This window comes from Bhargavaea sp. GQ12 (genome assembly GCF_059758705.1).
Genome location: NZ_JCAXEU010000003.1, coordinates 1 through 230,686 on the forward strand (window position 1 = coordinate 1; position 230,686 = coordinate 230,686).

The window sequence follows — 230,686 nt, forward strand, 5'->3', positions numbered from 1 at the left end:
TTTTTGCATCGCTTTTTTCACCGTGTCCGGATAGTCGGTGATCCAGCCGCGGATGAATGCCTCGGGTTTCGGAATGAACGGCTCGGTGCCGTCCACTCCGTATACCCTTGCGAACTTGCCTTCGCGCTCGATGGCGCCGAGGTATTTGCCCGACCAGAGCCGCTTGTGGATGTGGAAACCGTCCGCACTGCCGTACATGCCCAGGTTGTCCCAGCGGGTTTTCTTTGTCGCAATCAACGCTGTTTCCGCTCCCGGATCCTCCTGTTTCACCCTCATAAGAAGAGGATAATGGAAAGAGGAAAAATGAATGTCCGGATAGCCCTTGGCGGCCTTTACAATCTTTGCGACCGTTTCCGGACGATCGAGGAACGTTTCCTTCAACTCAATGTTGAGAGGGGGACTGTCCGATAACCGGGCCCACTCAAAAAACTCCGTCAGCGTCATCACAGGCTGCCCGAGGAGCCGCTTCCAGCGATTCCGCCCAACCTTCAGTTTCCTGACTTCTTCCAGAGTCAGCTCTGTGATGAACCGGCGGGTACCCGTGACACGGTACAGGTCGGCATCGTGGATAATAACGGGAATCCCGTCTTTCGTCAGCTGAACATCCGTCTCGATTCCGTCTGCTCCGAGTCCGATCGCTTTTTCAAATGCCCGAAGTGTATTTTCAAAGGCGTAACCCGAAGCTCCCCTGTGTGCATACACTTTCCTCATGCGCCCCACCCTTTCTGCATCTCCTTACTTTTTGTTTCCCGTAACAGGGCACCCGAAACGGATTCCACCCCGGAGTAAATGCCTTACTTACTATAAACGAAGAAAGCCGCCCGGAGTTCCGGGCGGCTGTTCCGGCAAGTGCCGGTATGAATGCGGTTTACTTTCAGGCAGTCATGAATTCAAGACGCAGTCTGTCCGATACCATTGCGATAAACTCGGAATTCGTTGGCTTGCTCTTCATATGATGCACCGTATAACCGAACATCTTCGAGATGACTTCATAGTTGCCCCGGTTCCAGGCGACTTCGATGGCGTGGCGGATTGCCCGTTCCACACGGGAAGGTGTCGTATTGAATTTTTCCGCAATCTCCGGATACAGCACTTTTGTGACCGAGCCGAGCAGGTCCACGTCATGATACACCATTGTGATCGCTTCGCGCAGGAAAGCGTAGCCTTTAATGTGTGCAGGCACCCCGATTTCCTTGATGATTGCGGTAATGGCCGTGTCGATCGCCTTTTTGCTGAGTGTTTGCTGCTTGCCGGCTTCTGACCCCTGAACGGCTGACTTCAGCTGACGCCCGTTTTTCATTTGGAGAATCTGATGGACCAGACGGTCGAATTCAAACGGTTTCAGGATAAAGTAAGATGCACCGAGCTCAGCAGCCTGCTGCATAATTTCCTCTTGTCCGAAAGCGGTGAGCATGATGATGTTCATGTCCCCAGCTCCCCCGTTTGCATGTATTTCCTCAAGAACACCAATTCCGTCCAGATGAGGCATAATGATATCCAGCAACAGCACATCAGGTTTTTTCTCTTCCAGCATGTTCAGGCAGAGCTTCCCGTTTGCAGCTGTTCCGATCACTTCGATCTCCGGATGATTTTCAAAATAAATAAGCATTGTTCTTACAAGTTCACGATTGTCATCCGCCACTGCCACTTTGATTTTTTCCATTATGATTTCCCCCTTATTTAAAACGAACCCTTATCAGAGACATGTTAGAATAGTTCGACATCCTGCTGTTAGTACCTTCATCAAATCTTAAAATGGGCCTCATGAACGATGTTTCCGACATTATTCGACGAAAATCCACAATTCAAAATGCTTCATTTCTGCCTTTATTATAATGCAAAAAAAGGAAAAGACCATACCTATCATGGTATGGCCAAGGATTTATTTTTACGGTTTCCGTTTTGTCATCTCACCAATCGGAAGAGCTGCCCCTTTTAAAGGTTCCTCGACAAACATATGCGTCACGACCCCGGCAAATTTCCCGTCCTGGATAATCGGGCTGCCACTCATGCCCTGCAAGATACCGCCTGTTTTTTCAATCAATGCACGATCTGTGACCGTAAACCTCAATACATCTTCTGCGGTTGCCGTGATGTTAATGCTATACTTATTGATTTCCGTTCCTTTGATCGTCGTATAGATGGAAGCTTCTCCTTCACGGATCTCTTGGGACTGCATAATCTCAACCGGTTTCGGGAATGCTCCTGTTAACGTTGATGTCCATTTGCCGAATATCCCATAGATTTCATTCTCGCGGATATCACCGAGGAGCTGCTGTCCGGATTCAACCGAGGAGATTTTGTACCCCGGCTTGCCCGGCTCGCTTTTTTTGATCTGTTCGACATCCGCCAGGAAGATGGAGCCGCCTGAAAACGGTGGTGCCCCGTCCAATGTCCTGTCGATGATCTGATGGCCGAGCGCCCCATATTCTCCGGTTTTCGGATCTACGTACGTCAATGTACCGATTCCCTCTGTACGCTCACGTATGAATGATGGGAGATTGAGGAGCTCTTTTTTCGTGGCTCCGACTTCCATTTCCCGTCCTTCACGCTCAATATCAAGTACCGCTTTTCCTTCGCCAGAAGCTTCTGCGGCATCCGAGATGTCCTGCGGCGTAGTGACTTCTTTCCCGTCAAGCGCCTTCACGATGTCGCCGGCCCGCAGCCACTGGCCATCCGCGACCAAAACATCATCTGTGACAACCAGCATCCCCAATTCCAGATGGATGCCGATTGAATGTCCCATTGGAATGAGCGTCTTCGGTCCGTTAGCTGCCGCACCGGTTGCACCTGTAAAGAACAGGACAGCAAGCAGTGCAAACAGCATCAGCTTCCGGCTAATCCATCGCATGGTTCACCTCCCTGTGCTGTTATATCGTTACTATGTGTCCGGTGCCTTTTCTTATGTCCGGTATAATGTAGCATGAAAATCAGGGGATAAAGAAACGTGCTGCAGTAGCGGCATTCTCGCAATCTCACATATAAGTTCGAAGAAAAAACTCAAATTCACGATAGGCATTCTGTTCATCTGTACAAATTAGTATGCAAAAAAAGACCGGCATTGATTCCTTGCTTTGATTTTCATGAAATCGTTAATGAAAAAAAATACTCCCCCTGCTCCGGCATGTAAGCTGCGGACAGGGGGAGTGCTGATTTAAGTTCACATTTCTTTTTTCCGGTCTTCCGCCATGACGAGAAGCTCTTCCGCATGACGTTTGGTGAGATCCGTCATTTCCGCTCCTGTCATCATCCGGCTCAGTTCCTCTGTGCGCTCCATCCCTTCCAGTTCAGCGACAGATGTGGTGGTGCGTTCGTCCGAGAACTCTTTGCGGATGAAAAGGTGATGGTCTGCCATCGCCGCGACCTGAGGCAGATGGGAAATGCAAAGGACTTGTGAGTGCATGGATATCGCAGCAATTTTCTCGGCGATTGCCTGCGCCACCCGCCCGCTGACACCAGTGTCCACTTCATCAAAAATAATCGATGTGACTTCCTGATGTTTTGAAAAAATCGTCTTCAGCGCCAGCATGATCCGGGAGAGTTCTCCTCCGGAAGCCACTTTGGCGAGCGGCTTCGGGGGTTCACCGACGTTTGCCGAGATGAGGAAGATGACGTCTTCCGCACCGTGACGGTCGAAATGGCTGCGTTCCCTGAATTCCACGGTGAATTGAGCTTTCTCCATGTAAAGTTCCGAAAGCTGGCGGTGGATCGCTTCCGCAAGGCGGACAGCTGCTTCTTTCCTGAGCCCCGACAGCTCCGCCGCTTCCACTGACAGGTCGGCTTCAATCGATTCGATTTCTTTTCTTTCATCTTTGAGCCGCTCATCCCGGTTGAGGAACTTTTCAAGTTCTTCTGCGATCTTGTCACGGTAGGCCAGAATTTCCGGAATGGATGCCCCATATTTCCTTTTCATGGTCTGAAGCAGGGCGAGCCGGTGCTCCACTTCATCAAGGCGGCCCGGGTCGAATTCCATCCCGTCGAGCATACTTTTCAATGAATACGCGGTTTCCTGCAACGTATAAAATGCATCAGATACCGAAGTCGCAAATTCGCCTGCCTGAGGATCAACTTCAGCAGCGTGTTCAAGGTCGCTCATCGCGGAACCCGTCCAGTCGAGCCCTTTCGACTCGCCCTGGATGGCTTCATACGCAGCAGAAACCCGCTCGAAGATGGCCGTGAAATTCTTCAGGCGTGTCCGCTCTTCCTCCAGCTCCTCCTCTTCCCCTTCAAAGAAGCCCGCATCGTCAATCTCCGTCAATTGAAAACGGTACAGATCGATTCGATGGGCAATCTGCTGTTCGGATTCGTCGTAACGTGCAATCCGTTTTTTCAGCTTGATATAGCGGTCATAAAGGGAAGCGTAGCTTTCCTTGGCATCGCTGATCGTTTCCCAGCCGAACTGGTCCAGCAAAAGAACGTGCCGTTGCTCGTCCATCAGCTCCTGCGTTTCGTGCTGCCCGTGAATATCGATCAGCGCGGAACCGATTTCCCGCAGGATGGCGAGGGTCACCAGCTTGCCATTCACCCGGCAGGTGCTCTTCCCTGAAGCTGAAATGTCTCGCCTCAGGATTACCATTCCTTCATCGTCCGATGGAATTCCCGACTCCTCAAGTTTCCGGAAAACCGGATGTCCGCCGTGGGACACTTCGAACATCCCTTCAAGCTCTGCTTTTTTTTCACCGTGGCGAATGAATTCACTAGATCCTCTGCCACCGGCCAAAAGCTGGACAGCATCGATGATGATCGACTTTCCCGCACCCGTCTCCCCCGTCAGGACGGTCAGTCCATTGTCAAAGCTGATGGACAGGTCACGGATAATCGCGAAGTTCTTGATTGACAGTTCTCTAAGCACGGGGCGTTCACCTCCTGATCAGAGCATGCCCAGCAGCTTTGCCCTTACTGTTTCACGCTGTTCGTCATTCCGGCAAAGAATGAGGCACGTATCATCCCCGCAGATGGTTCCGAGGATTTCTTCCCATTCGATCTGGTCGATCAGTGAACCGATCGCGTGCGCATTGCCCGGCAGTGTCTTCATGACAAGAAAATGCCCCGCTCCGTCAATGCTGACAAACGCATCGGTCAACGCCCGGTTAAGCTTGCGCATGGGATCAAAGCTGCGCTCGGCAGGCAAGCTGTATTTGTAGCGGCCGTCCCTGAGCGGGACCTTCACGAGATGAAGTTCTTTGATATCTCTCGAGATCGTCGCCTGGGTCACATTGAACCCCTCATGCTTTAGCCGGTCGACGAGCTCGTCCTGTGTTTCGATTTCATTATGTCCAATAATTTCCCGAATACGGATATGCCGTTGGCCCTTGCTCAATCTATTCCCTCCGAAGAATGCATATTTCCTAATAAGAATGTACCATTATCCATTTTTCGCAACAACAAAAAACCCCCTATTCCGGGGGTCAATCCAACTTTTCATGGGCTTCCTTCACAAGTGCGGAAAAAGTCCCTTCCGGAAGCCGGAACTCCGGATCCTCTGCCGCCTTCAGGTGAAAGAGGAACTCGATATTGCCTTCGCCTCCGGTAACAGGGGAGAACGAAGCGTTCATGACGTCGAATCCGTTTAAAACAGCCATCGCTGCCGTACGTTCGAGGACTTCAAGGTGAACAGCCGGGTCACGGACGATCCCTTTTTTGCCTACGTTCTCCCGTCCGGCCTCAAACTGGGGTTTGACCAGCGCGATGACATCTCCTCCCGGCATCAGCACTGTTTTTAGAGTCGGCAGGATGAGGGAAAGAGAGATGAACGATACATCGATAGTCGCGAATTCAGGTATGCCCTCCGTGAACAGATCAGGGGTTGCATGCCGGAAATTCACCCGTTCCATGACGGTCACCCTCGGGTCCTGACGGAGTTTATAGGCGAGCTGGTTATAGCCGACATCAAGCGCGTAGCTGTGGGCAGCGCCATTTTGAAGTGCGCAGTCCGTGAAACCGCCAGTTGATGCGCCAATATCCAGGATCAGCTTGCCGGCCACACTCACCTCAAAGGTTTCAAGCGCTTTTTCAAGCTTGAGACCCCCGCGGCTTACATACTTCAGCCCGCTTCCTTTCACCTGGATATCTGCGTCTGCAGGAATCTTCTCACCAGGCTTATCCATCCTGCGGTCACCTGAAAAGACGATTCCCGCCATGACGGCCCGTTTGGCCTGTTCGCGGGTTTCAAAAAATCCGCGGTCCGCCAAGAGGACATCAATTCTTTCTTTTGGCTGCTTGGGTGTCATAGGGCATGCATGCCTTTCTGGCGGGACAGGCCCACCAGTTCTTCGACCTTGTCCGCAAGAGCTTCATCTGTCATGCCGATCTCCTCAAGGAGTTCCGGCACGCTGCCGTGTTCAATGAATTTGTCAGGAATGCCCATGCGGTCGATGATGCTTCCGTGGAATCCGTGTTCGTGTGCGAACTCGATGACCCCGCTTCCGAATCCGCCCGCCAGGACCGCTTCCTCAACAGTCACGATCGGCAACTTCCGTTCCAGGAGGTTCTTTAGCATTTCCTCGTCAAATGGTTTGATGAACCGCGCATTGACAACAGCAGCGCCGATGCCTTTTTCTCGCAGCTTTTCCGCGGCGGCCAGCGCCATAGGAATGGTCGTTCCGAATGTCAGGATGGCCGCATCACGTCCTTCAGTGAGCATCTCCCATGAGCCGATCGGGATCTCCCTGAGCTCTTCATCAAGCGGAACCCCAAGGCCATTGCCGCGCGGATAGCGCAGTGCAATCGGACCGTTGTCATAGCTGACCGCAGTCCTGACCATATGCTGGCCCTCATTTTCATCCTTCGGCATCATGATCGTCAGGTTCGGCATGCTTCTGAGGAATGCAATGTCGAAGACGCCCTGGTGGGTTTCCCCATCAGCGCCGACCAGCCCTGCCCTGTCGATGCCGATAAAGACATTCAGATTCTGCCTCGCGATATCGTGGAGCATCTGGTCATATGAACGCTGCAGGAAAGTTGAGTAAATGGCGAGGAACGGCTTCATCTCTTCGACCGCCAGCCCTGCCGCCATCGTCGTTGCATGCTGTTCGGCAATTCCGACATCGAACATTCGGTCCGGGAATTCAGATGCGAAGCCTTCCAGCTTCGATCCGACCGGCATCGCAGGCGTGATTGCGACCACACGCTTGTCCTCCCGGGCAATCCGGCGGACAGTTTCCGCAATCAGCGCGCTCCAGCCCGGTGCTTTTGCCGGAGACTTGATGAGGTCGCCCGTTTCAAGCTTATATGGCCCGGTGCCATGCCATGTGCCGATCTTGTCCTCTTCTGCCGGGCGGAACCCTTTGCCTTTTTTGGTCAGGACGTGGATGATTACCGGCCCTTCCATCTTTTTGGCGTAATTCAGATTGGCTTCAAGATCCTCGAAGCTGTGCCCGTCAACGGGACCCAGGTAGGTAAAGCCGAGTTCTTCGAAAAAGACACCTGTAACGAGCAGATATTTTAGGCTGTCCTTTACCCGCTCCGCCGTCGCGGCTAGTTTGCCGCCGACAGCCGGAATCTTCTTCAGCAGATATTCCAGCTCGTCTTTCGCCTTGTTATACTTTCCGGCAGTGCGCAGCCGTCCTAGCACGTTATGAAGTGCGCCCACGTTCGGCGCAATCGACATTTCATTGTCATTCAGGATGACGGTCATGTTTGTGCGCTCGGAACCGATATGGTTCAGCGCCTCAAGCGCCATTCCGCCTGTTAGTGCGCCGTCCCCGATCACCGGGATGACATGGTTGTCCGCACCCTTGATATCGCGCGCTGCCGCCATGCCCATCGCGGCTGACAGAGAAGTCGAACTGTGGCCGGTTTCCCAGACATCATGCTCGCTCTCGATTCGTTTCGGGAACCCGCAAAGGCCCCTGTACTTCCTGAGCGTAGAGAAATCACACGCACGGCCGGTCAGGATCTTATGGACGTATGCCTGGTGGCCCACATCCCAGATAATCTTGTCCTGCGGGCTGTCAAAAGCCCTGTGCAGGGCAATTGTCAGCTCCACGACACCGAGGTTCGGCCCGATGTGGCCGCCGGTAGCGGACAGCTCACGGATCAGGAACGACCGGATATCCGATGCCAGTGACTCCAATTCCCCGTTGCCAAGCTCCTTCAGGAAGGATGGATCGGAAATCTTGGTCAAATCCATCGCCATCACTCACCTTTATAAAAAAATAGGTAAAAATATTCTTTGTTCATTATAGCAGTGTCCCATCCATACACCAAACAAACGCTGTCAGGAAACGCGGTGGATAATGTAATCCGCGATCAGGCGGAGGATAGGATCAGGGTCTTTCAGGAATGAAATGGCTTTGACTGCTTCTGTATGATGATGGAGCAGCTTTTTCCTTGCCCCTTCCATTGTCAGGATTCCGGGATAGGTGTTTTTCCCCTGCTCGGCGTCAGCCCCCGTCTTCTTGCCGGTAACTTTTTCGTCCCCCACAACGTCCAGGATGTCATCCTGGATCTGGAAGGCGATGCCGATGTGGCGTGCATAGCGCCTGAGTTGTTCCCGATCCGTCGCTTTCGCCTTGGCGAGTATCGCACCTGCCTCTACCGCAAAGGTCAGCAGCGCACCGGTTTTGAGCCGGTGGACGTTTTCAAGTTCGTTTTCCGAAAGCTTTTTCTGTTCGGCATCCATGTCAAGCATCTGGCCGCCGACCATGCCTTCTGCGCCCGCGGTGCGGGTAAGCAGGAGGATCAGCTCAAGCTTTTCGGCATCCGTCAGTGATGGTGCTTTGCCGATTACGGAAAAGCTTTCCGTCAGCATGGCGTCTCCGGCGAGGATGGCTGTTGCCTCACCATATACTTTATGGTTCGTCGGCTTGCCGCGGCGCAGGTCATCATCGTCCATCGCGGGAAGGTCGTCATGAATCAGCGAATATGTATGGATCATCTCAAGTGCGGCGCCCACATGCAGTTCAGCGGGATGAACTTTTCCCAAGTCATGGAGCACACCGGATATCAGCAGCGGCCGGATTCTTTTCCCTCCCGCTGTCAGTGAATAGAGCATCGATTCCTTTAATCTGGATTCCGTGTCAAGCGACTTGACTGCCCCTTCAAGCACAGGAGACAACTCACTGATCCGGCTATCCATGAAATCTTTCAGCTTCTCATTCATCGCGATTTCCTCCCTGACCCGGATCAAAAGCTGTTGCCTCCCCGTCTTTGTCAATAAGCGTCACGAGCTGCTTTTCGGCGGACTGCAGTTTGCTGTGACAGACCGCAGACAGTTCCATTCCTTTTTTGTACAGGTCGATGGCATCTTCAAGCGGCACATCCCCAGACTCAAGCCGGCGGACGATTTCTTCCAGACGGCCGATCGCCTCTTCAAAACGGATATCTTTGGTTTCCTGTTTTTCTTCGCTCATTTATTGTTCCACGTCCTTTCGTTCTGGGGGCCCTTTGACAATCGCATCAATTGTTCCGTCCCGGAATGAAATCGACACTTTGTCACCTGCATCCAATTCACCGGCGGACTTGATCACCCGGTCACCGCTTCTCACGAGGCTGTACCCCCGGTCCATGACCGAAAGTGGATTCAGCGCCTGAAGTGTGCGGACAGCCGAATCAAGTGTACAGCCCTGGCGCTGGACAGTTTCTTTTGCCGCGCGCTTGAGGCCCTCCTCCAGCCGGTTTGTGTGCTGCTGCGCCTGTGTCAGAAGCTCCCGGGGAGAGCGGGCAGATAGCCGTGCATCCAGATTGGCAATGGCCTGCCGGCGGTCGGATGCCAACCGTGAAGCGCTTTGCCCCAGTCGCTCATCCAGAAGTTCCAGTCTTTCGGCAAATGGCCGGTATAGCCGCTCCGGAAAACTCATCGGATAAGAGGACTCAAGCCGCTCCAGCCGTTTTTGCTCTTGGCGCAGTCTGGAATGTAGGGATTGGTGGAGCCTGGACCTCGATTCAAGGATGCGCCTTGAGATCTCCACGCTGTCCGGGACAGCCAGCTCTGCGGCTGCAGTCGGAGTAGGAGCGCGGAGATCGGCCACAAAATCGGCGATGACCGTGTCGGTTTCATGGCCGACCGCGCTGATCACAGGAATACGGGAAGTGAAAATCTCCCTGGCAACCTCTTCCTCATTGAATGCCCACAGGTCCTCAATCGAACCCCCGCCCCGTCCGATGATCAGCACATCGATTCCGCCATGTCCATTGGCCTGGCGGATTGCACTTACGATCGACGGGACGGCATTGGCTCCCTGCACTACAGCAGGGAACAGGAGCACGTCCGCGAGCGGATAGCGCCGGTTCAGTGTCGTACAGATATCACGGACCGCAGCCCCTGTCGGAGCGGTGATGACGCCGACCCTGTCCGGGTAGGCAGGAATTGGCTGTTTCCATTCGGCGTTGAACAACCCCTCTTTGCCAAGCCGCTCTTTTAGCTGCTCGAATGCAATGAATAGCTCCCCGACGCCATCGGGCTGCATTGAATTCGCATAAAGCTGGTATTGGCCGGCAGCCTCATAAACATTCACATCGCCCCGGATCAGGACATTCATGCCTTCCTCCGGCCGGAATTTCAGCTTGGAGGCATTAGCGCGGAACATCGCTGCATTGATGCGGGATCGGCTATCCTTCAAGGTAAAATAAACATGCCCGGAAGAATGGAGCTTTACATTCGACAGCTCCCCCTTGACGTAGACATCACGGAGATGGAGATCCGCATCGAACTTGCGCTTGATGTATTTGGTCAGAGCACCGACTGTCAGATATGGATTTTGCATGCCGGCACCGCCTCTCTTTTGAAATACAAAAATATAGCGGCAGGCCGGCACGTTCCCGGGCGCAGCCGCCGGGACGCGCCGGCCACTGGGCCGGTACCGTCACGGCAGGCAGGCTTACCGAGGGGGCCGTACCGCCCTTGCCGCATGCTTAAACAATTTTATCGGTTTCCGAAACGATCTGTCGGGTGCTCACCGTTCTTCCCGGAAAGCCCTTTCGGCACTTTTCAGTGTGTTCGACATGAGCATTGCAATCGTCATCGGCCCGACTCCACCCGGGACGGGCGTGATGGCCGAAGCAACCGGAAGGACACTGTCGAAATCAACGTCTCCGTGCAGCTTTCCGTCTTCTCCCCGGTTGATGCCGACATCGATGACAACGGCATCCACTTTGACGTGCTCCCGGCCGATCATGCCTTCCCGCCCGACAGCTGCAATCAGGACATCTGCCTGGCGGGTGATGGACGGCAGGTCTGCAGTCTTGGAATGACAGATCGTCACGGTGGCATTCGCATGAAGAAGAAGCATGGCCATCGGCTTGCCGACGATATTGCTCCGTCCCACCACTACGGCATGTTTGCCGTTCAGGTCCACTCCACGCCGCTCCAGCATGACCATGATGCCGAGTGGCGTGCACGGGACAAACCCCTCCATGCCTGCCATAAGTCTTCCGGCATTGACGGGATGGAATCCGTCCACGTCTTTGTCCGGATGGATCGCGGCGATGATGCGCTGTTCGTCGATCTGTTCCGGAAGCGGAAGCTGGACGAGAATGCCATGGATGGCAGGATCCCCGTTGAGCCGGCCGATCTCGGCGAGGAGGTCGGCCTCACTTGTCTCGCTGCTTAAGCGGATCACCTCGGAGTGCATGCCCAGCGCCTTTGTCGTACGCTCTTTGCTGCCGACATAAGCCGATGATGCAGGGTCTTCACCCACCAGGATCACTGCAAGTCCGGGGGTCATCCCTTTCGCCTTCAGACGGTCGACGCCCACCTTTACTTCTTCCTTAACTAACCTGCTGATTTCTCTGCCGTCAATAATTTTGCCTTCCACGCTCTTCACTCCAAGCTGTATAGGTGTCAGTCTGTGTATTTGGATAGGACGCCGTTCACAAACCGGCTTGATTTCTCATCTCCGAATGTCTTGCTGAGCTCGATTGCTTCATTCAATACGACTTTGGAAGGCGTTTCTTCCATATGAAGAAGTTCGTAAACGGCCATCCGAAGCACGGTCCTTTCAACCTTCGGGAGCCGTTCCAGTTTCCAGTTCTCGAGCTTCGACTTCAATGACTCGTCGATTTCTTCCCTATTGCCATAAGTTCCCTCGACGAGGGAGGCATAGAACGGATCACGGACTTCCTCTTCCCCCGTGATATGGTCCATCGCCTCATTGGGCGTCATCTCCGTGCTGTCCAGCTGGAACAGCGCCTGCATGGCTTTTTCTCGTGCTTCATGTCGTTTCATCCGGGCAATCTCCTCTTTTTGCATCGTTCTGGACTATGATAGCATATTTTCGCCGATCCGTAGGAATCCGGAAACAAAAAGCCGCCTTTAATTGGCGGCTTTTTGTTCATGCTTAGAAAATTATAAATCGTCACTGTGTGAATAACGGCTATTCACGTGGCATCTCCGGCCAGCTCCAGCGTCAAGCAACTGGCAAACTTCACCCTTCTCCATTGCGATAAGTCAACATCCGCTCGTTCTTCGCCGAATTTCTTTATCTCATTGCGAAGGGCTCCAGTTTGTACGTTGCTAACCGGGCACTTGCCCTTTTGTTCAGGCTCGTTCTTCCGATTGGTCGAACTGGATACCGGTGATGTGGACGTTCACTTCTTCCGGTTCGATTGCGGTCATGTTGAAAACCGACTGGCGTACATTCTGCTGAATTTCCCGGGCGACGGCCGGAACTGTGCTGCCATAGCCGACCGAGCAGTAGACGTCGATGAACAGGCCATCTTCGTTATAGTCGATCTTGACCCCTTTGCCGTGCACCGTACGTCCGAATTTCTCCGCGACACCGGAAGCGAAATTGCCCCGCATGTCCGCCACCCCTTCCACTTCGGCGGTGGCGATGCCGACGATCACTTCAAGCACTTCCGGAGCGAGCTCGACCTTGCCGTAATTTTCCTTGCCGGCCCCGGCGGCTGCCTCACGGGAGGAAGTCGTTTGTTCTGCCATCCGGATCATCCCTTTCTCAATGTTGTTCGGCTTCTTCAGTTTCAGCCATTACATCATATTTTTCAAGGAACTTGGTGTCAAAGTCTCCGGATTTGAAGACTTCATGATCCATGAGATTCAAATGGAACGGGATCGTCGTATCGACGCCTTCCACGACGAATTCGGAAAGCGCGCGTTTCATGCGGGCAACCGCCTCTTCGCGGGTGTCTGCAAATGTGATGAGCTTGGCCACCATGGAATCGTAAAACGGCGGAATCATGTAGCCCGGATAAACGGCGGAGTCAACACGTACTCCGTTGCCGCCCGGTACGATGTACATGTTGACCCGGCCTGGTGACGGCATGAAGTTACGTGAAGGGTTTTCGGCATTGATGCGGCACTCGATCGACCAGCCGTTGATCTTCACATCTTCCTGCCTGATCTCCAGCTGTTCGCCGGAAGCGATTTTGAGCTGCTGGGCGATCAGGTCGATGCCCGTCACCATTTCGGTTACCGGGTGCTCGACCTGGATGCGCGTGTTCATCTCCATGAAGTAGAATTTATCATTCAGATGATCGTAGATGAATTCCACCGTACCCGCGCTGCGGTAGCCGACAGCCTGTGCTGCGAGGACTGCAGCTTGTCCCATCTTTTCGCGTGTTTCCTGGGATAGTGCAGGTGACGGAGCTTCCTCGACCAGCTTCTGCATGCGGCGCTGGATCGAGCAGTCGCGCTCCCCAAGGTGGATTGTATTGCCGAACTGATCGGCGAGCACCTGAATTTCCACATGCCGGAAGTTCTCAATGAATTTTTCGATATAGACACCCGGATTTCCGAAAGCTGCCGCTGCTTCTTTTTGTGTGATCTCCACACCCTTTTTCAGTTCCGCTTCATCGCGGGCGACCCGGATCCCTTTTCCGCCGCCGCCTGCTGTCGCTTTGATGATGACCGGGAACCCGATCTCTTTTGCGACTTCCAGCGCGCCTTCCGGTCCGTCAACGATCCCGGTGGATCCCGGAACGACCGGAACGCCGGCCTTTCTCATCGTTTCACGCGCGACATCTTTAGTGCCCATTCTGGAGATGGCATCTGCAGTCGGACCGATGAATGTGACATTAACTTCTTCGCAGAGTTCGGCGAAGTCGGCGTTTTCGGCCAGGAACCCGTATCCGGGGTGGATGCCGTCACAGCCGGTCATCTTGGCGACACTGATGACGTTTGTGAAGTTCAGGTAACTGTCTTTGGATTGTTTTGGACCGATGCAGTAGGCTTCATCTGCCATTTCCACATGGAGGGCATCACGGTCGGCTTCGGAATAGACCGCGACCGTCTGGATCCCGAGGTCTCGGCATGCCCGGATAATGCGGACCGCGATTTCCCCGCGGTTGGCTATGAGGACTTTTTTCATCTTGTCGCCCCCCTTATTCCGGCTTGACCAGGAATAGCGGCTGGCCATACTCCACGAGTTGTCCGTCCTCTACAAGGATCTGTGCAATCTCACCGCTTGTCTCCGCTTCAATTTCATTGAACAGTTTCATGGCTTCAACGATGCAGACGACGCTATCCGGCTTGACCTTGTCACCGACTGCGACAAACGGAGCCGCATCCGGTGATGGTGACTGATAGAAGGTCCCGACCATCGGCGACTTTACTTCCACCAGATTCTCGTCCTGTGAAACAGCTGCTGGTGCAGCTTCCTGCTGCTTCGGCTCTTCCTTGGCGGACGGCGCAGGCTGGGCAACAGGCGCGGCTGGTGCAGGTGCGGCCACAGCAGGCGCCTGGACTGCAGGGGCACTTTCGACCACCTGGAAGGCGCCGCCCTTTTTCAGCTTGATCTCGCCTTCTTCCGTCTTGTACTTGAATTCTTCAATTCCCGTTTGGTCGATCAGTTTGATGATTTCGCGGATTTCTTGAATTTTAAGCATAATGACGACTCCTCTGACTATAAATGTGTACCCTTACATTTTAGACGTTTCGAAAGGTTTTTTAAATAGGTATCACATAAAAGCGACGAATCCGGTACTGAAGTACGACATTCAGCGCAAGAGTACGGAATTTTCCGCAAAAGAAAAAGGCCTTGCGAAGGCCCAGTTTATTGTGCGGATTTAAAATCGACGGAGACTTGCGATGAATCTTCCCACTCACTCTTTACGGTATAGACAATCTGGTCTGCCTGTGCGGCTGACAGTTCATCGGCGATGACACTTACCTTCACGGCCCCATCTTCTGTGCGGACGACCACATCTTCATATCCGATATCTTTGATCAGCATCTCAAGCATGGCTTCAGCCGTCTCGCGTTTCGTAAGAGATTGCATTTCATTAAATGCCTGGTCGCGCTCTTCAGCGGTCAGGTCATCGGACGTGATTTTCTGTGTCAGCAGTTCTCTTTGCTGGCTGCGCTCATTGCGCATTTCCATCCTCATCTCTTCGAACAGGTAGCTCTCCGCAAAGACCGGAGTTGCATCGCTTCCCGCTTCACCCAGCTGTGTGTCTTCGATCGTATCATCGGAAAAAATCGTGATTCCGTCAAACGGCATCGGGTTACGGTCAAACAGATAGTAGACTCCAATCACCGCTACGAGACTCAGCAACGTCAGGAACCAGACACCTTTTTTCTTCACTCTCATCCCTCTTCCCCCTCGTTTTTCATTTCCACTACGACGATCCGGTGCTCGGGCAGCTGGAGAACACCTGACAGGATCCGGACAAGCTCCGCACGGACCTTCGGATTTCCCGCTCCTTCCGCGACAACGAGGATCCCTCCGGAAGGCGTGTCCTTTCCGCCGCCGGATGCGTTTCCGAAGTAACCGTCAAGCGGCATCAGAATTCCGCTCCGCTCTCCGTCTTCACCATCCTGCCGGTAGACCCTGACTTTCCCGACTCCCCTGATATCCGAAAGGACCGATTCAAGCCCGGATGGCACTGCTTCCCTGCCTTCAGCGCTGTTTTCGGCGAACAGCCCCCTCATTCCCGGCAACAGGATGAACAGGCTGGCTGCAACGGCAAGCAGCAGCGGCAGGGCGCTCTTCTTAAAGTTTTTTTCCATGTCATCTCCACGCTTCCCGTCCTTTCGGTTATGGCTGTTCCGGTATATGGGAGCGGATGAATCGGTCCGGCAGCCAGGATTGCTGTGCCGTTTCCCGGCCATTCATCCTGACACAATGTATGCACGGCTCGTACAGGCTATGACCCGGGCAGCAGGGAGATCAGACCAAGGATATAAATCAGCACTGCAAGCTTCATCAGCGGCATGAAGTTCTCCCTTTCATCAGCTCCGAGTACCGCGCCCAGGACCGCCAATATGCCCATGAGCCAGACAAGGCCGGCGAGCCATTCCCACATTCACTCACCCCGCTCCCGCAATGACCTTGATCAATACGATGGACAGCACTGCAGTATAAAAAATGGCGAATGCAACAATCAGCATGATTCCGCAGAGCACAAACAGTGTTTTTCCGATATCGTCAAAAAGTCCTGCGAGATCCTCATGTGCGAACGGCTCAGAAAGCGCGGCGATCCACTTGTAGAGAAAGGCTGTCAGAAGCACATAGATAACGGGGGAAAGACTCGTCACGAGCAGTGCAACAATCAAATAACTGCCGGCTATCGGAGCCATGCCGGATGAATACTTGCCGACAACCCCCATCGTATCCGTAATAAACGACCCGACCAGCGGGACATGCTGGCGCAACAGTGCTTTGAGCGGCTCCGCCAGTGCACTTCCGGAAGACCAGGCCATTGCACCGGTCGCCGTGATAAATAGCGAGTAGCAGGCGATGATGACAGAGATCGCGCCCAGAAGGGTCACCCGGATCATCTCCGAAATACGGGCGAACGGGATTTCGGGCACGAGCCTGGACAGGTAATCCAAGATAAAACTCGCAATCAGCAGGGGGACCATCCATTTGCCCCCGATCACGACGGCCCCCTGGACAAACAGGAAAACGGCGGGGTTCCAGTTGATGAGAGAAAGCGCTCCTCCTGCGGCTGCCATTCCGGCGGCCAGAACCGGATAGATGCCGAGGAACAGCCCGGTCATCTTCCCGATCAGACCATCCATCATGCGAACCGCATCGATCGCCGGTCCCATCGCCGCAGCTCCTGCCGAGACAAGCAGGAAAAGCCTTGTCCACTCACGGAACTGCGGGACGAGAAAATCCGCCGCCAGAGCCGCGGCGGACAGGACGACGATCAGCACAAACAGCCTGATGGGCGGACCCGAAACTGCAGCAATCAGCTCCCACATCGTTCAAGCCCCCTTTTTCCTTACGGCAGGAGACCGACCAGAATCCCCGCCGTCTCCCCGAACTCTCTCAGCCAGATTCCGACAATCAGAAGCTGGACTGCCATGTGGGACAGCTTTCCGATTGGAGCATATCCGATCTCCCCGAGCATGTCCCTGAACGAGGCGGACAGGTAAAACAGGAAGGCAGACCCGGCTATAAGGCGAATCTGTCGGGCTCCTGCCCCGTCCCAGGCAAGCGGAAGTTCCTGCAGAAGCGGTACGGCCATGCGGAAAGTCAGCTGGGCCAGCAGCAGGAAAAAGAAGATCAGCAGGAAAAACGGTGTCATCTTCGGCAGGAAGGTATCCAGGATGATCAACAGGAACACGATGATGACTGCGGACAGGATAATTTCCATCATTCCTGCCTAAGCCGAGAGCCACGAAAAGAAGGATGAGATTTCCGTGAAAAAGATCCTCAGGAACCTGAGCATCTCAGCTGTAATATACAGGTACGCAACAAAGAATATGAAAAAGGAATACTCCTTCTTCCCCGTCTGCTCAAAAAACAGGTGCAGGAAGGCGATGACGAGACCGACTCCCGCTACCCGGAGAATATCTTGAAGTTCCACATGCGGCCCCCCCGTTTTTTCGAATGTATGCGGGTCCGGAATGGGATATGCGATGGCCCGTCCCGGCTGAAGCAACCGGGAATATTCCTTGATCATCCGGGGCGGACTGATTTTCTGCATATAAATAAGCTGCAGACATGCGGCTGAACCCGCATTGTCTGCAACTTTTTTCGGTTATTATGCTCGGGAGACGTATTCGCCCTCTGCAGTGTTGATGACCAGTCGGTCTCCTGTGTTGACGAAGAATGGCACCTGGACGACAAGTCCGGTTTCCAGTGTCGCCGGCTTGGAGCCGCCGCTCGCCGTATCACCCTTGATGCCCGGCTCAGTGTCGGTCACTTCAAGCTCTACGGTCGCAGGCAGGTCGACACCCAGTGTTTCGCTCTGGTACTGGATGATATGGACCTCCATGTTTTCCTTGAGGAATTTCAGTTCGTACTCGATCTGGCTTTCGTTAAGTTCGATCTGTTCGTAGTTGTCTGTATCCATGAAGATGTGCTGGTCCCCGCTTGCATACAGGTACTGCATGCGGCGGTTGTCGATCTGTGCGCGTTCCACTTTTTCACCGCCGCGGAAAGTCTTTTCTGTGACGTTGCCGTTGCGCAGGTTGCGGAGCTTGGAACGGACGAAAGCCGCCCCCTTGCCCGGTTTGACATGCTGGAAGTCCATGACGCGGTAGATGTCGCCGTCAACCTCGATGGTGAGGCCAGTCTTAAAATCGTTTACAGAAATCATTTGAGTTCCTCCATTTTAGAGTGTTATAGGATGATGAGTTCCTTGGGCGATGACGTCAGCAGTTCGCACCCGTCTTCGGTGATGAGCACATCGTCTTCGATCCGCACGCCGCCAAGGCCCGGAACATAAATGCCCGGCTCGACTGTGACGACCATGCCCGGCTTTAGCTTTGTATCCGAACGGAAGGAGAGTCCGGGACCTTCATGCACTTCAAGGCCGATCCCATGACCGGTCGAATGGCCGAACGCTTCTCCGTAACCGTGTTCGCTGATGTAGTCACGCGCGACACCATCTGCCTCTTTCCCTGTCATACCCGGTTTGAGGGCACTGCATGCACGCTTCTGGGCCTCAAGGACGATATGGTAGATTTTCTTCAGCTCTTCCGGCGGCTCTCCGACAGCGACCGTGCGGGTGATATCGGAGACGTATCCATCGTACAGGGCACCAAAATCCAGCGTGACCATATCCCCGTTCTCGATCTTTTTGTCTGTTGCGACTCCATGCGGCAGCGCCGATCGTTTGCCTGAAGCGACTATCGTATCAAAAGAGGATTCTGTTGCGCCGAGTCGGCGCATGAAGAATTCCAGCTCATTGGATACTTCAAGTTCCGTCATACCCGGCTTGATGAACGTCAGGATATGGCTGAACGCTTCGTCCGCAATTTGTGTTGCCTTGCGGATCGTCTGGAGTTCGCTGTCTTCCTTGACCATACGCAGCTTTTCGATTATGCCGGAAACAGGCACCCATTCCGCTTTGGCAGCCTTTTGGTACCTGTCGTAATCGGCGTATGGCAGTGTGTCCTGTTCGAAGCCGATTTTTTTGATTCCCATTGCGCTGATCTGTTCTGCAACCGCATCTTGCATAAGTCCCGACTGTTTTTCGATGCGGAAGCCTGCCACCTGTTCCGCGGCCTGCTCCGTGTAGCGGAAGTCCGTGATGAACACGGCATCATCCCGCGAAATCAGTGCAGTTCCGGCAGATCCTGTGAAGCCGGTCAGGTAGCGCCGACTGTGCGGGTTCGTGACTAGAAATCCATCAATTCCGAGTTCATCGAAAAAAGCGCGGAACGCATTCAGTTTATCCATGATCATTCCCCTTTTCCCATCCGAAGGAGGGCAAGCATCGCCAAGTCGTAGCCATAGGTTCCTATTCCGGATATTTGCCCGATGCATACCGGGGCCAGATAGGAATGGTGCCTGAAGGACTCCCGCTTATGTATATTCGAGATATGAACTTCGACTGTCGGGATCCCGGCATCGGCCACCGCATCGCGCAAAGCGACTGAAGTATGTGTGTAGGCAGCCGGATTGAAAATGATTCCGGATGTGCCGTCTTCGGCGGCCTGCTGGATTCGATCGACGAGGGCACCTTCGTGATTGGATTGATAAAACGCCAGTACGGCGCCGTTGTCATTGGCCAGCTTGAGGAGACGTGCTTCCACATCGCCGAGCGTTTCGCTTCCGTAGATTTCAGGTTCCCTTTTTCCGAGCCGGTTCAGGTTCGGGCCGTTCAGACAGAGGATATTCATCGCCAGCCCTCCTTTCAGCAGATTCCTCACCATTTTATCATATGAAAGCAGGCGGACAACGTTTTTCACGAGTCCGCCTGCTGTTTTTTATGGAATGCCGCCGTTTCGTTGATAAACCTTGTCGCGACCAGGGTCAGCGCCGCAAATGGAACGGAAATCGACTGCCGGAAATCACCGTAGCCGCCGGGCCTGACAATCAGCCACTCAATCAGCCCCGCAATCACAAGACCGGCGACGGCGGCCGTGATGGACACCTTCCACTTCCACGTCAAAGCCAGAAGATAGTATAAGACAAGTGACAGCACATAAACGGTGGCAAGCAGAATCAGCCACTTGGCTGCCCAAGGCCCTTCCGCAAAAACACCATATCGCTCCGCCCAGCCGGTCGGTTTCCATTTGATGAACTTGAAGTAATGAAGAAATTTCAGGCCGGCAGTAAAGATCACTGCCGCCGCTCCTGCCGTCCAGAATGGCAGCTGCTTAAACATCGGACCACCTCCGCATTTCATCATCATGATGGGATTATGACGGGGTGTTTATTCATGCAGCACAAGATTATCAGCGGAACTTGGCAAAACAAGCGGGCAGCCCTGTCAGGGATGCCCGCTTTTCAGATCAATAGATGAAATTGATGATTACAGTCCGCATTTCAGCTGGGCCCCGCAGTTTGTGCAGGAATTGCATCCGCCCATTTCTTCAACCGTCCCCTTCCGGCAAACCGGGCATGTATCGCCGATTTCCGATCCGATCGTAACGTTTGTTGAACGCAGAGCCTGAATTGTATCTACGAGGACGACCGGACGCTTTTCCTCGACCTGTTCTTCGATTTCCACATCCGGATCGTTTTCCTCTGCTTTCAGCGTCAGCACCTGGGAGTCGCGGGATCCGTCGACATAGACCGTTCCGCCCTTTGCTCCCCCTCGGTAGAGACGCTCGTATACTTGTTCAACCTGCTCAACTGTGAAGCCCTTTGGCGCGTTTACCGTTTTCGATATGGAACTGTCAATCCAGCGCTGGATGACGCATTGCACATCCGCATGTTCTTCCGGAGTCAGATCCATAGAAGTAGCAAACCAGTCAGGAAGCTGTTCCGGATCAGCATCCGGATTGGCACGCAGATAATCTTCCACGATTTCCGCTTTGACTTCGATGAACTTCCCAAGACGGCCGCTGCGGTAATAAGTGAACGAGAAGTATGGTTCAAGCCCCGTACTCACTCCGACCATTGTGCCCGTGGAGCCTGTCGGCGCGACCGTAAGCAGGTGCGAATTTCGGATACCGTGCTCGAGGACGCCCTGGCGGATGTCCTCCGGCATGCGTTTCATGTAGCCGGTGTTGATGAACCGCTCCCTCAGTTCGGCCGTTTCTTTTTCCGTTTCACCGATCAGGAACGGGAAGCTGCCTTTTTCCTTGGCGAGCTCGATGGATTCCCTATAGGCCGTTGTCGCGATCGCTTCGAACACCTCGTCGACCAGCTGGTTGCCCTCCTCGGAACCGTAGCGTTTTCCGCAGTAGATCAGCAGGTCCGCCATTCCCATGACGCCAAGTCCGACACGGCGCTCGCCGAGTGCCTGGCGTTCGTTTTCCTCAAGGAAGTACGGGGTAGCATCGATCACATTGTCCTGCATGCGGACGCCTGTCCTTACAGTTTCACGCAGCTTGTCGTAGTCGACCCTGCGTGTTTCTTTGTCAGCCATCTCGGCCAGGTTGACCGCGGCAAGGTTGCAGACAGAGTAAGGGGCGAGTGGCTGCTCCCCGCAAGGGTTGGTGGCAACGACCTGCTGGCCGTATGCTTTTGCATTCGTCATATCGTTGGCATTGTCGATAAAGAATATGCCGGGCTCCGCAGAGTAAGTGGCACAGATATTGATGAGGTTCCACAATTCACGGGCTTTCATCGAACGGTAGGTGCGGATAGCGTATCCGCGCTTTTCCCATTCACGCACATCCCCTACCTGATGCCATTGTTCGTTGTACTCGTTCATCTCTTCAGGAGAATATTGCTCGACATACGGGAAGCGGAGATTGTGTTCACCGTCTTCTTCAACTGCCTTCATGAAGTCGGATGTAAGAGTGACAGAGATGTTTGCACCGGTCAGGAACTCCGGGTTGTGGACAGAATAGGTCCCGCCATCACGGAGCTTGTGCTCGGCGTCGCGGATGATCGCCTCGCTGAAGCCGCCGTATCCGGGAATATGTTTGTAGTTGACGATCCCCTGATACATGGCTTCTTCCTGCTGGGTGAACGGCTTGAACTTCAGTTTTTCTTTTGCAAGTTTGCGGATATGCCCGTCATTCGTGTTTTCGACCAGGAAGCGGAGAATCCGCGGGTTCTGCATTTTTGAGATGATGAACTCGACGATGTCCGGGTGCCAGTCGGCAAGCATGATCATCTGCGCACCGCGACGGGAACCGCCCTGCTCAACTAGATGGGTGAGCTTCGCAATATCATCCAGCCACGAAACCGATCCGGAAGATTTGCCGTTCACGCCGCGCGCAAGCGTATTGCGCGGGCGAAGCGTAGAGCCGTTGGTTCCGACACCGCCGCCTCGGCTCATGATTTCCATCACCTGCTTACGGTGGTCCGAGATGCCTTCTCGGGAGTCTGCGACAAACGGCATCACATAGCAGTTAAAGTATGTGACGTCCGTATCGGCACCGGCACCGTACAGGACACGGCCAGCCGGGATGAAGTTAAGCGAAACGAGCTCTTTGTAGAAACGGTTGAACGAAGCCTGGCGTGTTTCTTCGTCCTTCTCGACGGAAGACAGCCCCGTCGCATTACGCTTGGCGATCTGCTCGTAGAAAACTTCCAGCGGTTTCTCGATGACATCGATCGGACGGGTGACGATGCCCTTTTCCTGCTCTTGCGGATGGTCGATGGCGGAGCGGTAATCCGGTTCGATCCAAATGTCCGCCAACCCATTTTCCGCATCAAGGGAGAGGATATAACCGAGTCCGCGTGCAGGGAACTTAGGATCTTCCTTGACCGTAAGGACGACGTAGTCCCCTACCCCTAGTGTTTTCTTTTCGGTATCCTTGAACGAATAGCGATCGATCATGACCAGCCGGGAGACTCCTTTATGACGAATCTGCATCTCCTCAGTGACCGGATGGACCTGTGGAAAACCGGCAATGTCCCTGTTCAGTTTCGAAACGTCCAGCGTCGGTTGGTTTTTGTGTGAAGCGATGACCAATACCATGACCTCCTCGAATATCCTTTATGATAGATACTATATCTAGTATTATGTACTTCCCAACTCTACTACATGTTGAAACCAGGCATCAAGAACAGAATTTCGACCTTGACATTTCCGGATCTTCCGAGATGCCATGCGGCTACTGGCTCCGACATGTTTCGACAGGAAACGAGTCCATTAAAATTGATGCGAAAGTCCCTGTTTCACTTCTTGAAGTTCCATGAGTCGTTCGCATACTTTTCCTTTTCCAATGCTTGTACAAGATCCAAAATTTCCTTATTTGGTTCCCTGGTGATGAATTCGATATCAAGTGCTTTTTGGAAGCCCGTACGGAATGCCTCTGCCACTTCGTCCATCGCAATGCTGCGGCCGGAGAGCTCCTCTATGGAGACAGCCTTGTTCTTGAGCTTATCCTTCATTCTTTGCCGGTGTCCTTCGGAAGCGAAATGGAATACGGAGACCAGCTTGTCCAGATCCATCGAAACAGGGATTGCACCATGCTGTAGGATGACGCCCTTCTGACGTGTCTGTGCGCTGCCTGCCGCTTTCCTGCCTTCAACGACCAGTTCATACCAGCTCGGCGCATCAAAGCAGACGGCGCTTTTGGGCTTTTTCAGTGCATCCCGCTCCTCTGTGCTGGACGGGACGGAAAGTTCAGCGTTAAGTCCGAGGTTCCGGAATCCCTCAAGCAACCCTGCACTGATGACTTTGTAAGCCTCAGTCACGGTTGCCGGCATCTGCGGATGGGATTCCGATACGATGATGCTGTAGGTTAGCTCCCGGTCATGAAGCACGGCACGGCCGCCTGTCTGCCGCCTGACAAAACCGAGCCCCATCTCTTTCACCTTCTCCAGATCCACCGCTTCAGCTGCCTTTTGGAAATAACCGATGGACAGCGTTGCCGGGCTCCATTCGTAAAAACGCACAACAGGCGGAATCAAGCCTTTGGAGTGTAGGTCAAGCAAAGCCTCATCCATCGCCATATTGTAGGAAGCACTCTGCGGTCCGGAGTTGATGAAAATCCATTTTTCTGTCATTCCTGACTTCCCCTTTCAAAAACACAATGGACTTAGTTTATCATAAACGGGATGCGTTTTTTGATTGGATCAGCCAACATCTTATCCTGTCATGGACGAACCGCATGAGTTCTTTTATAATCTTAGGGAGAGAGAAAGGGGAAAATGGCTTTGGAATCACTTTATATCATTTCCGCGATCCTTTTCGGATTGATTATCTACCTGCTCGTGACCCTGCTAAGGACCCGCAAGGCGGTGACTGCGCTTAATCAGGAGGAGTTTATCGCGGGCTACCGGAAGGCCCAGCTGATCGATGTGCGGGAGCAGAAGGACTTTGATGCGGGGCATATCCTCGGAGCCCGCAACATTCCGTTCACGCAATTCTCCCAGCGCTACAAGGAGATCCGCCCGGACAAGCCGGTCTATCTGTATGACCAGAACGGCTCCCGGAGCGGCCGGTCCGCGCTCTATCTGAAAAAACGGGGCTATGGACAGCTCTATATGCTCCAGGGCGGTTTCCGTCAGTGGACAGGGAAAGTCAAAACGAAAAAATAAAAACAAACGCCTCCGCGCAAGCAATGCTTGCCGGAGGCGTTTGTTATTGGGCCCCTATCATCAGGGGTGCCGCCGATGCGGAAAAGGCCCGCACGGATGCGGGCCTGTTTTCCATTTATAATCGATCAGTTGACGGCAACCGCTTCAGGAGCCTCAGGACGGTTGTATTTCAGTACCGGCTTGCGTGCTGCCTGAGTTTCATCCAGGCGGCTTACGACAGTGGTATGTGGGGCTTCCTGGACAATTTCAGGGTTCTCTTCCGTCTCGCGTGCAATCTGGATCATCGCATCGATGAATGCATCAAGTGTTTCTTTGGATTCCGTTTCCGTCGGCTCGATCATCATGCCTTCCTCGACGTTAAGCGGGAAGTAGATGGTCGGCGGATGGAAGCCGAAGTCCAGCAGCCGCTTGGCAATATCAAGCGTGCGGACGCCAAGCTGTTTCTGGCGGCGGCCGCTCAGCACGAATTCATGCTTGCAGTGGCGGTCATACGGCAGGTCAAAATGAGGAGCCAGTCGGCGCATCATGTAGTTCGCGTTAAGCACCGCATATTCAGATACGAGCTTCAGGCCTTCTGCACCCATGGAGCGGATGTACGAATATGCGCGCACATTGATGCCGAAGTTGCCGTAGAACGGTTTGATCCGGCCGATCGACTGCGGGCGGTCATAGTCGAATGTGAAAGCATCGTCTTTCTTCACGAGCACCGGTTTCGGCAGGAATGGAACGAGTTCCTTTTTGACGCCGACAGGACCGGAACCGGGACCGCCGCCGCCGTGAGGGCCGGTGAACGTTTTGTGGAGGTTGAGGTGGACGGCATCGAAGCCCATGTCCCCCGGACGCACCTTGCCCATGATGGCATTCAGGTTCGCGCCGTCATAGTAGAGCTTGCCGCCCACACCGTGGACGATTTCCGCCATTTCGAGAATATTTTCCTCGAACAGGCCGAGCGTGTTCGGGTTCGTCAGCATGAGCGCTGCTGTGTCTTCTCCCGCCACACGCTTCAGGTCCTCGATGTCGACAAGCCCGTGTTCGTCAGATTTAACTGTAATTGTTTCAAGGCCTGCTACCGTTGCGGAAGCAGGATTCGTTCCGTGGGCGGAGTCAGGAATGATTACTTTTGTCCGGTTATGGTCACCGTTCGCTTCGTGGAAAGCGCGGATCATCATTAGTGCTGTCCACTCGCCGTGTGCCCCGGCAGCGGATTGGAGCGTCACTTCGTCCATGCCCGTGATTTCAACCAGGTGTTCCTGCAGATCGTACATTAGACCCATTGCACCCTGGACGGAAGACTCCTCCTGGAGAGGGTGGACATTTGCGAATCCGGACAGACGGGCGGCAGATTCATTAACTTTTGGATTGTATTTCATCGTGCAAGAGCCCAGCGGATAGAAACCTGAATCTACACCATGGTTACGGCGGGAAAGCGCCGTGTAGTGGCGCATAATATCAAGTTCGGAAGCTTCCGGCAGTTCTGCGGGCTCCTCGCGGAGAAGTCCTTCCGGAAGCAGGGCGGAAAGATCGGTTTCCGGAACATCGAGTTCCGGAAGTCCGTATCCGATCCGGCCTTTTTTACTGATTTCAAAAATGAGCGGCTGGTTTTCTTTATGCATGGATGGCCTCCATTTCCTGCACAAGTGCATCGATTTCTTCCTTCGTCCGCTGTTCGGTCACCGCGATAAGCATATGGCCTTCCAGCTCAGGATAAGTCAGTCCGAGGTGATATCCGCCGATGATCCCTGCATCGAGCAGACGGCGGTTCAGGTCTGCAACCGGCTCTTTGCACTTCACGACAAATTCGTTGAAGCTTGGGCCGCCGAATACGACTTCATAGCCGGCTTCCCGGAAAGCTCGGATGGCGTACTGTGTTTTGGAGATGTTTTGCAGGGCCATTTCACGGACCCCCTGCTTGCCGAACGCCGACATGGCGACAGATGCGGCAAGAGCGTTCAGTGCCTGGTTCGAGCAGATGTTGGACGTCGCTTTGTCACGGCGGATATGCTGTTCGCGCGCCTGGAGCGTCAGTACATAGCCGCGACGGCCTTCCTCGTCATTCGTTTCACCGACGAGGCGGCCCGGAACCTTGCGCATCAGCTTCTTTGTAACAGCGAAATAGCCGCAGTGCGGGCCGCCGAAAGCTTCCGGAATGCCGAATGGCTGCGCATCACCGACCGTGATGTCGGCTCCCAGTTTGCCCGGAGGCGTCAGAACCGCAAGCGCCAGCGGGTTTGAAGAAACGACGAACAGCGACTTGTTGTCATGTGCGATATCGGCCGCTTCCTGGATATTTTCGATCTGTCCGAAGAAGTTCGGGTACTGTAGCATGACCGCTGCAGTATCTCCGTCGATCATACCGCGGAGCGCTTCAAAATCCGTCACGCCATCTTTTAGCGGAATCACTTCAACATCAATCGACTGACCGAGTGCATAGGTCTTTACGACATCACGGTATTCAGGATGGACAGCTTCCGAGACCAGAAGCTTTTTCCGGCGTGTATGAGCTGCAGCCAGCATGCCAGCCTCGGCCAATGCGGTTCCTCCGTCATACATCGAGGAGTTGGCGATGTCCATGCCAGTCAGTTCACAGATCATGGATTGGAACTCGAAGATCGCCTGGAGTTCCCCTTGGGAGAATTCAGGCTGATACGGCGTGTACGCCGTATAGAATTCGGAACGGGAAATGACATGGTCGACGATGACCGGCTTGTAGTGATCATAGACTCCTGCCCCAAGGAACGATGCGTGGGAGTTGCTGTCGGCATTTTGGCCGGCAAGTTCGGAAAGCTCTTTTAAAAGATCCGTCTCGGACAACGCCGGTTTCAGGTCGTAGTCACGGTCAAAACGGACTTTTTCAGGAATGTCACTAAACAGATCATTGATGGATTGGACGCCGATCGCGTCGAGCATTTGTTTCTTGTCCGATTCAGTCATCGGCAAATAACGGTGCTTCATCATTCTGGACCTCTTTCTGATTTAGGATTTCGCGCGCTTATAAAACGGGGTTTCGACAATTTCAGCCTTGAGGCGCTTTTTGCGCACTTCCACTTCCACTACATCGCCCAAAACAGCATGTTCAGTACCGATGAGGATATTTCCGATATTTGCACCCAATGTCGGGGATTGTGTGCCGGTCGTTACCTCGCCGATTTTTTCGTCTCCCTTGTAGACTGCGTAACCCGTACGCGGAATCCCTTTATCGATCATCCTGATCCCTGCAAGCTTCCGGGGAACGCCCTCTTCCTTCTGCCGGACGAGAACTTCCTTTCCGATGAAATCGTCTTGCTTGCCGACTTTAACCGCAAAGCCGAGACCTGCTTCCAACGGGGAGATCGCATCGGACATTTCCTGGCCGTACAAGGGAAGCCCTGCTTCAAAGCGCAGTGTATCACGGGCGCCGAGACCGGCAGGCACAAGACCGTCCTTTTCGCCTTCCTTCAGGATCTCTTCCCATAGCACACGTGCGGATTCCGGGGAGGCATAAATTTCAAATCCGTCCTCACCCGTATAGCCCGTGCGTGAAATGAGCGCCTGATGGCCGGCGATGCTGACTTGATCCTTAAAGCGGAAGAACTTGATTTCTTCGAGTGGTTCATCTGTCAGCCTTGCGAGGATTTCCTGAGCCTTCGGTCCTTGGAGAGCCAGAAGTGCGTAGTCATCGGACACATTTGTGACCGTAACATCACCTTCCACATGCTGCTTCATCCACTCCACATCTTTGTCCGTGTTGGCAGCATTGACAACAAGAAAATACTTATCATCGGACATCTTGTAGATCAGCAGGTCATCGATCGTGCCGCCCTGCTCGTTGCACATGATGGTATATTGGGCGCGTCCTTCCACTAGCTTCGAAACATCATTGGTCATGAGCTTCTGAAGAAAAGCTGTGCTGTCTTTTCCTTCTACGAATACTTCACCCATATGGGACACATCGAACAAGCCCGCCTTCGTACGTACCGCTTCATGTTCCGATTTAATGCCGGAAAACTGGACGGGAAGATCCCATCCACCAAAATCGATCGTCTTCGCCCCGTGACCGGCATACAGGTCATATAGCGGGGTGCGCTGCAAGGTGCTTTCAGCCATTGCACTTCTCCTCCGTTTCATCCAGATGTAAAAAAGGACAGAGAGACCCGTAAAATCGGGTCCTCTGTCCTGTCACCTGAAAGTTTTCCTGGTCGGTTTTCCTCGTTGGTGGCCGGCTGGTCCGGCGCTCTCCAGAGATGCGTCCTGTACGAGTCTTTTTGCCTGAGAGATTCATAACACCCGTTACTTGCTCCTTCGGCGACGCATTCACGCGCTCTCTCCCCGTACATTCATCCGCCCGGCAGATGCCGGTTATTCAGCTGTAGTTAAAGCGAAAGTTCTGCCGCTTTGCCTATATCCTAACATTGAATTTTGAGGAAGGCAATAATTTTTAAAAAATGGTTTGAGAACCGAACGTTAAAAAACCGGAAACCGTAATAGTTCGGCTTCCGGTAGTTTTTTATCGTTTTCCTTTTCCTTTTAGCCGTCTGACCTGTCTGGCAGCATAATCTGTTGCCTGGCGCAGGCTCCGGCCTTGGGTATTGATTGTGATATGGGCGGTTTTTCTATAGACTTTTTTCCGCTCATTAAAGAGCTGCTGGAGTTCCTCACGTGTCGAGCGCTGGACGATCGGGCGGTTCTTGTCCGTCTTGATTCTCCTCCAGATTTCGAAAAATGGGGCATTCAGGAAAAGCACAAGTCCAGTCTGCCGGAGGAGCTTCCGATTTTCCGGTCGCATCGGTGTCCCGCCGCCCGTCGAGATGATGCACCATTCATCACGGAAGTTTTTCAGAAAGTCGGTTTCCAACTGACGGAAGTGCTCCTCGCCGTACTGTTCAAAAATCTGCGGAATCTTCATGCCCGCCTGTTTCTCGATCTCCCTGTCCATGTCGTAGTACGGGAGACGCAGCGCGTAGCTCAGCCGCTTCCCGATCGCCGACTTCCCCGAACCCATGTAGCCGATCAGGTATACCTTCTTCATCTTCCCACCTGCCTAAAAGCGGTTCCGCTTCGCTAAAATACGACTCGATTTTACTAATCGTATCACGAGCGTGGGAAGATTCCAATAACGTATAAGCCTGCAATTGTGCCAGATATGCATTCGTTGCAAAAAGAATGAACACGGAAACTAGAAAAATGAGGAGAATCGCAGCCGGCAGGATGCCGCCAGTTTCATTTCTTAGTTTGAAGAAGATGGTGCAGCGACCTCCTTTCTTTTCCGTCCATGAACACGGCGCTGACAGACAAGACACCTTCTTCAACCAAAAATCTGACGGATCGGACTCCTGTCAGCATCGGTTCATGCCCCTGGTCGTTCACCCGCTTGCGGATCAGGGATGCCGCGGGATAATGACCGATCTCGGTCACCTTATCTCCCGTGATGATGCGGAGCCGGCTCCCGCCATCGAGGATGTGCACCCCTTCCACTTCTCCGAGATAGTCAGCCAGTTCATACCGGAACAGCTCCCATTCAACAGAAGAAGGGTCCCCTATGTGATGAGCCATTTCTGCCGAATACCTGAAAAAGCCGGCAAACAGGATGAAAAATAACGAGAAAATCGCCAAATGTAGCAGAGCCTCGACAAATGTATATCCAGCTTCACTGCTCTGTCCCGTAGCAGCGTGATTGCCATCCGGACAAGGTCTTGTACGAAACACAGATTCCCCCTCCCTGCATCCTCCAGTCAAACATGACACCGTCCATCATGCGCGACCCTTCAACTGCTCCGGTCAGATGATGACCATCCACCGCATCGGAGGCGACAGAGGCTGCCTGGGCAGCGAGTCTCTGGTCTTCCAGTACAATGGCCATCCGGTCCATCAGCGGAAAAAGCGTCGAAAAGATGATGTAGACAATAAGCAGCGACAGGAGGGATTCCGGAAATGAGAAACCCCGTTCATTCCCCAATCGTGACCCTCCCTTTTCCGATGTGGATGATGAGCGTCTTGACGCCTTCCGGTGTACGGAAATTCAATGTCCCGAAGGACCTGGCTGAGCCCTGGCCGGTGAACTCCACCTGCTTCAGTGTACTGAATTCCGAGAGCGATACTCCTTCCGGCAGTTGTCGCCTGAAAAGGATGGAGGAACGTGTTCCGGAGGCCACATAGTTTCCATCCGCAAGAAAAACGATCTTCGTGTACTCTTCATTTGCGACGGCATGCATCTGGATGGCCTGGATATCGAGCTTAAGCTGGTCCTCGAACGGAATCGGCTCCTGGTTCTGCAGCGCCTTTGAAGCAGACACTGCATATCCGACGCCGGTCACGGCCATGACCACTGCCAGCACGAGCAGCATCTCGGTGAAAGTGAATGCTTTTGAGTCAAGGTGCCGTCGCAGTGACAACACCGTTGTTCACGACAATCGTCCTCCCGTCAGAGCAAGAAAGGTCCCCATCCTCAAGGTAATCCGGCTTCAAATCGGCCTCCGATTCCGGATTTTGCTTATTCTCTATCTTGTAAGCCTGAACCTGGCCTTCAACCATCTTGACCAGGGCATTACAGCCCGTCTCGTCAATCTCGGCTGCCCGCTTGGTCACATTAGGTATCGCAAGCAGGATCAGTACGGAAATCACAAGTAGGACGATCATCATTTCAATCAGGGTGAAGCCAGATTGGTTTATTAGTTTCTTCAACTTGAGTTCCCCTTTCATTGGAGTTCGATCATACTGTAGACCGGCAGCATCAGGGCCAGATAGGCGCCCATGATACAGACTGCCAGAATTCCAAACAACACGGGCTGAACGACGGCAATCAGCTTTTCCGATTCCTCTCCGATTTTTTCATCCATCAGTTCACTGTAGACAAGCATTTCCCTCGGCAAGTGGCCGCCTTCCTCCCCATGTCGGATGAATGATGGAAAGTCAGGCATAAATCCACCGGCATGACGGACTGCTTCATGGAGCGGATCTCCGGTAAGAATCCGGGATTCGACATTTCTCGTGATCATCGCTAGCATGGAATTGCTGTCCTGCGCGGCCACGATGCCGAGTGCCTGCTGAAGCGGAATGCCTCCCCCCAGAAGCGTTCCCATCTCCCGGGCAAATACAGTGGTCTGCCCCATTCTGACCCACTTGGAAAGCACAGGTACCGATAGTGCAGTCCTAAGCCTTTCTTCCGCCGGTTTTTTTGCCCAGATCAGATAAACCGGAATAGCGACAGCAATAAAGATCAGCACTACGCCTGCAATCACATCAGGCAGCCTCAGAAGATAGGCGGAAAGGGCGACCGCATCTTCCCCGCCTCCCCTGCTGCTCAGCATCTTTTCCATGTTCGGCATAAACATCGTTCTGAACAAAATGAACAGCAATGCAATAAAACAGAAAAGGACGGCGGGATAAAAAGTGGCTTTCCGCATTTTCTCCATCGTCCTTCCCCTGCGCCCGAGTCGGCCAGCCACTGTCCGGAGCGACTCCGGCAAATTGCCGTGGCTGACGGAAATCCCGACGGGAACTAGAAGTGCGGAGGAAAATCCGACATCCGCGAGAATTTCCTCGGGACTTTTTCCTGAACGCAGATTTTTTTCCAGCGCGCGCTCGGCTCCGCTTGGATCACTGATATGGTGAGGAAGCAGCATCCGGACAGAATCATGGAAGGTATAACCTTCATCCATCAGCCCGGCGGCCCGGGAAAGGAACCGTTCCGGTTGGTGGAGCCGGATTTTCTTTGACCGCCTTATATGGAGCCGGGACATTTTGCATCGCCTCCTTCCGGTCAAGCGTCAGTTCTGACGGCATAACAAACGGATCCCCTTCCTGCAGGCACCGGAACGCTTTGCCGAGCAGGTGTCCGTGGAGGATTTCGTAAATTGCTCTTTGACCGCTGCCGCCTGAAGACAGCCGCTGGGCACAAATCATGTATACCGTCTGTCTGAGTTCTTCCAGCTGGATGCCGAATTCCAACATCCTGAACAGGCTTCCCGCTGTATCTTTGGAGTGGACGGTCGCCACAACGAGGTGCCCCGTCAGCGCCGCCTGAACGGCGACTTTTGCTGTATCCGCATCGCGGATCTCTCCAATCATGATGACATCCGGCGAATGTCTGAGAATTGCCTTGAGTCCGGTTGAATAAGTGATGCCTGCCCGCTCATTCACCTGGATCTGCAGAAGGTGCGGCTGGCTGCGTTCGACCGGATCTTCAAGGGAGATCACATGCCGCCCGAGTGCCTCTGCGCAATGGCGGGTCACCGAATACATTGTGGTCGTCTTGCCGCTTCCTGTCGGGCCGGTAAAGAAAATCATTCCCTGCCGTTTTTCAGCGGCCCCGAGAAGCAGACTGACAGCCTCCATATCATCCGTCAGCTCCGCCACAGGACGGGCATCCTCTTGCGCCTGGAAACGGATGGCCGCACTTTCCTTCTTGTTGACAGAGGGCAATGTTGAAATGCGGAAAGAGTAAAGGGCATCTCCAAAGACAAGGGAAAATGCACCGCTTTGCGGTTTTCTGCGCTCTCCGATATCAAGTGAGGATAGGTACTTATAAAAGGAGATGATCCGCTCACCGAGTTCAACGGGGATTTCCGATGCCGTAATGATCCCCCTTCCTTTTCTGTGCTGGATTTCATAAGAATGGCCTGACGGGTTCAGGTGAAGGTCTGTTGCGCCTTCCCCGACTGCCCGGCTCAGGAGTTCCACGGCTTTTTCTTCGATGACGTTTTCCACCGTACTGCCGCCTCCCTGCCTACTGTAATTGACAGGAAAGGACCGCACTCCCCTGTCAGTTCGAGTATAGGCCGGCAACGGGGCGGTTGGTAGTTAATCCGGCACCTTTGCAAAATGGGACAATATCCGATGACGTTATTGAAAAATGCAAGGCGAAAAGGGGGCAAATTTGAATTTTGATGATTTAACATTGACAACCTTTTGTCACAATCTTGCTATCGGAATCAGTTTGCACCGCACAGTCAAAACCTATATAATGAATGGGAGATGATTATGGCACCGTTGTAAAGGAGGGAACACGCGTGGATAATATGTTCAAGCTTTGTGGCTTCTGGACAGGCATTTTCGCGGTCATGTTCTATATCGGAGACATGATGACACCGTCATTGCTCATGTTGGCAAGCACCGGATTCTTCATTCTATTCGGATATCTGAAGTTGACTGAACGCATGTACTTATATCTTTTCGGCGCTTACTTGATGGTCTTCATGGTTGGGTTCAGCTATTACACGAACTTCATTCATGTGCCGGGCGCAGGACATTAATTAAAAATGTGATACAAAAAAACAGCCGGATTGGCTGTTTTTTTATTGCTCAATTATCCGCGAAGAAACGGATTCAACCTCTTTTCGTCACCGATTGACGTCGGGTCCATGTGGCCCGGAAGGACTTCGGTCCCTTCAGGCAACGCAAATAGTTTTTCCCGGATCGAGCTGAGCAGAGTTTCATGGTCGCCGCCCGGCAAGTCGGTCCGGCCAATGCTCATGCGGAAAAGTGCGTCCCCGCCGACGAGAACCCCTTCACGCTCAAAGTAAAATGCCACGCTGCCCGGAGAATGGCCCGGCACATGGAACGTACTGAATTCGAAATGGCCATCCTTGCGTTGTCCGTCTTCGCCGATAAGCCGGTCCGGTGCGTCTGTGCGGATATCAGGAAGATCCGTATACCTTCCGGATCCGTTCAGCATCGGATCACTGAGCCATTCCTGTTCAGCTGAATGCAGATGGACCGGTATGCCATAGCGTGTCCGGAGGTCTTCCACCGCCCCAATATGGTCAAAGTGTGCATGGGTCAGGTAAATTGCTGTTGGACGAAGATTCAGCTTTTCAATTTCCCCTGCAACCTTTGCGGCTTCCTCTCCCGGATCGAAAATCAGGCACTCGCCGGTTTCCGCTTCGGCGATATAGCAATTCGTCTGCAGAGGCCCAAGCGGATATCGATGGAATTTGATCATTTGTCTGTTCACCCCGAGCCCATTATAGCATGGCGGGTTGCCGGTGTTCATACATTCGACACGATTTGCGCTCGACAAATGAAGGTCCTTTCATTACAATAGAAGAGGAGTTTATACGTGATCTGAATCATTATCGGACTCATTGTCGGAAGGAGTGTCACCGATGAACTTACTGATGGTTATTTTTGGACTCATTGCGATTTTCGCAGCAATCGGAACAGTCCAGGCTTTCAAGGAACGTAATATCCTGAGCATTCTTTTCAATTTGGCTGCATTCGTCGTCTTCGGGGCCTTTGTCGTTCTCACGATCGCTTTCCAGGGCTACCCGCCAACACTTCACTGATCCCAACAAAGGACCGGCAAACATGCCGGTCCTTTTGCATTTTTGAAAAGAAAAAAGGCGATTCCGGTCATTTCCCGGAATCGCCTTTTATTTGTTCCATCCAATTCACAACTGTCCCATCGTCTGTATTAAATAGCAGCTCGCTCATCGCACCGGTCAGGCAAAAGGACGTCTCCGCGGAGCAGGTCATAACCGGAGAATCGACCCTTGCCGCTGACTTCCGGATTCCGCGCGTGGAAATCAATGCCGGCTGCCACTGAGATGCTCCTTCCGCGGCCTCTGTCTCCGTCGGCAAGAGCGTTGCAAACCGTCCCGGTCCAGCAGGCACAATTTCCGCCGGAAGAAGTCCGGGCCACCGGTCTCCCGAGGGAAGACTCATGACCGGAAGCCAATCCCCTTCTCCGCTGCCGATCAGGTAGCGGATACTGCCGTCAGCGGCGGCTTCGGCGATGGCGAATAATTTGCCGTCCGTTGAGAATTCCAGGACATTCTCCGCAATCACGGTTCCGTTGCCGTCTACAAGCGTTCCTCCGTCTTCCAGATTGCCATCATCCAGCACTTCAATCACTCCGCCAGCTTCTGACCATACCGGAAAAGGCCCGGCATCTTCAACCGGGTCAAGAGAGCCGGAAGATGCATCTGCGAGGAAGACGTCAAAGTCCCAATATTCATCAAAAGCTGTCACATACAGCTTTGTCCAGTCGTCAGGATTCCAGGACCAGGCAATATCGTGGGACTCCACGATAATGTCCTCCTCGGCAGTGTCGTCACCGATCAGCCGAAGATGGGCCTCCCCCTCCCCTGCATCCAGCCTGAGCAAAAGTCTGCCTGACGGGTGGCTTTCCGCCTCAGTGATCATGAGTTCCGTCCGGACGATCTCTTCGGCAGCCCCTTTTTCCGGTTCTACCGCGTACAGGACTGAACCCCCGGCTTCTTCGGAAGAGACGGCCAGAATCCTGCCTCCCGCATCAAATCCCAGGACAAGCGGATCTTCTCCGATATCAGGAATGGCCCGGGTATTTTCTTCAGGTTCTTCGGCACCTTCAGCTGTTCCCCCCGCTTCTGGCGGCGTTTCTTCCTCAGGCGCACAACCGGCTGTCACCAAAATAATGGCGAGCAGTCCGGCAAGCATCCGTTTTTTAATCACCCATAGCCCCCCGTTTCGTTATCGTTATGTAAAAAAGCCTGTGCGGCAATAGTTCCGCACAGGCTTTAGTCAATCGGCTTCGCGCAGTTCAAACTCCTGCCCGGAAACCGGCTGATTTCTATAAAATCTCAGCAAGTCGCCGTTGATGATCATATCCGAATACTTCAGTTCCTGCTGAACTTTCTGCAGACCTTCTTCGCAGGCTGCGGGATCCCCTTCTTCTCTTGTGGAGAGGTCGTAGCATACTTCGCCGGCATAAATGTTCTCCGGAGTAATGAAGCGGCCATCGCGGAACGCAACGAACTCGTCGTGCTCAGGAGAGAATATGTCTGTCCCGAACTGGACGTCATCCTTCGTCTCAATGCCCATCAGGTGCATAAGCGTCGGCCGGACGTCGATCTGGCCAGCGAGCTTCTCGACAGTTTCCCCTTCCCCATAGCCAGGAATGTGAATGAACATTGGAACTTTCTGAAGTTCCGCAGAAACAAGCGGCGTAATCTCTTCACCAAGGTACATGCTCATCGCCTTGTTGTGGTTTTCGGAGATGCCATAGTGGTCTCCGTACATGACAATGATTGAATTGTCATAGAGCCCTTTTTCCTTCAGATCATCGAACAGGCTCTTTAAAGCTTCATCCATATAGCGGACCGCCTGGAAATAGCGGTTCAGCGTTCTCGAGTTTGAATCATATTCCGGTATCAACTTATCCTCTTCATCGAGCGTGAACGGATAGTGGTTCGTGAGAGTGATCATCCGGGAATAAAACGGTTGAGGCATTTCCGTCATGATGTCCGCAGACTGTTCAAAGAACGGAATGTCTTTCATTCCCCAGTTGACGGCCTCTCCTTCACCGACCGTGTAGCTTTCAATGTCGTAGAAGTGGTCGATATCAAGCGCCTGATACATCATGTCCCGGTTCCAGAAACTTTTTCCGTTAGGGTGCATGACGTTCGTGTAATAACCGTTATCCCCGAGTTTCTCAGCCATCGAATTATAAGTGTTTCCGCCGTGGGTGAAGAACACCGCACCTCCGCTCAGCGGATAAAGGGAGTTCTCCACGATAAACTCGGAGTCGGATGTCTTCCCGAGACCGGTCTGATGGTAGAAGTTCGGGAAATAGAAAGTATCCTTGTCTTGGGTCAGGCTGTTCAGGAACGGTGTGACCTCATGGCCGTTCATATCGTTATTGATCACAAAGGACTGGAGAGACTCCATCGAGATCGCAATGATATTGCGCCCTTCGGCAACTCCGAACATTTCAGGATCAGGTTCTGCATGGTTGGCCGAAGTGTAGTTCTCAATTTCGGTCAGCTCGGTGCCATCGGCAAGTGCGCGCTGGGCATGGGACTTTGTCTGAATATAGATATCGTAGAGATGGTAGTTGTACATTCCCAGGTTCTTCACGAGCAGTTCACGGTCGAAACTCCGCGTAAGGAGCTGCGGGCGTTCCGTTTCGGCAAGGCCGAGGTTCAGGACAAGCAATGCAGCGGTCCCGACAAAATAAAGCCTGCGGAACATTGGACGCACCGCCGCCTTCACTGCGGGCTCTCCCATTTTTTTCGCTGCAAACCAGATGATCAGGATATCCGCGAAGTAAAGTGGGTCATGGATTCTCAGGCTCGACAGCACGGAAGATCCAAGGTCTCCAAAGTTATTCGTCTGGAAGAGCACAGGAAGCGTGATGAAATCACTGTAGAATCTGTAGAAAACCACATTCGCATATAAGATGATCGTCATGATCCCGCTCGTGATGAGAAGATATCTGACGGTCCCTTTCCATGTTTTCATGTACATGGAGAAGCCGTAGATGAACAGCAGGAAAAATAACGGATTGAGGAACAAGATGAATTCCTGCATCATATTATCGATTGCCATGTTAAAGCTTGTTTTATAGGTGATATAAGTTTTGAGCCACGATGCTACTACTGCAATCGTGAGCAGCAGCAGGAGTTTTGGCCTTTTCGTAATTGCCACGTCTGGCTAACCCCTTTCTGGTAGGTTTCTCGGTCTGGCGGAATGAGATTGAGGGAATGAAGACAAACACATGGTTGCTCAAATCCGAGTACCCTATATATGACGGATGTAAACGGCATATGGTTTCATTGTAAACCGAAGTTCATATTTTCTTAATACTTCATAAGGCCCGATTATCGTTCCGGCCTTATTTCCCCCTCCTGAGGATCAGCAGGGATTTTGTGAATTCACCGTTGGAGATCATTCCATTTTCATGCAGGTGGCGGACTTCCATCTCCATCAGGATCAGATCTGCATTCCGGTCTCCGGTATAGACAAACGTGCCGAACCTCTTGAGCAGCTGCATGACATCATACACGGTCTCCAACATCCGCCCCTCCCCTGCAGTCGATCACACGGCGTTCAGTGAAAATCCTGTCAACAGGGATATCATGGGACTCAGCCGGCACTTCACCGGCCAGTTGCTTTTCAAACGCAAGCGAGACCGTATCTCCCCCGAAGTCCGTAAGATAACGATCATAATAACCGCCTCCGAAACCGATGCGGTACCCTGATTGCGAATAGGCAACGCCCGGGACGACCAAAAGATCGATATCCTCTTTTCCGGCGGGCTTGGTTTTATCCTCTGCAGGTTCCAGCAGGTCCATATAGACGGTCTCCAGCTGTTCATAAGAATCGATGTAGCGGAATTGCATGCCACGGTCTGACGGCGAGCATCTGGGTGCGGCTACCCGCTTGCCGTCTTTCCATGCAGCTTCGACCAGCGGCCTTGTGTCAAGCTCGGGAAACCTGGAGATGGTGACACCTATAGTGCCGGCATTTCTGTACGCCGGATCTTCCATGAGATACCGGATGGCGTCACGGCTGCGGCCGGAATAGTCCTCCGGCTGCATATTCCTCAATGAACCGAGTATGTTCTTACGGATCGTCTTTTTATCCATTACAGAAACCTCCTCCAATGAAAAAACCAAAACCGGTACCGGTTTTGGCAGGATCCGCTTACTTCGTTTCGCGGTGCAGAGTCTGTTTGTTATCACGTGAGCAGTACTTTTTCATTTCAATGCGTTCCGGATTGGTACGCTTGTTTTTGGTCGTGATATAGTTGCGCTCGCCGCATTCAGTGCAAGCAAGAGTTACATTAACGCGCATTCGGTTCCCCTCCCACTCATACAGGATAGAAATGTTTGAGCATGGTTAAGTGAGCATGATTTATACGACTGTTCCATTATAGCACAAGGCACGCCGATGTCCACTAAAGAATCTGCGTCCAAAGCACTTTTTTTCATGGGACAAACACTCTGGCCGGGCGCTTTCACGGCAACCGAAGCCAAGTGTTATTCCCCTTCCCCTTCACGGATAACCGTGCCGTCTTCCGACTCTTTCAGCGCTCCTTCGATATTGGCGCCGGCCTCTCCGCTTTTAATCCGCTGTTCCTTGAGTTCAAAGTAGAAATCAGTCATTTCCCTGGCGATTTCATTGTTCGGATGCGGAATGGAATTTGTGTTTGACGAAACGTTCGGCGCGAGAACGGCATAGGCGATCTCGGGATCCTCATATGGCGCGAACCCGACATGGGAAACATTGACGGTCGGCTTCCCGAACCATGGGTCCTTCCTGTCAGCCTCGTAATATCTGCGCTCAGCTGTCCCGGTCTTGCCGGCCGCCTTATAGCCTTCTGTGTCGCTGAATGTCGAATAAGCGGTTCCACGCCGGTCGTAGTAGACGGTGTACATGCCCTGCTTCATCCGTTCAATCTGATTGTCGCTATTGCTGACCCGGTTCAGATATTTGGCGGGAAGCTCGGTGGCGATCGGTCCAAGTTTCTTGCCGTCCGGAGAAGGTTCTCGTATTTCTTTGACGACTCGTGGTGCGACCCGGTATCCGCCATTGGCGATCGTTGAAACATATTGGGCAAGCTGCATGGTCGTGTACGTATCGTACTGTCCGATGGCAAAGTCGAGAACATTGCTTGAAGAAGGATTGGACGGGTGCTGCCCGGCCGCTTCGTCCGGCAGGTCGATGCCGGTTTCAACACCGAGTCCGAACGAGGCGAACGAATGACGGAAACGATCAATCGCCTGTGAATCGATTGAGAGCGGGCCATTCGGAACATAGGAGCCACCGCCGATGCCGATGGCGATCTTCCACATATAAACGTTGGAAGACCGTGTGATGGCCGTGATGTCATTGACCGGAATGCTATTGTACCAGTTGAACAGTGAGCGTTTTGGTGGTGTGCCCCTAAAATGCATCGGAGCATCGATCATCGTCTGGCCGACCGTTGCCCCTCCGTGTTGATAACCCGCGAGGATAGTCGCCATCTTTATGGTAGAACCGGCCTCGTAGGCATCCTGATAAGTGCCGAATGTGCGGTCATACACTTCGTACTTTCCTGTTTCCTTGTTCCGTATTGCCTGCTTGCCGACCATGGAAAGGATCTCCCCGTTATTCGGATCCATCATGACGAAGAAAATCCGGTCGAACATTTGCGAATTCCGTCCGTTTTTGATGGAAAGGACATGCCGGCTGACGACTTCTTCCGCTTTTTTCTGCAGTTCGCTGTCAATGCTCAGGACCAGGTCCTTGCCAGGCTGCCCTTCCTGTACCGGAACTGTTTCAAGGACGTTACCGGCCTTGTCGGTGATGTTTTTCGCAATGGTCTTCTGCCCCTGGAGGACTGATTCATACTGCTTCTCTATAAAGCTTTTGCCCACCCGGTCGTTCCTTGAATAACCGCGTGCCAAATAGTACTGCAAGTCATCTCCGGGAAGTCCTTCTTTAGGAGTGGTCGTCTGGCCAAGGATCGCCAATTCCGAATTCCTTACACGCTCCCAGTCGGTTGTCGTATTGACGCCGGGCAGTTCGTGGAGGCGTTCTGAAACCCTCGCATACTCCTCCGGTGTCACGTCACCGCTCTTGATGATCTGTGGCGAGTAGTTGTACCCGGAGGTCATTTCCCTATAGATGGCGAGCACTTCAACTTCTTCGGGACTCATTGCCTCCAGGTCGGCTTCAGTGATTTTATCCCGGACGAGACTGTCCAGCTCCCGTTGCCGTTCGGTTTTCGACTTAGTTTCATCCGAGTTGATGGCCTTCTTTTCCTTGTCCGATACACGATCGTAAGCCTCGTCCTTATTGAGAAGAATCCAGAAGTCTTTTTTGTCTCGTTGTGTGACATCTTCCGGATCCTTTTCAATCAGTGCGGCAAGCCCACGGGCCACTTCCAGCATTTCGTCCGTTTTTGTGGACTGCTTTTTCGTGTAGGTGATCGCCCGTTTCGGCTCGTTACCGACAAGGATCTGGCCTGTCCGGTCGTAAATTCTGCCCCGAGGGACGCTGGTATTGACCGAAATCTCCTCGGTACGCTCAATGACCCTCTTGTAATCTTCTCCTTTGACAATCTGAAGATAGCCCAGCCGGAGAACAAGCGACGAAAACAGGAGAAAAATGGTGAAGAACAGGACATTCATCCTAAAGGTGGTGTTTTTGCGAAGTTTCTGTTTTGGTGTCTCCTGCTTAGAGGATCGCCTGCGGCGGTTCACGCGGCTTCCCCCTTTCCTTGCGAATTTCTACGAGAATTGTACCTCAAACCAACAAAAAAAGCACACACCAACGGGACGCCCGTGGTGTGTGCGGGGTTTCCGGCATCGCCGGAATTAGGCTGAGAAAACGATTATTTTGCTTCTTCGTAGCGCTTGGAAACTTCTTCCCAGTTTACAACATTCCAGAATGCCGATGCATATTCAGGACGGCGGTTCTGATACTTCAGGTAGTACGCGTGCTCCCAGACGTCAAGTCCGAGTACTGGCGTCTTTCCTTCCATAAGTGGAGAGTCCTGGTTCGGAGTCGAAGTGACTTCGACTTCGCCGTTGTTTACGACGAGCCAAGCCCAGCCGGAACCGAAGCGGCCCTTCGCTGCTGTTTCGAACTCTTCCTTGAATTTGTCGAAGCTGCCGAATTTCTTGTCGATCGCTTCAGCAAGAGCTCCGGATGGCTGTCCGCCGCCGTTTGGCGAAAGGATCTGCCAGAAAAGCGAGTGGTTGGCATGGCCACCGCCGTTGTTGCGGACTGCGGTTTTCTTTTCTTCCGGTACGGAATCGAAGTTACGGAGAACGTCTTCGATCGATTTTTCAGCAAGATCCGTTCCTTCAACTGCAGCGTTGAGGTTTGTCACATACGTGTTGTGGTGCTTCGTATGGTGGATCTCCATCGTTTCTTTGTCGATGCTTGGCTCCAACGCGTCGTACGCGTATGGAAGTTCTGGCAATTTAAAAGCCATTTCACATTCCTCCCGGGTTCAATTGATTGACTACAACCTTCACATTATCAAACTTGTTGCACAGCTTCAAATAAAAAGCACCGCCGAAATGGCGGTGCAATAAAGTATCTCAGGAAACCACGACAACAAACAGCAAAATCATAACAATCTGGATGGCACCCTTTACGCCGACAGACGTCAGGAACCCGATCAGCGACCCTAGTCCGCTTCTCAAAGCCTGGTTCAGCCCTTTCCGGTTGACCAGCAGTTCGCCAAGCACGGCACCGATAAATGGGCCTGCCAGAATCCCGATCACCGGTATGACAAATGGTCCGACCAGGATTCCGATGGTACTTCCCCACAGTCCGGCCTTTGTGCCGCCATACTTTTTCACGCCTACCGCGTTCGCCAGGAAGTCAGCTCCGAAAAGCAGGATGACGAACAGGATTTCGGCCAGCCAGAACCACCAGGGCAGTTCAGCAAATGAATAGAACAGCCCGTAAAGGACGAATCCCAGGAAAACAAAAAGAGAAGCGGGGATCACCGGATAGACCAGCCCGATGAACGCAATGATGAAACTCAGGATGATCAGCGTCCAGGCAATGATGGCCATTTAGGTCCTCCCCCTTCTCTTTTCACATTATACGTTGCGGCCCAGAATCGATTCCGCAATATTGACGGCGTGGTCGCCGATGCGCTCCAGGTTGCTCACGATATCGACGAAGACGATACCGGCCTGTGCGGAACATTGGCCATCGTTCAGTCGTTGGATGTGCTTTTTGCGGAACTTCCGCTCCATCTTGTCGATGAGATCTTCTTTTTCTGCGACTTCACGGGCGATTTCCGCATCGTGATGGTTAAGGGCTTCAAGAGAGCGGCTGACCGTATCGATGGTCAGGCTGAACATTTCATCCAGGTCCGCCAACGCACCTTCAGTGAGTACAACGCGGTTGGCCTCGCGGTAGTCGATCAGTTCGATGATGTTTTCAAAGTGGTCGCCGATCCGCTCAATGTCGCGAACCGTCTCCATCAGGATGACGTGACGTTCAGATTCGATCGCACTGATCGGCTCCGCAGAAATCTTCACGAGATAATCTGTGATCCCCCGGTCAAGGTTATTGATCGCATCCTCCAGCTGGTACGCCGTTTCAGAATGCTTTTTCTCGCTTGTTTTCAGATATGTGTATGTCTCGTTCAGGCCGCGGACAGCGTATTCGCCCATCCGGAGAATCTCTTCTTTTGCCTGCCCGATCGCGATTGACGGCGATTGGCTGATAAAGGAAGGATCCAGGTGTTTCGGCTTAAATTCGATCGATACATCCTCACCTGGAATCAGTTTTGTCACTACGTATGCCCAGACACCGATCAGCGGGAATTGAATGATGGTATTGGCCACGTTAAAGGAGCCGTGTGCAAATGCAATCTGCATTTTCGGTTCCAGGCCGAGCACGGACGACAGCCAGCTGACATATGTCGTGAACGGTACGAGGAAAATCAGGAAAACGATCGACCCGATCACGTTAAACAGGACGTGAGTGGCTGCCGCACGCCTGGCCGCGACAGATGCACCAAGAGATGCAAGAACAGCAGTGATTGTTGTACCGATGTTGTCACCGAACAATATAGGCAGTGCCGCCCTCAGGTCTACAAGCTGCTCGGCATACAGGCCCTGCAAAATCCCGACTGTCGCACTGGAGCTCTGGACGATCAGTGTAAAGACCGTACCAACGACAACGCCGAGAAGCGAGTTTTCGCTCATCGATAGGGTCAGGTCAATAAACGCCGGAAGTTCCCGGAGAGGCTTCATGCCACCGCTCATCAGCTCGAGCCCGAGGAAAAGGCCCCCGAAGCCGAAGACGACTTCACCCAGGTTTTTAATCTTGTCCTTCTTAAAGAAGAACAGAAGGAAGGCACCCACACCCATAATCGGAAGCGCATAGGCTCCGACATCAATACCGATGATAAAGGCAGTGACCGTTGTCCCGATGTTGGCCCCCATGATGACCCCGATCGCCTGGCGGAGTTTCATGAATCCGGCACTTACCAGGCCGACGACAATGACTGTCGTCCCTGAGCTGGATTGGATCAGGATTGTGACGACAACCCCCACCAGGACGCCCATGAACGGATTGGTCGTGAAACGGTCCAGAATATCTCTGAGCCGGTCGCCGGCAGCTTTCTGGAGGGCGTTCCCCATAAAGTTAATGGAAAACAGGAAGATCCCCAGTCCGCCGATAAACTGGAATATCATCTCTGTCCAATTGATTTCCACGAGTTCATTCAACCCCATTCGACAAAAATTAATGCTTGTCCATTATGTAGAGTGGTCCAAGCGATTGTAAAGAGGAACTTTAAAGAATTTACAATACGTTAACAATCGGGGTTCCGGGCGTCATAGAACTTTCGTTTTCTCCCCACAGATGTACCCTTACACGTGGTAAACTAAACGGGTTAGGGAGGCGATCGATCTGAATCTGAAGTTCCGGCAAATGTTCCTTTCGGCTTTTTATGAACCGAAAAAACTGGCCGCCTACCGTCTTCTGCCATTCGGCAAGGTCGTGAAATATATCTTTGTCTTCGTCCTGCTCACGGCTGTACTATCATTCATCAGTTTTTCCCTTTCCTCGGGTGCCATCCTCGAAGAGACGGGAATTCCGGCTGAAGAACTTAAGGGCATCGGACCGCTCCTCTACCCGGCAGCTTTTGTTCTCCAGTTTCTGATCTCCACTTTCTATTTCTATATTAAGGCGAGCATTGCTGCACTGGCGGGCATGGGAATGATCCGGCTCCGCAGCCGCCGTGGCGAGTACCGCCACTTGTGGCGAACATCAGCCGTCGCATTGACTGTCCCGACCCTGCTGCTTCTTGCCGACGATTTGCTGGGAGGAGCCATTCCTTTTGCCGCACCGCTTTCTTGGGCCGTAGCCCTAGTTTATATCTGGCTCGCGGCAGGCTATTATCCCAAAAATGCACCTGTTAAGAGACCAGCGGCGCATAAACCCCCAGTCCGTTCATAGAATGTGGAAAAGGGGGTTTTTCCATGCGGATTTTCCTGGCCGCCATCGTGATCCTGATCATTTCCTACTTTATCAGAACCGATCTGCAGGAAGGGACCATCCCGAAAGCGGCATTTTATTCGGCGGAGGCAGGCGGCTCCTGCCAAGAGACAGCCCAGCCGGACGTGATTCCGGTAACACTCGTGGAGGGCGACACCGTACGTTCTTTATTCGCACTTTATCCTGATGATATGGACCTCCTCACGCGACTGAGCGAGTTTTATAATCTGAATCCCCACCTTAAGAACCAACAGCCCGCTGCAGGCAGCACCGTCTTTTTGCCCCTGTCGCCGGACAGCGGGGAATCATGCGGGTGACCCGGGGGCTGCCCGTATCCGGATTACTTGTCTAAGATGGAATGCATTGATAGAATAATCGAAGTGAAGGCACCGGCCTGCTAAAGGAGAGAATGACATATGGGTGAAATTACACACCGTTCAAAAACCCGTCCGGTCCGAGTTGGAAACCTGACGATCGGCGGCAGCAACGAACTCTTCATTCAGAGTATGACCACAACAAAGACACATGATGTGGAAGGAACCGTAGCCCAGATCAAACGTCTGACGGAAGCGGGCTGTCAGGTTGTCCGGGTAGCTTGCCCGGATGAGCGCGCAGCCTATGCCATCGGCGAAATCAAAAAACAGATCGACATCCCGCTAGTCGTGGATATCCACTTTGACTACCGCCTCGCGCTCATTGCAATCGAGCAGGGTGCGGATAAGATCCGGATCAACCCCGGAAATATCGGAAAACGCGAACGTGTTGAACAGGTTGTCAAGGCCGCGAAAGAAAAAGGCATTCCGATCAGAATCGGCGTTAACGCCGGATCGCTCGAGCGCCATATTCTTCAGAAGTATGGCTATCCGACTGCTGAGGGCATGGTTGAAAGTGCCCTGCACCACATCAAGATTCTCGAGGATCTCGACTTCCACGACATTATCGTGTCGCTGAAAGCCTCCGATGTCCAGCTGGCAGTCGATGCTTACCGTTTGGCATCGCAAGCATTTGATTATCCGCTCCACCTCGGCATCACCGAGTCCGGAACCCAGTTTGCCGGTTCGATCAAGAGTGCAGCCGGTCTCGGCACCCTGCTGAGCATGGGGATCGGAAACACACTCCGTGTCTCACTCAGTGCTGACCCGGTTGAAGAGATCAAAGTAGCCCGTGAACTATTGAAAGTCTTCGGCCTTTCGTCCAATGCGGCAACCCTCATTTCCTGCCCGACATGCGGACGCATCGAGATCGACCTGATCTCTATCGCGAACGAAGTGGAAGAATACATCTCCCACATCAAAGCGCCGATCAAGGTTGCTGTTCTCGGCTGCGCGGTAAACGGCCCGGGCGAGGCACGCGAAGCGGATATCGGCATCGCCGGCGCACGCGGTGAAGGTCTTCTCTTCATGAAGGGCGAGACCGTCCGGAAAGTTCCTGAAGAAACGATGGTCGATGAGCTTAAGATGGAAATCGACAAGCTTGCAGAGGAGTATTTCGAAAACAAGCGCCGCGAAGAAGAGCTGGCGCTCCAGGGGGATGCGGCAGAGTGAATCCGCTCCGCCTCGGAATCGATATCGATGGGACGGTAACTAGCCCATCTTCGCTCCTGCCCCACATCAACAAACGATTTGGACAGGCATTCAAACTGGATGACATCACCGATTATAGCCTGACCGCTTCATTTCCGATGCTGGATCCAAAAGAGTTTGGCACCTGGTTCAAGGAAGCGGAACCGGAAATCTACCGGACTTCCCCGGCGCATGACTATGCACAGGAAATCCTGAACAAGTGGAACCGGCTGCATGAGCTTTACTACATCTCGGCCCGCGGACTGGAAGTCAAAGATGTCACGTTCGGCTGGTTCAGGGAGCAAGGCATCCCCTACCGGCACATCGAACTGACAGGCACCCACCGCAAGATCGAGGCCGCAATAAAACACGAAGTCGATGTGTTCTTTGAAGACAAGCACGACAATGCCGTCGATATCCACGAGGAAGTCGGCATACCCGTCCTGCTGTTTGATGCCCCCTATAATCGCCTTCCCGCCCCTCCCGGAGTCGTCCGGGTCCGGGATTGGCGCGAGGCTGACCAATGGATCCAAAAAGAATTCGGCACACAAAAAGCGTGAGGATGCGAACTCCTCACGCTTTTTCATATTTAATGGCAGCTGCGGCCTTTTTAGCTTGCGCTTCTGCAGTCCGGGCATTGTCCGTATACTTCAAATTTATGATCATCAATGACGAACGCCGGAAGGGCGCGGGAGACCTGTTCCATCGGACACACATCTAGTTCCTCGGTTCTTCCGCAATCCATGCAGATGAAATGATGGTGGTGTCCATGCCGGTCGCAGTGCATGCGGAACTTTCGCTCTCCTCCCAGATCTGTTTCCTCGAGAATCTTAAGTTCGGAGAATGATGTCAGGTTGCGGTACACCGTATCCTGGCTCATGGTCGGATGGTCGGCAGCAAGCGCCTTTTTCACATCACCCGCAGACAGATACCGGTCCTCGAGCTCAAGCAGCCGAAGAATCGCCTCGCGGCTCGGCGTACGCTTGAACCCTTCGGATTTTAGCCGTTCTATGGCCAGTTCAAAATTCACTGTTCCCCACCTCCTCTTTCTTTGAAGCCATCCGTGATGCGGTGAACTTTTTCCCTGCAAGCACGGCAAGCAAAATAAGGATTGAGATGACGACAATCGTCCCGCCCGGTGCGAGGTTCAGGTAGAATGCCGAAAAAAGACCTCCGATCACCGACAACTCTCCAAACAATGCCGAATAAAACATTGCCTGACGGAAGCCTCCGGAGATCTGCATTGCCGCAGCGACCGGAATGGTCATGAGCGACGAGACAAGAAGAATTCCGACAATCCTCATCGACCCGGCGACGACAAGGGCCGTCACAACCATAAACCCGATATTCAGAGCCTTTGACGAAATTCCCTGGGCCCTCGAATATTCCGGGTCGAATGACATCGTGAACAGTTCCTTATAGGTCAGTAAGATGAACAAGGCAGTGATGAGGGCAACAATAACAATGGTATATAGATCCTCACGGCTCACGGCTGAAACCGAACCGAAAAGATAGCCGACCAGGTCGGTGCTGAAACCCTGTGCAAGAGAGATGAAAATGGCGCCGATTGCAATCCCGCCGGACATGATGATCGGGATGGCAAGCTCCTCATAACTTTTATACATTTCCCTTAGCCGGCCGATCAGCAGTGATCCGGTAACCGAAGAGCCGATGCCCAGGTAAAGCGGGTTCAGCGCTGCAAGCGCGGCCACATTCTGGCTCAGGAAGAGACTGCCCGCAATCCCGGCAAGCGCAACATGGCTGAGTGCATCAGCGATCAGCGCCAGCCTCCTTACCACGATGAACAGGCCGAGCGCAGGTGCAATGAGACCGATGATCAGGCCTGAAGCAAAAGCGTTCTGAAGAAATTCATAATCGAAAATAGCTGAAATCATGCATCTGCCGCCTTCCTGTCATGATGAACACGGCGGACTGCATGACCATACCATTCGTTCCTGATCTGGTTTTCCTGACGGCTGTATTCTTCATGCGGTCCATGGAAGTGGATTGAACGGTTAACACAGGCGACATGGGACACCAGCTGGGAAACCGTGTCCACATCATGGGTGACGAGAACGATTGCAATCCCTTTCTCACGGTTTAGCCGGCCCAGCATATTATAAAACGACTGCATATGCTTGCGGTCGATGCCGACCGTCGGCTCATCAAGGACGAGGAGTTCAGGGTTGCTGATGAGCGCACGTGCAATGAACACACGCTGCTGCTGGCCGCCCGAAAGGTCGCCGATCCCGCGGTCTGCAAACTCTTCCATGCCCACCGCCGCAAGCGCCTCGTCCACTTTTTCATCGGCATCTGCCGGATAGCGCCTGAACAGTCCTGTCTTTTTGACCAGGCCGCTCCGGACGACTTCTCTCACCGTTGCCGGGAAGGCCCGGTTAAACGCATTGGATTTCTGCGAGACATAACCGATCCTCTCCTTCTCCCGGAAATTGGCTGCCTCCTGTCCAAACAGCCGGATCCGGCCTGACAGCGGTGTGATCAGACCGAGTATGAGTTTGATCAATGTGGATTTTCCCGATCCGTTCGGTCCGATGACCGCCCAGAATTCCCCTTTTTCAACGGTGAGGAAGATATGTTCGAGCGCTGATGTTCCACCGTACCGGTAGGACACATCTTCAAGCTCTATCAATGGTTCTGTCATGTTGCTTCCTCTTTTCCAATTCGGAATGACTACGATTTACTTAAAGAAGTATAGTACAGTTCCCCGTTGTTGTAAATGATTTTAGAATGGAGGACCAGGATGAATCTAAATGGGTTGATTGGGGACCTGAAACGGATGTCGGACGGTGAGCTGCGGGAACTGGCCGGACAATACGGGGTCATGCTTACGACAAGTGAAATCAGGAAGCTGCGCCCGCTGCTGGATGAAGTCTCAGTCAGCTTTTTGTGGACCGGTGTTCCGGAAACGCTGATCCGCAAAGTGGAGTCGGTCATCGGAAAAGAACGGACCCGTCAGATCCTCGATGAGCATTGGTGAACCGGGACAATTAAACAGGCTGCGGAAGCATCTCAAGTGAGACGCTTCCGCAGCCTGCTGATGTTTGGGCTTAAACCATGAGGGCTTCGATCGGTTCACGGCTGAACGATTTCTCGCGCAGCATGGCGATCTCGTCACGGTAAGGTGCTTTTCGGCTTGCTTTGTCCGGTCCGACCCAAGGGGTTTCCAGTATCTTTGGTAGTTCGGCGAATTCCCCGAGATGGACGATCCGGGAAAGGGCGTCAAATCCGATATGGCCGAAACCGATATTCTCATGCCTGTCCTTTCTGGCGCCGCGCTCATTTTTGCTGTCGTTGACATGGATTACGGAAATCCGGTCGAGTCCGATCACTTTATCGAATTCGGTGAGTACGCCATCCAGGTCATTGACGATGTCGTACCCTGAGTCATGCACATGACAAGTGTCGAAGCAGACCGTAAGCCGGTCGTTCCGTTCAACGCCGTCAATGATCCTTGCAAGCTCATCAAATGAGCAGCCGCACTCCGATCCCTTGCCCGCCATTGTCTCAAGAGCGATCCGGACTGGCGCTTCCGCCTGAAGGGCTTCGTTCAGACCCTGGATGATTTTCGCAATCCCCTTGTCCGTCCCCTCGCCTACGTGGGCTCCCGGGTGCAGGACAATCTGGTTCGCGCCGATCGCTGCCGTCCGATCGATCTCACTCTGCAGAAAATTCACGCCGAGTTCGAACGTCTCCGGCTTGACCGAATTTCCGATATTGATGATATACGGGGCGTGGACCACAATATTGGAAAGTCCGTTTTCCTCCATATGAAGGCGGCCGGCAGCGATATTCAGTTCTTCAATCGGTTTGCGCCTAGTATTTTGTGGTGCACCGGTATAGACCATGAACGTCGACGCCCCGTATGAAGCAGCTTCTTCGCTTGCCCCGAGCAGCATTTTTTTGCCGCTCATGGACACATGTGATCCGATCAGCATTTTACTTTCTCCTCCCCTGCCGGGATTCCTTGCGCTTCTCCTTGCGCCGGATATCGGCCACTTGCTTTTCTATCTTCTTCTTGTATCCAGGCTTTACTTTGGTCGGCCTGCGGACCTGACGTCGGATCTTTTCATCCAGTTCACGGTCGGTCTTCTGGCGCGTGGAACGGGAATGGCGCTCCTTCAATTCGGACCATTCACCTTTTTTCACATCACGGTGAACAAACGGCACGCCCATTTTCTCGATCCGTATGAGCGCGTCTTCATCGGACGGTTCATATAACGTGATAACGGTTCCCTGGAGACCGGCCCTTGCAGTTCTGCCGGAGCGGTGTACAAAGAATTCAAGATCTTCCGGAAGGTTGTAGTTGATGACATGGCTGACACCCGGAATATCAATTCCACGTGAAGCAAGGTCGGTCGCGACGATATATTCGAATTCCAGTTCGCGGACCCGGTTCATCATCTTCCGGCGCTCACGAGGTGTGAGATCACCATGGATACGGCCAGTCTTGATTCCCTGGGCCGACAGGTACTCACCGACCTCTTCTGCCTCTTTTCGTGTGTTGGTGAAGATGATCGCCAGATAGGGATTGAGCCCCTCCATGACATGAAGCAATTTCTTTTTGCGGTCCATGCTCCTCACTGGGACAAGCGGGAACTCGATCCCCTCTGCCACCGGGCGGCGCTCGCCGACTTTGACATGCTCGGGCGATTCCATATATTTATTCAGGAATGGTTTCAGCTTTTCCGGTATGGTCGCGGAGAAGACGTACATCTCAAGTTCTTTAGGCATACGGGAAGCCACCTGATCGATATCCTCGATGTAGCCCATATCAAAAGCGAGATCGGCTTCGTCGATGACCAGAATTTTAGCCGTATGGGCCAGCAGCGCATCCTGCTGGACGAGATCACGCAGCCTTCCGGGTGTCCCGACCGCAATGTGCGGCTGGGTCTTCAGCTTGTCGATGGAGCGCTGCTTGTCCGTGCCACCGATAAAGAGTCCGGAGCGGATGTCCGTCCCTTCTGTCATTTTTTGCAGTTCCGAATGGATCTGCTCCGCCAGTTCCCTGGTAGGCGCAGCAATGACAGCCTGGACCGTTTCGGCTTCTGTATCCGCACGTTCAACAATCGGGATCAGGAAACTGTGTGTCTTTCCGGTCCCTGTGTGGGCCTGTCCGATGACGCTTTTTCCGGCAAGCATCAGCGGAATGACCGCTTCCTGCACCGGGGTCGGTGTTTCAAACCCTATTTTCCGGATGGCCTCTTGAACAAAAGGCTGGAGTTTCATATCTGTGAATTTCGGCATTCGTTTTCCTCCTCAACTGACCTTCATTTTAACACAGGCGGGCCGGATTCTCCCGTATCTTGCGGAGCGGCCCGATTGCGGGGAATCGGTGGCATTGCGGGGGGATCCGCATATGATTAAAGGAGAGCGTATTTTATAGAAAGGAGTCCGCCGGATGCGATATCAGTCATTTTACCCGTTTTCAGGCGGCGGAGGCGCTACCCGGATGCCGTTCGGCCAGCCTCCGCAAAGCGGCATGTTCAGCGGCCCTCCAGCCGGCTTCGGAATGAATCCCGGCTTTGGTCCCGGAGGGGGTGGAGGAAGAGGTTTCGGTGGCGGCAGAGGCCCCGGCCCGGGAGGATTCGGTATGCCGGGCACAGCCGGAGGCCAGGGTGGCTCACGGCTTGAGAACTACATGAGAACCGCCGATAAATTCCTGTCCACCGCCCAGCAACTGTCTCCTCTGATCAGCCAGCTAAGCCCGATGATGCAAAACATCCCCGCGCTTTTCCAGATTTATCGGGGCTTCTCCGGAACACCGTCGGCAGGCGGAGGCGGCAGCCAGGCAGCCGGAAGCGCGCCGCAAAGTCGTGCGGATGCCGTCGCACCGAGGCCCGACGGGAATTCCGTTCCCCGCATTTTCCAGCCGCCTTTTTGAATCTTTGAATCCGCGGCCACGCTCGGCTATAATAGGGGCAGTGACCTGAAGGAGTGAAATCCATGAATGTAATCAAGATTTCGCCGAGGGGCTACTGCTATGGAGTCGTGGACGCGATGGTTATCGCCCAGAACGCCGCCATGGACAAGTCGCTTCCGAGGCCGATCTATATACTGGGAATGATCGTTCACAACAAACATGTGACCGATGCATTCGAACAAGATGGCATCATCACGCTTGATGGGCCGAACCGCAGAGAGATCCTGGAGCAAGTCGAAAACGGAACGGTCATCTTCACCGCACATGGCGTCTCTCCGGAAGTCCGGGAGATTGCCCGCCGCAAAGGCCTTGTCGCTATCGATGCGACTTGCCCGGATGTGACGACCACGCACGATCTGATAGAGGAAAAAACCGCAGAAGGCTATGACATCATCTACATCGGCAAAAAAGGCCATCCGGAACCGGAAGGCGCCATCGGCGTCGCTCCGGACAAGGTCCATCTGATCCAGACGCTGGCGGATGCCAATGCCCTGGATATCTCCGCCGACAAACTGCTTGTCACCAACCAGACGACGATGAGCCAGTGGGATGTCGCCGAGATCATGGAACGCCTGCAGGAGCGCTATCCGAACCTGGAAGTGCACCGCGAAATCTGCATGGCAACACAAGTGCGCCAGGAAGCAGTTGCCGAACAGGCAGGAGACGCCGATCTGCTGATCGTCGTCGGAGATCCGATGAGCAACAACTCCAACCGTCTGACCCAGGTCTCCATCGAGATCGCCGGAACGCCGTCTTACCGGGTTGAAGATGTCTCCGGCATCGACCTGTCCTGGCTCGAAGGCGTGGAGACTGTCGCCGTCACTGCCGGTGCATCCACTCCGACTCCGATCGTCAAGGAAGTCATCAACTTCTTTGACCAGTACGATCCGAAGGACCCTGCTACGCATGACACCACTTCCAAAGTGAAGCTTGAAAAGATCCTTCCGCGCATCAAGACTCCGAAGCCGGTCAAGCGGATCGATCCATACCCGGTCTGAGGGAACAAAAAGCGGGACTGCCTCCAAAAAGAACAGTCCCGCTACATACTGCAGACAAAGTGAGCGATTTGCTCCTTTGTCTGCAGTTTTCTTTTTCTTCAAAAATCAGGATTACCTCTCCTGAATGCATATGCTTTTACATAAACCTGAAAGGTTCCGTGATAATCGCCGATTCGATAAAGCCGCATTTGATGCCGGCTTTTTCCGCGTCCGTTTCCAGTCGTTCCCTGACTCCGCCGACCATAATCCTTTCAATGTGGTGTCCGGGATCGACAATGGATAAACCGAGGTTTGCTGCGTCCTGGGCAGTATGGAAATCGATGTCCCCCGTCACCAGCACGTCGGCTTTTTTCTGGAGAGCCGCATCTACATACTTGCCGCCCGATCCCCCAAGGACGGCCACTGTCCGGATGTCACGACCACCTCCGTCCACCACGCGCAGCGCGGGAACGGCCATTTGTTTTTTCGTATATTCGGCAAACGCATCAAGGTTCATTGTTTCAGGCAAGCTTCCGACCCGTCCGATACCATACTCTTCCATTCGTTGATCCAGGATGAAAAAGTCATAAGCGGGCTCCTCGTAAGGATGCGCCTCGATCATCGCCTGTTCAACACGGCCTCGGATCGAACCGGTCAGCACCACTTCAATTTTCGTTTCAGCAACTTCTTCTTCCTTGCCGACACTGCCGATATACGGGTCTGCACCGGCTGCCGGTGTGAAGCGGCCGGTACCCTCCAGTTCATAGCTGCAGTGGGTATAGTCCCCGATAGCACCTGCTCCGGCATCCCCCAGTGCCTTGCGAACTTTTTCCACACTGTCATGAGGCGTGAAGACGGACAGTTTAAAAAGCGGTTCCCTGTAGGTCTCTTCAAGGACGGAGATATCGGAAAGGCCAAGCCTCTCCGCAAGCATGTCGTTCACTCCGCCCGGGGCCACATCAAGATTTGTATGAGCTGCATAGACGGAGATGCCGTGACGCAGGCACAACTCGACGATTCTGCCCTGAGGGGTATCCGTGCGCACTGATTTCATCGGCCTGAACAGCACCGGGTGGTGGGCGATCACAAGTCCTGCACCTGCATCGGCCGCTTCCAGGATCACGTCCTCTGTCACATCGAGCGTGATGAGCACTTTTTCTGCAAAAGCGTCCGGCCGGCCGATCTGGAGGCCGATCGGGTCCCAGTCATAGGCCATTTTTTTAGGAGCCCATTCCTCCATCAGCCGGATGATGTCATTGACGGTTGTCTTCCCCATTTTCGAGCACCTCCAAAATTTGTCCGAGTGAGCGCCTGAGTTCCTCTTCCTTTGCATCCCTTTCTGATGAAGGGGATGCTTCTTTTATACGATCCAGTATTTTTTGGAGTGAAGCGGCTTCATGCTCCCACTTCTTCCTGAACGTCTCAGGCTGTCGCTCGGACAATATTGGCCCGAAACGCAACTCCAGGTCATCATAGGACGCACTGCCCCGCTCAAGCACGAGGATTTCATAGATTTTCCTGTCTTCCTCGAGAATTTCCTCCTCGACAATATGCCAGCCGTTTTTCGCCGCCCAGGACCGGATCGCCAACGCGTGGATATTCGGCTGGAGAACGAGGCGGCTGACATTCTTCAGACGGTCCTTGCCGTCTTCGAGGATCGAGGCGATCAGCGGGCCGCCCATTCCCGCGATGGCGACCGTGTCGACGCCGTCTTCCTCGCGGATTGCAGCGAGACCGTCTGCCAGGCGCGCTTCCACCTTGCCGTCCAGTCCCGCCTCACGGATCGTGGCCATTGCGGACTCATAGGGGCCTCTTGCCACTTCTCCGGCTATGCCCTTGCGGATCCGCCCGTCAAGCGCCAGGTGGGCCGGCAGATAGGCATGGTCACTGCCGATGTCCGCCAGCACCGCATCCCGGCCGATATATGAAGCGACTGCTTGCAGCCGCATAGACAGTTTGTTCACATTCACCTTCTGACACCTCCTCTGTCAATTGTAAACAACAATCCTGAAAATGTTAAAGCCCTTATCCGGATTTCCGGACAAGGGCTCCTAAAGCAAGTTCATTATTGAAGCGAGAGGACCCATTCAGCCATCGCGTCGAGGTTCTCGTCCGGGACGAGACCGCCAGGCATTGCGCCTTTACCGTTCTTCAGAACGTCTTTGACTTCATCTGCACTTGAATCCAGGCCTACAAGGCTTGGACCGACAGAACCTTCATAGTTCTGGCCGTGGCAGGAAACACATTTACCTTGTGCCAGTGCCTCTGGATCAAAGTCACCGGAAGAAGCTTCGTCTCCGCCTTCACCACCGGCCTCGCCAGTAGCGGTATCGCCGCCGCTATCCTCGGATTGCTCCTGGTCAGCTGCAATTTCTTCCTTGTTATCCAGCCCGTAAAGAGACATGAAGAAAATAAGGCCGATTCCGAGTGCCATAATCAGGATATAAGGTACGACAGGATTTCTGTTCATCGACTAAAACCCCCTTTTCCGTGAGATAGCTGTACAATTTATATACAGTGAACAATACATATTGTACTTCATTCCCCCGAAAACTGAAAGCATTAGCCGGGAAGTTTTGCGACTTTGTGACAAATTCGGCAAAAGTCCGCGCGGCTTCGGGTCTTACACCCCAATATGGCGTGCAATGACCATATGCTGGACCTCTGATGTCCCTTCGCCGATTTCCAGCAGTTTCGCGTCGCGCATATAGCGCTCGACTTCATATTCTTTCATGTATCCATAACCGCCATGCAGCTGGATGGCCTCGTCCGCGACTTCCATGGCGATTTCGGATGCGTAGAGCTTGCACATCGCCGCTTCTTTTGAGAACGGACGGCCCTGATCTTTTAGCCAGGCGGCCTTATAGACCATCGTCCTGGCCAGTTCAATCTTCATTGCCATATCGGCAAGCTTAAACTGGTTCACCTGGAAGTCTGCAATGGCACGCCCGAACTGCTTGCGCTCCTTCGCATATTGAAGTGAACGGTCAAACGCAGCCTGCGCGATACCTACTGCCATCGCTCCGATTCCGATCCGTCCTCCATCAAGCGTCACGAGGAACTGGCGGAAGCCGTTGCCGCGCTTCCCAAGCAGGTTTTCCTGCGGAACTCGGACATTTTCAAGTACAAGCTCTGTCGTATTGGAGGCATTCAGCCCCATCTTTTCATAATTATCGATCACCTTGAATCCTTCCGCATCCGTCGGGACGATAATGGCGGAAATCTCTTTTTTGCCGTCGGCCGAACCGGTAATGGCGGTGAGCGCGAGATGTTTGGCATGGCTTGCATTCGTAATGAACACCTTGTTGCCGCTGATGACGAAATCGTCCCCTTCCGATTTCGCGGCCGTCTGCGTTCCGCCCGCATCGGAACCGGCATTCGGCTCTGTGAGGCCAAAGGCTCCCAGTGACTCCCCTGTACAGATCGGCACCAGATACTTTTCCTTCTGCTCTTCTGTACCGAATAAGTTCAGAGGCGCTCCTCCCAGTGAAATATGAGCCGAATACGTGATTCCTGTAGAAGCACAAGCACGGCTCAACTCTTCCGTCACAATGGCAAAGCTGACCGTATCTGCCCCCGCTCCCCCGTATTTCTCGTCGAACGGAAGGCCCATCATCCCCATTTCCCCAAGCTGCCGGAATATGTCCTTCGGAAATTCTTTTGTCCTGTCCCGCTCAATCGCCCCCGGAGCCACGACCTCGTCTGCAAATTCCCGAATGGTTTTTCGAATCATCTGCTGCTCATCAGTCAGGTCAAAGTTCATTTTGCATCCCCCTTTGTGAATACGCTTTCATAGATAGTATAACTGAACGAGCGCTCGCTTAACAACTCCAATAAAGCTGCTGCGGAAAGCAATTTCGTCAATGTCAACCAACCATGTTCAAACAAAACGAGCCGTCACCCCACAATCGGGTGACGGCTCGTCCACGTATTTCAGATGCCCGCCAATGCGGACGGCTGAATTTTATTCCAGAAAATCTTTAAGCCGCTTTGAGCGCGACGGATGGCGCAGCTTGCGGAGCGCCTTCGCCTCGATCTGGCGGATCCGTTCGCGAGTGACGCCGAATACCTTGCCCACTTCTTCGAGCGTACGGGTTCTTCCGTCATCAAGGCCGAAGCGGAGACGAAGAACATTCTCCTCACGGTCTGTCAGGGTATCAAGCACATCCTCAAGCTGTTCCTTGAGAAGCTCGTATGCTGCGTGGTCCGATGGGGACTGAGCCTCGGAGTCTTCGATGAAATCGCCAAGATGTGAGTCGTCCTCTTCTCCGATCGGAGTTTCCAGGGAAACAGGCTCTTGGGCAATCTTCAGGATTTCCCTGACTTTCTCTGCAGGAAGGTCCATCTCTTCCCCGATTTCCTCTGGCGTCGGTTCACGCCCAAGGTCCTGGAGCAGCTGTCTCTGGACACGGATCAGCTTGTTGATCGTCTCGACCATATGGACCGGAATTCGGATAGTCCTGGCCTGGTCCGCGATAGCGCGTGTGATTGCCTGCCGGATCCACCATGTCGCATACGTACTGAATTTAAATCCTTTGCGGTAGTCAAACTTCTCTACCGCTTTGATGAGGCCCATATTCCCTTCCTGGATCAGGTCCAGGAAAAGCATGCCGCGCCCGACATACCGTTTGGCAATTGAGACGACAAGCCGCAGGTTGGCTTCCGCCAGGCGTTTTTTAGCTTCTTCGTTCCCATCTTCGATTCGTTTGGCAAGTGAGATTTCCTCTTCCGCAGAAAGGAGGTCAACCCGGCCGATCTCTTTCAGATACATTCTGACAGGGTCATTGATTTTGACTCCGGGCGGCACGCTCAGATCATTGAGGTCAAATTCTTCTTCCTCACCCTCTTCGCCCTTTTGGCCCTTACCTTTACGGTCGAGTTCAATGCCCTGTTCTTCGATCTGATCAAGGAATTCCTCGAAATGATCCGGCTCCATATCGAAAGCGGATAGTTTTTCCGTTACATAGTCAAAAGACAGCTCGCCCGCCTTTTTGCCCTGCTCAAGCAACTGTGCTTTCAATTCTTCAATTGTCATTTCGTGTTCGTGCTCATTAGACTGGCCTGAAAGGTCTGCCATTTTACTCCTCCTCCTGCAAAGCCGGCACTGTTACAATGCCGACAAGGACTTTCTCAATGCTATGATTTCACTGGATAATTGTAGGGCGCGGCTGAGATCACTCATCTTTTCCGCTTCCCTCGATTGCTGCAGCTTGTCGCTGATCGACATCTCGATCCTGTATTTTCTGATATGGCGGATGCTGTCCCGGATCTCTTCTTCCGCGTGTTCTCCGGAAGATCCCGCGATCGCCGTTTCCATGACGATTTTCCTCAGTTCCGGATCATCGAGGGTTTCACAGAACCGATGTACATCGGGTTCGCCATATTCCTCATAAAATCCTGCAAGTCTGACGAAAATCGCCGTATATTCATCATGAAAGAACGGGCTGCCTTCGTCTGAGTCCCTGAACCGGGCAAAAAGCGTACCGTCTCGGAGCATATGGTACAGCATAATCCGCTCTGCTCTGGCCACCGGGGATTTTCTGGGCTTCCCCTGGGGCCTGGCAGATTCGGCAGGCCTTCCAATCTCCTCGGACGGCGCATGCCGTTCTTTTCGGGTATGCCGGGCTTCCGACTTCCTGAATTGGGATGTGAGTGCATCCACGGAAACACCTGTCTCTTCGGACAGTTGCTTCAGGTAAATGTCACGCTCAACAGGAGTCGTCTTGCCTGCCAGTTCCTTCAAGACCTCGTGGATATACTGAAGAAGGTCATTTTCGTTCTTAAGGTTCTTTTCCCTTTTTGCATACATCATCGCGAACGAAAGAAGTGTGTGCGGTTGGCCGATAATACGGTCCCTGAACGCCTCGCCCCCGTACTTTTTAAGGTAATCGTCCGGGTCCAGCCCTTCCGGAACGATGGCCACCTTGGCATCAAGGCGGTTCGTCGGGAACATCCGGCTAAATCGCCTGGCAGCTTCCCAGCCCGCATTGTCACCATCCGTACAGATAATGACCTCGTTCGTCACACGGCCCAATAGCGACAAATGCTTGTCCGACATGGCGGTACCCATCAGGGCGACGCCGGACTGAATACCGGCCTCATCTGCCGAAATGACATCCATGAAACCTTCGAACAATATTACATTACCCGATTTACGGGCCGCGAGACGTGCATTGTGGTAATTATAGAGAATTTCGCTTTTGTTGAAGATAGGCGTCTCGGGGCTGTTGAGGTATTTCGGTTCATTACCGGCCTTTTGGATCACCCTTCCGGAAAACCCGACAGTTTTCCCATTCGTGTCATGGAGCGGAAACATGACCCTGTTCCTGAACCGGTCAAAAGCGCCGCTGCCATTATCGGGGATAATAGCCAGCCCCGACTCTGAAAGTTCTTCATCACTGAACCCTTTTCGTTTCAGCAAAGTGACAAGAGATTCCCGGTTGCCGAGTGACCAGCCGATTCCGAACTTCTCAATGGTATCCCGCGTAAAGCCCCGGCCGTACAGATAATTGAGCGCTTCCTCCCCTTCCACGGTGTTCAACAGCAAATGCCTGTAAAACTCTTCCGCGTACCGATGGGCTTCCAAAAGCCGGCGATGGCCCGAAGGCAACTGCTTTTCACTGCCCGCCATGTCTCCGACTTCCACTTCCACACCAGAACGCGCACCAAGTTTCGCCACCGCTTCAACGAATGACAGGTTTTCGACGTCCATAACGAACGTGATGGCGTTCCCGCCTGCCCCGCACCCGAAACAATGAAACATCTGCTTGTCTTCGGACACCGAGAAAGACGGGGAATTTTCATCATGGAACGGACAGAGTCCGAACCAGTTCCTTCCCCTTTTCGTCAGCTGTACATATTCACCGATCAGCCCGACGATATCTGTCTGGGAACGGATCGTTTCAATCTTCTCCTCCGGAATCCGCTTCATCCGTCACACCACACTTTCGGCCGTACTCTCGAATTCGAGATTCAATTTCGGAATCCTTCATCGTTCGACAAAAAAGTGCGCAGGAGAGAAGAAAATCGCCCACTACGCGCATTTTATTCACAATATCCAATTATAATACGCCTCAATGAACTTTTCCACCTTCAGATAGGCTTTTCTTTAAATTCTTCCTTAACATTCTGTACCGGCTGCCGCAAAAAAAGAACCTGCCTTTCAAAAAGGCGGTTCTGCCGTTTATCGTTCGCGGTTTTGCTTGATATTCAGGATTATATTCGCAGTTTCTTCCACTGCACGATCGGTCACATCGATGACTCTGCAGCCGATTCTGTCCGCCACCGAATAAAAATGATCGATTTCGGATTGAATCCTTTCGATTTTTGCATAGTTCGCATCGTCTTTTAAGCCAAGTGCCTTAAGACGCTCTTTTCGGATGGAATTCAGCTTTTCAGGCGAAATGACAAGACCGAAACACTTTTCCGGATCAATCTGGAACAATTCCTCCGGCGGCTCCACCTCGGGCACGAGCGGCACGTTTGCCACTTTGTATCGCTTGTGGGCAAGATACTGGGACAGAGGGGTCTTGGACGTCCGCGAGACTCCGATCAGAACAATATCGGCCAGCAACAAACCACGCGGATCACGCCCGTCATCGTACTTCACCGCAAACTCGATCGCTTCGATTTTCTGGAAATAGTCCTCATCCAGCATCCTGACGCGTCCCGGCTCTTCCGATGCCTTCTCGTTGAGCGTGCTTCCAATCACTTCGATGATCGGGCCGAGCAGGTCGATCGACGGGATATTCCTGCGCTCGCATTCCTTCTTAAGAAATGTCCTCATCTCATCCTTCACCAAAGTATAAAGGATGATGGCATTCTGTTCGGCGGCAAGCTCTGTGATTTCATGAAGCTGGTCGGTTGATTCCACATGTGGAATCCGTTTGACCGCAGTTGATTCGAAGTCTTCCCGGAACTGGCTGATGGCCGCCTTCGCCACCAGGTCGCCGGTTTCACCGATTGAATCGGATACAATATACATTTTCAGTTGATTCATAGGGCACCTCTCACAAATCGTGATTTTCCGCCAGCGACAAAAACGCCGATGTGATGTTTGTCTTCGTGATGCGACCGATGACCGAAAGGCCCTCTTCCGTTTCCTCGACGACCGGGAGCGCATCGATCTGCCGCTCGATCAGCACCTTGGCGACATGGACAAGGGCCTCGTTCTTCCTGCAATAAGCGATATTCGGCATCCTCGTCATAATCATATGGACGGGGATCTTTTCCAGGTCGGTTCCGCCGATTGCAGTTCTGAGCAAGTCTTTCCTGGACAGGATTCCGGTCAGCCTGGATTGGTCATCCACAACGATCAGGGTACCGACGTCCTCGAGGAACATCTGCGTGATCGCATCATAGACGGACAATGATTCCTTTACGACGACCGGAATCGACTGGAAGTCACGTACCTTCATATTCATCATGTTCTCGGTCAGGTGCTGATCCTTTTTCTTGCCCGAATAGAAATAGCCGACACGCGGCCGGGCATCCAGAAAACCTGCCATCGTCAGGATGGCTAGGTCGGGCCGTATCGTGGCGCGGGTCAGGCTGAGCCGTTCCGCGATCTGTTCGCCCGTGATCGGCCCGTCGGCCTTCACGATCTCCAGAATCTCATCCTGACGCTTATTGAGTTCCATACGACTCACATCCTGTACTTGATGGGTAATAGCCTAGTTCATTATATCTGAATCCCCGTCCGATTGCGAAACGATTGAACCCGTGCTACAATGTTGTCAAACTCCATACGGCACTGACGGGACAATCAAGTAGTATCCGACAACAGCGAGCAGGGACGGTGAAAGCCTGCAAGGATATGAAGCGGCATCCCCGAGCCGATCTCTCTGAAAGAGGGCCGGTCTACCGGCCAATCGGGGTGGAACCGCGGGTCATCAAGCACCCGTCCCCGGACCTTGTGTCCGGGGACGGGTGCTTTTTGAATTCAATTATTCGAGGAGGAACTGAAATGACAACAATGGAAACGATCGTCACACTGGCCAAGCACCGGGGATTTGTCTTCCCGGGATCCGACATTTACGGCGGCCTCGCCAACACATGGGACTACGGCCCACTCGGCGTAGAACTGAAAAACAACATCAAGAAAGCATGGTGGAAGAAGTTCATCCAGGAGTCCCCGTACAACGTTGGCCTCGACGCTGCAATCCTTATGAACCCCAAGGTCTGGCAGGCATCGGGCCATGTCGGCAACTTCAACGACCCGATGATCGACTGTAAAAGCTGTAAAGCCCGCCATCGTGCGGACAAACTGATTGAAAACAAACTTGAGGCAGAAGGCAACGAGATGGTGGTTGACGGCATGCCATTTGAAAAGATGCAGGAACTCATTTCTGAGCACAACATCACCTGCCCGGACTGCGGAGCACAGGACTTCACCGATATCCGCCAGTTCAACCTGATGTTCAAGACTTCGCAGGGCGTGACAGATTCTTCGTCCAACGACATCTACCTCCGGCCGGAAACAGCACAGGGAATTTTCGTCAACTTCAAGAATGTCCAGCGTTCCATGCGCAAAAAACTGCCGTTTGGAATTGCCCAGGTCGGCAAAAGCTTCCGGAATGAAATCACGCCGGGCAACTTCACTTTCCGCACACGGGAATTTGAACAGATGGAGCTGGAGTTTTTCTGCAAGCCGGGTGAAGACCTTGAGTGGTACGCCTACTGGCGCGACTTCTGCAAAAACTGGCTTGATCAGCTTAACATGACGGATGAAAACGTCCGTCTTCGTGAACATGACAAAGAAGAACTCTCCCACTATTCGAATGCGACCGTCGATATTGAATATAAATTCCCGTTCGGCTGGGGCGAACTTTGGGGAATCGCAGACCGCACCGATTTCGATCTGAAGCGTCACATGGAGCATTCCGGTGAAGACTTCACGTACACCGATCCGGAATCCGGCGAGAAATTTGTCCCTTATTGCATCGAACCTTCCCTCGGGGCGGACCGGGTCACACTTGCATTCCTTTGCGATGCGTATGATGAAGAGAAAATCGGGGATGACGACCAGCGCACGGTCCTCCGCTTCCATCCGGCACTGGCACCTTTCAAGGCAGCGGTCCTTCCGCTTTCCAAGAAACTTTCTGAAGAGGCTCAGGACGTTTGGGCGGAACTGCGCAAATCCTTCCCTGTGGATTATGACGAATCGCAGTCGATCGGGAAACGCTACCGCAGGCAGGACGAAATCGGCACTCCGTTTTGCATCACCTACGACTTTGACTCCAAGGAAGACGGCCAAGTTACTGTCCGCGACCGCGACACGATGGAACAGGTCCGCATGCCAATCAGCGAAGTACACGCGTTTATCGAAAAACGGCTTGAATTCTGATATTCAAACCAAAAGGCAGTCCGCTCCGGCGGACTGCCTTTTCATGTGTGAGGATGACTCATTTCCCTGAAAACTGTTCACGGCAGGTTTTCAGGTGCGCTACACTCGTCGTCCGGTTCCTTTTTGTCTTCCGTACCGTCCGCTGCCTGCTCCTGCCTGCCAAAGGAAGGCATGCGGTCCAGCTGATCAAGGAAAGAGGCGGATTTCAGGCGGACACCCACTTGTTCATCGTAGATCGTCCGGACAATTTTCCTCATGAACTTTTTCGTCGCGGGCTTTAGCGTCAGCTTGCCAACCTGCTCGATCGGCACATTATAAAATGTCCTGATCAAGCGGAGGTGAGACGGTGACAGGCGGATCAGATATGGATCGACATGGAAACAGCGATGGCATAGGAAGCCGATCTCCTGGAAGGAAAACGCAAACTCACCTTCAGTAGCACCGCAGCTTGCACACTGATGAAGAACCGGATGAATTCCTGCCACCGGAAGCATTTTCCATTCCACAAACAACGTAATCGCCTCAGGGTCATACTCCTCATCTATCGCATGGAATGCCTGTCTGAGTAGCTCGAATTGGCCGGATGACGGCTGGTTGTCCTCAATGAGACGGTCCATAAGCTCTGCAATATAGCTTGCATAGGCGGTTGCCATAATGTCGTGATGCAAATGGCGCATCGTCCGGAGCGCATCCCCAGACTGCAAAGTTCCCATGCCTTTCCCTTTATAGACCATGAAAATCCCGTGTGTGAATGGCTGTGTCACCGCCGCCAGCCTGCTGGCAGGTTTCTTGGCTCCCTGCGCCATCGCGGTCACCTTTCCGGCTTCTCTCGTCAGGAACGTTACGACTTTATTTGTCTCCCCATACGGTCCGGTGCGCAGGACAATTCCTTCCCACTTGTTCAGCATGCGTGTGCCTCCTTCCCGGATATGCAGAAAAGCGCGGGCACCCGGCCCGCGCCCCGTCAGTATTCATCGTCCCGGAAACCATACTCCCTAAGCTGGTTGGAGCGGTTTCTCCAGTCTTTTTGGACCTTCACCCAAAGCTCAAGGTAAACCTTGCTGCCTAGCAGCATTTCGATATCCTGCCGCGCCCTTGTGCCGACCTCTTTCAGGAGAGCACCCCGCTTGCCGATCACTATGCCTTTCTGGGAGTCACGTTCGACGATGATTGTCGCACTGACATCCACCGTATCCTGGCCTTCGCGTTTGGCGATCCGCTCAATCACGACAGCAACCGAATGCGGTATTTCTTCACGGGTAAGATGAAGCACCTTTTCCCGGATCAGCTCAGAAATAATGAACCGCTCGGGATGGTCGGTCACCTGATCTGCCGGATAATATTGAGGACCTTCAGGCAGATACTCCTTGATGACTTCCATGAGACGTTCCACATTGTTGCCCTGGAGGGCGGAGATGGGAACAATTTCGTCGAAGTCCATCAGGCCACGATAGGTATCGATGACACCGATCAGTTCGTCGGGGTGGATGAGATCGATTTTGTTCAGGACGAGGACGACCGGAGTTCCGCTGTCCCTCAGCATGTCCATGATGAACTCGTCTCCCTTGCCGAGGGATTCATCGGCATTCGCCATGAAGAGGACCAAGTCCACTTCCTTGAGCGTGTTTTTGGCCACCTTCATCATGAAGTCGCCCAGCTTGTGCTTCGGTTTGTGGATGCCTGGCGTGTCGATAAACACCATCTGGCTGTCTTCCGTCGTGACAACACCCTGGACCTTATTTCTTGTGGTCTGGGGCTTGTCGCTCATGATCGCGATTTTCTGGCCGACCACACGGTTGAGGAAAGTCGACTTCCCTACATTTGGACGCCCGATGATCGAAATGAATCCTGATTTGTATCCTTCACGGTTATTCAGCATTTTCCATATCCTCCGCCTTAAACGCGCCAGGGAGGAGTTCCCTGACCGTTGTTTCCGCGACATCCCCTTGCAGGTTCGTCAAATATACGGGCATGTCACCTTCGCAGAACTCCGAGATGACCTGGCGGCAGGCACCACATGGTGATACCGGTCCAGGGGTATCTGCCACAACCGCAAGAGCCTTGAACTCACGGTGCCCTTCAGAGATTGCCTTGAAGAAAGCCGTGCGCTCCGCGCAATTGGTCATGCTGTAACCGGAATTCTCGATGTTGCATCCGCCGAACACTTCACCATCCCGGGTTAGGAGCGCTGCACCCACCTGAAATTTCGAGTAAGGCACGTATGCGAGTTCACGGGCATTTTTGGCCCGCTCCATCAGTTGTTGTTTATCCATAAATTAACCACCTTCAAAATAAGAGATTTATCCATTTGGGAATGAAAATCATGCAGCCGATGAGAATGCTCGCCGCGGCAAAAATCAGGACCGCCCCGGCTGCAGCATCTTTCGCCTGTCCCGCCAGCGGGTGGTGTTCGGAGGATACCAGGTCCACCACCCGTTCGATGGCTGTGTTCATCAGCTCCAGGGCTAGCATGCCGCCAAACAGGATGATCAGAACAATCCATTCGGCCGTCGATAGACCGGTAATCCAGCCCGCTCCGCTAACTGACAAGGCCGCCATGATATGGATCCTGAAGTTCTGTTCGGCGGCTGCCACATGAGCAATTCCATTCCATGCATACCGGAACGAACGGAAAAGCTTACGGACGTCCATCCGTGTCACGCCCGAGTCCGAACGATTCCAATATTTCATCCTGACGGCCGAACATTCTTCGTTCGTCCGCTTCGTTCATATGGTCGTAACCGAGGAGATGAAGAAAGCCGTGAAGAGCCAGAAAACCGATTTCCCTTTCCCGGCTATGGCCATATTCTTCAGCTTGCCGGTCCGCCGTCTCGGTGGAGATCAGAATATCGCCTAGCAACCGCGGCATTCCTTCAGGCTGGTTGACCGCTACTTCCCCCTCGACCGTTTCTTCAAGTGCGAACGAGATTACGTCTGTTGCCCGGTCTTTTTCCCGGTAATCCCGGTTGACCGACCTGATCGATTCATCGTCCATAAAAGTGACGGATAGTTCCGCCTCCCCGACATCTTCCATTTTTCCGGCATGTTCCAGCAGGCGGACGACCAGTTGCTGATCCTTTTCCCTAACTGTACCGGTTTCATCCATCAAATCGATCGTCAGTGTCATTTCCAGTCCTCCAGTCGGTCATTTTGGATATTCGATCCGGTTATGGAATACTCCGTTGAGCGTCGTGCAGATCACGTCCGCCACAATCTTCAATTCCCTGAAACTGAGATCGCATTCAGAAAATTGCCCATCATTCATTTTGTCCTTGATGATGGATTGGACCAACTGCTCGATCTTCTCGGGCGTCGGCTCCTTCATCGAACGGACTGCAGCCTCACAGCTGTCAGCGATCGAAATGACTGCGATTTCCTTGGTCTGTGGCTTGGGCCCCGGGTATCTGTAGGCGGCTTCATCGACATTCTTTCCTGATTCTCCTGCTTTTACATGGAAATATTTGAGGAGCGTCGTACCATGGTGCTGCCGTGCGATATCCACAAGCTCGCTGGGCATGCCATTCTTTTTCAGAATCTCCGCTCCGTCCGCTGCATGGGCAATGATAATGTCCCGGCTCTTTTCTGGAGGCAATGTATCATGCGGGTTGGTGCCCGCCATCTGGTTCTCGATGAAAAAGGCCGGCCTCCGTGTCTTTCCGATATCATGGTAATAGCTCCCGACCCGGGCAAGCAGCCCGTTTGCACCGATTGCCTCGCAGGCCGCATCGGACAGGTTGGCGACCATGACACTGTGGTGATATGTACCCGGCGTTTCCGTCAGAATTCTTTTCAGAAGCGGATGATTCGGATTGGAAAGTTCGACAAGCTTCAGGTCGGACAGGATTCCGAACACGGATTCGAAAAAGGGCATCAGGCCTATGGTGAGCGCGCCGGACAACAGACCGGAACCAAGTGCGGCAATCATGAAGAATGACCACTCCTGCAAGCCGAAATGCGACTGGGTCATCAGGAGATAAAATGTGATGAAAACGGCATTGGCGGCCGAAACACCAAAGCTTGCCGCCAGGATCGACGATCTGCGCCCGTCTCCCTGGATCAGATAGTGCCCGGCAAAGCCGCCAAACAGGATGTACAGGACAATCTCCATATTGGCAACAGGCGAATATCCTTCCTGCAGCAGAATGCCGCCAGTTGCGGCAGTAAGTACGGTCAGGAGAATCGCCATCCTCCCATCCGTCAGAAGCCGCAGTAGAAACGGAACAAGCGCTGTCGGATAAACATAGGCAAGTGCCATATTAAAATCAATCTCTGTCGCTGCAAGCAGCTTCATGGCCAATATAGTAAGGAAATAAATAACGAGTGTAATGGCAAGCCATTTCTTTTTCACGTGCACGGGCTGTTCGAGCTGCCTGAAATGCCGGTAAATAAACCAGAAGATCAGCAGGGTGAAGAGTCCGATTGCCAGTACGGGGCGCAGTGAAGTGTTCTCGTTCAGAAGGCCGGCCAGCTCCAGCTGACGGTGGACTTCCCTGTCAATAATCTGCCCTTCCTGGACGATCACCTGCCCCTGAAGGATCCGGGTCGGTTCAACTTCCGTCTTGGCATGCTCGATGCGCGCTTCTGTCTGCTGTTCGTCCAACCTTTCATTTACCGTAATGCTGGAGCGGCCAATTTCCACGGCTGCCGGCATGAGCCCCGCCGGGATGGCCAAAGAGCGGATCCGCCCTTCCGTCTCATTCCTTGAATCGGCAAGAGCCGTATCCCGGATCGGCTGCTCCATGATCTCCGACACAATCTCACTGACGGAATCACGGACTTTCACAAGATCATCATTGCCCGAACGAATCAGCATTCCGAGAAGTTCGTCGGAAAGACGGAAGCCGCCCCCAGATTCTTCAAGGCCCTCCAGCTTCTTTCGGAGATCCGCAATCTGGCCGGCAGTGTCAGGAGGGGATTCTTTTTCATTATCATTGTCTTTTGCGGCTTCTTCTTTGGCATCCAGCGCATAGTCGAAAACAGAGCGCACAACCGCTGCACTGTTTTGGGCTGCCTCTTCGTCAAAATCATAAACAGGCGTGACCTCTGAAGCGGCACGCTGCCTTTCCTGTTCCGTCTTGACGGGATCTTCCACCGTCTTGGTCGCCCGTATCGTCTCATTGGCGAGATGGAACATCTGGATATCGTATGTCTCGTCCTTCACACTTCCAAGCATGAGTCCAAAAGCCAGAAGTGAGGAAAGTCCGAGAAGGATAATAGAGAAAACAGAAAAAGAAATCCTTTCAATAAGCGATTGCCAACCCTTGAACATATCAGCTTCCCCCTAGCGGCCTGCAGAAACGCCCTTTCCCTCTCCTTGACGGAAATCATCCCGGCCGGAAAGATAAAAAAACCGGCCGGACTCCAGCTGAGGCAGGAGGTCTCGGCCGGAGAACCGTTTTGGTCACTCCCGGTGACTGCTTGCTTCGTATGCTTCAATGATCCGGGCAACCAGCGGGTGGCGGACGACATCGGCCTGCTCAAAGTGCAGGAAGCGGATCCCCTGGACATCTTTCAGGATACGCTGAGCGACAATCAGCCCGGATTCCGTCCCGCGCGGCAGGTCGATTTGCGTCTGGTCACCTGTAATCACCATCTTCGAGCCGAAGCCGAGGCGGGTCATGAACATTTTCATCTGTGCCTTTGTCGTGTTCTGCGCCTCATCAAGAATAACAAACGCATCATCCAATGTGCGCCCTCGCATATAGGCAAGCGGTGCAATTTCAATAGTGCCCCGCTCAATCAGGCGTTCGGTCTGTTCCGCTCCAAGCACATCATGAAGCGAATCATACAGCGGCCTCAGGTACGGGTCGACTTTTTCTTTCAGATCGCCCGGCAGAAAACCGAGGTTTTCCCCCGCTTCCACGGCGGGCCGCGTCAGGATGATGCGTTTGACCTGTCCGTTCTTCAGTGCCTGTACGGCCATGACGACGGCGAGGTAGGTTTTGCCGGTACCGGCCGGGCCGATACCGAACACCATGTCATCCGCGCGGATTGCGTGGACGTATTCGCGCTGGCCGATCGTCTTGGCACGGATGGCCTTGCCTTTCGAGTTTCTGGCGATTTCTTCGTCATAAAGCTCCGCGAAGTATTCGATCGTCCCGTTCTTAGCCATTTCCAGTGCCGTGGAGACGTCGCGCAGATTAATATTGATGCCCTTGCGGATCACGCGCAAAAGCTGCCTGAGGAGCTCCTGAGCAGTTCCACGCTGCTCCTCTTCCCCCTGGATCACGATGACCCCGCCGCGCGTAAGCACCCGCACACCGAGTTCTTCTTCAATCAGTTTCATGTTCTGGTCGGAGATGCCGAGCAGCATCACCGCTTCATTCGGATCTTCCACATGCAGTTGTACCGTATTTTCTTCCAATCGATCAATCTCCTTGGGAAATGTGTTTTCTTACGGCAATATTTTCATTAATGAGAAATAATATGGTCCCCTTTACTTTATCATTATCATAATGCACTCGCAAAACTTTTTCATCCTTTACCGTTGCGTCGGGATCCAGTGTGGACAGCATTTTTTCCTTTAGCACCGACAGGATGATCGGCTCTCCGTTTTCTTCGGTCAGCCGGATTTCCCTCGCCATCCCGCTGCGGCTTTCCGACAGTGTCAGGAACGGGCGGATAAAAGAGGGCATCGGGATTTCGCGCCAGACATCAGCATTTGCTGATTTCCCTCCAATAGCTAGCTGGTACGCCGTTTCACCGGGTGCCGAATACCTGATCACGGCCGGCATCTCGAAACGGGTCTCCACATAATAATCCCCGTACACCTTGCCTTCCGCACCGGTTACGTGGCTGTCCTCTCTCTGCGTAATAATGCCGGATGCGACGATGTCCCCTTTTTCTACCGTGGTATTGGGGAGTACGTTCCTGACGCCCTTGGTGAGCTCGAAACGGGTGATCACCGCTCGTTTGGATGCCGCCAGATGAGCAGGTTGGAGGTCTCCCTCCCCTTTTTCCCCGGTTTCCGGCGCCTCAATCGGATGCACGGTCAGCCGGCCCCCTTCCCGGCTCACACGCACCCAGCTAAGGCCCGGGTCAGCGACCATCAGATCATTCCTGATCCGGGCCTCGTCCGGAACAGAGCCAATCGGGATAAAAGGCCGGATGCCGCTTTTCTCCAAGTAGTCACTGATGCGCTCCTGGCGCTCCGGTTTGCCGCCCTCGACCCCGACAGACCAGATCAGGCCGGAGCAGGCAAGGGGCACCAGCAGGAATAACAGAACAGCAGCAACGGATAATGGGGAACGATCGAGGATGATGCCTGTACGGCCTGCACTTAACCTGAGACGGACCCGGTATTTGAGCCTGAGTCTCCTGATGGCGGGCATGTCCTTGCGGAAAACAGAAAACTGCAGGCGGTCCCCCTCAGCTTCAGCATCCCGAATGCGGATGCCGGAAGCGGCGCAGGCAGAGAAAAACGCCTCCGCACTGCTGCCCGACACTGTCACTCGTACAGTTTCCTTCCCGCGCAGCCGCTCAGCCGTCCGCATGGTCCCTCGTCCGGATCAGCGTGAGGCGATCCAGCCGGTCGAATGTGATCAGGGCCGCCTCGTCTCCGACCTCCTCCACAGCCACCGCTTCTCCCTCCAATGTCAGCGCATATGGAGCCAGGCGAAGGCTGATCGCACGATCGCCGATTTTCCCGATCGTGAATTTTCCGTTGAGCCGCAGTGTCCGGTGGTCCTCGATTTCCAGAAATGGGACCATCCTAAAAAATCTGCGCATACAAAAACCCCCCTTGGCCTTCAGTTTATGACAGGCCAAGAGGGGGCATTCACACCGGCCGGAGCCGGTTATCTTCTTTTTGCTTTTGGCGGACCGAGAATTTCGGCGAACACGATCGCCCGCGCGAGGTCCTCTTCGGATTCCGGCAAAAGGCGGTCAGGTTCAGCGATTTCCGTTTTGTAGATTGGCTGCTCGGTCACCGCTTTGCGATCGCGTGTGCGTTCACGGGTACGATCCTGCCTCGGATTGCGGGCAGTATCAGTCCCGTCTGCAGAGGTCCGTGTAATCTGTTGCGGCACACGCTCTGAACGCGTGACCACTTCCGGCTTTGGCTGCACAGGCTTTTTCTCTACTGTGCGGGGATCGGTCCGAAACTCCCCGGCCTCTTTCTGGATCTCCTTCTGAAGATCTTCGTAAAGTTGTTTTGTCAGGTCTTTCAGGCTGCCGCCTTTTTCAGCCGGCCTCCGGGGCACGTCCTGACGGGGAGGCGGCGCCTGTGTCTGCCCCGGCCTTTTTTCCGGTGGTTTCTGGTTGTCCTTTCCCTTGAACAGGGAGCCGATTATCAGAGAGATGATCAGCAGGATGATCGGTTCCATCAGCTCATCCCCTTTCCGTCACACGTCGGATCATTGGCCGTCGGGGCGCTTATCCTGCTCCTTGCCCATTTTGCCGAGGGATTCGCGCATCGAGGTATCTGCCTGGATGTTTTTGTAGTTTACGTAGTCCATGATCCCGATGTTGCCTGTGCGAAGAGCTTCAGCCATGGCGAGAGGCACTTCCGCCTCAGCTTCGACGACCTTGGCGCGCATCTCGCCGACTTTGGCGCGCATTTCCTGCTCGCTCGCAACAGCCATGGCACGGCGTTCTTCCGCTTTCGCCTGGGCAATTTTCTTATCGGCGTCTGCCTGCTCGGTCTGAAGCTCGGCACCAATGTTCTTGCCGATGTCGACATCGGCGATATCGATCGAAAGGATTTCAAATGCCGTTCCCGAGTCCAGACCTTTTGAAAGGACTGTCTGGGAGATCATATCCGGATTTTCCAGGACGACGGTATGGTGCTTGGAAGAACCGATTGTCGAGACGATCCCTTCACCGACACGGGCAACGATCGTTTCTTCGCCGGCACCGCCGACGAGCCGTTCGATGTTTGCCCGGACAGTGATCCGGGATTTTGCCTTGACTTCGATTCCGTTCATGGCAACACCTGCGATAAACGGCGTTTCGATGACTTTAGGGTTGACCGACATGCTGACGGCTTCGAGCACGTCACGGCCGGCAAGGTCGATTGCCGCCGCCCGCTCGAATGTCAGAGCGATGTTCGCACGGTGCGCCGCGATAAGGGCGTTGACGACCCGGTCCACGTTACCTCCTGCGAGATAATGGCTCTCCAGCTGGTTGATGCTCACATCGAGCCCTGCTTTGTGGGCCTTGATGAGCGGGTTGACGATTCGGCTCGGAATAACTCGGCGGAGCCGCATCCCGATCAGTGTGAAGATGCTGATTTTCACGCCGGCTGCGAGTGCGGAAATCCACAATGTGACCGGCACGAATGTAAAGAAGATCGACAGGGCGATAATCACCAGAAACGCAACGATGATCAGCCCGATTGTTCCCAATCCTAGCATTCTGTTTCCTCCTATTCGGCGGAGGCTTCCCGGACAACGATCCTGGAGCCTTCCACTTTTGTGATCTTAACATTTTGATCTTTCCCGATAAACCTTCCTTCAGAGACGACGTCAAGATATTCTCCGTCCAGTTCGGCAGTTCCGGAAGGCCGGAGCGGTGTCACCGTTGTTGCCGTACGGCCGATAAGTTCGAGCCGGTTGGCATTGGAGACATAGCCGCTTTCTGTATCGGTGGCGTCCCTGAGGATTAGCCGGTTAAGAAGATGGAGCCGTTTGCCAAAGAATTTCATCATGATCACCATTCCCAATATCGTGATGACCAGTGCAGTGACGACAGAGATGGCCATCCAGGCCGGGTCGGCCCCTGCCATAATGATGCCCGCAACCATGGCCACAGCACCGATAATGCCCAGAATTCCTCCCGGCACAAACAGCTCGGCTATGAGCAGGCCGACACCTGCCAGGAACAGCAGAAGGGATTCATATCCTGCCAGGCCGGCGACGAGGTGTCCATAGAAAAACAGGAGCAATGCCCCGGCGCCCATCGAACCGGGGATACCGAATCCGGGCGAATACAGCTCGACGACAAGGCCCAGCCCCGCAATCGAAAGCAGGATCGGTACAACGACGGGATTCGTGATGAAACGTGCAAGTTTTTCGCTGAATGTTTCATTCATCTTGACGACTTCTGCGCCTTCAAGACCTGCGGTTGCCAGCAGTTCATCAAATGACGACACAGTTCCCTCACTGTAATTGACTTCCAGCGCCTCGTCGGCGGACAGGGTCAGCAGCTTGCCTTTCCCCGCACGGTATTCGGGAAAGTCCATGTCGGCATTGGCCATGGCAAGCGCATAGTCTGGATCCCGCCCCTGATCGGATGATTCTGCTGCCGCCTTCATCGAGGCGAGCCAAGCACTGTTGGCCTTGTCATCGGCAGCATTGCCGGACTGGTCAATTACCTGAGCAGCGCCGATCCGGCCGTTCGGGTCCATATAGATTTCGTCGGCATGGAGTGCTAGGAACGCACCGGCCGACAGTGCATCGCGGTTGATATAGGCGATTGTGCGGAGTTCCGTTTCATCCATCAGCTTGGCAATCCGGCCTGCTGCATCCACAAATCCCCCGGGTGTGTTGATCTCGAGGATAATCGTATTTGCTCCAGCCTCTTTGGCCTCACCGAACGAACGGCTCAGAAACTCATACAGCCCCCGCTCGACTTCGTTTTCCAATGGCACGTGGTATACTTTGCCGCTATCCGCTCCGGCATGGGGTATCGCCAAGAGGAACATGGCAGCGAACAGAAGGAGGCCGCGGATCAAGCGGATTCCTTTCAAGTCTTCACCCCCATTCGTCTCTCGTCCATTATAGGTGATTCTACGTATGAACAAAGCAATAAGTTTCATTAAAATGAAATAAACCGGAAAATCCCGTGGGATTTTCCGGTTTTGCATACATTATCTGATTCTGGCCATTCCTGTTATGGAGGCAGGGATGGTGAGGGGGATCAGTATTTGCGCTTGCGGGCTGCTTCGGACTTTTTCTTCCGCTTGATGCTTGGCTTCTCATAGTACTCGCGTTTGCGGGCCTCTTTAATCGTACCCGATTTGGAAACACCACGTTTGAAGCGGCGAAGAGCATCTTCAAGCGATTCGTTTTTACGAACGACAGTTTTTGTCATGTCTTTTCCCCTCCCTCCGTACGCACTTCCATACATGAAAACACGTCATGTACTCAGAAATTATAGCCTAAATCATGAAGCGGGTCAATATATATCTTTCATCTTGGCATATAACATTTTTATTCAGCAGATCAGTAATCTTCAGAAGATGTGAGACCCTGCATGATTTTGACTCCGGAGCTCGCGCCGATCCTTGTGGCGCCTGCTTCTGCCATGTTCTGCAGATCTTCCAGGCTGCGGACGCCGCCGGAAGCCTTTACGCCCATATCCTCGCCGACTGTTAGCCGCATAAGCGCAACATCTTCCACCGTTGCGCCGCCCGTAGAGAAACCGGTTGACGTCTTGACGAAGTCCGCCCCTGCATTTTTGGAAAGGCGGCATGCGATAATTTTTTCATCGTTGGTCAGAAGGCACGCCTCAATGATGACTTTGACGATCGCTTTACCGGCAGCCGCTTCCACGACAGCGCGAATATCTGCTTCGACCGTTTCTTCATCGCCGCTTTTCAGCGCGCCGATGTTCAGGACCATATCGATTTCCTGTGCGCCTTTTTCGATGGCGTCCTTTGTTTCGAACGCTTTCGTCTCTTTTGTGCTCGCGCCGAGCGGGAAGCCGATGACCGTACACACTTTCACATCGGTTCCAGAAAGCTCGCCTGCAGCTGTTTCCACCCAGTACGGGTTCACACAGACGGAAGCGAAACTGTACTCCTTCGCTTCCGCGCATAGTTCTGCGATCTGTTCTTTCGTCACTTCGGGTTTGAGAAGCGTATGGTCAATCATTGATGCGACATTGGTATTCATAGTATTTCCTCCTTAATGGTCCTTGCCCTATTTGCTGACTTGCCTGTGAATTCCCCGACCGGACGCAAGACGCCCGGAAGCCGGGAATCCGGCTCCGGGCGATGCCGGTTCAGGCGACCGGTACCGTACCATCTTCGATGACTCTCACAAAAGCACCCTCATTATAAGGATAGCCCGCCTTCGTGATTTTCACTCGGACAATCTTTCCGACCATTGATTCATCGGCAGGGATGACAACTTTCATATAGTTATCGGTATAGCCCTCGTAGAGCCCGCTTTCCGGATCTTCCTTGAATGGCTCTTCGGGAATCATTTCGAGTACTTGCCCCTCGTAGGCCGATGCATATTCCTTCGCGAGCTGATCGTTCAGCTGGAGAAGGCGGTGGACGCGTTCATTCTTGACGGCTTCGTCAATCTGATTATCCATCCGGGCGGCCGGCGTGCCGATCCGCATTGAGTACGGGAACACGTGCAGTTCGGCAAAACGGTGATCACGGATGAATTCGAATGTCTCCATGAACTCTTCTTCCGTTTCACCCGGGAAGCCTACAATAACATCCGAAGTCAGTGCAAAGTCCGGAAGTGCATCGCGCAGACGCTCGAGACGCTCCGCAAAGAAGGCCATCGTATACTTCCTGCGCATGCGCTTCAGCACCGTGTCGGAGCCGGATTGAATCGGAATGTGCAGGTGGCGAACAACAATGTCGGAAGCCTTCAAGACAGCGATCACTTCATCGGTCAGCTGGCTTGCCTCGATCGAGGAAATCCGCAACCGCTTAAGCCCGGGCACCTGCGCTTCGATGTCCCTGAGCAGCTGTGCAAGATTATACTCTTTCAGGTCTTCCCCGTAGCCGCCCGTATGGATGCCGGTAAGCACGATTTCCTTGTATCCTGCGTCAACAAGCTGGCGTGCCTGATGGATGACTTCCTCCGGATCACGGGAGCGCATCAGACCGCGTGCCCAGGGGATGATGCAGAATGTGCAGAAGTTGTTGCAGCCTTCCTGGATTTTCAGTGAGGCCCGGGTTCTGTCAGTGAAGGACGGAACATCCAGTTCTTCATAGACCCTGTTCTTCATGATGTTGCCGACCGCATTGATAGGCTGGCGTTCCCTGCGATACTGCTCGATATAACCGAGCAGCTTCGTCCGGTCCTGCGTGCCGACAACAATGTCTACACCCGGGATCTCCATGATCTCCGCGGACGATGTCTGCGCGTAGCAGCCGGTGACACAAACAACAGCATCCGGATTCGTCCTGATGGCACGCCGAATCACCTGGCGGCTTTTTTTGTCACTCGTATTCGTGACAGTACATGTATTGATGACGTAGACATCCGCGCGGCCCTCAAATTCCGCCCGCTCATAGTCAGCGTCCTTGAACAGCTGCCAGATGGCCTCCGTCTCGTAATGGTTTACTTTACAGCCCAATGTGTGAAAGGCGACTGTCGACATGGGGCTCACCTCTTTCCTTCTATTTCGCTTGAAATCGCGGCTAATGCATATAGCGGAGCCGTTTCCGCCCTCAGGATGCGCGGCCCGAGCGCGATGGGCCTGAACCCTGCCGCACGGAACCGCTCTGCCTCCTCGCGGCTGATACCGCCTTCGGGCCCGAAGACTGCCAGTACCTTTTGTCCATGATACACGTTTTCAATCAGAGCGGCAATCGAGCCCCCGCTGCGGTCTTTGGCAGATTCCTCGTCCGCTATAAGAAGCAGATCAAATGACTCCGCAAGCCGGATAAGGCCGTCCAGGCCGGTTACATCCGAAATCTCGGGAATGATGCTCCGGTGCGACTGCTCCGCCGCCTCCTTTGCAATCTTCCGGAGCCGGTCAATCTTCTTCCCGCTCTTTTTACTGTCCCATTTCACGATGGAACGCTCTGCTTCAAAAGGAATCAATCCTGCCATGCCAAGTTCGGTGCCCTTCTGGACAATCAGGTCCAGCTTGTCTCCCTTCGGCAGTCCCGCCGCGACAGTCACGCCAATCGGCATCTCATTTGACGGCAGGGATCCTTCTGTCTTCCGGATCACCACATCGCCGTCAAGCGCAATGATTTCAGATTGAAAAGCCTCTCCATCCGAAACTGCGATCAGCTTCCTGCCTTCGGCCATCCTCATCACCTTCGTGATATGGCGGGCATCGTCTCCGGATATCAAAGCCCGGCCGCTTTCATCAAACGGGTCATCAAGAAAGTATCTCTGCATCCTGTCCACCCGCTTCCGGTTTCCGTGCAATGATGGCCGTCCAGTCTTCCATCACCATCACTTCCTCGATCAGAAAGCCGGATTCCGTCAGTGCTTCTTTTACATCGTCCTTTTTCTGGGCGATGATGCCGGAAGTGATGAAGAGGCCTCCCGGCTTAATGACCTGGTAGGCATCATCCGTGAAGGTGACAATCACTTCGGCGAGGATGTTGGCGACCGCAACATCCGGACGTCCGTCGTAAGCATCCAGAAGATTGCCGTGGCGGACGTCGATTGGTGTCGTGAGCCCATTTAGCTCCACGTTTTGCCGGGCGGACTGCACAGCTACCTCATCCAGGTCGAGTGCCGTGATCCGTCCGGCACCGAGCAGGGCCGCTCCGATCGACAGGACTCCCGAGCCGGTTCCGATATCCACCACCTCGTCCCCTTCACGGACCGTTTTTTCCAGCGCCTGCAGGCACATGACCGTCGTCGGATGGGTCCCCGTTCCGAATGCCATGCCCGGATCCAGCTCGATGATCAGCTCATCCGTACTGAGCTTTTCGTATTCTTCCCATGTCGGGACAATCGTGAACCGTTTTGAAATTTTGACCGGATGGTAATAATCCTTCCAGGCGGTCGACCAGTCCTCTTCGTCCACTTCGGACTGGGTGACCGAGTTCGGACCGATGTCGAGACCGTAGGATTCCAGATTGGAGATTTCATTTTTCAACTCATTCACCGTCTCGGGAAGAAAGCTGTTGACCGGCAGGTAGGCCTTCACGATGGCACCCTCGGCCGGGTAATCTGCCCTGTCCAGTTCATACAGTTCTCCGAACCGTGTATCGTGTTCGAGGTCAGGCTCACGGGAGTCCTCTATCACGACTCCGCTTGCACCGGCTTCATAGAGGAGGTTGGAGACAGCCTCCACCGCTTCGTTGGAAGTGTGCACCGCGATTTCCGCCCATTTCAATAGAATCAGCCCTTTCAGTCACCCTTGAATGTACGCTTCAGACGGTCAAACAGCGAACTTTGATATTCATCCGGAGCATCTCCGCTGACAGCGGCAAAGTCCCGCATCAGCTGTTTCTGCTTTTCGGTCATCTTCGTAGGAGTGATCAGCTTGATGATGACATGCTGGTCGCCCGTTCCATATCCATGAACATTCGGGACACCCTTGCCCTTCAGGCGGAATGTCGTTCCTGTCTGTGTACCTGCCGGAATCTTCAGCTTCACCTTGCCGTGGACGGTCGGGACTTCGACTTCGTCGCCAAGAGCTGCCTGCGGGAAATTGATCCGGAGTTCAAGAAGAACATCGTCTCCTTCGCGGACAAACCGCTCATGGGGCCGAACGCGGAATTCCACATACAGGTCTCCCGCAGGACCGCCGTTGATGCCGGGTTCTCCCTGGCCTGCGACACGCAGCTGCTGCCCGTCTTCGACACCCGCCGGAATATTGACTTTGATGCGCTTACGCTTGGTGACTCTTCCCGCACCGTGACATTCGGAGCATTTCTCCGGAATGATCTTGCCCGTACCCTGGCAGGTCGGGCATGAGCGACGGTTGACCATCTGGCCGAATGGTGTATTCTGCGCCACACTGATTTGTCCTGAGCCGCCGCATTCGCCACAAGTACTGACGCTAGTGCCCGGTTTGGCCCCATCACCGCCGCAAGTATCGCAGGTCTCTTCCTTGTCGACTTCGATTTCCGTGTCTTTGCCGAAGACCGCTTCCATAAAGTCAATCGTCATCGTATAGGCGAGGTCTGACCCCTGGCGAGGGGCATTCGGGTCACGCCGCCGGCCGCCTCCTCCCCCGAAGAACGTATTCAGGATATCGTCAAAGTCGAACCCGGCGGCACCGCCGCCGAATCCTCCCCCACCGAATCCGCCTCCTCCAAAACCGCCGGCCGCATCGGCATGGCCGAACTGGTCATAGCGGGCGCGTTTGTCTTCATCGCTCAGAACTTCATACGCTTCGGCTATTTCCTTGAATTTCTCATCGGATCCCTCATCCTTGTTCAGGTCGGGATGATACTTTTTGGACAATTGCCTGTAGGCTTTCTTGATTTCTTCTTTACTAGCAGATTTCGTGACGCCAAGCACTTCATAGTAATCACGCTTGCTCATAGTTTCACTCCTGACTCGCTTGCATGACAATCATTGTATCATGCCGGGTATGGTCTTTCAAAAACGTGCTGGGAGCTTCAGAGCCGCCCTTATTTCCTTGTCTTCCACGTCGAGCTCCAGCGCCCAGCAACCGGCAAACTTCACCCATCTCCATTGCGATAAGTCAACATCGGCCCGTTCCGCGCCGTGTTTCCTTTATCTCATTGCGAAGGGTTCCAGTTTGTATGTTGCTGAACGGGCGCCTGCGCTTTTGCTACGTCGAGCTCCAGCGCCCAGCAACCGGCAAACTTCACCCATCTCCATTGCGATAAGTCAACTTCGGCCCGTTCCTCGCCGTGTTTCCTTTATCTCATTGCGAAGGGTTCCAGTTTGTACGTTGCTGAACGGGCGCTTGCGTTTTTGTTGTTTTAGACAGAAGAAAAGCCAAAGCCGAAACACCGACTTTGGCTTTTCCGAGGGCGGATTATTTGTTGTTCTTGTCATCGTCGACTTCTTCGAAGTCTGCGTCGACGACGCCGTCATCGGAGGATCCGCCGTCCTGCTGCTCCTGCTGAGCCTGAGCCTGCTGGGCAGCCTGTTCGTACATCTTCACCGACATCTGCTGGACAATTTCCATGAGCTTGTCTTTCTTCGTCCGGATATCTTCGATGTCATCCTTTTCGAGAGCGGACTTCAGCTCGTCTTTCGCTTCTTCAGCCTGCTTCTTCTCTTCTTCGGAGACATTGTCGCCTAGATCGGAGAGTGTTTTTTCTGTCATGAAAACAGCCTGGTCGGCTTCGTTGCGCAGTTCAGCCTCTTCCTGGCGCTTCTTGTCAGCATCAGCATTCGCTTCCGCTTCCTTGATCATGCGTTCGATCTCATCATCAGACAGTGAGCTGTCGGATTGGATTGTGATGCGCTGTTCTTTATTCGTGCCGAGGTCCTTCGCTTTGACGTTGACAATCCCGTTTTTATCGATGTCGAATGTGACTTCGATCTGCGGGATTCCACGTGGTGCCGGAGGAATATCCGTCAGCTGGAAGCGGCCCAGCGTTTTATTGTCGGCAGCCATCGGGCGTTCGCCCTGGAGGACATGGATGTCAACGGCAGGCTGGTTGTCTGCAGCTGTCGAGAACACTTGTGACTTGGAAGTCGGAATGGTTGTGTTCCGGTCGATCAGCTTCGTCATGACACCGCCCATCGTCTCGATACCGAGTGACAGCGGGGTGACGTCGAGAAGAACGACATCCTGTACATCGCCCGAGAGCACTCCGCCCTGGACTGCAGCGCCCATCGCAACCACTTCATCAGGGTTTACGCCGCGGTGCGGCTCTTTTCCGGTCGCTTTTTTGATGGCTTCCTGAACGGCAGGGATCCGTGTGGAACCGCCCACGAGGATAACCTGGTCAAGTTCATCCGGAGAAAGGCCCGCATCTTTCAGTGCCTGGCGGGTCGGAACCATCGTGCGCTCGACGAGATTTGCAGTCAATTCGTCGAACTTCGCACGGGAAAGCGTCATCTCCAAGTGCATCGGGCCAGCTTCGCCGGCTGTGATGAACGGAAGGGAGATTTGTGCCGAAGTGACTCCAGAAAGGTCTTTTTTCGCCTTTTCAGCCGCATCTTTCAGGCGCTGCATTGCCATCTTGTCCTTGGACAGGTCGATTCCGTTTTCTTTTTTGAATTCGTCTACGAGCCAATCCATGATCGCCTGGTCAAAATCGTCTCCCCCAAGCTGGTTGTCACCGGCTGTTGCTCGTACTTCGAATACACCATCGCCGAGTTCGAGAATCGAAACGTCGAACGTGCCGCCGCCAAGGTCATAGACCAGAATCGTCTGTTCACTTTCTGTCTTGTCCAGTCCATAGGCGAGGGCAGCTGCCGTCGGCTCATTGATGATCCGCTCGACTTCGAGGCCTGCGATGCGGCCGGCATCTTTTGTCGCCTGACGCGCAGCGTCGTTGAAGTAAGCCGGAACCGTGATGACTGCCTTGCTTACCTTTTCGCCGAGATAGTCTTCCGCGTACCCTTTCAGGTACTGGAGAATCATTGCCGAAACTTCCTGCGGAGAGTAGTCACGGTCTTCTGCGGATACTTTCTCGTTGGTACCCATCAGCCTTTTGACCGACATGATTGTATTTGGATTGGTGATCGACTGGCGTTTTGCCACTTCACCGACCTGGCGCTCGCCGTTCTTGAACGATACGACCGAAGGGGTTGTCCGGTTGCCTTCCGGGTTCGGAACGACTTTCGGCTCGCCGCCTTCCAGTACCGCTACTACAGAGTTAGTTGTTCCAAGGTCGATCCCGATGATTTTGCTCATTGTCCATTCCTCCTAAAATCAATGCATCTTGAAGCATCATTCGTGTTTTACTCGTTTACTTTAACCATTGAAGGACGCAGAATCCTGTCCTTCAGCATGTACCCTTTTTGGAGTTCTTCCAAAATGGTGTTGGACGGCTGGGAGTCGTCCTGGCCCTGCATGACGGCGTGGTGGAAGTTCGGGTCGAACTCCTTGCCTTCCGCCTCGATTTCTTCCAGGCCTTCCTTCTCCAGAGCGGAGCGGAATGACCGGGAGATCATCTCCATACCCTTCTTAAGCGCGATGGCGTCCTCAGACGTCACGTCAGCATCGAATGCACGGCCGAAGTTGTCCAGTACAGGCAAAAGCTCAACCATGAGTTTTTGCGACCGGTACTTTTCAGAAGCCTGTATTTCGGCTGCAGAACGGCGCTTGAAATTCTCGAAATCCGAGAGAAGGCGAAGATACTTGTCTTCTTTCTGTTCCAGTTCCTCTTCAAGTTCTGCAATCCGCGTGTCGCGCGGGTCCGCTTCTGTTTCAACGGCCTCTTCGGCGTGGGCTTCAGGAGCGGTAGTGCTCGCTTCTTCTGCCAGGTTATCGCCTTCCACTGCCGCCGTCTTGACGGTTTCTTCATTCATCTCTTTGTTTTCATCAATGGCCACGAAAGAATCTCCTCCAAACACTCAAACTAGACATTGTAAGTAATCATCATCTCAGTACTGAGAACCTCAAGAAAACATGATTCCCAATCTGATTCAGGCAGACATCATTTCAAATGCCGGCCCAGTTCACGGGAGAGGCCGCGGCTCATGTAATCGAGCACTGACACGACACGCGCGTAGTCCATCCTCGTCGGACCGACAATGGCGATTGCGCCCTTTCTGCCTTCACCCGCTGTATAAGAAGCAGTGATGACACTGCAGTCTTCCATGGCCAGATGGCCGTTTTCCGACCCGATCCTGATATGGATCCCGTCACCCCCGAAATCGAACAGCAGCGCGGCAAGCGGTTCATCTTCCATATAATGCATGACCTGACGCGCTTTTTCCGGATCATTGAACTCAGGCTGTGTGAGCATGTTCATCCGGCCGCCGAAAAACAGCCGCTCTTCATTGGTCGCGCTGAGCGACTCGCGGAACGACCTGAACATGTCTCCGTACCGGCCGACATGACGCCGGAAAATACCCGAAATCTCGGTTTCCATCTTCCTGTCGATCTCGTGGAGCGGCACCCCCACAAGGTGCTCATTAAGGATGTTCACCATCCGTTCAATATCCGATGGGTGGATATCTTCCGGAATATGGAAATTTCGGTGCTCAACATGGCCGCCGTCGGTGACGATGATCGCAACTGCATAATCATCCGAAAGCGGAATGATCTGGAACCGCCTTACCGTGTGCTGCCCCACGTCCGGCCCGAGCAGAATCGAAGTGTAACTGGTCAGCTCGGATAAGATGTCCGCAGTTTTCCGGATAATCAGTTCCGTCTCAAGCAGCCGATCGTCGAAAATGGAACGGATCCTTTCAAGATCCGTCCTCTCCAGACTCCTGGTCCGGAGAAGATGATCAACATAAAACCGGTAACCCTTCTCGGACGGCACCCGTCCGGAGGAAGTGTGGGTCTTTTCGAGAAGCCCCATTTCTTCAAGATCGGCCATGTCATTACGGATGGTCGCCGCGCTGAACGGTACGGTTTCGAGTTTGGATAATTGGCGCGATCCGACAGGCTGGGCCGACCGGATGAACCCGTCGACGATCGCTTGCAAAATATGCAATTGACGCTCTGTCAGCATGATCATCACCTCTGTTAGCACTCCTTTATATCGAGTGCTAATATCTATACCCAATTTATCAAAACCCGATGCGCCCGTCAAACAAACTGCGCATCATCCTAGAAACTTCTGAAACACTTCATTTCCAAGAAAAACTCCCTTTTGGGTGAGCCGTACGGCTTCATGGTCCTCTGCGATTAGCCCCTGCTCCGTCAGGTCACGGATTTCAGTGCCATAGACCTCGTCCAGCGGTTTGCCGAACCGGCGGCTGAAATCATCGTAGCGGACACCGGCCGTCATCCGGAGACCGAGGAACATCTCTTCTTCCATTTCTTCTTCTAGGGTCACGGTGTGATCCTCGAACACAGGCCGGCGCCCTTCGTTGACCGCATTCATGTATTTCTTGAGTGGTCCATGGTTGGAGTATCGGATGCCGTTGGCATAACCATGCGCACCTGCCCCTGCACCCGCGTACGAGCGGTTTTGCCAATAGAGCTTATTGTGGACTGATTCAAAGCCCTCAATGGCGAAGTTGCTGATTTCATACTGCCTGAGTCCGGTATCCGCCATCCGTTCGATCAGACGGGAGAACATCTTCGCCTCCGTGTCCTCTCCAGGAAGCGGAAGCAGATCCTTGTTCATGAGGTTATAAAAGATCGTCTTAGGCTCTACGATCAGAGAGTAGGCGGAGTAATGCGGCAGGCCGAGTGCAAGTGCACGGTCAAGTGTATCTTCCCACTGCTCCATCGTCTGTCCGGGCAGACCGTACATGAGATCAATGCTGATTTTCTCAAACCCTTCATCCCGGGCTTGCCGGACGACCCGTTCGGCATCCCCGGGACTGTGCGTCCGCCCGAGCCGCTCCAGAAGTCCAGCGTCAAATGACTGGACACCGATGCTGAGCCTTCTGACCCCGTTCTCCCTGAGTATGACGAGCTTGTCCGGTGTCAGTTCGTCCGGGTTCGCTTCAGTGGAAAATTCAATCAGGCGCTCCGTGGGTACGGCTCTTCGGATATGGGAAAACAGTTTTTCCAGCTGTCCGTTGTCGAGCGCGGTCGGCGTTCCTCCACCGATAAATATCGTGAGCGGTCCTTCCGCGCCGAACATGCCTTCCTCGCGCATCATCAGCAGCTCTTCCCCAAGACAGTCGATGTATTCGTCCACCGGCTGGTTTTTAAAGAATACCTTGTTGAAATCGCAATAAAAGCAAATCTGGTGGCAGAAAGGGATATGGATATAGAGTCCGTCTGTCATGTTGTGTTTCCTTCTTTCATGCGAAAAAAGGAGGCAGGTCCGCCTCCTTTTTCCGGTGTTAGGATTTATCCTCGTCCATGCTGAGGACGGCCATGAAGGCTTCCTGCGGCACTTCGACGGAACCGACCTGCTTCATGCGTTTTTTACCGGCTTTCTGCTTCTCGAGAAGCTTTCGCTTCCTGGAGATGTCTCCGCCGTAACATTTGGCAAGGACGTTTTTGCCCATGGACTTGATTGTGGAGCGGGCAACGATCTTATTTCCGATCGCAGCCTGTACAGGCACCTCGAACTGCTGCCTTGGGATTAGCTCCTTCAGTTTCTCTACGATTGCCTTGCCCCGTTCATAGGCAAAGTCCCTGTGGACGATAAAGCTGAGCGCATCTACTTTTTCGGCGTTGAGGAGAATATCCATCTTCACCAGTTTGCTTGTCCGGTAGCCGATCAGCTCATAGTCGAACGATGCATATCCTTTAGTATGTGATTTTAACTGGTCGAAAAAGTCATAAACGATTTCGGACAGCGGGATTTCGTAAAGGATGTTCACCCGTACCGAATCCAGGTAATCCATTGTCAGGAAGTGCCCCCGCTTGCGCTGGCAGAGCTCCATGACGGCTCCGACATAATCGTTCGGCACCATGATGGATGCCTTGACATACGGTTCCTGCACATCCTCAATTTTTTGCGGGTCAGGCATCAGGGATGGGTTGTCCACTTTCAGGACATCCCCGTCTGTCATGATCACATCATAGATAACGCTCGGTGCCGTCGTGATGAGGTCGATATTGAACTCCCGCTCGATCCGCTCCTGGATGATTTCCATATGGAGCAGGCCGAGGAATCCGCAGCGGAAACCAAAGCCGAGCGCCTGGGAGGTTTCCGCCTCATAGGTCAGCGCAGAGTCGTTGAGCTCGAGTTTCTCAAGCGCCTCGCGGAGATCATTGTATTTCGCCGTATCGATCGGATACAGTCCGCAGAACACCATCGGATTGAGTTTCCGGTAGCCCGGCAGCTGTTCTGTTGCGGGATTGGCCGCGCTAGTGATCGTGTCCCCGACATGAGTGTCCGCAACGTTTTTGATGGAAGCCGTCAGGTAACCGACGTCTCCGACCGTCAGTTCGTCCCGATGGGTCGCTTTCGGTGTGAACACACCTGTCTCGACAACTTCGAATTCTTTGCCCGTTGCCATCATCCGGATTTTGTCGCCGGGACGCACAGACCCTTCGACGACCCTGATGTAGGTGACAACACCGCGGTACTGATCGTAAAGCGAGTCGAAGATCAGCGCTTTTAGCGGAGCTTCGGGATCACCGGTCGGTGCCGGCACTTTTTCGATGATCTGTTCCAGGATCTCTTCGATCCCGATCCCGGCCTTTGCGGATGCAAGCACCGCCTCGGATGCATCCAGACCGATCACATCTTCGATTTCCTGTTTGACACGCTCGGGATCTGCCGCCGGAAGGTCAATTTTGTTGACCACCGGCAGGATCTCCAGGTCATTGTCCAGTGCCAGATAGACGTTGGCCAGTGTCTGGGCTTCAATGCCCTGAGCCGCGTCCACGACCAAAATCGCCCCTTCGCAGGCGGCGAGGCTCCGGGAGACTTCATAGGTGAAGTCGACGTGCCCAGGTGTATCAATCAGGTGGAGAATGTATTCCTCTCCATCTTTCGCCGTATACGTAAGCTGAACGGCATTTAATTTAATGGTGATTCCTCTCTCACGCTCAAGGTCCATCGAGTCGAGGAGCTGGTTTTTCATCTCCCGTGAGGTCAGGGTTTCGGTTTTTTCCAATATCCTGTCGGCTAGCGTGGATTTTCCGTGATCAATGTGTGCGATGATCGAAAAATTCCGGATGCGCTCCCGACGTGCAAGTCGTTCTTCGCGGTTCATGCTGTCCACTCCTCTGTAAACTAGTATGAATTATAACAGTGGACAAAACATGATTCAATCCGGGGACGGCCAGGAGCCCAATGTTTTTCAGCCGCCGGCCAGAACTTCGGCCGATGCCTTTGCGACAATGGCCGCTGTACGGTTCAGCTCTTCTTCCGTATTTTCCGTCCCGCCCATCTCGACCAACAGCACATTCGGACCCAGGTCCTGGTTGTAAATCCCATCCACGCCGTGGCCGCTCTTCCGGAAGATTCCTTTGGAAATGCCCGGAACGAGCTCGTTCATCCTTGCCGAGATGCGCTCGGCCAGCTGGCGATTGGCTTCGTGTCCCCTGTGATCTTCCCCGATCACGAAATAGACTTTCGCGTAAGGGCCGTCGGCATGTACAAGCGTCGTTCTGTTTCGTCCCAGTGAGTCACGGTGAACATCAAGGACCAGTGAGTACGCGTCCGCCTGGATCTGCTTCTGGACATGTGGCCTGATGGCTTTGTAAGCCCTGCTGTGCGGGACACCGTTTTTGCTCATCTGGCCGGCATTGTCATAGTCCAGGACATCGAGTGTGATGCCGTTCATCGCGAAGTGGGAGGAAAACGCCTCCCCGAGATTCATGATGTTTTCCTTGCTATGGGAGACGGCTGCCTTGCCTTCCTTCGCGCGCAAAATCGGAGCGAAGGCTTCATGGGAATGCGTAAAATACATGAGCGCCCGACCGTTTTCGCCGGGCTCCGTCGCCTCCCCGCCGTCCTCCACCTCAAAGTCGAACAGGTTGGCAGCGTATACCAGCCGGCCTGATTCCGGAGCAGCCTCGCTCACATCCTGCTGAAGGCCGGGGATTTTCACTGTAATGAACGGCATCAGGAAAAGGAAAAGGATCAGCCATGTATAGAACTGCCACTTTTTCTTCATCAAAAAATCCCCCCTCCCGCACTATATGGCGGGAGCTGGGGATTCAGAACCTGGAGCGGATGGTGACAGCCACTTCACGACACCAGATGAAACCAGTGTGGCGTACTTAAGGATCCACGTGTCGGTCTCTTTCGGCGTGACGAACATGCTCTGCTCATCTGACGCCAGCACTTCCTCGAACAATTGCTGTTTGTCTTCCTTGGACCACTGTGACCATTCGCCGAAGATCGGCTTCAGAACTGTTTTGTCCGTCTCTTTTGTTTTGTCGTGTAGCCATGGCGTGACAGCGAGCGCGGATGATGGAGCGTTCTTTTCTTCAATCTTTGAAGCAATATAGTTGAACACGGATTCGATCGCGTCGGATACCATGACCGGGCCATCCACGACTGTAGGCACTCCAATCGCCGTCACGGGGATGCCGAGCACTTCCTTCGAAATCTCTTTCCGTTCGTTCCCGACGCCCGATCCGGGGTGGATGCCGGTGTCGGTCAACTGGATCGTCCTGCAGAGACGCGTGCTGTCCCTTGCCGCAAGCGCGTCGATCACAATGATCAGGTCGGGCCTGATCTTGTCTGCCAGCGCATGGACAAAATCACTCGTCTCAAAACCGGTCTGTCCGGTCACCCCCGCCGCATAGGCGATGAGGCCTGGGTCCTCCGAATAAAATGCCGGGACTGCCTCCTGTAGACGGTCGATTGCATAAGGCCCGACAGCATCCGGTGTAACCGAGCGGTTGCCGAGACCCACAACAAGCACTTTCGGATCGTCCGACAGTCCGAGCGGCTCATGCATTTCCCTAAGCTTGTCGGCAAGCAGTTCTTCAAGTTCCACAAAACCCTCGGAATCATCTGCCGTCAGGCCCGGTGCGGTCAGGGTGATATAAGTACCCGATTTTCTTCCGATTTTCTCTGCACCCGTTTCATCCACTCTGATTTCGGTCACGATAAAACGGCCTTTCCGCTTTTCCCGGAAGTCGATTCCGCTTGATTCCTTCAGCTTTTCTTTATCCTTTTCGGTCCGGTGTCTGACCATTTCTTCTGTTTCGTCTAGCAGATCTGTTCTGCCGAATTGCATCATGTCACTCACCTCCAGATCAGTATGCCCGGGTGTCAAGGGAATATTCTTTGCGTTTCATGATTGCAATCAACGTGTGGTTTTGATAAAATGTTGTCTGTTGCATAAAGGCAGGCCTTGCAAGAAGGCCTCTTCATGATCCGACCTTGAATGGAGGTGAATCCATTGGCAAACAGCAAACAAGCGATTAAACGAATCCGCCAGAACGAAGCTGTCAGCGCTCAAAACACAACGCAGAAATCTGCAATGCGTACAGCGATGAAAAAAGCAGAAGCGGCGATTGCCAACAACGACGAGAACGCACAAGAGCTTCTGAAAGATGCGATCCAAAAACTCGACAAAGCGGCTAACAAAGGGCTGATCCACAAGAACACAGTTGCCCGTCAAAAATCCCGCCTTACGAAAAAAGCCCAGTAATCCATACTCGGCTTTCCGACCGTCCCATCCGTTTTCCGGATGCGGGCGGTTTTTTCATGGACGGAAAGAACAAAAGCGCAAGCGCCCGTTTAGCAACGTACAAACTGGAACCCTCCGCAATGAGATAAAGGAAACACGGTGAGGAACGAGCCGATGTTGACTTAACGCAGTGGAGAATGGTGAAGTTTGCCAGTTGCTGGGCGCTGGAGCTGGATGGAACTAAAGCGCAAGCGCCCGTTTAGCAACGTACAAACTGGAACCCTCCGCAATGAGATAAAGGAAACACGGTGAGGAACGAACCGATGCTGACATATCGCAATGGAGAAGGGTGAAGTTTGCCAGTTGCCGGGCGCTGGAGCTGGCCGGGGACGCCATGTGAATAGCCATGATCCACAGTGTGACGATTTATAATTTCCTAAGCAATCAAAAAAGCCGGATCTCCAGATAAGGAGTTCCGGTTTTTTTTCATTGCACTTGCGAGATTGGCATCGAACGCTTTTCTGCAGGTCTGAGGTAACGCCAGTATACGATTTTGTCGGTCTCATCATAGCACACCGCGATGGTGGCATGTATGAACTTTTTGGAGAACATGCCCCTGAATCCGACCGGCCGGTACTGCCAGCGGTCCAGTTCTTCTTCCCATTTCTCGTATTCATAGATAGGGAGCATGCCGGCCACCCGTTTTTTCAGGCCGACTTTTTTCTTCCTGTTCATCAGGATGGCTGTTGTTTCCGATCCGACCTTGATGACCGCGCATTTGTACTCTTTCCTGAGCAAGCCGTGGATTTCGTCATCCATCATTTGGATCACCTCATGGGAAGTTGTGGGTGTTGCTAAGACATTGCCTTGTGGCGTTTACGTTAAAGTATTCACATGACTCAGGATGCGGTTGACCTTAATTACCCCGTACTATACCCCCTTTCACAATGAGCTGCAACCCTTAAAAATAATCTTTTTATTCAAAGTGGAAGCCGTCCGGGAAACCGCTGAAAAAGCCTTACTCCGGCCGGTCCGGGAAAATCAAAAAAACTGCAGAACGGGCCTTTTGCCTCTGTTCTGCAGTCTGATTTATCTGGTTCCGTTCACTTTTTGCATCAGTACGAGTTCGAGCACCCGCTCCCGGTTGCCGGAAACGGTCTTTAGCCGGAGATCGGCATCTGCAAGCCGTGAGAGGGTGGCGAGCAGGCGTGCTTCATCGGCCATCTTCCTGTTTTCGAGGATGAGTTTGACACGGTACGGATGAACCTTGAGCTGCTTGGCGATCTGGTGCTGCTGATAGCCTTTTTTCTTCAGGGCGTTTACCTGGATCATGAGCCTGACCTGATTGGCGAGGAGGGCATTCAGCCGGATCGGCTCCTCCTTGTTCTGCAGAAGGTCCCTGTAAATCATGAGAGCTTTGGCAGAGTCGCCCTGCATGTATGCGTCCAGCAGTTTGAAAGCATCGTCCTCCGGAGTTTTAGTGACGAGAAGACCGACTGTGTCTGTTCCGATTTCCTGCCCCTCGCCGGAATAAAGCGAAAGCTTTTCCATCTCAGAACGGAGACGGACCATATCCTCGCCTGCCGTTTCAATCAGCAGGCGGACGGCGGCATCCGAAATTTTGCTGCCCAACCGGACTGCCTCCTGCCTGATCCATGTTTCGATATCATGGGGCTTAAGCGATTCGGCTTCCAGGCAGACCGCATGCTTGCGGAAAGCCTTCACGACTTTTTTTCGTGCATCCAGTTTCTCGTAAGGTGCAAGAAAAAGGACGACCGCAGATTCAGGCGGATAGGCGAGCCAGTCCATCAGCCTGTCCAGGTCATGTTCAACTTTCTCCTTTCCCTTTTCGGCTGCTTTCAGGAACGACGCATTCCTCGCGATGATGAGTTTCCTTTCGCAGAAAAAAGGAAACGTATCCGCCTCCTCGATCACCGCCTCGACCGGGGTTTCATCGAGGTCAAATGTAGTTAGTTCCGACGCGGCGGCGTCGGGCATGGCCTCTTTCAGCCGTTTCTCAGTTTCATCAAAAAAATACATTTCAGGTCCGCTGACCAGATAGACAGGGGCAATGTCCCCCTTGGCCATGCTTCTCCAACTATCCGTGAACATGGTGAACACTCCGTTCCGATTCAAAAGATGCTGTTGCTTTATTATACATGAAGCAAGGCCGCTCCACAGTTTGTGAAAGTTTCATGAACCCCGTCAGATCCATCCCGGTTGTTTGTCTGCATTATAGCTTTTTTCGGCATCATCCCTTATAATATGGTGGAACCATAGGAGGGGTAGCAATGAACGAATTCGAACAGAACCCGCAGACGAAACGCAACGATGTCATCGACTCGGGCGTGGGCTTCATCGTATCCTTTGTATTCTTTTCACTGATCTTCGTCATTGCGACGGTCATTGAACTCGTTGCACGCTGATCAGGACGGAGGCTTCCGGTAAACCGGAGCCTCCGTTTTTTGTTGTCCTCCGATTATCTGCTGTAGGACTGAATGACACGGCCTTTGTGGTAGATGAACGTGATGGTACCCTGTTCTGCAGTTGAAACCGCCGGAAGTCCGGCTTGCCTGAACCGTTCCGTAACTTCCGGATGGGGATGGCCATAACGGTTCTTGCGGCCGGCGGAGAATATGGTGATTCCCGGGCTCGCGGCGGCTACAAAAGCGGTGCTGCTGGATGTGCGGCTACCATGATGGCCTGCTTTCAGAATGGTCACCGGCAGGAGAGCGCCGTATTCGCTGATGAGCCGCGCTTCCCCTTCCGCCTCCAGGTCGCCTGTGAACAGCACGCTGAAATCGTGTTGTTTAAGGTGAAGCACAAGAGAATCATTATTGCCCTGATACTCCGTTTCGTATGGACTGAGATAGCGGAACCCTATGCTGCCGTGCGTCCAACCGGTGCCCTCCATTACTTCCCTGACCGGAATGCCGGCTTGCCGGGCGGCCTCTATCACATCTGCATATCCTTCCTCCCGGTACGTGCCCGGCCCGATATGGATTTCTTTCGCACGGATCTCTCTCATCACCTCTGCTGCCCCTTCCGCATGATCGGCATCCGGATGGGTCAAAATCAGCTTGTCCACCTTCGTGATGCCTCTCCCTTTCAGTAAGGGAACAACCACCCGCTCTCCCACTCCGGAGCCGCTGGACTGTTCCTTCCCCTCTTCCTCTCCAAATCGGACTCTTCCCCCGGTATCGATCAAAATCACCCCTTGTCTGTATGGAAGCTCTATAAGTGCCGAGTCCCCCTGCCCGACATCAATGAAAGTTACGCGGATTCCCGGTGTCAGATACGGGCCAACATGGACAATCAGGCATACCGATACCAGTACGGCGCATGCGGACCGGATTTTCCGGGCCTCCACCAGCAGGAAAAAGAGAACAGTCGCACAAACGAGCAAAAGAAGTGCAGGCAGGCCGGGCCTGCCCGGTGTCCAGACGCTCAAAGGCAGCTCCGCGAAAAGATGGATGATCTCCCCCAGCTGTTCCCTGAGCGGAACATATAGTGAAAATAGCCATCCGGCGAAACCGGGAGCCAGAAATGTCAGCAACAGGAGCACCAGGTTTGCAGGCAACACGACAACCGAAAAGATGGGGACAAACAGAAGATTTGCAACAAATGATGACAGGGATGTCTCGAAGAAATGATAGAGAAGAACCGGAGTTACCGCGACCTGACAGATGACCGTTACCAGCCACGCCTGATGCAGTGCGCTCCGTGCAGTTGAGAGGATAGAAGAAGAATGGATCAGTGCAAATGCTGCAACATAGCTCATCTGGAAGCCGGGCTTGGAAACGGCGTGGGGGTCGATGAGCAAAAACAAAATCATCCCTGCTGAAAACAGCAAATCCAAACGGGGTTTTCCGGATTTGGATTCCGGCATCAGCAGCATTAGCGAAATAAGAACGGCCCGCCAGACAGGAGGGGCCCCGCCTGCCAGCATCGCATACACGGGAAGAAACAAAATGAGCCCGACCCGCACGACATTCGTCCTGATGCCGAGCCTGAGAAGGATCTCCCTCAGCAGAAAAATGAGAATGCCGACATGGAGGCCCGAGATGGCAAAAAGATGAGTGATGCCGAGCCTCCTGTAAGCGCGTTCATCTTCGGGGTCGGTTGAAGACCGCTCGCCGATGATGAGCGCTTGCGCTTCGGCAGAGACAGATGGGGGGAAATGTTTACTGATATGGCCGCCGAGCGCCTCCCTCCACCTTCTGATTATGGCCGGCATTCCGGGTGCCGGTCCGGCATAGCCTGCCTCCTGCAGACGCAGGATTCCGGCAGCTCTTTCCGCATGCAGCCATGCCCCCATATCAAAGGCATAAGTGTGTGCCGGCGGATCCGGTTCTTCCAGTTCAGCAAGGATGTAATAGCGGTGCCCGGCCACACCCTGCCGCAAAAAAAGGTTCCGCTCTTCTTCAGACCGGAACCTGTAGGTTACATACCATCTGTTGCCCTCGGAATCGGCGGCAAATCCTTTCAGTACACCGTCCGCAACCGAAACCTTGTCCGTCCATCCGATTTCCTCAGGAATATCCGGAAGGGCGGAAGGCTTTTCCACTGCGCTGAACCAGGCATATGCGCCTGCCGTCACGGCCAGCATGGCCATCCAGACAGGGAGCGGTTCCCGCTTCATGGCGGCTGCGATCACAGCGGGTAAAATCAGTGCCATGAATATCGGAGAGCCTGTACTAGCGGCAGCCGAAGCCAAAACGGGAAGCGCCAAGTACATCACAGGGTTGTCAGTCAGCTTCAGCCAAATAATGCCTTCACCTTCCTGCTGTATGCTTCAAGCTCCTCTTCGGCTGCGCCGGCGTCCTTCAGCCTGCTCAGCAGCTCCCCGTAAAGCCCGATCTTTTCCTCCGCGAGAAAATCAACTTCGCGTTCTTCGAACGGAACTTTGAGCACCCGCACGCCTGCCTGCTGGAGCAGCTGTTGGGCATACTCGTTATTTTTATAATCCGTAGCATAGACAAGCTTGGATATTCCCGCCTGGATGATGGCTTTCGTGCACTGCAGGCACGGGAAATGGGTGACATAGATTTCCGCTCCGGCCACCGGGGAGCCGTATTTCGCACATTGGAGCAGTGCGTTCATTTCTGCATGGATCGTCCTTACACAATGGCCGTCGACAACATAGCATCCTTTATCGATGCAGTGATCCCCTCCGGATATCGACCCGTTGTATCCGCCGGCAACGATCCGGTTGTCCCTGACGATTGTCGCTCCTACCGACAGTCTCGTACAAGTACTACGAAGTGCCAGCAAATGGCTCTGCGCCATGAAAAATTGGTCCCAGCTAATTCGCTCCATTCAGTCCGCCTCCTGTAATCCAACAATTCACTACTTCCAGTGTATCGGTGCAAGGTCCTGGATTCAATGTCATTTTGCAGTAATGAGTTCCTCAAGCGCAGCAAAGGTCTTTTCGCCGATCCCGCTTACTTCCTTGAGCGATGCGGGTTCGGCAAACGGGCCGTGCTCGGTCCTGTGCGCAATGATCGCTTCGGCTTTTGCCGGGCCCACGCCAGGCAGCGTCATCAGCTCCTCCGCCTCCGCCGTATTAAGATTCACCTTTCCGTCATCCATGCTGTATACAGGCAGAGCCGAGGCTGCCATCCCCTCTGTTTCATTTATGCCTTCCGGAACAATAAACGGCACATAAACGACCATCTCATCCCGCAGCCGTTCAGCATGGTTGATGGCATCAGGTACCGCATCGGGCAAAAAGCCGCCCGCCATCGCGACGGCATCAATCACCCGGTCCCCCTCCTCCGCCTTATAGACACCGGGTTTCCCGACAGCGCCTTTGACATCAACAAAAATGACCGCAACGGACGTATCCGCACGGTCATCGGCACTGATCGGGTCAATCCCGTCAGAAACTGGTATGAATGAATCCGCAGGCATGCCCGCGGTTTGGGCTTTCGAATACAGGATAAAAGTCAGGATCAGGACGGAAGCCGCAATCGGGGGGATCAGCTTCCTCCAGTTCATCTTCAGCCATTCCAAGAAAGATTCACTCCCGTGGAAGGCGGACATGGAGTCACTTCCACTATACCCGAAGCCTTATTCATTGGGAAGGCTCATTTTTCAGCATGGAAGAAAATACGCTCACTGTCCGACTCAGGGGAATCCCCTGTCCAGTCAGCCGTAACAGAACGGACGCGAAAGCCCGCTTCGGACAGAAGCCGGACATAGGTGTCAGGAGGAAATGACCGCTGAAAATGAAACTCCTCTTGCCTTTCGTAAAGACCATCCGGCCGACGGATGAAAAAGCTGATTTCTGACTCGACGGAAAGCGGTTCTTCACCCGGATACGTGTGCCAGATATACGAAACTGAGTCAAGATCCGCCGTAAAAGGGCCGTCCAGAAACAGTTCGGTCATCTTATAGGGCGAGTGGACATCGAAAAGCAAATGGCCTCCCGCATTCAGTGCATCAAAAGCATGTCGGAATACGGCGGCCACTTCTTCCTGAGCCGTCACATAGTTCAGAGAGTCGATGGCGATCACCGCGACGTCATATCCGGAGTGCCCTTCCATAGCCTGCATCGGCTGTTCGAAAAACGTTCCTTCCAGCCCTGCTTCGGCAAAACGCTCCCTGGCAGCAGCCAACATATCACCGGAAAGATCGATTCCCGTGACACGGAAGCCTTCCTTCGCAAACCGTTCAGAAAGCACCCCGGTACCGCAGCCGATGTCCAAAAGCGCGCGTCCTCCGGCAGGTCCGGCGATATTCCTTACCCAATCGGCATACTGTCCGTACGGGATGTCTTCCATGAGCTGGTCATAGACCGAAGCAAATGCCCGGTATGATTCTCCGGTCATTGGTCTTCCATTTCCAGCTCAGGCGCATCTCCCCAAAGGCGTTCCAGGTTGTAATAAGCGCGCTCGTCCTTATGGAAGACATGGGCGACGACATCGCCGAGATCGACCAGGATCCAGCGTGCCGAATCAAAGCCCTCAAGACGCTTTACATTGTAGCCGGACTCTTCGGCCCTGTCTTTGATCTCGCGGGCGATCGACTGCACCTGCCGGTCGGAGTTTCCGTGGCAGATCAGAAAATAATCCGCTAGGAGCGAGACGCCCTGCATGTTCAGTACGACCATATCTGCCGCCTTTTTATCGTCAGCGGCATTGTATACCGTTTCAAGTAATGTCTGGTTTGTCATCGGTTCAAAGCATCCTTTCCTCACAAGAGACTGTCATTATAGCATCGGAGCGTATCCGGATGGATGGCTGCACGCACTCCGGCCAGGTATTGCAGATTGTGCGCACTGCAGGCGAGCACCGCGGCGTCTAAAGAGTGCCGGGCTTCTTCCCTCAGTTTTTCCGCTCCGGGAAATGTCCGGCCGGGCTCTATCATATCAGCTGTGAATATGACTTTTTCCAGTCCGGACATGCCGGACCGGCCGGTCGTATGGAAACGGACAGCAGCGAGGATATCGGTATCCGTAATTCCGAATTCGTTATGGGAGATGACCGCTCCGGCGGGACCGTGCCAAAGTTCATGGTGAAAACCGAGGACACGGGCAGGATCGCCTTCCTCTTCCACGATTTGCCTGAGCTCCTCTTTCGGCATCGCTTTCGCCACATCATGCAGAAGTGCGGCGGTCTCCGCTTTTTCTTTATCTTCCCCAAAACGCGCCGCCAGAATCACAGCCGTTTCCGCGACACGGAGAACATGGGCGAACCTGCCCGCCGGGAGCCGGCGGGCCACCTCATCTTTCAGCAGCCGGGACGCCATACAGTCCCTCCTCCCTGATAAAACGAATTACCGGATCGGGAATCAGGTATCTGACCGACCGGCCCTCCGCCAGTTTCTCTCTCAGAATGGTCGAGGAAAGGTCGATCTGCGGGATTCCCACAATACGCACAGGGAAGCGTCCGGAAGCGCTGGTTCCAGGGCGCGGAACACCGATAAATTCGACTTTCTCCACGAGTGCATCGATGTCATGCCAAGTATGCAGCTGCTCGATGCTGTCGCCGCCGATGATAAACGAAAAATCTGTTTCCGGTTCACGAGAGCGAAGCATATCCATGGTTCGGGACGTATAAGAGACGCCTCCAGACTCCACCTCGATCGGTTCAACACTGAAATCCGGATTTCCCCTAACGGCGAGCCGTGTCATTTCAAGGCGTTGCCATGCATCTGCATCGCCTTCCTTTACTTTGTGCGGCGGCACGGCATTGGGCATAAAGCGGACTTCGTCAAGCCCGGCAGCATCCCGGACGCCTTCGGCGATCATCAGATGCCCCGAATGCGGCGGATTGAACGTACCGCCCAAAATGCCGACTTTCCTGCGATCATTCACCCGGGAGCACGAGGCGTTTATTGTCCCTCGACATCCTGTAAAGCACGATTGTCTTGCCGATCACCTGAACCAGTTCGGAGCGTGTCCGCTTAGCGAGCATCTGCGCAACGTCCTCTTTTTCCTCGGGCGCATTCTGAAGAATGGCCACTTTGATCAGCTCGCGCTTTTCGAGCGCTTCGGATATGCCGCTGATCAGCTCATCGTTGACACCTTGTTTTCCCACCTGGAATACGGGCTGCAGATGATGCGCCTCGCTTCTCAGAAACCGTTTCTGTTTTCCTGTTAGCATGTTCATTCCTCCATTTCTGCAATCAGCCTTTTTCTTGTTCCAAGCGTGTCCGGCATTTTGCCCGTCCATTCGTGGAAGGCAAGCGCCCCCTGCCAGATGAACATGCCGAGCCCGTCCACAATTACATTCCCATTGTTCAGCGCGGCTTTCAGGAAGTCCGTGTAAAGCGGACTGTAGACAATGTCCGCAACAACCGTCCTCCGGTCCAGCCTGTCCAGAGCGATCGGCAGCCCGCCTGTCGCGGTCGACATGCCCACCGGAGTGGTCTGGATGATGATTCCGAACTCCCCAAGTCTGTCTGCCGCTTCCTCCAGACCGAGGGCTTCGCCGCCAATCCGGCGGCACAGTGCTTCAGCTTTCTCCACGGTGCGGTTGCATACCGAAATCTTTCCGTAGCCTGCCTGTTTCATCGCAAGCGCGATTCCATTTGCCGCACCGCCGGCCCCTATGATCAGAACAGGTTCCTCCCTGAGCGACTGCCCGATGCGTTCTTCAAGCGACCGGACAAAGCCGGGGCCGTCTGTATTCATTCCTGCGAGGCGTCCATCAGGCAGTACCTTTACCGTGTTTACTGCCTGCATTTCCGCCGCGAGGGGATCCACTTCATCAAGATACGGAATGATCGACTGTTTATGGGGTACCGTTACATTCCATCCGGAAGCCCCAAGCCGGCGGAGGGCGTCTACTGCCTCACTTACCGTACCGGCCGGAACGTGAACCGGGATATAGGAAGCATCGATGCTGTTCTCCCCGAACCATGCCTCGTGCATGGACGGCGATTTAGAATGGGAGACCGGATCCCCGATGACCGCATACCACTTCTTCATCATTCTTCCCCCCTCAGATCAGGGAAGGACGGAGCATGACCGCAACCCCTTCGGGTGCATGGACTGCAATGACTTTACCCGACTGCTGGACGGTGATCCAGCCAAGTCCTGAGATGACGATGTCCGTCTTTTCTTCACTGATCGAAAATTCATGGCGCACGAGCGCAGGAAAAGCGTCCGCATCGGCCGCCGGCGGCGTGAGCAGATCGCCTTTCTGGCGGGCATACAGGTCGTCCGCCTTTTCCAGCTTCGTGCGGTGGATATCAAGTGCATTGGATACATGGACGGTAAATGCAGTGCGTCCGCCCTTCAGGTAATCGAATCGGGCCAGGCCGCCGAGGAACAGCGTCTGCTCCTCATTCAGCTGGAATACTTTTGGCTTGATCTCTTTTTTGGGTGTGATTACCTTCAGATCTTTTGCATCCAGCAGGTGCGCCATCTGGTGATGGTTGATGATGCCCGGCGTATCGAACATGGAGCTTCCGTCATCAAGCGGGATATCGATCATGTCCAGCGTGGTGCCCGGGAAGTGCGACACCGTGATCACGTCACCGCCCCCCGCTACCTGCTTGATGATCCGGTTGATGAATGTCGATTTCCCGACATTCGTACAGCCGACCACATAAACGTCGCGTCCTTCACGAAGCTCTTCGATGCGGCGGATTGCGCTGTCGATGCCGGTTCCCTTGTCGGCGCTCACGAGAAGGATGTCCTCCGGCTGGAGGCCGAGCTGCCTGGATTCTGACTTCATCCAGTGGATCAGTTTGTTCGGCTTCACCGACTTCGGAAGCAGGTCCGCTTTGTTGCCTACGAGAAGCACCGGATTGGACCCGGCAAAACGGTGCATGCCCGGGATCCAGCTTCCGTTAAAGTCGAAAATGTCGACGATATAGACGACGAGCGCATCTTTTGAGCCGATCGTATTCAAGATCTTCAGGAAATCGTCATCCGTAAGCGGAACCGGCTCCAATTCATTGTAATTCCTGACCCTGAAACAGCGCCGGCAAAGCGGCATCTCCTTTTCAAGGGTTGATGCCGGGGCAAAGCCCGGCGCTTTTTCATCTTCGGTCTGCAGGACTGCTCCGCAGCCGATACAGGTTTTCTCTTCGGTCACTTGATCTCCTCCCAATCGATGAGCCCCCGGCGCTTAAGCTTTTTCATAATGATCCGCTCGACCTTCCGGTTGAAACGGGTCGCCAATCCGTCTGAGCTTGCGACGGGAACGACAAGCACCGTCTGGAGCCCGCTGCGGTTCCCGCCGAAGATATCCGTCAGCAGCTGATCACCGATCACGACCACCTGATCTTTTGGGATGCCCATCTGCCTGACAGCCTGCCGGAACGCCTTGCCCATCGGCTTGCGCGCATTATGGATGAACGGGATGCCGAGCGGGTCCGAAAAGGCCCGGACGCGTTCTTCATTGTTGTTCGACACGATGGTCACATGGATGCCTGCTTCGCGCATCTCCTGCATCCATGTGATGATTTCTTCTGTGGCATCGGGCCTGTCCCATTCGACGAGTGTATTGTCGAGGTCAGTAATGACACCGCGTATTCCATTTGTCTTTAGTTTATCCGGCGTCACCCGGAACACATTCTTTACATATTCATTCGGCAAAAAAAGTCGATACACCCGATTCACTCCATTGACTCTGAATTCTTTCCCGATTATACCACAGCGCTCCTGTGTCCCACACCTCGGGCCCGTCATTCTCATGATTCCGCACATTGTGTCATATGGTGGCAGAAACAATAATGGAGGTGTTGGCGTGAGCGGGATCTTCACGGCTCTGCTGCAACTTTGGACGGATATCCCCACGCTGGTCGGCTACCTGAAAGGCCAGGCGTTCCAAAAGCCGATGAATGCGGAGGAAGAAGCGGACTGCCTGAGGCGGGTTGCCCAAGGGGACGAGAGTGCCAGGGATGAACTGATCGAGCGCAATATGCGCCTGGTTGCCCACATCGTGAAGAAATTCCATCCCCGGCACGAGCAGTTGGATGACTATATCTCGATTGGTACGATCGGCCTCATGAAGGCGGTCGGCAGCTTTACTCCGGACAAGAAGACGAAGTTCTCCACATTTGCGGCGCGCTGCATTGAAAACGAGATTCTCATGCATCTCCGTGCACAGAAAAAAGTTCAGAAGGATGTTTCCCTCTATGAGCCGATCGGCATCGATAAAGACGGCTACTCCCTGCAGATCACGGATGTACTTAAAGTCGACGAATCCACGGCTGACGACCGGCTGGAAAGGAAAGAGCGGTTCGATCGCCTTTACAGGCACCTGACCAAGCTCGACGAGCGGGAGCTGGAGATTATCCAGAGACGCTATGGCCTGCTCGACGATAATCCGATGACCCAGAAAGAGATCGCCTCACAGCTGAATATCTCCAGGAGCTACGTATCGCGCATCGAAAAACGTGCACTCGTCAAACTTTACCAGCAATTCAAACATGAAAAAGGCCCCTCCACCGCCGAGCGCGGAGGAAGGGCCGACTAAAATCACTTTTCGGAACCGAGCTGGAACATCATGACGCCAGCGAGGATCCCGGTCAAAATAAACGAACCTGCCATCAGATAAAGCACTTTGTTCACTCCTTGTCCAAGTGATCGTTTTCTCATCCGATTATAACATGCGGTTATTGAAGATACGAGACCGCACGCATGACCGCCTGCGCAGAATGTTCCGCCGCCTTCGGCAGGAACTCATCAAAAGAGACGGCCGATTCTTTTCCGGCAATGTCGGAAAGGGCGCGGATCACGACAAACGGAACTTCGAACTGGTGGCACACCTGAGCCACCGCGGCAGCTTCCATCTCCGATGCCAGCACATCCGGGAACAGTTCCCGGACACGGGAGACGCGCTCCCCGTCCGACATGAACGAATCACCTGTGACGATCAGGCCTTCCGCATGAGCGTGCTCCCCGATGTCAGCGACGGCTTTCCGTGCTGCAGCGACCAGACGGTCATCCGCTTTAAAAGCGGCGGGCAGCTGTGGGACCTGGCCAGGCTCATAACCGAAAGCCGTCACATCCACATCATGGTGGCGGACTTCCGATGAGATGACAACTGTGCCGATGTCGTGGTGCTGGTCGAAGCCACCCGCGGAGCCGGTGTTGATCACGGCATCCGGCTTGAAGCGGTCAAGCAATACGGCCGTCGACATGGCCGCATTGACTTTTCCGATCCCGCTTTTTAGAAGGACGACTTCAGCGCCGCCCAGCTTGCCGGATGTGTATTCACTATTTCCGGCAATCGTTGTTTTTTTCTCTTCGATCCGGCTGCGCAGGAGCTCAATTTCCTCTTCCATTGCGCCGATAATTGCGATCTTCATCCAAAAACCCTCCGTTCCATGACGGTCACCAGGCACCTTCAAGCGTATTGAGCTTGTCGAGCCGGACCGGCATCCAACCTTCACCGTCCACCCATTCGAGGTGGACATTGTATTTTTCAGCCTTATCTTTTGTTGATACGGTTCCGACGGATTTCTGCGGCCCGCCGCCATTTTTAACAAACCATACGATCATTTCATTTTCAGGGATTCCCGTAGCATAAGCCATGGCCCCGATCTTTTCCTGCCAGTCGATATGGCCTTTTTCGTAGACCGAGACGTGTTCTCCAGACTGTTCGGTTCCGACCGGCTTCCACGACGTATCGACGATCGTCTCATCGACGATGCCTTCGTCCGATGGGGTCCGGATCACTTTTCCCGGCTGATCCGCTTCGGCAGGTTCTTCTTCGGCGCTGCCTTCGGAGGTTGCGGACTCCTCATCTTTCCCGGAGTTATCTTCTCCGCCATTTGCGGCATTGTCTTCGCCGTCTTCTGCAGGTGCGCTTCCACCTTCAGATCCGCCGTCTCCACGGTCCGCCTGAGACTGGCCCGCTTCCTGAACGTCGTCGGCTGCCCGGTCATCCCCTCCGGTGAAGATGCCTACCGCCGTGATGACAATCAGGACGAAGACAACACCGATCAGGATATTCAGGATCCGGTTCGATTTCTGACGGTTCCGCTGTACCCTGGAATAATTCCGCTCTTCCATGCCATCTCCTCCCCCGGTAACTCTATCATAAACGATTTTCGCTTATTTGACGAAATGATTACCGCTTTGTTTCATTTTCATGAAGGAGGATTTGCAGATTCCCGAAAATGCCCGAATTCCCCGGATGTTAAGCACGCCGCCTTAAAAACAGACTCTGTTATAGAGTGTTGTTGCTTTCCGTTACGGGCTTGAAGTTGCCAAAAGCACAAGTGTTGGGCAACAAAAGGTCTTTCTGCGGGCCGGCTCCGCAAGTGAGGAAAAGAAAAAGCTGATTTCAGCGGAAGGCCCCCCGCTTGCCGCGGTTGATGGAACCCTCTGCTTGAATCAGCCGTGTTCATTTCTTCTTTAGCCTGTCAGTAAGCGATCAGCTGATGGACGTAATCTCGACGTCCATTTCCCCGCCCGGTGTCATGATTTTGACGCGGTCACCGACAGTGCGGCCGATCAGGCCTTTAGCGATTGGGGAGTCGTTCGAAATAAGGCCTTCGAACGGATCGGCTTCTGCTGAACCGACAATTGTGTACGATTCTTCGTCTCCGCCGGGGACTTCCTTGAACGTGACCGTCTTGCCAAGCCGGACACGGTCGTCGTCGCCATTGTCTTCGATGATCTCTGCATTGCGGATCATCGATTCAAGTGTGGAGATCCTGCCTTCGATAAATGCCTGATCTTCTTTCGCGGAGTCGTACTCGGAGTTCTCGGAAAGGTCGCCGAAGCTGCGCGCCACTTTGATGCGCTCGACGACTTCTTTTCGTTTAACCGTTTTCAAATATTCGAGTTCCTCGATCAATTTCTCTTTTCCCGCCTGTGTCATCGGAAATTTTTTCTCTGTGGACATGAATGATCTCTCCTTCGTCTTTCCTTCATAAAAAGAATACTATGCCGCCCCGTTACCGGGAATGCGACATAGCGGAAATGTGATGGTTTTAACTGACAAGAGTATATTACAGTTGTTGTGGAGATTCAAGAATTGTTTTTATTTTCGTCACCATAAGATCGATTGCGACCTTATTTTCCCCGCCTTCCGGGATGATAAGATCCGCGTATCGCTTTGTCGGTTCGATGAATTGGTTGTGCATCGGGCGGACGACCGACAGGTATTGGTCGATGACAGATCCGATGGAGCGGCCGCGCTCTTCGATATCCCTGCGGATACGGCGGATGATCCGGAGATCCGCGTCCGTATCGACAAAGAGTTTGATATCCATCAGGTCACGGAGCCTTGCATCATCCAAAACCAGGATTCCTTCGATGATGATGACGTCTTTCGGTTCGATGGCCACCGTTTTGTCAGAGCGGGTATGCATGGCATAATCATAGACCGGACGGTTGACCGGACGTCCCTCGAGCAGTTCTTGGATATGCTCGATCAGAAGGTCTGTATCAAAGGCAAGCGGATGGTCATAGTTCGTCTTGAGCCGCTCTTCGAATGCAAGGTCGGCCTGGTCCTTATAGTAATAGTCATGTTCGATCACGATGACGGAATGCTCTTTCACGACATCATAGATCGACCGTGTAACACTCGTTTTGCCGGAGCCCGAGCCGCCGGCGATCCCGATGATGAGCGGACGCTGTTTTGTCATAATACTGCACCTTCTTCAGTTGATTCTTTTTTCGTGCTGATCATCAGTCCGTCGCCTACCGGCAGCAGAGCCGAGTCGTAGCCGGGATGGGACATGAGCCACTCCGTAAATTCCTTTAGTTTTCGGATCATCGTCCGGTTCTTTTTCGGAATGTCCTTCGGGTCTTCAGCCGCCAGCCCATGCATGAACATATTGTCACAGTAAATCACGCCGCTGTCAGACAACAGCGGCTCGTAAATGTCAAAAAACCTTTTGTACTGGCCTTTGGCGGCATCGATGAACAAGGCATCGAACGGCCCCTCCGGAAGATTATCGCCGAGCTCCAGCGCATCCCCACGGACAAGCCGGATCCTTTCTGCCGCGTCCGACTCGCCGATGTTATTTTCGGCCTTATCCTGCATGGCAGGCTCGCGCTCGATCGTTACGACCTGAGTTCCGGGCAAGGCTTCAGCCATACGGATCGCGGAATAACCGATTGCTGTACCGATCTCCAGGATCCTTTTCGGACGCTGCACACGGAGAATCTGAAGCAGTGCTTCCATTCCCTCCAGCTGCATGATCGGCACCCTGTGCTCGCGGGCGTATCGCTCCATCTCCAAGACCCGTTCCGGCCTGGAAGGAATCAGTCCCTCCGAGTACCGGCTATATTCGTGTTCCATCATTCACACCTGCTTATCCAAAAAAATACCCGTTCATCATAGCATTATTCACATGAAAAGAGAAGGAAAGCGGAAGCTCTCCTTCTCCGGGTCATTCCCCGCTCTTCAGATATTTGTCGCGGTTCTTAAGATGTTCTTCATACGTTTTTGTAAAATGGTTGATGCCGGATGGATCCGCGAGGAAATAGAGATAATCCGTCTCGGCTGGGTTGAGTGCTGCATCGATCGAGGAATTTCCCGCATTAGAAATCGGGCCGGGCGGAAGTCCCTGATTCTGATAGGTATTGTACGCGTCGTCGATTTCCAGATCGCTGTACATCGTCCGCTCGAGATGCTTACCGTGAGCGTAGGCGACTGTCGGATCCGTCTGGAGCGGCATGCCTTCCTCGAGACGGTTCACGAAGACACTTGCGATGGACTTACGGTCCTCCGGAGTACGCGCCTCTTTTTCCACAAGCGAGGCCATTGTAAGCACCTGGTGGATCGTCCGCTCTTCTTCGGAGATCGCCTCACGATACGGAGAAATGCTCTGGTCTGTTGCCCCGATCATCTGCTCCACCAACATCTCCAGGGTCGGCTGCTCTTCAAAGACCGGATATGTTGCCGGGAACAGATAGCCCTCCAGCGGGAATTTAATCTGTTCGTTCAGGATCTCTTCGGTAAGGAGATTCGGGAACTTCGAGATCAGCTCATTGATATAAGCTTCATCCGTTACAAGTTCCATGAATTCATCCGCAGTGAATTCAGTGTTTTTCTCGATCACTTCCGAAATCTGGGCAAGGTTCAGACCTTCCGGTACGGTGAACTGAAAGACCGGTTCACGGTAAACCTTGCCGGTCTTCAGGCTTTCAAGCAGCTCATCCGGGGTCATGGCCTGACTCATATCGTAGGTGCCTGCCTGAAAATCACTTTCATTATTGAATTTTGCGTAATACTTGAAGATCCTGTTGTCTTTGATGACACCGGCTTCCTCCAATTTCATCGCAATCGAGTCCAGGTTGGAGCCGATCGGAATTTCCACAGTGACGGTCTCTTCCGAATCCGGATCAACCGGCTTTAGCGCGCCGGCCACATACGAGTAGAGGATGGCGCCGCCGATGACCAGAAGGAGCATTGCCGCAAGGAAGACGATCAGGACAATTCGCCGGATTTTCCTGACTTCCTTCTTTTTTTCATTCATGCGTTCCAGCATGACTTGTTTTTTGGATCGGTCGCTCATAAACCGTATTCCCCCTCTGCATTCCGAGGTTATTATACATGAAACGACATCAACAGGAAAGAAGTTGCGGGACGGGCGTCAGCCGGAGTGCAGTGCCCCTGTTTTTTTCGGCGGGGAATGCCAAAAAGCCCCCGGATGCAGAGCGCTGGGCACTCGGTGCATTGGGGGCTTCCGTCCGGACATCGTCTGCCGGTGTCTTACTCTTCTTCTTCGTCGTCCTCATCGTCTTCGGCAAGGAACGTGTTGAGCATCTCTTCGATCATGTCCCACTCTGCATCGGTCTCGATCGGCTTCAGTTCACCCTGTTCGCCTTCTTCTCCTGGAATAAAGGAAGAAGCCATGATCTCGATTTCCTCATTTTCGTCTTCTTCCGCACCCACAGGATAGTAAAGGACGTACGATTTGCCGAACTTTTCTTCCTCAAATGTGAACAATACCTCGCAAAGCTGCTCGTTGCCTTCTTCATCTACGACCGTGATGTGTGCATCTCCGTGTTCCATTTAAATCACCTCATCCGTTTTTTCTGTCCAGCCAGCCCTGAAGAATCATGACTGCGGCCATCTTGTCGATGACACTCTTCCGCTTTTTGCGACTGACGTCGGCACTGATGAGCATCCGCTCAGCCGCCATTGTCGTCAGACGTTCGTCATACAATTCCACAGGCAGGGAAAACTCTTCCCTCAGCAGGTCCGCAAATCGCTCGGAAGCTTCCGCACGCGGTCCCACCGTGTTGTTCATATTCTTTGGGTACCCGACTACGAATGAAGTTACACCATATTCGTTTACCAGTTCCCGGATCCGCCCGATGCCGAACTCGCCGGCCTCTTCGTCGATTCTGATCGTCTCGACGCCCTGCGCAGTCCATCCAAGCCCGTCACTGACGGCGACGCCGACCGTCTTGGTGCCGACGTCAAATCCCATCACCCTCATGAACGGTCTCCGTCATTGCCGGCGATATAGAATTTCACGAGTTCCTCGATGATCTCGTCGCGCTCAAGTTTTCGGATCATGTTTCGGGCATCATCATGCCGCGGGATGTATGCCGGATCTCCCGATAGGAGATAGCCGACAATCTGGTTGATGGGGCTGTATCCCTTTTCTTTCAGCGCGGTATGGACCTTCAGCAGAACTGTCCGCACTTCATCCTCCATCGGCTCTTCCGGAAAGTTGAACTTCATCGTCTTGTCGAATGAATCCATGATCAGCACCCCGCTTTCCCTCAGGATGCAATCGAACTTCGCATCCCATTATAGACGTACAGATCCGTGATTAAACGGATTTGACTAAATCATACACGGATTGAAGAGCTTCATCAAGTTTGGACGGGTCCTTTCCGCCGGCCATGGCCATATCGGGACGGCCCCCGCCTTTGCCTCCACAGATTTCGGCAACGTGGCGGACAATATTCCCCGCATGATGCTCCTTGCCGGCAATGTTTTTGGTCACACCGGCAGCAAGTGTCACTTTGCCTCCGTCGGCGGAGCCGAGTACGATTACGCCGCTGTCTAGCTTCTGCTTGAGCTCATCCATCATTGTGCGCAGCTGATTGCCGTCGGCACCTTCCACACGGGCGGAGATGACCGACACACCGCCGATTTCCTGTGCGGATTCGAGCAGCGTCCCCAGTTGTCCCTGTGCTTTCTGCGCGGAGAGCGATTCCAGCTCACGCTTTAGTTCTTTTTGCTCTGCCTGCAGGGCGGAAAGCTTTTTAAGCAGGTCTTTCGGGTTGGCCTTCAGCATCGCTGCCGCCTCTTCCAGGACCTTCTCCTCAGCCTTGAGCTGAAGGAATGCCTCTTTGCCTGTCAGTGCCTCGATCCGCCTTGTGCCGGCTCCGATACCGCCTTCTGAAACGATCTTGAACAGGCCGATCTCCGAAGTGTCCCTGACATGGCATCCTCCGCAAAGTTCAAGCGAGTAATCGCCGATCGAGACGACACGCACGACATCGCCGTACTTTTCCCCGAACAGTGCCATGGCCCCCATCTTCTTCGCTTCATCAATCGGATGGAGGGCTGTTCCGACACCGATACCGTCCCAGATCCTCTCGTTGACGATCTGCTCGACCTTGGCGATCTCTTCCTGGCTCATCGCACCGAAGTGGCTGAAGTCGAATCGGAGGCGGTCAGGACCCACATAAGAACCTGCCTGGTTGACGTGGCCGCCCAGGACATCCTTGAGCGCCTGATGGAGCAGGTGGGTCGCCGTGTGGTTCTTCACGGTCAGGCGGCGCTGTGCAGCATCGACTTCCGCCTTCAGCGTATCGCCTGTTGACATTGTGCCGGCCTCTACTTTCACCGTATGGAGGTTTTGGCCGTTCGGCGCTTTGCGGACATCCTGGACAGTTGCACGGAATGCGTCTCCTGTCATTGTTCCCCGGTCAGCGATCTGGCCGCCGCTTTCCGCATAGAACGGGGTACGATCAAGGATGACCTGAACTTCCTCGCCCTCTTCTGCCGCTTCCACAAGCTCTCCTCCGCTGACGATCGCGATGACTTTTGCCCCCGAGACGAGGTGATCATAGCCGATGAACTCGCTTTCCTCATGGAATCCGCCGAGCGCTCCCGACTGGACCTGCATGGAACCGACATCCTGACGCGCGGCACGGGCGCGCTCCCGCTGCGCCTGCATCTCGCGGCGGAAACCTTCCTCATCTATGCCGAGGCCGTGTTCTTCGGCGTATTCGGCTGTAAGCTCTTCCGGGAATCCGAATGTATCGTACAAACGGAAGGCATCGCTGCCCGAAATCTCGCTGCCGCCTTCTTCTTTGACCCTTGAGATGATGCCGGACAGGATCGACAGGCCCTCATTTAGCGTTTCGTGGAAACGGTCTTCCTCGTTTTTGATGACGCGCTGAATGAATTCGGCTTTTTCCGTGACTTCCGGATAATAGCTTTCCATGATGCCGCCGACGACCGGAACAAGACGGTACATGAACGGTTGGTCGATGCCGATCTGCTTGGCGTAGCGGACAGCGCGGCGGAGCAGGCGCCGGAGCACGTAGCCGCGGCCTTCGTTCGACGGGAAGGCCCCGTCCCCGATTGCGAATGCCACGGTGCGGACGTGATCCGCAATGACCTTGAAGGCTGTGTCCTGTTCCCCGTTCTTGCCGTAGACCGCACCGGAAATCTGTTCGATTTGGCGGATGATCGGAATGAACAGGTCGGTGTCGAAGTTCGTCGGCACATCCTGTACGACGGACGCGATCCGCTCAAGACCCATTCCGGTATCGATGTTCTTGTTCGGCAGCGGGGTGTACGTATGATCGGGGTTATGGTTGAACTGTGAAAAGACCAGGTTCCAGATTTCCAGGTAGCGCTCATTTTCCCCGCCCGGGTAAAGCTCAGGGTCGGAGAAGTCGTCGCCGTAGGAAGGCCCGCGGTCATAGAAAATCTCGGAGTTCGGACCTGAAGGCCCTTCCCCGATGTCCCAGTAGTTCCCCTCGAGACGGATAATGCGCTCTTCAGGCACGCCGACCTCATCGCGCCAGATCAGGAGCGCTTCTTCGTCTTCGGGATGGACCGTCACGGACAACTTTTCGGGATCGAACCCGATCCAATCCTCATGGGTCAGGAACTCCCATGCCCAGTGGATGGATTCGCGCTTAAAGTAATCACCGATCGAGAAGTTTCCAAGCATCTCGAAGAATGTATGATGCCGTGCTGTCTTGCCTACGTTTTCTATATCATTCGTCCGGATCGCCTTCTGGGCGTTCACGATGCGCGGGTTTTCCGGCACCACACGTCCGTCAAAATATTTCTTGAGTGTCGCGACACCGCTGTTGATCCAGAGAAGCGACGCGTCATCGACCGGGACAAGTGACGCGCTCGGCTCTACCGAGTGGCCCTTTTCCTCGAAGAACTTCAGATACATGTCTCTCAGTTCTGCAGATGTGAATGATTTCAAGCTGATTCTCCTCCTTATTAGTTCGGACGGTACGGCAATAAAAAAATCCTCCATCCCCTGTGCAAAGGGACGAAGGATCTGTTCGCGGTACCACCCTGATTACAGCAGCACCTGCCGCTGTCTCTCAAATGCCTTAACGCGGCGGACGGCAGGGATGAGCTGCACTCTGGAGTAGCTTTCCGCGTCATTGCCTGCGGGATCCCTTTCAGTCGGGGGGAACCTTCCTGTACCGGCGCCGTGCGTACTTTCTCCGTCATCGAATTGTCTTATACCCCGCATTATAGTGAATGGGGATGTATCTTGTCAACGCCCGTCCATGAAGTCATATGGCGTCACGCCTGACATGCCGATCAGGGGGTCGACCGCCTGATGGTTCGCTGCGGTGAGCGACGGAGGGGATCCTGATTTCTCAATTGCGGAATGCACGGAATCGGTTTTTCCGGAACCGTTCGCATCGGGAGAAGCTGTCTCAGCAGCCTGTGCGCTTGCTGTCTGCTCTGCCCCGTCCCGGGTCTTCCCATCAACTGAAGGCTCTTCTGTGCCTGACACCCGCTCCCTGAGCGTTGTCAGGCGGCTCAGGTCGTCTGCCCGGGCGATGCCTTCCCTGAAGACATCGGGTTCCCCGATCAGGATCAGGAAGTTTTTCGCCCGTGTCAGGCCCGTGTAGAGAAGGTTCCTCCGGAGCATCCTCCTGTACGTCCGTACGACGGGCATGATGACCGTTCCGAACTCACTTCCCTGGGATTTGTGGATCGAGATGCAGTAGGCCAGCGTCAGCTGGCTGAGGTCCTTCCGCTCGTATGTCACTTCAAGGCCATCAAAAGAGACGACGATCATCTCTTTTTTATCGACGGTCTCCTTGGCTTTCATGATTGCGACGACTTCGCCGATATCCCCGTTGAACACATTGCTTTCCGGCTGGTTGACGAGCTGGAGCACTTTGTCGCCAATCCTATAGGTGATGTCGCCGAACACAGTTTCTTTTCGGCCTTCTTTGGCTGGGTTTACGATTTCCTGGATCAGCTTGTTGAGGTTGTCGATGCCTGCAGGCCCCTTGTACATTGGCGCCAGCACCTGTATGTCATGGATTGACTGCCCCTTGGAGATCGCACTTTTCAGCACTTTCTCGACGGCTTCTGGAATTTGCGGAGTACCTGCTTTGATAAACGACCGGTCGGATGTCTTCCTGCCGAGGTCATCCGTCACCGCGCCCTTTTTCACCCGGTGGGCCAGCTCGATGATCGAAGAACCGCTGCTCTGGCGATAGATATCCGTCAGCTCGACGGCCGGTACCTTGCCGGATGAGAGCAAGTCTTTCAGCACCTGTCCGGGTCCGACCGGAGGCAGCTGGTCCTGGTCGCCGACGAAGATGACCTGTGCGCCGTCCGGAATCGCCTTCATGAGCTGATGGGCAAGCCAGGTGTCGACCATCGACACTTCATCGATGATGAAGAGCCGGCCCTCAAGCTCCCGTTCCGTCTCCTCTTCCCGTTCCATCCCGTTGAAGCCGAGCAGACGGTGGATCGTCATTGCAGGCAGTTCGGTCGACTCGCTCATCCGCTTTGCAGCACGGCCGGTCGGAGCGGCAAGGACAATCGGGAACGCTTCTTCCTTTTTCGCGTAATCCTTCGGCTCCAGAGACAGCCCGTGGAGCTCAGCGTATAGTTCCACAAGCCCCCGGATGACGGTCGTCTTACCAGTACCCGGTCCGCCGGTCAGGATCATGAGTGACGAATGAAGTGCAAGCTCGATCGCCTCCACCTGGGTTTTTGCATATGTGACACCGAGCCGCTCCTCGATTCCGCCGAGTGTTTTGCGGATTTCCGATTGGGGGAAAGCGTCGCTGTGCGAATCATCCTCAAGAAGCGACACGACCTTGGAGGCAATGCCGATTTCTGAAAAATAAAGAGAAGGCAGATAGCAGCGTTGCTGCTCGACAGCAATCTTGCTTTCTTCCCCCAGTTCCACGATCGCCTGTGAAATGGCCTCAAAACCGATTTTATGGGGCTGGCTTGCCTCGAGCAGCCGCTTGGCCTCGGGCAAAAGCGCCTCTGCTTCCACATACACGTGGCCCTCTGACAGGGCCGCCATGTTCAGGAGGTGGAGCACTGCGGCTTTTACACGATCTTTATGATCCCCGGTGATGCCGAGCCTTGCACCGAGTTCGTCCGCCCTCTGGAACCCGACACCCTCGATCTCCCCGATCAGCCGATATGGATTCGTCTGCAGGGCGCTGATCGTCTCTTCCCGGTAGGTCTGATAGATCCTCATCGCGAGCTGCGGGCCGAATCCCCACTTATTCAACGCGATCATGATCCGCTCCAGTCCCATGTTTTCCTGCAGGACGGAAACAAGCGTCTCTTTCCGCTCATCCGAGAGCTTCGGTACGCGGTCCAGGGAGGACGGATCGTTCAGGATCAGGCTGATAGTTTCGTTTCCGAGTGCCCGGACAACGGACTGTGCGGTTTTCTGGCCGATACCGGGGAACAGGTCGCTCGAAAGGTAGTGGATCAGCCCCGTCTCGGTATCCGGCAGGTCTTTTGTGAACACCGACGCCTTGAACTGGGTCCCGTATTTCGGGTGCTCGACGAGACTGCCCTGGAACTTGTATGTATCCTCCCCTTCCAGGGGAGGGAAATAGCCTGTCACGACAATCTCCTTGCCGTCATAGCCGGAATTGGTCGCCGTGACTTTGACGCGGAGGATCGAAAAAAGGTTCTGCGGGTTATGGAAAACCGTGGCGACCGGCCGGCCGGTAATATAATGTTCATCTTCAGTTAATAGGTCCAGCTGCCCGGCCATTCGGCTTTCCCCCTTTCCCTTATTCTTCAGACTGGCTGATCATGTTGTAGACTTCACGGGCCTGGATATGGTCCGGGCTGACCGTGAATGCCTTTTTCAGGTGGCTGAGCGCATGCTCACGCTGTTGTGTGGATACAGCGTATAGCACGCCGAGGTTATAGTGGGCGTCAGCGTTGTCCGGATCTTTTTCAACGACATGCCCAAGCTCCTCCATTGCTTCGCCGAACATTTCAAGCGAAGCGAGCAGGATGCCGTAGGACAGCCTGATCTGAAGATCTTCCGGCGCAAGCTCCCGCGCGCGTTGCATGTAGGGCAGCGAAAGCTTCAGCTTGCCGGTGCGTTCAAGCGATTTCGCCAGCATGTAAGGCGCGTCCGCGCCCTCGATGCCGCCCCGGATCGCTTTTTCATAAAGCCTTGCCGCTTCGTCATATCGCTCAAGATTGTAGTAAAGCCCGGCAAGCCCGTAAACGGCTGTCATCGAATCCGGATCCAGAGTGATCGCCTTCTGGAAGAACTTTTCCGCCTTCAGGGCTTCCTCTTCCCGGCCGATCGAAGCGAGCAGGTTCCCGAAATTAATGTAGCCGATCGGGTCGTCCGGGTTGGCCTCGATCGCTTCAGAAAATGCTTTAACAGCCTGTTCGTAGTCTTCGTTCCGGATCGCATTGATCCCTTCGTTATTATGGTCCATTTCCATCACTCCTCAGCCGACATAGTCAAGCCGGCTGCCGTTTTTGTACACTTCGTCGATGGTCCCGCCGCCGAGGCAGATATCGCCGTCATAGAACACGACCGCCTGGCCCGGCGTAATCGCACGGACCGGCTCGTCAAAGGTCACCGTCGCAGTTCCGTCACCATGAAGCTTCACTTCAACGCCGGTATCCGGCTGCCGATAGCGGAATTTAGCCGTGCAGCGGAAGGTCTCCGGCTTCGGCACATCAGATGTAAAGCCCACTTGGACAGCCTTCAGACTGTCGGAATACAGCGCATCATTGTGGAAGTTCTGCCCGACAAGCAGCACATTGCGCTTCAGGTCCTTCCCGATGACGAACCACGGGTCGCCTGCCCCGCCGATGCCGAGTCCATGACGCTGGCCGATCGTGTAGTACATGAGCCCGTCATGGGTGCCCATGCGCTTGCCGTCCATCGTCTCCATCGCTCCCGGCTGTGCCGGCAGATAGCCGGAGAGGAACTCTTTGAAGTTGCGCTCGCCGATAAAGCAGATGCCGGTCGAGTCTTTTTTCTCCGCTGTTGCAAGGCCGGCCTCAAGGGCGATCTTGCGGACTTCCGGCTTCTCCAGATGACCAAGCGGGAACATCACTTTCGACAGCTGGTCTTGGGACAGCTGGTTGAGGAAATAGGTCTGGTCCTTGTTGTCGTCAACGCCGCGCAACATGACAGATTCGTCTTCCCCATGCTCGACACGCGCATAGTGTCCGGTCGCAAGATAATCTGCACCGAGACTCATCGCGTGGTCAAGAAATGCACGGAACTTGATTTCCTTATTGCACATCACGTCCGGGTTCGGCGTGCGCCCCGCCTTGTATTCATCCAGGAAATAGGTGAAAACCTTGTCCCAGTATTGTTTTTCAAAGTTGACCGCGTAATACGGGATACCGATCTGATTGGCCACACGGATCACGTCTTCATAATCCTCGGTTGCCGTGCAGACACCGAATTCATCAGTATCATCCCAGTTTTTCATGAAGATACCAATAACATCGTAGCCCTGCTCTTTCAGGAGCAGCGCGGTGACGGAGGAGTCTACCCCTCCTGACATGCCGACGACGACACGAGTATCTTCCGGTTTTTTATGAATTGCCATATTTGTTCACCTTTCTATTTTCCAGAGAGTCGCCGGACCGTTGATGCTGTTTTTTCTGCAGCCGTCCTGACGTCCTGTTCCGAGAGACCGTATCCAAAGCTGAAACGGACGGAATTGCGAAGTTCCTCCGCGCCTTCCCCGTACATTGCAACGAGCACATGCGACGGATCGATCGAACCCGCCGTGCAGGCGGAGCCGCTGGATACATGAACACCCGCCAGATCCAGATTTACAAGGAGTGACTCGATATCCGTTCCGGGAAAGCTGAGGTTCAGGATATGCGGAAGTGTCTGAGCCTCTCCCGCATTCACTCTGAACACCACTCCGGCCTCATCAAGCGCATCCGTCATGATCCGCTTGAATGAATCATGTCTGCCATGGCGTTCCGTAAGGGATTCGTTTGCGATTTCCGCTGCTTTTGCGAACGCCGCGATTCCCGGCACATTTTCCGTTCCGGCACGACGTTTGCGTTCCTGCTCGCCCCCTGAGGTCGGAGGAGTGAGCTTCGTTCCGTTTTTCTGGTAAAGGAAACCGATCCCCTTCGGTCCGTTGATTTTGTGTGCGGAGGCACTGAGCAGGTCGACACCAAGTTCTTCGACTTCGATCGGGATTTCCCCGAAGGCCTGTACCGCATCTGTATGGAAAGATGCCGGGTGACCCTTCAGGATCTCGCCGATTTCACGGACCGGCTGGATGGTGCCGACCTCGTTGTTGGCCGCCATGATGGTCACGAGGATGGTATCCTCCCGCAGAGCCTCTCTCACTGCATCAGGAGAAACTTGGCCCTCCCGGTTGACCGGAAGCCAGGTAACCTCAAAGCCCCGTTTTTCAAGCCGTTTGCAGGCGTTCAACACCGCATGATGCTCAATTCCGGTGGTGATGATATGGCGGCCCTCATCGGATCTTGCCTCTGCTGTGCCGAAGATGGCCAGGTTGTCACTTTCCGTGCCGCCCCCCGTAAAGATGATTTCTTCAGGGCGCGCGCCGATCAGCCGGGCAACTTGCGCACGGCTGTCATCAAGCAGTTTTCTGGCGGCACGGCCTGTTCCGTGGATGCTTGAAGCATTTCCATAGGAGCTGGTCAGAAGCTCTGCATAGACCCGCGCCACTTCCGGATGGACCGGTGTGGTGGCCGCATGATCCAAATAAATTCCGTTCATCGTCAAAACCCTTTCCCTTCAGCATTGCCGGAACCAGACTTTAAGAGCCGGCAAAAGGCCGAGGCATCAAATATAGAACATATAACCCTCGTCTTCGCTGTCAGATTTCATGTTGATCAGGTCTTCGATCGTTACCGTGTCAAGCACGTCCTTTACCGCATCGCGGATGCGTCCCCATAGCTGTCTCTGCGGCTGCGGCTCATCCTCGATCCCCTCGACGGGCTGAATCGGCCCTTCCAGGACGCGGATCACGTCTCCGGCCGAGATCTGATGCGGCGGCTTCGCCAGTTTATATCCGCCGTGCGCACCGCGGACACTTTTGACGAGTCCCGAGTTGCGGAGCGGCGGAACGAGCTGTTCGAGGTAAGCCTCGGACAGGTTGTTGATTTCTGCGATTTTCCGGAGCGGAACCGGCCCGCTGCCGTATTGCCGCCCGAGCTCGATCATGATCGCAAGCCCGTAACGGCCCCTGGTTGATATTTTCATCAGTACACCTCTACCCTGAGCTTTTCTATCCGCCATTATAGCACAACGTTTCCCGGCCCCGCGCATGAAGAGTCCCGGAAGCAGATGTATAATGGAGGGTGGATGAAAGAAAGGGCTGATTTCATGCAAAACGAACCGCTCGCCTACCGGATGAGGCCGAAAAACATCGACGAGATCGCCGGCCAGCAACACATCATCGGCGAAAAAACCGCACTCTACAAAATGATCAAGAACGGCCATGTGCCATCGATGCTCCTGTACGGCCGTCCCGGCGTCGGCAAAACATCCCTTGCGCATGCAATCGCGGGGACAAGCGGCCTGCCGTTCATCGCGCTGAACGCTACGGTTTCCGGCAAGAAGGATGTGGAGCGGGTAGTCGATGAGGCCCGCGTCACCGGAAAGGTGATCCTTTTCCTGGATGAGATCCATCGATTCAACAAGCTTCAGCAGGATGCCCTCCTGCCCCATGTGGAAAACGGATCGATCGTGCTGATCGGCGCCACGACCGAAAATCCTTTTCATGACGTCAACCCGGCGATCCGTTCAAGATGCGGTGAAATTCTTCAGCTGAACGGTCTGGAAACAGAAGATGTCGCAGGACTCGTCAGACGGGCGCTTGCGGATAAGGAACGCGGTCTCGGCCGCATGGATGTCCGGATTACCGATGAACAGATCGTGCGTCTTGCCGAAGGTGCGGGCGGGGATGCACGCAAGGCCCTGACTCTCCTTGAATCGGCCGTGCTCGCTTCAGACGAGGAAGACGGGACGACAACCGTGGAGGACGCAGTGATCCACAGCCTGATCGGCCGTTCCGGTGTATTTGGAGACAAAAAGGGATCCCACTTTTATAATCTCCTTTCCGCGCTGCAAAAATCCGTAAGGGGCAGTGACGCGGACGCAGCCGTCTTTTATCTGGCACACCTGCTGGAGAGCGGTGACCTGACGGCAGTTTGCCGAAGGCTTCTCGTCATGGCCTATGAGGATATCGGCCTGGCGAGGCCTGAAGTCGGAGCGCATGTGCTGGCCGCCACCCAGGCAGCGGAGCGCCTCGGCATGCCGGAAGCGAGAATCCCGCTGAGCGTAGCGGTCATCGAAATGTGCCTTTCCGAGAAATCAAATTCTGCGTATCAGGCATTTGATGCAGCTGCATCCCGGATCCACGCAGGCGACACCGGAGATATCCCATCCCATCTCCGTGACGCCCATTACGCCGGTGCCTCCGCACTCGGCCATACCGGATACAAATATCCGCATGATACTCCTCTCGGTGAATTCGGGGGCTGGACAAGCCAGCAGTACCTTCCCGACAAGGTGGCTGATGAACGGTTCTATGAACCCGTCATCGCAGGCAAGGAGAAGAAGATGGCCGGCATCTATAAAAAGCTGAAGCAGTTTATGAAGTAACCACGAGGAAGCCGTCCGCCCGGGACGGCTTCTTTTAATTGGGGGCAGACGGAGTCGGCATCGCCGTTCCTTGTATCAAATTCGGGCTCCATGCTGCAACTCCGGACTCCATATTTCACCTTCCTTATCTGGTTAACACATTAAGGAAACAGAAAAAAATCCGCTCCCCAGGGGGAACGGATTTTATTTATTCGCCTTTTACCCGCTTGACCTCGATATCTTTCACGATATCGTTGAGTACCCATGAAGCGCAGAACAGGCCTGCGGTAGAAGGGACAAATGCATTCGACGCCGGCGGCATTTTGGCTTTCCGGATTTTGGCTTCCGGCTTGCCGACCACCTTATTGACGTCCTCTTTGGAGATGATCGGGCTCTCGTCAGAAAAGACGACGGGAACCCCTTTACGTATGCCGTCTTTGCGGAGCGTCGTCCGGATCACTTTGGCGAGCGGATCGGTATGGGTTTTCGAGATATCCACAATCTGCAGACGTGTCGGATCGGTCTTTCGTGCGACTCCCATGCAGGCAATGATTTTGACTCCGCGCCGGACACATTCCTTGATCAGATGGATTTTGTAGGCGATCGTGTCGGATGCGTCGATCACGTAGTCCGGTTTCAGGTCGAACAATTGCTCTGCTGTCTCTTCGGTATAAAACATGTTGAGCGTGATGACTTCACAGTCAGGATTGATGTCCGCAATCCGCTCTTTCATGATTTCGGCTTTTTTCTTGCCGACTGTCGACAGATAAGCGACGAGTTGGCGGTTGACATTCGTGATATCAACCTCGTCTTTGTCGATCAGGATGATCCGGCCGATCCCCGTCCGCGCGCAGGCTTCCGCCGCAAACGAACCTACTCCTCCGACGCCAAGCACGGCGACCGTCGTCTGCCGGTAGCGGTCAAGCCCTTCTTTTCCGACTGAAAGTTCATTCCTGGAAAACTGGTGAAGCATAAAGGTCCATCCTTTCAATTTTCGAAAATAAAAGCCTCCCGCTCAGGCGGGAGGCGGTCAGTCAAATTGGGACAGATCCCGAACGTGCCGTCTTTGGGTAATCGTTTTGAACCCGCACAAGGCAGGTGGGTGCCCTCACCAGCACGTTTGACTTCCCCCTGGAGGGCATGCCAGCAATGCCGGTATTCGGACTCCCTACGATTTGAATGTTCGGTCAAAACTGATAGACAAATAACGAACACATCAGGATCTGTATTAAAGTAATAGTAACATATCAGAATGTTGAAATCAATTCTGAATGTTTGTGGCTTCCGCCTTATTTTCCTTCCGGAGCTTTATACCCAGTTCCTTGAGCTGCGTGTCGGAAACCCCTGATGGCGCCTCCACCATCAGGTCGCTGGCGCTTGCCGTTTTAGGGAATGCAATAACGTCACGAAGGCTTGTTGCGCCGGCAAGAAGCATCGCCAGGCGGTCAAGACCGAACGCGATCCCGCCGTGTGGTGGCGTGCCGTAATCAAATGCATCCAACAGGAATCCGAATTGGGTCTTGGCCTCTTCGTCGGAGAATCCAAGTGCCTTGAACATCTTCTCCTGAATATCACGCTCATAGATCCGAAGTGATCCTCCGCCAAGCTCAAAGCCGTTCAATACCATATCATAGGCCATCGCACGGACTTCGGACGGTGCAGTATCCAATTTTTCGATGTCTTCCCTTACCGGCATCGTGAACGGATGGTGTGCCGCGTAATAGCGGCCTTCGTCCTCGTCATACTCGAACAGCGGCCAGTCCGTCACCCACAGGAACGCATGCCGTGTATCGTCGATCAGGCCGCGTTCCTTGCCGAGTTTCAGCCGGAGTGCACCAAGAGTATCAGCGACTACCTGCTTTTTGTCCGCTACGAACAGCAGAAGGTCACCCGCTTCCGCTTCCAGTGTAGAAATCAGCTGCTCAGACTTTCCGCCTTCGAAGAACTTGGCGATCGGTCCCTTCAGGCCGTCCTCCTCGACTTTCATCCAGGCAAGCCCCTTGGCACCGTAGCGGCCGGCATAATCGCCGAGCGCGTCAATGTCCTTGCGGGAATAGTCGCCCGCGGCACCCTTGACGTTGATCGCCTTGACCTGTCCGCCTGACGATACGGCACCGGCAAAGACCTTGAACGAGGAATCCGCGACCACTTCAGACACATCCTGAAGTTCGAGGCCGAAGCGAACATCCGGCTTGTCGGAGCCATAGCGCGCCATTGCCTCATCGTATGTCATGCGCTGGAATGGCACCGCCACTTCCACTCCTTTGACGTCCTTCATGACCTTCTGGATCAGCGCTTCGTTCAGCTCGATGACATCTTCCATCTCGACGAAGCTCATTTCCATGTCAATCTGAGTAAATTCAGGCTGGCGATCCGCACGCAGGTCCTCATCACGGAAGCATCGGACGATCTGGTAGTACTTATCGAATCCTGACACCATGAGCAGCTGCTTGAAAAGCTGAGGAGACTGCGGGAGCGCATAGAATTCACCGTCATGGACACGGCTCGGCACCAGATAATCACGCGCTCCTTCCGGTGTCGACTTTGTCAGATAAGGTGTCTCGACTTCCATGAACCCGCTGTCGTCGAGAAAATTCCTTACCGTCTTCATGATGTCAGAGCGCATCTTGAATGTCCTGTACATTTCCGGGCGGCGCAGGTCGAGATAACGGTACTTGAGACGCGTTTCCTCACCTACATTGCCTGCATCGTCAATGACGAACGGAGGATTTTTCGCTTCGTTGATGATGTCGATCTCTTCCGCCTGCACTTCGATCCGGCCGGTCTTAAGGTTAGGATTCACTTGGTTTTCCGCGCGCCCGATCACTGTTCCCCGTACCTCGATGACAAATTCATTGCGCAGTCGGTCACCCGTCTGCATGGCCTCACCGGAAAAGTCCGGGTTAAAGACGACCTGGACGATCCCCGTACGGTCACGGAGGTCGACGAAAATCAGTCCGCCGAGATCACGGCGACGCTGGACCCACCCTTTCAGGACGACTTTTTGTCCGACCTGTGCTTCGGTGACTTCACCACAATAATTGGTTCTCTTCATGTCAGCTCTTCCTTCCTACAATCAAGATCTGCTTTTCAGCGTTTCCGCCAGACGGCCGAATTCTACCGTCTCCTGTGTGCCATCCGCCATATTCTTGACGCCTGCAGCACCGTTTTTCAGTTCATCTTCTCCGATGACAATTACGAATCCGGCCTTTTGGCGGTCTGCCGCTTTCATCTGCGCTTTCATCTTCCGGTCCATGTAGTCCATGTCGGCGGCGATGCCTTCCCGGCGCAGGCTGCCGAGAATCTTCACAGCCTCTTTCCGGGATTCCTCATCCAGAGCGACGATGAACGCATCAAGACGGCTTTCGGTTTCAGGCATCTTGCCTTCTGCTTCCAGTGCCATGAGGAACCGCTCGATGCTCATCGCAAACCCGATGCCCGGAGCTTCCGGTCCGCCGATGTCCTCGGAGAGCCCATTATAGCGTCCGCCTCCGCAAAGGGTCGTGATGGCGCCGAATCCATCGGAGGTGCTCATGATTTCAAATGCCGTGTGGTTGTAGTAATCAAGTCCCCTGACCAAGTTCGGGTCGACCACATAATCGATCCCGAGCGCATCCAGCGACTTTTTCACTTCTCCGAAGTAGGCTGCGGACCCCTCGTTCAAGTAATCTGTAAGCGCCGGCGCCGAATTCATCAGAGGATGTTCGCGGTCGACCTTGCAGTCAAGGATGCGAAGCGGGTTTTTCTGAAGGCGGTTTTGGCAATCACTGCAAAATTCGCCGATGGACGGCTCAAAGTGCCGGATCAGGGCTTCCCTGTGCGCTTCGCGGCTCTCTTTATCACCGAGGGAGTTGATGACAAGCTTCAGATCCTTGAGGCCGGCGCGCTGGTAAACATCCATCGCCAGCGAGATGACTTCCGCATCGATTGCAGGCGACGCACTGCCGATTGCCTCAACGCCGAACTGCACAAACTGCCGGTAGCGGCCTGCCTGCTGGCGCTCATAACGGAACATCTGGCCCATGTAGTAAAGCTTGACGGGCTGATCCGGCGAGCCGAACAGCTTATGTTCGACAAAAGCACGGACAACCGGTGCGGTTCCCTCCGGCCGAAGTGTCAGCGAGCGTCCGCCACGATCCTCGAACGTGTACATTTCCTTCTGGACGATATCGGTCGTATCGCCGACGCTTCTGGTGAACAGCTCGGTCTGTTCGAAAATCGGTGTCCGGATTTCCTCATACCGGTAAAGACGGCATGTTTCACGGATCAGCGATTCGACCGCCTGCCACTTGCCTGTCTCCTCAGGCAGCAGATCTTTTGTTCCTCTCGGTACTTTGAACATCATTGAATTCCCATCCTTCCAAGGAATGACAAAAGCCCCCGTCCCCTGCAAAAAATGCAAGGGACGAGGGCTCGTAAGCCACCGCGGTTCCACCCTGATTGGCACAGTTCTGCTGTGCCCACTCGGACCGGGTAACGGCCGGTGCCGTCTTCTCCTACGCGGGGATACCCTCCCTTTTCGAAGAAGAGCCTCTCGGGTGTTGTTCACGGTTCCAGTCCTGCAGGTGGGATTTCAGCCTGGGTCCCACCCTCTCTTTTCAGTACATTGGACCACTACTTATCCGGTCAATGGCGTCCATTCCAGTATCAATTAACCATTATCTTAATGACTTAAGAATCAACTGTCAACCGTTTTCGAAAAAGGTATAGAATTCTCCGTCCCTTCCCCGTAAACTTATCGTTAAGGAGGTAGGTGCATGAGGAATAAAGGAAAAATCGCATTATCGATCCTGCTTGTATGCGGACTGCTTCTCAGCTTCCAGGCAACCCCCGGCACAGCCAGGGCTTCGGGAACAGTCACAGTCGACACCGAATCCATCAATGTCCGGTCGGGACCGGGTCTCACCCACAGCGTGAACGGCTCACTGAAGCGCGGCGATACAGTCACGGTGCTCGGGTCTGAAGGTGACTGGCTTTATGTCGACACCGGATCTGGCAAAGGGTATATCGCCGCTTATCTCACAAAGTCGTCCGCCGCTCCCGCATCCGGCTCGGCCACCGTCATTTCCCAGGTGGACCGGCTGAATGTACGCGCACAACCCGGTACCTCCGCTGCCGTTCTTCTTAAGATGAACCGCGGTGACCAGGCCATCTCCCATGGCTCTTCAGGAGGATGGACAGAAGTGACCGTAAACGGGACACGCGGCTGGGTAGCCAGCGAATACATAACCGCTTCTTCCGCACGGCCGGCTGAGAAAAAGACCCAGGAAAACGACACTTTCACGGTCTCCGTATCGGCATTGAATGTCAGGAAAAAACCGGACCTCAACGCAGATAAGGCGGCAGTGATCCGACAGGGTGAAACGTACCCGATAACGAAAACTTCCGGCAACTGGGTCAACATCTCGGTTGACGGCAAAGAAGGATGGGTGTACTCGTTCCATGGTGTCCGCTCTTCCGGCGGAAATGCCACAGGAAGTCAATCTGGCGCTTCCAAATCTGTTGAAGGAGCAAAGGCTGCCACCGTCACGATCCTTTATGATGGGACAAACCTCCGCAGCAGCGCATCCACTTCATCCGGAGTGGTCGACCGGGCAGCTGCGGGCGAAACATTCAGCGGCGAGCCTGAAGGCGACTGGTACCGGATTTCCCTTAAAAACGGCCAGGAAGCCTATGTTGCAAACTGGGTCGTCTCAGTTGGCGGTGAGGCCGCGGAACAGCATAAAGACAAAAAGAAAAAAGCTGACCGCAGTCCCGGCACCCTAAACGGGGTTACGCTGGTCATCGACCCGGGTCACGGTGGATACGACGGCGGAACAACCGGTCTGAGAGGGACAAACGAGAAAGACCTGACCCTCCCGACCGCCGAGCTCCTCGCTTCCAAGTTGAGGGCTGCAGGCGCGGATGTAATCCTGACCAGGGAGACCGATGAATATATCGGCTTGAGAAAGCGGGTATCCATCAGCAACCAGGCTGATGCCGATGCGTTTATCAGCCTCCATTATGATGCGACGACCGACCATTCGGTGAGAGGCTTTACGACTTATTACCAGAAAGCGATCGAAGAATCGCTGGCGGAACACGTCAACACTGCACTCGGTGAATCAGTCAAGCTGAAAGACCGTGGTGTCCAGAAAGGCAATTATCTCGTCCTGCGGGAAAACCAGCGTCCGGCAGTTCTCGTCGAGCTCGGTTTCCTGAGCAACCTGTCCGAAGAACGCCGGGTTATAAACCCGGAATACCGCGAACAGGCAACCGACGGCGTCTACAAAGGCATCATCGAATACTTTGATTCCCAGTTGGGAGAATAAGAAAAAGCAGGACCGATTCCGGTTCTGCTTTTTCCTATTCAATCAATTCTTTTCATTTACAAGTGAACCCGGCTTGGAGTAACCGGGACTGAATTGGAGCAAGGCCGTTTGATTTGGAGTAACGGGCGCGCAATTGGAGTAACGACCCCTCTCTTGGAATAAGAGGGCACGCAACCTTCCTCGAAAATGTCAAATCGGACCCGGAAGAGATGTCTTCCGGGTCCGGTCCTTAAGCGGTGTTCACTCCGTATTTGAGGTTTTCTTCGATTCGACAATGACGGTAACGGGGCCGTCGTTGACGAGACTGACGTCCATCATCGCGCCGAAGATACCGGTCTCCACTTGCAGTCCGAGATTCCGGAGTTCTTCGTTAAACCGCTCATAAAGCGGTTCCGCCTGGTCGGGCCTGGCCGCATCGGAAAATCCGGGACGGCGACCTCTGCTCGTGTCTGCATAGAGGGTGAACTGTGAAACCGAAAGAACCGCTCCGCCTGTTTCCAGGACAGACAGGTTCATCTTTCCGTCCGCATCCTCAAACAGGCGCAGGTTCGCAACTTTATTCGCCACGTACCGGACATCATCTTCCGTGTCCGTATGGGTGATGCCGACGAGGAGCACATAACCGCTGTCGATTGCGCCGGTCACTTTGCCGTCGACCGTCACGGATGCCTCACCGCTCCGCTGGATGACCACTCTCATTCCAAACTCCCCCTTTTCTCAGTTCGTGACCCGCTGGACATAATAGATGTCACGGATCTGCTTGATGCGCTCGACGATCCGGTGGAGGTGGGTGATGTTTGTGATCAGGAGCGTCATATTAATGGTTGCGATCTTGTTTTTATCACTTTTCGCACTGACGGCAGTAATCACCGTTTTCAGATCGTTGACGATGTACATCACTTCGTTCAGAAGTCCCGGCCGGTCAAATCCGGACACTTCGATGTTTACGTGATATTCCTTCGGCTTTCCGGCAGTGCCGTTTTCCCACTCAACATCGATCAGCCGACTTTCCGAATCTTCCGGAGAAACGTTCGGACAATCCGCACGGTGAACGGAAACACCGCGTCCCTTTGTGATGTATCCGACGATTTCGTCTCCGGGAACGGGGCTGCAGCATCGGGATAGACGGATCATCAGGTTATCGATGCCCGGGACGGTGACACCGGACTCCGTCTCTTTTTTGGGAGCAGGTGCCGTCATCTCTTTTGTGATTTTCTCAAGTTGCATTTCAGCTTCTTTTTCTTTTCGCAGCTTGTCCGTGAGCCGGTTGACCACCTGCTGGACAGTGATGCCGTTAAAGCCCACCGCCGCATGCATGTCTTCTTCGTTAGCGAAATTGAATTTGTCGCATACCCGCTTGATGTTTTCTTCGGTAAGTACTTCTTTTTTCGCGAGCCCACGTTCCTTCAGCTCAAGTTCGATCATCTCGCGGCCCTTGATGATGTTCTCGTCTCTGAGCTGCTTTTTGAAAAACTGTTTGATTTTGTTTTTCGCCTGGGACGTGTTGGCGATCTTGAGCCAGTCGCGGCTCGGACCGAAAGATTGCTTGGATGTGAGAATCTCGATGATATCCCCCGTATTGAGCTCGGTGTCGAGCGGGACGATTTTGCCGTTGACCTTGGCGCCGATCATCTTATTCCCTATTTCCGAGTGGACGCGGTAGGCAAAGTCGATCGGTACCGAGCCGGAACGGAGCTCCAGGACATCGCCGTTCGGCGTGAAAACGTAGACCATATCGGAAAACAGATCATACTTCAGGGATTCCATGAATTCTTCCGCATTGGAAGACTCGTTCTGGAAATCAAGGATTTCACGGAACCAGGTCAGTTTGGAATCCAGGCTATCCTGCTTTTCCTGCAGATTTTTGCCTTCTTTATAGGCCCAATGCGCAGCGACCCCGTACTCGGCGATCCGGTGCATCTCGTCTGTACGGATCTGCACCTCGAGCGGTTCACCGTGCGGACCGACTACAGTTGTGTGGATCGACTGGTACAAATTCTGCTTTGGCATGGCAATGTAGTCCTTGAAACGACCTGGCATCGGCTTCCATAAAGTATGGATGATGCCGAGGACCGCATAGCAGTCTTTGATGCTGCCCACCATGACGCGGATCGCAAGCAAGTCATAGATCTCATTGAACTGCTTGTTCTGCAGCACCATCTTGCGGTAGATGCTGTAGATATGCTTCGGCCGACCATTGAGTTCGGATTTGATATTTACCTGTCCAAGCTCATCACGGATCTGCTCCATCACATTCTTGAGGTAATTCTCCCTCTCCGTCCGCTTCCGCTTCATCAGGTTGACGATGCGGTAGTACTGCTGAGGGTTCAAGTAGCGCAGTGCCGTATCTTCCAGTTCCCACTTGATCGTCGAGATTCCGAGACGGTGTGCCAGCGGCGCGAAAATTTCAAGGGTTTCTGCGGAGACGCGGCGCTGTTTTTCCGGGCTCGTATACTTGAGCGTCCTCATATTATGGAGGCGGTCCGCCAGCTTGATCAGGATGACCCGGATGTCCTGTGCCATGGCAAGGAACATTTTGCGGTGGTTTTCCGCCTGCTTTTCTTCCTTGGACTTGTACTTCAGCTTGTCGAGCTTGGTGACACCGTCTACTAGACGGGCCACTTCCTCGCCGAAGCGGGTGACAAGCTCTTCCCTCGTGACCGGTGTATCCTCGACGACATCATGGAGGAAGCCCGCGGAAACAGTTTCCGGATCCATCTGCAGTTCTGCCAGGATTCCGGCAACCTGGACGGGATGCGTGATGTATGGCTCGCCGGAACTCCGTGTCTGTCCTTCATGCGCCTTTTCCGCCACCGCGTAGGCATCCTTCACGAACTGGACATGTTCCTCATTCATATAGGAGGAGACGGATGCGAAAACATCTTCAACCGTCATCACCGTATTTTTCGCCATTCCGTCCACCGCCTTTCCGTTGCTTTTCTGGTATAAATTAAAACTATTTTATCAAAAAAGCGCGTTTTTGCAAAAACGCGCTCTCGAATCAGACCCCCGGCTTCCGCCGGGGGCCGAATCAGTCTTCGTATTTCATCAGTGCGTGAACGTCGTAGCCTTTAAGTCGTTCGCGCCCATCCAGGTAGGAAAGCTCGATCAGGAAAGCACAGCCGGCCACTTCACCGCCGAGTTCTTCAACGAGTTTGACTGTCGCTTCGACCGTGCCGCCGGTTGCCAGCAGATCATCGACGATGAGAACCTTCTGGCCAGGCCTGATTGCGTCGTGATGGATGGTCAGGACATCTTTTCCGTATTCCAATCCGTATTCGACCTTGATTGTTTCACGCGGAAGCTTGCCTTCTTTTCGGACCGGCGCAAAGCCGATGCCGAGTGCGTAGGCGACCGGGCATCCGATGATGAATCCTCGTGCTTCCGGTCCGACAATGATCTCTGCTCCGACTTTCTTCGCGTACTCGACGATCTGGTCGGTCGCGTATTTATAGACGGGACCATTGTCCATGACTGTCGTGATATCCTTGAAGCTGATGCCTTCTTTCGGATAGTTTTCGACAATCGTCACGTATTGCTTTAAATCCATAGTTGCTGCTCCTCCTTGGCGGTCTCTGGCGCATCTAAAATACTGCCGATGACCTGCCGTAATTCCTGATAGGGCGAATAAAGTAAACTCTGTTCGATATTGATTTGCCTCTCCAGCCCCGAATACGATTCGGATTCTGACAGATCCCGCTTTGGCGGGTTGTCCACGACTGTGGCAAGTCCGTTCTCCATTGTAACAAATCCGAGCTCAAAAAACACCTTTGTCATAAAAATGACAGAATCCCGGCTCCAGCCTTTGTGCTTGGCAAGGCGTTCCCCTTCGCGCATGACATGGAAACGGCCCTGCTGCTTCAGGAACGAATAATACCACCCAAACTGCTTCCGGTCGGGGATACCCATAAAGTACCGGGACTCCGGAACATGGAAATGCGCATAGATCCGGGATGGCCCGCACGAACTGAGAAGCCCCTCCAGCTCCTCAAACGAGCTTGGAAGGTCCAGCAGGACAAGTGTCGACGAATGAGACGGATCCAGCTCTGCCGGCTGCACGATTGCTTTCCCGGTGTCTGCACGGAACTTGCGGATACTCTCTTTCCTGAAAGCGATGAATACCGCATCGTGCGGGATATTGGGAAGCCATCTGGAAAGCAGTCGTTCCCCCCGCACATCGAACAGCTGCCAGCCGTCCGACTTCATGTCCTTGAGCATGAGCTGAGGCTTTTTCCGCCCGTTCCATTCATTGATCTGCAGGTCACCGGCAACGCTGATACGGGCATCAGGCGTCAGCTCATCTTCGAGGTGGCCGAGACCGAAACCGACGATATCCAGTGTGCCTGCACCGTCCGACACGCTAAGTTTGAGGTGGTTTTTCATTGACCCGATCTTCCGGCTCGATTCCACGCTGAGATCCGGCAGGCAGTATACCGGCTTGGCAAAGCCGACTCCGTACGGCCCGAGTTCAGCGAGCGATTCAATTGATGCGACATCGACTTCATCCAAGGATAGCCGGACATCGACATCTAGCGTTGGAATCAGGTCCTCATCCGTCAGTGTTTCTTCGCCCTGTCTGATTAGATTCTTCCGCAGCTGATCCACATTCCCGATCGGAAGAGTCAGGCCTGCAGCCATCGGGTGACCGCCGAAATGCGGGACGATGTCAGCATTCTTCTTGAGCTCCCGGTACATATGAAAGCCTTCGATACTCCGTGCAGATCCTTTGGCGATCCCTTTTTCTGGATCAAGCGTCAGGACGATAGACGGGCGATAATACTTTTCCGTGATCCTGGATGCGACAATGCCGACCACGCCCGGATTCCATCCCTCCCCCGCCACAATCAGCGCATGAGGAACGGCATCTCCGTATGTATCTTCGATCTGTGCGATCGCTTCGTCGGCAATGGCGGCAACCATCTTCTGCCTTTCCTTGTTCCGGTCATTTAGCCGGGAGGCGAGCATCGAAGCTTCTCCCGCATCCTCAGTCAGGAACATCCGGACAGCCGGCTCCGCATCGCCCAGCCGGCCGAGCGCATTGATTCTTGGGCCGAATGCGAAGCCGATGGTTTCTTCATTGATTTCAGGCTGGCGCACGTCCGAAACGCTGCAAAGTGCCTTGATCGCCGGATTGGACGTCTTCCTTAGCTTCTCAAGTCCCATTTTGACGATCAGGCGGTTTTCGCCGTGAAGCGGCACCAAGTCGGCAACCGTGCCGATTGCACCGAACATCAGCGAGTCCGCCGGAAAATCACCGGTCAGCGCGTGGGCTACCTTCAGGGCAACGCCGACACCCGCCAGTTCCCCGAACGGATAGTTCCCCTCGGGATGGCGCGGATGGATGATGGCATCAGCCTCCGGCAGAACCTCGCCCGGCTCGTGATGATCCGTGATGATCACGTCCATCCCCATCTCTTTGGCCGCAGCCACCTGTTCATTGCCAGAGATGCCGTTGTCGACAGTCACGATCAGTGAGCAACCACGCTCGTATACTTCGCGGAACAGATCCGTGTTCGGTCCATATCCGTGCCTGAACCGGTTCGGAATCACATGGAAGGCATCGGCGCCGAGTGACAGCAGTGCCTGCATGAGGACTGTTGTGCTCGTCACGCCATCAGCATCGTAGTCGCCATAGACGGCGATGCGGCTGTTTGTGTGTATATGTTTTTGGATCAGGTCCACTGCTTTATCCATATCTTTCATCAGGAACGGATCATGCCAGCTTTCCAGGCCGATCCGGATGAAGGCGGACGCTTTTTCCGGGTCCTCAAAACCCCGGGAAGCCAGTACTTTTGCCGCAATCGGCGAAAGACCGAGGGCGAGCCGGAGGTTTTCAACTGTCCGATCGTCCGTGTCCTGCGTCCGCCAGCGCTTCATCGATTCTATCATTGCCATCACTTCCTCGGAGTCTATTATACATGAGAATGCGTTATAGTTCCGGCTTGGAATATGGCGGCTGAATTGGAGCATAAGTCTCCGAAATGGAGTAACAGGCCGCGAATTGGAGTAAGGGGCATGAATATGGAGTAACAGGCACTGAATTGGAGTAAGACGGTTCAAATGAACTTGGAGTAAAGACCACAGGCCACTGAAAAGCTCATCATGATTGCTGATTGAAGTGAAAGGCCCGAGACACCTGCGGGAATAGCATTAGCCGAAGACCCCGCAGGACGAAGTCCGAGGAGGCTGAGGCAATGCCCGCGGTAAGCGAGGGCCTGAAACGGAAAAAAGACTAGAAAATAAAAAGCCTCCTGACAGTTGCGTCAGGAGTTGCTGATGTCGGAGCCGAGGTTATTGTCACGCGGCTCCACGTCCGGGTCAGGCGCGAATGCCGAAGCGGCATGCTGAAGGCCGGCGATTTCATTTTGCTGGTCGGCAATCTTGACTTCCTTCTCGTTCACTTCGCTCTCAAGCCGCCTGATTTTGCGCTGTTGCATGATGGACCGGAACATCGATACGAACCCGCTTACCGCCGCTCCGAGAAGTGCGGAAGCAAGGATGACGATGATCAGCGGCCATTCTGCCGTGCCGAAAACGTAGTTCACCGGCACCGGATCCACATTGACAATCGCAAACCAGGCGACAATAAGTGCAAAGATAAGTCCCAATACTAGCGTCCACTGAAATTTCAACGCTGGTCCTCCTTTCCGTCCAAAAAAAGACAGGGCATACAAATGTATACCCTGTCCCATCCGGACCAAAAACCTGATCATACGACAGGTTCGTCGGAGCCCCAGTTCTTTTCTTTTTTCTGGACGTCGAGCGTCCCTTTCTTGTTGATCTCCCTCTTCTTCAACTGCAGCCACAACTGTGCGGCGATAAAGATCGACGAGTAAGTTCCCGCGATCAGGCCGAACAGCAGCGCAAGTGAGAAGTTCCGGATCGATTCTGCTCCAAAGAAGATGAGAGCGAGAACGACCAGGATGACCGTCAGTACTGTGTTGATCGACCTGCTCAGTGTCTGGCGGAGTGACTTGTTGACAACATTCTTGAGGTCTTCCTCCGTCTCGATTTTCTTCATCTTGTGCAGGTTCTCACGGATCCGGTCGAAGGTGACGATTGTATCGTTGATCGAGTAACCGATGATGGTCAGGATGGCCGCGATAATCGTGATGTCGACTTCGAGTCTCAACAGGCTGAATAGCGCGACCATAAAGAACGCATCGTGCAGGAGCGACACAATCGATGCCACACCCATCCGCCACTCAAAGCGGAAGGCAACGTAAATGATGATCCCCACCATGGCAATGGCCAGTGCTTTGACCGCATTTTCAGCCAGTTCCCGGCCGACTGTCGGCGAAACGGTGCTTACGTTTGGCTCATGGCCGTAAAGTTCTCCAAGGTCCGATTTTAACTGGTTGATTTCACCCTGACTCAAGTCTTCCTTATAACGGAATACGGCGATTTCCTTGTTATCGCCTGAAATCAGAATGTCCTCGGTCGGGTGGCCAGCCTCTTCGAGAGACGCTGCCACCTCTTCCTGGGTCAGCGGTTCATTGGAGAGGACTTCCACCCTTGTGCCGCTGGAGAAGTCGATGCCAAGGTTAAGCTTGAATACACCCAGGATGATCGCGCCGGCAACCAGGAAGATGATGGAGGCCGTAAAGAATTTTTTCCGGTTACCGGCAAAATCGAAACAGTCAAATTTCGTTGAGAGATCAAGGACATCCAACTCTTCCTCTTTCGGATGAATATACTTTTTCGAAAGGCCGAATGCTCCCGCTTTTCCATCGAGCATGCCGCTGTGGACAAGCAGTCCGAGCAGCAGGCGCGATCCCCAGACCGCGGTGATGAAGCTGAGCATGATCGACAGGATCAGCATCGTCGCGAATCCTTTGACGGAGCTTGTCCCGAAGACGAACAGGACGGTTGCTGCGATAAGCGTGGTGATGTTCGCGTCAAGAATCGCAGTGAAGGATGACTTGGCGCCGGCCTTGAAAGCTTCTTTCACCGAAGCCCCGATCCTGAGTTCCTCGCGGATCCGTTCGTATGTCAGGATGTTGGCATCGACTGCCATCCCGACACCGAGCACGATTGCTGCAATGCCCGGAAGCGTCAGCACGCCGTTCAGCAGGTTAAAGACGAGAATCAGCAGATAAACATATACAGACAGCGTGATCACTGCAACAAAACCGGCTACGCGGTAGTACACGAGCATGAAGAGAAGTACGAGTGCGATACCGATTGCTGCAGCAATGACGGTTTTATCAAGTGCCTGTTCACCGAACTGTGCACCGACCGATGTCGAATAGATTTCTTCCAGGTTGACCGGAAGTGCACCGGCGTTCAGAATGCCGGCCAGATGCTTCGTTTCTTCAACTGTAAAGGAACCGGATATTTCAACATCCGATGACAGGATCGCCTGCGAAACGTTCGGTGCGGAAATAAACTTCGGCTCCGGCTTCGTTACTTCTTCAGCGAAGCTGTCAACACCTTCCTCAAAATCAAGCCAGATGACAAGCTGATTATTCGGTGCCATCCCCGCGATTTCCGTGGTGATTTCGCCAAACTTTTCAGCACTCTTCAACTTGAGCGTGACAATAGGCTGGCCCTGGTCGTTGAACGTCGATTGGGCGCCGCCCTCGACAAGGTCATCCCCGTCAAGCATCAGGCGGTCGGCTGTATCGCGGAATGTCAGGTTAGCCTGCGTAGACAACAGTTCACGGGCCGACTCCTGGTCCTCGATGCCCGCCAGCTGGACACGGATCCGGTTTCCGGACTCGATCTGGATGCTCGGCTCACTCACACCGAGCACATCGATTCGGTCGGTCAGTGCCCGTGCGGTGTCCGCGACGACCTCTTCGGTGATCTTCTGTCCGTCACGGAGCGGTTCCACCTGGTAGAGTACTTCGAAACCGCCCTGAAGATCCAGGCCGAGATTGACGTCTTGGGCAATCTGCTTGCCCGTTCCGCCGATCGTTGTGGCAAACAGCACCAGGAGCAATAGAAAAGCGACTATGCGCCCACGAGTTTTCATTGATGTTCCCCCTATTCAATTTGCAGCAGAAGACAGTGTCCTTCAACTGCCGGACACCTATTTATAGACGTACAAAAAAAGCAACAGTTCCATTATGGAACACGTTGCCTGTCGTGTCAATTCAGCCTTTGGGCTGTATGACCTTCCCTTTTCTGCCCTTTTGGAGCAAGGAGCTCGCGGAATTCTTCCTCATCCAATCCCCCAAAACTGCTGTTGCCTGCGGCTTTTTTAAAGCCTTCGACCTGTGTATGGGACATGTATCGGGTCGGCGAGATGGACAGGATGTCACCCACAGCTTCATGTACCGGGAGTTCGTGAAGGTCCTTTTTCCTCCACAGTTTACCCAGACAGTATGACCACAGATCCTCTTCAGTTACAGATCCGTAGCCATAAAACACGAATTCATCCGTCTTGTTCGATAAAGCCGGACGGACCTGTTCAAAAAGATCCGGGAAACCTTCCTCTGCCATGCTGCCACATCCTTTCTGCGAGTCGTACGGGCCCTTGCTCCCGCATACGGATATTGTATAAGATTTCGGCCAACATGAGAAGGAAGTGTTCAGCGTGTCGACATTTTTCCGGGGGACGATTATCCTGATGGGCGCGGTTTTCCTGTCCAAGTTTTTCGGCTTCATCTACCGGATGCAGTTCATGCGGGTTGCGGGAGAAGAAGCGGTCGGCACTTACATGTCCGCTTATCCGGCTTTTATTTTCTTCCTCGCGCTCATTCAGCTCGGACTTCCGATTGGTGTAGCCAAAGTGGTCGCAGAACTGCATGCCCGGGGGGAGCGGAGCAGCCTGCAGCAGGTGATGCGCACCTCAGTCATCCTCTCCGCATTTGCTTCTATCGCACTTCTTCCGCTGTTTATACTGGGAATTCCTTATCTGTCCGGGACGCTCCTCGGCAACCCGGAGACCTCAGTCGTGCTGTACATCTCGCTTGCCGCTCTGCCGATTGCGACCGCATCAGGCCTGATCCGCGGGTATTTTCAGGGGATTGCACGGATCGAAGAGACGGCATGGTCCCAAATTCTCGAGCAGACAGTGCGCATTGCCCTGATCAGCTTTCTTCTGCCGCTATTCGCTGACCCTTCCAGTCCTGCGCTCACGGCAGGCTACGCAATGGCCATCACCGGAGCGGCGGAAGTGGCCACTCTCCTGTACCTTTACATCAAGTACCGACAAGTCAAACTGAACAAGCCGGACCGTACAAAAAAGATGTACCCTCTCCGGCCCATCCTGTCTGTTTCCCTACCGTCTTCCGGCAGCAGGCTCTTCGGTTCGTTCACTTGGTTTCTCGAACCGATCGTTTTTATCCGTGCACTCGGCATGGCGGGGATCGGGGTGACGGCGGCGACTTCGCTGTACGGCGTCATCTCTGGTGTGCTGATTCCGCTTCTCCTGTTCCCTGCTTTTATCTCCCATGCCCTTTCTGTCGTTCTCGTGCCGGCGGTGTCGAGCGCTGCCGCGCTGAATGATGTGCGGCTTCTTCGGGAGCGTATCCATCTGTCGCTGCGGATTTCTGCAATCACGGGAAGTGTCGCAGCAGCTGTATTCTTTCTCCACGGTGAGGAAATGGCAGTGAAACTGTTCCACATATCCGATGGCGGAGCCTATATGCTGATGCTCGCACCGATATTTTTCTTCTACTATATACAGGGGCCGCTGCATTCCATCCTGCAGGCGATGCAGGAAGCGAAGGCCGCCATGATGAACTCCGTTTATGGGGGAATCGGCAAACTGCTTGTCATGTTCGTCCTTGCCTCACAGCCGGGACTCCAGGAAGCCGGTGCCGTTATGGCCATCGGGTTTGGGGTACTGGTGACTTCGTTCCTGCACATTGCGACGCTTCGCAAAAAGCGGGAGGCCTCCACGGGATTCACGATGTTCGTTATTCCTTACCTGTCCTTTGTACTGACCGTGGTCGCCCGTCCGCTTCTGATCGAGGAAGTGCCGTTCGGGATGCTCGGGGACATTGTCGTCACAAGCTTCTTCCTGCTCGTGCTCCTCTTCCTGTTCCGCTATTTCCGTCTGTCGGATCTTAGGACCGTCCATAAGCTGGCACGCCGGTTCTGATACTCACCCTGTACTCCCTTTTTCCTGGATATGCATGCCTTCCTTATCGAGCGTGCAGAAAAACACCTGCTCAGGACTGCTGTAGCCAGCCGCATTCAACTCGTTCATCAGCCACTCCATATCCTTGCCGATCAGAGACAGGTGCTCTTTCTGGACCACGCCATCCGAAATCAGCGGAAGGATGGGACGGTCGCTGTCTTTTTCAAACACTGCCAGATTGCCGCTTGCCTCAAGAAAAGCATAGGCGACGTTACGGACGGATGCCACCTGCTGCTCCCTCAGCTGCTGAAGTAGGTTATCGATATTGTAGCGCTGTTTTCTCATGGTCTGTTCTTCAATTACACCGTTCCGGATGATGACCGCTGGCCCCCCCTCGACGACATCCCGGAACTTTTTGCTTTTCAGGGAAATGAACGAAGCAGTGATCTGGATGATCAGGAGAACCAAAATCGGCATAATGGCCATAAACAGCGGACTGTCCGGATCATCCAGCGCAAAGGCGGCCACTTCCGCCATCAGGACGGAAATGACGAGATCGACCACACTCAGCTCGCCGAGTTCCCGCTTGCCCATGAGCCGCAGCACGAAGATGATCAGCACATACAGGAAAACCGTCCGCCATACTACAATCAGCAAATCTTCCATGATGCACCTCTTTTCCCGCTCAGTATAGGGATTCCGTGCAGGAAACATTCATCCGATCGCCCCTGTCCGGCCCAACGATCAGGAAATAAAAAAAGACCGCAGGCACGGCGGATCATTCCGCTGTGCCTGCGATCGTTCCGGCAAATCAGTTGTCAAGGACACGGCCGATCGCCGCGCGTTCGAACTGGAGACGGGAACCGTCGGCGCATTTCACAAACACGGTCGCATCATCGACTGCATCGACCGTGCCGTGAAGGCCGCCGATCGTGACGATTTTGTCGCCGCGCTGAATTTCATTCTGCATTTTTTGTGTTGCTTTCTGCCGCTTCTGAGCCGGGCGGATCAAGAAGAACCACATCACGGCGAACATCAGGATCAGCGGCATCAGGGCTACTAATGTTTCCACAAAATTTCCCCCTTTCTGTATGGTACAAGTATACAAGCTTCAGAAGTTTTTTGCATTCGGTTTGTTGTATCCGTACTGTTCAAAGAACTCTTCACGGAAATCGCCGAGGCGGTCTTCGCGGATCGCCTGCCGGACCTGTTCCATGAGGTTCATGAGGAAGTACAGGTTGTGATACGAAGTCAGGCGGATTCCGAACGACTCTTCCGCCTTGATGAGATGGCGGATATAGGCGCGGCTGTAGTTCCGGCAAACATGGCAGTCGCAGTTCTCGTCCAGCGGCCGGAAATCGCGCGCAAACTTCGCATTCTTGACGACAAGGCGCCCTTCGCTCGTCATGAGTGTGCCGTTGCGGGCAATCCTCGTCGGAAGCACGCAGTCGAACATGTCGATGCCGCGGATTGAGCCGTCGATGAGCGCATCCGGAGATCCGACCCCCATGAGATAGCGCGGCTTTTCTTCCGGAAGAAGCGGCGTCGTGAAGTCGAGCACCCGGTTCATCACATCTTTCGGCTCGCCGACGGAAAGTCCGCCGACTGCATAGCCCGGGAAGTCGAGGGAAACGAGGTCCTGCGCGCTCTGGCGCCGCAGGTCTTCATACTCGCCTCCCTGGACGATGCCAAACAGTCCCTGGTCCCCCGGGCGGCTGTGAGCCTCAAGGCAGCGCTCCGCCCAGCGGGATGTCCGCTCGACACTCGCTTTCATGTATTCGTGGGAGGCGGGATACGGAGGGCACTCGTCAAAAGCCATCATGATGTCCGAACCGAGCGCATTCTGGATCTCCATCGCCTTTTCCGGGCTCAGGAAAAGCTTGCTACCGTCGAGATGATGGCGGAAATGCACGCCCTCTTCCTCGATTTTCCGCATGTCGCTAAGCGAGAACACCTGGAAGCCGCCGGAGTCGGTCAGAATCGCCCGGTCCCAGTTCATGAATTTGTGAAGGCCGCCCGCTTCCCTGATGATCTCATGGCCTGGCCGGAGCCACAGATGATATGTGTTGCTCAGGATGATGCCGGCTTTCATTTCTTTGAGTTCCTCGGGGGACATGGTCTTTACGGTCGCCTGTGTACCCACAGGCATGAATGCCGGAGTCTCGAACGAACCGTGCGGAGTATGGACGATGCCGAGACGGGCACCTGTCTGCTTGTCTTTTTTAATCAGTTCATAGGTGATCGCTGGAGTCATTCGTTTCTCCCTTTCTTTGGAGGCATCAGGAACATCGCATCACCGAAGCTGAAGAACCGGTAACGCCCGTCCACCGCATGCCTGTATGCATTGAGTATGATCTCCCGTGACGAGAAGGCGGATACGAGCATGATCAGAGTCGACTTCGGCAAATGGAAGTTGGTGATGAGCCCGTCGATCGCCTTGTATTCATATCCGGGATAGATGAAGATGGACGTCCATCCGCCCGCAGAGACAATCTCTCCGCCGTTCTCGGAAGCGATCGTTTCCAGTGTCCGGGTTGAAGTCGTACCGACCGCTATAACTCGGCCTCCGGCTTCTTTTGTTTTCCGGATCGCAGCCGCAGCCTCTTCGGAAACGCTGTAGTACTCCGAATGCATCTCATGGCTCTCGATCGTGTCGACGCTCACCGGCCGGAACGTGCCGAGTCCGACATGGAGCGTGATAAACACGATATCCACACCTTTTTCCCGGATCCGGTCCAACAGTTCTTCCGTAAAATGGAGTCCTGCGGTCGGTGCTGCCGCAGAACCGCGCTCTTTCGCGAACACGGTCTGATAGCGGTCGCGGTCATCCAGCTTTTCATGGATATATGGCGGAAGAGGCATTTCGCCGAGCCGGTCGAGCACTTCATAGAAGATGCCCTCATAGCTGAACTTGAATGTCCGTCCCCCGTGGTCTCCCGTTCCGGTGCACTCTGCTTTCAGCAGGCCGTCACCGAACGTCACGACAGTTCCCGGCTTTACGCGCTTAGCCGGCTTCACGAGCGTTTCCCATTCGTCTCCGCCCTTGTCTGTCAGGAGGAGCACTTCGATCGTCGCGCCCGTCTCTTCTTTTGTACCCATTAGACGCGCTGGGAGAACCTTAGTGTCGTTCAGGACGAGACAGTCACCCGGTTCAAAATACTCCAGAATATCGGAGAAATTCCTGTCGTCAAGGCTTCCGGTCTCCCGGTCCACGACGAGCAGACGGGATGCCGTCCGGTCTTTTAGCGGAGTCTGTGCAATCAGTTCCTCCGGCAGATGAAAATCAAAGTCTTCTACATTCATGATGGGTTCCTTCTTCCGTCGTCAGGCAATTCGATGCCGAAATGTTCATAGGCCCGTGGCGTAGCGATACGCCCGCGGGGTGTACGCTGCAGGAATCCGACCTGCAGCAAATAAGGTTCATACACATCTTCGATCGTAGCTGATTCCTCGCCGATGCTTGCGGCGATTGTGTCGAGTCCGACAGGCCCGCCCCTGAACCGCTCGATCATTGAAAGCAGAAGCTTATGGTCGATGCTGTCAAGACCATGCGAATCGACCTGAAGCAGCTCGAGAGCTTCTTTTGCTGTCGGAAGCGTAATCTCACCATTGCCGCGCACCTGCGCAAAGTCCCTCACGCGCCGGAGAAGGCGGTTGGCGATCCTCGGTGTTCCGCGCGACCGCATCGCCATCTCTTCGGCCGCGTCGCGCGAGATCGGCGCACCGAAAATATCGGCGCTCCGAACGACAATCTCCGCCAGGGCTTCCCGGTCATAGTAATCGAGGCGGAGCGGCACGCCGAACCGGTCGCGGAGAGGGGCTGACAGGGAGCCGGCCCTCGTCGTCGCGCCGATCAGTGTGAACGGCGGCAGATCAAACCGGATCGACCTTGCTTCCGGCCCTTTTCCGACAACGATATCAAGGCAAAAATCCTCCATCGCCGGATATAGCACTTCCTCAACCGCACGGCTCAGCCGATGGATTTCATCGATGAACAGCACATCCCCCGGCTCAAGCGAACTTACGATGGCCGCAAGGTCGCCCGGACGCTCGATTGCGGGACCGCTCGTCGTCCTGAAATTGACACCCATTTCATTCGCGATGACCGATGCGAGCGTCGTCTTGCCGAGCCCGGGAGGTCCGTACAAAAGCACATGGTCCAGGCTTTCCTCCCGCTGCTTGGCCGCCTCAATGAAGATGCCGAGATTGTGTTTGACACGTTCCTGCCCGATGTACTGGACGAGCCGCTGGGGGCGGAGCGACTGTTCAAAACCATCGTCGAACACCGAAGCCTCGCCCGAAATCACCCGTTCTCCCATCAGTCCCCCTCCTTTCCGTCAGCTTGTACAAACCTGCTCACGTCTTATCCCTGCTTTAAAAGAAGCGAGAGTGCCCGCTTCATATAGGCTTCCGTATTTTCCAACGACTCATTTTCAAGCTTCAGCCGGACCTTGCCAAGCTCCTTTTCCGAGTAACCGAGCGCGGTTAGCGCAAGCATCGCTTCTTCGAGATCGTGATTCGAGCCGAGGCCCGCTTCAGGTTCTGTTTCAGTCAGGAAGACAACTTCATCCGTCACGCCGTCCAGCTTCCCTTTCAGATCCAGGATAATCTGGCGGGCGGTCTTTTTGCCGACACCGGGGAATTTGACGAGGAACTTCTCATCTTCCGCTTCGATTGCAGCAACAACCTGTGCGGTCATGCCGCCGGCTAGGATGGCCAGTGCCCCTTTCGGCCCTATGCCGGAGACCGTTATCAGCTTTCGGAACAGTTCCCGCTGTTCGGGAGCCTGGAAGCCGATCAGCTGCATCACGTCTTCCCTGACGTGCAGATGCGTAAAGACCTGCATCTCCTCGTCCGCATGGAAGGCATACGGATTGGGCGTGATCACCTGATAGCCGATGCCGCCCTGCTCAACCGTGATATACTCGGGCGTCACCCTTGTGATGCGCCCTTTTATGTAATCATACAAGCCGTGTTCCCCCTCTTTCACAATGAGTAGATTATAGCATACATGTTCGCATCCCCGCATCAGGTGGGGCAAAGGGCACAAGACACCGCCCAAAATAGTTAACATAATAATTTTATGCGAATAAAAAAGTGTGTCTTTCCTCTAAGGAAAAACACACAGCCATAAGCATTCATTGATTCGACCGCTTTGCCACCTGATAACAGAGCGGTATCCAGGCGGAAAGGGCTTTGTCGGTAAACCGGTCGAGCCGGGCTTTTAGTTGCTTCTGCTTCTCTTCGTCGAGAGACAGCAGATACAGCCATTCCCTCAGCAGCTCGTTCGGATAAAGAAGCAGATTGAACGACGATGCAGACAGTGAGGCGAGTTCCGGCTGCTCGCCGCACAAGTAATCCAGGTTAAAGTCGACATGCGGCAGCACACGATGAATCCAGAGTGCAGTCTCCGTGCCGGCCGGACCCGTGCATGCCAGGTCAAAATCGATCATGACATAGTTGCCGTCGGGTGCCTTCAGAAAATTATGGTGGACAACGTCTCCGTGCAACAATGTACAATCCTCTTCCGGATCGTAAGTTTTACGGATGGTCCGGAGAGCCTCTTCGGCGTGATAGACAATTGATTCGTACTGATGATTTCCGATCAGAGGGGCAAGCTGCTTTTTCTGTTTCCGGAATTTCGCAAGGCGGTCTTCCCACTTTGCGACAAGCGGGTACGGGTACAGCACTCCGGTCCCTTCCCAGTTCACCTGGCCGGACGTAGCGTGAAGCGTTCGGAGAATCGAGAGTGTCCGCTCCCGCCCCGTCCTGCTTGAATAATCGGCGGACTTGGCACGGTCCAGCCAGGGTTGGATGACTGCGCGCTCATCCGCTGAACCGATGATCGGCAGGACGTAGGGGAACCCGATATTCTCCAATTCATCGTGTATCCGCCTTACTTTTCTGGCCTGCAGGGCAGAATCATATTTCTTCAAAGAATAACGCTTGCCGCCGACTTCCCATTTCCAGACGTTCTGTTTGATCTGTCGGATGTTTACACCGGCAGCCATGGGTAATCAGTAGCCGCCGTATCCGAACGGTGAACCGCATACATTGCAGCAATTTCCGTGATGGTGGCCCGGGAACGGCTGCCAGGAAGGCTGAGGCCAGTAAGGCCAGGCTGCAGCCTGAACGGCGTACGGTACAGTTGGTCCCTGACCTCCACTGCATCCGCAAGTCGACTCTGCCTGGTACATATGCTCTGGCATCTGGTGCATTTGCGGCATTTGTGGCATCTGTGGAATCTGAAGGTCATCCATCATCGGGGATTCGTGGTCGTGACGGTCACCCAAGTACGTATCCAGCGATGACGAAACGGACGTCGATTCACCCATCTTCCAGCCTCTGTCCGTTGATTCATGCTCTGCCGGCATGGCGTATTCCGGCATTCCTTCCGCGATCGGCAATGTATAGCCGGGTGCTGAAGGCATCTGAGGCATCGGCGGATACGGTTGGGCCTGAGGATATGATTCCACCGGCATTTGAGGATACGGCTGCATCATTTGCGGATAATGATGGGTCGGCATATGGCCATGACCGCACATTGGACAGCACATATCAAACACCGGCATGTAACAGAACGGCATCGGCATCATCATCGGCATGGCCGCCTCCTTCTCGGGTGGACATGGTTCCTGCTTCGGCGGCGCCGGCATTTCCATTTCCGGCATGACCGGAGGCGGAGCCATCGGAGATTCCTCGATCGGCATTGGAGGCGGTGTTGGCAATGGCTGAGGCATTGGCGGAGCCGGTTTTGGCGGCGCAGGCTTTGGTGCTGGTTTTGGCGCAGGTTTTGGCGCAGGCTTCGGCGGTGCAGGCTTTGGAGGGGCCGGTTTTGGCGGTGCCGGTTTCTCCATTGGAGGCGGCGGAGGCGGAACCGGTGTGAGTTCCGGTGATTCCATTTCCGGCTTTTCCCTCACCGGTTTTTTCGGACGGCCGTCCTTGTACGGATGTTCAGCCGGCGGCTGGCCCTTGCCTTTCTTCGCATGATCCGGCAGGAAAATCTTCATCCCCGGTACGATGTAGTCCGGATTTGCCAGATGAGCATTAAGCCGTTTAACTTCTTCAAAGGGAACCCCGTACTGCCTGGAGATTTTCCAGAGGGTATCCCCCTTCTGCACTATGTGCACGTGCATTGCTTCTCCCCCTTCCATCGGTATAGCGTATGAACCCGCACTGGGCGATGACACTGAAACTTTGACAGACCCCGAGGACGTCTTCACAATAAGTTATGAGAAAACGAACAGCAGTTATGACGGGAAGGAGTCGAAGCCCATGGAAAAGTTGAAGGGGGACGAGCGGAGGGAACAGATCCTCAGAAATCTGAAAGAAAGCGGCAGTCCCACCAAGGGAGCGGAACTCGCAAAAATGTTCGGGGTGAGCCGCCAGGTCATCGTGGGAGATATCAACTTGCTGAAGGCCCACGGAGAATCCATCATGGCGACGAGTTCGGGATACGTGCATCTTGGCGGTGAAGCGCCTGAACGGCGGGACGGACTGTCCCGTAAAATCGCCTGCACCCATGCCCCGGACCGGACGGAAGAAGAACTCAATCTGATTGTCGATGCGGGCGCTTCTGTCCGTGACGTCACGGTGGAACATCCGGTATACGGAGAGCTCAATGCAGCCATCATGGTCAATAACCGGCATGACGTGAGGGAATTCCTCGCACGGTTAAATGAAACGGGGTCACCGCTCCTGCTTGAGTTGACCGGAGGCCCCCACCTCCACACCATCACCGCAGACAGCGAGGAAATCCTCAACCGAGCGGAAGAGGCATTGAGGGAGCATGGGTTTTTGACCGACGAAGCATGATCGGGATTGCGGAAAATCACCGTGTTTTTGAACAGCGGTTTCGGACTATCGATGTCGCTTCGTGATATCCTGCGGAGTTTCGTAATCACCCTCAGACACATCAAAAAAACCGGCATCGCGCTTAATTTTCGCGCGGTGCCGGTTTGATTTCATAGGATTTATAGGTGCCAAGCGGCTTGACGACACAGCCGAGAGCGGCCAATTCCTCCAGCGCGCCCTTCATCATCGGATCATCGCCGCCTGCATCCACATCGACGATGAAAAAGTAGTCGCCGAGACCCGTCTTCATCGGGCGGGATTCGATCTTGGTCAGGTTCAGCCGCCTCCAGGCAAATACCGACAGCACCTGGTGAAGCGCGCCGGAGCGGTTGTCCTTCGGCAGGTTGATCATCAGCGTGGATTTAATCTTATCCCCGCAGCCCGGCTTGCCGATCTCCCCTTCCCGCTTCGACAAAACGACGAAACGGGTCCGGTTAAAGTGGAAGTCGTTGATGCTGTCCTGGACGATTTTCAGCCCGTACTTTTCCGCCGCGAACCGGTTTCCGATGGCGGCAATCGGCAGTTCAGGGTTTTCCGCAGCATATCTGGCCGCCCCGGATGTAGAAGTCGCCTGGATCAGCGGAACACCGCGGAACCGGTAATGCAGGAACTTATGGCACTGGGCCAGCGCCTGCGGGTGGGAATGGATCGACTCCACCTCTTCCCAGCTGTCTGCGCGGTCTGGGTGGACCATCAGATGCTGGTCGATCGGCTGCAGGATTTCAGCCGCGATGAAAAGCTCCACTTCATGATACAGGTAGTCGACCGTCAGGGAGACGGCGCCCTCCAATGCGTTTTCAATCGGGACCACCGCATAGTCCGCCCGGTCTTCCGAAACTGCTTCAATCGCTTCCGGAATGGTCGTATACGGCAGGAGCCAGTCCCCATGGAACAGGCCGTCGGCCGCCAGATGCGTGAACGACGCCTCCGGTCCGAGATAGGCTACCCGTGTCACCATTTCTTCCAATATGTTCTCCCCCTCAATAAGCGCCCGAGCTGACCACATCTGCCGATTCAATGAACGGCAACCGCTTCAGCGCCTGCAAAAACGTGTTCAGTTCCATCGTCATCGACGTTACATCCAGCGACAGCGTCACGTTGGCACGGCCCTGGATAGGAATCGTCTGATGGATCGTCAACACATTGCATTGGGCTCCCGCAACGGTGCGAAGCAGTTCCGCAAGTGCGCCTTCGCGGTCTTCCAGCTGCATGAAGATGGTCAGGATCCGCTCCTGTACAACGGAGTGGAACGGGAAGACAGTATCGCGGTACTTATAGAACGCACTCCGCGACAGTCCGACCCGCTTCACCGCATCCCAGATCGTGGATTCCTCGCCGTTCTGCAGCAGGCGCTTCGCTTCGAGCGTTTTCTGCATCGATTCCGTCAGGACGTCCTCCCTGACGAGATAATAGTTTTCATCCGAAACATCTTTCACTGTTTCAGCCCTCTTTTCTCTGCCCGCCGGCATGCCGGCAGGCCCCCTTGACGGGCAGGTCTCATTCTACGAATTCGAATTCGTAATCCATGATGCGGACGGTATCCCCATTTTCCACACCGCGCTCGCGCAGCGCATCATCGATGCCCATGCCGCGGAGCTGGCGTCCGAATCTGCGGACCGATTCCTCATGAGAGAAGTTGGTCATCTTGAACAGGCGTTCGATCGCCGGTCCCCCGACTGTATAAGCACCGTCATCATCACGGCCGATGATGAACTCGTCTTTTTTCTCCGCCTCGAACTTGTACAGGACGTGGCGCGATTCCTCCACTTCCTCAGGATCGTAAAGCGGGAATTCCGGAGTATGATCAAGCAGATCCGCGACGGCATAAAGGAGGTCAGACAATCCTTGGCGGGTGATTGCCGAAATCGGATACACTTTCACATCCGCCGGAATCTGCTCCTTGAATTCCGCCAGGTTCATTTCCGCCTCAGGCATGTCCATCTTGTTGGCCACGACGATCTGCGGACGCTCCATCAGGCGGAGGTTGTACTGTTCCAGCTCTTCATTGATCGTCACATAGTCCTCATACGGGTCGCGGCCTTCCATGCCGGACATATCGATGACATGGACGATGACGCGCGTCCGTTCGATATGGCGCAGGAACTGATGGCCGAGCCCGACACCTTCATGGGCGCCCTCGATCAGTCCGGGAAGGTCCGCCATGACGAAACTGCGCCCTTCACCGACATCCACGACACCGAGGTTCGGGACGATCGTCGTGAAATGATAATCGCCGATCTTCGGCTTGGCCGCGGAAACGATCGAGAGAAGCGTCGACTTGCCGACACTCGGGAAACCTACCAGACCGACATCGGCCAGAACTTTGAGCTCGAGGACGACCTCGAGCTCATAGCCCGGCTCGCCCTTTTCCGAAATTTCCGGTGCCGGGTTCGCCGGTGTGGCAAACCGGATATTGCCGCGTCCGCCGCGTCCGCCTTTGGCGATGACCGCCCGCTGGCCATGGTCGGTCAGGTCCGCGATGATTGTGCCCGTAACGGCATCCGTGACCGTTGTGCCCGGCGGGACCTTGACGATCATATCCTTCGCGTTTTTGCCGTGCATGCTCTTGCTCATCCCGTGCTCTCCGCGCTGGGCCTTAAAGTGTTTCTGATAACGGAAATCCATCAGCGTGCGCAGGCCTTCGTCCACCTCAAAGATGACGTCAGCCCCTTTGCCGCCGTCGCCACCCGCGGGACCGCCGTCCGGCACATATTTTTCCCGGCGGAACGCGACCATTCCATTGCCGCCGTCCCCGCCTTTTACATAGACCTTTACGTGATCGACAAACATCACCGATCCACCTTCCTTCCAGCTACAGTCATATTCAGCTTTCCATCTTCCTCTGAATGATGGAATGTAAACCTTGCTTCCGGTGCCGCTTCCGGCAACCCTTCCTTCAGGTCATGCGGACCGGCCAGTGTGAACGTGGCCGACCACCCGGCGGAATCCGTCTGAACCCGGATGTGGGCTTCGTACTCCGCATAAGGGCTGAGTCCGTCCTGCAATATGGCGAACAGCTCTTCCAGGAACGCTTCCGTTTCCTGGTCGGCTTCGATGTCGCCCGGGACTTCCGCGGAAACCTCCAGCGACACTTGGTACTCCGGGAAGCGCCAGGCGAACGTCTGCAGCCACACCGAAGTGCGCGGCATGCCGATCGAGCTGAGTGCGGATTCTTGCCGCGCACGCCCGACCGCATCTTCGATCGCCTGCCGCACGCCATCCTCCATGCCAAGATCCAACTGCATGCGGATCAGGTGAAGAGTATTCATATGATCGTGCCTCGAGTATTTCAGCAGTTCCTGTGCAGACAGCCGTTCTTCCATCCCGGTCACTTCCCGTCATTTTAAAATCGTGTTCACCCCGTACGTACAGTATACCACTACAGGACAGGCCTGTTTCAATGCAGGCGGCTAAAAATTCGTTCCCTTCCTGCACAAAAGAAAAAAGCGGGCCGCATGATAATCATGCAGCCCGCCGCCATCCATGAGCTTATTGAGCAGCCGGATAGACGCTAACTTTTTTCTTGTCGCGGCCGAGACGCTCGAAGCGTACGACGCCGTCAACCTTTGCGAACAGCGTATCATCGCCGCCGCGGCCAACGTTTTCACCAGGGTGGATTTTCGTCCCGCGCTGGCGGTACAGAATGGAGCCGCCGGTTACGAATTGGCCGTCCGCGCGCTTCGCACCAAGGCGTTTCGCTTCGGAGTCACGGCCGTTCTTCGTGGAACCTACCCCTTTCTTCGACGCGAAGAATTGGAGATCCAAACGTAGCATATAGTCCACCTCCTATCGGTTGATAGTCACTTTGATATGTTCACCATAGTCCCGCTCAATGGTCTGCAATGAAACGATCATGGACTTCAGGATCAGCTGGACAGACTCGTCTTCGGGATCCGGGACCCTGACGGACAAATATCCGCCGTCGTCGCCAAGCTCCACTTCAGGTTCCGTTTCCGTCAGTGCGTACACTGAGTTCACGGCACCGAACGATACGGCCGAAGCCGCAGCGCAGACAAGATCCTTCCCGTGCTCCGCAAAGTCCGCATGGCCGGTCATCTCGAATGAGATAATGCGGCCATCTGATGTTTCATCCACAATTACCCGGATCACGGCTTACAGGTTGATGCCGTCGATGACGACTTTCGTGTAAGGCTGACGGTGACCCTGCTTCTTGCGGTAGTTTTTACGGCGCTTGTATTTGAAGACAACGATTTTCTTGCCGCGGCCGTGCTTGGCGATTTTACCTGTAACGGTAGCGCCTTCCACGAATGGAGCTCCGACTTTTACGTCATCTCCGCCGACGAACAGTACTTTATCGAATGTGATCGTCTCGTCGACGTCACCTGCGAGCTTTTCGATGTAGATCTCCTGGCCCGCTTCAACTTTAACCTGCTTGCCGCCTGTTTCAATGATTGCGTACATGCTTGCACCTCCTCTTAGACTAAGACTCGCCCTCCAAGGTGACCAATTGGTGCTTAAGACCTTGTCGGCGCGGTTGTAGTAGCACGGGTGCGCTACAAACCAACATGAAAATACTATCACAGACGGGACTGCCGGTCAACTGCCGGCTTCGGGAAAGTTCCGGAATAGACTCTCTCAAGAATCCGCTCATATTTTCTGTAACGCCAGTGAAGAATATTCTGGAGCAGGAGGAACAGGGCCAGAAACAGATAAGGCGCGGACTGCGGCAGGTAAAGCGCCAAAAAAATTGCTGTTGCAGCCGAGAGCGCTATGGACATAAGGATGAATGCGATTTTTTGTTCCGGAAAGAAAACAAGCGCCGCCCGCCCGCCATCCAGCGGCAAAAGCGGCATCAGATTCATTCCGAGAAGGGCCAGCTGGGTGGAGATCAGCAGGTCACGCCCCGGCATCTGGATCGACAGTGCGATGATCAGAAGCAGTAAAGTGGCCGCCGGACCGCCCGCGATGATCAGGAGCCTGTCCTTTTCCGGAAGACGGGAAAAACGGGGAATCACGATTTCCCCGCCATACGGCATGATGACGCATTGCCTCACGGGAGCGCCCGTCCATTTTGCGGCCAGCAGGTGGCCGGCCTCATGGAAAAGGAGCGAGCCGAGGACGATGGCATAGAATGAGACATTTCCGCCTGCGATGATGGCGAGCAGGAACGGGATCATGACCGGATGCATCCGGTACTTCATTTTCCCCGGGCTCCGGCTGTCATTCCCCCGTCCCCCTCAGTGCAGCCAGCCAGTTTTTCACACCTTCCGCATCCATCATCCCGCCGTCACGCTCCACGCCGAGGAACATCGCCCCCGTCTCCAGCTCGGCGATCGGCTCGCCCTCTCCGACCGTCGTATACGGCAGGGTAAGGAATTTTCCGATGAACCCATACGTCACCGTGTCCCCGTCGTCATACTGAACCGTCACCGTCTTCCCCGTCTGGCGCGTATGCCCCGTATAGATAACCAGCCCGTCCCCCTTCGCCGTCACCGGTATGGTCGCATTATACGACAGCACCACGCCTTCACGGAACGGCTGCAGTGACGAAAACTCCGCCATCGCCGGCGTCGTCCCGTCCGCGATGACCGGAACCGTCGTCTCCGGACGGCCCTGATCCACAAACGACATCACCCACTTTTTCAGGACAGTCAGCTCCTCGCCCGACCGCACCAGATGCGTGATCTGCGTCTTCATCACCTGATGCTCCTCCAGCTTCGCCACCCCGAACAGCACCACTGTCACGAGCAGCGCCGCCACCCACTTCTCCCTCCACCTCATCAGCACCACACCCCTGCAAAATGTTTTCTCTATCATATGTAGAAGGGGGCGGGGTGATGATAAATTGTTGAGAGATTTGGAGAGTGCAGTTGGGGCGGCGGCGTGTGGCAGGTAGCGCGTCCTTGTGGCAAGTTATGGTGCCATGTGGCAAGTTGCGGGGCTCTTGTTTCAACTCGGGATGCCATATTGCAAGTGGCTGGCCCTTGTTTCAACTTGGAATGCCATATTGCAAGTGGCTGGCCCTTATTTCAACTTGGAATGCCATATTGCAAGTGGCTGGCCCTTGTTTCAATTTCAGTGGCCTTGTTGCAAGTAGCTGGCTGTTATTTTAGCTTTGACAGCTTTTCTGCCTGTTTCACACCAGGATTACTTTCGGTAAAGCAGGTGATTGATGAAGCTTTATAATAATGAGGGATCAGAATTAATACGGTATCGTTTATTTCTCTTATTCTCATTTATAGTGGGATATTTCTCCTGCAATAGGCGGATCGCAAGGTAGAGATTGGGTAGTTGTATAAAGTTCATTAATTGCTTGCTGGTGATCTCCTCTCCAAACATCAATCGATATTCCTGTAGCGTGGCAAGATGGGCATCGGTTGATGTTACTTTGCAATCCATGCAAAGCCACTTTCCGTACCCACGCTCCATGCCAATTCTGAAGCAGCCGGGACATCTCACGCCCGCTTCAACATCAACACCTGTAAGATTATACCATTTAAAATGCTGATCTTGCTTTTCCCGCGACAGAAGTTTGAGCGTATCATCAACGTAATGCAGGTCCGATCTTCTTAAGATTGCTCGATTCTCCTTCTCCAGTTTCTCAATGTGCCCCGGCAGTCTGTCTACCGGGAAGATTGGCAGGCTTACGGGGCCCTGGACAACCAGCCCATTGTAGCTGGCGAGCACGATGGCTCCGTGGGCTCGGACGGGCAAATCAATTGATGCGAGGAAGCGCTCCGTTGCTATAACGGCACGGTTTAGCTGGTCTTCAGGGTTCCGCATGCCCTCCCGGACACCATTTTTCACACGGTAAAATTGTCCGGTTTCTTCGTCAAAGTGGAGTTCGCCCGTCATGTTTTTAATCTCAAGGACGAGAAGAAACGCCGGATGCAACACAAGCGTGTCCACCTGCACCTGCTTTCCGCCGGATGGAATCATGACATCCTTCAAAACTAGCGGCTTCTCCTTCATCCTCAACTCTTCAAGATAAAAATCCGCCTTTTTCTCCCCTGCAAATCCGGCAAGCCGCATGTCGAGATCACTTTTGGTCCGAGAGTAGGAACGGTGTCCCGGCGATACTCTCGATTCCAGCACCGCCAGTGCGGCCAGCCGCTCCGGCACACTGCGCTTCCCCATCACCTTTCCTCCTTTCCATTATAAAAACCCCCATCCGCACGCCTGAACAGGCATGTGATGGGGGTCACATTGTCGAATTACATTATTTCTTCCCGATTTCCCGGGAAACGATTATTTCGAGAAAAGAGACTTCAGTTTGCCGAAGAAGCCTTTTTTCTGCTCGTTCATAGACATGAGCGGGACCGATTCGCCGAGGATGCGGCGGGCAATGTTGCGGTAGCCCGTGGCGGCGCGGTTCGCCGGGTTCAGGACGACCGGTTCGCCTTTATTGGATGAAGAAATGACGTTTTCATCATCCATGACGATGCCGAGAAGATCGATCGACAGGTGCGTCGTGATCTCGTTGACGTCGAGCGCCTCGCCGGAGTCCATAAGGTGGCGCTTGATCCGGTTGATGATGAGCTTCGGCGGTTCGATGTTTTCTTCCTGCTCGAGAAGGCCGATGATCCGGTCGGCGTCGCGCACCGCGGAAATTTCAGGTGTCGTGACGACGATTGCGCGGTCGGCACCGGCAACGGCGTTCTGGTAGCCCTGCTCGATTCCGGCCGGGCAGTCAATCAGGATATAGTCATATTCGCGCTTCAGCTCTGTGACAAGCTCTTTCATCTGCTCAGGCGATACGGCCAATTTATCCGCTGTCTGTGCAGCCGGAAGCAGGAACAGCCGGTCTTCAAAGCGCTTGTCCTTCACGAGCGCCTGCCCGACACGGCAACGCCCTTCCACCACATCGACGAGATCGTAGATGATCCGGTTTTCAAGGCCGAGCACGACGTCCAGATTCCGGAGGCCGATGTCCGTGTCAATCAGGCAGACTTTCTTGCCTTGAAGGGCCAATGCAGTTCCCAGGTTGGCGGTCGTCGTCGTTTTGCCGACGCCCCCCTTCCCAGATGTTACAACGATGGCTTCTCCCACATTAGCTTCCTCCCTTGAATGTAGATAGGTTCGGCCTCAGGATGCGGAGCTCCTGAAGTCGGTCGATGGCGATGAAACCGTTCCGGTGGATGTAGGCACATTCCATTTCCGGGCGTTCGGACAGAACCGTCAGTTCGTCCGTCATCGTCTCCACTTTATCGGCGATCATCAGATGCGTCGCTTCCAGCCAGGAAGCTGCGATGACCGCGTCATGATTGCCTCCGGCACCGGCATGGGCGATGCCCTTGAGCCGGCCGAGGACAAAGATGTTCCCGTTCGCGATGGCCTTCCCGTTCGGGTTGACGTCACCGATGATGACGAGGTCGCCCTCCGCCTTCAGGACCTGTCCGGAGCGCACAATCCCGACATACGTCTCAGACTGGCTTTCCCGGATGAGGCGGTTGCACTCCTCCACACGGATGACATCACTCTGCACTTTCGTTACTCGGAGATGGGGAGATTTCTGGACACAGTTGATGAGTTCCTTCACCTGCTCATCGGTACAGAACCGGTTGCCGAGGTGGAGCTGGATCTCCGTCGTCCCCTCAAGCGCCTCATCCCGGACTTTCTGCTCCAGTTCCGAAATCAGTTCGGAATAGGCGCATTGGTCGTCAAGGCGCAACACGAGGCCCGACTTCGTTCCTTTTATCATGACAAGCTGTTTTTTAGTCACTTGCGTCACCCCAATTCTCCTCCATGCTTACAACATTCTTTCCCTTTTCTGGATGCTCCGCCGGTTGGCAAGCGATTTGAACACCCAGCCCAGCAAAACAAGGAACACCGAGTTGGCGATCATCGTCGGCACGAGGCGGGTCGGAATGAATTCGTTGAACGGCATCCCGATAAATCCGATCAGTGTGAAAAATCCGTACAGCGCAGTTTCGAGCACAGCCACCAGAAGCAGCGTGATGACCGTGACGACGATGATGTGCTGGTGGATATGCTTCACTGCCCAGATTGCCAGCAGGCAGACGACCGGGTACAGGAAGGCGTATAGTCCAATAATATCAATGTGAAATAAATCGTACAAGAGTCCGAAAATGATTGCGTACACGAGGGCACGCTGCCGGCTGTAATAGACACCGACAAAAATCAGGAACATGATCAGAAAACGCGGAATGAGGAAGCGGAGCTCCCCGCCGATCTCAATCGGGGAAAACAGCCCGAACACCGGCTCCACATAGAACAAAACGACGGCGACGAGCGGAATGAGGAGCCGGATCATGAGCCGTTCCCTTCTTCCCCGCCATCCGCCGTTTTATCCATGGCCTCTCCCGTGTTGCCGGCATCTGATCCGTCGACCGCAGTCGATGTCCGCTTGGCGACGATCACATGTTCCAGCAACGAAAAATCGGCGGCCGGCTTGATGTGCGCCTGCTTCGTCAGACCAAAGTCATCCGTCGTCACTTCGGTGATTTCCCCGATTAATAGTCCTTTCGGGAAAATGCCGCCGAGGCCGGACGAAACGACCTTCTGGCCTTCCTTGATCTCGAAGGCGGAGTCGATCCTCCGGAGGATCAGTTCCCCCCGCTCGGTGTCATACCCTTCAATCAGCCCGAACGCCTCCGTCTCACCCGTGACGAGCGCGGATACCCGGTAGTCCGGATCCTGTGTTGCGAGCAGCTGAACAGTTGATGTAAAAGGTGTCGTGAGAATGACTTTGCCGATCAGTCCTTGGGCCGTCATGACCGCCATATTTTTCTGGATGCCATGGGACTCGCCCCGATCGATGACGATCTTTTCTTCCCACTGATCCGGGTTCCTTGCGAGGACCGTTGCCTGGATTGGCTCATAGTCCCTGAGGTCATCCTCTTTGCCGACAATGTCCTTGAGCCGCTGGTTTTCGTTGCGTACATCGCTGAGCTCCGCCTGGACGGCCGCGTATTCAACGAGCCGTGCCCGCAGGCGCTGATTCTCCTCATAGGTGTTCAGGAGTGAATCCACATCATCGACCAGGCCCGTTATGTAATGCGCCGGCTTCGAGAACAGTTGCTGTCCGAAGCCGACGACATCTTTTACGATCTGCTCGGGCACGTTCGCCTGGTCGCGGTCCCTGAGCGAGAAGAAGATCAGGGCGACCAGCACGATGACACCGACGAGAAGGAGGATCAGCCGTTTGTTTGAGAAAAACTGCGGCATGGTGCCTTCACTCCCGTATTATCTGGCTTGCTGTTTCTTGATGACATCGAAGTTGTCCAGCGCCTTGCCGGTGCCGATTGCCACGCAGTCAAGCGGGTCTTCTGCGATGGATACAGGCATGTTCGTTTCTTCCGCAATGACTTTGTCGAGGTTGCTGAGCAATGCGCCGCCGCCCGTGAGCACGATGCCGCGCTCCATGACGTCCGCCGCCAGCTCAGGCGGTGTGTGCTCGAGGGTCTTTTTCACGCCATCGATGATTGCAGTGATGGATTCCTTGAGCGCTTCCGCGATTTCTTCCGAAGAGATTTCGATCGTTTTCGGAAGGCCCGTAAGCAGGTCGCGTCCGCGTATCTCCATCTTTTCCGGCTTTTCGGTGACATTGGCGGAGCCGATCTCGATCTTGATCTGTTCCGCGGTACGGTCGCCGATCGTCAGGTTGTAGGTTTTGCGGATATACGAGATGATCGCCTGATCCATTGCGTCGCCGCCGACACGGATCGATTCGCTTGTGACGATGCCTCCGAGCGAGATAACTGCCACTTCCGTTGTCCCGCCACCAATATCGACGACCATGCTGCCGGTAGGTTCCCATACCGGGAGGCTTGCGCCGATCGCTGCCGCAAACGGCTCTTCGATGGTGAAGGCGTCTTTGGCGCCTGCCTGGCGGGATGCGTCGATGACGGCGCGCTGTTCGACCGATGTGATGCCGTATGGCACGCAGATCATGACGTTCGGCTTTTTCCATGTGCCGCCGGATGCTTTTTGTGCTTCGCGCAGGTAATACTGGATCATGGCCGTTGTTGTGTCAAAGTCCGCGATGACGCCGTCTTTCATCGGACGTGTCGCAATGATCGAGCCCGGTGTCCGGCCGATCATATTCTTCGCATCATTCCCGACTGCGACGATTTCTCCGGTCTTTACATTCTTCGCGACGACGGACGGTTCGCGGAGAACAATTCCCTTGCCTTTGATGAAAACTAATGTATTTGCTGTGCCGAGGTCTATCCCGACATCTTTTGATCCGAATCCAAACACGCTATTAATCTCCCTTTCTGCGCGGCCGTTAGTGTTGCCGGTTTGAAATCATACACATCATTATAACGGATTCCGCGAGAAAGTGACAATCTTATATGAAGCTATATCGTGTAATAGATTAAAGTAAGTATTTTCTTGCTATGGCGGATAGAGTGTGGGTTGATTTTCGCTGCTGGCGGACGCTTACCGCGGGCGTTGCCTTAGCCGGCGCCAGTACGTAGACTGGCGTCTGTGCGCATAAGCAAAGCGTTGCGCAACATCTGGGGTCTTCGGCTAACGCTTTTCCGCAGGTGTCTCGGGCCTTTCGCTGCAATCAACCATAACAGAGAGACACTCGCCCCTACCGTTCATTTAAATAAAGTCCCCTTCTTTGAGACTGAGGAATTTGTGGTCGCCGATGATGATGTGGTCGAGGAGGTCGATGCCGACGATTTTGCCGGCTTCGGAGAGGCGTTTGGTGACTTCGATGTCTTCCGGGCTCGGGGACGGGTTGCCGCTCGGGTGGTTGTGGGCACAGATGATGGATGCCGCGGAGCGTTTGACTGCTTCCCTGAAAACTTCCCTCGGATGGACGATCGAGGAGTTGAGGCTTCCTATAAAGATGGTCCGGCTGTGGAGCACCTCGTTTTTCACGTTCAGGAACAGGACGACAAAGTGCTCCTGATTCAGATTCGACATGTCGGGCATCAGGTAAGTGGCGGCGTCTTCCGGTGATCGGATGACATAGCGTTCCGTCGACTGCTTGCGGGTCAGGCGTTTGCCGAGTTCCACAGCCGCGAGCAGCTGCACCGCCTTTGCCTCGCCGATTCCTTTGACCGATGTCATCTCCTCAAGTGTCGCGTGCTGCATGTCCTGGATCCGGTCAAAAAAAGCCAGCACCCGGTTGGACAGCTGGAGGACCGATTCTGAGCGTGTGCCGGTCCGGAGCAAAATCGCGATCAGCTCCTGATTGGACAGGCTTTCCGCTCCCTGACGGATGAGCCGCTCCCTCGGCCGGTCGGCGATATGGAGCTCGCTGATTTTCGGAACGTACAGGTCCGTCGTCAAGGCTCGTCCCCCTCTCCCGAGATCACATCCATGTCATGAAGCACCTTGAAGACATCCGCGATCGGAAGCCCGACCACCGCGTGGTAATCCCCCCGGATCTCCTTCACAAACAATGCGCCGCCGGACTGGATACCGTATGCGCCGGCCTTGTCCATCGGATCGCCGGAGTCGACATACCGGTCGATTACCCAGTCCGGGACACTCCGGAACTCGACGTCCGTTGTGACAGAAAAGGTGCGTTCCTGCTCACCGTGCGCCACACACACCCCTGTCGAGACAGAATGCACCGAGCCGCAGAGCGATTCGAGAATCGCCTTCGCATCCTCCCTGTCAGCCGGCTTCCCGTATACCATCCCTCCCTGGTGCACGACAGTGTCGGCACCGATCACGACAGATTCCGGCTCATTTGCCGCCACGTCCCGTGCCTTCAGCCCGGCGAGCCGCTCTGCATATGCCGCCGGCATCTCCCCCTGCCGGATCGGCGGTTCTTCCACCTGCGGCTTCCGAACGATGAACGGGATTCCCGCCACCCCCATCAGCTCTGTTCTCCTCGGTGATCCGGATGCGAGGATCACCTGCCGGTTCGTTATGAATTCCATGTGCCATTCCCCCTAATCGGTTTGTTTTCATCATAGCCGAGCCGGGGGAATTAGAGAAATCCTCACTTTTCAAAAACGGATATGGAATATGGCTTAAAATTCGATTTTAAGACACTCCGCCGCTTCGGCATAATGGCTGACCAGATGGAGCCTCATCACCGCCGGATCGTCGGTAATCCCTTGTACGGCACCGACATTCTTTTTCCAGGCGTCAGGAAGGGCATCGTCTTTTGTCTCATCCCCAAAATTGAAATTTGCCGCTTTCTGCCCGGCCAGCAAAACTGGCAGTTTTCCGCTCGTCTCCGCAGGACATGCCGCCGCATCGACGGTGAACGGCTTGACGAACGTATCCTTTACGACAGACGCCCTCGCATCAGAATCCGTCAGATGGATCGACGACCAGAGATAGAACTTGTCCGCCACACGGACGATCGCGGCCTTATCCAGCTGGGCCTGCCCGGACAAAAATCCGGTTGCCGCATCATAGCTCGAGAACATTCCGTGCTGGATCGCGAAGAACATCGTTTTCCGGTTGCCCGTCGCCTCATCCCCTTCCCCTTTCTTTTCCTCAGCCGGTTCCGTCCCGGCGGGCACCGTTTCTCCGGACTCGGCCGGTTCTGCACCCTCCGATTTTTTGTCATCCGACATGACGATGAAACCGAACAGCAGCACGCCTCCGATCCCCATCAGGAAGCCGTGCAGCATAGCCATTGCAATCGCCCCGCGCGAATACTTTTTCCGTAACCGCATGACACCACCCCTTTTATAAGGAACGATACCAGCCGGACGATGAAAAAGGACAAGACGGCTGTCGTCTTGTCCACAGAATTTATCGGGTTAAACAAACAGGTTCAGATACCAGCCGACAATGTCGTTCCCGTAAAGATAGGCGACAGTTGCACCAAATGCGATCGAAGGCCCGAACGGCACCGGCGTGCGCCTCCCCTTGCCCTGTCTCTTTAGGATGATGAACCCCGAAACCGCACCGACAAGTGCTGCAATGAACAATGAAAGAAATGAATTCGTCAGCCCGAGCACTAGCCCGATTACGACATACAGCTTGATGTCGCCCCCGCCCATGCCGCCTTTTGATACGATGGCGATAAACAACAGAAGTGCGGGCAAAATCAGCGCTGCGGCCGGGCCGTCCCACCAAGGATCTGTCGGAAGCGCGATCCGTAGCAACAGAATCGGGATGCCGAGCGCAAGAAGAATCTTGTCGGGGATGAGCATATAGGCGATATCTGACACCGTGATGATGACGAGAAGCGACAGGAACAGCAGCGACACAAGCAGTTCACCGGTAAAACCGAACCGGAGATAAGCGAGCGCGAAGGCGATTCCCGTCAGTAGCTCCATCACCGGATAAACCCAGTGGATTTTTGAACCGCACCCGCGGCACTTGCCCTTCAGGAACACAAACGAGAAAAACGGCACAAGGTCGGCCGCCGTCAGCCGCCGCCCGCAGGACGGGCAGTGGGACGGCGGCCGGACGATCGACTGCTTTTCCGGAACCCGGAGGCCGACCACATTATAGAACGACCCGAACACGAGGCCGTAGATGAAAAACATCAGCGCCCAAAGCCAGTCCACAGTCAGTCCTCCTGTTCCGTATCGTCATCAAACGGGAATGGATCATCTTTCAGAGACGGCGCCGGAGCCGGTACGGTCGGCGTCTCGCCTTCAAGCGTGGTGAGATCGGGCCGGTAAAATGAGGAGAACGTGATCTCCATCGCGATCGGCTCGTCTTCCTGGGCCTCTTCGGTACGCTCCGGCGGGCCGGAGAATGTGACCGAATTGGTGACCGTGATCCGCTCCAGCCGCTCGACTTCCTCGATGAACGTAAGGATGCCGCCATAGTCCGGTGAAAGGATCTGCACCGTCGTCAACAGCTCGCTGACACTCGCGACACCCTCCGGCGGATTTTCGATGACCATTTCCCCGGTTGAGAACGCCACATTCTGGATTTCCGTACCGGACACCACTTCTGCCTTGCCGACCTGAAGCAGGACGACTTCTTCAGCAGGGCTCACTGGTACACGGCGCTGGAGCGGCAGGGTGCTTGCCGGCTCGCTTTCGGTTTCGCCCGCGGCCTGCTGCTGGAGCGAGGACAGCACCTGGCGCTCGGTCTGCAGCGTCTGCTGAGCCTGCAGCCTGGTTTCCCTCGCCGGCTGAAACAGCAGGAAGTACGAGTACAGAACGAGTGCGATCAGGAACAGCGCCGATAGGACGACGAGGATCGTCTCTTTCCGGTTCATGTTGAATCGGTTCACTGTCCGTCGCCCCCTTCTGTTTGGCCGTCTTCGGCAGGCGTACCATCATCTGCAGGAGTGTCGGCGCGGTCCGGCTGAACATCTTCCGGTGAAGTTCCGGCATTTGAATCGGGACTGCCGTCTGTTCCTCCGCCTTCGTTCTGGCCTTCACCGGTTTGGCCGGAGCCGTCCTGTTCCACATTCACATCGATGTCATTATCAACGTTGACATCGGTATCGGTGCCGTCTTCTGCCGCCTCGCCCTCACTCGCGTCCGCCGGCTCCTCAGCCGTCCCTTCCGCAGGTACACGCGGGTCGACGAATTCAATGGTGTAGGCGGCAATATAGCGTGGCACGACAACGCCGTCCGTTTCCACCGGATTTCCTTCTTCATCGGTTTCCTCTTCCAGAGGCGCGGCGCTGACATCGTTCAGGATTGCACTCTCGACCGGCGTCGCCGCCTTCAGCCTCGCCAGATAGTAGGCGGCCTGCTCGTACCGGTCAAACTGGACGGACAGGTCGGCCGTATGAGGCCCGGTATATGTATAGTCCACGAAAAATCCGCGGGCGGGCAGCAACGAAACGAGATGCCTGAGAAGCGGAGCCGTCGGAAACTGGTAGCTTTCCGCCCATCCGATTGTCAGCTCAAGCTGCTCGCGGTCCGCCATCGTCTCCGTTCCCTGCATGCGCGAGCGGATCTCCGCCCCCGCAAGGCGCATCTCCTGCGTCCGGACATCCAGCCGCTCCGCCTCATCCGCATTCCGGTTCGCCATAATAAAGAACGTCAGCCATAACAGCATCGCCGAAATCAGGATGACGAGCGAGAGGATAAGGGCTTTTGATCGTTCCCTGTCCCGTTCGGGAAGTAAGTTAATATCAACGAGCAAGCGCTACACCTCTTTCAATGCCAGTCCGATCACCCGGTCAAACCGGTCCGGGACTTCTCGGCCGGCCGCGTCTTCAATCCGATCTTTCCGGATGCATCCGGCTTCCAGGCGCATCTGGTCCCGGAACATCCGGGACAGTTCTTCGGTCATGCTGCAGTCGCCTGAGATGAGAAGGCAATCGACTGTCTCGTTGCCGTCCATCATGTTGTATGTATAGAAATTGATGAGTTTGGAAATTTCCCGGAAAGCGGCTTCCGCCGTCCAGCCATCCTCATCCATGTCAACCGACCGCATAAACAGTGGCTGATGCCGGTGGAAAGTCGACACCGTCAGATCATTACCGCGGAAATCCGCGATCAGCACATTGCGGTGTGTTTCCAGGTCATGCTGCTGATAAGCAAGTCGATAAAGCGCAAGCGGTGCAATGTCACATTCGACAGGCTTCAGCTTCGCTTCGTCAAGCGCCCGCTCATACTGACGTACAATCTCTTCTTTCGACGCAATGATGATCGATTCCTTCTCCTCTTTTTCGCTGTCGAACGGAACCACATCAAACAACGGATCATCAAACGGCAAATACAAAGAAGAGCCGATCTCAATGAAGAAGTAGCCTTTCAGCTCATCTTCAGGGACATCGGCCGGGGTTTCCACTTTTCGGATGATGACAAACTGATCAGGAGCGAGGAAACGGACGCGCTTGCGCCGCAGCCCCCAATCCTTCACTGCCCCCTCCACCGCCTCTTCCAACGCATTCGGATCGTTTACCTTACCTTCGGAGATGATGCCTTCCGGGAGCGGACGTTCCTCTGCTCGCTCGATGATGAGCGGGTCGGTGGAGCGGAGCTCGGTGTAGCGAAGGGCGTCTTCTTCTATGGTGATTGAGGTAATGCGTTGTTTGCGGCGGAATGGGTTTTTGGGCATTTTGTCAGCTCCTATATTTGTCTTTTATAAATTACGATTTTGCAGTTTATTAATCACCTTCTACTTCTTCGACAGTAGCCGTAATATCTGCAATTGTATCTTGGCTTCCGCTTTGATCATCAGCGTTTATGGATTCGATTGTCGCATTTGTGAAAGTCACTGTTTTATCACCCGAATATGTTGCAGTTGCACCTCATCTCCAATCGGATCCGGTGACACTGCCTCTTCGACTGTCTCCGGAACAAAGTCAACCTCCGGTGTATCCAGGTCGGTCAGAACTTCAAGTTCACCGTCTTCTATTTCGGTACCAACTGAATGATCCATTTGAAGATCTTCGGGCGGGTGCTCGATATCCGCCATGCCGGGGAGGACAATTTCACGGTAGCCCTCCGGCTCGATCATGTCAGAGTCCTCCGCCAGGATGCCGGCCCGGACGTCTTCAGGAGCGACGGCGATCTCATCGTCATCAGTGGCAAGCCGCTCATCTTCCAGCCGGATCGGCTCGGACAGCTCATCCGGTACGCCTTCGGTGACCGTCTCGCCCGGCAGCCGGTTGGCGATCAGCACCGCCGCGGCAAACGACAGGCCAATCATCGCGAGTGCGGAATAATAGAACGCAAAATGGTTCTGGATATAAATGCCGGCAAGCGCAATCACGAACCCCGCCGCCGCCATGATGACCATCGCTTTTCCCGCCTTTCCCCGGGTCATCAGATAGTAGAGGACAGGAAAAATGATGATAGCGGCAACCAGAAGGAAAATGTAATCCAGCATGTCGGGCCTCCTTTCAATTTAATAGTCCACCCTTACTTCGACTACGGCATTATCAGTTCCGACAGCGGGGAGATCACCCGTGAATTCAATCAGATTTATGGGCGACCCTGTACAATGTTCAACAAACTCTTCCAATGTCCCATTGAACCTTGCACCGCCAGGAAACGTCTTTCCTTGAGATGAGAAATAAACGAGCTCACCAGAACTTCCGCCTGTATTCCTGTATTATAGTTGCCGTCAATAGTGGAGAGACCGTCCAGATTCAAGCAGACCTTACCATCACTGTCGGTTTTAAAGTTCTTATCGAAATCAAATGTTCCCGTTCCATCCCGATTCCCCATGACCAGTATATAGCCATCAATATTATTGAGATTACCTTCCGAAGTAATGGAGCCTACGATAAAATTGGCGTCTGAGTTGTTGGCGTTTTTCTCGAAATCCAACGTTCCTTCCTGGACAAGGGTGAAGTTTTGCAGCTTGTTCAGGTTTTGCTCCATGACCGACACATCCTCTTCGGACGTTCCGGCATAGATGGTCATTCCGTGCAGGTTTTGAGTGCAGTTTTTATCTCGGCAGACTGCTGTTCCAAAATCCTCAACCAATACGTTCAGTTTCGGCAGCAGGGTGCCGGAAGAATCCGCCGCAATCAGTTCTCCAAAAGTGGATGTTCCCAAATTGCAATTATAAGGGGGAGTCAGAGAAGACAGCGGCAGGCATTTCTGGTGTGCGATCGGCCGTGCGAACAGCACTTCGTAAATATCCCGTTTTATAAAATCATCTTCATCTTCCGGATCATCATCATTGATAAAGTGGATAAAGTCAGGAACGCTGATCAGGACAGTGGTCCTTAGTTCTTCCTGCCGTTCGTCAGCTTCACCGGCAATGGTCAATTCCAGTTTTATTTCGTCAGGCGTGTCACCGGGCTGAGGGATGTATCTGTTTAGGTAAAATCGGACCTCGCTTCCATCCGGTTGGAATGTCTTTGTAGAAGCAGGATCTCCGGGAGTTGGTGATTCGGGGTAAAGCATTTGTATTTCTTCTCGATAGCGGCTGTCCGATTCAGAGATGATTGAACGGATATAAGCATCAAACTCCTCCTGATTTGAGCATTGGACACTGCCATAGGAACCCCCATTTTCCAGGCACATATCCAGCTGTCCGATCATGGGTTCGATGACATCATTTCGGACTTTGATAAACGCATCGCTGATTTGTTCGTCGATATGAAGGGTGAAATACTGCACACCCATTTCAGCAGCCGCGACGGCCTGATTTCCTGACTCCACTGTTAGTTCCTGCCGCGAGTGATTCATGGATGTCGCCATGAAAGTGGCGGCAAACGCCAGGAGGAGTGTGATAATTAATAGGACGATGATGAGCGTATAGCCTTGTTCGTTCCGAAGCTTATTCACCTCAGTTCACCTTCCTTAAAACGGCTGAGCGTCAGATCTTGTTCAAGATTCGAGTTACCCGAACGCAGTTTCACGTTCAGCCTCACATTTTCTGTGAGCGGGTCAATTACGCCCGCTAAGCCGCAACCGCCATCTGTCTGATATCGGCAAGCCTCGGTCTGGACTCGTTCCGATAGAATGAGTGTTGTGCCATTTTCATCATTCGTACAGGCACCATCACGGGCATCCCCTTCACGTCGGTAAACCTTGGACACAAGTCTACCGTTCTCCGCAACTAAGGTATAGCAGTCGCCGATCCGATGATTTTCAACAAGCCTGACTGTGAGTAAGTTCATTTCCTGCTGCAAGTCGAGTTGCTTTGTTTCATGTGACTGATATCTCGTTCCAATTGAAAAGATAGTCATGATAATTACGATTAGCATGCCTGCGAGTGCGAGAGCCGCAATCAGCTCAACAAGCGTCATACCTCTTTGATTTCTAATATTCTTCATGATGAACCACTTTCCGGCATCGGAATTCTTAAGTAACCGTAGGTTTCGGAAACTCTCCTTTGGGGATTGCCTTCGCTGACCTGAAGATGAACTTTATGAAGATGCACGTTTCCAATTTCCTCATCCGGATCTGCAGGGTAAATACTGGCTTCAATGAAATAACCCCCGGGAATCTGATAGGTTAGCATGATCACACCACCGGTACCGGATATGGTGTTCAAATTGGATGCTTGTGTGTTCAGATCACCGAATGCATCAATTGCACTCGGATCGAATCGCGCAGGCTCAAGCTGCCTGAGGAGTGCCATTTCGTTTCTGGCAATATTCATCGCATCCAACTTCACTTCCGTCCGTTCATTGAACAACGTCATTTGTGGGAATATCGCCATGATCCCGATGAAAACAATGCCGATGATGACGAGGGTGGCGAGGATTTCAACAAGGGTCAGGCCCTGTTGATTGTTCTTGATTGCCCGTGTGTTCATCCTCCACCCTCCCAAACTCTATCAATCTACTTTCATTATCCTGCATTCGACAGTGGTTGTCATTTTCCTTTTCCCCAGTGTCGGAGTTTCGACACAACAAAAGACCGGTTTCCCGGTCTTGTCATCCCTGGTATACGCCGACTTTGTTTCTGCCGGATTGTTTTCCGCCGACATAAAGTGCCCGATCGGCATTTCTCAGAAGGTCCATCGGCTCGTCCGTGTCTTCCGGTACATTGGCGACACCGAAACTTGCGGTGATACCGACTAACTCCTTTTTCCGCTCCGTACCGAGGTCCGGCCGGATCTCAAATACCGAGTCCTCAATGTATTTGCGGAGCCGTTCCGCGAAGGCCACGGCTTCTTCCTTCCACCACCCCGGAAGCAGGATGACGAATTCTTCTCCTCCGAACCTGGCGACTTCTCCCTTTCCATGGGTTTCTTTTTCAAGGATGGCTGCAAGACTGACGAGTATGTCATTGCCGCTTTGGTGGCCATATGTATCGTTCAGCCGCTTGAAGTGGTCGATGTCCAGAATGATGAGGGAAAGCCGGCTGAGAACGCCGCCGTTCACGTTGCGCACCCGCCTGTCGAGTTCTCGTTCGAACCATCTGTAGTTGTGCAGCCCGGTCAGCGGACAGCGCTCGCTGTGCGACGCGGCGTTCTCGACATATCTCGCCTTTTCCAGCGATACGGTGAAGTGGGTGCAGAGAAGATCGAAAATCTGGACATCTTCCCGGGTGAACAGGTGGCGCCTGTAAGCTCCTGTCACTACATATCCTGAAAGCTCTTCTTCGTTCAGAAGAGGGGCGATCATCACACTTTCGATCCCCTCAGGCATACTGAATGGAAGCTCCTTTTTCCATTCCCGGACAGTACCATAGACAGAAGGCCTGATCCAGCCAAAGCCGTTCCTGCTCTTGTCGTCAAAAATAAGGTGTCGTGGATTTTTCGTCAGCTGATCCGATTCCCAGGCGTTTGTAGCGAGAAGCCGGCCTTCGGACGATTCGATCAGGTAGACCACATCCGCTCCCTGCGTCTGACGGATCCTGTGGATGAAAAGACGGATCAGCTCCTCGCTGTTGAGCCTTCCTGCGAGTTCATAGCCAGTTTTCGAAGCGGACTCGAGTCTCCGGTTCACTCCTTCGCTCGTGTTGTACCGGCCTGCGAACACGAGAGCGATAAAGAACGGGATCAGGATCGGAATCAGACCTGTTGGGCCGAATGTCCGCTCCATGAAATAGGCGGCGACCCCGAACGGGAAAATGACAAGAAGGGATGCTCCGTCCCAGAGGGTCTCCCTCGAACGAAAGTGGTAGGGCCTGCCAAACCATTTCGAATCAGCATAGAGGCAAAAATGATTGGCCGCGAGATAGGCGACCGTGTAAAGCAGCCCATAGCCGATCACATGCGAAACAGACGAACTGCCGGTCATCCCTCCCGCCAGAAAGAAAACACTCGCCGCAAAGACGGAAGAGACGAAGAAAATCAGAGAATTGATGACGAACCGGTGGACCGGCGGCAGGGCCGACCTGGAGAACAGGACGGAAGCGAGCACGACCAGCTGTGAAGCCAGCACCTCCGCGCCGGCGCCGAATCTCAGAAAGATGGCAATCAGCAGCCACTGCTGGAACGATACTGAGATGTTTCTGAATTCCAGCGGAAAAAGCCCGGTGGCGATTGCCGCGCCCGCCATGATGGCATACGCGAGCCAATCATCGATACCATCGCCAAGCTGCCAGAGCATGGCCATCCCCCCGGGCACGATCACCAGCCAGGCCAACGGCAGTGAAACCCGCTCCCCCTTCCCGATTTGCATTGTGTTCACTCCCCCGTTTCACCCCGTATAAGCGGCCACTTTATTGCGCCCGACCTGCTTGGCCCCTGTGTAGAGCGCGCGGTCGGCATTCCGGATCAGTCCCATGGCGCTATCCCCGTCCGCCGGCGCTGCGGCGACTCCGATGCTGACGGTGACCGGGATCAAAGCAGGTCCGGCATCACCGTCCGGGTCGACCGTGAAGGCATGGTCCTCGACCTCCCTGCGGAACGCTTCCGAGAAAGTAATTGCCTTCTCCTTGCTCACACCCGGCATCAGGATGACAAATTCTTCACCGCCATAGCGGCTGACTGTCCATGATGGGTCCGAACGCTCCTGCAGAAGCCAGGCAAATTCTGACAGCACAGTGTTTCCGCCCTGATGCCCATGAATGTCGTTGATCTTCTTGAAATGATCGATATCAAGCATGACACAGGAAAGTGCTTCCGACTCCCGGCGCTTCACCTGATCCACATACCGGTGCAGCGCCGTCTCCATGTAACGGTAATTGTACAGTCCCGTGAGCGCACAGCGTTCACTTTCCCGGACGGTCTTTTGAACATGACGCGACTTTTCAAGCGCCACTGCCAGATACGAACCAAGCAGCTCCAGCACCCGCAGATGATGTTCTTCATAGGCGTATGGCCGCTTTGACTTTACCGTCAAAACGCCTTCCACCGTTTTATTTCGGACGATATGCACACCGATCAGGCTTTCCGCATCAGGATGAACGGACCCGTCCGAAAAAACTTCCCATTCCTCCCGGCTTCCGAACAGCCGGCCCTTCCTGGAATGATAGACCATGGAACCGATGCCCGTGTCTTCGCCTTTACTGCGGGTGATGTTGACGAGCATCTCCCCGTTTTCCATCAGCTTCAGGGGTTCGACCCGTCCGTTCCTGATGTCATAGATATTAAGAAAATCCACGGGCACGAGCTCCGGAATTTTCCGGACGAACAGGTCCAGCACTTCCGGCTGTGTCAGCTTTCCTGACATCCCGTGACCGAGTTCGGCGGCTTGGGCAAGCATCTCATTGACCCGCTCCGTCGTATCATACAGCCGCATCAGCAAGATAAAGCTGAAAAACGGGATAGCGAGGATTGGCAGGCTGGCCGCTCCGATCGAAAGATACAGATAGTACGCCGACAGCGCATAGGGGAACACGACAAGAGCCGCCATCAAATCCTGCCTGATCAGCCTGATACGGAACGGGTACGGGTTTCCGATCAGCTTCTGGTACAGATGGATAAAGCCGATATTCCCAAACGTATGGACAGTAAGATAAACGGCTGCCGGCAGGACGAGTTCAGTGAAGCCGATGCCTTTGGTGACGCCTCCTGCAGCATAAAAAGCGGCACCGGACACGACAGACAAGACGAAAAACATCAGCGAATTAAAGAAAAACCGATGGAGAGGATCCGGGCTTTTTTTGTTGCCCGGGATTGCAGCCAGGACTGCGATCTGCATCATGGCCGCTTCCGCGAAAATCCCCCCGAGAAAAAATGCCGGAAGTGTCAGCCAGCCGACAAGCGAAAGCGGAATCCCGTTCCGGCTGACCGGAAAGTAAACGGCCGCCATCGCAAGCAGTGTGGCTGCAAAAAGGACTGACAAGCTAACGGAATCCAGAGGTTCCCTGGTATACCAGAGCCACACGAATCCCGCCGGAACGACAAGGAGCCAGGCGATAATCACTGCCAGCCGCACTGGCTTACCGATGCGGACCATCCCATCCCTCCTCCACGTTTCATGCCACTAATCTACACTTTACCAAATCCTAGAATCTATGTCTTCAAATTTTCAAAAAATTATAGGAAGTGTGGACGGAGTTCCGAGAGCAGGTATAGGGAGCCGGTCACGATCATGGGGGAAGCGTCCTGGGTCCATCTGCCCTGCCGGATCTGGCTGATGTCCACTTGAGTTGACGGAAGTTTTGTGGAGGCGGCAAGCAGTTGAGCAGGCGACGCCCCTGAATGGTCGAAATCGATAAACGAAAACGACTGTGCGACCGGCTCAAGAATCCGGATCACACTGCGGAAATCTTTATTCGAAAGCATCCCCACCATGAAATGGACTTTCGTTTCCTCACCGAATCTGTCCCGGATTGTCCGGACGAGGACTTCCGCAGCTGCCGGATTGTGCGCACCGTCCAGAAAAACGCCCGGCCGGATCTGTTCAAATCTTCCGGGAAGAAAAGCGGTTTCCGCTCCTTTCTTGAGTTTAACTGCATCGAGTTCGACCCCTGCCGCCTTCAGCGCCTCCACTGCAAGTGCGAGATTGATCTCCTGATGAGGGCCTGAGAGACCTGGAGTGATTCCCGGGTTTGCGTTGAAATCTTTTCCATATATAAAGAGTGGCGCAGCCGCTTCCGTAGCGGCTTGTCTTACCTCTTCGATCGCTTCCGGCTCGAGCCGACCGATAATTCCCGGTTTACCCGGCTTAAGGATTCCCGCCTTGTGCCAGGCGATCTCTTTAATTGAGTTGCCTAGAAACCCTGTATGGTCCAAGGCGATCGACGTGATGACGGATGCTTCCGGCACGATGACATTCGTGCTGTCAAAGCGCCCGCCCATGCCGGCTTCCAGGAAAACGATATCGGGCTTTTGGTTCTTAAAGACGAGGAAAGCAGCTGCTGTGAGCAGTTCAAAATCCGTCAGCAGGCCTGATATTCCCGCTTTTTTCATTTCGGCAAATGCCGCGTCGGCCTCATTTTCTGTAATTGGACGTCCGTCAATTCGGATCTGGTCATGAAGGTCGGACATCGCGGGAGAGGTGAAAGATCCGGTCCGCAGTCCGTGCGCACGGGCGATCGAGTCCATGAACGCCACCGTCGATCCCTTGCCGTTCGTCCCGGCCACATGGATATAGCGCAGATGCTTTTCGGGGTTGTTGAGTTGAGCGAGCGATCGCTCCATCGCCTCCAACCCGGGACGGATCTCATCCGCGCTCATCAGTTCGTGCTTCTTTTGGTAGAAATCCAGTTTTGGAATCAATGCCGTCTCCTCCGTGTGGTAAACTTGTGATGAATTCATTTTAGCGTAGAGCGCGGTTCAAGTGGAGGAAGAGCGATGAAGAGTTGTTGGGTCATTTACAATGGAAGCCTCATATCGGATAAATTTGCGGACCAGGCGCGGCTTGTCGCCGAAGCGGCGGAGCGTGCAGGAGTGCGCGCCGACGTCCGGAAAAACTATGAGGTCATGATGGATCTGCAGCGGGGCATCGGTTCAAAGCCTTCGTTTGTCGTGTTCCTGGACAAAGACATTCTGCTGGCCACCTGGCTGAAAGCGTCCGGCATTCCGGTGTTCAATGATCCGGAAGTGATCGAGACATGCGACAATAAGGCCAAGCAATACATCCGGCTCGCGGCGGAAGGGATCCCGATGCCGCGGACAGTCATTGCGCCGAAGGTCTACCCCGCCTTCTCCATCGCGGAGACCGGCTATTTCGAGCGTGTCCTCGCTGATTTCGGGTTGCCGTTGATCATCAAGGAAGGCCATGGCTCGTTCGGCGCCAAGGTGTACCTGATCGAAACCGAAGAGGCATTTTTTGAAAAGGTGGAGTCACTGCGCGGTGTCGACTTCGTCTTCCAGGAATTTATCGCATCAAGCCGGGGCCGTGATATCAGGGTGAACACGGTCGGCGGCCGGATTGTCGCAGCGATGTACCGGCATTCCGAAACAGACTTCCGGGCGAACATTACGAATGGCGGCGTTGCGGAACCGATCGAGCTTACGGAAAACCAGCAGCGTCTTGCCCTGGAAGCCGCACGGGCAGTGGGAGCGGAATTCGCCGGCGTCGACCTCCTTTTCGGACAGGACGGACCGCTTGTGTGCGAAGTCAATGCAGCGGCGCACATCCGGAACATCTATAACGTAACCGGCATCAATGTGGCGGAAGCGATGATCGAATACATACTGGAGAAATTGCCATGAAGCATGGCATCGTCTATTACCGTCCCGATGAGGCAGCCCGCAATGTCAGCTTCATCAAGCTCCTGAAGCTGGCAGCCGAGCGAACGGGCCTTGTCCTCACCCTTTCGATGTACCCCGACGACCTTTCGGCGGACGCTGACTTCATCATCTTCCGGGAACGCAACGCGAAACTCGCCCGGGAACTTGAGAATGCCGGCCACCGGCTTTTCAACCGGGCGCAGATCAACCAGATCGCCAACGACAAGTTCGCCACCTATCAGCTGGCGACTTTCCTCGGGATTCCTGCAGTCCCGAGCCGCCTTGTCGAAAGCCCGGACGAGCTGGATACCTATCCGGCGGTTCTGAAAACCGTCGACGGCCACGGCGGTGTCGAAGTCGCCCGCGTCCTCGACGAAATGGAAGCCGGCTGGTTCTTCACCCGCTTCATGGACCGCCGCATCATCGGCCAGCCCTTTATCGAATCCGGCGCCGCTGATGTCCGCCTGTACATGGTCGGCAACGAACTCGCCGGTGCCGTCAAACGCACCGGCAGCTCGGGGTTCAAATCCAACTTCACACTCGGCGGCCGCGTCGACCCGCACATGCCATCGGCCGACATGGTCCGGGCCGCCCAGCGCATCACCCGCGCTCTGAAAAGTGACTACATCGGCGTCGACTTCCTGCTCCTCCCCGACGGCGGCTTCCTCCTTAACGAGATCGAAGACCCCGTCGGTGCCCGATCACTATACGAAACAAGTGACGTCGACATCGCCGACGTCCTCATGCAGCACATTAAGATGAAGTTGAATGACTAATCCCCCGGCGGGCAGGCCGGGGGATTTTTGGGTGCGGGGGGGTGTCGGGATGGAAGTATGTGTACTTTGGGGAGCGCTTGATGTACTTTCGGCTTGATTTAGTGTACTTTCGCTGCCGCTTAGTGTACTTTCGGCACCGCTTAGTGTACTTTCGCAATTCGCTGTGGTCAGACAGTCTCCTTCTACTCTTCTGATGCCAGCCATTCACCCATCAGTTGGGTCACAGCTTCGGTATTTACAAGCAGCCCATAGTCTGCCTGATATCCAATCGTCTTGCCGGAGCCGATTTTCTCAAATGGCAATTGCATCATCAGGTTTCTGACGCTTTTATGGGCTTTTAGATCGAAAAGGTTCATCATTTCCCGAGGGCTGATCGTTTTTCGGATGAGAATAAACCATGCCAACAAAGTCACGAGGTAAGGATCGCCATCCGACAGCAAACAAATATCGCAATACCATGTCCGCTTTGATTGCTTTTTCAATGGTTTCCTGCAATGACGACAAATCGGTCCGGTGAAATAAGCAGAGCGATTGGGATGCTGGAGCGGAAACGGCAAGTAAGACTGTGCGTGCTCTCTCATGGTTTCCGAAATGGCCATGACATCTTCGTCATTGATAACTGATTTTCTCTCCAGATGTCGCCTAACCAGATTTCGTACTTCCCTTATTTTGTATACAGGGGCATCCTGTCCAATTTCCTCAATGATCGGGTTGTTGGCAAAGACCACGGCTCCCAGTACCGGAACACGATAGCCTTCCATCCTGAGCCATTGAAGAAGATTCTCCTTCTGATCAGCCAACTGGGCCAACGGACAGTCATAGACAATTTGGATTTCTCCGTTCTCATCCACTTTACGCAATTCGGCCGGAACTGGATGAAAACGGAGCCTGCCGGCAATCTGCTTAGATTCAATCAGCAGGATTCCGCTTTTTGCCACGATAACGAGATCCATCTGGAACTGCATACCACCCAATAGGGGCAGCGCCAGATTTTGAATCAGAACCACACCATCTGGAAGCATGACAGAGCAGACTGTTTCAAAGATCCGTTTTTCCCCTGAAACACCTGCACGGAGGTTACTTAAGGACTGCTCTTTATCTGCGCGGGTCAAATCTCCGGGCGGGAGCCTGTCCACTGCCTGCTGGAGAGCAAATTCCATCAACAAGGTTTCCTGTATACTTACTTTTCTCACCCGTTTCCCTAGTTTTTCTTGAGCTTAGCATGACCAAGCTCCCTTGGGAATAGGTGGTTCCATCTTTGAATTTTGACGTCACGAACGCGGATCAAAATTGATTTTCAGGCGACTCAGAATGTCGAAAGTACACTTAGAACGCGGGAAAGTACACCATTCATTCCCGAAAGTACACAATCATGCCGCGAAAGTACACTATCCCCTCGTGAAAGTACACTATCCCCTCATCACCACGCCCCATCCACCCAAAACCCCCGCCAGCTCAAGCCGGCGGGGGTCCTTATTCATATTCAGATCTCTTTCAGCTCCGCGATGCGTTTTTGGACGGAGTCGTATTTATCCTGGTAGTCCTTTTGTTTGGCGCGTTCTTCTTCGACGACGGCTTCTGGGGCTTTGGAGATGAAGCGTTCGTTGGAGAGTTTGCCTTCGACGCGTTTCAGCTCGCCCTGCCACTTGCCCAGTTCCTTCTGAAGCCGTGCCAACTCTTCCTCAATGTTGATGAGGCCTTCGAGCGGCATGAAGAGCTCGGCACCCGTGACGACGGCGGACATGGATTTGTCCGGTGCAATCAGGTCGCGGCTGATTTCAAGCGTCTCCGGGTTGCAGAAGCGCTCTAGATACGCGCGGTTGTTTTCCAGCGCGGCCTGTGTCGTGTCATCGTGCGTGCGGATTGCGAGTGCGACTTTCTTGCTCATCGGCGTATTCACTTCGGCGCGGATGTTGCGGACTGCCTTGATGACATCCATGAGCGTCTTCATGTCGCCTGCGCGCTGTTCGTCGGACAGCGCCGGATCGGCAACCGGCCATTTGGCGGCGACGATCGACTCGCCTTCGTGCGGCAGGCTCTGCCAGATTTCTTCCGTGATGAACGGCATGAACGGGTGGAGCAGGCGCATCGTGTTGTCGAGAACGTAGGCGAGGATCGAGCGGGTCGTCTTCTTCGCCGCTTCGTTTTCCCCGTACAGCGGCAGTTTCGCCATCTCGATGTACCAGTCGCAGAAGTCATCCCAGATGAAGTTATACAGCGCGCGGCCGACTTCGCCGAACTCGTACTTGTCTGCAAGCTTCGTGACTGTCTCGATCGTTTCGTTCAGGCGTGTGAGAATCCACGCATCCGCCGCGGACTTTTCGCCCGACAGGTCGATCTCCTCAAACTTCAGCCCATCCATGTTCATCAATGCAAACCGGGACGCGTTCCAGATTTTGTTCGCGAAGTTCCAGACGGATTCCACTTTCTCGTTTGAGAAGCGAAGGTCTTGCCCAGGCGATGAGCCTGTTGCGAGGAAGTAGCGCAGCGAATCCGCGCCGTACTGATCGATGACATCCATCGGATCGACGCCGTTGCCGAGCGACTTGGACATTTTGCGGCCGTCTTCTGCGCGGACAAGTCCGTGAATCAGCACGTCATCAAACGGGCGCTTGCCGGTGAATTCAAGTCCCTGGAAGATCATCCGGGACACCCAGAAGAAGATGATGTCATAGCCGGTCACAAGCGCGTCCGTCGGATAATAGCGCTTGAACAGTTCGTTGTCCTCATCCGGCCAGTTCAGCGTGGAGAACGGCCAGAGAGCGGAAGAGAACCATGTGTCGAGGACGTCTTCGTCCTGCTTCCAGTTTTCCGCATCTGCCGGTGCTTCCATGCCGACGTGGATTTCACCCGTTTCCTTGTGGTACCAGGCCGGGATCTGGTGGCCCCACCAGAGCTGGCGGGAAATGCACCAGTCGCGGATGTTCTCCATCCAGTTCAGGTACGTTTTCTCGAAGCGCTCCGGAACGAAGTTTACTTTTTCCTCGCCCTTCTGCAGCTCGACTGCGGCCTCAGCGAGCGGCTCCATCTTGACGAACCACTGCGTGGACAGATAAGGCTCGACAACCGCGCCGCTCCGCTCCGAGTGTCCGACCGAGTGCATGTGTTCCTCGATTTCGAACAACACACCCATTTCCTGAAGATCCTTCACAATCTCCTTGCGGCACTCAAAGCGGTCCATGCCCTGGTACTTGCCTGCGCGCTCGTTCATCGAGCCATCTTCATTCATGACAAGGACGCGCTCCAGGTTGTGGCGATTGCCGATTTCAAAGTCGTTCGGGTCATGGGCCGGTGTGATCTTCACCGCGCCGCTACCGAAGTCCATCTCGACATAGTCATCGGCGACGATCGGGATTTCGCGCCCGACGATCGGCAGTTTGACCGTTTTGCCGATCAGGTGCTTGTAGCGCTCATCTTCCGGGTGAACGGCAACTGCGGTATCCCCGAGCATCGTCTCCGGACGGGTCGTCGCGATTTCGATCGACCCCGTGCCATCTGCGAGCGGGTAGCGCATATGATAGAAGGCACCCTGTACGTCCTTATAGATGACTTCGATGTCGGAGAGCGCTGTTTTCGTCTGCGGATCCCAGTTGATAATGTACTCACCGCGGTAGATCAGGCCCTTCTCATAGAGCTTGACGAAGACGGTGCGAACCGCTTCCGAAAGCCCCTCATCAAGTGTGAAGCGCTCACGTGAATAGTCCAGGCCAAGGCCAAGTTTTGACCATTGCTGGCGGATATGCCCGGCATATTCCTCTTTCCATTTCCACGACTCTTCAAGGAATTTCTCGCGGCCGAGGTCATAGCGGCTCTTGCCCTCTTCTTTTAGCTTCCCTTCAACCTTCGCCTGTGTCGCAATCCCGGCGTGGTCCATCCCCGGAAGCCAAAGAGCGTCATAGCCCTGCATGCGCTTCATGCGGATCAGGATATCCTGGAGTGTCGTATCCCAGGCGTGGCCGAGGTGGAGCTTGCCCGTGACGTTCGGCGGCGGAATCACGATCGTGTATGGTTCCTTGCCGCTTTCCGGCTGCGCCTCGAAGAATTTACCGTTGACCCACCACTCATACCTGCCCTGCTCGATTGCCTGCGGATCGTACTTTGTCGGCAGAGACGTTTCCTGCTGGCCGTTCTGTTCCATGTCTTCTTCCTCCTTTGTTTCCGGGAAATCAAAAAACCCTCCGTCCTATAAAGGACGAAGGGCTGACTTCGCGGTACCACCTTTAGTTCCGGCACGCAAAACAAGAGCGGCCGGCGCTCAAAACGATAACGGTCGTCTGACCGGCACTCCGCTACTCGGTTCGCGGAGGCTGCTCACGGGCGACTTCGGACGGCGCTGACGGGAGCTTTCACCAGCCGCTCCCTCTCTCCGGACAACATCCGGTCCTACTCTTCCCGCTCACTGCATCGTTATCCATTTCATTTATTGTACAAAACCGGCAACCGCCCGTCAATACGAAAGGAGGTGTCCCATTTGAGAAAGAACTATAACCCGTGGCTCCTGCCGCCATGCCTCAGAAAAATCCGGTTTTACTGCAAGGCGATCATCATCCCGATCACCGTGTTCCAGCTGATCCGCACATTGTTTGTGCCGACTACTGGCGATTTTCTTCTGCTGATCTTGTTAATCGGACTCTGTGTCGCGTTTTACAAGGATTTTATATGAAGGATAGGAAAAGACGGTATACGTATCTTCGAGGCCCGAGATGAATGCCCTGACCTCATCCGGGCTGTTTTTCGTGGACGCATCGGCCCTTGCCTGCGGTATTTCCGGGCTCACTGCGACGGCCACCGGCTGCCTTTGTTCAGGCTCGGCAGCAGCACGTACTGATGCAGATTCCGACTCCTCGCGAACGGCCAGTTCCGGAACCGCCTCCCTGCGGTGGCTGCTGCTTTCAGGCCGGGACGACGATTCATCATTTGTCTCCAACACTTCCGCTTTCGGGGCTGCTGCCTGGGCTTCATCCGATTCATCATCTATATTGTCACCGTACAGGCAATCCACTTTCCAGGTGACGCAAAGCGCCCCGTCTTCATTCACATGAGCACGGACATCCTGTGCTTTTATCGATGCCCCGTCGCCCGTCTCTGCCGGAAGGTCGATATAAAGGGGAACCGCATACTCAAAGTAACCTGTCTCCCCGCTCAGGTCGATCTCCTCGATCATCGTCGCACCCTCCGGCTCGGGAGTGCCCCCTTCCCCGTCAAACACCGCCATGCACGTCAGGTGATAAATACCGGTCAGCCGGTAGGCATTCTCCGTATGCTCGTCCGTGTACTGGGGTGTCACATTCACTGATTCCGCACGCACCGGCTCTCCGCATCCCTGCGGAAAGCGGAACGTCTGCTCCATCGTCCATGCCGACTTCGCCATCTGCCTCTCCTCCTCTGTATGTTCGCGCATAAAACAATATATGCATCCAAAGGCTCCAATATGGCGAAGACGGGCGGTCTATTTTTGGGAAACGCGGATTGTTGACTGTGGAATGGCGGCTTGGAGCTGGCCACTTCATTTAGGATAGCTGAGTTGACATAATGAGCGAAAGTACACTAAGCGGTCCTGAAAGTACACGATGGCACGGCGAAAGTACACCATGGCCCGCTGAAAGTACACGATGACACCTGCCACAACAAAAAAACCGCCCCATTCCGGGACGGTCACACAAATCATTATCGCTTCAGCTGTTTGAACACTTTGTGGAATGCCTCCACCGTGCGGTCGATATGCGCTTCGGTGTGGGCGGTGGAAATGAAGACGCCTTCGAACTGGGACGGCGGCAGGTAAATGCCTTCTTCCGCCATCAGGGCGTAGTACTTGCCGAACAGTTCTGTATCGGACGTCTTCGCGCTTTCAAAGTCGGTTACGTCCTCGTTTGTGAGGAAGTAGCCGATCATCGAGCCGGCACGGTTGACGGTATGAGGGATGTTGTTCGCCTCTGCCGCTTCGCGGAAGCCGGCTTCCAGACGGTCGCCAAGTGCCTTGAAGTGGTCATACGATTCAGGCGTGAGTTTGCTCAGAGTCGCAATCCCTGCCGCCATGGCGAGCGGGTTGCCGGATAGCGTGCCGGCCTGATAGATCGGGCCGGCCGGAGCGACCTGTTCCATGATCTCGCGTTTCCCGCCGAATGCACCGACCGGGAGGCCGCCGCCGATGACTTTGCCGAGGCAGGTAAGATCTGGTGTTACGCCGAACAGTCCCTGTCCGCTGTTATAGCCGACACGGAAGCCGGTCATGACTTCGTCGAAGATCAGGAGCGAGCCGTGCTGTTCGGTGACTTCACGGAGTCCTTCCAGGAAGCCTTCGTTCGGAGGAACGACACCCATGTTGCCCGCGACCGGTTCGACGATAACCGCGGCAATGTCTTCACCGAAGTTTTCGAATGCCTGGCGCACAGCGTCAAGGTCGTTGTAGGCAACGGTAATCGTATTGCCCGCGATCGAAGCAGGAACTCCAGGGCTGTCAGGCAGGCCGAGTGTCGCAACTCCTGAACCGGCCTTGATCAACAGCGAATCCCCGTGGCCGTGGTAGCAGCCTTCGAATTTCAGGATCTTGTCGCGTCCGGTGACACCGCGTGCCACCCGGAGAGCGCTCATCGTCGCTTCAGTACCGGACGACACCATGCGGATCATCTCGATCGACGGCACGCGGTCGATCACGATTTTCGCAAGCTCGTTTTCGGCAAGTGTGGAAGCGCCAAAGCTGGATCCTTTTGCGGCCTGTTCATTGATCGCCGCGACGACATCGTCATCGGCATGGCCGTGGATCAGCGGGCCCCAGGACAGGACGTAGTCGATATAGTCATTGCCGTCGATATCGGTGATGACGGCACCTTTTCCCTGTTCCATGAAGAGCGGGTCCATGTCGACCGCCTTGAATGCGCGGACCGGCGAGTTGACGCCGCCCGGCATCAGATTGACTGCTTCGGAAAAGGCTTTTTTCGAGTTCTCATACGATCGGGCCAAATCAGTTCCCCTCCATGTATCGTACCGCGTCTTTCGCGAAGTACGTTATGATCATGTCGGCGCCTGCGCGCTTCATCGATGTCAGTGTCTCCATGACGATCTTTTCCTCGTCGACCCAGCCGTTCTGTGCGGCGGCCTTGATCATCGAGTACTCGCCGCTCACGTTATAGGCGACAACCGGCACGCCGGAGAAGTCCTTGACTTCGCGCATGACATCCATATAGGACAGCGATGGCTTCACGATCAGCATGTCCGCACCTTCCTCGATGTCGGACTGCGCTTCACGGATCGCTTCAAGCCGGTTGGCCGGGTCCATCTGGTATGTTTTCCGGTCACCGAACTGCGGCGTGCTGCCCGCAGCCTCACGGAATGGTCCGTAGTAGGCGGATGCATACTTCACCGCATAGGACATGATCGGCACATCTTCAAAGCCTGCTTCATCCAAAGCTTGGCGGATCACCGTAACAAAGCCGTCCATCATATTGGACGGTGCGATAATATCCGCTCCTGCCTTGGCCTGGCTGACAGCTGTGCGGGCCAAAAGGTCGAGCGACGGGTCGTTCAGGATACGGCCTTCCTCGATCAGGCCGCAGTGGCCATGGTCCGTATACTCGCACAGGCATGTATCCGCAACGACTAGCAGTTCCGGATGGCGCTCCTTGATCAGGCGTGTCGCTTCCTGGACAATGCCGTGGTCATGGTATGCTTCTGTGCCTTCCGCGTCTTTATGCTCAGGCACTCCAAACAGGAGAACTGCCGGAATTCCAAGTGACACAACTTCGTCCACTTCTGCGCCAAGATGGTCAAGCGACAAGTTGTAGACCCCTGGCATCGAGCTGACTTCCGTGCGGATGTCTTTCCCTTCCGCTACGAAAATCGGATAGATCAGATCTTCCTTATTCAGAACGGTCTCGCGCACCATCGCGCGCATCGCTGCGGAGTTGCGCAGGCGGCGATGACGTGCAAACTGAAGTTCATTCATGAGATTCCTTCCTTTCGGTTGCCTAATTCCCGGACGAGGTCGAGCAGTGTGTACCGTTCGGGTTTCACATGGACCGCTGCGCCTGCTTCCTGCAGCGCCTGTTCGGTCACATGGCCGATCGCACCGATCGTGAAGCCGGCCCATCCGGTATCCGGCGCGATATGCTGATCAAACACCCTGACGGCAGACGGGCTTGCGAACAGCACGGCGATCCTGCCGCCCTTTCTGAGCTCATCCGCCAGTTCGCGGATGCCCTCCTCGTCGTTAACCGTCTCGTAGACGGTCCACTCATCTACTTCATTCGGAAGCCCTTCCTTGATCGTTTCCTTCGCGAGGTCACCTTTTAGGAACAGGCAGCGATCGTTCTCATCGGAAACCGATGGGAATTCCTCAACGAAATGATCCGCGCTGAACGTAGCCGGAATGAAATCCGCCCGGAAACCGATGTTTTCCAGCGCCTTGGCCGTTTCACTTCCGACAGCCGCGATCTTTACAGGGATGTCTTCCGCCGTGAAGCCTTCCTGTTCCATCTTTAGGCCAAAATAATGTGCCGCGTTGGCGCTGGTGAAGATCAGCCATTCATAGGAAGTGCACGTCTGCATCCTCAGCGAATCGGTCGGAACGATTTTCTCAACGGTCTTGATGAGCGGCAGGATGACGGGATTGCCGCCCTGCAGCTGGACGGAAGCCACCGCTTCCTTCGCCTTCGGGGTTCCGGTGAAAATCACCGTCATCCCAGAAAGAGGATGTTTGTCACGCATCAAGGTCCGCCTTCACTTTCCGGAGGACTTCGTCGGCACCCTGCTCTTTCAGCATGCGTGCCGCCTCCTTTCCGGCATTGACCGGGTCCGCATCCATAACGGTCGCACGGAATACATCTCCTGCATCAGGCGATGCCACAAAGCCTGTGAAGCGGATCTGGCCGCCGTCCACAATCGCGTGGCCGCCGATCGGCACCTGGCAGCTTCCGTCCATTTCATTCAGGAACGTACGCTCCGCCGTGACAGCCTGTTCCGTAGTCGGTTCGGTAAGTTTCGAAAGCTCGCGCAGAAGTTCCTCGTCATCCGAACGGCATTCGATGCCAAGGGCACCCTGTCCCACAGCCGGGATGCACTGCTCCGGCTCCAGGTATTGGGTGACGAGTTCCTGATCCCAGCCCATCCGGTTGAGTCCCGCAGCAGCCAGGAGGATTGCATCATATTCACCGTCACGGAGCTTTCTGAGCCGCGTCTCGATGTTGCCGCGGATCCACTTGATCTCAATGTCCGGACGGATCATGAGCAGCTGGGAACTGCGGCGGAGACTTGATGTTCCGACAACCGCCCCTGCAGGAAGATCTTCCAGGCGGATATGCCCGTTTGCGATGTAGGCGTCACGCACATCTTCCCGCTCCGGCACACAGCCGACCGTCAGGCCTTCCTGAAGCTCGGCAGGCATGTCCTTCATGGAGTGCACGGCAAAATCGATCTCTTTGTCGATCAGCGCCTGCTCGATCTCTTTGACGAACAGACCCTTTCCTCCGACTTTCGACAGCATGACATCCAGGATCTTATCGCCTTTTGTGACAATCTCCTTTACTTCAAACTCAAACGGCACACCCGCTTCCTTCAGCTGGTCGATAAACCAGTTGGTCTGCGTAAGCGCCAGATTGGAACGTCTTGAACCGACAATGATTTTTCTCAAAGTGAACCCACCCTTTCAAATATCAATACCAGAAATGAAACACGGATAACCTGCTGATCAGCAGGAAATTTACGATTACCGCAAGAAATGCCAGGATATGTCCCCAGGCGATGTCAGGTCCGTTCAGCTTGCCGCGGTTCTGCAAGACCAGCAGCACACAGTAAATGACAAGCAGAAGAAACGAACCGATGATTTTCGGGTCCCACACCGGAAATGGCCCTGCGGCGATAAAGGCCCACTGGAGCCCGAGAATCAGGCTCATGAGAAGAACCGGCACCCCGACGACGACCGAAATGGTCATCGCCCGCTTTGCTTGCTCGAGAGATGGCAGCCTGCCCCACCGGCCGTCCCATTTTTTGTTTTTCAGCGTTCGGTAAAGGAGCAGATAAAGGATCGCAAAAACAAATGACAGCGAAAAGGCCGTGTAAGAGATCATCGCGAAAGTGATGTGGATAAACAGCAGTTCCGAAATGAGCGCCTCACCAACTGCGCTGCCGGGCGTTCCCGCTTCCCCGAAAGCCGTGATGACAACTGCCGCAAAGCCGATCACATTCAGGAAAAACACCGCGAAATGGGCTTTCCTGAACAGGTGGACGACGAGCGACATCGTAATCAGCAGCCATGCATAGAAGTTAATGCCTTCCGAAAGGCTGAGCACAGGAAAACGCTGCTCCTCAAGGATGTTCCCGATAAGAAACATCGTCTGCATAAGCCAGACTGCAGCAAGCGTGAAGAATGCAGCTTTCCTCGCTTTCGGCTGGCTGTTCAAAAAGTCGATAAAATAGAACACAAGGCTGGCCGCATAGAGGACGACCATGGCCTCATGCAGCCTCATCAGTCCGAATTCGGTCATTGAAACCCTCTGCTTTCTTATTAAAAAAGAGCGTTTCCGCGTCTATAGTGTATCACATAGATGCGGAAACGCCCTTTAAAAACAATCAGTGCACCGGTGACGGTTTCATGGCGGCAAGGCCGGCTTCCTTGGCCCGTTTTTCCTTTGCACGCACCGCGGTTTCGGCATACTCTTCCGCAACGGCTTCTTCGATTCCGAAGATCCGCTGGAACAGCTCGAGCTGGCGGGCGGCATCCGGTGATCCCGCAATTTCCTTGGCCTGCAGGATCGGTTCCTTCAGCATCTGGTTGATGATCGACTTTGTATGCTTGCTGAGGACTTTTTTCTCGCGCTCCGTCAGGTCCGGCATCTTATTGAGAATGCTTTCCATCGTTTCTTCCTGGATGGAAAGTGCCTTCTTGCGGAGTGCAGAAATGACCGGAACGACACCGAGCGTTGTCAGCCATTCGTCGAAGGAGACCAGTTCCGTTTCGATCATGTCCATGATCTGGTCGGCCGCGCGGCGGCGTTCGGCAAGGTTCGCTTCGACAATGCCGTGCAGGTCATCGATATCATACAGGAAGACGTTTGACAGGTCACCGATTTTCGGATCGAGGTCACGAGGGACCGCGATGTCGACCATAAAGAGCGGCTTGCCCTTCCGCAGCTTCTCGACATCTTTCATCATGTCGTAGTCGATGACAAAATCCTGTGCGCCTGTCGAACTGATCACAATGTCTGCCTCAAGCAGTGAGCACTGAAGTTCATTCATCGGCTTGGCGGTCCCGTTGAACTTCTCGGCCATCGCCTCCGCCTTGCTGAGTGTGCGGTTAAGGACGGTGACCTTACCTACGCCGCTTCCATATAGGTTCTTGATGGCCAGCTCACCCATTTTGCCGGCGCCGACAATCACGACATGCTTGCGGCTGAGCGAACCGAAGATTTTCTTGGCCAGTTCGACTGCAGCATAGGAGACGGAAACCGCATTTTCACCGATTTCCGTTTCGGAATGCGCACGCTTCGCATTGGTGATCGCCCGCTTGAACAGCTCGTTGAAGACGGTACCGGTCGTACCGTGTTCCTGCCCGATCATAAAGCTTGAGCGGACCTGTCCGAGGATCTGTGTTTCGCCGAGCACCATCGAGTCGATGCCCGCAGCGACCTTATACAGATGACGCACCGCTTCGTCCTGCACTTCGATGGTAAGGTACGGTTCGATTTCTTCCAGCTCCATCCCGAACCACTTTGCCAGGAAGCGTTTGACATAATAACGCACAGTGTGCAGCTGATCCCCGACGGCATAAATCTCGGTGCGGTTGCATGTCGAGACAATGACATTCTCCAGGATGCTTTTTTCATTCTGCAGCGCCTGCATGGCCGCGGGAAGGTCGGACTCAAGGAAACTGAGCCGCTCCCTGAGCTCGACAGGCGCCGTCCGGTAGTTTACACCGACGACAATGGAATACATAAAGGTGTCACACCTCTCACGTTCTTTCATTTCACGGCTCTCATTATACCACGCCATTCAGCCCGGAACCGGCCCAAATGTGAACAAGCCATGAAAGCCACTTTATAATGATTACAATCAAAGTATAGCAAAAGAAAATCGGCGAATCAAAAAACCCGCCTATGTAAATAAAGGATATGGTTGTCTATATACATCCAGCGGGCGGACTAAACCTGGCAGCCGCTCCAAAATGGATAATTCCCCGTCCTGCCAGTGTATGTAGAAATCCTGTGCCGTATGTACCGCATTCAGAACAAAAAGCAGCGGCTTGTCTTTTCCAAAGAGGAAAGGCTGCCGCTGCCTATAATAAATCCGGTTTTCACTTCATTCGTTTTTCAAGGATGGCCCAGGCTTCTTCCTTGCCCTGACCCGTTTCGGAGGAAAACAGGACAAACGGGTCGCCTTCTTCGAGACCGAGTGCTTCCTTGATGATCTTCCGGTGCTTAGGCAGCCTGCTTTTCGGAATCTTATCCGCCTTCGTGGCGACGATGATCGTCGGCAGGTTGTAGTGCTTCAGAAAATCATACATGATGATGTCATCTTCAGATGGCGGGTGGCGGAGGTCAATGAGCTGGATGACGGATTTAAGCTGCTCGCGGCCCGTCAGGTAGCGCTCGATCATCTTGCCCCACGCCTCGCGTTCTGATTTTGAAACTTTCGCATAGCCGTAGCCCGGCACATCTACAAAATAGAAGGAGTCCTCAATCTTGTAGAAATTGAGTGTCTGCGTCTTGCCCGGCTTGGACGATGTTCTGGCAAGGCTCTTCCGGCCGATCATCTTGTTGATGAACGATGATTTACCGACATTCGAGCGTCCCGCCAGCGCGAATTCCGGGTAACCCTCGTCGGGGTACTGTTCGGGCTTGACCGCGCTGATGGTGATCTCGGCATTGTTTACTTTCATTTCTGTTCCTCCTCCAGAGCGATTTCCAGCACTTCCGTCACATTGCTGACGGGGTGGAAAGTCAGCTCTTCACGGACTGTGTCGGGGATATCCTCGATATCCCGTTCATTGTCCGCAGGGATGACAATAGTCGTCAATCCCGCGCGGTGCGCGCTTAATGTCTTTTCTTTGAGGCCGCCGATCGGCAGGACACGGCCGCGCAGCGTGATTTCGCCCGTCATGCCGACTTCCCTCCGGACCGGCCGCTTTGTCAGCGCCGATACGAGCGCCGTTGCGATCGTAATGCCGGCTGAAGGCCCGTCCTTCGGCACGGCCCCTTCCGGCACGTGGATATGAAGATCGGTGTCTTCGTGGAAGGATGGGTCGATGCCGAGCTCTTCGGCATGGGAACGGACATATGAGAGCGCAGTCTGTGCCGACTCTTTCATGACGTCCCCAAGTTTGCCGGTAAGGATGAGCTTGCCTTTTCCTGCAGACAGGGACACTTCGATCTGAAGGGTATCTCCCCCTACTGTCGTATAGGCAAGCCCGGTCGCAGCGCCCACCTGATTTTCCAGCTCGGCCATGCCATAGCGGAATTTCGGCTTACCGAGCATCTCAACGACAACTTTCGGTGAAACCTGGACACGCTTGTTCTTGCCGGATATAATGCGCTTCACCGCTTTTCGTGCGATGGCGGCAATTTGCCGTTCCAATGAACGGACGCCGGCTTCGCGCGTGTAGTAGCGGATCAGATAACGGAACGCCTCGTCCGAGATGCGGAGCTGCGCCTTTGTCAGGCCATGGCGCTCCAGCTGCCTTGGATACAAGTGGTTTTTCGCGATCAACTGCTTTTCCAGCTCGGTGTAGCCGGGGATCGTGATGATTTCCATGCGGTCACGCAACGGCCCCGGAATCATGCTGAGATCGTTCGCGGTCGCGACGAACATCACCTTCGAGAGATCATAGGTTTCTTCAATATAATGGTCGCTGAAGTTATGGTTCTGCTCCGGATCCAGTACCTCGAGCATTGCGGAAGACGGATCTCCACGGAAGTCGTTCGACATCTTATCGATTTCGTCCAGCAGGAAGACCGGGTTGACGGTCCCCGCTTTCCGCATCCCTTGGATGATCCGTCCCGGCATGGCACCTACATACGTACGCCGGTGTCCCCGCACTTCGGATTCATCTCTGACGCCGCCAAGCGCGATCCGGACAAACTTCCTTCCAAGCGATTCCGCGATAGAACGTGCAAGCGACGTTTTCCCGACCCCTGGAGGACCCGCCAGACAGAGGATCGGCCCTCGAAGGGAACCGGTCATCTGCTGGACGGCCAAGTATTCAAGGATCCGTTCCTTAACTTGCTCCAGGCCGTCATGATCACGGTTCAGGATCCGTTCGGCGCGGTTCAGGTCAAGGCGGTCCTCTGTCTCTTCAGTCCATGGAAGGGCAAGCAGCCAGTCGATATAACTCCGGATGACGCCGCTTTCCGCTGCGGCCGCAGGAAGACGTTCGTAACGGTCCAGCTCGCGCAGGGCTGCGGTAAGCACATGCTTCGGCATCCCTGATTCCAGAATCCGTTCACGCAGTTCCGCAGTTTCCCCGCCTTTGCCGTCCGCATCGCCGAGCTCCGTCTGGATGGCTTTCATCTGTTCACGCAGGTAGAACTCTTTTTGTGTCTTTTCCATCGCTTCTTTGACACGCTTGTTGATCTTCTTCTCCAGGCTGAGTACTTCCTGCTCATTGAGGAGGCGGCTGATCAGCCATTCGATCCGTTCCTTTACGTTAAACAGCTCAAGCACTTCCTGTTTGCCGGCCACTTTCAGCGGAAGATTGGCCGCAACCATATCGGCAAGACGGCCGGGCTCGGAAATGTCAGCCACCGACTCGTAAGTCTCATCGGTGACTTTCTTGGAGAGCTTCGTGTATTTCTTGAACTGTTCCAGCAGCGTTCTCATTAATGCTTCGTGCTCGATATCGGATTCCCGGTCCGGCTCGATCAGCTCGATATTGGCAGTTGAATATGACTCCCCATCATCAAGTGCGATCAGCTTTGCACGATCCAGCCCCTCGATCAGGACCCTCATCGTCCCGTTCGGAAGCTTGACTGTCTGCTTCACCTCCGCAAGTATGCCTGTCCCGTACAGTTCTTCCAGGGTCGGCTGTTCAACGGAAATGTCACGCTGGGAAACGAGGAAGATCTTGTTCTCCTCCACGATGGCACGCTCGATCGCCGCCATCGACCGCTCACGGCCAACGTCGATATGGAGCACCATTTTCGGAAACACCAGCATCCCCCGCAGGGGCAAGTATGGAATATCATTCATTTTATTTGTCGGCATATTCGGAGTCACCTCCATGTATTCATGTCCGTTTCGATACGGGTTAAAACTTATCCGTTGCGAAAAAGCCGGCATCCGTCCGCTGCCGCTAAGACGGCAGATGGATGCCGGCTCTTCCAGTTGGATCAAGCCGATGTCTTTTCGTTATCAGAGTCATTGCCGACCGGATCGCCATTCTCATCAAGGAGAAGCGGCTCAGCTCCGTCGGTGACAGAATCCTTCGTGATGATGCAGTCCACCACATCCTCGCGGGATGGTAGGTCATACATGACATCGAGCATGATTTTCTCGATGATCGACCGGAGTCCGCGGGCACCCGTCTTGCGCTCGATCGCCTCTGCGGCGATGGCACGGAGCGCCTCATCTTCGAAGGTCAGGCGGACACTGTCCAGCTCGAGCATCTTCTGATATTGCTTGACGACCGCGTTTTTCGGCCCGGTGAGAATCTGGACAAGCGTGTCCTCATCCAGCTGTTCCAAGCTGGCAAGAACCGGCAGACGTCCGATAAATTCAGGAATCAGGCCGTAGCGCAGCAGGTCTTCCGGAATCAGGCGGGAAAGCAGCGATTGTTCGTCGTCCGCATTCGCCTTTTCGGAGCCGAAACCGATGACCTTCTTGCCGATCCGGCGCTTAATGATGTCTTCAATGCCATCGAAAGCTCCGCCCACAATGAACAGGACATTCGTCGTGTCAATCTGGATGAATTCCTGATGCGGATGCTTGCGGCCGCCCTGTGGCGGAACACTCGCAACTGTGCCTTCAAGGATTTTCAGGAGCGCTTGCTGCACGCCTTCTCCGGATACATCGCGTGTGATCGACGGGTTCTCGGATTTCCGGGCAACCTTATCGATTTCATCAATATAGATGATGCCTTTTTCGGCACGCTCGATATCGTAGTCCGCTGACTGGATCAGCTTCAGCAAAATGTTTTCGACGTCCTCGCCTACATAGCCGGCTTCCGTCAGTGATGTAGCGTCCGCCATGGCAAACGGCACATCGAGAATGCGTGCCAAAGTCTGGGCAAGGAGGGTTTTCCCGCTGCCTGTAGGCCCGATCAGCACAATGTTGGATTTCGCCAATTCCACGTCGTCGATCTTGGAGTTGGAATTGACGCGCTTATAATGGTTATATACCGCAACGGACAATGCCTTTTTCGCACGGTCCTGCCCGATCACATACTCATCGAGGATGGTCTGGATATCGCGAGGTTTCGGAACATCCTTGAGTTCGAAGCCTTCTTCTCCGGTGCCGACTTCCTCTTCGACGATTTCGGAGCAGAGCTCGATGCATTCGTCACAGATATAGACACCCGGACCGGCAACCAGTTTGCGGACCTGTTCTTGTGGTTTGCCGCAGAAGGAGCAGTTCAGGTTTTCGTTTTCATCGTTGAATTTAAACAAAGTCGTTCACCCCTATTCAAGTGACAATCTTACAAGATTGCCTAATCGTTGGCAAACATTTCGTACCGGGCACATCTGGCGCGAAAAAAGCTTCCCAATGTATGAAAGAAGGCGCTGGAGTCAACCGGCGCCTGTTTCTTTCATTTTTTTGCCCCTGATGGCAGAGGTGGATTATTCGCTGATTTTTGCGTTTTCGACGAGGAATTCGATCGTCTTCTTGAAACGGATGTCGTTTTCAAGCATTTCTGTACCGCCGAGGATCTGCTTGATCTGCTCGGTGTCCATGTTGAACTGGCCGGACATTGTCTTGAGCTCTTCCTGGATATCTTCTTCTCCGACAGTCACGCCTTCCGCTTTTGCGATGGCTTCGAGGACGAGGGATACACGCACGCGCGTTTCCGCATCTTCCTTCATCTGTGCACGGAGTGCCGCTTCGTCCTGTCCGGAGAACTGGTAGTACAGGTCGAGTGTCATGCCCTGCTGCTGAAGACGCTGGCCGAATTCCTGGATCATGCGGTCAACTTCGCCTTCTACCATCACTTCAGGAATTTCGATGTCTGCGTTTTTCGCAGCCTGCTCGACAAGCTCATCGCGGAGAGCCGCTTCGGATGCGTCTTTCTTTTCTTGAGCTGTCTGTTCCTTCATCTTGCTGCGCAGCTCGTCAAGGCTTGCAACTTCGCTGTCGATTTCTTTTGCGAACTCATCGTCAAGCTCCGGAAGTTCGCGGGATTTCACTTCATGTACCGTCACTTTGAATGTTGCCGGCTTGCCCGCGAGTTCCGCTGCGTGGTATTCCTCAGGGAAAGATACTTCCACGTCTTTGGATTCGCCTGCTTTTACGCCTGTCAGCTGCTCTTCAAAGCCTGGGATGAAGCTGTTGGATCCGAGTTCAAGCTCGTAGCCTTCCGCTTTTCCGCCTTCAAATGGCTCGCCGTCCGTGAAGCCTTCGAAGTCGATGACAACCGTGTCGCCTTCTGCTGCCGGCTCGTCTTCTTTGATGACGAACTCAGCATTGCCCTGGCGGCGGTCGTTCAGCTGCTCTTCGATTTCTTCGTCAGTGACAGCTGTTTCCTGGCGTTCAACCTCAAGGCCTTTGTACTCGCCGAGCTTGACTTCAGGCTTGACTGTTACGTTCGCTTTGAAGACGACCGGCTGTCCGGCTTCGATCTGTTCGACATCGATTTCCGGCTGTGCAACCGGGTTGATGCCTGCTTCGTCGATTGCGTTTGTGTAGGCCTCAGGCAGGACTGCATCGATTGCATCCTGGTAGAGGGATTCTACGCCGAACATCTGCTCGAAGATTTTGCGCGGAACTTTCCCTTTGCGGAAGCCCGGTACGTTTACTTGCTTGACGACCTTCTTGAATGCCTGATCCAGACCTTTGCTGAATGTTTCTGCCGAAACTTCAAATGTGAGGATACCCTCATTACCTTCTTGCTTTTCCCAATTTACTGCCATGTTTACATACCTCCAGACGATATAATTCGCTTTTTGAGCGCTTGTGTTCACTGGTTTGACAACTTTCTCAGTATAGCACAGATGAGTGCATATTCAAGAATTTCATAGCTGCCGGCCATTGTGGAATAGTTCGATTTTGTTGATGAGGTCTATGACCGGGTGTGCCCCGGCATCTGTACCGTCAAACAGGCTTTCTATATATGTATGGTACGCATCCGCGACCTCCGCCGAGGAGTGCCCGGGCCATTCGAACGGATACGCGGTGAACCGGTAAGTTCGCAGAAGCTGGACGGCGATCTGCTCCTTGGACGGATCCTGTGTAAACAGGTCTTTCAGGATGTCCTCCACCTCTCCGGCTTTCTGCATATCACCGGGACCCGGGAGACGTGCCGGGATGACGGTTTCCCGGACGCCGAACTTTTGTACGGTCACCGGAGAATCATATCCGATTCCCGCAAGAAGGACAAGTGCATACGTCACTACAAGCGGCAGCGCAGACTCATGTTCCACCAGCCCGGCAAGGAAGCCGGACCATTCGGGAAGCTCGCTGTCAGGAACGGATGAAAGGCATTCGTGCTGCTCACCTTCCGGCAAAGCAAGAAATTTTTCCAGATCCGGCGGCCCTTCCGGCGTATCGGGCGGCTCTTCATAGCGGTCAAGGAGCCTCCGGTTCAGGCCCTGAAGATAAACAAACTTTTCCCGGCGCTCCTCCGGAATGATCCCTTCTTCAAGCAGTGCGGAAATCGTGTCCTCCACTTCATCATAGTCCCGGAGCTGAATGCAGATGGACAGATAAAGCTCCATTGCTTCGATGTAGTTGGAAGGACCGGCCTGCAGATACCGTGTCGCGGCCTCTTTGGCTTCCGCGTACTCACGAAGTTCATAAAGCGCGACGGTGAGGGCCCCGAGAAGGCTTGCATGCCCCGGCTCGTAGGAAAGGGCCTGGCGGATGAGGGGGGCCGCCTCATCATAGCGTTCCTCGGAGACCGCGCGCAGGCCATCATCCATCAGCCGTTCGAATGTACCCGGCATCACGATGACCTTGCCGTGTTTTCTGAGCTGGCGTCTCTTCCTGCGCATCAGTCCCACCCCCTTCTTTTCATCAATGATAGCATAGCCGCAAGACGCTGTGCATATGCTTTTGCGTCACGCAAAATCCCATGTAAAACGGTTTCCCGGCCGAAAAACAAAAAGCACCGCCTCCGGCGATGCTTCTGACGTCCCAGGAGGGATTCGAACCCCCGACCGACAGCTTAGAAGGCTGTTGCTCTATCCTGCTGAGCTACTGGGACAAGGAAAAGGCAACCTTCCGGCTGCGCAAGACAAAGATAATTATAGGGTCCTTGCCGATGAAAGTCAACGGCGTTTCTTAAAATCAGTAAAGACAGCTGTATCTGCCACTTTTCCGTCGGGATGAAGGAAGCTGACCGAGACACCGCCGGCCTCCCCTTCGATCACCGCATAAGTTGCCGGACGCCCTGACGGAGGCCTGTGGGTGCTGCCCGGATTCACATAAAGGACGCCGTTCTGCACTTCGGCACCATACAGGTGGGTATGGCCGAACAGGACAATGTCCGCACCGGTTTCTTCTGCCCGATACTGGATGGGCAGCATGCCGGACTTGACCCGCTCCAGATGGCCGTGCGTGACGAGCACCCGGAACTCTCCCGCCTCAAACATCCGATGCTCCTGAAGTCCGTCAGGGTCACAGTTGCCTTTGACCGAGATCATCTGTCCGAGCAGTTCATCATGCGCGGAGAGTTCACTGTCTCCGCAATGGACGAGATGATCCGCGTCAAGCTGCTTGTCCAAAAACTGCCGGACCGTTTTCACGTCACCATGGGAATCGCTCATCACTGCAATCCGCCAAACGGTCATGGCCTTTTCCCGAACACTTCACCGGCTTTTTCTTCAAGCTTGCGGATGGCTTCGCCCCGGTGTGAGACAGCCGCTTTTTCTTCAGGGGTCAGCTGGGCCATCGTCCGTTCTTCTGTCGGCACATAAAAGATTGGATCATAGCCGAACCCGTTTTCCCCTGCCGGTGCCCTCAGGATGCGCCCTTCACATGCCCCTTCGAAAAATCGTGTTTCGGTTCCTGGTGCGGCAATGGCAAGCACGCACACAAAGCGTGCAGTGCGTTCTTCGTCCGGTACTGCAGACAGGTCGGAAAGCAGCTTCTCGATATTCCGTTCATCTGTAGCCCCCTCGCCGCTGTAGCGGGCAGAATAGACACCGGGCTTGCCGTCCAGGGCATCCACGGATAGTCCGCTGTCATCCGCAATCACCATTTTGCCGAGCTGTGCGGCCACCGTCTCGGCCTTGAGTGCGGCATTTTCCCTGAATGTTGTGCCCGTCTCCTCGATATCGAGATCAGGCGCCACGTCGAAAAGTGTCAGAACCCGGATTCCATACGGGGATAACAGCGCTTCAAAATCCTTTGCCTTTCCCCTGTTTTTCGTTGCGATGATCACTTCATTCATCAGAACCTCTCCTTCCGCACGGCATTTGCCGTCTCATCGTATCATAACCGTTCCGGGACGGCGAAAAACCCGAAGCTCCACCGGCTCCGGGCACTTTGCCGCCCAACAATCATCGTTGTGTATTTTTCAGTTCCATTCTTCGCTTCCTGCCTTCTTTCATGCCTGCATGCAGCTTGGACAGCATGCCGGAAAGCAGGACGACTTCCTCTGCCGAAAAGTCGGACAGCACGGCCTGGAGATCCTTCTGCCGTTTTTCGATGACTTCCTGGATGATGCGCTCCCCGTCCTCGAGCAGATGAATCCGGACGACACGGCGATCCTGATCGTCACGCACCCTCTTTACAAGGCGGTTCTTCTCCATCCTGTCAACGAGATCGGTTGTCGTCGAAAAAGCCAGATACATCTTGTTCGACAAGTCGCCGATCGTCATGTCTCCGTGTTCGAGCAGCCATTGCAGTGCCACGAACTGGGGTGGAGTAATCGGATAATTGTCAAGAATCTCCCGACCGCTCTGTTTGATCAGTGCCGAGATATGCCGAAGCTCTTTTTCGACGAACGCGATTTCTTCCCCGTCGTGCTGCAGGTCCTCTCCGTTCAAGCCAGCCATCAACTCACCACTCCCGAAACCGTTTGAATAGTTACATTGTGAACGGTTTCGTGCGGAATGGCAAGTATATTTAGTCAAGCGAGAGTTCCGAAAGCCGGAGAAGCTCGACTATTGCCTGAGCGCGTCCGGATACCCCTAACTTCTGAATGGTGTTTGAAATATGATTCCGGACGGTCTTTTCGCTGATCCCCAGCTTGGCTGCAATTTCTTTCGTTGTGTGATCCTTCACCAACAGCTGGAAGATTTCTCTTTCCCTTCCGGTCAGCAATGAACGATGATGCAGCTCATCCGCCACGTAGCGCCCCTCCCCTCAACTCTTCATCGTAGAGTATGAAGGGACGGGTCCGGCGGTGACGGCGTTTGCCCGGCTTTCGAATGTTTATCGGACGATGGAAGATGCGGCACCGAGTGCATCAAGTGCCTTGTCGGACCAAGGCAGCGGTTTTCCTGTCTTCCTGCTGACCTGGACAATCGTTCCCCGGCCGGTAAATGCAGGCTCCCCGTCAGGGCCGGCCGCCAAGTAATGGATGTCCAGGGAAGTGCTCCCGACCCTTGCCGTTTTGACGTGGATATCCAGTTGCTCATCAAAAAACACCTGTTTCAGGTAATCGCATTGCAGATCTGCGACGACCGTGATTGCGCCCTCCTCCGAATCCAGCCAGTTTTCCATGAGACCGAGATGTTTCAGATATTCGATCCTGGCATGTTCAAAATAAGTGAAGTTGACCGTATTGTTCAGGTGTCCGAACATATCCGTCTCGGAAAAACGGACGGTGACCGGAACCGAAAAGTTGAATCCCTGCTTCCATTCCTCGAAATCTCCGATGTATGATGCCCTCATGATCCTTTTCCTCCAATCAAAATGAATGACTATTCATTCTACTATGATAACAGATGGAGTCCCGGTTGGAAACAGAAGGCATGCCCCTACTATATAAGTCAACGACCGGATGTGACACGGCATGGACGCTCGTTTCGGGCATAAAAAAACCCCCGCATTCCGGACAGGCCGGTGCGGGGGTTGTGCGCAGCATCAGTCGACCATGTGGTCGGAGCCGAAGAAGCGCTTGAAGGAATAAACAGATGCCGCGCGGTTCATCGCAGCGATCGAAGTAGTGAGCGGAATGCCTTTCGGGCAAGCGACCACACAGTTTTGCGAGTTACCGCATTCTGCGAGACCGCCGTCCTGCATAAGGGCATCCAGGCGCTCGTCACGGTTCATCGCGCCTGTCGGGTGCGAGTTGAACAGACGGACTTGAGAAATCAGCGCAGGGCCGATGAAGTTCGTCTTGTCGTTGACGTTCGGGCATGCTTCGAGGCAGACGCCGCAAGTCATGCACTTGGAAAGCTCATATGCCCACTGGCGCTTGCGCTCAGGCATACGCGGGCCTTCTCCGAGGTCATACGTACCGTCGATCGGAACCCATGCTTTGACCTTCTTGAGCGAGTCGAACATGACTTCACGGTCAACGACCAGGTCGCGGACGACCGGGAACGTACGCATCGGTTCAAGCGTGATCGGCTGGGTCAGCTGGTCGACAAGCGCCGTACACGACTGGCGCGGGCGGCCGTTGATGACCATCGAGCAGGCACCGCAGACTTCCTCCAGGCAGTTCATTTCCCATTGGATCGGGGAAGTCTGCTTACCTTCAGTGTTCACCGGGTTCCGGCGGATTTCCATGAGCGCCGAAATGACGTTCATGTTCTGGCGGTAAGGGACTTCGAACGTTTCCCAATAAGGGCTCGATTCCGGGCTATCCTGACGCTGGATTTTAAAGCGGACGGTCTTAGCGGCCGTCGCCTCATTCCGTTCCTTTACAGCAGTTTCAGCCATTGTTATACGTCTCCTTTCGCAGAGATCAGTGCTTCGATGTATAGTCGCGCTTACGCGGCTTGATCAGGGATACATCGACATCGGCATACTCGAACTTCGGTGCGTTGGCGCCGCCGTTGAACGAAGCCATTGTCGTCTTCAGGAACTCTTCATCGTTCCGCTCAGGGAAGTCCGGCTTATAGTGCGCGCCGCGGCTTTCGTCACGGTTAAGTGCTCCGATTGTAATGACCCGTGCCAGGTAAAGCATGTTCTTCAGCTGGCGGGTAAATGCCGCACCCTGGTTGGACCAGCGGGAAGTATCATGGACGTTGATATTTTCGTAGCGTTCGAGGAGTTCCTGGATCTTGTAGTCCGTCTCCTGCAGCTTGTCATTGAAGCGGACGACCGTGACGTTATCGGTCATGATCTCGCCGAGTTCCTTATGAAGGACATAGGCGTTTTCCTTGCCGTCCATCTTCATGATGTCTTCCCACTTCTGCCCTTCCGACTTGATTACGTTATCGTAGATCGTCGAAGATAGGTCTTCGGCATGCTTGTCGAGGCCAGCCATATACTTGACGGCGTTCGGCCCTGCAACCATACCGCCGTATATTGCGGACAGGAGGGAGTTCGCACCAAGACGGTTTGCACCGTGCATGGAGTAGTCCGCTTCACCTGCAGCAAAGAGGCCCGGGATGTTTGTCATCTGGTCATAGTCGACCCAGAGGCCGCCCATCGAGTAGTGGACCGCAGGGAAGATCTTCATCGGCACTTTGCGCGGATCGTCGCCGGTGAATTTCTCATAGATTTCAATGATGCCGCCGAGCTTGATGTCGAGCTCACGGGAATCTTTGTGGGAGAGGTCAAGGTATACCATGTTCTCCCCGTTGACACCGAGCTTCTGGTTAACGCACACATCGAAGATTTCACGAGTCGCGATATCACGCGGTACGAGGTTACCGTAAGCCGGATATTTTTCTTCGAGGAAGTACCAAGGCTTGCCGTCCTTGTAAGTCCATACACGGCCACCTTCGCCGCGTGCCGACTCGGACATGAGACGGAGCTTGTCATCCCCAGGGATTGCCGTCGGGTGAATCTGGATGAACTCGCCGTTCGCGTAGGTTGCGCCCTGCTGATAAGCGATTGCCGCAGCGGAGCCTGTGTTGATGACGGAGTTCGTCGATTTACCGAAGATGATCCCCGGTCCGCCGGTAGCCAGGATCACGGCATCCGAACGGAACGTCTGGATTTCCATCGTTTTCAGGTCCTGCGCAACAACGCCGCGGCAGACACCCTCATCGTCCTGGACGATTCCGAGGAACTCCCAGTTTTCATACTTCTTGACGAGGCCTTCCACTTCAAAGCGTCGGACCTGCTCGTCCAGCGCGTAAAGAAGCTGCTGGCCTGTCGTCGCGCCGGCAAAAGCCGTGCGGTGGTGGAGCGTTCCGCCGAAACGGCGGAAGTCGAGCAGACCTTCAGGAGTCCGGTTGAACATGACGCCCATCCGGTCCATCAGGTGGATGATTCCCGGAGCCGCTTCAGCCATCGCTTTTACAGGAGGCTGGTTCGCCAGGAAGTCACCGCCGTACACGGTGTCATCAAAGTGGATCATAGGGGAATCGCCTTCCCCTTTTGTGTTGACCGCACCGTTGATGCCGCCCTGCGCACAGACGGAGTGGGAACGTTTTACAGGAACGAGGGAGAACAATTCGACAGGTGTGCCTGCTTCGGCAGCCTTAATCGTCGCCATCAGGCCGGCAAGGCCGCCGCCGACGACGATCAACTTGCTTTTCGCCATTCTATCTTTCACTCCTCAGTTAGATCAAAGTAGGTGACACGGGACGCCAGTCATCACACGAATGCGAAGATGGCGCGGATGCCGATCACGGACAGGACGAGGAACAGGCCCATCATGACCAGCGTGGAGATGCGCTGCGAGCGCGGAGACTGAGTGATGCCCCATGTGACGAGGAACGACCAGAAGCCGTTAGCCAGGTGGAACGTTGCTGCAATGACACCAGCCAGGTAGAACGCGATCATAAACGGATTGGCAAAGATGTCCGCCATCATGTCGAAGTCCACTTCGGCGCCAAGCGCCTTCTGGATACGTGTCTGCCAGATGTGCCAAGCGATGAAAACCACGAGGAATACACCTGTGATACGCTGCAGCAGGAACATCCAGTTCCGATATGTACCGTAGCGGTTCGTGTTCGGCTTCGAGGTGAATGCAATGTACAGGCCGAAGAACGCGTGGAACATGAGCGGGATGTAGATGACGATCCACTCAAGCCACAGGACGAAAGGCAAATTGCCCATGAAATCCGACGCAGTGTTGAATGCCTCGACCCCCTGCGTTGCAAAGTGGTTGATCACCAAGTGCTGCGTGAGGAACAGGCCAATCGGGATGATCCCCAGAAGCGAGTGCAGCCGGCGCAAGCCAAAATCAGAATCTCTCATGAAATCTTTTACCCCCCTTAGTACTGACAAACAGGCAGGCAAGGACGCCTCCACCTGGTGGCAGAAGCGGACATTGACTGCTTATTTCATCATGATTACAATAATAAGACATGACCATTGTACTCCTAGAGTAAAGTGAAATCAAGATGACGGTCACATTTTCGACAAAAGCCGCGTCTGCGGTTCCGGGGCAGCTAAAAAAGCTTCCGGCAAAGTTTTCTAACGGAAGAGGCGAACATAAATGGAGTTAAAACCGGATCAGGAAAAAGTGGAACAAGCAGGCCCGACTGCGTTCGGGTATGCCCTATTCCGCGACCATATCCTTCCTTCCGTCCTGGGCAGGCATGAAGAAGAAATCCTCTACTGGGCAGGCAAGGAATTGGCCTCGACATTCCCGTTGTTAGAAATGGATGAAGCACCCGGCTTCTTCCGGGAAGCCGGCTGGGGAGAACTCGCGCAGGAATCATCGGGCAAACGGGAAATCGTCTATATTCTTTCCCCCGATCCGGAACAGGTAAAAAAAGGGGCTCGCTGCTATACGGCGGAAGCCGGATTCCTGGCAGGCCAGTACCAGAAAATCAGTGGCAAGAACTCCGAATGCCGGCCGGAACCCGACCGCAGGCAAGGTGTCGTGAAGCTGATCCTCGCCTGGGAGTAATCTATCAATAGAAAGAGAGGCCGTGCGGCGGAAATTCCTGCCGCGCGGCCTCTTTCTGATCTCAGTCCCATTTCAGCCGGTCATGGACCTGCCGGCTGTACTGCCTGAACGCCGAGCTGTTGGTCTGAAGGCCCTTCTTGGATAGAAGGCTGTTCATCTTTCTCATTTGGCTGTGATAGGCCTGTTCCAGTTCGGTCTTTTCCCCATCCGGAGCCTGTCTGAGACGGCTGCCCAGTTCATTTATCTCCCTCTGAACAAACAGGGCCTCTTCATCATAGCCGCTGTTCTTCAAGATCCTGACGGCCATCCGGATGTCCGCGGGCACATGCTCCAGCTCATCCTTCGGCAACGGTTTGCCCGCTCCCGGAAGATTTTCGAACTTCCCTTCCTCCCGCGCCCTGATGATGGCATCTTCAACGATTCTCCAGTTCATCCCGTCGCTCCTTTTATTCACCGGTCCCGGACGTCTTTTCTCCTTTTTTCTTTTCCTGTTCCTTAAAGTACTCTTCCACTGTTTCCGCGACTGAATGCGGAAGGCCCGCTTCCTTCAGCTCGGCCACCCCCGCCGCCCGGATTTTCTTGACGGATCCGAAATGGCGGAGCAGCTGAGTTTTCCGCTTGGCCCCGACTCCCGGGATTCCGTCCAGCGAGGAAGTAAGGGATTTCGCCCCTCTTCTCTGACGGTGGAAAGTGATGGCAAACCTATGCACTTCATCCTGTATGCGCTGCAGAAGATAGAAGGCTTCACCGGTGCGATTGAGCGGAACGACTTCCGGCGGATCCCCGTAAAGGAGAAGCGCGGTCTGGTGTTTGTCGTCCTTCGCAAGCCCGGCGACCGGGATGTCGAGACCGAGTTCGTCCTCGATCACTTCCCTGGCGGCACTGATCTGCCCTTTTCCGCCATCGATGAGGACCAGATCAGGAAGCGGCAGGTTATCTCGCAGGACACGGACATACCTTCTGCGGACCACCTCTCGCATCGCCCCGTAATCGTCATGGCGTGCCGCCGCTTTAGTCTTGTATTTCCGGTAGCCTTTTTTGTCGGGGCGTCCGTCCACAAATGTGACCATCGCGGAAACTGCCTCTGCCCCGAATGTATGGGAGTTATCGAATGCCTCGATCCGGAGAGGAGCCGCGATGCCCATCGCATCCCCAAGCTGTTCACATGCACCGACCGTGCGCTGTTCCCTCCGCTCGATCAGCTGGAATTTTTCCGAAAGAGCAATCTGTGCGTTTTTCTCCGCAAGCTTAACCATATCTTTTTTCTGGCCCCGCTGAGGCACGGTTACTTTGGTGTCGAGCAGCTGGCTGACAATCCCAAGATCGGTACCTTCCGGGAAAAAGATTTCCTTGGGCTGGAAATGCTCCGGCTTGTCATAGAATGACCCGATGAACGTCAGAAATTCCTCATCGGGATCCCTGTAGATCGGAAAAAGTGAAACGTCCCGCTCGATCAGTTTGCCCTGCCTGATAAAGAATACCTGGACACACATCCATCCTTTATTGACCGCAAACCCGAACACATCCCGGTCGGTCATGTCCGTAGTCGTCATTTTCTGCTTTTCCATGACCGCTTCGATATTGGTAATCTGGTCACGGTATTCCTTTGCACGCTCAAACTCCAACTTTTCCGCGGCTTCCTGCATCTTGCGGGACAGATCATCCTTCACTTCTTTGTATCCGCCGTTCAGGAATCTTGTGATGCCGTTTGTCATCTCCCTGTAGGTCTCGTTGGAAACTTCATTGACGCACGGTGCCAGGCACTGGCCGAGATGGTAATACAGGCAGACCCGGTCAGGCAATGTATTGCATTTGCGGAGCGGGTAAATACGGTCAAGCAGCTTTTTCGTTTCCTGCGCAGCATACGCGTTCGGGTACGGTCCGAAGTATTTACCTTTATCCTTCTTTACTTTACGCGTGACAATCAGGCGGGGATGGCGTTCCCCGGTCAGCTTGATATAGGGATAGGTCTTGTCGTCCTTGAGCATGATGTTGTATTTCGGATCATGCTTTTTGATCAGGTTAAGCTCCAGGATCAGCGCTTCAATATCGGAGGAAGTGACAAAGTATTCAAAGTCCTCGATTTCGCTCACGAGACGCTGCGTTTTGGCATCATGCGAACCCGTGAAGTAGGAGCGGACCCTGTTTTTCAGCACTTTCGCCTTCCCGACATAGATGATCGTGCCTTGCCGGTCCTTCATCAGATAGCAGCCCGGCTGATCGGGCAATATGGCCAATTTCTGGCGGATTGTTTCATTCATATCGTTTCACCTGCCAAAAAAACCGGGTACCTCTGAGGGACCCGGTCAACTTTCTGTTTCTTAAGCGTGCTGCTCGATAAACTGGACAAGCTTTTCCTTCGGATTGAAGCCGACGACCTTGTCGACGATCTCACCGTCTTTGAAAAGAACGAGTGTCGGGATCGACATGATGCCGTATTTGCCGGCAGTCTGCTGGTTCTCATCAACGTCCACCTTGACGATCTGAACTTTGTCACCGATTTCGGCATCCACTTCTTCAAGTACCGGCGCGATCATCTTGCACGGGCCGCACCATGTTGCCCAGAAGTCGACGAGGACGAGCCCGTCGGATACTTTCGTTTGGAAATCTTGATCGGTTGCGTGTTGAATAGCCATTTGATTACCTCCTCATGATTAACCACTCTCGGCTCATTATAGCACCTGCCCAAATGACGGGCGAATGTTCTGCCTGAATCCTGCAGATGTCCGAAGGTGCCTTATCTGCCTGTATCCCCAGTGTTTGTTTACCCGCTTCATCAAAAGCTATTCCGGGGATCGGCCTTAAAAAAGGGGCTGCCCGCAATCGGACAGCCCGCTCATATTATGCGTTGACTTTGAGCTGTTTGATCTCTTCGATCATCATCGGGATGACTTCGAAAAGGTCTCCCACGATGCCATAGTCCGCAACCTTGAAGATGTTGGCTTCAGGGTCTTTGTTGATGGCGACGATGACTTTGGAGTTGGACATTCCCGCCAAATGCTGGATGGCACCGGAGATGCCTGCCGCGATATAAAGGTCCGGTGTGACGACCTTGCCTGTCTGGCCGATCTGGAGCGAGTAGTCGCAGTAGTCAGCGTCACATGCCCCGCGGGATGCGCCGATCGCGCCTCCAAGCAGGTCTGCGAGCTCTTTGAGCGGCTCGAATCCTTCCGCTCCCTTGACGCCGCGGCCGCCTGCCACGATGACTTTCGCCTCGGACATGTCGACACCGTCCGTTGCCTTGGTGACAACATCCTTGACGACGGAGCGCAGGTTCTGGATATCCGCGCTCACGGATGCAACATCACCGGAACGTCCCGCATCCTGTGCGAGCGGCTCGATGTTGTTCGGACGCACAGTGACAAATACAGTGCCTTCGTTGATCTTGACCTTTTCAAACGCCTTACCGGAATAGATTGGGCGGATGAAGACTGCCTCATCGTCTTCCCCCTCGATATCCGTCACGTCGGATACAAGTCCGCTTTGCAGCTTCGCCGCGATTTTCGGCGACAGGTCCTTGCCGAGCGCGGTGTGGCCAAAGACGATCGCTTCCGGATCTTCCTGCTCGTGGACCGCCATGAACGCCTGGCCGTAGCCGTCTGAAGTGTAGTGCTTCAGGTGCGGGTGTTCAACCGCCACGACGCGGTCTGCACCGTACTGAATCATTTCCTGTCCGAGATTCTGGACAGAATCACCGATTAGGACTCCGACGATCTCGCCGCCTCCGGAGATTTTTTTCGCAGCTGCTATCGCTTCAAACGAGACGTTGCGCAGAGCACCGTCGCGTACTTCCCCTAGTACAATCACTTTTTTGGACATAGTTTACCCCTCCTGTATCGAATGTGCCGGTCGGCTCAGATGACTTTCGCTTCGTTGCGGAGCAGCTGGACAAGCTCCTTGACCTGGTCCTGAAGGTCTCCCTCAAGAACACGGCCGGCCTGTTTTTCAGGCGGCAGGAAGACATCGACGCGCTCGACCTTCACTTCGACCTCATCTTCATCGAGATCGATGTCATCAAGTTCAAGCTCTTCAAGCGGCTTCTTCTTGGCCTTCATGATCCCCGGAAGGGACGGATAGCGCGGGTCGTTCAGACCTTGTTGGGCCGTCACGAGAAGAGGCATCTGGGCTTCAATCGTCTCGGAGTCCCCTTCGACATCGCGGACGACAGTCGCCTTGTCCCCGTCAACTTTCAGCTCGGTGATCGTTGTGACATAGTTGATGTCAAGCAGTTCCGCCACACGCGGGCCGACCTGGCCGGAACCGCCGTCGATGGCTACGTTGCCGGCGATGATGAGGTCTGCATCTTTGTCTTTCAGATATTCAGCGATGATGGTCGAAGCACCAAACTCATCCAGCTCGTCAAGGTCGTCCTCGGTGTTGATCAGGACGGCCTTGTCAGCGCCCATCGCAAGTGCCGTGCGCAATTGCTTTTCCGCTTCCTCGGAGCCGATCGTCAGGACAGTCACTTCCCCGCCGTGCTCGTCGCGGACACGGATTGCTTCTTCCACCGCATATTCATCATATGGGTTGATGATGAATTCAGCGCCGTCTTCAGCGATCTGGCCGTTCTGGACAGAGATCTTCTCTTCTGTATCGAATGTGCGTTTTACCAGTGCATAAATGTTCATATTGCCTTCCTCCCCTTCGTGTCAATTACTTTCCTTTGAATACAGGTTTCCGCTTCTCGAGGAATGCGCTGATGCCTTCCTTCGCATCCTCCGATGCAAAGACTTCGCCGAACGACTCAGCCTCCGCCTTTACTCCGTCATGGAAGCCGGCATGCTTGCCATATTGAAGCATGTGTAGTGCAGCGCGGACGGATACCGGGCTCTTTTCCGCAATTTTCCTTGCGATATCGAGTGTACCGTCGAGCAGCTCTTCCTCGCCGAAAGCCCGGTTGGCCAATCCTGCCGAGACAGCTTCCTCGCCAGAGATCGGGTCCGAAGTCAGCATCATTTCCGCGGCTTTTGCCGGGCCGACGTAGCGCGGCAGTCGCTGTGTGCCGGCAAACCCCGGAATCAGCCCGAGCTGAAGTTCAGGCAGACCGAGTTTTGCACCCGGAGTGACGAACCGCATATGGCAAGCCATAGCCAGTTCGAGCCCTCCGCCAAGCGCCGCTCCGTGGATTGCGGCTATGACCGGCTTCGGGAAGTTTTCAAGCCGTTCGAATACTTCCTGGCCATTTCCTGCCAGCTTGGTGAAGCCGGCCGCATCTGGAACTTCCGTGAATTCCTTAATATCTGCGCCCGCCGAGAAGAAACGGCCTTCGCCGTGCAGCACGACCACCCGGACATCATCATCATGCTCGACGAGATCCAGGAGTTCGCCCACTTCCTTGACCAATCCTTTTGAAAGCGCATTCGCAGGCGGCCTGTTTATGGCAGCCAGCGCGATTCCGTCTTCCTTTGTCACTTTCAAGAATTCCACTGTCCACTCATCCCCCTTACTTGGCTTTCATGCCTTTCATGAGCAGCCTATGTACATCCGGCGCAAGTTTAATTAAATCATATTTCTGATCATTCATCACCCATGTGGTGGAAATTTCATCGATGGTGCCGAATACCATCTGCCTGGCGAGCCGGATATCCATTCCTTTTTCAAACTCCCCCCGATCGATCCCTTCCTGCAGGATCCGGTCGAGCATGGCCAGATAGTCTTTCAGGACGCCGTTGATCTTTAACCTCAGGTCCTTGTTGGACTGTCTGAGTTCCAGCTGTGTGACGATCGCGAGATGCCGGTCTGAATAAAGCACGCGAAAATGGTTATCGATCATCCGGAATAGCTTATCTTCCGATGACATCTGCCCGTCTTCGAGTACGGGCCTGAGGTTATCCATGAAGATCGCCATCTTTTCACGGAAAACCGAGACGAGAATGTCTTCTTTGTTCTTGAAATACAAATAAATGGTCCCGTCGGCCACTCCCGCCTGCTTGGCGATTTTGGATACCTGAGCCTGGTGGTACCCGTTCTCCGCAATCGCGATCACGGCTGCATCCACTATCTGTCCATATTTCGGCTTATTCCGATTCAAAGGGTTCACCACCAAATAAAAAAGAAATATGAATGACGATTCATTCATATTTCTATATTATTCTCTGTTCGATTGGATGTCAAGCCGTGTTCAGGAGATTACCTTTTCTTCTTCCAGTTTCTTTTTCTCTTCATCAATCAGGGAACGGCGAAGGATTTTTCCGACTGCGGTTTTTGGAAGTTCGTCACGGAACTCGTATAGTTTCGGCACTTTATAGGCGGCGAGGCTCTTCCGGCAATGCTCGTTCAGCACTTCCTCCGTCAGCCCTGCACCTTCCTTTTTCACGATATATGCCTTGACGGTTTCCCCGCGGTACGGATCCGGGACCCCTGCGACGACGCACTCGGCAACATCCGGATGTTCATAAAGGACTTCTTCGACTTCCCTCGGATAGACATTATATCCGCTTGCGATGATCATGTCTTTTTTGCGGTCAACCACGTAGAAGTATCCGTCCCCGTCCATATAGCCGAGATCTCCGGTAAGCAGCCAGCCGTCTTTCAGGGTTGCGGCAGTTTCATCAGGACGGTTCCAGTACCCCTTCATCACCTGCGGGCCGCGAACTGCAATTTCCCCTACTTCACCCTGCTCTGCAGGCTCCGTCGTCCCTGCCTTGAACACCGCCGCTTCCGTGTCCGGCCAAGGAAGGCCGATCGAGCCTTTTTTCCTTTCCCCGTCCCAGATCAGGTTTGAGTGTGTCACCGGGGATGATTCGGAAAGTCCGTATCCTTCAACCAGCTTGCCTTTCGTGATTTTTTCAAACTGGGTCTGGATGTCCACCGGAAGTGGAGCGGAACCGCTCAGGCATGCTTTGATTGATGACAGGTCATACTTGCCGATATCCGGATGGTTCAGCAGGCCGATATAAATGGTCGGCGCTCCCGGGAACAGGGTCGGCGACTGCTTGTCGATCAGTTTCAGGACAGTCTCAGGATCGAACTTAGGCACGAGCACCATTTTGTTCCCCTGGCTAACTGACAGCACCAGCACTGTCGTCATCCCATACACGTGGAAGAACGGCAGGATTCCGAGTACCACTTCTTCACCCGGTTCGCATTTGTACATCCAGGCTTCGCACATCACCGTGTTCGCAATGAGATTCCTGTGGGTGAGCATGACGCCTTTTGGTGAACCGGTGGTGCCGCCAGTGTACTGAAGAAGCGCAAGATCGTCCTGATCAATGTCCTGAAGTCCGATTCGCTCAGCCTGTGTCCGCTTCATGATCTCGGTGAAAAGATGATTGCGGCCGCGATGCTCGACCTTGACCGTCATGCCGTATTCCCGCTTCTGCACAAACGGGTAAAGGACGTTTTTCGGGAAAGGGAGATAATCTTTGATTCCCGTGACGATGACATTATCCAATTCCGTCTCGCCGATGACCTTGGAAACCCTCGGGAACAGGATATCCAGAGTGAGGATCACTTTGGCGCCGGAATCATTCATCTGGTACGCGAGCTCTTTTTCCGTATAAAGAGGGTTTGTCTGGACCACGACGCCGCCTGCATACAGGATGCCATAGAACGCAATGACATTCTGCGGACAGTTCGGAAGCATGATCGCCACACGGTCACCCTTGCCGATTCCAAGCCCCTTCAGGTAATTCCCGAACTTAAGTGCGGATTCGTACAGCTCCTCGTAGCTTACTTGCCTGCCGAGAAAATGGATGGCCGTTTTTTCCGGATACTTGGATGCCGAACGGGTCAGGCCGTCCTGGAGCGGTTCATCAGGGTAATCGAGTGTCGGCGGAATTCCTTCGGGATAGTTCTTGAGCCATGGTTTTTCCGTCATGATCAGACCCCTTCCTTAGAATCGTTAGAAAATTCCTATTACTATCTTACCTTATGATGAATGCGCTTTCAACAATCAATGAAAAAAGACGCAGGTTTCCCCGCGCCTTTGTGGATAGATGGCCTGCCGTGCTTTTTGCACGCGGATTTATACAAAACCCGTTTCAGAAAAACAGCCACCAGATGCCGACGATGAGGAAGCCGGCGCATAAAACCAGCAATAACTTCGCCAGTTTGATCATGTCCATACCATTGTACCGCCTTTCGGGACGGATCCGGAAATCAGGTGATGCTTGCAGCGATGACATAGCTCAGCCCGACCGAGATGATAAGGGAGATGAGTCCCACTGCCCGGTTGCCGTTTCCGATTTCTTCGTCCACATTGAACCGGGGGGTCAGGAACTCAAAAAGCCAGTAGGCCATGATGAGGAGGAAAAAGCCGAATCCTCCCCACGCGAGCATCTCAGGCAGCGAAGAGTGCTGCTGGATGGAATGGCGGAAGATGTTCGCCACTCCAAAAATTTTACCGCCTGTCGCAAGCGCGACCGCCACATTTCCGTTTTTGATCTCTTCCCAATTCTTATATTTCGTCACGACTTCAAATATCACCATTGATAAGACCAGGCAGAGGACCGTGACGCTGAAATAACCGGTGGTCTCCACTAGCGGGTGTGACCAGAAGCTTGATAGCAGCATTCCGTTTGCTCCTTTGCTGTTTAAATACCTATACGGAAAACAGACGGTGAAGTTTCATCTCTGGGGGAAATAAAGTTTACCCCGGTCTTTTTCCTATATGGGTTATTTCAGCTCGACCACGGTGACACCGTACCCGCCTTCGCCCGCTTCACCGAATCGAAAGCTCTTGACTCTCGGATGGCGGCGGAGGAACTTCTGGATTCCTTCACGGAGCGCACCAGTGCCCTTTCCGTGAATGATCGATACACGCGGATAGTTGGCGAGCAGCGCATCATCAATGTATTTCTCTGCCCTGCCGATGGCATCCTCGTAACGTTCACCGCGGAGGTCAAGTTCCAGCTTCACACCGGAACCTGACCGTCCCCGGACCGAATTGACACTGACTGTTTCCTTTTCTTTTTCCGGCTTGATGTACTCCAGGTCGGATTCATCGATTTTCATCTTCAGGATTCCAAGCTGGACCATCCATTCGCCGTCCGACATCTTCTCAACAAGCGAACCCTTTTGCCCGTAGCTGAGCACTTTGACTTCGTCTCCGGTACGGAACTCCCTTTTGGCTGGCTTCGCCTTCTGCTTCGGCTTCTTTGCGATTTCCTCTTCAGGAACAGCACCTTCAAGCCGTTTTTTCGCATCGATGAGCTCATGCTCTTTGACCGATGCGCCGGCATTCAGCCGGAGTGCACGAAGCTCTGAAATAACCGTTTCCGCTTCCCTGCGCGCATCCTCAACAATCTTCTTCGCTTTTTCCCTGGCCTTCTGCTCAAGAGTTTCCTTTTTTGATTCATATTCGGAAAGCCTGACCTCAAGCTGTTCTTTGAGGGTTTCGGATTCCTCGAGCACACGGGCTGTTTCCTCTGCATCTTTTTCAGCCTGCACACGGCTGGCTTCCAGAGAAGTGATCATCGTCTCCACCTCGTTCCGGTTTTCACCGGTAAACGTCTCGGCGTGGCGGATGATCCGGTCCGGCAGTCCCAGGCGGCTGGAAATTTCGAACGCGTTGCTTCGGCCGGGAACCCCGATCAGGAGCCGGTAAGTCGGGCTCAGTGTCTCAACGTCGAATTCAACACTTGCATTGACGACTCCCGGACGGTTGTATCCATAGGCCTTCAGCTCGGGGTAATGGGTGGTCGCCATGACCCTGGCCCCCCGGCCGTGGACTTCATCCAGAATGGCGATGGCGAGCGCCGCTCCTTCCTGGGGGTCGGTTCCGGAACCGAGCTCATCAAACAGGACGAGAGATTCGGAATCGAACTTATGAAGGATGTCTACAATGTTGACCATATGTGAAGAAAACGTACTGAGGCTCTGTTCGATGGATTGCTCGTCACCGATATCTGCGAAGACGTCCTTGAAAACGGCCATCTCCGAACCGTCCAGTGCGGGAATCGGTATGCCCGCCTGGGTCATGAGAGTGCAAAGGCCGACAGTCTTCAGGGTGACGGTCTTACCGCCCGTGTTCGGACCGGTGATGACGATGGCCGTCGTCTCCCTGCCGAACTCGATCGTGTTCGGGACGGCTTCCTCCCTCGTCAAAAACGGATGGCGCCCTTTGACGAGTCGGATGTAGCCCTCATCGTTGACTTTCGGGACTGTCGCTTTATGTGCCATTCCGTACTTCGCCTTGGCCAGCACAGCATCCATATCACCCAAAATGCGGACCAGTACAAACAGCTCATGGGCATGTTCCTGTACATGTCCGCTCAGTTCTCGGAGGATGCGTTCGATCTCTTCCTTTTCCTTGGCCTTCAGCTGGCGGATTTCGTTGTTCGCATGAACGACCGCATCCGGCTCGATGAACAATGTCTGTCCAGAGGAAGACTGATCGTGGACGATCCCGCCAAAATGCGTCCGGTACTCCTGCTTTACAGGGATGACATATCGGTCGTTCCGGATGGTGACGATCGAATCGGACAGCATCTTCGAATTGTTCCGGGTATACTGCTCCAGCTTTTCGCGAACCCGGCCTTCCTGTGTCCGGAGCTGCTGCCGGATGGAACGCAGTGCTGACGATGCGCTGTCCAGCACCTTGCCGTTCTCGTCGATGCAGGCATTGATTTCATGCTCCAGTGCGGTCAGGACGGGCATTTCTTCCTTTTTTGCAAGGAACAGCGGGATCTCAATCTCACCTTCTTCAGAGATCGCCTCAAGGAACTGGCGGAGGATGCGGCCGGCACGAATTGTGCTCGCCGTTTCCATCAGTTCACCGGCCCCAAGCGTGCCGCCGGCCTGCGCGCGCTTGGCGTACATCCGGATGTCGAACAGTCCGCCCATCGGAACGTTTCCGCGGACGCGGTAGATGGCCAGCGCTTCGTCCGTCTCTTCGAGGAGCGAGCGGACATTTTCGATGTCATCCGAAGGGACCAACTCCCCGATCCGCGCCCGTCCGAGTGCAGATGTGCAATGGCCGGTCACTTCTGAGCGGATTTTATCAAATTCAAGTGTTTTCAGGACCCGGGCCTCCATGTGCCCCACTTCCTTTCAGATCAAGTCTGTCTATTGTTTCATTACTTCCTGCCGAGGTGTGACAGGAACCGGTCGAGTGTCCATGTATTGACGATCATATCGCGATCCAGCCATGCACGCTGCGCGTAGCGCACTCCGGTTTCCATATAGGACAGCTGCCCCACACTGTGCGCATCCGTATTGATCGCGATGGGCACGCCCTTTTCCGCGGCGAGCGCAAGCCATTCTTCGGCGAGGTCCAGCCGGTACGGATTGGCATTCAGCTCGAGGATCTTGCCGTACTCGGCCGCCCACTCGATCAGCTGTGCCACATCGGGCGAGTAACCGTCACGGCGTCCGATGATGCGGCCTGTCGGGTGTGCGATCATATCAACGTGCGGGTTTGAAATCGCCGCGTGGAGGCGCTCCATGATTTTTTCCTGCGGCTGGCTGAAATTCGAGTGGATCGAGGCGATGACGAAGTCCAGTTCAGAGAGCAGTTCATCGTCAAAATCCAGTGATGCATCCGGAAGAATGTCCATCTCTGTTCCGCAAAGCACCGTGATGCCGTCCAATTCCGCATCCACCGCGCGAACTTCACGGATCTGATCGCGTAGGCGTTCAGGCGTCAATCCGTTTGCCACACGCAGATACCTGGAATGGTCGGTGATAACGATGTGGCTGTAGCCGAGTTCGCGGCAAGCTTCCGCCATCTCACGGACCGATTCCGCTCCGTCCGACCAGACCGTATGCATATGAAGGTCCGAACGGATGTCATCCGGCCGGACCAGCGTCTCCAGTTCATCCGCCCGTTCCAGTTCCGTCCCGTCTTTTCGTACGGTTGGCGGGATAAACGGCAGGCCGAAATGCGCAAAGAAGCTTTCCTCCGAATCAAATGTCAGGACACTGCCGTCTTCTTGCTCCACTCCGTATTCACTGATCTTCTCGCCGCGCTCTTTTGCGATCTGGCGCATCCGGACATTATGGTCCTTCGATCCGGTAAAGTGATGGATGGCACTCGCAAACTGTTCTTCCGAAACAAAGCGAAAATCCACATCCACCGGCTCATCTGCGTTGACGGTGACTGACAGTTTAGCTTCTCCGGAAGCATCGGTGCCAATGACAGGAAGCGCTCCTGCCAGCGCTGCATTGACCTGATCCGGTTTTTTTGTGACGATGATAAAGTCCAGGTCACTGCTCATTTCGGCTGTCCGGCGGTAGCTGCCTGTCACCATATAACGTTCCGCTTCGGGGATTGAGTCCAGCACGGTTTCGATCATCCGGACGACGGGTTCCAGCTGCCAGTGCGGCAGCTTGTCCGGTCGCTGCCCGAATGTCTCGAGCTCAGCCAGGATTTTTTCTTCCGTCTTCTTTCCGAAGCCGGAGAGTTTGCTGACCTCCCCTGCCTCGCATGCCGCCCTGAGCGATTCAGCGGAGTCGATGCCGAGCTCACCGCGCAGCTTGGCAATTTTCTTTCCGCCGAGGCCGGGGATTTTCAGGAGCGGGATCAGGCCGTCCGGAACCTGTTCGCGGAGCTCTCCCAGAAGCTCCGATTCCCCTTTTTCCAGCAGGTCGGTGATCACCGCGCCGGTGCCTTTTCCGATCCCTTTCAGAGACAGGATATCATCCATTTCGGCAAGGCTGCGCGGATCCTGCTCAAGTACACCGGCAGCTTTACGGAATGCTCCTACCTTGAATGGGTTTTCGCCCAGCAGTTCCATGTGGAGCGCAATCTCTTCAAGCGTCTTGATGATGATTTTCTTATTCACCGCTATCATTCCCCTTTCGGATAAAAAGCTTCCCTCATCGGAAGGGAAGCTCTCATTTTGTATAGATGTACCACCAGTTTTTCACCATTTCAGAAATCACGGGTGTATGTTTCAGCATCGCTCCGGATAGAAGCGATGAATCGATCAGGTTCTGGATTGCCGCAATCGGCACCATTGCAACGATATAAAGAATGAAAAAAAGGATCAGGTAAAATTCCAGGAACCCGAGTGCCGCACCCGCGAAGGAATTGACCGTTCCGAGCACCGGAAGGTATTTCAGGAAATCAAAAGCCGACGCAATCAGATGCAATACCAGCTTCACAGCCAGGAAGATGAATACAAATGCGAGCAGGCGATAGAACGTCTGGTCGAAATCGATGCTTCCGAATGCGATCCGGAGCGAGTTCCCCGCCTCTACTGCCGGATACGGAATCCAGAGCACGAACTTTTCGGCGAGCGGCTTATAATACTTCCACGCGACAATCAGCGCGATGATGATGCCGGTCATATGTAGAAGCTGGACAATCAGGCCCCGTTTGTAGCCCGCCACGAGACCGCCCAGAAGAACAATCAGTATGATTAAATCAAGCATGCACGTGTCAGCCCTTCAGTTGGTTCAATTCGTTTTCAAGTTCTTCGATCCGCTCTTTGAGCTTGATCGAGTCATTGACCATATTTAGTGCGGTCAGCACCGCGATTTTCGGTGTATCCAAAGAACGGTTCTTCGATGAGATCTCGCGCATCATATCATCCACGAGTGAAGCGACGAGCCGCATATGTCCGACAGACTCTTTTCCTACCATCTGGTATGTCTGTCCATAGATATCGACGGACACACGGTTTTTTTCCGGTTCAGCCACTCCCGCCACCTCCTTGAAAAATCCCATACACCATATTACCATGAAAAGGCTTGCCGTGTGTAGGTACCAAACGGCGGAAGGATGAGAATCATGTCGAATGCTGTAATTAAGCTGGGCCCGGACCGGATCCGGGCACTCATGGCCCATTATGCAAGCTCCAAGATCGATCGGAACGCACCGGGTGTGGTGTTTGCGGCCAAGTCCGGAAGCGTGTCTATCACTGCCTATAAATCAGGCAAAGTACTGTTCCAGGGCGGAGGTGCGGAAGCAGAGGCCTCCCGCTGGGGAGGAGCCTCCGGAAGCGCCGGAAAACCGTCTTCCCGGCCAAAAGGGGAAACCCTCCCGGAAGGACTGGCGCGCATGTCGGTTCTCGGTTCGGACGAAACCGGCACCGGTGACTTTTTCGGTCCAGTGACCGTCGCAGCTTGCTTTGTCCCAGCCGAAAAAATTCCGCTTGCGGAGGAGCTGGGCGTTAAAGATTCAAAGATGCTGACAGATGCCTATATGCTGAAAATCGGACCGGATATCAAAGAGGCATTCCTGAACAGCGTTCTTGTCCTCCCCACCGAGAAATATAATACGGTCCAGTCAAAAGGCTGGTCGCAGGGGAAAATCAAAGCTCTGCTCCATAACCAGGCGCTCAAGCATGTACTGAGGAAAATGGGCGGGACAAAGCCGGACCATATCCTGATCGATCAGTTTGCGGAACGGGGCATCTACTATCGGCATATCGCCTCCGAACCGGAAATCATCCGGGAGAATGTGCAGTTTTCCACGAAGGCTGAAAACCTCCATGTGTCAGTTGCCTGTGCGTCGATTCTTGCCCGGGTGGCTTTCCTGGAAGAGATGGACCGGCTGAGCGGCCTTGCAGGCGTCACTTTGCCGAAAGGCGCCGGCAAACCGGTCGATGAAGCCGCAGCCAAGATCATATTGAGAAAAGGCGATGACTTCCTGGCCTCGATCACGAAACGCCATTTCGCCAACACCCGTAAAGCCGCTGCAATTGCAGCCAAGCGATCCGGGAAATCCTGAATGTGTTATCCATGCCGTCCGGCTGATGTCGGACGGCTTTTTGGATTCGTGCACAAGTACGGGACGGTTTCGTTTTCGTACGCGAACATTTCGGATTCGCACGCTAACTTGGGACGCGTTCCACTTTTCGAAAGCGAACTTCCCGGATTCGTACGCAAACTCGGAATGCAAAACCAGAAAACCACTAAAAGCCCCGCCGGTATTCCGGCGGGGCTTAATCAACAATCAGTTTCGGGTTTGGGCGCCTTCTGTTTCGAGTGCGGCCACGATGCGGTTGTGCGCTTCTGTGACTTCCTCGTCCGTGAGCGTGCGTTCCGGATCCAGATAGGTCAGCGAGAATGCGATCGACTTCATGCCTTCTTCCATCCGCTCTCCTTCATACACGTCAAAGATGCGTACTTCTTTTAGCATGCTTCCCGCATTGGCGCGGATGGTGTTTTCAAGCGTGGCGGCCTCGACAGCCTTCGGCACGACAAGTGCGATATCACGGCTGATCGAAGGGAACTTTGGCACCGGTGTATACAGGAGCGGTTCCGTACCTTCATTCAGCATCCGCTGCAGGTTCAGTTCGAAAACGATGGTCTCCTTCAGATCTCTTGCCTTCTGTTCGGAAGGGTGCAGCTGGCCAATGACGCCGACCTGATTGCCATTCAAGAGAACGTCAGCCGTACGGCCCGGGTGGAGTCCGTCCATCTCCCCTTTGCGGAAGGATAGCTTACCCGAAAGGCCAAGCTTTGCGGCAAGTCCTTCAACGACGCCCTTAACCGAGTAGAAGTCTACTTGCTTATGCCCTTCTTGCCAGCCTCCGCCGGACCAGTCGCCCGTGATGGCACCGGCGACATGCTCGACTTCCGTCGGCAGCCCGTCCTCGCCTTCTCCGAGGAATACGGATCCGACCTCATAGAGTGCAACCGAGCTTGTCTGGCGTGCCGTATTGTAGGTGACCGCCGCCAAAAGATGCGGCAGCAGGCTTTGTCTTAGAGTGCTCCTGTCTTCGCTCATAGGCATGAGCAGCCGGGTCACAGGTGCGGTTTCCAGCGCGAACTTCTGGGATTCCGATTCGGAAGTGAGTGAATAGGTGATCGCCTGATAAAGACCTGCACCCTCCAGGTAGCGGCGGACTGTGCGCCGTTTTTCCTGGTACGGGCTGAGGCCGCCAGGAATGGATTCTGTTACCGGAAGTGTCGCAGGAATCTCATCATATCCATAGAGTCGTGCGATTTCTTCAACGATGTCCTCCGGGATGGTGATGTCAACACGCCGGGTCGGAGCATCAATGATGAACTGTCCGTTCACCGCTTCGTACGGGAACTTCAGCCGCTTTAAAATCTCTTCCATTTCCTCGAATGGAATTTTCATCCCGAGACGTTCGTTGATGAAGTCCGGCGAAACAGCGACCCTTTTGGGTTCTTTGTCCAGTTCATCGAACAGGACGGTTCCGGAAAGCACTTCTCCGCCTGCAAGCTCCGCCATGAGGGCAGCTGCCCGTTCGCCCGCTTCGACGACGCGGTTCGGATCGACGCCTTTCTCAAAGCGGGTGCTGGCATCGCTGCGGAGGCCGAGCTCACGGGACGTCTTCCTGACAGAGGCCGGACTAAAGTAGGCCGCCTCGATCACGACGGTCGTCGTGCCGTCATGGACTTCGGAGTTCGCGCCGCCCATCACTCCGGCGATCGCAACCGGTTCACGGCCATTCGTGATCACCAGGTGGTGCGGTTCCAGGCTCCGCTCCGTTCCGTCCAGAGTTTCGATGACTTCGCCTTTGGCCGCTTGCCGGACGGCGATTTCTCCCGTACCCAGCCGGTCATAGTCGAATGCATGGAGAGGCTGGCCGTATTCCATCAGCACGTAGTTCGTGATGTCGACGATATTGTTGTGCGGGCGGACGCCGGCAGCCATCAGACGCGCTTTCAGCCATTCCGGCGATTCTCCCACCGTGACATTGCGGACTACCTTGGCCGCGTAAAGCGGATTCGCTTCCGGCGATTCAATGCGGAGACTCAGCAGATCAGACGCCGGCACTGACGCTTCATCGTGAGCAGTTTCCGGCAGTGTGACTTCTTTGGACAAGATTGCAGCCGTTTCATAAGCCACGCCAAGCATGCTGAGCGCGTCCGACCGGTTCGGTGTCAGGTCGAGTTCGAGTACTGTGTCGTCCAGCCCGAGCAGACCGAGCGCATCCTGTCCGGGCTGCGCATCTTCGGGCAGCACATAGATGCCCGATGCATAGGCCTTCGGAACAACCTTCCCGTCGAATCCGAGTTCCTGCAGGGAACAGATCATTCCGTGGGATTCCTCCCCGCGAAGTTTCGCTTTTTTGATCTTCAGTCCGCCCGGCAGACGTGCTCCGGGACGCGCGACGATGACCTTCTGCCCGGCAGCGACGTTTGGCGCTCCGCAAATGATTTGGGAGGGTTCCTCCTCGCCCACATCGACCAGACAGATATTGAGCTTGTCCGCCTGCGGATGCTGATTGCATTCCAGAACATGCCCGACAACGATTTTCTTCAGCCCTTCCGAGCGGTTGTCGACTGCATCCACCTCGATGCCGGACCGTGTAATCTTTTCTGCCAGCCCTGCCGGCTCCACGCCTTCAATATCGACATATTCGCTTAACCAGTTCAGTGATACTTTCATGTCTTGTCGTCCTCCTCAGCCTTCCGCCCTGCGGAATTGTCCGATGAACCGTAGATCATCCGTGTAGAAGTGGCGGATGTCTTCGATTCCGTATTTCAGCATCGCGATGCGCTCCGGCCCCATGCCGAACGCAAATCCAGAATGCACTTCAGGGTCATAGCCGCCCATGCGGAGCACGTTCGGGTGAACCATGCCGGCTCCGAGAATCTCGATCCAGCCAGTCTTTTTGCAGACGTTACATCCTGACCCTCCACATTTGAAGCAGGAGATGTCCATTTCAACGGACGGCTCCGTAAACGGGAAATAACTCGGGCGGAGCCGGATTTCCCGATCTTCGCCGAACATCTTCTTCGCGAAGCGGTCAAGCGTCCCTTTCAGGTCGCTCATCCGGATGTTCTCACCGACGACAAGTCCCTCGATCTGTGTAAACTGATGCGAGTGGGTCGCGTCATCATTGTCGCGGCGGTACACCTTGCCCGGGCAGATGATCTTAAACGACTTTCCTTCCTTCGCTTCCATCGTCCGCGCCTGTACCGGCGACGTATGGGTCCTGAGGAGTACATCCTCGGTGATGTAGAACGAATCCTGCATATCACGTGCCGGATGGCCCTTCGGCAGATTTAGTGCCTCGAAGTTATAGTAGTCCTTCTCGACTTCCGGACCTTCCGCGACTTCGTAGCCCATCGAAATGAAGAAGTCTTCGATCTCCTCGATGATGCGTGTAAGCGGATGATGGGTTCCCGTCTTCACCGGTGTGCCCGGAAGCGTGACGTCGATCGATTCCGCCTCCAGCTTCCTCGTTACCGCCTCTTCCTCGAGTGCGGCCATACGGCTTTCGAGCTCCGAAGTCACCTCGCCGCGCACCTCATTGACGAGTGCACCCATTTTCGGCCGTTCTTCGGCCGGAAGCTTGCCCATTCCTTTTAGCAGGTCCGTGATCGGCCCCTTTTTACCCAAGAACTTGACCCGGACATCGTTCAGCGATTTCACGTCTGCCGCTGAAGCGATAGCCTCTAGCGCTTCATTCTTTAACTGTTGCAGCTGCTGCTCCATTCATATTCTCCTTTCGTTAACCAGACTGCCGCCTGCTCTCCGGTTGCGGGCATACAAAAAGCCCCGCCCCAACAAAGGGACGAGGCTGAACTCGCGATACCACCCTGATTACCGCACACGGGTGCGGTCACTCGGACAGGATAACGGCTGTGTGCCGGCTCGCCTTTACAGCTGATGCTGGTCCCGGCGGCAACTTGCGGGGTGAACTTCGGCGCCTTCTGATCACCGGCGCTTCCAGTCTCTGGCGCCGGCTCCCTGTCATCCGATGGGGTGCCTACTCTTCCCGCTTAATGTCTTTGGTCATTTACCCATTCAGTATATCGGAACATTCTGCCGGGGGTCAAGCCGGTTCAGGCACGCAGAGCATAGAGCAGAATTCCCGTCGCGACCGCCACATTCAATGACTCCGCCAGACCCCTGAGAGGAATCATGAGTTTCCGGTCTGCTTCCGCAAGCAGTTCCGGATTGACTCCGCTTCCTTCATTACCGACAATCAATGCGAAACTTTCACTTTTCCCGGGTTCATCATAGGCGACCGCGCCTTCAAGTGCAGTTCCAAAAACCTGGATTCCCCTGCTTTTCAGTTGAAGCACGATGTCCTGGAGCTCGCCCCTGACCACAGGCAGATGGAAATGCGAGCCCTGAGCGGAACGGACGGTCTTGGGTGCATATGGATCAGCGCTGCCTTTCCCAAGGACCACGGCATCGATGCCTGCTGCATCGGCTGTGCGAATCATTGTGCCGATATTGCCCGGATCTTGTACGGCATCGACGAGAAGCAGGGTTTTCCAACTTTCCTGCTCGTCCGCGGTCACTTCCGGAATGCGGCACTGTGCATAGATTCCCTGGGGGTGTTCGGTATCCGTGATTTCCCGCTCGACTTGGGATGTGATTTCAATCATCTGGATTTCATCGGTCTCCCAATAGTCCGGAACGTCAACGCCTTCCCTGACGATCAGCGCGAGCACGGCTCCCTCTTTTTTCAAAGCTTCTTCGGCAAGGTGTTCCCCTTCCACGAGGAATTCACCGGTTTTGTCACGCTCTTTCCTTGTGTTGACCAACTTTTTCCAATGTTTCACAAGCGAGTTCTGTGTAGATTCAATACGTTTCAATCTGTGACACCTTCCGTCATCCGTTATTTGACTTTAGTGTAGCAAAACTAAGGTATAAGCGGCGAGCAAAACGGAAAACCTTTCCGCAGGAGGGTGATGAATATGAACTTTCAGATCCGCGATGCCATCACGGCCAATATGCAGGGGAATTCTGCGGATGACATCCGCGGCGTCATTGATGACGCCATCGCTCGCGGCGAGGAGCATCTGCTTCCGGGACTCGGAGTGATCTTCGAGAAATTTTGGCAGCAGGCTGATGCGGCCGAAAAGCAGAATGTCCTGGCCGACCTGGAAAATGCATTCGGTAAAAAGGTACAGTAAACCGCCGGTTCCGGCGGGCAATCAGTAGACAAGCTGGTTCCGGAAGTCATATTTCTGGAACCAGCTTGTTTTCTTTTATAAACCTTAGCCAAATTAGAAATGTTGTTAATTTCCGTTACGGGCGGACGCTTTCCGCGGGGAAGGTATCGAGCCCCTTCCAGGGTCTCTCCACACTTCCTATTCCGCAGGAGTCGCCGCCCTTCACTACAATCAACAACTAGGTCAATAACCTTATTAAGCTTCGAGTTGGACAGTCTTTCAGTACAACTTCGTCAAAACCAAGAATGATAACAAATTGAAGCGGATGGCCCGAGACTCCTCGAAAATGCTACGCATTTCCTTCATGCGAGGCAGATTCGAGGAGGTTTCTCTGTCCCGTAGGAAACGCGTTAATCAAAGACCCCAAGGATATTGCGCAATGCTCCGCTCCGCTGCTTTGCTCGCAGGAATCTTCCGCTATGCCATGTACACAAACGCCAGTCTCCATTGACTGCCGCGCAACGCTGAGTTTATGCACGCAGATGCCAATCTGCGTGTTGGCATCGGCTGAGGCAACGCTCGAGGACTAATTGACGCCGTCACGGAGAACGGCGTCTGTGCTCAAAAGCCGAGCGTTGACCGACAAGGCCCGCAGCGGAAGTACAGAGGTATTGGAGTATAAAAAACTGCAGACGAAGGAGTAATCTACTCGCTTTGTCTACAGTCTGGGGGCTGTCCAATAAGTATTAATACAATAAAAACAGCAAACGGCACGGACTCTGGTCGCTTACCGCGGGCCGGCACCGAGCCCCACGTAAAGCGGGTCTCGACAGCCCGGCTTTTCCCGCAGGTGTCTCCCGGCGTCCGTGCCGTTTGCTATATTAAGTTCTGAATCCGACTTTTCGGACATCCCTTTTACATGTTTGCTTAAAGAATCGATGCAAGTACCGCTTTTTGTGCGTGGAGGCGGTTTTCAGCCTGCTGGAAGATGTAGGAGTTCGGACCGTCGATGACAGACGCAGACACTTCTTCGCCGCGGTGGGCGGGCAGGCAGTGCAGGAACATGTAGTCGTCCTTTGCATGTTTGACGAGCGCGTCATCGACCATGAAGCCATTGAATGCCTCGAGCCTTGCTCCCGCTTCCTCCTCCTGCCCCATGCTGGTCCAGGTGTCGGTATAGACGGCATCCGCCCCGCTGACCGCTTTGACCGGATCGGATGTCCAGCTTACCTGGCCTCCGGTCTTGCCGGCGATGGCAACAGCTGTTTCCAAAACGTCCGGCGATGGCTCATAGCCTTCAGGAGTCGCAACCGCGATTTCCATTCCCGTATGCGCGGCAGCGATGATGAGCGAGTGGGCCACGTTGTTCCCGTCTCCGACATAGGCGATTTTTCGGCCTTTCAGCTCGCCTTTCACTTCACGCACTGTCAGTAGATCAGCAAGCGCCTGGCAAGGATGGTAGATGTCGGTCAGGCCGTTGATGACCGGAATGCTCGCTTCGTCTGCGAGTTCCTGCACCATTGTATGTTTGTTGGCACGGATCATTATGGCATCCAGATAGCCGGACAGAACATGGGCCGTGTCATAGACCGATTCTCCGCGTCCGATTTGCAGATCACGGGAGTTCATATACATGGCATGCCCACCGAGTTGGATCATGCCGGATTCAAAAGAAATCCTGGTGCGTGTCGAGTGTTTTTCGAAGATCATGCCGAGGATTTTCCCGGCGAGCAGCTTCGGATAACGTCCCTCTGTACCAAGTTTCTTTAAGACAACGCCCAGTTCTACAAGGCCTTTCACTTCATCGCCCGAAAGCTGGTCAAGCGCCAGCAGATCCTTCCCCTTCAAGCTTTCAACCAAAACCATCTCCTGCATCCCCGTCATGAACATTCGAATCACCCTTCCATTTATTCATCTTGTTGCATTATTATACAATTGTATAAATATTAAATCAAGCGGTTCTTTATAACCATTTTTCTTTTCTCCGGTTTGCAAAACGCAAAAAGCTTCCATGCCATCCTGACAGAGGATGCATGAAAGCTTGAGGGCAGAAGCTTATTCGAATGTTAGGCGGTCGACCGTTTCACGGTCCAGTTTCTTAATGACTTCCACGATAAGGCGGACGGCATTCTCATAGTCCTTCTTGTGCAGCATTGCCGCATGGCTGTGGATGTAGCGGGTCGGGATGCAGATGGCAAGGGACGGGACACCCTCGTTTGCCAAATGGATGGAACCTGCATCGGTGCCCCCGCCCGGAATCGTCTCGAACTGATACGGGATCCCGTGCTCTTCCGCGGTTTTCACGACAAGGTCGCGAAGTCCTTTATGGGAGACCATCGATGCGTCAAACAGGACGATCTGCGGGCCGTCTCCCATCTTGCCGGAAGCCTCTTTGGAAGAGACGCCGGGCGTGTCTCCTGCGATGCCGACATCCACTGCGAATCCGATGTCCGGTTTGACCTTGGCAGCGACTGTCCGCGCACCGCGAAGCCCGATCTCTTCCTGTACGGCTCCTGCAGAGAAGACAGTATTCGGGTGCTGCTCGTCTTTCAGTTCGCGGAGAACGTCGATCGCGATTGCGCAGCCGATCCGGTTATCCCAGGCTTTAGCCAATAGATAATCCGGGTTGTTCATTACTGTGAACTCGAAATAAGGTACGGCCATGTCCCCGGGTAGTACGCCCCACTCCATCGCCTCTTCTTTTGAGGAAGCACCGATGTCGATAAACATATCCTTGATATCGACCGGTTTCTTGCGAGCATCAGCAGAAAGGATATGAGGCGGCTTGGATCCGATGACTCCGGTAAGTTCACGTCCGTCACGCGTTACGATGGTCACACGCTGTGCAAGCATGACCTGCGACCACCACCCGCCGACTGTCTGGAATCTGAGAAAGCCTTTGTCGTCGATTTTTGAGATCATGAAGCCGACTTCATCGAGGTGACCGGCCACCAGAACGCGCGGTCCTTCCGCATCGCCCTTTTTTTCGGCAATCAGTGAGCCGAGGCCATCGTAGCCGATCGAATCTGCCAACGGTTCGATATAGCGCTTCATCACTTCGCGTGGTTCGCGTTCGTTGCCCGGTATCCCTTTTGCATCTGTCAGGTCTTTTAACATCTGTAGCTGTTCGTCAAGCTGGACCATTACTTCGACCTCCTAAACATGTGTCATTCAAATTATAGTGGATAGAGCAGGCGTTTTCAAAACATTTCGGGAAAGAATGATTCTCTCAGTTGGCATCAAGTTCTGTTTTCAGTCGCCTGATGAATGCATCCTTTTCATCCACTTTGATTGCAACCGTCCGATAAGGCTTCCGGATTCCCATGAATAAAGTCGCGGAAACGGGACGTTTCAGCTTGATGAGGATATCGGGACAGCCCTCTTCAAAATCCCGTGCAATGAATTCGGCGGTGTCTTTGGAGCGCTTCGCAGACAATTCTTCCCCTCCTGTCACCATTTCGGCTATGTCCGAATAGCGGATTTCCATCCGGTTGGCCATCCCAAGCGAGAGGTAAAGCCGGTCACAGCCGAATACTGCCGGATTCAGCCTGACTGCCTGCATGTCAGCGATAAGGTAGATGACCGAATACACGTTCAGGATAAGAAGTATGATTGACAGTATAAGTGATTTTTCATGGAGCCACCAGTGGATGCCGATGGTTTCGATGATGATGGCATGAATAAGCATAAGCTGCATGGCCATATGACTCGTTTTGCGGTGGAGCGTGAATGCATCCTCAGTGAGCAAAGGCTTCTTTTTCCACGATACGAATGCATAATAGAACATCAGCATCTCGGAACAGAATGCGTGAACGATCGGATGGCTCCGGATATGGAGGTCGACAGCTTCTGGGAAAGCGAACAGAAGCGGCTTTGTGTCCTCCCTGGTCGTCCGGAGGATTCTTGGCAGATAGACAAATAGAGATACGACAAGCACCAGCTCAAGCAGGAGAAGCGCACCTTCTGCGGCAAAGCCGATATAGGTGATCGGTGCGTAGCTGCCCAGCCATTCGGCCGGAATAAGGAATCGCGCAACGATCAGTCCAGTCGCCGAGCCGAACAAAAAACCCTTCAGCGTAATCGCTCTTCTCCAAGCCAGGAACAGGAGCGGTGCCACGATTGCCAAGTCGAACAGGGAACCGAGCACAACCCCCTCTGATGCATCCGAAAGTACATAGTCGCCGAACTCCGTTCGATAAAGCATCAGATTGGAGCCAAGCACAAGCAGCAGGAGAACCAGCCATACAGGGTTTGCGGATTTGCGGACGACAGCATTCATCGGATCACCCTCCACTTTCACTTTCGTTTACTTCTATTATACATTGCCGCTGTTGCCGCCTCCTTCCTCCACATAAATAAACCGCCCCCAAAACGGAGGCGGTTCACACATTGTTCAGATTCAGCTGCCGGACCCTTGCTTGACCCATTTGGCGACTTCAACCGTCCGCCGGGCCTGATGCCCGACTGCTGCTTTGATTTTTTCTTCGCCTTCTACCATATTCCCGTCCTGGTCGACCGAGACACTGGTTCCATATGGGTTTCCACCAGCGGCAAAAATCGACTGGTCCGTATAGCCCGGTGCGGCGATGATGGCACCCCAGTGGAAAAGCGACGTGTAAAGTGACAGGATCGTCGCTTCCTGCCCACCATGCGGATTCTGTGCGGAAGTCATGGCACTGCACACCTTGTTGACAAGCTTGCCCTGCGCCCACAGTCCGCCTGTAAGATCAAAGAACTGCTGCATCTGTACCGATTTGCTGCCGAAGCGGGTCGGTGCACTGAAGATGATAGCGTCCGCCCATTCCAGGTCTTCCGGTTTGGCCTCCGGTTCGTCCTTGACGGAATCGTGGTGCTGTTTCCAGGCCGGATTGGAGGCGATTGCCGCTTCCGGAGCTGTTTCCGCCACCTTTAGGACCTTGACCTCTGCACCGGCTTCCTCTGCTGCTTCTCCCGCCCAATGCGCCAATTTGTGGTTGGTGCCGGTCGAGCTGTAGTGAATCACCGCCAGTTTGACTTTATCCATCTGAACAACTGCTTTTATGTCGTTATTTGATATGCAAACATTACTACTATCTCCTCTCCTCTGAATGGTTAAACACGAATCCATTAACGGATGACGGCTTCAGTCACCCGTGATAAAGTGAATCTACTATGTATGAAAGAGGCCAGAATATGCGCGTCTTTATCTATTTCATCATCTTCTTTTCTTTTTTCGATTTATTCAGCCAGCTTCCAGTGATGAGTCCGCATGCCGTTCTGCTTGGCGCGACCCCCTTTGTGACCGGGCTCGTCGTCGGCATTTATTCATTCGCCAATACAATCGGCAACGTGTTCTCGGGTTTTGCAACGGACCGGCTCGGACCGTTCCCGATTCTGATTGCCGGGTTGCTGTTATCCTCGGCTGCGCTGTTCCTCTACACCCCTGCTGATACGCCGAACGCCCTCCTGGCCGTCCGTACAGTCCATGGTTTCATGGAAGGGCTGATCGTGCCGGCGGCGTTCACTTTTATCGCCAACCGTTCGGAAGGAACCAAGCGCGGCAAGAATTCCGCCTTGTCAGGTGCTTTTGTCGGACTTGCCGCAATTGCAGGCCCGGCACTGAGCGGTATTATTGCCTCACGGACAGGCGCACCGTTCATCATGATGATGAACGGCGCTTTTCTCCTGACGCTTGCCGTTCTTGCGCTGTTCGTCCTGCGCGGAACCCCCCTACAAAAAGGTGGCCGGAAGGATTCAGGCCGATCTTCCGGCCATTTCCCGGTCCGAGAGCTGTTTCGGCATCCCGGAATCATCCGGGCGTTTGCCGGCGCCTTTTTCCTGATGTTTTCCCAAGGGGTGCTCGCCCTCGTCCTTCCACTGCGTGTGGAAGCACTCGGATATGATACGAAGACGAGCGGTTTGCTCCTCAGCGTATTCGGCATTGTCGCCATCCTGATCTTCATCCTGCCGACCAACCGCCTGTTCGACAAAGTGAGACCGGAAGCCACACTGGCATTTGGCGTCGCATTAATGGGGGCAAGTATGCTATTTCTGTCTGTTGCGGGCCAACTGCCGTTACTCTTTGCGGCGATGTCACTGTACGGTGTGGGATTTGCCTTCTTGTTCCCATCCGTCAACTCACTTCTGATCGATTCGACGGATACGGAATACCGTGGGAAAGCCTATGGATACTTTTATGCTTTCTTTTCGATCGGCGTGGTCGCCGGATCCGGAGTGATCGGATTCTTGGGACTGGAAGCACGGGGCGCATTTGTGCTTACCGGTGCGCTCCTTCTTGGAGTGGCTGCCTATGCACTGTCCGGACTTAAACGGGGACAGACCGGATTAAGATGACCGGATTCCCATAAACAACAAACAGCCATCCGCGCATCTGATGAACAGATGATGCGGATGGCTGATTTCATTTCCCTTATCAGTTGAGGACTTTCACTTTGACTGTTTTGGATCCCCACTGGAGTGCGCGGCTCTTGTTCGGGATAAAGACATCGATGCGATTGCCTTTGATGGCGCCGCCGGTGTCTCCTGCGATAGCTTCGCCGTAGCCTTCAACCCAGACTTTCGTACCGAGCGGAATGACTTTAGGGTCAACGGCGATGACTTTCTGGTTAGGGTTGGCTCTCAGGTTAATGCCTGTCGCCGTAACTCCGGAGCAGCCGTTGCAGTAAGCCGTGTAAGCTGTTGCGCGAACGGATAGTTCACGTGCAGCTGACGGAGCAGGCTTGGATGCGGACGCCGTGTTGGACGCGCTCGCCTGGACCGCCTTGCCGGATACTTTCAGGGCTTGGCCCGGATGGATGAGCGAACTGCTGAGACCATTCAGTCCCATGAGTGTGTTGACGCTCATGCCATGGTTGGTTGCGATGCGGTAAAGAGTATCACCGCTTTTAACAGTATATGTGGAAGCGGGAGCTGCTGCCGATTTTACTGCAGCAGACGCTTTCTGTTGGGTTTGGGCTGGTGCGGCCTTGCTGCCCCCAGATGTTGTAAGTACATCTCCGGGACGGATCAGATCAGAGGAAAGGGAATTCCACTGTTTGAGCTGTGCGACTGTGACAGAGTTGGCCTGAGAGATGGACCAGAGTGTATCGCCTTTGGAAACCGTATGCTCCGCGGCCGAAGCGGTTCCCACCCCTGCACCCAGTGTCAGAGCTGCCGTTAGCGCAATCAAGCTTTTTTTCATATGGTAAATGTCTCCTTTCTTCAACGACACCCACTCTACCACGCCTATGTTACAGCGGCGTAACAAATCGATGAAGAAACGAAAACATTATATTACACTCACGAAATAGAAGTCTCTGAATCTAGCGGGAATCGGATTCTTGCCGTTGTCCCTTTTCCTACCTCACTTTCAAACTCAATTGAACCCCCGTGCCGTTCCAGGATCTTGAAACTTTTCATAAGTCCCATGCTGGTGCCTTTTTCTTTGTTCGAATAAAACGGTTCACCTAAACGCGGCAGCCGGTCTTCCGGAATGCCGATGCCTTCATCGCGGACTTCGATGATCGGCCCTTCCCCGCTGTCCCAGGCCGAGAGATAAACCGTACCGCCACCCGGCATGGCTTCGTATGAATTTTTAACCAGATTGATAATGACATGCTTGATCTCATCCGATTTGCAGATGGCCGGGAGCGGCCCTTCCGGAATATTAAATCGGATTGTGCAGTTATGCACCCGGGCTTCCGCTTTGAGAAGAATGATAAGATCCGACAAATCATTTGTCAGGTCAGTCAATCTCATTTCGTCTTCCTGATGGGGATCTGCCAGCATCAGCAACTCATCGACAATTTCTTCAATGCGATCCAGTTGTTCTGCAACAATGTCTTTATATGCATCGGCAGAACCGGTTTCGCCGATCAGCTGGATGAAACCTTTTACAGCTGTCAGAGGATTTCTCACTTCATGGGCAATGCCGGCGGCCAAATGACCGACCATACCTAGCTTTTCCCATTTCAGATTCATCAGTTCCGAGAATTTCTGTCTGGTAATGTCCTCCGTGAATCCGATTAGCCGGACAACCCGGCCGTCATTGTCGCGAATCGGCACCGATTTAGTCCGAAGCCATTTCAATTCCTTTCCAGGCACAACAACCCGGAACTCCATTTCACCCGTTGAATCCGGATTGCAGAGCACATCTGCCATCTTTGCCCGATCGTCGGCATGAATATATTTTTGAAACGCAAAGGCATCAACATAGATTTCGTTTAGCTCCACACCGAATAAGCCTCTGATTGCCGGACTGAGATAGATAAAACGATTTCGGATAAAGTCATATTGACCAATACCCAAGTCCATGTTTTCCATGATATCGACAATGAGCTGGTCGCGCTCCTTGATGATCCGTTCCTGCAGGCGGATCAGGGATTGAGTTGCAGCTGAAGACTCCTGAGAAATAAATAAGGCACAGGTAGCAGACAATTCACCATCTCCGTCATATACAGGAAACGCGCTGATGGTGACAGGAATGCGTTCGCCACTTTTGTTTAAACGGACCGTGAAATATTTGACCAAATGCTCACCGGCAAGCAGACGTGCACGGACCATCTCAAATTCATCTGTTCTTTCGTGAGGAATAAAACTTAAAATACTATCGCCCAGGTCTTCGCTCGTCCAACCAAATTCCTTCGTAAATGCCCGGTTAAAGCCCCTGATGCTTCCATCCGGTTCAAGAATGACCGCCGCTTCATCCATATCTTCAAAAAGCGGACTCATGAAACCTGTGGTTTTCATCGGTACGGAAATAAATGACGCAGTTTTTTTGATATGAAAGGTTCTGATCATAACGTGATGTTCATCAAGGCGTTCTGCGTTTTCCAAATAAAGCGGATCATAAAATTCATCTCTGTTTCTGATGGAAAATGGAACGAATTCTTCTCCTCGATGAGCTTGGCGAATCCTTTCAAAGAAAAGAGGAATATCGCGAACATGGACCGTATCATGCACAGATAGATCTTGAGGGGATGGAGGCCTGAGAGGCGCAGTTTCCCCTGGTTTGCAAACATAGTAAGTTCCGCTATCGATATGAACGATAAAGTATAAATAACCAGTGCTATTTGAAGTAGAAAGACTTAAATTTTTCATTGGACAACCCACTCTCATATAAAAAGTCGAACCTTAGTCTCCCTTCCGGACCCAAAGCCTCACTATTCTGTCAAGCAGTTATGCATATTATACTAGTATTCTGTAATTATTAGCAGAATTATTGTTTAATTCAGCGTATACAAAAGTGTTTCTATCCCATGTATTGTCCGGAGCCGTGTTTCTCAGCAAAACGGCACAATGAGTTCAGGACTATTGTTCTTCGGAGAATTGACGGCCGAAGAGACCTCATAGGCCTCCATCCTGTCCGCATCGTAAGGGACAAGCAGACGGTTCAGTGATTCGATGTCCCGGTTGTCCGGATTCAGCCACTCCTCTTCACCGGACTTCTCCAGAATGACGGGCATCCGGTCATGAATCTTCTCCATCAGACGGTTCGGTCGGGTTGTGATGGCTGTGCATGTATGGACTTTCTCGCCGTTCGGAGAAATCCAAGTCTCCCATAGTCCCGCCATGCCGAAAACCTCCTCATCCTTCAGCCTGATCCTCATCGGCCTGCGGATGTCTCCCTCCCGCTGCCATTCATAGAACGAATCGGCAGGAATGATGCAGCGTTGCCGCTCGAAAGCCTGCCGGAAACTAGGTTTTTCCGACAGGGTTTCCGCACGCGCATTAATCATCCGGCTGCCGATTTTCAGATCTTTCGCCCAACCTGGCACAAGTCCCCAGCGCAGCTTCCCCATCCTGTTTTCCCGGCCGTCGCTGATCACTGCAACCACCTGTTGCGTCGGAGCGATGTTGTAGCTCGGACTAAAATCCACCTCTTCGAATGATCGGGTGATTCCGAACCGGGCAACCAGTTCCCCATATGGGACATACAAAGTAAACCTTCCACACATCGTAAAACCCTCCCGAACAATCGCTTTTATCCGTTATACAAAAAAAGAACGGCCTGTGCAAGCGCACAGGCCGTTTTCTTCACTATTCAGTGGACTTCGTGTTTTTTTCCAGCCCTACCTATGGCTGCCGTAGACATGAGCCCGGCTATGAACGTGATAAGACTGATGGTCCCTGTCAAAAAGTCCGCAGGAAGCCCCGGGAAGATGACAAACACCGAACCGGCGATCAGGCCGATGATGATGGAATACATCACGATAGGAATCTTATTGAGCAAATAGTGGATGACCTTGCTGCTGATGATGAAGCCAACACCGACTCCTGCACCGATCACCGCGATGATCGGCAGATTCAGGTCGGACAGTGCCGCGATTGCAGTGGAATAAGCTCCAAGAAGCAGCAGGATGAACGAACCGCTGATGCCGGGCAGGAGCATCGCCATGCTGCCCAGCCACCCGGCAAAAAAGAGGCCAATGGCATTGGAAGCATTCAGTTCACGTATTGGTTCAGATTCTGCGGGATTTAGGAAAGCGGTGGCTGCAAGTGCGACTCCTACTGTGATGAGCAGCACGTAGTGACCAGCCCTAAAATTCCGTGACATCCCAGCCTCTCTAGTCAGAAAAGGCAACACACCGAGTACCAAGCCGATAAAAAAGAATTGTGTCGGCACGATGTGATAAGTAAGCAAATAATCAATTAGTCGGCTAAACAGCAACAGAGCCGCTCCGATCCCCACCCCGAGAGGCGCCAGGAACAAAAGATGCTTTTTCCAGTCCCTGCTGAAGAACCCGCTGATTCCAAGCAGCAGACGATCATATATTCCGAGGATCAGCGCAATGGTACCTCCGCTTACGCCGGGAATCAGATCGCTGATGCCCATCATAAGGCCACGGTAAATGTTTCTCCATTCCATCATCCATTCCATCCTTCCAAATCTAAATCAACTTCTCTACTATAACATGGCAACCGCGTTAACCTGGGCTCTTTATCTAAACCAACAAAAGACCCGCACTGCCATGCGGGTCTCTGCATTATGCCTGTTGGGCTTTGAGAGCGTCCACTTTCTCTTGCCACTCCGCTTCCGTCATCCCTGTTTCCAGGAAATAGCGGTTGCGCGGATGCTCACGGCACTCGTCGGAGCAACTGCGCTGATGCAGAAGTTCATTTTCTTCAGAGGCCAGAATTTTCTTGTTGCATTCCGGGTTTGCACAGTTGACATATCTTTCGCAAGGTGTCCCGTCAAAGTGATCACGGCCTACGACGACGTGCTCAACCTGGTTGACCGGAACGGCGATGCGGTTGTCGAACACATAGCACTGGCCGTCCCACAGCTGCCCTTTTGCGACAGGGTCTTTTCCGTAAGTGACGATGCCACCGTGCAGGTGAGCCACATCTTCAAAACCTTCACGTTTCAGCCAGCCGGTAAATTTCTCACAGCGGATACCGCCTGTGCAGTATGCCAAAATCTTTTTGCCTTCAAATTTTTCGCGGTTCTCACGTACCCATTCCGGCAGCTCGCGGAATGTTTCCACTTCCGGCCGGATGGCACCGCGGAAATGTCCGAGGTCATATTCATAGTCGTTGCGCGCGTCAAGGACGACAACATCGTCACGCTGCATCTGCTCAAGGAACTCTGCCGGCTCCAGGTACTCGCCGGTCAGTTCATTCGGATTCACATCTTCTTCAAGGCTCAAGTTGACGATTTCATTGCGATATCGTACGTGCATCTTCCGGAAAGCATGGCCTTCCGCTTCATCCACCTTGAATACCAAGTCGCTGAAGCGCTCGTCAGCATGCATCGCATCCATGTATTTCTGTGTTTGTTCCACTGTGCCTGAGCAAGTTCCGTTTATGCCTTCTGCTCCGATGAGGATGCGGCCTTTCAGCCCGAGCTCCCTGCAAAACTCCAGGTGCTCCTGTGCGAATGTTTCCGGATCCTCGATCGGCACGTATTTATAGTACAAGAGGACTCTGTGTGTGAATTTTCCCATAATCCGACACCATTCCCTTTCTCCTTTAAGTTTAAAAATGCCACACACCAATATAACAAAATCTCCGCCGATTGTGTAGCGGAAATCAACGGAAAACAGGCCCGGAGATGGTCCACGGGCCTGTAATTCATCATGTTTTCATATTTCTGTACCTGTCGATAAAGACATCAGGCGACTCTTCCGTCTGGAAGGCGAACACCCCCTCATCCGTATGCAGGTAAAGGAACCAGCACCGTAATGCTACGGCACGGACACTCATGTCCCAGACTTTTGCAAGAGGAAAATCCCGTTCGTAGGAGATCACGGCATTCTCGGTAAGGACAAGGTCATACTCCACATGCTCTGTCCGCTGCTGCAGACGGCGGATCGACCGCTCTGTCCGGATGCAGCGGATGGCCGCCACTGCCCGCTGCTCCATCATTTGAATACGGATGTGCTATGAAGCGGCTGGACACGGGACTTCGGATCAAGGTAGGCCTTTGCGTTGTTGATGGCGATTGGGGCTTCGCCGAGACCGACCGCAATCAGCTTGACCTTGCCGTCATAAGTTGTGACATCGCCGGCCGCATAGATCCCTTCGATATTGGTCTCCATCTTGGTGTTTACGAGGATCGAGTTTTTATCCATTTCAAGTCCCCATTCCTTGAGCGGACCGAGCGAAGAGACGTTTCCATAGTTGACGATCACATGGTCGGCATGGAGATTTGTCTCGTCGCCTTCCTTGCTGACGAGCACGACCTCATTCAGCTTGCCCTCTTCTCCCTGCAGAATCTTCACGTTATGCGAGGTTTTCACTTCGACGGTCGATTCATGGAGTTTTGTGACACTTGTTTCGTGGGCCGTGAATCGTTCACGCCGATGGACAAGCGTTACTTTATCCGCAACTTCTTCGAGCATCATTGCCCAGTCCACCGCGGAGTCTCCTCCTCCGCATACCAGGACTTCCGTGCCCCGGAAGCTGGAAAGGTCCTTGACACCATAGTGCAAACTCTTGCCTTCAAAGCTTTCTGCTCCCTGGACGTTGAGTTTGCGGGGCTGGAAGGCTCCTACTCCCGCGGTGATCAGCACCGTGCGGGAATAGTGAACACCTTTGTCCGTTTCAATGACGAACAAGTCCCCATCGCGATTTGCTGCGAGTACAGTCTCACCCAGGCAAATTTCCGGTTTGCCGTATTTAGCCTGTTCCTCCAGGTTGGCAACCAGATCTTTTGCAAGGATTTTTGGGAAGCCGCCGACATCGTAGATATATTTATCCGGATACAGCTCAGAAAGCTGACCGCCCAGCTGTGGAAGGCTATCGAGAATTTTGACTTTCATTTCGCGCATTCCTGCGTAGAATGAGGCAAAGAGCCCTGTAGGTCCTCCACCAATAATCGTTATATCAAAAACTTCATGTTCATTTTCCAACATTATTCACTCCTATTTCAGTTGCGGCTGAGAGTTCTATTCAGTACACATTATAACGGTAACCCGCGTCATTAGAAAACACATTGCTTTGACTTTTCCCGTGCATCGGCTGCTGCCTTGCTTTAAAATAGAAACCGGATGAAAAATATCGGAAAATCACAGCAGAAAGGTTGTTTTAATGTGGGAAAGCGGGAGGACATCTACGAGTATATCATCAGCAAAAAAGAAGAAATGGCAGATGAATGGCTTGAACGGAGCACCGGCAGCGGAGAAGAATCAGTCTTCCGATCCGATGAGAAAGGCAAATTGCACATTCAACACGACCAGCTGATTGAAACTGTCAGCCGGATTTTCATCGAAGACAACAATGACTTTAAACTACATATCGATAACTGGTCGGAAGCCGTCGCCTCCCATTGGGTTAAAAGCGGTGTGACCATGCATGAGACAATTGCGCAGTTCCGCCTGATCCGGGGAGATTATTGGTACAGTGTCAAAAACTATATCCTGTCTGAGAAGCAGGGCTTTTCGATTGAAGATGCTTTTTATTGGAGCAATGTTGTAAATGATGCCTTTGACTTCATCATGGAGAACTTTGCCCGACACTTTGAAGACGCCCACAAAAAGATCCTCACTTCCCAGCAGCAGATGATCACCGAGCTGAGCAGTCCCGTCATTCCGGTAAAGCGCGGCATTGGCATCCTCCCTCTTGTCGGAGACATCGATACATACCGTGCGCGGATTATTCTTGAAACCGGTCTGGAACAGGCTGCAACTCAAAAGTTGGACATGCTTTTTATCGACCTCTCTGCCGTCCCGATCGTCGATACAATGGTGGCTCATCAGCTGTTCCAGCTGATCGACGCACTGAGGCTGATCGGCGTGGAAGCTATCCTGTCAGGAATCCGTCCGGAAATAGCACAGACCGCCGTCCAGCTCGGAATCGAGTTCCGCGGCATCAAGACACAGGCTACTCTTATGAATGCACTTGAACGATACAGCTGAACGGCTTCTGCCCTTCCCTCCCGACGGAGCGGGAGGGCTTTTCTGTACCGAAATCGATTTTCACAATTCTCCGCCGATTGCCATTGCAAATTGGGCCGCACTAATCAAAAATAGAAAAGAAGGCTATTTTTGAAGGGGGAGTGGTTTTGGTGGCCACATTCAAAGACTATGAATACAAGCGACCGGAAATGGAAGCACTCAAGGCGGAATGGAACAAGCTTCTGGAACGGTTCCGGCAATCCGCTACCGCCGATGAACAGGACCGGGTGATCCGGGAAATGAACTGCCTGGCAGATGACTTCTCCAC

General features: G+C 54.1%; 236 protein-coding genes, 1 tRNA gene, 1 other RNA gene, 1 riboswitch and 3 other annotated features (1 of these 242 cut by a window edge). Of the genes, 27 read left to right on the top strand and 211 right to left on the bottom strand.

Features of this window, described 5'->3' with window-relative positions; genetic code table 11:
• The 27 genes from AC6CHQ_RS03395 to AC6CHQ_RS03525 form a co-directional block, all read right to left on the bottom strand.
• Positions 1–711 (bottom strand): glycerophosphodiester phosphodiesterase (locus AC6CHQ_RS03395; RefSeq protein WP_498080900.1); only part of this gene is annotated, 711 nt, incomplete at its 3' end.
• A gap of 163 nt (positions 712–874) precedes the next feature.
• Positions 875–1,663 (bottom strand): sporulation transcription factor Spo0A, encoded by a 789-nt coding sequence (gene spo0A, locus AC6CHQ_RS03400; RefSeq protein ID WP_251240312.1) that lies wholly within the window; start codon positions 1,661–1,663, stop codon positions 875–877.
• A 225-nt stretch (positions 1,664–1,888) separates the two neighbouring features.
• Positions 1,889–2,851, bottom strand: a complete 963-nt coding sequence (locus AC6CHQ_RS03405) for a SpoIVB peptidase S55 domain-containing protein (RefSeq protein WP_251240313.1) — start codon at positions 2,849–2,851, stop codon at positions 1,889–1,891.
• Positions 2,852–3,160: 309 nt separating this feature from the next.
• A complete protein-coding gene (gene recN / locus AC6CHQ_RS03410; protein WP_498080901.1) occupies positions 3,161–4,852 on the bottom strand; it encodes a DNA repair protein RecN in 1,692 nt (563 codons plus the stop codon).
• An 18-nt stretch (positions 4,853–4,870) separates the two neighbouring features.
• Entirely contained in the window at positions 4,871–5,320 is a 450-nt protein-coding gene (ahrC, locus tag AC6CHQ_RS03415; protein WP_092051120.1) for a transcriptional regulator AhrC/ArgR, read from the bottom strand.
• An 88-nt stretch (positions 5,321–5,408) separates the two neighbouring features.
• On the bottom strand, positions 5,409–6,230 hold the full coding sequence (locus tag AC6CHQ_RS03420; RefSeq protein ID WP_251240315.1) for a TlyA family RNA methyltransferase: 822 nt from the start codon (positions 6,228–6,230) through the stop codon (positions 5,409–5,411).
• Entirely contained in the window at positions 6,227–8,131 is a 1,905-nt protein-coding gene (gene dxs / locus AC6CHQ_RS03425; RefSeq protein ID WP_498080902.1) for a 1-deoxy-D-xylulose-5-phosphate synthase, read from the bottom strand. Before dxs ends, AC6CHQ_RS03420 begins: the two co-directional genes overlap by 4 nt.
• Before the next feature lie 87 nt (positions 8,132–8,218).
• Complete coding sequence (locus AC6CHQ_RS03430; protein WP_251240317.1) at positions 8,219–9,103, bottom strand: polyprenyl synthetase family protein; 885 nt, start codon at positions 9,101–9,103, stop codon at positions 8,219–8,221.
• Positions 9,096–9,353: an exodeoxyribonuclease VII small subunit gene (locus AC6CHQ_RS03435; RefSeq protein ID WP_251240318.1), complete on the bottom strand. Its 258-nt coding sequence runs from the start codon at positions 9,351–9,353 to the stop codon at positions 9,096–9,098. Before AC6CHQ_RS03435 ends, AC6CHQ_RS03430 begins: the two co-directional genes overlap by 8 nt.
• On the bottom strand, positions 9,354–10,706 hold the full coding sequence (gene xseA, locus AC6CHQ_RS03440; RefSeq protein ID WP_498080903.1) for an exodeoxyribonuclease VII large subunit: 1,353 nt from the start codon (positions 10,704–10,706) through the stop codon (positions 9,354–9,356). It abuts the gene before it with no gap.
• 189 nt (positions 10,707–10,895) lie between these two features.
• Positions 10,896–11,756 (bottom strand): bifunctional methylenetetrahydrofolate dehydrogenase/methenyltetrahydrofolate cyclohydrolase FolD, encoded by an 861-nt coding sequence (folD, locus tag AC6CHQ_RS03445; protein WP_498080904.1) that lies wholly within the window; start codon positions 11,754–11,756, stop codon positions 10,896–10,898.
• A 26-nt stretch (positions 11,757–11,782) separates the two neighbouring features.
• Complete coding sequence (gene nusB / locus AC6CHQ_RS03450) at positions 11,783–12,166, bottom strand: transcription antitermination factor NusB (RefSeq protein ID WP_092051132.1); 384 nt, start codon at positions 12,164–12,166, stop codon at positions 11,783–11,785.
• Positions 12,167–12,478: 312 nt separating this feature from the next.
• Positions 12,479–12,880 (bottom strand): Asp23/Gls24 family envelope stress response protein, encoded by a 402-nt coding sequence (locus AC6CHQ_RS03455; protein ID WP_251240321.1) that lies wholly within the window; start codon positions 12,878–12,880, stop codon positions 12,479–12,481.
• Between the two features lie 16 nt (positions 12,881–12,896).
• Positions 12,897–14,267, bottom strand: coding sequence for an acetyl-CoA carboxylase biotin carboxylase subunit (gene accC / locus AC6CHQ_RS03460; RefSeq protein WP_251240322.1), 1,371 nt, complete (start codon positions 14,265–14,267; stop codon positions 12,897–12,899).
• A gap of 13 nt (positions 14,268–14,280) precedes the next feature.
• On the bottom strand, positions 14,281–14,784 hold the full coding sequence (gene accB, locus AC6CHQ_RS03465; RefSeq protein WP_251240323.1) for an acetyl-CoA carboxylase biotin carboxyl carrier protein: 504 nt from the start codon (positions 14,782–14,784) through the stop codon (positions 14,281–14,283).
• A 167-nt stretch (positions 14,785–14,951) separates the two neighbouring features.
• Complete coding sequence (locus tag AC6CHQ_RS03470; RefSeq protein WP_092051140.1) at positions 14,952–15,488, bottom strand: SpoIIIAH-like family protein; 537 nt, start codon at positions 15,486–15,488, stop codon at positions 14,952–14,954.
• Entirely contained in the window at positions 15,485–15,907 is a 423-nt protein-coding gene (locus AC6CHQ_RS03475; protein WP_251240324.1) for a SpoIIIAG-related protein, read from the bottom strand. The genes AC6CHQ_RS03470 and AC6CHQ_RS03475 overlap by 4 nt, the downstream gene beginning before the upstream one ends.
• Before the next feature lie 137 nt (positions 15,908–16,044).
• A complete protein-coding gene (locus AC6CHQ_RS03480) occupies positions 16,045–16,203 on the bottom strand; it encodes a hypothetical protein (protein ID WP_177168297.1) in 159 nt (52 codons plus the stop codon).
• A gap of 4 nt (positions 16,204–16,207) precedes the next feature.
• A complete protein-coding gene (locus tag AC6CHQ_RS03485; RefSeq protein ID WP_251240325.1) occupies positions 16,208–17,107 on the bottom strand; it encodes a stage III sporulation protein AE in 900 nt (299 codons plus the stop codon).
• A gap of 20 nt (positions 17,108–17,127) precedes the next feature.
• The gene (locus tag AC6CHQ_RS03490; protein WP_143059359.1) at positions 17,128–17,505 is read right to left on the bottom strand and encodes a hypothetical protein; all 378 of its coding nucleotides are present in this window, start codon (positions 17,503–17,505) and stop codon (positions 17,128–17,130) included.
• A 6-nt stretch (positions 17,506–17,511) separates the two neighbouring features.
• Positions 17,512–17,715 (bottom strand): SpoIIIAC/SpoIIIAD family protein, encoded by a 204-nt coding sequence (locus tag AC6CHQ_RS03495; RefSeq protein ID WP_063178419.1) that lies wholly within the window; start codon positions 17,713–17,715, stop codon positions 17,512–17,514.
• A gap of 177 nt (positions 17,716–17,892) precedes the next feature.
• Positions 17,893–18,450: an elongation factor P gene (efp, locus tag AC6CHQ_RS03500; protein WP_092051148.1), complete on the bottom strand. Its 558-nt coding sequence runs from the start codon at positions 18,448–18,450 to the stop codon at positions 17,893–17,895.
• A 23-nt stretch (positions 18,451–18,473) separates the two neighbouring features.
• Positions 18,474–19,535 carry a M24 family metallopeptidase gene (locus AC6CHQ_RS03505; protein ID WP_251240326.1) on the bottom strand — a complete coding sequence of 354 codons (1,062 nt, stop codon included), beginning with the start codon at positions 19,533–19,535 and terminating at the stop codon, positions 18,474–18,476.
• Between the two features lie 2 nt (positions 19,536–19,537).
• Positions 19,538–19,978, bottom strand: coding sequence for a type II 3-dehydroquinate dehydratase (aroQ, locus tag AC6CHQ_RS03510; protein WP_251240327.1), 441 nt, complete (start codon positions 19,976–19,978; stop codon positions 19,538–19,540).
• Positions 19,979–20,043: 65 nt separating this feature from the next.
• Entirely contained in the window at positions 20,044–20,466 is a 423-nt protein-coding gene (locus tag AC6CHQ_RS03515) for a hypothetical protein (RefSeq protein ID WP_498080905.1), read from the bottom strand.
• 147 nt (positions 20,467–20,613) lie between these two features.
• Entirely contained in the window at positions 20,614–23,175 is a 2,562-nt protein-coding gene (locus tag AC6CHQ_RS03520) for a vitamin B12-dependent ribonucleotide reductase (protein WP_498080906.1), read from the bottom strand.
• 206 nt (positions 23,176–23,381) lie between these two features.
• A complete protein-coding gene (locus AC6CHQ_RS03525; RefSeq protein ID WP_092051156.1) occupies positions 23,382–24,215 on the bottom strand; it encodes a lipoate--protein ligase family protein in 834 nt (277 codons plus the stop codon).
• Positions 24,216–24,365: 150 nt separating this feature from the next.
• Between AC6CHQ_RS03525 and AC6CHQ_RS03530 the strand changes: the two genes are divergently transcribed.
• Positions 24,366–24,749 (top strand): rhodanese-like domain-containing protein, encoded by a 384-nt coding sequence (locus AC6CHQ_RS03530; protein WP_092051158.1) that lies wholly within the window; start codon positions 24,366–24,368, stop codon positions 24,747–24,749.
• A 125-nt stretch (positions 24,750–24,874) separates the two neighbouring features.
• Here AC6CHQ_RS03530 and gcvPB read toward each other — a convergent pair whose 3' ends face one another.
• From gcvPB to comGA, 10 genes are all read right to left on the bottom strand, one after another.
• Positions 24,875–26,362: an aminomethyl-transferring glycine dehydrogenase subunit GcvPB gene (gene gcvPB / locus AC6CHQ_RS03535; RefSeq protein ID WP_251240330.1), complete on the bottom strand. Its 1,488-nt coding sequence runs from the start codon at positions 26,360–26,362 to the stop codon at positions 24,875–24,877.
• Positions 26,355–27,701, bottom strand: a complete 1,347-nt coding sequence (gcvPA, locus tag AC6CHQ_RS03540) for an aminomethyl-transferring glycine dehydrogenase subunit GcvPA (RefSeq protein WP_251240331.1) — start codon at positions 27,699–27,701, stop codon at positions 26,355–26,357. The genes gcvPB and gcvPA overlap by 8 nt, the downstream gene beginning before the upstream one ends.
• A gap of 21 nt (positions 27,702–27,722) precedes the next feature.
• On the bottom strand, positions 27,723–28,832 hold the full coding sequence (gene gcvT, locus AC6CHQ_RS03545) for a glycine cleavage system aminomethyltransferase GcvT (RefSeq protein WP_092051162.1): 1,110 nt from the start codon (positions 28,830–28,832) through the stop codon (positions 27,723–27,725).
• 140 nt (positions 28,833–28,972) lie between these two features.
• A riboswitch (glycine riboswitch) is annotated at positions 28,973–29,066 on the bottom strand.
• A gap of 166 nt (positions 29,067–29,232) precedes the next feature.
• Entirely contained in the window at positions 29,233–29,754 is a 522-nt protein-coding gene (locus AC6CHQ_RS03550) for a shikimate kinase (protein WP_092051164.1), read from the bottom strand.
• Between the two features lie 191 nt (positions 29,755–29,945).
• Positions 29,946–30,470, bottom strand: a complete 525-nt coding sequence (gene comGF, locus AC6CHQ_RS03555) for a competence type IV pilus minor pilin ComGF (protein WP_498080907.1) — start codon at positions 30,468–30,470, stop codon at positions 29,946–29,948.
• Positions 30,373–30,681, bottom strand: a complete 309-nt coding sequence (locus AC6CHQ_RS03560; RefSeq protein WP_092051168.1) for a hypothetical protein — start codon at positions 30,679–30,681, stop codon at positions 30,373–30,375. Before AC6CHQ_RS03560 ends, comGF begins: the two co-directional genes overlap by 98 nt.
• Positions 30,671–31,117, bottom strand: coding sequence for a hypothetical protein (locus tag AC6CHQ_RS03565; RefSeq protein ID WP_092051170.1), 447 nt, complete (start codon positions 31,115–31,117; stop codon positions 30,671–30,673). Before AC6CHQ_RS03565 ends, AC6CHQ_RS03560 begins: the two co-directional genes overlap by 11 nt.
• A complete protein-coding gene (comGC, locus tag AC6CHQ_RS03570; RefSeq protein ID WP_245744310.1) occupies positions 31,095–31,406 on the bottom strand; it encodes a competence type IV pilus major pilin ComGC in 312 nt (103 codons plus the stop codon). Before comGC ends, AC6CHQ_RS03565 begins: the two co-directional genes overlap by 23 nt.
• Before the next feature lie 14 nt (positions 31,407–31,420).
• Positions 31,421–32,383, bottom strand: a complete 963-nt coding sequence (gene comGB, locus AC6CHQ_RS03575) for a competence type IV pilus assembly protein ComGB (RefSeq protein WP_251240334.1) — start codon at positions 32,381–32,383, stop codon at positions 31,421–31,423.
• On the bottom strand, positions 32,376–33,431 hold the full coding sequence (gene comGA, locus AC6CHQ_RS03580; protein ID WP_251240335.1) for a competence type IV pilus ATPase ComGA: 1,056 nt from the start codon (positions 33,429–33,431) through the stop codon (positions 32,376–32,378). The genes comGB and comGA overlap by 8 nt, the downstream gene beginning before the upstream one ends.
• A 311-nt stretch (positions 33,432–33,742) precedes the next feature.
• Here comGA and AC6CHQ_RS03585 point away from each other — a divergent pair, with 311 nt between their 5' ends.
• Positions 33,743–33,976 carry a DUF2626 family protein gene (locus tag AC6CHQ_RS03585; RefSeq protein WP_407640874.1) on the top strand — a complete coding sequence of 78 codons (234 nt, stop codon included), beginning with the start codon at positions 33,743–33,745 and terminating at the stop codon, positions 33,974–33,976.
• 53 nt (positions 33,977–34,029) lie between these two features.
• On the opposite strand, the gene AC6CHQ_RS03590 is transcribed toward AC6CHQ_RS03585, so the two are convergent.
• Positions 34,030–34,665, bottom strand: coding sequence for an MBL fold metallo-hydrolase (locus AC6CHQ_RS03590; RefSeq protein WP_251240336.1), 636 nt, complete (start codon positions 34,663–34,665; stop codon positions 34,030–34,032).
• Positions 34,666–34,828: 163 nt separating this feature from the next.
• On the opposite strand from AC6CHQ_RS03590, the gene AC6CHQ_RS03595 reads away from it, so the two are divergent.
• Positions 34,829–35,008: a DUF2759 family protein gene (locus AC6CHQ_RS03595; protein ID WP_092051182.1), complete on the top strand. Its 180-nt coding sequence runs from the start codon at positions 34,829–34,831 to the stop codon at positions 35,006–35,008.
• Between the two features lie 67 nt (positions 35,009–35,075).
• On the opposite strand, the gene AC6CHQ_RS03600 is transcribed toward AC6CHQ_RS03595, so the two are convergent.
• The 9 genes from AC6CHQ_RS03600 to AC6CHQ_RS03640 form a co-directional block, all read right to left on the bottom strand.
• Positions 35,076–36,155 carry a YqgU-like beta propeller domain-containing protein gene (locus AC6CHQ_RS03600; RefSeq protein WP_498080908.1) on the bottom strand — a complete coding sequence of 360 codons (1,080 nt, stop codon included), beginning with the start codon at positions 36,153–36,155 and terminating at the stop codon, positions 35,076–35,078.
• 69 nt (positions 36,156–36,224) lie between these two features.
• Positions 36,225–38,129, bottom strand: a complete 1,905-nt coding sequence (locus tag AC6CHQ_RS03605; protein ID WP_251240338.1) for an LTA synthase family protein — start codon at positions 38,127–38,129, stop codon at positions 36,225–36,227.
• Positions 38,130–38,316: 187 nt separating this feature from the next.
• On the bottom strand, positions 38,317–38,499 hold the full coding sequence (locus AC6CHQ_RS03610) for a YqgQ family protein (protein ID WP_245744312.1): 183 nt from the start codon (positions 38,497–38,499) through the stop codon (positions 38,317–38,319).
• Positions 38,480–39,070, bottom strand: coding sequence for a 5-formyltetrahydrofolate cyclo-ligase (locus AC6CHQ_RS03615; protein WP_251240339.1), 591 nt, complete (start codon positions 39,068–39,070; stop codon positions 38,480–38,482). Before AC6CHQ_RS03615 ends, AC6CHQ_RS03610 begins: the two co-directional genes overlap by 20 nt.
• Positions 39,071–39,128: 58 nt before the next feature.
• The gene (gene rpmG / locus AC6CHQ_RS03620; protein ID WP_008299952.1) at positions 39,129–39,278 is read right to left on the bottom strand and encodes a 50S ribosomal protein L33; all 150 of its coding nucleotides are present in this window, start codon (positions 39,276–39,278) and stop codon (positions 39,129–39,131) included.
• A gap of 185 nt (positions 39,279–39,463) precedes the next feature.
• Positions 39,464–41,671: a peptidoglycan D,D-transpeptidase FtsI family protein gene (locus AC6CHQ_RS03625; RefSeq protein WP_251240340.1), complete on the bottom strand. Its 2,208-nt coding sequence runs from the start codon at positions 41,669–41,671 to the stop codon at positions 39,464–39,466.
• A 131-nt stretch (positions 41,672–41,802) separates the two neighbouring features.
• Positions 41,803–42,408, bottom strand: coding sequence for a superoxide dismutase (locus tag AC6CHQ_RS03630; protein WP_092051193.1), 606 nt, complete (start codon positions 42,406–42,408; stop codon positions 41,803–41,805).
• Positions 42,409–42,517: 109 nt separating this feature from the next.
• Positions 42,518–43,000 carry a DUF456 domain-containing protein gene (locus AC6CHQ_RS03635; RefSeq protein ID WP_092051194.1) on the bottom strand — a complete coding sequence of 161 codons (483 nt, stop codon included), beginning with the start codon at positions 42,998–43,000 and terminating at the stop codon, positions 42,518–42,520.
• Positions 43,001–43,027: 27 nt separating this feature from the next.
• Complete coding sequence (locus AC6CHQ_RS03640; RefSeq protein WP_498080909.1) at positions 43,028–44,659, bottom strand: Na/Pi cotransporter family protein; 1,632 nt, start codon at positions 44,657–44,659, stop codon at positions 43,028–43,030.
• A 217-nt stretch (positions 44,660–44,876) separates the two neighbouring features.
• On the opposite strand from AC6CHQ_RS03640, the gene AC6CHQ_RS03645 reads away from it, so the two are divergent.
• The 4 genes from AC6CHQ_RS03645 to AC6CHQ_RS03660 all read left to right on the top strand — a co-directional run bounded on the left by AC6CHQ_RS03645 (position 44,877) and on the right by AC6CHQ_RS03660 (position 47,565).
• Positions 44,877–45,404: a DUF1189 family protein gene (locus tag AC6CHQ_RS03645; RefSeq protein ID WP_092051196.1), complete on the top strand. Its 528-nt coding sequence runs from the start codon at positions 44,877–44,879 to the stop codon at positions 45,402–45,404.
• A 23-nt stretch (positions 45,405–45,427) separates the two neighbouring features.
• A complete protein-coding gene (gene yqfZ / locus AC6CHQ_RS03650; protein WP_092051197.1) occupies positions 45,428–45,760 on the top strand; it encodes a protein YqfZ in 333 nt (110 codons plus the stop codon).
• A gap of 99 nt (positions 45,761–45,859) precedes the next feature.
• The gene (gene ispG, locus AC6CHQ_RS03655) at positions 45,860–46,987 is read left to right on the top strand and encodes a flavodoxin-dependent (E)-4-hydroxy-3-methylbut-2-enyl-diphosphate synthase (RefSeq protein ID WP_092051200.1); all 1,128 of its coding nucleotides are present in this window, start codon (positions 45,860–45,862) and stop codon (positions 46,985–46,987) included.
• The gene (locus AC6CHQ_RS03660; RefSeq protein ID WP_498080910.1) at positions 46,984–47,565 is read left to right on the top strand and encodes a 5' nucleotidase, NT5C type; all 582 of its coding nucleotides are present in this window, start codon (positions 46,984–46,986) and stop codon (positions 47,563–47,565) included. The genes ispG and AC6CHQ_RS03660 overlap by 4 nt, the downstream gene beginning before the upstream one ends.
• A gap of 50 nt (positions 47,566–47,615) precedes the next feature.
• On the opposite strand, the gene AC6CHQ_RS03665 is transcribed toward AC6CHQ_RS03660, so the two are convergent.
• The 3 genes from AC6CHQ_RS03665 to AC6CHQ_RS03675 are packed head-to-tail and all read right to left on the bottom strand — an operon-like array spanning position 47,616 to position 49,667.
• Complete coding sequence (locus AC6CHQ_RS03665; protein ID WP_498080911.1) at positions 47,616–48,035, bottom strand: Fur family transcriptional regulator; 420 nt, start codon at positions 48,033–48,035, stop codon at positions 47,616–47,618.
• A complete protein-coding gene (locus AC6CHQ_RS03670; protein WP_498080912.1) occupies positions 48,025–48,900 on the bottom strand; it encodes a metal ABC transporter permease in 876 nt (291 codons plus the stop codon). Before AC6CHQ_RS03670 ends, AC6CHQ_RS03665 begins: the two co-directional genes overlap by 11 nt.
• Positions 48,897–49,667, bottom strand: a complete 771-nt coding sequence (locus AC6CHQ_RS03675; protein ID WP_498080913.1) for a metal ABC transporter ATP-binding protein — start codon at positions 49,665–49,667, stop codon at positions 48,897–48,899. Before AC6CHQ_RS03675 ends, AC6CHQ_RS03670 begins: the two co-directional genes overlap by 4 nt.
• A 99-nt stretch (positions 49,668–49,766) precedes the next feature.
• Between AC6CHQ_RS03675 and AC6CHQ_RS03680 the strand changes: the two genes are divergently transcribed.
• Positions 49,767–50,003, top strand: a complete 237-nt coding sequence (locus AC6CHQ_RS03680; RefSeq protein ID WP_092051210.1) for a hypothetical protein — start codon at positions 49,767–49,769, stop codon at positions 50,001–50,003.
• Between the two features lie 70 nt (positions 50,004–50,073).
• On the opposite strand, the gene AC6CHQ_RS03685 is transcribed toward AC6CHQ_RS03680, so the two are convergent.
• On the bottom strand, positions 50,074–50,961 hold the full coding sequence (locus AC6CHQ_RS03685) for a deoxyribonuclease IV (protein ID WP_092051212.1): 888 nt from the start codon (positions 50,959–50,961) through the stop codon (positions 50,074–50,076).
• Position 50,962: 1 nt separating this feature from the next.
• Positions 50,963–52,270, bottom strand: coding sequence for a DEAD/DEAH box helicase (locus tag AC6CHQ_RS03690; protein ID WP_498080914.1), 1,308 nt, complete (start codon positions 52,268–52,270; stop codon positions 50,963–50,965).
• 154 nt (positions 52,271–52,424) lie between these two features.
• Between AC6CHQ_RS03690 and vrrA the strand changes: the two genes are divergently transcribed.
• Entirely contained in the window at positions 52,425–52,907 is a 483-nt protein-coding gene (gene vrrA / locus AC6CHQ_RS03695) for a VrrA/YqfQ family protein (protein ID WP_251240690.1), read from the top strand.
• 62 nt (positions 52,908–52,969) lie between these two features.
• Positions 52,970–53,944 carry a 4-hydroxy-3-methylbut-2-enyl diphosphate reductase gene (locus AC6CHQ_RS03700; protein ID WP_498080915.1) on the top strand — a complete coding sequence of 325 codons (975 nt, stop codon included), beginning with the start codon at positions 52,970–52,972 and terminating at the stop codon, positions 53,942–53,944.
• A gap of 136 nt (positions 53,945–54,080) precedes the next feature.
• Here AC6CHQ_RS03700 and AC6CHQ_RS03705 read toward each other — a convergent pair whose 3' ends face one another.
• The 8 genes from AC6CHQ_RS03705 to ccpN all read right to left on the bottom strand — a co-directional run bounded on the left by AC6CHQ_RS03705 (position 54,081) and on the right by ccpN (position 62,571).
• A complete protein-coding gene (locus tag AC6CHQ_RS03705; protein WP_251240692.1) occupies positions 54,081–55,199 on the bottom strand; it encodes a Nif3-like dinuclear metal center hexameric protein in 1,119 nt (372 codons plus the stop codon).
• Positions 55,177–55,893 (bottom strand): tRNA (adenine(22)-N(1))-methyltransferase, encoded by a 717-nt coding sequence (locus AC6CHQ_RS03710; RefSeq protein WP_251240693.1) that lies wholly within the window; start codon positions 55,891–55,893, stop codon positions 55,177–55,179. The genes AC6CHQ_RS03705 and AC6CHQ_RS03710 overlap by 23 nt, the downstream gene beginning before the upstream one ends.
• 95 nt (positions 55,894–55,988) lie before the next feature.
• Entirely contained in the window at positions 55,989–56,393 is a 405-nt protein-coding gene (locus tag AC6CHQ_RS03715) for a c-type cytochrome (RefSeq protein ID WP_092051223.1), read from the bottom strand.
• A 153-nt stretch (positions 56,394–56,546) separates the two neighbouring features.
• Positions 56,547–57,686 (bottom strand): acyl-CoA dehydrogenase family protein, encoded by a 1,140-nt coding sequence (locus AC6CHQ_RS03720; protein WP_092051225.1) that lies wholly within the window; start codon positions 57,684–57,686, stop codon positions 56,547–56,549.
• A 201-nt stretch (positions 57,687–57,887) separates the two neighbouring features.
• The gene (rpoD, locus tag AC6CHQ_RS03725; RefSeq protein WP_092051227.1) at positions 57,888–59,000 is read right to left on the bottom strand and encodes an RNA polymerase sigma factor RpoD; all 1,113 of its coding nucleotides are present in this window, start codon (positions 58,998–59,000) and stop codon (positions 57,888–57,890) included.
• Positions 59,001–59,030: 30 nt separating this feature from the next.
• A complete protein-coding gene (dnaG, locus tag AC6CHQ_RS03730; RefSeq protein ID WP_092051229.1) occupies positions 59,031–60,854 on the bottom strand; it encodes a DNA primase in 1,824 nt (607 codons plus the stop codon).
• Positions 60,855–61,106: 252 nt separating this feature from the next.
• The gene (locus tag AC6CHQ_RS03735) at positions 61,107–61,922 is read right to left on the bottom strand and encodes a pyruvate, water dikinase regulatory protein (RefSeq protein WP_092051231.1); all 816 of its coding nucleotides are present in this window, start codon (positions 61,920–61,922) and stop codon (positions 61,107–61,109) included.
• Positions 61,923–61,932: 10 nt separating this feature from the next.
• Complete coding sequence (ccpN, locus tag AC6CHQ_RS03740) at positions 61,933–62,571, bottom strand: transcriptional regulator CcpN (protein WP_177168301.1); 639 nt, start codon at positions 62,569–62,571, stop codon at positions 61,933–61,935.
• Between the two features lie 317 nt (positions 62,572–62,888).
• Here ccpN and AC6CHQ_RS03745 point away from each other — a divergent pair, with 317 nt between their 5' ends.
• A complete protein-coding gene (locus tag AC6CHQ_RS03745) occupies positions 62,889–64,268 on the top strand; it encodes a glycine--tRNA ligase (RefSeq protein WP_092051233.1) in 1,380 nt (459 codons plus the stop codon).
• A gap of 77 nt (positions 64,269–64,345) precedes the next feature.
• On the opposite strand, the gene recO is transcribed toward AC6CHQ_RS03745, so the two are convergent.
• The 25 genes from recO to gpr form a co-directional block, all read right to left on the bottom strand.
• On the bottom strand, positions 64,346–65,176 hold the full coding sequence (recO, locus tag AC6CHQ_RS03750; RefSeq protein WP_251240514.1) for a DNA repair protein RecO: 831 nt from the start codon (positions 65,174–65,176) through the stop codon (positions 64,346–64,348).
• Between the two features lie 56 nt (positions 65,177–65,232).
• Positions 65,233–66,147 carry a GTPase Era gene (gene era, locus AC6CHQ_RS03755; RefSeq protein ID WP_177168302.1) on the bottom strand — a complete coding sequence of 305 codons (915 nt, stop codon included), beginning with the start codon at positions 66,145–66,147 and terminating at the stop codon, positions 65,233–65,235.
• Positions 66,137–66,541, bottom strand: coding sequence for a cytidine deaminase (locus tag AC6CHQ_RS03760; protein ID WP_092051237.1), 405 nt, complete (start codon positions 66,539–66,541; stop codon positions 66,137–66,139). Before AC6CHQ_RS03760 ends, era begins: the two co-directional genes overlap by 11 nt.
• A 13-nt stretch (positions 66,542–66,554) precedes the next feature.
• Entirely contained in the window at positions 66,555–66,920 is a 366-nt protein-coding gene (locus AC6CHQ_RS03765; protein WP_092051239.1) for a diacylglycerol kinase family protein, read from the bottom strand.
• Positions 66,907–67,395 carry an rRNA maturation RNase YbeY gene (ybeY, locus tag AC6CHQ_RS03770; protein WP_092051241.1) on the bottom strand — a complete coding sequence of 163 codons (489 nt, stop codon included), beginning with the start codon at positions 67,393–67,395 and terminating at the stop codon, positions 66,907–66,909. Before ybeY ends, AC6CHQ_RS03765 begins: the two co-directional genes overlap by 14 nt.
• Positions 67,396–67,413: 18 nt before the next feature.
• Complete coding sequence (locus AC6CHQ_RS03775) at positions 67,414–69,537, bottom strand: HD family phosphohydrolase (protein ID WP_092051243.1); 2,124 nt, start codon at positions 69,535–69,537, stop codon at positions 67,414–67,416.
• Positions 69,538–69,669: 132 nt separating this feature from the next.
• Positions 69,670–70,632, bottom strand: a complete 963-nt coding sequence (locus AC6CHQ_RS03780; protein ID WP_407640870.1) for a PhoH family protein — start codon at positions 70,630–70,632, stop codon at positions 69,670–69,672.
• A 4-nt stretch (positions 70,633–70,636) separates the two neighbouring features.
• Positions 70,637–71,761, bottom strand: coding sequence for a sporulation protein YqfD (locus tag AC6CHQ_RS03785; RefSeq protein ID WP_498080916.1), 1,125 nt, complete (start codon positions 71,759–71,761; stop codon positions 70,637–70,639).
• Positions 71,748–71,996 (bottom strand): hypothetical protein, encoded by a 249-nt coding sequence (locus AC6CHQ_RS03790; RefSeq protein WP_092051246.1) that lies wholly within the window; start codon positions 71,994–71,996, stop codon positions 71,748–71,750. Before AC6CHQ_RS03790 ends, AC6CHQ_RS03785 begins: the two co-directional genes overlap by 14 nt.
• Positions 71,997–72,064: 68 nt before the next feature.
• On the bottom strand, positions 72,065–72,592 hold the full coding sequence (locus tag AC6CHQ_RS03795; RefSeq protein WP_251240512.1) for a hypothetical protein: 528 nt from the start codon (positions 72,590–72,592) through the stop codon (positions 72,065–72,067).
• A 30-nt stretch (positions 72,593–72,622) separates the two neighbouring features.
• On the bottom strand, positions 72,623–73,621 hold the full coding sequence (gene floA, locus AC6CHQ_RS03800; protein WP_092051249.1) for a flotillin-like protein FloA: 999 nt from the start codon (positions 73,619–73,621) through the stop codon (positions 72,623–72,625).
• An 11-nt stretch (positions 73,622–73,632) separates the two neighbouring features.
• Positions 73,633–74,955 carry an NfeD family protein gene (locus AC6CHQ_RS03805; protein WP_432803575.1) on the bottom strand — a complete coding sequence of 441 codons (1,323 nt, stop codon included), beginning with the start codon at positions 74,953–74,955 and terminating at the stop codon, positions 73,633–73,635.
• 170 nt (positions 74,956–75,125) lie between these two features.
• On the bottom strand, positions 75,126–75,299 hold the full coding sequence (gene rpsU / locus AC6CHQ_RS03810; protein ID WP_092051253.1) for a 30S ribosomal protein S21: 174 nt from the start codon (positions 75,297–75,299) through the stop codon (positions 75,126–75,128).
• Between the two features lie 131 nt (positions 75,300–75,430).
• Positions 75,431–76,102, bottom strand: coding sequence for a deoxyribose-phosphate aldolase (deoC, locus tag AC6CHQ_RS03815; RefSeq protein ID WP_251240511.1), 672 nt, complete (start codon positions 76,100–76,102; stop codon positions 75,431–75,433).
• Between the two features lie 109 nt (positions 76,103–76,211).
• Positions 76,212–77,555 (bottom strand): tRNA (N(6)-L-threonylcarbamoyladenosine(37)-C(2))-methylthiotransferase MtaB, encoded by a 1,344-nt coding sequence (mtaB, locus tag AC6CHQ_RS03820; protein ID WP_251240510.1) that lies wholly within the window; start codon positions 77,553–77,555, stop codon positions 76,212–76,214.
• 5 nt (positions 77,556–77,560) lie between these two features.
• Positions 77,561–78,307 carry a 16S rRNA (uracil(1498)-N(3))-methyltransferase gene (locus AC6CHQ_RS03825; protein ID WP_251240509.1) on the bottom strand — a complete coding sequence of 249 codons (747 nt, stop codon included), beginning with the start codon at positions 78,305–78,307 and terminating at the stop codon, positions 77,561–77,563.
• On the bottom strand, positions 78,288–79,259 hold the full coding sequence (gene prmA / locus AC6CHQ_RS03830) for a 50S ribosomal protein L11 methyltransferase (protein ID WP_251240508.1): 972 nt from the start codon (positions 79,257–79,259) through the stop codon (positions 78,288–78,290). The genes AC6CHQ_RS03825 and prmA overlap by 20 nt, the downstream gene beginning before the upstream one ends.
• 14 nt (positions 79,260–79,273) lie before the next feature.
• Complete coding sequence (dnaJ, locus tag AC6CHQ_RS03835; RefSeq protein ID WP_251240507.1) at positions 79,274–80,416, bottom strand: molecular chaperone DnaJ; 1,143 nt, start codon at positions 80,414–80,416, stop codon at positions 79,274–79,276.
• 463 nt (positions 80,417–80,879) lie between these two features.
• Complete coding sequence (dnaK, locus tag AC6CHQ_RS03840) at positions 80,880–82,715, bottom strand: molecular chaperone DnaK (RefSeq protein WP_092051265.1); 1,836 nt, start codon at positions 82,713–82,715, stop codon at positions 80,880–80,882.
• A gap of 47 nt (positions 82,716–82,762) precedes the next feature.
• The gene (gene grpE / locus AC6CHQ_RS03845; RefSeq protein WP_251240516.1) at positions 82,763–83,332 is read right to left on the bottom strand and encodes a nucleotide exchange factor GrpE; all 570 of its coding nucleotides are present in this window, start codon (positions 83,330–83,332) and stop codon (positions 82,763–82,765) included.
• A 128-nt stretch (positions 83,333–83,460) separates the two neighbouring features.
• Positions 83,461–84,486, bottom strand: coding sequence for a heat-inducible transcriptional repressor HrcA (hrcA, locus tag AC6CHQ_RS03850; RefSeq protein ID WP_498080973.1), 1,026 nt, complete (start codon positions 84,484–84,486; stop codon positions 83,461–83,463).
• 93 nt (positions 84,487–84,579) lie between these two features.
• On the bottom strand, positions 84,580–85,719 hold the full coding sequence (gene hemW / locus AC6CHQ_RS03855) for a radical SAM family heme chaperone HemW (protein ID WP_498080917.1): 1,140 nt from the start codon (positions 85,717–85,719) through the stop codon (positions 84,580–84,582).
• Positions 85,720–85,777: 58 nt separating this feature from the next.
• Positions 85,778–87,607 (bottom strand): translation elongation factor 4, encoded by a 1,830-nt coding sequence (gene lepA / locus AC6CHQ_RS03860; protein WP_498080918.1) that lies wholly within the window; start codon positions 87,605–87,607, stop codon positions 85,778–85,780.
• Positions 87,608–87,694: 87 nt separating this feature from the next.
• Positions 87,695–88,513, bottom strand: a complete 819-nt coding sequence (spoIIP, locus tag AC6CHQ_RS03865) for a stage II sporulation protein P (protein ID WP_498080919.1) — start codon at positions 88,511–88,513, stop codon at positions 87,695–87,697.
• Positions 88,514–88,534: 21 nt separating this feature from the next.
• Complete coding sequence (gene gpr, locus AC6CHQ_RS03870) at positions 88,535–89,590, bottom strand: GPR endopeptidase (RefSeq protein ID WP_498080920.1); 1,056 nt, start codon at positions 89,588–89,590, stop codon at positions 88,535–88,537.
• Positions 89,591–89,752: 162 nt separating this feature from the next.
• Here gpr and rpsT point away from each other — a divergent pair, with 162 nt between their 5' ends.
• Positions 89,753–90,004, top strand: coding sequence for a 30S ribosomal protein S20 (rpsT, locus tag AC6CHQ_RS03875; protein ID WP_092051274.1), 252 nt, complete (start codon positions 89,753–89,755; stop codon positions 90,002–90,004).
• Positions 90,005–90,469: 465 nt separating this feature from the next.
• On the opposite strand, the gene AC6CHQ_RS03880 is transcribed toward rpsT, so the two are convergent.
• Both AC6CHQ_RS03880 and holA read right to left on the bottom strand, forming a co-directional pair.
• A complete protein-coding gene (locus tag AC6CHQ_RS03880) occupies positions 90,470–90,805 on the bottom strand; it encodes a hypothetical protein (protein WP_498080921.1) in 336 nt (111 codons plus the stop codon).
• A gap of 267 nt (positions 90,806–91,072) precedes the next feature.
• Positions 91,073–92,095, bottom strand: coding sequence for a DNA polymerase III subunit delta (gene holA, locus AC6CHQ_RS03885; RefSeq protein WP_498080922.1), 1,023 nt, complete (start codon positions 92,093–92,095; stop codon positions 91,073–91,075).
• Between the two features lie 179 nt (positions 92,096–92,274).
• On the opposite strand from holA, the gene AC6CHQ_RS03890 reads away from it, so the two are divergent.
• Complete coding sequence (locus AC6CHQ_RS03890) at positions 92,275–92,409, top strand: YqzM family protein (protein WP_092051279.1); 135 nt, start codon at positions 92,275–92,277, stop codon at positions 92,407–92,409.
• Between the two features lie 53 nt (positions 92,410–92,462).
• Here AC6CHQ_RS03890 and AC6CHQ_RS03895 read toward each other — a convergent pair whose 3' ends face one another.
• The 11 genes from AC6CHQ_RS03895 to AC6CHQ_RS03945 all read right to left on the bottom strand — a co-directional run bounded on the left by AC6CHQ_RS03895 (position 92,463) and on the right by AC6CHQ_RS03945 (position 101,051).
• Positions 92,463–94,661 (bottom strand): DNA internalization-related competence protein ComEC/Rec2, encoded by a 2,199-nt coding sequence (locus AC6CHQ_RS03895; RefSeq protein ID WP_498080923.1) that lies wholly within the window; start codon positions 94,659–94,661, stop codon positions 92,463–92,465.
• 80 nt (positions 94,662–94,741) lie between these two features.
• On the bottom strand, positions 94,742–95,302 hold the full coding sequence (locus AC6CHQ_RS03900) for a ComE operon protein 2 (protein ID WP_251240497.1): 561 nt from the start codon (positions 95,300–95,302) through the stop codon (positions 94,742–94,744).
• Positions 95,303–95,371: 69 nt separating this feature from the next.
• Positions 95,372–95,998 (bottom strand): helix-hairpin-helix domain-containing protein, encoded by a 627-nt coding sequence (locus AC6CHQ_RS03905; protein ID WP_251240496.1) that lies wholly within the window; start codon positions 95,996–95,998, stop codon positions 95,372–95,374.
• Positions 95,999–96,072: 74 nt separating this feature from the next.
• Complete coding sequence (locus AC6CHQ_RS03910) at positions 96,073–96,816, bottom strand: class I SAM-dependent DNA methyltransferase (protein ID WP_251240495.1); 744 nt, start codon at positions 96,814–96,816, stop codon at positions 96,073–96,075.
• Positions 96,813–97,160, bottom strand: coding sequence for a ribosome silencing factor (gene rsfS, locus AC6CHQ_RS03915; protein WP_251240494.1), 348 nt, complete (start codon positions 97,158–97,160; stop codon positions 96,813–96,815). The genes AC6CHQ_RS03910 and rsfS overlap by 4 nt, the downstream gene beginning before the upstream one ends.
• 20 nt (positions 97,161–97,180) lie before the next feature.
• On the bottom strand, positions 97,181–97,735 hold the full coding sequence (yqeK, locus tag AC6CHQ_RS03920; RefSeq protein ID WP_251240493.1) for a bis(5'-nucleosyl)-tetraphosphatase (symmetrical) YqeK: 555 nt from the start codon (positions 97,733–97,735) through the stop codon (positions 97,181–97,183).
• Positions 97,710–98,279 carry a nicotinate-nucleotide adenylyltransferase gene (locus tag AC6CHQ_RS03925; RefSeq protein ID WP_498080974.1) on the bottom strand — a complete coding sequence of 190 codons (570 nt, stop codon included), beginning with the start codon at positions 98,277–98,279 and terminating at the stop codon, positions 97,710–97,712. The genes yqeK and AC6CHQ_RS03925 overlap by 26 nt, the downstream gene beginning before the upstream one ends.
• A gap of 16 nt (positions 98,280–98,295) precedes the next feature.
• Positions 98,296–98,592, bottom strand: coding sequence for a ribosome assembly RNA-binding protein YhbY (gene yhbY / locus AC6CHQ_RS03930; protein WP_092051289.1), 297 nt, complete (start codon positions 98,590–98,592; stop codon positions 98,296–98,298).
• 2 nt (positions 98,593–98,594) lie between these two features.
• The gene (aroE, locus tag AC6CHQ_RS03935; protein ID WP_498080924.1) at positions 98,595–99,419 is read right to left on the bottom strand and encodes a shikimate dehydrogenase; all 825 of its coding nucleotides are present in this window, start codon (positions 99,417–99,419) and stop codon (positions 98,595–98,597) included.
• A 13-nt stretch (positions 99,420–99,432) separates the two neighbouring features.
• Positions 99,433–100,533 (bottom strand): ribosome biogenesis GTPase YqeH, encoded by a 1,101-nt coding sequence (yqeH, locus tag AC6CHQ_RS03940; RefSeq protein WP_251240491.1) that lies wholly within the window; start codon positions 100,531–100,533, stop codon positions 99,433–99,435.
• Entirely contained in the window at positions 100,530–101,051 is a 522-nt protein-coding gene (locus AC6CHQ_RS03945; protein WP_251240490.1) for a YqeG family HAD IIIA-type phosphatase, read from the bottom strand. The genes yqeH and AC6CHQ_RS03945 overlap by 4 nt, the downstream gene beginning before the upstream one ends.
• A 136-nt stretch (positions 101,052–101,187) precedes the next feature.
• On the opposite strand from AC6CHQ_RS03945, the gene sigK reads away from it, so the two are divergent.
• A complete protein-coding gene (gene sigK, locus AC6CHQ_RS03950; RefSeq protein WP_498080925.1) occupies positions 101,188–101,919 on the top strand; it encodes an RNA polymerase sporulation sigma factor SigK in 732 nt (243 codons plus the stop codon).
• A 139-nt stretch (positions 101,920–102,058) separates the two neighbouring features.
• Here the strand turns inward: sigK and mtnN are convergent, their stop codons facing one another.
• The 15 genes from mtnN to cymR form a co-directional block, all read right to left on the bottom strand.
• Positions 102,059–102,754: a 5'-methylthioadenosine/S-adenosylhomocysteine nucleosidase gene (gene mtnN / locus AC6CHQ_RS03955; RefSeq protein ID WP_251240488.1), complete on the bottom strand. Its 696-nt coding sequence runs from the start codon at positions 102,752–102,754 to the stop codon at positions 102,059–102,061.
• Between the two features lie 25 nt (positions 102,755–102,779).
• Positions 102,780–103,460 (bottom strand): YrrS family protein, encoded by a 681-nt coding sequence (locus tag AC6CHQ_RS03960; RefSeq protein WP_251240487.1) that lies wholly within the window; start codon positions 103,458–103,460, stop codon positions 102,780–102,782.
• 364 nt (positions 103,461–103,824) lie between these two features.
• Positions 103,825–104,298: a transcription elongation factor GreA gene (gene greA, locus AC6CHQ_RS03965; RefSeq protein ID WP_092051302.1), complete on the bottom strand. Its 474-nt coding sequence runs from the start codon at positions 104,296–104,298 to the stop codon at positions 103,825–103,827.
• A gap of 106 nt (positions 104,299–104,404) precedes the next feature.
• Entirely contained in the window at positions 104,405–105,043 is a 639-nt protein-coding gene (udk, locus tag AC6CHQ_RS03970) for a uridine kinase (RefSeq protein ID WP_092051304.1), read from the bottom strand.
• The gene (locus AC6CHQ_RS03975; protein ID WP_251240486.1) at positions 105,040–105,705 is read right to left on the bottom strand and encodes an O-methyltransferase; all 666 of its coding nucleotides are present in this window, start codon (positions 105,703–105,705) and stop codon (positions 105,040–105,042) included. Before AC6CHQ_RS03975 ends, udk begins: the two co-directional genes overlap by 4 nt.
• Positions 105,706–105,793: 88 nt before the next feature.
• Complete coding sequence (gene mltG, locus AC6CHQ_RS03980; protein WP_498080926.1) at positions 105,794–106,921, bottom strand: endolytic transglycosylase MltG; 1,128 nt, start codon at positions 106,919–106,921, stop codon at positions 105,794–105,796.
• A gap of 197 nt (positions 106,922–107,118) precedes the next feature.
• On the bottom strand, positions 107,119–107,421 hold the full coding sequence (locus tag AC6CHQ_RS03985; protein WP_092051309.1) for a DUF1292 domain-containing protein: 303 nt from the start codon (positions 107,419–107,421) through the stop codon (positions 107,119–107,121).
• A gap of 10 nt (positions 107,422–107,431) precedes the next feature.
• Positions 107,432–107,851 (bottom strand): Holliday junction resolvase RuvX, encoded by a 420-nt coding sequence (ruvX, locus tag AC6CHQ_RS03990; RefSeq protein WP_251238591.1) that lies wholly within the window; start codon positions 107,849–107,851, stop codon positions 107,432–107,434.
• Positions 107,848–108,120, bottom strand: coding sequence for an IreB family regulatory phosphoprotein (locus AC6CHQ_RS03995; protein ID WP_092052145.1), 273 nt, complete (start codon positions 108,118–108,120; stop codon positions 107,848–107,850). Before AC6CHQ_RS03995 ends, ruvX begins: the two co-directional genes overlap by 4 nt.
• A 70-nt stretch (positions 108,121–108,190) precedes the next feature.
• Complete coding sequence (gene alaS, locus AC6CHQ_RS04000; protein WP_498080927.1) at positions 108,191–110,824, bottom strand: alanine--tRNA ligase; 2,634 nt, start codon at positions 110,822–110,824, stop codon at positions 108,191–108,193.
• Between the two features lie 303 nt (positions 110,825–111,127).
• Complete coding sequence (gene recD2, locus AC6CHQ_RS04005; protein ID WP_498080928.1) at positions 111,128–113,626, bottom strand: SF1B family DNA helicase RecD2; 2,499 nt, start codon at positions 113,624–113,626, stop codon at positions 111,128–111,130.
• A gap of 19 nt (positions 113,627–113,645) precedes the next feature.
• Entirely contained in the window at positions 113,646–114,314 is a 669-nt protein-coding gene (locus tag AC6CHQ_RS04010; RefSeq protein ID WP_251238587.1) for a tetratricopeptide repeat protein, read from the bottom strand.
• A 12-nt stretch (positions 114,315–114,326) separates the two neighbouring features.
• Positions 114,327–115,442 (bottom strand): tRNA 2-thiouridine(34) synthase MnmA, encoded by a 1,116-nt coding sequence (gene mnmA, locus AC6CHQ_RS04015; protein ID WP_251238607.1) that lies wholly within the window; start codon positions 115,440–115,442, stop codon positions 114,327–114,329.
• A 20-nt stretch (positions 115,443–115,462) separates the two neighbouring features.
• Positions 115,463–116,608, bottom strand: a complete 1,146-nt coding sequence (locus AC6CHQ_RS04020; RefSeq protein ID WP_498080929.1) for a cysteine desulfurase family protein — start codon at positions 116,606–116,608, stop codon at positions 115,463–115,465.
• A 66-nt stretch (positions 116,609–116,674) separates the two neighbouring features.
• Complete coding sequence (gene cymR / locus AC6CHQ_RS04025) at positions 116,675–117,094, bottom strand: cysteine metabolism transcriptional regulator CymR (protein ID WP_008299834.1); 420 nt, start codon at positions 117,092–117,094, stop codon at positions 116,675–116,677.
• 123 nt (positions 117,095–117,217) lie between these two features.
• Between cymR and AC6CHQ_RS04030 the strand changes: the two genes are divergently transcribed.
• Positions 117,218–118,498 carry a replication-associated recombination protein A gene (locus tag AC6CHQ_RS04030; protein ID WP_251238585.1) on the top strand — a complete coding sequence of 427 codons (1,281 nt, stop codon included), beginning with the start codon at positions 117,218–117,220 and terminating at the stop codon, positions 118,496–118,498.
• 187 nt (positions 118,499–118,685) lie between these two features.
• On the opposite strand, the gene AC6CHQ_RS04035 is transcribed toward AC6CHQ_RS04030, so the two are convergent.
• From AC6CHQ_RS04035 to hisS, 4 genes are all read right to left on the bottom strand, one after another.
• The gene (locus tag AC6CHQ_RS04035; protein ID WP_092051319.1) at positions 118,686–119,450 is read right to left on the bottom strand and encodes a tRNA threonylcarbamoyladenosine dehydratase; all 765 of its coding nucleotides are present in this window, start codon (positions 119,448–119,450) and stop codon (positions 118,686–118,688) included.
• A gap of 71 nt (positions 119,451–119,521) precedes the next feature.
• Positions 119,522–119,703, bottom strand: a non-coding RNA gene (gene ssrS / locus AC6CHQ_RS04040) — 6S RNA.
• A gap of 35 nt (positions 119,704–119,738) precedes the next feature.
• A complete protein-coding gene (gene aspS, locus AC6CHQ_RS04045) occupies positions 119,739–121,532 on the bottom strand; it encodes an aspartate--tRNA ligase (RefSeq protein ID WP_498080930.1) in 1,794 nt (597 codons plus the stop codon).
• A 21-nt stretch (positions 121,533–121,553) separates the two neighbouring features.
• Entirely contained in the window at positions 121,554–122,822 is a 1,269-nt protein-coding gene (gene hisS / locus AC6CHQ_RS04050; RefSeq protein WP_092051323.1) for a histidine--tRNA ligase, read from the bottom strand.
• Positions 122,823–122,875: 53 nt separating this feature from the next.
• Positions 122,876–123,116: a binding site (T-box leader), on the bottom strand.
• A 118-nt stretch (positions 123,117–123,234) separates the two neighbouring features.
• Between hisS and AC6CHQ_RS04055 the strand changes: the two genes are divergently transcribed.
• A complete protein-coding gene (locus tag AC6CHQ_RS04055; protein WP_498080931.1) occupies positions 123,235–124,788 on the top strand; it encodes an N-acetylmuramoyl-L-alanine amidase family protein in 1,554 nt (517 codons plus the stop codon).
• Between the two features lie 240 nt (positions 124,789–125,028).
• Here AC6CHQ_RS04055 and dtd read toward each other — a convergent pair whose 3' ends face one another.
• The 7 genes from dtd to AC6CHQ_RS04090 form a co-directional block, all read right to left on the bottom strand.
• Positions 125,029–125,487, bottom strand: a complete 459-nt coding sequence (gene dtd, locus AC6CHQ_RS04060) for a D-aminoacyl-tRNA deacylase (RefSeq protein ID WP_498080932.1) — start codon at positions 125,485–125,487, stop codon at positions 125,029–125,031.
• An 18-nt stretch (positions 125,488–125,505) separates the two neighbouring features.
• Complete coding sequence (locus AC6CHQ_RS04065) at positions 125,506–127,701, bottom strand: RelA/SpoT family protein (protein ID WP_092051328.1); 2,196 nt, start codon at positions 127,699–127,701, stop codon at positions 125,506–125,508.
• A gap of 118 nt (positions 127,702–127,819) precedes the next feature.
• Positions 127,820–128,338 (bottom strand): adenine phosphoribosyltransferase, encoded by a 519-nt coding sequence (locus tag AC6CHQ_RS04070; RefSeq protein ID WP_092051330.1) that lies wholly within the window; start codon positions 128,336–128,338, stop codon positions 127,820–127,822.
• Positions 128,329–130,677, bottom strand: coding sequence for a single-stranded-DNA-specific exonuclease RecJ (gene recJ, locus AC6CHQ_RS04075; protein ID WP_251238579.1), 2,349 nt, complete (start codon positions 130,675–130,677; stop codon positions 128,329–128,331). The genes AC6CHQ_RS04070 and recJ overlap by 10 nt, the downstream gene beginning before the upstream one ends.
• A 374-nt stretch (positions 130,678–131,051) precedes the next feature.
• Complete coding sequence (locus AC6CHQ_RS04080) at positions 131,052–131,420, bottom strand: LapA family protein (protein WP_251238578.1); 369 nt, start codon at positions 131,418–131,420, stop codon at positions 131,052–131,054.
• Between the two features lie 77 nt (positions 131,421–131,497).
• Positions 131,498–133,765: a protein translocase subunit SecDF gene (secDF, locus tag AC6CHQ_RS04085; protein WP_498080933.1), complete on the bottom strand. Its 2,268-nt coding sequence runs from the start codon at positions 133,763–133,765 to the stop codon at positions 131,498–131,500.
• A gap of 116 nt (positions 133,766–133,881) precedes the next feature.
• Complete coding sequence (locus tag AC6CHQ_RS04090) at positions 133,882–134,235, bottom strand: post-transcriptional regulator (RefSeq protein ID WP_177168305.1); 354 nt, start codon at positions 134,233–134,235, stop codon at positions 133,882–133,884.
• 94 nt (positions 134,236–134,329) lie between these two features.
• Here AC6CHQ_RS04090 and AC6CHQ_RS04095 point away from each other — a divergent pair, with 94 nt between their 5' ends.
• A complete protein-coding gene (locus AC6CHQ_RS04095) occupies positions 134,330–135,841 on the top strand; it encodes a putative polysaccharide biosynthesis protein (protein ID WP_498080934.1) in 1,512 nt (503 codons plus the stop codon).
• Between the two features lie 3 nt (positions 135,842–135,844).
• On the opposite strand, the gene AC6CHQ_RS04100 is transcribed toward AC6CHQ_RS04095, so the two are convergent.
• The 8 genes from AC6CHQ_RS04100 to AC6CHQ_RS04135 form a co-directional block, all read right to left on the bottom strand.
• Complete coding sequence (locus AC6CHQ_RS04100) at positions 135,845–136,486, bottom strand: DUF421 domain-containing protein (RefSeq protein ID WP_251238575.1); 642 nt, start codon at positions 136,484–136,486, stop codon at positions 135,845–135,847.
• A 145-nt stretch (positions 136,487–136,631) separates the two neighbouring features.
• Positions 136,632–136,892, bottom strand: coding sequence for a preprotein translocase subunit YajC (yajC, locus tag AC6CHQ_RS04105; protein ID WP_092051342.1), 261 nt, complete (start codon positions 136,890–136,892; stop codon positions 136,632–136,634).
• Positions 136,893–136,931: 39 nt separating this feature from the next.
• Positions 136,932–138,074, bottom strand: coding sequence for a tRNA guanosine(34) transglycosylase Tgt (gene tgt / locus AC6CHQ_RS04110; RefSeq protein WP_251238574.1), 1,143 nt, complete (start codon positions 138,072–138,074; stop codon positions 136,932–136,934).
• A complete protein-coding gene (gene queA / locus AC6CHQ_RS04115; protein ID WP_251238573.1) occupies positions 138,071–139,123 on the bottom strand; it encodes a tRNA preQ1(34) S-adenosylmethionine ribosyltransferase-isomerase QueA in 1,053 nt (350 codons plus the stop codon). Before queA ends, tgt begins: the two co-directional genes overlap by 4 nt.
• Entirely contained in the window at positions 139,120–140,139 is a 1,020-nt protein-coding gene (gene ruvB / locus AC6CHQ_RS04120) for a Holliday junction branch migration DNA helicase RuvB (protein WP_251238572.1), read from the bottom strand. The genes queA and ruvB overlap by 4 nt, the downstream gene beginning before the upstream one ends.
• Positions 140,140–140,183: 44 nt before the next feature.
• Entirely contained in the window at positions 140,184–140,789 is a 606-nt protein-coding gene (gene ruvA / locus AC6CHQ_RS04125) for a Holliday junction branch migration protein RuvA (protein WP_251238571.1), read from the bottom strand.
• A gap of 169 nt (positions 140,790–140,958) precedes the next feature.
• Entirely contained in the window at positions 140,959–141,831 is an 873-nt protein-coding gene (locus AC6CHQ_RS04130; RefSeq protein ID WP_251238570.1) for a phosphotransferase, read from the bottom strand.
• 6 nt (positions 141,832–141,837) lie between these two features.
• A complete protein-coding gene (locus AC6CHQ_RS04135) occupies positions 141,838–142,956 on the bottom strand; it encodes a LysM peptidoglycan-binding domain-containing protein (protein WP_285858592.1) in 1,119 nt (372 codons plus the stop codon).
• Positions 142,957–143,095: 139 nt separating this feature from the next.
• Here AC6CHQ_RS04135 and AC6CHQ_RS04140 point away from each other — a divergent pair, with 139 nt between their 5' ends.
• Entirely contained in the window at positions 143,096–143,635 is a 540-nt protein-coding gene (locus AC6CHQ_RS04140) for a transcription repressor NadR (protein ID WP_251238569.1), read from the top strand.
• Between the two features lie 121 nt (positions 143,636–143,756).
• On the opposite strand, the gene pheA is transcribed toward AC6CHQ_RS04140, so the two are convergent.
• From pheA to AC6CHQ_RS04285, 29 genes are all read right to left on the bottom strand, one after another.
• Positions 143,757–144,632 (bottom strand): prephenate dehydratase, encoded by an 876-nt coding sequence (gene pheA, locus AC6CHQ_RS04145; protein WP_498080975.1) that lies wholly within the window; start codon positions 144,630–144,632, stop codon positions 143,757–143,759.
• A gap of 22 nt (positions 144,633–144,654) precedes the next feature.
• Positions 144,655–145,110, bottom strand: coding sequence for a transcriptional regulator ThrR (gene thrR / locus AC6CHQ_RS04150; RefSeq protein WP_498080976.1), 456 nt, complete (start codon positions 145,108–145,110; stop codon positions 144,655–144,657).
• 61 nt (positions 145,111–145,171) lie between these two features.
• On the bottom strand, positions 145,172–146,464 hold the full coding sequence (gene obgE, locus AC6CHQ_RS04155) for a GTPase ObgE (RefSeq protein ID WP_498080935.1): 1,293 nt from the start codon (positions 146,462–146,464) through the stop codon (positions 145,172–145,174).
• Entirely contained in the window at positions 146,464–146,997 is a 534-nt protein-coding gene (locus AC6CHQ_RS04160) for a Spo0B domain-containing protein (RefSeq protein ID WP_498080936.1), read from the bottom strand. The genes obgE and AC6CHQ_RS04160 overlap by 1 nt, the downstream gene beginning before the upstream one ends.
• A gap of 166 nt (positions 146,998–147,163) precedes the next feature.
• A complete protein-coding gene (gene rpmA, locus AC6CHQ_RS04165) occupies positions 147,164–147,448 on the bottom strand; it encodes a 50S ribosomal protein L27 (protein WP_092051364.1) in 285 nt (94 codons plus the stop codon).
• A gap of 12 nt (positions 147,449–147,460) precedes the next feature.
• A complete protein-coding gene (locus AC6CHQ_RS04170) occupies positions 147,461–147,784 on the bottom strand; it encodes a ribosomal-processing cysteine protease Prp (protein WP_092051366.1) in 324 nt (107 codons plus the stop codon).
• A 3-nt stretch (positions 147,785–147,787) separates the two neighbouring features.
• On the bottom strand, positions 147,788–148,096 hold the full coding sequence (rplU, locus tag AC6CHQ_RS04175; protein ID WP_008299799.1) for a 50S ribosomal protein L21: 309 nt from the start codon (positions 148,094–148,096) through the stop codon (positions 147,788–147,790).
• A 12-nt stretch (positions 148,097–148,108) separates the two neighbouring features.
• Positions 148,109–148,181, bottom strand: a sequence feature (ribosomal protein L21 leader region).
• A gap of 31 nt (positions 148,182–148,212) precedes the next feature.
• Positions 148,213–148,836, bottom strand: coding sequence for a site-2 protease family protein (locus tag AC6CHQ_RS04180; RefSeq protein WP_498080937.1), 624 nt, complete (start codon positions 148,834–148,836; stop codon positions 148,213–148,215).
• Between the two features lie 19 nt (positions 148,837–148,855).
• Complete coding sequence (locus AC6CHQ_RS04185; RefSeq protein ID WP_498080938.1) at positions 148,856–149,416, bottom strand: peptidoglycan DD-metalloendopeptidase family protein; 561 nt, start codon at positions 149,414–149,416, stop codon at positions 148,856–148,858.
• 399 nt (positions 149,417–149,815) lie between these two features.
• Positions 149,816–150,772 carry a nuclease-related domain-containing protein gene (locus tag AC6CHQ_RS04190; protein WP_498080939.1) on the bottom strand — a complete coding sequence of 319 codons (957 nt, stop codon included), beginning with the start codon at positions 150,770–150,772 and terminating at the stop codon, positions 149,816–149,818.
• A gap of 111 nt (positions 150,773–150,883) precedes the next feature.
• On the bottom strand, positions 150,884–151,684 hold the full coding sequence (minD, locus tag AC6CHQ_RS04195) for a septum site-determining protein MinD (protein ID WP_251238564.1): 801 nt from the start codon (positions 151,682–151,684) through the stop codon (positions 150,884–150,886).
• Position 151,685: 1 nt separating this feature from the next.
• Entirely contained in the window at positions 151,686–152,357 is a 672-nt protein-coding gene (gene minC, locus AC6CHQ_RS04200; RefSeq protein WP_092052164.1) for a septum site-determining protein MinC, read from the bottom strand.
• A gap of 27 nt (positions 152,358–152,384) precedes the next feature.
• Positions 152,385–152,909, bottom strand: coding sequence for a rod shape-determining protein MreD (gene mreD / locus AC6CHQ_RS04205; protein WP_092051376.1), 525 nt, complete (start codon positions 152,907–152,909; stop codon positions 152,385–152,387).
• The gene (mreC, locus tag AC6CHQ_RS04210; RefSeq protein ID WP_251238563.1) at positions 152,906–153,823 is read right to left on the bottom strand and encodes a rod shape-determining protein MreC; all 918 of its coding nucleotides are present in this window, start codon (positions 153,821–153,823) and stop codon (positions 152,906–152,908) included. The genes mreD and mreC overlap by 4 nt, the downstream gene beginning before the upstream one ends.
• Before the next feature lie 18 nt (positions 153,824–153,841).
• Positions 153,842–154,858, bottom strand: coding sequence for a rod shape-determining protein (locus AC6CHQ_RS04215; RefSeq protein WP_498080940.1), 1,017 nt, complete (start codon positions 154,856–154,858; stop codon positions 153,842–153,844).
• Between the two features lie 351 nt (positions 154,859–155,209).
• Complete coding sequence (gene radC / locus AC6CHQ_RS04220) at positions 155,210–155,905, bottom strand: RadC family protein (protein WP_498080941.1); 696 nt, start codon at positions 155,903–155,905, stop codon at positions 155,210–155,212.
• Complete coding sequence (locus tag AC6CHQ_RS04225; RefSeq protein ID WP_498080942.1) at positions 155,902–156,504, bottom strand: Maf family protein; 603 nt, start codon at positions 156,502–156,504, stop codon at positions 155,902–155,904. The genes radC and AC6CHQ_RS04225 overlap by 4 nt, the downstream gene beginning before the upstream one ends.
• A 93-nt stretch (positions 156,505–156,597) precedes the next feature.
• Positions 156,598–157,254 (bottom strand): hypothetical protein, encoded by a 657-nt coding sequence (locus tag AC6CHQ_RS04230; RefSeq protein ID WP_498080943.1) that lies wholly within the window; start codon positions 157,252–157,254, stop codon positions 156,598–156,600.
• An 87-nt stretch (positions 157,255–157,341) separates the two neighbouring features.
• Positions 157,342–158,097 (bottom strand): prepilin peptidase, encoded by a 756-nt coding sequence (locus AC6CHQ_RS04235; RefSeq protein ID WP_498080944.1) that lies wholly within the window; start codon positions 158,095–158,097, stop codon positions 157,342–157,344.
• A 2-nt stretch (positions 158,098–158,099) separates the two neighbouring features.
• A complete protein-coding gene (locus AC6CHQ_RS04240) occupies positions 158,100–158,777 on the bottom strand; it encodes a pilus assembly protein PilO (protein ID WP_498080945.1) in 678 nt (225 codons plus the stop codon).
• Positions 158,774–159,643, bottom strand: coding sequence for an ICP22 family protein (locus AC6CHQ_RS04245; protein ID WP_251238557.1), 870 nt, complete (start codon positions 159,641–159,643; stop codon positions 158,774–158,776). Before AC6CHQ_RS04245 ends, AC6CHQ_RS04240 begins: the two co-directional genes overlap by 4 nt.
• Before the next feature lie 3 nt (positions 159,644–159,646).
• Positions 159,647–160,564, bottom strand: a complete 918-nt coding sequence (pilM, locus tag AC6CHQ_RS04250) for a type IV pilus biogenesis protein PilM (RefSeq protein WP_498080946.1) — start codon at positions 160,562–160,564, stop codon at positions 159,647–159,649.
• 156 nt (positions 160,565–160,720) lie between these two features.
• Entirely contained in the window at positions 160,721–161,338 is a 618-nt protein-coding gene (locus tag AC6CHQ_RS04255) for a hypothetical protein (RefSeq protein WP_498080947.1), read from the bottom strand.
• A 95-nt stretch (positions 161,339–161,433) separates the two neighbouring features.
• On the bottom strand, positions 161,434–162,624 hold the full coding sequence (locus AC6CHQ_RS04260; RefSeq protein ID WP_498080948.1) for a hypothetical protein: 1,191 nt from the start codon (positions 162,622–162,624) through the stop codon (positions 161,434–161,436).
• A gap of 122 nt (positions 162,625–162,746) precedes the next feature.
• Complete coding sequence (locus tag AC6CHQ_RS04265) at positions 162,747–163,241, bottom strand: PilW family protein (RefSeq protein ID WP_498080949.1); 495 nt, start codon at positions 163,239–163,241, stop codon at positions 162,747–162,749.
• Positions 163,238–163,726, bottom strand: a complete 489-nt coding sequence (locus AC6CHQ_RS04270; RefSeq protein WP_498080950.1) for a prepilin-type N-terminal cleavage/methylation domain-containing protein — start codon at positions 163,724–163,726, stop codon at positions 163,238–163,240. The genes AC6CHQ_RS04265 and AC6CHQ_RS04270 overlap by 4 nt, the downstream gene beginning before the upstream one ends.
• Before the next feature lie 121 nt (positions 163,727–163,847).
• On the bottom strand, positions 163,848–165,542 hold the full coding sequence (locus AC6CHQ_RS04275) for a GGDEF domain-containing protein (protein WP_498080951.1): 1,695 nt from the start codon (positions 165,540–165,542) through the stop codon (positions 163,848–163,850).
• Between the two features lie 18 nt (positions 165,543–165,560).
• Entirely contained in the window at positions 165,561–167,264 is a 1,704-nt protein-coding gene (locus AC6CHQ_RS04280) for a GGDEF domain-containing protein (RefSeq protein WP_498080952.1), read from the bottom strand.
• 80 nt (positions 167,265–167,344) lie between these two features.
• Positions 167,345–168,529 carry a bifunctional folylpolyglutamate synthase/dihydrofolate synthase gene (locus tag AC6CHQ_RS04285; protein WP_498080953.1) on the bottom strand — a complete coding sequence of 395 codons (1,185 nt, stop codon included), beginning with the start codon at positions 168,527–168,529 and terminating at the stop codon, positions 167,345–167,347.
• Positions 168,530–168,604: 75 nt separating this feature from the next.
• Here AC6CHQ_RS04285 and AC6CHQ_RS04290 point away from each other — a divergent pair, with 75 nt between their 5' ends.
• The gene (locus tag AC6CHQ_RS04290; protein WP_251238545.1) at positions 168,605–169,468 is read left to right on the top strand and encodes an ATP-grasp domain-containing protein; all 864 of its coding nucleotides are present in this window, start codon (positions 168,605–168,607) and stop codon (positions 169,466–169,468) included.
• Positions 169,465–170,262: an ATP-grasp domain-containing protein gene (locus AC6CHQ_RS04295; protein WP_498080954.1), complete on the top strand. Its 798-nt coding sequence runs from the start codon at positions 169,465–169,467 to the stop codon at positions 170,260–170,262. Before AC6CHQ_RS04290 ends, AC6CHQ_RS04295 begins: the two co-directional genes overlap by 4 nt.
• Before the next feature lie 182 nt (positions 170,263–170,444).
• Here AC6CHQ_RS04295 and AC6CHQ_RS04300 read toward each other — a convergent pair whose 3' ends face one another.
• Together AC6CHQ_RS04300 and AC6CHQ_RS04305 are read right to left on the bottom strand one after the other, a co-directional pair.
• The gene (locus AC6CHQ_RS04300) at positions 170,445–171,422 is read right to left on the bottom strand and encodes a nuclease-related domain-containing protein (protein ID WP_498080955.1); all 978 of its coding nucleotides are present in this window, start codon (positions 171,420–171,422) and stop codon (positions 170,445–170,447) included.
• Between the two features lie 323 nt (positions 171,423–171,745).
• Complete coding sequence (locus AC6CHQ_RS04305) at positions 171,746–174,400, bottom strand: valine--tRNA ligase (RefSeq protein ID WP_498080956.1); 2,655 nt, start codon at positions 174,398–174,400, stop codon at positions 171,746–171,748.
• 47 nt (positions 174,401–174,447) lie between these two features.
• Positions 174,448–174,671 (bottom strand) — a binding site (T-box leader).
• Between the two features lie 62 nt (positions 174,672–174,733).
• Here AC6CHQ_RS04305 and AC6CHQ_RS04310 point away from each other — a divergent pair.
• Positions 174,734–174,925: a YszA family small membrane protein gene (locus AC6CHQ_RS04310; protein WP_092051433.1), complete on the top strand. Its 192-nt coding sequence runs from the start codon at positions 174,734–174,736 to the stop codon at positions 174,923–174,925.
• Here AC6CHQ_RS04310 and AC6CHQ_RS04315 read toward each other — a convergent pair.
• The 21 genes from AC6CHQ_RS04315 to AC6CHQ_RS04415 form a co-directional block, all read right to left on the bottom strand.
• Positions 174,884–175,633, bottom strand: coding sequence for a prolipoprotein diacylglyceryl transferase (locus AC6CHQ_RS04315; RefSeq protein WP_251238543.1), 750 nt, complete (start codon positions 175,631–175,633; stop codon positions 174,884–174,886). The genes AC6CHQ_RS04310 and AC6CHQ_RS04315 overlap by 42 nt on opposite strands.
• Positions 175,634–175,929: 296 nt before the next feature.
• Positions 175,930–177,222 carry a glutamate-1-semialdehyde 2,1-aminomutase gene (gene hemL / locus AC6CHQ_RS04320; RefSeq protein WP_285858591.1) on the bottom strand — a complete coding sequence of 431 codons (1,293 nt, stop codon included), beginning with the start codon at positions 177,220–177,222 and terminating at the stop codon, positions 175,930–175,932.
• A gap of 1 nt (position 177,223) precedes the next feature.
• A complete protein-coding gene (hemB, locus tag AC6CHQ_RS04325; RefSeq protein WP_251238542.1) occupies positions 177,224–178,204 on the bottom strand; it encodes a porphobilinogen synthase in 981 nt (326 codons plus the stop codon).
• Positions 178,201–178,965 (bottom strand): uroporphyrinogen-III synthase, encoded by a 765-nt coding sequence (locus AC6CHQ_RS04330; protein ID WP_092051444.1) that lies wholly within the window; start codon positions 178,963–178,965, stop codon positions 178,201–178,203. The genes hemB and AC6CHQ_RS04330 overlap by 4 nt, the downstream gene beginning before the upstream one ends.
• Positions 178,958–179,887 (bottom strand): hydroxymethylbilane synthase, encoded by a 930-nt coding sequence (gene hemC / locus AC6CHQ_RS04335; RefSeq protein ID WP_092051447.1) that lies wholly within the window; start codon positions 179,885–179,887, stop codon positions 178,958–178,960. The genes AC6CHQ_RS04330 and hemC overlap by 8 nt, the downstream gene beginning before the upstream one ends.
• 22 nt (positions 179,888–179,909) lie before the next feature.
• Positions 179,910–180,740 (bottom strand): cytochrome c biogenesis protein, encoded by an 831-nt coding sequence (locus AC6CHQ_RS04340; RefSeq protein ID WP_498080957.1) that lies wholly within the window; start codon positions 180,738–180,740, stop codon positions 179,910–179,912.
• A gap of 85 nt (positions 180,741–180,825) precedes the next feature.
• Positions 180,826–182,187: a glutamyl-tRNA reductase gene (hemA, locus tag AC6CHQ_RS04345; protein ID WP_498080977.1), complete on the bottom strand. Its 1,362-nt coding sequence runs from the start codon at positions 182,185–182,187 to the stop codon at positions 180,826–180,828.
• 358 nt (positions 182,188–182,545) lie between these two features.
• Positions 182,546–183,130: a ribosome biogenesis GTP-binding protein YihA/YsxC gene (yihA, locus tag AC6CHQ_RS04350; protein WP_251238540.1), complete on the bottom strand. Its 585-nt coding sequence runs from the start codon at positions 183,128–183,130 to the stop codon at positions 182,546–182,548.
• Complete coding sequence (gene lon / locus AC6CHQ_RS04355) at positions 183,127–185,451, bottom strand: endopeptidase La (protein ID WP_498080958.1); 2,325 nt, start codon at positions 185,449–185,451, stop codon at positions 183,127–183,129. Before lon ends, yihA begins: the two co-directional genes overlap by 4 nt.
• A gap of 125 nt (positions 185,452–185,576) precedes the next feature.
• Positions 185,577–186,851 carry an ATP-dependent protease ATP-binding subunit ClpX gene (gene clpX / locus AC6CHQ_RS04360; protein ID WP_092051458.1) on the bottom strand — a complete coding sequence of 425 codons (1,275 nt, stop codon included), beginning with the start codon at positions 186,849–186,851 and terminating at the stop codon, positions 185,577–185,579.
• A gap of 171 nt (positions 186,852–187,022) precedes the next feature.
• The gene (gene tig / locus AC6CHQ_RS04365) at positions 187,023–188,309 is read right to left on the bottom strand and encodes a trigger factor (protein ID WP_498080959.1); all 1,287 of its coding nucleotides are present in this window, start codon (positions 188,307–188,309) and stop codon (positions 187,023–187,025) included.
• Positions 188,310–188,411: 102 nt separating this feature from the next.
• Positions 188,412–189,389 carry a tetratricopeptide repeat protein gene (locus AC6CHQ_RS04370; RefSeq protein WP_092051462.1) on the bottom strand — a complete coding sequence of 326 codons (978 nt, stop codon included), beginning with the start codon at positions 189,387–189,389 and terminating at the stop codon, positions 188,412–188,414.
• Positions 189,390–189,527: 138 nt separating this feature from the next.
• Positions 189,528–189,601, bottom strand: a tRNA-Arg gene (locus tag AC6CHQ_RS04375).
• Between the two features lie 64 nt (positions 189,602–189,665).
• Entirely contained in the window at positions 189,666–190,163 is a 498-nt protein-coding gene (locus AC6CHQ_RS04380; RefSeq protein WP_498080960.1) for a metallophosphoesterase, read from the bottom strand.
• 20 nt (positions 190,164–190,183) lie between these two features.
• A complete protein-coding gene (locus AC6CHQ_RS04385) occupies positions 190,184–190,789 on the bottom strand; it encodes an XTP/dITP diphosphatase (RefSeq protein WP_498080961.1) in 606 nt (201 codons plus the stop codon).
• Positions 190,790–190,898: 109 nt separating this feature from the next.
• Complete coding sequence (locus AC6CHQ_RS04390; RefSeq protein WP_092051470.1) at positions 190,899–191,396, bottom strand: MarR family winged helix-turn-helix transcriptional regulator; 498 nt, start codon at positions 191,394–191,396, stop codon at positions 190,899–190,901.
• A gap of 70 nt (positions 191,397–191,466) precedes the next feature.
• Positions 191,467–191,691, bottom strand: a complete 225-nt coding sequence (locus tag AC6CHQ_RS04395; protein ID WP_092051473.1) for a helix-turn-helix domain-containing protein — start codon at positions 191,689–191,691, stop codon at positions 191,467–191,469.
• Positions 191,692–191,775: 84 nt separating this feature from the next.
• Positions 191,776–192,237 (bottom strand): acyl-CoA thioesterase, encoded by a 462-nt coding sequence (locus tag AC6CHQ_RS04400; protein WP_092051476.1) that lies wholly within the window; start codon positions 192,235–192,237, stop codon positions 191,776–191,778.
• Positions 192,238–192,429: 192 nt separating this feature from the next.
• The gene (sdhB, locus tag AC6CHQ_RS04405) at positions 192,430–193,230 is read right to left on the bottom strand and encodes a succinate dehydrogenase iron-sulfur subunit (RefSeq protein WP_092051480.1); all 801 of its coding nucleotides are present in this window, start codon (positions 193,228–193,230) and stop codon (positions 192,430–192,432) included.
• 25 nt (positions 193,231–193,255) lie between these two features.
• Positions 193,256–195,007 (bottom strand): succinate dehydrogenase flavoprotein subunit, encoded by a 1,752-nt coding sequence (gene sdhA, locus AC6CHQ_RS04410; RefSeq protein ID WP_251238534.1) that lies wholly within the window; start codon positions 195,005–195,007, stop codon positions 193,256–193,258.
• A gap of 53 nt (positions 195,008–195,060) precedes the next feature.
• On the bottom strand, positions 195,061–195,666 hold the full coding sequence (locus tag AC6CHQ_RS04415; protein WP_498080962.1) for a succinate dehydrogenase cytochrome b558 subunit: 606 nt from the start codon (positions 195,664–195,666) through the stop codon (positions 195,061–195,063).
• Positions 195,667–195,907: 241 nt separating this feature from the next.
• Between AC6CHQ_RS04415 and AC6CHQ_RS04420 the strand changes: the two genes are divergently transcribed.
• Positions 195,908–196,324, top strand: coding sequence for a DUF2507 domain-containing protein (locus tag AC6CHQ_RS04420; protein ID WP_498080963.1), 417 nt, complete (start codon positions 195,908–195,910; stop codon positions 196,322–196,324).
• Between the two features lie 61 nt (positions 196,325–196,385).
• On the opposite strand, the gene AC6CHQ_RS04425 is transcribed toward AC6CHQ_RS04420, so the two are convergent.
• The 13 genes from AC6CHQ_RS04425 to zapA form a co-directional block, all read right to left on the bottom strand.
• On the bottom strand, positions 196,386–196,757 hold the full coding sequence (locus AC6CHQ_RS04425; RefSeq protein WP_498080964.1) for a DnaJ family domain-containing protein: 372 nt from the start codon (positions 196,755–196,757) through the stop codon (positions 196,386–196,388).
• Between the two features lie 13 nt (positions 196,758–196,770).
• Positions 196,771–198,585, bottom strand: a complete 1,815-nt coding sequence (gene uvrC / locus AC6CHQ_RS04430; RefSeq protein ID WP_498080965.1) for an excinuclease ABC subunit UvrC — start codon at positions 198,583–198,585, stop codon at positions 196,771–196,773.
• Positions 198,586–198,645: 60 nt separating this feature from the next.
• Complete coding sequence (trxA, locus tag AC6CHQ_RS04435) at positions 198,646–198,960, bottom strand: thioredoxin (RefSeq protein ID WP_008301163.1); 315 nt, start codon at positions 198,958–198,960, stop codon at positions 198,646–198,648.
• Between the two features lie 205 nt (positions 198,961–199,165).
• Positions 199,166–200,143: an electron transfer flavoprotein subunit alpha/FixB family protein gene (locus AC6CHQ_RS04440; protein ID WP_251238530.1), complete on the bottom strand. Its 978-nt coding sequence runs from the start codon at positions 200,141–200,143 to the stop codon at positions 199,166–199,168.
• Positions 200,144–200,178: 35 nt separating this feature from the next.
• Positions 200,179–200,952 carry an electron transfer flavoprotein subunit beta/FixA family protein gene (locus AC6CHQ_RS04445; protein WP_251238529.1) on the bottom strand — a complete coding sequence of 258 codons (774 nt, stop codon included), beginning with the start codon at positions 200,950–200,952 and terminating at the stop codon, positions 200,179–200,181.
• A 25-nt stretch (positions 200,953–200,977) separates the two neighbouring features.
• Entirely contained in the window at positions 200,978–201,751 is a 774-nt protein-coding gene (locus tag AC6CHQ_RS04450) for an enoyl-CoA hydratase (protein WP_498080966.1), read from the bottom strand.
• A gap of 16 nt (positions 201,752–201,767) precedes the next feature.
• Complete coding sequence (gene fadR, locus AC6CHQ_RS04455; RefSeq protein ID WP_251238527.1) at positions 201,768–202,355, bottom strand: fatty acid metabolism transcriptional regulator FadR; 588 nt, start codon at positions 202,353–202,355, stop codon at positions 201,768–201,770.
• Positions 202,356–202,445: 90 nt separating this feature from the next.
• Complete coding sequence (locus AC6CHQ_RS04460) at positions 202,446–204,143, bottom strand: long-chain-fatty-acid--CoA ligase (RefSeq protein ID WP_285858585.1); 1,698 nt, start codon at positions 204,141–204,143, stop codon at positions 202,446–202,448.
• Between the two features lie 281 nt (positions 204,144–204,424).
• The gene (locus AC6CHQ_RS04465) at positions 204,425–204,838 is read right to left on the bottom strand and encodes a DUF350 domain-containing protein (protein WP_092051513.1); all 414 of its coding nucleotides are present in this window, start codon (positions 204,836–204,838) and stop codon (positions 204,425–204,427) included.
• Positions 204,839–204,940: 102 nt separating this feature from the next.
• A complete protein-coding gene (locus AC6CHQ_RS04470; protein ID WP_251238526.1) occupies positions 204,941–207,301 on the bottom strand; it encodes an endonuclease MutS2 in 2,361 nt (786 codons plus the stop codon).
• Positions 207,302–207,342: 41 nt separating this feature from the next.
• Complete coding sequence (gene polX / locus AC6CHQ_RS04475; protein ID WP_251238525.1) at positions 207,343–209,058, bottom strand: DNA polymerase/3'-5' exonuclease PolX; 1,716 nt, start codon at positions 209,056–209,058, stop codon at positions 207,343–207,345.
• A gap of 43 nt (positions 209,059–209,101) precedes the next feature.
• A complete protein-coding gene (locus tag AC6CHQ_RS04480; RefSeq protein ID WP_251238524.1) occupies positions 209,102–209,641 on the bottom strand; it encodes a CvpA family protein in 540 nt (179 codons plus the stop codon).
• Between the two features lie 7 nt (positions 209,642–209,648).
• Positions 209,649–209,909 carry a cell division protein ZapA gene (gene zapA, locus AC6CHQ_RS04485; RefSeq protein WP_092051525.1) on the bottom strand — a complete coding sequence of 87 codons (261 nt, stop codon included), beginning with the start codon at positions 209,907–209,909 and terminating at the stop codon, positions 209,649–209,651.
• Positions 209,910–209,999: 90 nt separating this feature from the next.
• Between zapA and rnhC the strand changes: the two genes are divergently transcribed.
• The gene (rnhC, locus tag AC6CHQ_RS04490; RefSeq protein ID WP_251238523.1) at positions 210,000–210,941 is read left to right on the top strand and encodes a ribonuclease HIII; all 942 of its coding nucleotides are present in this window, start codon (positions 210,000–210,002) and stop codon (positions 210,939–210,941) included.
• Positions 210,942–211,166: 225 nt separating this feature from the next.
• On the opposite strand, the gene pheT is transcribed toward rnhC, so the two are convergent.
• From pheT to AC6CHQ_RS04505, 3 genes are all read right to left on the bottom strand, one after another.
• Positions 211,167–213,578: a phenylalanine--tRNA ligase subunit beta gene (gene pheT, locus AC6CHQ_RS04495; RefSeq protein ID WP_498080967.1), complete on the bottom strand. Its 2,412-nt coding sequence runs from the start codon at positions 213,576–213,578 to the stop codon at positions 211,167–211,169.
• 15 nt (positions 213,579–213,593) lie between these two features.
• A complete protein-coding gene (gene pheS, locus AC6CHQ_RS04500) occupies positions 213,594–214,631 on the bottom strand; it encodes a phenylalanine--tRNA ligase subunit alpha (protein WP_251238521.1) in 1,038 nt (345 codons plus the stop codon).
• Between the two features lie 350 nt (positions 214,632–214,981).
• On the bottom strand, positions 214,982–215,743 hold the full coding sequence (locus AC6CHQ_RS04505) for a TrmH family RNA methyltransferase (protein ID WP_251238520.1): 762 nt from the start codon (positions 215,741–215,743) through the stop codon (positions 214,982–214,984).
• Between the two features lie 102 nt (positions 215,744–215,845).
• Here AC6CHQ_RS04505 and sspI point away from each other — a divergent pair, with 102 nt between their 5' ends.
• On the top strand, positions 215,846–216,064 hold the full coding sequence (gene sspI, locus AC6CHQ_RS04510) for a small acid-soluble spore protein SspI (protein ID WP_251238519.1): 219 nt from the start codon (positions 215,846–215,848) through the stop codon (positions 216,062–216,064).
• A 906-nt stretch (positions 216,065–216,970) separates the two neighbouring features.
• Here sspI and argF read toward each other — a convergent pair.
• The 4 genes from argF to wrbA all read right to left on the bottom strand — a co-directional run bounded on the left by argF (position 216,971) and on the right by wrbA (position 221,066).
• Positions 216,971–217,933, bottom strand: a complete 963-nt coding sequence (argF, locus tag AC6CHQ_RS04515) for an ornithine carbamoyltransferase (RefSeq protein WP_251238518.1) — start codon at positions 217,931–217,933, stop codon at positions 216,971–216,973.
• Positions 217,934–218,098: 165 nt separating this feature from the next.
• Positions 218,099–219,187, bottom strand: coding sequence for a M42 family metallopeptidase (locus AC6CHQ_RS04520; RefSeq protein ID WP_251238517.1), 1,089 nt, complete (start codon positions 219,185–219,187; stop codon positions 218,099–218,101).
• A gap of 85 nt (positions 219,188–219,272) precedes the next feature.
• A complete protein-coding gene (locus AC6CHQ_RS04525) occupies positions 219,273–220,322 on the bottom strand; it encodes a beta-carotene 15,15'-monooxygenase (RefSeq protein ID WP_498080968.1) in 1,050 nt (349 codons plus the stop codon).
• 120 nt (positions 220,323–220,442) lie between these two features.
• Positions 220,443–221,066: an NAD(P)H:quinone oxidoreductase gene (gene wrbA, locus AC6CHQ_RS04530; protein ID WP_498080969.1), complete on the bottom strand. Its 624-nt coding sequence runs from the start codon at positions 221,064–221,066 to the stop codon at positions 220,443–220,445.
• A gap of 149 nt (positions 221,067–221,215) precedes the next feature.
• Here wrbA and AC6CHQ_RS04535 point away from each other — a divergent pair, with 149 nt between their 5' ends.
• Complete coding sequence (locus AC6CHQ_RS04535; protein ID WP_251238514.1) at positions 221,216–222,376, top strand: MFS transporter; 1,161 nt, start codon at positions 221,216–221,218, stop codon at positions 222,374–222,376.
• Between the two features lie 79 nt (positions 222,377–222,455).
• Here AC6CHQ_RS04535 and AC6CHQ_RS04540 read toward each other — a convergent pair whose 3' ends face one another.
• From AC6CHQ_RS04540 to AC6CHQ_RS04570, 7 genes are all read right to left on the bottom strand, one after another.
• Positions 222,456–223,223, bottom strand: coding sequence for a LysM peptidoglycan-binding and 3D domain-containing protein (locus AC6CHQ_RS04540; RefSeq protein ID WP_092051555.1), 768 nt, complete (start codon positions 223,221–223,223; stop codon positions 222,456–222,458).
• Positions 223,224–223,321: 98 nt separating this feature from the next.
• A complete protein-coding gene (locus AC6CHQ_RS04545; protein ID WP_498080970.1) occupies positions 223,322–225,121 on the bottom strand; it encodes an ATP-binding protein in 1,800 nt (599 codons plus the stop codon).
• Positions 225,122–225,303: 182 nt separating this feature from the next.
• Positions 225,304–225,978 carry an SOS response-associated peptidase gene (locus AC6CHQ_RS04550; RefSeq protein WP_092051561.1) on the bottom strand — a complete coding sequence of 225 codons (675 nt, stop codon included), beginning with the start codon at positions 225,976–225,978 and terminating at the stop codon, positions 225,304–225,306.
• 86 nt (positions 225,979–226,064) lie between these two features.
• Positions 226,065–226,889, bottom strand: a complete 825-nt coding sequence (locus AC6CHQ_RS04555) for a DUF368 domain-containing protein (protein ID WP_092052172.1) — start codon at positions 226,887–226,889, stop codon at positions 226,065–226,067.
• A 118-nt stretch (positions 226,890–227,007) separates the two neighbouring features.
• Positions 227,008–227,967 (bottom strand): oxygen-dependent tRNA uridine(34) hydroxylase TrhO, encoded by a 960-nt coding sequence (trhO, locus tag AC6CHQ_RS04560; RefSeq protein ID WP_251238509.1) that lies wholly within the window; start codon positions 227,965–227,967, stop codon positions 227,008–227,010.
• Positions 227,968–228,097: 130 nt separating this feature from the next.
• On the bottom strand, positions 228,098–228,370 hold the full coding sequence (locus tag AC6CHQ_RS04565; protein ID WP_251238508.1) for a hypothetical protein: 273 nt from the start codon (positions 228,368–228,370) through the stop codon (positions 228,098–228,100).
• A 14-nt stretch (positions 228,371–228,384) separates the two neighbouring features.
• Positions 228,385–229,377 (bottom strand): NAD(P)/FAD-dependent oxidoreductase, encoded by a 993-nt coding sequence (locus tag AC6CHQ_RS04570; protein ID WP_092051570.1) that lies wholly within the window; start codon positions 229,375–229,377, stop codon positions 228,385–228,387.
• A 177-nt stretch (positions 229,378–229,554) separates the two neighbouring features.
• Between AC6CHQ_RS04570 and AC6CHQ_RS04575 the strand changes: the two genes are divergently transcribed.
• Both AC6CHQ_RS04575 and AC6CHQ_RS04580 read left to right on the top strand, forming a co-directional pair.
• On the top strand, positions 229,555–230,379 hold the full coding sequence (locus tag AC6CHQ_RS04575; protein ID WP_349773642.1) for an STAS domain-containing protein: 825 nt from the start codon (positions 229,555–229,557) through the stop codon (positions 230,377–230,379).
• Between the two features lie 149 nt (positions 230,380–230,528).
• Positions 230,529–230,686, top strand: the start of a protein-coding gene (locus AC6CHQ_RS04580) for a M3 family oligoendopeptidase (protein WP_498080978.1). It continues 1,540 nt past the right edge of the window; the window shows 158 of its 1,698 coding nt (coding positions 1–158); it begins with the start codon at positions 230,529–230,531; its stop codon lies off the right edge, out of view.

Bases quoted from the DNA above. Each gene is read 5' to 3' on its own strand.
- mreD (WP_092051376.1), bottom strand. From the start codon at position 152,909: ATGATCCGGCTCCTCATTCCGCTCGTCGCCGTCGTTTTGTTCTATGTG.
- AC6CHQ_RS04265 (WP_498080949.1), bottom strand. From the start codon at position 163,241: ATGAAGAATATTAGAAATCAAAGAGGTATGACGCTTGTTGAGCTGATT.
- aspS (WP_498080930.1), bottom strand. From the start codon at position 121,532: ATGAAGAGAACCAATTATTGTGGTGAAGTCACCGAAGCACAGGTCGGA.
- mltG (WP_498080926.1), bottom strand. From the start codon at position 106,921: ATGAGCGACCGATCCAAAAAACAAGTCATGCTGGAACGCATGAATGAA.
- AC6CHQ_RS03670 (WP_498080912.1), bottom strand. From the start codon at position 48,900: ATGATTTCAGCTATTTTCGATTATGAATTTCTTCAGAACGCTTTTGCT.
- xseA (WP_498080903.1), bottom strand. From the start codon at position 10,706: ATGCAAAATCCATATCTGACAGTCGGTGCTCTGACCAAATACATCAAG.
- AC6CHQ_RS03735 (WP_092051231.1), bottom strand. From the start codon at position 61,922: ATGAATCAACTGAAAATGTATATTGTATCCGATTCAATCGGTGAAACC.
- gcvT (WP_092051162.1), bottom strand. From the start codon at position 28,832: ATGGCTGAAAGCACCTTGCAGCGCACCCCGCTATATGACCTGTATGCC.
- AC6CHQ_RS03525 (WP_092051156.1), bottom strand. From the start codon at position 24,215: ATGACAGAAAAATGGATTTTCATCAACTCCGGACCGCAGAGTGCTTCC.
- AC6CHQ_RS04370 (WP_092051462.1), bottom strand. From the start codon at position 189,389: ATGCGCAGGAAGAGACGCCAGCTCAGAAAACACGGCAAGGTCATCGTG.
- rpsU (WP_092051253.1), bottom strand. From the start codon at position 75,299: ATGACAAAAACTGTCGTTCGTAAAAACGAATCGCTTGAAGATGCTCTT.
- AC6CHQ_RS04185 (WP_498080938.1), bottom strand. From the start codon at position 149,416: ATGAGGTGGAGGGAGAAGTGGGTGGCGGCGCTGCTCGTGACAGTGGTG.
- AC6CHQ_RS03470 (WP_092051140.1), bottom strand. From the start codon at position 15,488: ATGAGAGTGAAGAAAAAAGGTGTCTGGTTCCTGACGTTGCTGAGTCTC.
- AC6CHQ_RS04425 (WP_498080964.1), bottom strand. From the start codon at position 196,757: ATGAACTGGAGAATCGTTGAAGATGCCATCATCAGGGCGCGGGAGGAA.
- AC6CHQ_RS04555 (WP_092052172.1), bottom strand. From the start codon at position 226,889: ATGGAATGGAGAAACATTTACCGTGGCCTTATGATGGGCATCAGCGAT.
- pheS (WP_251238521.1), bottom strand. From the start codon at position 214,631: ATGGAGCAGCAGCTGCAACAGTTAAAGAATGAAGCGCTAGAGGCTATC.
- AC6CHQ_RS04385 (WP_498080961.1), bottom strand. From the start codon at position 190,789: ATGAATGAAGTGATCATCGCAACGAAAAACAGGGGAAAGGCAAAGGAT.
- queA (WP_251238573.1), bottom strand. From the start codon at position 139,123: ATGAATGTAGAAGACTTTGATTTTCATCTGCCGGAGGAACTGATTGCA.
- AC6CHQ_RS04540 (WP_092051555.1), bottom strand. From the start codon at position 223,223: ATGAAAAAAAGCTTGATTGCGCTAACGGCAGCTCTGACACTGGGTGCA.
- rpoD (WP_092051227.1), bottom strand. From the start codon at position 59,000: ATGGCAGACCTTTCAGGCCAGTCTAATGAGCACGAACACGAAATGACA.
- AC6CHQ_RS03960 (WP_251240487.1), bottom strand. From the start codon at position 103,460: ATGGAAGAGCGGAATTATTCCAGGGTACAGCGGAACCGTCAGAAATCG.
- AC6CHQ_RS04295 (WP_498080954.1), top strand. From the start codon at position 169,465: ATGAAGCATGGCATCGTCTATTACCGTCCCGATGAGGCAGCCCGCAAT.
- AC6CHQ_RS04030 (WP_251238585.1), top strand. From the start codon at position 117,218: ATGCAAAACGAACCGCTCGCCTACCGGATGAGGCCGAAAAACATCGAC.
- AC6CHQ_RS04550 (WP_092051561.1), bottom strand. From the start codon at position 225,978: ATGTGTGGAAGGTTTACTTTGTATGTCCCATATGGGGAACTGGTTGCC.
- AC6CHQ_RS04280 (WP_498080952.1), bottom strand. From the start codon at position 167,264: ATGGTCCGCATCGGTAAGCCAGTGCGGCTGGCAGTGATTATCGCCTGG.
- yqfZ (WP_092051197.1), top strand. From the start codon at position 45,428: ATGCGGATTTTCCTGGCCGCCATCGTGATCCTGATCATTTCCTACTTT.
- trhO (WP_251238509.1), bottom strand. From the start codon at position 227,967: ATGGGAAAATTCACACACAGAGTCCTCTTGTACTATAAATACGTGCCG.
- AC6CHQ_RS04290 (WP_251238545.1), top strand. From the start codon at position 168,605: ATGAAGAGTTGTTGGGTCATTTACAATGGAAGCCTCATATCGGATAAA.
- ybeY (WP_092051241.1), bottom strand. From the start codon at position 67,395: ATGACACTGACGATCGATTTGATGGATGAAACCGGTACAGTTAGGGAA.
- AC6CHQ_RS04415 (WP_498080962.1), bottom strand. From the start codon at position 195,666: ATGAGAGATTCTGATTTTGGCTTGCGCCGGCTGCACTCGCTTCTGGGG.
- AC6CHQ_RS04180 (WP_498080937.1), bottom strand. From the start codon at position 148,836: ATGAAGTACCGGATGCATCCGGTCATGATCCCGTTCCTGCTCGCCATC.
- AC6CHQ_RS03475 (WP_251240324.1), bottom strand. From the start codon at position 15,907: ATGGAAAAAAACTTTAAGAAGAGCGCCCTGCCGCTGCTGCTTGCCGTT.
- aroQ (WP_251240327.1), bottom strand. From the start codon at position 19,978: ATGAATATCCTCTGTCTGAACGGCCCGAACCTGAACCGGCTCGGAAAA.
- AC6CHQ_RS04380 (WP_498080960.1), bottom strand. From the start codon at position 190,163: ATGAGCGATTCCCATGGTGACGTGAAAACGGTCCGGCAGTTTTTGGAC.
- sdhB (WP_092051480.1), bottom strand. From the start codon at position 193,230: ATGGCTGAAACTGCTGTAAAGGAACGGAATGAGGCGACGGCCGCTAAG.
- gpr (WP_498080920.1), bottom strand. From the start codon at position 89,590: ATGATGCAATTCGGCAGAACAGATCTGCTAGACGAAACAGAAGAAATG.
- AC6CHQ_RS04160 (WP_498080936.1), bottom strand. From the start codon at position 146,997: ATGGAAGAACGGCTGTCTGCACAGGAACTGCTGAAATACTCGAGGCAC.
- tgt (WP_251238574.1), bottom strand. From the start codon at position 138,074: ATGACTCCAGCGATCACCTATGAACTGATTAAAAAAGACAAGCAGACA.
- AC6CHQ_RS04275 (WP_498080951.1), bottom strand. From the start codon at position 165,542: ATGCAAATCGGGAAGGGGGAGCGGGTTTCACTGCCGTTGGCCTGGCTG.
- AC6CHQ_RS04035 (WP_092051319.1), bottom strand. From the start codon at position 119,450: ATGCTTCACCAGTTTTCCAGGAATGAACTTTCAGTCGGAAAAGAAGGG.
- AC6CHQ_RS03720 (WP_092051225.1), bottom strand. From the start codon at position 57,686: ATGAACTTTGACCTGACTGATGAGCAGCAGATGATTCGAAAAACCATT.
- sspI (WP_251238519.1), top strand. From the start codon at position 215,846: ATGAACTTTCAGATCCGCGATGCCATCACGGCCAATATGCAGGGGAAT.
- hrcA (WP_498080973.1), bottom strand. From the start codon at position 84,486: ATGCTGACAGAGCGTCAATTGCATATTTTGCAAGCGATCGTCGACGGG.
- AC6CHQ_RS03505 (WP_251240326.1), bottom strand. From the start codon at position 19,535: ATGGATAAACTGAATGCGTTCCGCGCTTTTTTCGATGAACTCGGAATT.
- AC6CHQ_RS03775 (WP_092051243.1), bottom strand. From the start codon at position 69,537: ATGTTCAAGGGTTGGCAATCGCTTATTGAAAGGATTTCTTTTTCTGTT.
- yqeK (WP_251240493.1), bottom strand. From the start codon at position 97,735: ATGGCGTCCCGGCTGCTGAAAGATGAGGTGGCCCGCCGGCTCCCGGCG.
- ispG (WP_092051200.1), top strand. From the start codon at position 45,860: ATGGGTGAAATTACACACCGTTCAAAAACCCGTCCGGTCCGAGTTGGA.
- yhbY (WP_092051289.1), bottom strand. From the start codon at position 98,592: ATGCTAACAGGAAAACAGAAACGGTTTCTGAGAAGCGAGGCGCATCAT.
- nusB (WP_092051132.1), bottom strand. From the start codon at position 12,166: ATGAAACGACATGAAGCACGAGAAAAAGCCATGCAGGCGCTGTTCCAG.
- AC6CHQ_RS03455 (WP_251240321.1), bottom strand. From the start codon at position 12,880: ATGGCAGAACAAACGACTTCCTCCCGTGAGGCAGCCGCCGGGGCCGGC.
- AC6CHQ_RS03485 (WP_251240325.1), bottom strand. From the start codon at position 17,107: ATGTGGGAGCTGATTGCTGCAGTTTCGGGTCCGCCCATCAGGCTGTTT.
- lon (WP_498080958.1), bottom strand. From the start codon at position 185,451: ATGCCGACAAATAAAATGAATGATATTCCATACTTGCCCCTGCGGGGG.
- hemA (WP_498080977.1), bottom strand. From the start codon at position 182,187: ATGTATTCCATTGTCGTCGGTGTAAACTACCGGACGGCGCCTGTCGAG.
- rpmA (WP_092051364.1), bottom strand. From the start codon at position 147,448: ATGCTACGTTTGGATCTCCAATTCTTCGCGTCGAAGAAAGGGGTAGGT.
- argF (WP_251238518.1), bottom strand. From the start codon at position 217,933: ATGTTCATGACGGGGATGCAGGAGATGGTTTTGGTTGAAAGCTTGAAG.
- AC6CHQ_RS03715 (WP_092051223.1), bottom strand. From the start codon at position 56,393: ATGAACAGAAATCCTGTCGTACCTTATATCCTGATTATGGCACTCGGA.
- grpE (WP_251240516.1), bottom strand. From the start codon at position 83,332: ATGAATGAAGAAACCGTCAAGACGGCGGCAGTGGAAGGCGATAACCTG.
- dnaK (WP_092051265.1), bottom strand. From the start codon at position 82,715: ATGAGCAAAATCATCGGGATCGACCTTGGAACAACTAACTCTGTAGTA.
- AC6CHQ_RS03590 (WP_251240336.1), bottom strand. From the start codon at position 34,665: ATGATCAAATTCCATCGATATCCGCTTGGGCCTCTGCAGACGAATTGC.
- hemW (WP_498080917.1), bottom strand. From the start codon at position 85,719: ATGACAGACGGACTCTATATCCATATCCCTTTCTGCCACCAGATTTGC.
- lepA (WP_498080918.1), bottom strand. From the start codon at position 87,607: ATGAACCGCGAAGAACGACTTGCACGTCGGGAGCGCATCCGGAATTTT.
- AC6CHQ_RS04525 (WP_498080968.1), bottom strand. From the start codon at position 220,322: ATGAATGCTGTCGTCCGCAAATCCGCAAACCCTGTATGGCTGGTTCTC.
- AC6CHQ_RS03515 (WP_498080905.1), bottom strand. From the start codon at position 20,466: ATGTTTAAGCAGCTGCCATTCTGGACGGCAGGAGCGGCGGCAGTGATC.
- AC6CHQ_RS04340 (WP_498080957.1), bottom strand. From the start codon at position 180,740: ATGACCGAATTCGGACTGATGAGGCTGCATGAGGCCATGGTCGTCCTC.
- AC6CHQ_RS04070 (WP_092051330.1), bottom strand. From the start codon at position 128,338: ATGGATTTAAAGCAATACGTGACGATTGTCGAAAACTATCCGAAAGAA.
- cymR (WP_008299834.1), bottom strand. From the start codon at position 117,094: ATGAAAATATCAACCAGGGGCCGTTACGGGCTTGCGATCATGATCGAG.
- accB (WP_251240323.1), bottom strand. From the start codon at position 14,784: ATGCTTAAAATTCAAGAAATCCGCGAAATCATCAAACTGATCGACCAA.
- floA (WP_092051249.1), bottom strand. From the start codon at position 73,621: ATGCTAGGATTGGGAACAATCGGGCTGATCATCGTTGCGTTTCTGGTG.
- AC6CHQ_RS03615 (WP_251240339.1), bottom strand. From the start codon at position 39,070: ATGGATAAAAAGACGATCCGTAAGAACATACTCGGTTCATTGAGGAAT.
- AC6CHQ_RS04570 (WP_092051570.1), bottom strand. From the start codon at position 229,377: ATGTTGGAAAATGAACATGAAGTTTTTGATATAACGATTATTGGTGGA.
- aroE (WP_498080924.1), bottom strand. From the start codon at position 99,419: ATGAAGAAGTGGTATGCGGTCATCGGGGATCCGGTCTCCCATTCTAAA.
- recJ (WP_251238579.1), bottom strand. From the start codon at position 130,677: ATGATAGAATCGATGAAGCGCTGGCGGACGCAGGACACGGACGATCGG.
- AC6CHQ_RS04020 (WP_498080929.1), bottom strand. From the start codon at position 116,608: ATGAACGGAATTTATTTGGATCATGCGGCCACCACACCGGTCCATCCG.
- AC6CHQ_RS04330 (WP_092051444.1), bottom strand. From the start codon at position 178,965: ATGCGTGACAAACATCCTCTTTCTGGGATGACGGTGATTTTCACCGGA.
- AC6CHQ_RS04255 (WP_498080947.1), bottom strand. From the start codon at position 161,338: ATGCTGGATTACATTTTCCTTCTGGTTGCCGCTATCATCATTTTTCCT.
- udk (WP_092051304.1), bottom strand. From the start codon at position 105,043: ATGACAAAACAGCGTCCGCTCATCATCGGGATCGCCGGCGGCTCGGGC.
- AC6CHQ_RS03595 (WP_092051182.1), top strand. From the start codon at position 34,829: ATGAACTTACTGATGGTTATTTTTGGACTCATTGCGATTTTCGCAGCA.
- tig (WP_498080959.1), bottom strand. From the start codon at position 188,309: ATGGCAGTAAATTGGGAAAAGCAAGAAGGTAATGAGGGTATCCTCACA.
- AC6CHQ_RS03880 (WP_498080921.1), bottom strand. From the start codon at position 90,805: ATGATGGATGACGAAATCCACGGCTTGCTCAGGAAAGAGTACAAATGC.
- AC6CHQ_RS03790 (WP_092051246.1), bottom strand. From the start codon at position 71,996: ATGCGCAGATTTTTTAGGATGGTCCCATTTCTGGAAATCGAGGACCAC.
- gcvPA (WP_251240331.1), bottom strand. From the start codon at position 27,701: ATGAAGCACCGTTATTTGCCGATGACTGAATCGGACAAGAAACAAATG.
- AC6CHQ_RS04535 (WP_251238514.1), top strand. From the start codon at position 221,216: ATGCGCGTCTTTATCTATTTCATCATCTTCTTTTCTTTTTTCGATTTA.
- AC6CHQ_RS03550 (WP_092051164.1), bottom strand. From the start codon at position 29,754: ATGAAGAAGGTATACCTGATCGGCTACATGGGTTCGGGGAAGTCGGCG.
- AC6CHQ_RS03825 (WP_251240509.1), bottom strand. From the start codon at position 78,307: ATGCAGAGATACTTTCTTGATGACCCGTTTGATGAAAGCGGCCGGGCT.
- AC6CHQ_RS04100 (WP_251238575.1), bottom strand. From the start codon at position 136,486: ATGGAAGATTTGCTGATTGTAGTATGGCGGACGGTTTTCCTGTATGTG.
- AC6CHQ_RS03635 (WP_092051194.1), bottom strand. From the start codon at position 43,000: ATGGCCATCATTGCCTGGACGCTGATCATCCTGAGTTTCATCATTGCG.
- AC6CHQ_RS04230 (WP_498080943.1), bottom strand. From the start codon at position 157,254: ATGCGGTTACGGAAAAAGTATTCGCGCGGGGCGATTGCAATGGCTATG.
- rplU (WP_008299799.1), bottom strand. From the start codon at position 148,096: ATGTACGCAATCATTGAAACAGGCGGCAAGCAGGTTAAAGTTGAAGCG.
- AC6CHQ_RS04055 (WP_498080931.1), top strand. From the start codon at position 123,235: ATGAGGAATAAAGGAAAAATCGCATTATCGATCCTGCTTGTATGCGGA.
- AC6CHQ_RS03995 (WP_092052145.1), bottom strand. From the start codon at position 108,120: ATGGATTCATTCGACAAGACGATGAAGTTCAACTTTCCGGAAGAGCCG.
- AC6CHQ_RS03405 (WP_251240313.1), bottom strand. From the start codon at position 2,851: ATGCGATGGATTAGCCGGAAGCTGATGCTGTTTGCACTGCTTGCTGTC.
- AC6CHQ_RS04270 (WP_498080950.1), bottom strand. From the start codon at position 163,726: ATGAACACACGGGCAATCAAGAACAATCAACAGGGCCTGACCCTTGTT.
- deoC (WP_251240511.1), bottom strand. From the start codon at position 76,102: ATGAATACCAATGTCGCATCAATGATTGACCATACGCTTCTCAAACCC.
- spoIIP (WP_498080919.1), bottom strand. From the start codon at position 88,513: ATGAAGAAAAAGTGGCAGTTCTATACATGGCTGATCCTTTTCCTTTTC.
- mreC (WP_251238563.1), bottom strand. From the start codon at position 153,823: ATGCCGCAGTTTTTCTCAAACAAACGGCTGATCCTCCTTCTCGTCGGT.
- AC6CHQ_RS03975 (WP_251240486.1), bottom strand. From the start codon at position 105,705: ATGATGGAACACGAATATAGCCGGTACTCGGAGGGACTGATTCCTTCC.
- AC6CHQ_RS04300 (WP_498080955.1), bottom strand. From the start codon at position 171,422: ATGGAATTTGCTCTCCAGCAGGCAGTGGACAGGCTCCCGCCCGGAGAT.
- AC6CHQ_RS04065 (WP_092051328.1), bottom strand. From the start codon at position 127,701: ATGGCGAAAAATACGGTGATGACGGTTGAAGATGTTTTCGCATCCGTC.
- holA (WP_498080922.1), bottom strand. From the start codon at position 92,095: ATGTTCACGGATAGTTGGAGAAGCATGGCCAAGGGGGACATTGCCCCT.
- era (WP_177168302.1), bottom strand. From the start codon at position 66,147: ATGCTGAATAACCGTGAAGGATACAAATCAGGATTCATTTCGATCATC.
- dtd (WP_498080932.1), bottom strand. From the start codon at position 125,487: ATGAGAGTGGTCATCCAGCGGAGCGGTGAGGCATCCGTGACGGTCGAC.
- dnaJ (WP_251240507.1), bottom strand. From the start codon at position 80,416: ATGAGCAAGCGTGATTACTATGAAGTGCTTGGCGTCACGAAATCTGCT.
- AC6CHQ_RS04225 (WP_498080942.1), bottom strand. From the start codon at position 156,504: ATGGAATTCATAACGAACCGGCAGGTGATCCTCGCATCCGGATCACCG.
- AC6CHQ_RS04090 (WP_177168305.1), bottom strand. From the start codon at position 134,235: ATGGCAGAGGAAGGTTTCCCGGATCTTTTTGAACAGGTCCGTCCGGCT.
- AC6CHQ_RS04190 (WP_498080939.1), bottom strand. From the start codon at position 150,772: ATGGGGAAGCGCAGTGTGCCGGAGCGGCTGGCCGCACTGGCGGTGCTG.
- greA (WP_092051302.1), bottom strand. From the start codon at position 104,298: ATGTCCACAGAGAAAAAATTTCCGATGACACAGGCGGGAAAAGAGAAA.
- pheA (WP_498080975.1), bottom strand. From the start codon at position 144,632: ATGGTGACACGGGTAGCCTATCTCGGACCGGAGGCGTCGTTCACGCAT.
- AC6CHQ_RS03795 (WP_251240512.1), bottom strand. From the start codon at position 72,592: ATGGAACCGATCATCCTGCTGATCATCTCTCTGATAATCGGCTCCCTG.
- mtnN (WP_251240488.1), bottom strand. From the start codon at position 102,754: ATGAAGATCGCAATTATCGGCGCAATGGAAGAGGAAATTGAGCTCCTG.
- AC6CHQ_RS03490 (WP_143059359.1), bottom strand. From the start codon at position 17,505: ATGATGGAAATTATCCTGTCCGCAGTCATCATCGTGTTCCTGTTGATC.
- AC6CHQ_RS03585 (WP_407640874.1), top strand. From the start codon at position 33,743: ATGTTCAAGCTTTGTGGCTTCTGGACAGGCATTTTCGCGGTCATGTTC.
- AC6CHQ_RS03420 (WP_251240315.1), bottom strand. From the start codon at position 6,230: ATGACACCCAAGCAGCCAAAAGAAAGAATTGATGTCCTCTTGGCGGAC.
- vrrA (WP_251240690.1), top strand. From the start codon at position 52,425: ATGCGATATCAGTCATTTTACCCGTTTTCAGGCGGCGGAGGCGCTACC.
- rpmG (WP_008299952.1), bottom strand. From the start codon at position 39,278: ATGCGCGTTAATGTAACTCTTGCTTGCACTGAATGCGGCGAGCGCAAC.
- AC6CHQ_RS04465 (WP_092051513.1), bottom strand. From the start codon at position 204,838: ATGCTGCTATCAAGCTTCTGGTCACACCCGCTAGTGGAGACCACCGGT.
- rnhC (WP_251238523.1), top strand. From the start codon at position 210,000: ATGTCGAATGCTGTAATTAAGCTGGGCCCGGACCGGATCCGGGCACTC.
- AC6CHQ_RS03685 (WP_092051212.1), bottom strand. From the start codon at position 50,961: ATGCTGATCGGATCACATGTGTCCATGAGCGGCAAAAAAATGCTGCTC.
- sdhA (WP_251238534.1), bottom strand. From the start codon at position 195,007: ATGGCGAAAAGCAAGTTGATCGTCGTCGGCGGCGGCCTTGCCGGCCTG.
- AC6CHQ_RS04440 (WP_251238530.1), bottom strand. From the start codon at position 200,143: ATGTCCAAAAAAGTGATTGTACTAGGGGAAGTACGCGACGGTGCTCTG.
- AC6CHQ_RS03480 (WP_177168297.1), bottom strand. From the start codon at position 16,203: ATGTGGGAATGGCTCGCCGGCCTTGTCTGGCTCATGGGCATATTGGCG.
- obgE (WP_498080935.1), bottom strand. From the start codon at position 146,464: ATGTTTGTCGATCACGTAAAGGTCTATGTAAAAGGCGGGGACGGCGGC.
- secDF (WP_498080933.1), bottom strand. From the start codon at position 133,765: ATGAAAACTCGTGGGCGCATAGTCGCTTTTCTATTGCTCCTGGTGCTG.
- AC6CHQ_RS03985 (WP_092051309.1), bottom strand. From the start codon at position 107,421: ATGGAACACGGAGATGCACACATCACGGTCGTAGATGAAGAAGGCAAC.
- AC6CHQ_RS03690 (WP_498080914.1), bottom strand. From the start codon at position 52,270: ATGCCGAAATTCACAGATATGAAACTCCAGCCTTTTGTTCAAGAGGCC.
- AC6CHQ_RS03895 (WP_498080923.1), bottom strand. From the start codon at position 94,661: ATGGCACTGATTTTACCCGCTGTGATCGCAGCCGCCATGAAGCGGGAA.
- uvrC (WP_498080965.1), bottom strand. From the start codon at position 198,585: ATGAATGAAACAATCCGCCAGAAATTGGCCATATTGCCCGATCAGCCG.
- dxs (WP_498080902.1), bottom strand. From the start codon at position 8,131: ATGGATTTGACCAAGATTTCCGATCCATCCTTCCTGAAGGAGCTTGGC.
- trxA (WP_008301163.1), bottom strand. From the start codon at position 198,960: ATGGCTATTCAACACGCAACCGATCAAGATTTCCAAACGAAAGTATCC.
- rsfS (WP_251240494.1), bottom strand. From the start codon at position 97,160: ATGACAAACCAGACATTACTTGAAACGGTATACAATGCCGCTGACGAT.
- AC6CHQ_RS03765 (WP_092051239.1), bottom strand. From the start codon at position 66,920: ATGGACGTCCGTAAGCTTTTCCGTTCGTTCCGGTATGCATGGAATGGA.
- AC6CHQ_RS03705 (WP_251240692.1), bottom strand. From the start codon at position 55,199: ATGGGGAAGACAACCGTCAATGACATCATCCGGCTGATGGAGGAATGG.
- AC6CHQ_RS04470 (WP_251238526.1), bottom strand. From the start codon at position 207,301: ATGGAGGCCCGGGTCCTGAAAACACTTGAATTTGATAAAATCCGCTCA.
- AC6CHQ_RS03910 (WP_251240495.1), bottom strand. From the start codon at position 96,816: ATGACCGGAGAATCATACCGGGCATTTGCTTCGGTCTATGACCAGCTC.
- efp (WP_092051148.1), bottom strand. From the start codon at position 18,450: ATGATTTCTGTAAACGATTTTAAGACTGGCCTCACCATCGAGGTTGAC.
- polX (WP_251238525.1), bottom strand. From the start codon at position 209,058: ATGATAGCGGTGAATAAGAAAATCATCATCAAGACGCTTGAAGAGATT.
- AC6CHQ_RS03680 (WP_092051210.1), top strand. From the start codon at position 49,767: ATGAATCTAAATGGGTTGATTGGGGACCTGAAACGGATGTCGGACGGT.
- AC6CHQ_RS04305 (WP_498080956.1), bottom strand. From the start codon at position 174,400: ATGGAACAGAACGGCCAGCAGGAAACGTCTCTGCCGACAAAGTACGAT.
- AC6CHQ_RS04480 (WP_251238524.1), bottom strand. From the start codon at position 209,641: ATGCTTGATTTAATCATACTGATTGTTCTTCTGGGCGGTCTCGTGGCG.
- dnaG (WP_092051229.1), bottom strand. From the start codon at position 60,854: ATGAAGCGGATTCCGGAGGAGAAGATTGAAACGATCCGTTCCCAGACA.
- ruvX (WP_251238591.1), bottom strand. From the start codon at position 107,851: ATGAGGGTGATGGGATTTGACGTCGGCACCAAGACGGTCGGCGTCGCC.
- comGB (WP_251240334.1), bottom strand. From the start codon at position 32,383: ATGGATGAAGGTTATACCTTCCATGATTCTGTCCGGATGCTGCTTCCT.
- hemB (WP_251238542.1), bottom strand. From the start codon at position 178,204: ATGAATGAACTTCAGTTTGCACGTCATCGCCGCCTGCGCAACTCCGCA.
- gcvPB (WP_251240330.1), bottom strand. From the start codon at position 26,362: ATGCATAAAGAAAACCAGCCGCTCATTTTTGAAATCAGTAAAAAAGGC.
- AC6CHQ_RS03700 (WP_498080915.1), top strand. From the start codon at position 52,970: ATGAATGTAATCAAGATTTCGCCGAGGGGCTACTGCTATGGAGTCGTG.
- accC (WP_251240322.1), bottom strand. From the start codon at position 14,267: ATGAAAAAAGTCCTCATAGCCAACCGCGGGGAAATCGCGGTCCGCATT.
- AC6CHQ_RS03430 (WP_251240317.1), bottom strand. From the start codon at position 9,103: ATGAATGAGAAGCTGAAAGATTTCATGGATAGCCGGATCAGTGAGTTG.
- AC6CHQ_RS04130 (WP_251238570.1), bottom strand. From the start codon at position 141,831: ATGGCTGCCGGTGTAAACATCCGACAGATCAAACAGAACGTCTGGAAA.
- AC6CHQ_RS03890 (WP_092051279.1), top strand. From the start codon at position 92,275: ATGAACGAATTCGAACAGAACCCGCAGACGAAACGCAACGATGTCATC.
- AC6CHQ_RS04010 (WP_251238587.1), bottom strand. From the start codon at position 114,314: ATGGACCATAATAACGAAGGGATCAATGCGATCCGGAACGAAGACTAC.
- AC6CHQ_RS04390 (WP_092051470.1), bottom strand. From the start codon at position 191,396: ATGGCTGGCTTGAACGGAGAGGACCTGCAGCACGACGGGGAAGAAATC.
- AC6CHQ_RS03435 (WP_251240318.1), bottom strand. From the start codon at position 9,353: ATGAGCGAAGAAAAACAGGAAACCAAAGATATCCGTTTTGAAGAGGCG.
- AC6CHQ_RS04545 (WP_498080970.1), bottom strand. From the start codon at position 225,121: ATGAAAAATTTAAGTCTTTCTACTTCAAATAGCACTGGTTATTTATAC.
- AC6CHQ_RS04140 (WP_251238569.1), top strand. From the start codon at position 143,096: ATGGAAAAGTTGAAGGGGGACGAGCGGAGGGAACAGATCCTCAGAAAT.
- AC6CHQ_RS04400 (WP_092051476.1), bottom strand. From the start codon at position 192,237: ATGAGGGCATCATACATCGGAGATTTCGAGGAATGGAAGCAGGGATTC.
- AC6CHQ_RS03675 (WP_498080913.1), bottom strand. From the start codon at position 49,667: ATGACAGAACCATTGATAGAGCTTGAAGATGTGTCCTACCGGTACGGT.
- pilM (WP_498080946.1), bottom strand. From the start codon at position 160,564: ATGCCCAAAAACCCATTCCGCCGCAAACAACGCATTACCTCAATCACC.
- AC6CHQ_RS03900 (WP_251240497.1), bottom strand. From the start codon at position 95,302: ATGGAGCGAATTAGCTGGGACCAATTTTTCATGGCGCAGAGCCATTTG.
- AC6CHQ_RS03645 (WP_092051196.1), top strand. From the start codon at position 44,877: ATGTTCCTTTCGGCTTTTTATGAACCGAAAAAACTGGCCGCCTACCGT.
- AC6CHQ_RS03785 (WP_498080916.1), bottom strand. From the start codon at position 71,761: ATGCGGACGGCTGAGCGGCTGCGCGGGAAGGAAACTGTACGAGTGACA.
- spo0A (WP_251240312.1), bottom strand. From the start codon at position 1,663: ATGGAAAAAATCAAAGTGGCAGTGGCGGATGACAATCGTGAACTTGTA.
- pheT (WP_498080967.1), bottom strand. From the start codon at position 213,578: ATGAAAGTATCACTGAACTGGTTAAGCGAATATGTCGATATTGAAGGC.
- hisS (WP_092051323.1), bottom strand. From the start codon at position 122,822: ATGATGTTCAAAGTACCGAGAGGAACAAAAGATCTGCTGCCTGAGGAG.
- AC6CHQ_RS03630 (WP_092051193.1), bottom strand. From the start codon at position 42,408: ATGGCTTTTAAATTGCCAGAACTTCCATACGCGTACGACGCGTTGGAG.
- wrbA (WP_498080969.1), bottom strand. From the start codon at position 221,066: ATGGATAAAGTCAAACTGGCGGTGATTCACTACAGCTCGACCGGCACC.
- yihA (WP_251238540.1), bottom strand. From the start codon at position 183,130: ATGAAAGTAAACAATGCCGAGATCACCATCAGCGCGGTCAAGCCCGAA.
- AC6CHQ_RS03610 (WP_245744312.1), bottom strand. From the start codon at position 38,499: ATGTTGGAGACCGTGTATGATGTCATGCAGCTGCTCAAGAGGTTCGGC.
- AC6CHQ_RS03745 (WP_092051233.1), top strand. From the start codon at position 62,889: ATGACAACAATGGAAACGATCGTCACACTGGCCAAGCACCGGGGATTT.
- AC6CHQ_RS04445 (WP_251238529.1), bottom strand. From the start codon at position 200,952: ATGAACATTTATGCACTGGTAAAACGCACATTCGATACAGAAGAGAAG.
- AC6CHQ_RS04315 (WP_251238543.1), bottom strand. From the start codon at position 175,633: ATGGCGAAGTCGGCATGGACGATGGAGCAGACGTTCCGCTTTCCGCAG.
- recD2 (WP_498080928.1), bottom strand. From the start codon at position 113,626: ATGGCCGGGCAGCTGGACCTATTAACTGAAGATGAACATTATATTACC.
- mtaB (WP_251240510.1), bottom strand. From the start codon at position 77,555: ATGTCGACAGTCGCCTTTCACACATTGGGCTGTAAAGTAAACCATTAC.
- recO (WP_251240514.1), bottom strand. From the start codon at position 65,176: ATGCTGAACAAGTGGGAAGGAATTGTCCTGCGCACCGGACCGTATGGG.
- AC6CHQ_RS04420 (WP_498080963.1), top strand. From the start codon at position 195,908: ATGGAGTTAAAACCGGATCAGGAAAAAGTGGAACAAGCAGGCCCGACT.
- AC6CHQ_RS04520 (WP_251238517.1), bottom strand. From the start codon at position 219,187: ATGGTCCAGCTTGACGAACAGCTACAGATGTTAAAAGACCTGACAGAT.
- AC6CHQ_RS03760 (WP_092051237.1), bottom strand. From the start codon at position 66,541: ATGGATAAACAACAACTGATGGAGCGGGCCAAAAATGCCCGTGAACTC.
- AC6CHQ_RS04135 (WP_285858592.1), bottom strand. From the start codon at position 142,956: ATGCACGTGCACATAGTGCAGAAGGGGGATACCCTCTGGAAAATCTCC.
- AC6CHQ_RS04460 (WP_285858585.1), bottom strand. From the start codon at position 204,143: ATGACGGAAAAACCATGGCTCAAGAACTATCCCGAAGGAATTCCGCCG.
- ruvB (WP_251238572.1), bottom strand. From the start codon at position 140,139: ATGGGAGAACGGGTGATTTCGGGCGAGGCTTCGGTGTTCGACGATGGT.